Origin of the sequence: Binatus soli (SeqCode), from assembly GCF_050015535.1 — a bacterium.
Classification (GTDB): Bacteria; Desulfobacterota; Binatia; order Binatales; family Binataceae; genus Binatus; species Binatus soli.
The window spans coordinates 1-227,369 of the sequence record NZ_JBEKBF010000003.1 but is presented as its reverse complement, the minus strand read 5'-3'; the positions used below and the strand labels follow the sequence as shown (position 1 = coordinate 227,369).

The 227,369-nt window shown below is 61.9% G+C and carries 221 protein-coding genes, 2 tRNA genes, 2 pseudogenes and 2 riboswitches (1 of these 227 running past the window's edge); of the genes and pseudogenes, 151 read left to right on the top strand and 74 right to left on the bottom strand.

Annotated elements, in window-relative coordinates:
• From ABR989_RS03755 to ABR989_RS03740, 4 genes are all read right to left on the bottom strand, one after another.
• On the bottom strand, positions 1 to 949 hold the start of the coding sequence (locus ABR989_RS03755; RefSeq protein WP_428125816.1) for a PAS domain-containing hybrid sensor histidine kinase/response regulator. It extends 1,301 nt beyond the left edge of the window; only the first 949 of its 2,250 coding nucleotides appear in the window; the start codon lies at positions 947 to 949; its stop codon lies off the left edge, out of view.
• Between the two features lie 293 nt (positions 950 to 1,242).
• Positions 1,243 to 2,076: an NAD(P)-dependent oxidoreductase gene (locus ABR989_RS03750; RefSeq protein ID WP_428125814.1), complete on the bottom strand. Its 834-nt coding sequence runs from the start codon at positions 2,074 to 2,076 to the stop codon at positions 1,243 to 1,245.
• Positions 2,077 to 2,115: 39 nt separating this feature from the next.
• On the bottom strand, positions 2,116 to 3,255 hold the full coding sequence (locus ABR989_RS03745) for an acyl-CoA dehydrogenase family protein (RefSeq protein WP_428125813.1): 1,140 nt from the start codon (positions 3,253 to 3,255) through the stop codon (positions 2,116 to 2,118).
• A 60-nt stretch (positions 3,256 to 3,315) separates the two neighbouring features.
• Positions 3,316 to 4,497, bottom strand: a complete 1,182-nt coding sequence (locus ABR989_RS03740; RefSeq protein ID WP_428125811.1) for an acyl-CoA dehydrogenase family protein — start codon at positions 4,495 to 4,497, stop codon at positions 3,316 to 3,318.
• A 365-nt stretch (positions 4,498 to 4,862) separates the two neighbouring features.
• Between ABR989_RS03740 and ABR989_RS03735 the strand changes: the two genes are divergently transcribed.
• From ABR989_RS03735 to ABR989_RS03725, 3 genes are all read left to right on the top strand, one after another.
• Positions 4,863 to 6,161: an MFS transporter gene (locus ABR989_RS03735; protein WP_428125810.1), complete on the top strand. Its 1,299-nt coding sequence runs from the start codon at positions 4,863 to 4,865 to the stop codon at positions 6,159 to 6,161.
• 102 nt (positions 6,162 to 6,263) lie between these two features.
• Positions 6,264 to 6,857: a YceI family protein gene (locus ABR989_RS03730; protein ID WP_428125809.1), complete on the top strand. Its 594-nt coding sequence runs from the start codon at positions 6,264 to 6,266 to the stop codon at positions 6,855 to 6,857.
• Between the two features lie 56 nt (positions 6,858 to 6,913).
• Positions 6,914 to 8,029, top strand: coding sequence for a glycosyltransferase (locus tag ABR989_RS03725; protein ID WP_428125808.1), 1,116 nt, complete (start codon positions 6,914 to 6,916; stop codon positions 8,027 to 8,029).
• A gap of 124 nt (positions 8,030 to 8,153) precedes the next feature.
• Here ABR989_RS03725 and ABR989_RS03720 read toward each other — a convergent pair whose 3' ends face one another.
• The 6 genes from ABR989_RS03720 to ABR989_RS03695 all read right to left on the bottom strand — a co-directional run bounded on the left by ABR989_RS03720 (position 8,154) and on the right by ABR989_RS03695 (position 13,902).
• Positions 8,154 to 8,630, bottom strand: a complete 477-nt coding sequence (locus tag ABR989_RS03720) for a hypothetical protein (RefSeq protein ID WP_428125806.1) — start codon at positions 8,628 to 8,630, stop codon at positions 8,154 to 8,156.
• 12 nt (positions 8,631 to 8,642) lie between these two features.
• Positions 8,643 to 9,653 (bottom strand): hypothetical protein, encoded by a 1,011-nt coding sequence (locus tag ABR989_RS03715; RefSeq protein ID WP_428125805.1) that lies wholly within the window; start codon positions 9,651 to 9,653, stop codon positions 8,643 to 8,645.
• A gap of 45 nt (positions 9,654 to 9,698) precedes the next feature.
• Positions 9,699 to 12,083 (bottom strand): cation:proton antiporter, encoded by a 2,385-nt coding sequence (locus ABR989_RS03710; RefSeq protein ID WP_428125804.1) that lies wholly within the window; start codon positions 12,081 to 12,083, stop codon positions 9,699 to 9,701.
• Between the two features lie 73 nt (positions 12,084 to 12,156).
• Positions 12,157 to 12,717, bottom strand: a complete 561-nt coding sequence (locus tag ABR989_RS03705; protein ID WP_428125803.1) for a CBS domain-containing protein — start codon at positions 12,715 to 12,717, stop codon at positions 12,157 to 12,159.
• A gap of 38 nt (positions 12,718 to 12,755) precedes the next feature.
• Complete coding sequence (locus ABR989_RS03700) at positions 12,756 to 13,223, bottom strand: CYTH domain-containing protein (protein WP_428125801.1); 468 nt, start codon at positions 13,221 to 13,223, stop codon at positions 12,756 to 12,758.
• Between the two features lie 148 nt (positions 13,224 to 13,371).
• On the bottom strand, positions 13,372 to 13,902 hold the full coding sequence (locus ABR989_RS03695; protein WP_428125800.1) for a hypothetical protein: 531 nt from the start codon (positions 13,900 to 13,902) through the stop codon (positions 13,372 to 13,374).
• Between the two features lie 501 nt (positions 13,903 to 14,403).
• On the opposite strand from ABR989_RS03695, the gene ABR989_RS03690 reads away from it, so the two are divergent.
• From ABR989_RS03690 to ABR989_RS03655, 8 genes are all read left to right on the top strand, one after another.
• Entirely contained in the window at positions 14,404 to 15,009 is a 606-nt protein-coding gene (locus ABR989_RS03690; RefSeq protein ID WP_428125799.1) for a TraR/DksA family transcriptional regulator, read from the top strand.
• A gap of 20 nt (positions 15,010 to 15,029) precedes the next feature.
• Entirely contained in the window at positions 15,030 to 15,584 is a 555-nt protein-coding gene (locus ABR989_RS03685; protein ID WP_428125797.1) for a hemerythrin domain-containing protein, read from the top strand.
• Between the two features lie 117 nt (positions 15,585 to 15,701).
• Positions 15,702 to 16,226, top strand: coding sequence for a thiol peroxidase (gene tpx / locus ABR989_RS03680; RefSeq protein WP_428125796.1), 525 nt, complete (start codon positions 15,702 to 15,704; stop codon positions 16,224 to 16,226).
• 79 nt (positions 16,227 to 16,305) lie between these two features.
• Positions 16,306 to 17,085 carry a 5,6-dimethylbenzimidazole synthase gene (bluB, locus tag ABR989_RS03675; protein ID WP_428125794.1) on the top strand — a complete coding sequence of 260 codons (780 nt, stop codon included), beginning with the start codon at positions 16,306 to 16,308 and terminating at the stop codon, positions 17,083 to 17,085.
• Positions 17,086 to 17,143: 58 nt separating this feature from the next.
• Complete coding sequence (cobT, locus tag ABR989_RS03670; RefSeq protein WP_428125792.1) at positions 17,144 to 18,208, top strand: nicotinate-nucleotide--dimethylbenzimidazole phosphoribosyltransferase; 1,065 nt, start codon at positions 17,144 to 17,146, stop codon at positions 18,206 to 18,208.
• On the top strand, positions 18,205 to 18,981 hold the full coding sequence (gene cobS, locus ABR989_RS03665) for an adenosylcobinamide-GDP ribazoletransferase (RefSeq protein WP_428125791.1): 777 nt from the start codon (positions 18,205 to 18,207) through the stop codon (positions 18,979 to 18,981). Before cobT ends, cobS begins: the two co-directional genes overlap by 4 nt.
• A 189-nt stretch (positions 18,982 to 19,170) precedes the next feature.
• The gene (locus tag ABR989_RS03660; protein WP_428125789.1) at positions 19,171 to 19,650 is read left to right on the top strand and encodes a DUF2147 domain-containing protein; all 480 of its coding nucleotides are present in this window, start codon (positions 19,171 to 19,173) and stop codon (positions 19,648 to 19,650) included.
• 116 nt (positions 19,651 to 19,766) lie between these two features.
• On the top strand, positions 19,767 to 20,216 hold the full coding sequence (locus tag ABR989_RS03655) for a hypothetical protein (RefSeq protein ID WP_428125788.1): 450 nt from the start codon (positions 19,767 to 19,769) through the stop codon (positions 20,214 to 20,216).
• 35 nt (positions 20,217 to 20,251) lie between these two features.
• Here ABR989_RS03655 and cobU read toward each other — a convergent pair whose 3' ends face one another.
• Entirely contained in the window at positions 20,252 to 20,770 is a 519-nt protein-coding gene (gene cobU, locus ABR989_RS03650) for a bifunctional adenosylcobinamide kinase/adenosylcobinamide-phosphate guanylyltransferase (RefSeq protein WP_428125787.1), read from the bottom strand.
• A gap of 91 nt (positions 20,771 to 20,861) precedes the next feature.
• Positions 20,862 to 21,022: riboswitch (cobalamin riboswitch) on the top strand.
• Positions 21,023 to 21,161: 139 nt separating this feature from the next.
• On the opposite strand from cobU, the gene ABR989_RS03645 reads away from it, so the two are divergent.
• Positions 21,162 to 23,264, top strand: coding sequence for a TonB-dependent receptor domain-containing protein (locus ABR989_RS03645; protein ID WP_428125786.1), 2,103 nt, complete (start codon positions 21,162 to 21,164; stop codon positions 23,262 to 23,264).
• Positions 23,265 to 23,275: 11 nt separating this feature from the next.
• Here the strand turns inward: ABR989_RS03645 and glnE are convergent, their stop codons facing one another.
• Positions 23,276 to 26,269 carry a bifunctional [glutamate--ammonia ligase]-adenylyl-L-tyrosine phosphorylase/[glutamate--ammonia-ligase] adenylyltransferase gene (gene glnE, locus ABR989_RS03640; RefSeq protein WP_428125785.1) on the bottom strand — a complete coding sequence of 998 codons (2,994 nt, stop codon included), beginning with the start codon at positions 26,267 to 26,269 and terminating at the stop codon, positions 23,276 to 23,278.
• Positions 26,270 to 26,393: 124 nt separating this feature from the next.
• Between glnE and ABR989_RS03635 the strand changes: the two genes are divergently transcribed.
• Positions 26,394 to 27,068: a glutathione S-transferase family protein gene (locus tag ABR989_RS03635; protein WP_428125784.1), complete on the top strand. Its 675-nt coding sequence runs from the start codon at positions 26,394 to 26,396 to the stop codon at positions 27,066 to 27,068.
• A 12-nt stretch (positions 27,069 to 27,080) separates the two neighbouring features.
• On the opposite strand, the gene ABR989_RS03630 is transcribed toward ABR989_RS03635, so the two are convergent.
• Together ABR989_RS03630 and ABR989_RS03625 are read right to left on the bottom strand one after the other, a co-directional pair.
• A complete protein-coding gene (locus tag ABR989_RS03630) occupies positions 27,081 to 28,163 on the bottom strand; it encodes a lytic transglycosylase domain-containing protein (protein WP_428125782.1) in 1,083 nt (360 codons plus the stop codon).
• 104 nt (positions 28,164 to 28,267) lie between these two features.
• Positions 28,268 to 28,777, bottom strand: coding sequence for a hypothetical protein (locus ABR989_RS03625; RefSeq protein ID WP_428125781.1), 510 nt, complete (start codon positions 28,775 to 28,777; stop codon positions 28,268 to 28,270).
• 160 nt (positions 28,778 to 28,937) lie between these two features.
• Here ABR989_RS03625 and aroA point away from each other — a divergent pair, with 160 nt between their 5' ends.
• The 3 genes from aroA (at position 28,938) to ABR989_RS03610 (ending at position 31,649) form a co-directional block, all read left to right on the top strand.
• Positions 28,938 to 30,215: a 3-phosphoshikimate 1-carboxyvinyltransferase gene (aroA, locus tag ABR989_RS03620; protein ID WP_428125780.1), complete on the top strand. Its 1,278-nt coding sequence runs from the start codon at positions 28,938 to 28,940 to the stop codon at positions 30,213 to 30,215.
• Between the two features lie 51 nt (positions 30,216 to 30,266).
• On the top strand, positions 30,267 to 31,139 hold the full coding sequence (locus ABR989_RS03615; RefSeq protein ID WP_428125779.1) for a hypothetical protein: 873 nt from the start codon (positions 30,267 to 30,269) through the stop codon (positions 31,137 to 31,139).
• Positions 31,140 to 31,277: 138 nt separating this feature from the next.
• Positions 31,278 to 31,649 carry a hypothetical protein gene (locus ABR989_RS03610; protein WP_428125777.1) on the top strand — a complete coding sequence of 124 codons (372 nt, stop codon included), beginning with the start codon at positions 31,278 to 31,280 and terminating at the stop codon, positions 31,647 to 31,649.
• A gap of 499 nt (positions 31,650 to 32,148) precedes the next feature.
• Here ABR989_RS03610 and atpC read toward each other — a convergent pair whose 3' ends face one another.
• The 8 genes from atpC to ABR989_RS03570 all read right to left on the bottom strand — a co-directional run bounded on the left by atpC (position 32,149) and on the right by ABR989_RS03570 (position 38,763).
• On the bottom strand, positions 32,149 to 32,571 hold the full coding sequence (gene atpC / locus ABR989_RS03605; RefSeq protein ID WP_428125776.1) for an ATP synthase F1 subunit epsilon: 423 nt from the start codon (positions 32,569 to 32,571) through the stop codon (positions 32,149 to 32,151).
• A gap of 16 nt (positions 32,572 to 32,587) precedes the next feature.
• Positions 32,588 to 34,015: a F0F1 ATP synthase subunit beta gene (gene atpD / locus ABR989_RS03600; protein WP_428125775.1), complete on the bottom strand. Its 1,428-nt coding sequence runs from the start codon at positions 34,013 to 34,015 to the stop codon at positions 32,588 to 32,590.
• A 45-nt stretch (positions 34,016 to 34,060) separates the two neighbouring features.
• Complete coding sequence (gene atpG / locus ABR989_RS03595; protein WP_428125774.1) at positions 34,061 to 34,963, bottom strand: ATP synthase F1 subunit gamma; 903 nt, start codon at positions 34,961 to 34,963, stop codon at positions 34,061 to 34,063.
• A gap of 18 nt (positions 34,964 to 34,981) precedes the next feature.
• Positions 34,982 to 36,523, bottom strand: coding sequence for a F0F1 ATP synthase subunit alpha (atpA, locus tag ABR989_RS03590; protein ID WP_428125772.1), 1,542 nt, complete (start codon positions 36,521 to 36,523; stop codon positions 34,982 to 34,984).
• A 20-nt stretch (positions 36,524 to 36,543) separates the two neighbouring features.
• Positions 36,544 to 37,077, bottom strand: coding sequence for an ATP synthase F1 subunit delta (gene atpH / locus ABR989_RS03585; protein ID WP_428125771.1), 534 nt, complete (start codon positions 37,075 to 37,077; stop codon positions 36,544 to 36,546).
• Complete coding sequence (locus ABR989_RS03580) at positions 37,074 to 37,649, bottom strand: F0F1 ATP synthase subunit B (protein WP_428125769.1); 576 nt, start codon at positions 37,647 to 37,649, stop codon at positions 37,074 to 37,076. The genes atpH and ABR989_RS03580 overlap by 4 nt, the downstream gene beginning before the upstream one ends.
• A 21-nt stretch (positions 37,650 to 37,670) precedes the next feature.
• The gene (locus tag ABR989_RS03575; RefSeq protein ID WP_428125768.1) at positions 37,671 to 38,132 is read right to left on the bottom strand and encodes a F0F1 ATP synthase subunit B; all 462 of its coding nucleotides are present in this window, start codon (positions 38,130 to 38,132) and stop codon (positions 37,671 to 37,673) included.
• A 94-nt stretch (positions 38,133 to 38,226) separates the two neighbouring features.
• Entirely contained in the window at positions 38,227 to 38,763 is a 537-nt protein-coding gene (locus tag ABR989_RS03570; RefSeq protein WP_428125767.1) for a bactofilin family protein, read from the bottom strand.
• A gap of 214 nt (positions 38,764 to 38,977) precedes the next feature.
• On the opposite strand from ABR989_RS03570, the gene ABR989_RS03565 reads away from it, so the two are divergent.
• Positions 38,978 to 39,418: a PPOX class F420-dependent oxidoreductase gene (locus ABR989_RS03565; RefSeq protein ID WP_428125766.1), complete on the top strand. Its 441-nt coding sequence runs from the start codon at positions 38,978 to 38,980 to the stop codon at positions 39,416 to 39,418.
• A gap of 68 nt (positions 39,419 to 39,486) precedes the next feature.
• Here the strand turns inward: ABR989_RS03565 and ABR989_RS03560 are convergent, their stop codons facing one another.
• On the bottom strand, positions 39,487 to 39,732 hold the full coding sequence (locus tag ABR989_RS03560) for a hypothetical protein (protein WP_428125764.1): 246 nt from the start codon (positions 39,730 to 39,732) through the stop codon (positions 39,487 to 39,489).
• Here ABR989_RS03560 and miaB point away from each other — a divergent pair.
• Positions 39,685 to 41,235, top strand: coding sequence for a tRNA (N6-isopentenyl adenosine(37)-C2)-methylthiotransferase MiaB (miaB, locus tag ABR989_RS03555; RefSeq protein WP_428125762.1), 1,551 nt, complete (start codon positions 39,685 to 39,687; stop codon positions 41,233 to 41,235). The genes ABR989_RS03560 and miaB overlap by 48 nt on opposite strands.
• Positions 41,236 to 41,424: 189 nt before the next feature.
• On the opposite strand, the gene ABR989_RS03550 is transcribed toward miaB, so the two are convergent.
• From ABR989_RS03550 to ABR989_RS03540, 3 genes are all read right to left on the bottom strand, one after another.
• Positions 41,425 to 44,109, bottom strand: a complete 2,685-nt coding sequence (locus ABR989_RS03550) for an SBBP repeat-containing protein (RefSeq protein WP_428125761.1) — start codon at positions 44,107 to 44,109, stop codon at positions 41,425 to 41,427.
• A 178-nt stretch (positions 44,110 to 44,287) separates the two neighbouring features.
• Positions 44,288 to 44,364, bottom strand: a tRNA-Pro gene (locus ABR989_RS03545).
• Between the two features lie 181 nt (positions 44,365 to 44,545).
• Complete coding sequence (locus tag ABR989_RS03540) at positions 44,546 to 45,289, bottom strand: SDR family NAD(P)-dependent oxidoreductase (RefSeq protein WP_428125759.1); 744 nt, start codon at positions 45,287 to 45,289, stop codon at positions 44,546 to 44,548.
• A 100-nt stretch (positions 45,290 to 45,389) separates the two neighbouring features.
• Between ABR989_RS03540 and ABR989_RS03535 the strand changes: the two genes are divergently transcribed.
• The 7 genes from ABR989_RS03535 (at position 45,390) to ABR989_RS03505 (ending at position 51,431) form a co-directional block, all read left to right on the top strand.
• Positions 45,390 to 46,019 (top strand): hypothetical protein, encoded by a 630-nt coding sequence (locus ABR989_RS03535; protein ID WP_428125758.1) that lies wholly within the window; start codon positions 45,390 to 45,392, stop codon positions 46,017 to 46,019.
• A 99-nt stretch (positions 46,020 to 46,118) separates the two neighbouring features.
• Entirely contained in the window at positions 46,119 to 46,889 is a 771-nt protein-coding gene (locus ABR989_RS03530) for a type III pantothenate kinase (protein WP_428125757.1), read from the top strand.
• Between the two features lie 17 nt (positions 46,890 to 46,906).
• Positions 46,907 to 47,785 carry an MBL fold metallo-hydrolase gene (locus ABR989_RS03525; RefSeq protein WP_428125756.1) on the top strand — a complete coding sequence of 293 codons (879 nt, stop codon included), beginning with the start codon at positions 46,907 to 46,909 and terminating at the stop codon, positions 47,783 to 47,785.
• Positions 47,775 to 48,686, top strand: coding sequence for a PDZ domain-containing protein (locus tag ABR989_RS03520; RefSeq protein WP_428125755.1), 912 nt, complete (start codon positions 47,775 to 47,777; stop codon positions 48,684 to 48,686). Before ABR989_RS03525 ends, ABR989_RS03520 begins: the two co-directional genes overlap by 11 nt.
• A 274-nt stretch (positions 48,687 to 48,960) precedes the next feature.
• Positions 48,961 to 49,800 (top strand): 3-methyl-2-oxobutanoate hydroxymethyltransferase, encoded by an 840-nt coding sequence (panB, locus tag ABR989_RS03515; protein WP_428125753.1) that lies wholly within the window; start codon positions 48,961 to 48,963, stop codon positions 49,798 to 49,800.
• Positions 49,797 to 50,642, top strand: coding sequence for a pantoate--beta-alanine ligase (gene panC, locus ABR989_RS03510; protein WP_428125752.1), 846 nt, complete (start codon positions 49,797 to 49,799; stop codon positions 50,640 to 50,642). Before panB ends, panC begins: the two co-directional genes overlap by 4 nt.
• Before the next feature lie 117 nt (positions 50,643 to 50,759).
• Complete coding sequence (locus ABR989_RS03505; protein ID WP_428125751.1) at positions 50,760 to 51,431, top strand: hypothetical protein; 672 nt, start codon at positions 50,760 to 50,762, stop codon at positions 51,429 to 51,431.
• Between the two features lie 38 nt (positions 51,432 to 51,469).
• Here the strand turns inward: ABR989_RS03505 and ABR989_RS03500 are convergent, their stop codons facing one another.
• The 5 genes from ABR989_RS03500 to ABR989_RS03480 form a co-directional block, all read right to left on the bottom strand.
• Complete coding sequence (locus ABR989_RS03500) at positions 51,470 to 51,778, bottom strand: helix-turn-helix domain-containing protein (RefSeq protein ID WP_428125750.1); 309 nt, start codon at positions 51,776 to 51,778, stop codon at positions 51,470 to 51,472.
• A gap of 13 nt (positions 51,779 to 51,791) precedes the next feature.
• Positions 51,792 to 52,160 (bottom strand): type II toxin-antitoxin system RelE/ParE family toxin, encoded by a 369-nt coding sequence (locus ABR989_RS03495; protein ID WP_428125832.1) that lies wholly within the window; start codon positions 52,158 to 52,160, stop codon positions 51,792 to 51,794.
• Positions 52,161 to 52,249: 89 nt separating this feature from the next.
• A complete protein-coding gene (locus ABR989_RS03490) occupies positions 52,250 to 52,564 on the bottom strand; it encodes a hypothetical protein (protein ID WP_428125749.1) in 315 nt (104 codons plus the stop codon).
• A 12-nt stretch (positions 52,565 to 52,576) separates the two neighbouring features.
• Positions 52,577 to 53,908 (bottom strand): B12-binding domain-containing radical SAM protein, encoded by a 1,332-nt coding sequence (locus ABR989_RS03485; protein ID WP_428125748.1) that lies wholly within the window; start codon positions 53,906 to 53,908, stop codon positions 52,577 to 52,579.
• 43 nt (positions 53,909 to 53,951) lie between these two features.
• Complete coding sequence (locus ABR989_RS03480; protein WP_428125747.1) at positions 53,952 to 55,073, bottom strand: CDP-alcohol phosphatidyltransferase family protein; 1,122 nt, start codon at positions 55,071 to 55,073, stop codon at positions 53,952 to 53,954.
• 333 nt (positions 55,074 to 55,406) lie between these two features.
• Between ABR989_RS03480 and ABR989_RS03475 the strand changes: the two genes are divergently transcribed.
• The 8 genes from ABR989_RS03475 (at position 55,407) to ABR989_RS03440 (ending at position 62,784) form a co-directional block, all read left to right on the top strand.
• Complete coding sequence (locus ABR989_RS03475) at positions 55,407 to 56,150, top strand: HAD family hydrolase (RefSeq protein WP_428125746.1); 744 nt, start codon at positions 55,407 to 55,409, stop codon at positions 56,148 to 56,150.
• A complete protein-coding gene (locus ABR989_RS03470) occupies positions 56,144 to 56,875 on the top strand; it encodes an NTP transferase domain-containing protein (protein ID WP_428125745.1) in 732 nt (243 codons plus the stop codon). The genes ABR989_RS03475 and ABR989_RS03470 overlap by 7 nt, the downstream gene beginning before the upstream one ends.
• The gene (locus tag ABR989_RS03465; protein ID WP_428125744.1) at positions 56,872 to 57,693 is read left to right on the top strand and encodes an ATP-grasp domain-containing protein; all 822 of its coding nucleotides are present in this window, start codon (positions 56,872 to 56,874) and stop codon (positions 57,691 to 57,693) included. Before ABR989_RS03470 ends, ABR989_RS03465 begins: the two co-directional genes overlap by 4 nt.
• 44 nt (positions 57,694 to 57,737) lie before the next feature.
• Positions 57,738 to 59,102, top strand: a complete 1,365-nt coding sequence (locus ABR989_RS03460; RefSeq protein WP_428125743.1) for an aspartate aminotransferase family protein — start codon at positions 57,738 to 57,740, stop codon at positions 59,100 to 59,102.
• Positions 59,103 to 59,117: 15 nt separating this feature from the next.
• The gene (locus ABR989_RS03455; RefSeq protein ID WP_428125742.1) at positions 59,118 to 59,594 is read left to right on the top strand and encodes an HAD-IIIA family hydrolase; all 477 of its coding nucleotides are present in this window, start codon (positions 59,118 to 59,120) and stop codon (positions 59,592 to 59,594) included.
• A 317-nt stretch (positions 59,595 to 59,911) separates the two neighbouring features.
• Positions 59,912 to 60,199: a co-chaperone GroES gene (groES, locus tag ABR989_RS03450; protein WP_428107295.1), complete on the top strand. Its 288-nt coding sequence runs from the start codon at positions 59,912 to 59,914 to the stop codon at positions 60,197 to 60,199.
• Between the two features lie 78 nt (positions 60,200 to 60,277).
• A complete protein-coding gene (gene groL / locus ABR989_RS03445) occupies positions 60,278 to 61,915 on the top strand; it encodes a chaperonin GroEL (RefSeq protein ID WP_428125741.1) in 1,638 nt (545 codons plus the stop codon).
• Between the two features lie 398 nt (positions 61,916 to 62,313).
• Positions 62,314 to 62,784, top strand: coding sequence for a response regulator (locus ABR989_RS03440; RefSeq protein ID WP_428125740.1), 471 nt, complete (start codon positions 62,314 to 62,316; stop codon positions 62,782 to 62,784).
• Here the strand turns inward: ABR989_RS03440 and ABR989_RS03435 are convergent.
• The gene (locus tag ABR989_RS03435) at positions 62,717 to 63,490 is read right to left on the bottom strand and encodes a metallophosphoesterase family protein (RefSeq protein WP_428125739.1); all 774 of its coding nucleotides are present in this window, start codon (positions 63,488 to 63,490) and stop codon (positions 62,717 to 62,719) included. The genes ABR989_RS03440 and ABR989_RS03435 overlap by 68 nt on opposite strands.
• A gap of 356 nt (positions 63,491 to 63,846) precedes the next feature.
• Between ABR989_RS03435 and aroF the strand changes: the two genes are divergently transcribed.
• Together aroF and ABR989_RS03425 are read left to right on the top strand one after the other, a co-directional pair.
• Complete coding sequence (aroF, locus tag ABR989_RS03430) at positions 63,847 to 64,866, top strand: 3-deoxy-7-phosphoheptulonate synthase (protein WP_428125738.1); 1,020 nt, start codon at positions 63,847 to 63,849, stop codon at positions 64,864 to 64,866.
• A 1-nt stretch (position 64,867) separates the two neighbouring features.
• A complete protein-coding gene (locus ABR989_RS03425) occupies positions 64,868 to 65,497 on the top strand; it encodes a nitroreductase family protein (RefSeq protein ID WP_428125736.1) in 630 nt (209 codons plus the stop codon).
• A gap of 31 nt (positions 65,498 to 65,528) precedes the next feature.
• On the opposite strand, the gene ABR989_RS03420 is transcribed toward ABR989_RS03425, so the two are convergent.
• Both ABR989_RS03420 and ABR989_RS03415 read right to left on the bottom strand, forming a co-directional pair.
• A complete protein-coding gene (locus ABR989_RS03420; protein ID WP_428125734.1) occupies positions 65,529 to 66,029 on the bottom strand; it encodes a GNAT family N-acetyltransferase in 501 nt (166 codons plus the stop codon).
• Positions 66,026 to 66,478 carry a toxin-antitoxin system YwqK family antitoxin gene (locus ABR989_RS03415; protein WP_428125732.1) on the bottom strand — a complete coding sequence of 151 codons (453 nt, stop codon included), beginning with the start codon at positions 66,476 to 66,478 and terminating at the stop codon, positions 66,026 to 66,028. Before ABR989_RS03415 ends, ABR989_RS03420 begins: the two co-directional genes overlap by 4 nt.
• Before the next feature lie 639 nt (positions 66,479 to 67,117).
• On the opposite strand from ABR989_RS03415, the gene ABR989_RS03410 reads away from it, so the two are divergent.
• Together ABR989_RS03410 and ABR989_RS03405 are read left to right on the top strand one after the other, a co-directional pair.
• Positions 67,118 to 68,029 (top strand): restriction endonuclease, encoded by a 912-nt coding sequence (locus tag ABR989_RS03410; protein WP_428125731.1) that lies wholly within the window; start codon positions 67,118 to 67,120, stop codon positions 68,027 to 68,029.
• Between the two features lie 292 nt (positions 68,030 to 68,321).
• The gene (locus tag ABR989_RS03405; protein WP_428125729.1) at positions 68,322 to 68,699 is read left to right on the top strand and encodes an endonuclease domain-containing protein; all 378 of its coding nucleotides are present in this window, start codon (positions 68,322 to 68,324) and stop codon (positions 68,697 to 68,699) included.
• Positions 68,700 to 69,111: 412 nt separating this feature from the next.
• On the opposite strand, the gene ABR989_RS03400 is transcribed toward ABR989_RS03405, so the two are convergent.
• The gene (locus tag ABR989_RS03400) at positions 69,112 to 70,803 is read right to left on the bottom strand and encodes a thiamine pyrophosphate-binding protein (RefSeq protein ID WP_428125728.1); all 1,692 of its coding nucleotides are present in this window, start codon (positions 70,801 to 70,803) and stop codon (positions 69,112 to 69,114) included.
• A gap of 279 nt (positions 70,804 to 71,082) precedes the next feature.
• On the opposite strand from ABR989_RS03400, the gene ABR989_RS03395 reads away from it, so the two are divergent.
• The 9 genes from ABR989_RS03395 (at position 71,083) to ABR989_RS03355 (ending at position 80,024) form a co-directional block, all read left to right on the top strand.
• The gene (locus ABR989_RS03395; RefSeq protein WP_428125727.1) at positions 71,083 to 72,369 is read left to right on the top strand and encodes a BamA/TamA family outer membrane protein; all 1,287 of its coding nucleotides are present in this window, start codon (positions 71,083 to 71,085) and stop codon (positions 72,367 to 72,369) included.
• A gap of 199 nt (positions 72,370 to 72,568) precedes the next feature.
• Positions 72,569 to 74,008 (top strand): CoA transferase, encoded by a 1,440-nt coding sequence (locus tag ABR989_RS03390; RefSeq protein WP_428125726.1) that lies wholly within the window; start codon positions 72,569 to 72,571, stop codon positions 74,006 to 74,008.
• Positions 74,009 to 74,192: 184 nt separating this feature from the next.
• A complete protein-coding gene (gene queA, locus ABR989_RS03385; RefSeq protein ID WP_428125725.1) occupies positions 74,193 to 75,221 on the top strand; it encodes a tRNA preQ1(34) S-adenosylmethionine ribosyltransferase-isomerase QueA in 1,029 nt (342 codons plus the stop codon).
• Positions 75,221 to 76,357, top strand: coding sequence for a tRNA guanosine(34) transglycosylase Tgt (gene tgt / locus ABR989_RS03380; RefSeq protein ID WP_428125724.1), 1,137 nt, complete (start codon positions 75,221 to 75,223; stop codon positions 76,355 to 76,357). Before queA ends, tgt begins: the two co-directional genes overlap by 1 nt.
• 49 nt (positions 76,358 to 76,406) lie before the next feature.
• The gene (gene yajC / locus ABR989_RS03375; protein WP_428125723.1) at positions 76,407 to 76,769 is read left to right on the top strand and encodes a preprotein translocase subunit YajC; all 363 of its coding nucleotides are present in this window, start codon (positions 76,407 to 76,409) and stop codon (positions 76,767 to 76,769) included.
• A 66-nt stretch (positions 76,770 to 76,835) separates the two neighbouring features.
• Positions 76,836 to 78,500 carry a protein translocase subunit SecD gene (gene secD / locus ABR989_RS03370; RefSeq protein ID WP_428125722.1) on the top strand — a complete coding sequence of 555 codons (1,665 nt, stop codon included), beginning with the start codon at positions 76,836 to 76,838 and terminating at the stop codon, positions 78,498 to 78,500.
• 174 nt (positions 78,501 to 78,674) lie between these two features.
• Positions 78,675 to 78,869: a helix-turn-helix domain-containing protein gene (locus ABR989_RS03365; protein ID WP_428125721.1), complete on the top strand. Its 195-nt coding sequence runs from the start codon at positions 78,675 to 78,677 to the stop codon at positions 78,867 to 78,869.
• A gap of 114 nt (positions 78,870 to 78,983) precedes the next feature.
• Positions 78,984 to 79,601 (top strand): class I SAM-dependent methyltransferase, encoded by a 618-nt coding sequence (locus ABR989_RS03360; RefSeq protein WP_428125720.1) that lies wholly within the window; start codon positions 78,984 to 78,986, stop codon positions 79,599 to 79,601.
• A gap of 45 nt (positions 79,602 to 79,646) precedes the next feature.
• Positions 79,647 to 80,024, top strand: coding sequence for a hypothetical protein (locus ABR989_RS03355; RefSeq protein ID WP_428125719.1), 378 nt, complete (start codon positions 79,647 to 79,649; stop codon positions 80,022 to 80,024).
• 101 nt (positions 80,025 to 80,125) lie between these two features.
• On the opposite strand, the gene ABR989_RS03350 is transcribed toward ABR989_RS03355, so the two are convergent.
• Positions 80,126 to 82,255 carry an N-6 DNA methylase gene (locus tag ABR989_RS03350; protein ID WP_428125718.1) on the bottom strand — a complete coding sequence of 710 codons (2,130 nt, stop codon included), beginning with the start codon at positions 82,253 to 82,255 and terminating at the stop codon, positions 80,126 to 80,128.
• Between the two features lie 558 nt (positions 82,256 to 82,813).
• Between ABR989_RS03350 and ABR989_RS03345 the strand changes: the two genes are divergently transcribed.
• The 10 genes from ABR989_RS03345 to ABR989_RS03300 all read left to right on the top strand — a co-directional run bounded on the left by ABR989_RS03345 (position 82,814) and on the right by ABR989_RS03300 (position 91,686).
• Positions 82,814 to 83,092, top strand: coding sequence for a hypothetical protein (locus ABR989_RS03345; protein ID WP_428125717.1), 279 nt, complete (start codon positions 82,814 to 82,816; stop codon positions 83,090 to 83,092).
• Positions 83,093 to 83,380: 288 nt separating this feature from the next.
• Positions 83,381 to 83,632 carry a hypothetical protein gene (locus tag ABR989_RS03340; RefSeq protein ID WP_428125716.1) on the top strand — a complete coding sequence of 84 codons (252 nt, stop codon included), beginning with the start codon at positions 83,381 to 83,383 and terminating at the stop codon, positions 83,630 to 83,632.
• A complete protein-coding gene (locus ABR989_RS03335; protein ID WP_428125714.1) occupies positions 83,629 to 85,293 on the top strand; it encodes an FG-GAP-like repeat-containing protein in 1,665 nt (554 codons plus the stop codon). Before ABR989_RS03340 ends, ABR989_RS03335 begins: the two co-directional genes overlap by 4 nt.
• A gap of 298 nt (positions 85,294 to 85,591) precedes the next feature.
• A complete protein-coding gene (locus tag ABR989_RS03330; RefSeq protein ID WP_428125713.1) occupies positions 85,592 to 86,365 on the top strand; it encodes a cytochrome b N-terminal domain-containing protein in 774 nt (257 codons plus the stop codon).
• Positions 86,366 to 86,386: 21 nt separating this feature from the next.
• Positions 86,387 to 86,536 carry a hypothetical protein gene (locus ABR989_RS03325; RefSeq protein WP_428125712.1) on the top strand — a complete coding sequence of 50 codons (150 nt, stop codon included), beginning with the start codon at positions 86,387 to 86,389 and terminating at the stop codon, positions 86,534 to 86,536.
• Positions 86,537 to 86,545: 9 nt separating this feature from the next.
• Positions 86,546 to 87,451, top strand: a complete 906-nt coding sequence (locus tag ABR989_RS03320; protein WP_428125711.1) for a cytochrome C — start codon at positions 86,546 to 86,548, stop codon at positions 87,449 to 87,451.
• 1 nt (position 87,452) lies between these two features.
• Positions 87,453 to 87,647 (top strand): hypothetical protein, encoded by a 195-nt coding sequence (locus tag ABR989_RS03315; protein ID WP_428125710.1) that lies wholly within the window; start codon positions 87,453 to 87,455, stop codon positions 87,645 to 87,647.
• Between the two features lie 74 nt (positions 87,648 to 87,721).
• Positions 87,722 to 90,502 carry a c-type cytochrome gene (locus ABR989_RS03310; protein WP_428125709.1) on the top strand — a complete coding sequence of 927 codons (2,781 nt, stop codon included), beginning with the start codon at positions 87,722 to 87,724 and terminating at the stop codon, positions 90,500 to 90,502.
• Between the two features lie 106 nt (positions 90,503 to 90,608).
• Positions 90,609 to 91,313: a carboxypeptidase regulatory-like domain-containing protein gene (locus tag ABR989_RS03305; RefSeq protein WP_428125707.1), complete on the top strand. Its 705-nt coding sequence runs from the start codon at positions 90,609 to 90,611 to the stop codon at positions 91,311 to 91,313.
• A gap of 16 nt (positions 91,314 to 91,329) precedes the next feature.
• Positions 91,330 to 91,686, top strand: a complete 357-nt coding sequence (locus tag ABR989_RS03300; RefSeq protein ID WP_428125706.1) for a VOC family protein — start codon at positions 91,330 to 91,332, stop codon at positions 91,684 to 91,686.
• 24 nt (positions 91,687 to 91,710) lie between these two features.
• Here ABR989_RS03300 and ABR989_RS03295 read toward each other — a convergent pair whose 3' ends face one another.
• On the bottom strand, positions 91,711 to 92,469 hold the full coding sequence (locus ABR989_RS03295) for a lysophospholipid acyltransferase family protein (RefSeq protein WP_428125705.1): 759 nt from the start codon (positions 92,467 to 92,469) through the stop codon (positions 91,711 to 91,713).
• A gap of 155 nt (positions 92,470 to 92,624) precedes the next feature.
• Here ABR989_RS03295 and ABR989_RS03290 point away from each other — a divergent pair, with 155 nt between their 5' ends.
• A complete protein-coding gene (locus ABR989_RS03290; protein WP_428125703.1) occupies positions 92,625 to 92,810 on the top strand; it encodes a hypothetical protein in 186 nt (61 codons plus the stop codon).
• A gap of 11 nt (positions 92,811 to 92,821) precedes the next feature.
• Positions 92,822 to 93,274 carry a hypothetical protein gene (locus ABR989_RS03285; RefSeq protein WP_428125702.1) on the top strand — a complete coding sequence of 151 codons (453 nt, stop codon included), beginning with the start codon at positions 92,822 to 92,824 and terminating at the stop codon, positions 93,272 to 93,274.
• On the opposite strand, the gene ABR989_RS03280 is transcribed toward ABR989_RS03285, so the two are convergent.
• Positions 93,231 to 94,076, bottom strand: coding sequence for an FTR1 family iron permease (locus tag ABR989_RS03280; RefSeq protein WP_428125701.1), 846 nt, complete (start codon positions 94,074 to 94,076; stop codon positions 93,231 to 93,233). The genes ABR989_RS03285 and ABR989_RS03280 overlap by 44 nt on opposite strands.
• 269 nt (positions 94,077 to 94,345) lie before the next feature.
• Here ABR989_RS03280 and ABR989_RS03275 point away from each other — a divergent pair, with 269 nt between their 5' ends.
• The 4 genes from ABR989_RS03275 to ABR989_RS03260 all read left to right on the top strand — a co-directional run bounded on the left by ABR989_RS03275 (position 94,346) and on the right by ABR989_RS03260 (position 96,476).
• Entirely contained in the window at positions 94,346 to 94,708 is a 363-nt protein-coding gene (locus ABR989_RS03275) for a hypothetical protein (protein ID WP_428125700.1), read from the top strand.
• A 39-nt stretch (positions 94,709 to 94,747) separates the two neighbouring features.
• Positions 94,748 to 95,629, top strand: a complete 882-nt coding sequence (locus ABR989_RS03270; RefSeq protein ID WP_428125699.1) for a 3-hydroxybutyryl-CoA dehydrogenase — start codon at positions 94,748 to 94,750, stop codon at positions 95,627 to 95,629.
• Positions 95,630 to 95,658: 29 nt separating this feature from the next.
• Positions 95,659 to 95,892 (top strand): Lrp/AsnC family transcriptional regulator, encoded by a 234-nt coding sequence (locus ABR989_RS03265; protein WP_331963785.1) that lies wholly within the window; start codon positions 95,659 to 95,661, stop codon positions 95,890 to 95,892.
• A gap of 86 nt (positions 95,893 to 95,978) precedes the next feature.
• Entirely contained in the window at positions 95,979 to 96,476 is a 498-nt protein-coding gene (locus ABR989_RS03260; RefSeq protein ID WP_428125698.1) for a GreA/GreB family elongation factor, read from the top strand.
• A 42-nt stretch (positions 96,477 to 96,518) separates the two neighbouring features.
• Here ABR989_RS03260 and ABR989_RS03255 read toward each other — a convergent pair whose 3' ends face one another.
• The 3 genes from ABR989_RS03255 to ABR989_RS03245 are packed head-to-tail and all read right to left on the bottom strand — an operon-like array spanning position 96,519 to position 99,499.
• Positions 96,519 to 96,779 (bottom strand): hypothetical protein, encoded by a 261-nt coding sequence (locus ABR989_RS03255; RefSeq protein WP_428125697.1) that lies wholly within the window; start codon positions 96,777 to 96,779, stop codon positions 96,519 to 96,521.
• 34 nt (positions 96,780 to 96,813) lie between these two features.
• Positions 96,814 to 97,722 carry a hypothetical protein gene (locus tag ABR989_RS03250; protein ID WP_428125696.1) on the bottom strand — a complete coding sequence of 303 codons (909 nt, stop codon included), beginning with the start codon at positions 97,720 to 97,722 and terminating at the stop codon, positions 96,814 to 96,816.
• Positions 97,715 to 99,499 (bottom strand): AMP-dependent synthetase/ligase, encoded by a 1,785-nt coding sequence (locus tag ABR989_RS03245; protein ID WP_428125695.1) that lies wholly within the window; start codon positions 99,497 to 99,499, stop codon positions 97,715 to 97,717. Before ABR989_RS03245 ends, ABR989_RS03250 begins: the two co-directional genes overlap by 8 nt.
• Positions 99,500 to 99,840: 341 nt before the next feature.
• Between ABR989_RS03245 and coxB the strand changes: the two genes are divergently transcribed.
• Genes coxB through ABR989_RS03205 form a run of 8 tightly spaced genes read left to right on the top strand, consistent with a single transcriptional unit; the run spans position 99,841 to position 105,922 of the window.
• The gene (gene coxB, locus ABR989_RS03240) at positions 99,841 to 100,563 is read left to right on the top strand and encodes a cytochrome c oxidase subunit II (RefSeq protein WP_428125694.1); all 723 of its coding nucleotides are present in this window, start codon (positions 99,841 to 99,843) and stop codon (positions 100,561 to 100,563) included.
• A complete protein-coding gene (locus ABR989_RS03235; protein ID WP_428125693.1) occupies positions 100,560 to 102,314 on the top strand; it encodes a cytochrome c oxidase subunit I in 1,755 nt (584 codons plus the stop codon). Before coxB ends, ABR989_RS03235 begins: the two co-directional genes overlap by 4 nt.
• 19 nt (positions 102,315 to 102,333) lie before the next feature.
• Positions 102,334 to 103,323 (top strand): COX15/CtaA family protein, encoded by a 990-nt coding sequence (locus tag ABR989_RS03230; RefSeq protein WP_428125692.1) that lies wholly within the window; start codon positions 102,334 to 102,336, stop codon positions 103,321 to 103,323.
• A gap of 8 nt (positions 103,324 to 103,331) precedes the next feature.
• Positions 103,332 to 104,225 (top strand): heme o synthase, encoded by an 894-nt coding sequence (gene cyoE, locus ABR989_RS03225; RefSeq protein ID WP_428125691.1) that lies wholly within the window; start codon positions 103,332 to 103,334, stop codon positions 104,223 to 104,225.
• The gene (locus tag ABR989_RS03220) at positions 104,222 to 104,356 is read left to right on the top strand and encodes a hypothetical protein (RefSeq protein WP_428125690.1); all 135 of its coding nucleotides are present in this window, start codon (positions 104,222 to 104,224) and stop codon (positions 104,354 to 104,356) included. The genes cyoE and ABR989_RS03220 overlap by 4 nt, the downstream gene beginning before the upstream one ends.
• 58 nt (positions 104,357 to 104,414) lie before the next feature.
• Positions 104,415 to 104,981: a cytochrome c oxidase subunit 3 gene (locus tag ABR989_RS03215; RefSeq protein WP_428125688.1), complete on the top strand. Its 567-nt coding sequence runs from the start codon at positions 104,415 to 104,417 to the stop codon at positions 104,979 to 104,981.
• Between the two features lie 46 nt (positions 104,982 to 105,027).
• Positions 105,028 to 105,426 carry a cytochrome C oxidase subunit IV family protein gene (locus tag ABR989_RS03210; protein WP_428125687.1) on the top strand — a complete coding sequence of 133 codons (399 nt, stop codon included), beginning with the start codon at positions 105,028 to 105,030 and terminating at the stop codon, positions 105,424 to 105,426.
• Positions 105,427 to 105,451: 25 nt separating this feature from the next.
• A complete protein-coding gene (locus ABR989_RS03205) occupies positions 105,452 to 105,922 on the top strand; it encodes a DUF420 domain-containing protein (RefSeq protein WP_428125686.1) in 471 nt (156 codons plus the stop codon).
• A gap of 147 nt (positions 105,923 to 106,069) precedes the next feature.
• Here the strand turns inward: ABR989_RS03205 and ABR989_RS03200 are convergent, their stop codons facing one another.
• From ABR989_RS03200 to ABR989_RS03185, 4 genes are all read right to left on the bottom strand, one after another.
• Positions 106,070 to 106,678 (bottom strand): glutathione S-transferase family protein, encoded by a 609-nt coding sequence (locus ABR989_RS03200; protein WP_428125685.1) that lies wholly within the window; start codon positions 106,676 to 106,678, stop codon positions 106,070 to 106,072.
• A gap of 71 nt (positions 106,679 to 106,749) precedes the next feature.
• On the bottom strand, positions 106,750 to 107,181 hold the full coding sequence (locus ABR989_RS03195) for a hypothetical protein (protein ID WP_428125684.1): 432 nt from the start codon (positions 107,179 to 107,181) through the stop codon (positions 106,750 to 106,752).
• 6 nt (positions 107,182 to 107,187) lie between these two features.
• Positions 107,188 to 107,970: an alpha/beta fold hydrolase gene (locus tag ABR989_RS03190; protein ID WP_428125683.1), complete on the bottom strand. Its 783-nt coding sequence runs from the start codon at positions 107,968 to 107,970 to the stop codon at positions 107,188 to 107,190.
• The gene (locus tag ABR989_RS03185) at positions 107,967 to 109,268 is read right to left on the bottom strand and encodes an LLM class flavin-dependent oxidoreductase (protein WP_428125682.1); all 1,302 of its coding nucleotides are present in this window, start codon (positions 109,266 to 109,268) and stop codon (positions 107,967 to 107,969) included. Before ABR989_RS03185 ends, ABR989_RS03190 begins: the two co-directional genes overlap by 4 nt.
• A 297-nt stretch (positions 109,269 to 109,565) precedes the next feature.
• On the opposite strand from ABR989_RS03185, the gene ABR989_RS03180 reads away from it, so the two are divergent.
• From ABR989_RS03180 to ABR989_RS03165, 4 genes are all read left to right on the top strand, one after another.
• Complete coding sequence (locus ABR989_RS03180) at positions 109,566 to 110,258, top strand: hypothetical protein (protein ID WP_428125681.1); 693 nt, start codon at positions 109,566 to 109,568, stop codon at positions 110,256 to 110,258.
• A gap of 56 nt (positions 110,259 to 110,314) precedes the next feature.
• A riboswitch (cobalamin riboswitch) is annotated at positions 110,315 to 110,555 on the top strand.
• Positions 110,556 to 110,690: 135 nt separating this feature from the next.
• A complete protein-coding gene (locus tag ABR989_RS03175) occupies positions 110,691 to 111,665 on the top strand; it encodes an energy transducer TonB (protein WP_428125680.1) in 975 nt (324 codons plus the stop codon).
• A 108-nt stretch (positions 111,666 to 111,773) separates the two neighbouring features.
• Positions 111,774 to 112,295, top strand: a complete 522-nt coding sequence (locus tag ABR989_RS03170; RefSeq protein WP_428125679.1) for a hypothetical protein — start codon at positions 111,774 to 111,776, stop codon at positions 112,293 to 112,295.
• 159 nt (positions 112,296 to 112,454) lie between these two features.
• Positions 112,455 to 112,895: a GatB/YqeY domain-containing protein gene (locus ABR989_RS03165; RefSeq protein ID WP_428125677.1), complete on the top strand. Its 441-nt coding sequence runs from the start codon at positions 112,455 to 112,457 to the stop codon at positions 112,893 to 112,895.
• An 84-nt stretch (positions 112,896 to 112,979) separates the two neighbouring features.
• On the opposite strand, the gene ABR989_RS03160 is transcribed toward ABR989_RS03165, so the two are convergent.
• Complete coding sequence (locus ABR989_RS03160; RefSeq protein WP_428125676.1) at positions 112,980 to 114,974, bottom strand: ABC-F family ATP-binding cassette domain-containing protein; 1,995 nt, start codon at positions 114,972 to 114,974, stop codon at positions 112,980 to 112,982.
• Between the two features lie 112 nt (positions 114,975 to 115,086).
• Between ABR989_RS03160 and ABR989_RS03155 the strand changes: the two genes are divergently transcribed.
• A complete protein-coding gene (locus ABR989_RS03155) occupies positions 115,087 to 118,959 on the top strand; it encodes a PIN domain-containing protein (RefSeq protein WP_428125675.1) in 3,873 nt (1,290 codons plus the stop codon).
• Between the two features lie 127 nt (positions 118,960 to 119,086).
• Complete coding sequence (locus ABR989_RS03150) at positions 119,087 to 119,428, top strand: hypothetical protein (protein WP_428125674.1); 342 nt, start codon at positions 119,087 to 119,089, stop codon at positions 119,426 to 119,428.
• 9 nt (positions 119,429 to 119,437) lie between these two features.
• Here ABR989_RS03150 and ABR989_RS03145 read toward each other — a convergent pair whose 3' ends face one another.
• Positions 119,438 to 120,307, bottom strand: coding sequence for an alpha/beta fold hydrolase (locus ABR989_RS03145; RefSeq protein WP_428125673.1), 870 nt, complete (start codon positions 120,305 to 120,307; stop codon positions 119,438 to 119,440).
• Between the two features lie 114 nt (positions 120,308 to 120,421).
• Here ABR989_RS03145 and ABR989_RS03140 point away from each other — a divergent pair, with 114 nt between their 5' ends.
• Positions 120,422 to 120,823, top strand: coding sequence for a PKD domain-containing protein (locus ABR989_RS03140; protein WP_428125671.1), 402 nt, complete (start codon positions 120,422 to 120,424; stop codon positions 120,821 to 120,823).
• A gap of 22 nt (positions 120,824 to 120,845) precedes the next feature.
• Here ABR989_RS03140 and ABR989_RS03135 read toward each other — a convergent pair whose 3' ends face one another.
• Positions 120,846 to 121,532, bottom strand: a complete 687-nt coding sequence (locus ABR989_RS03135; protein ID WP_428125670.1) for a carbonic anhydrase — start codon at positions 121,530 to 121,532, stop codon at positions 120,846 to 120,848.
• Between the two features lie 2,073 nt (positions 121,533 to 123,605).
• Positions 123,606 to 124,751: a hypothetical protein gene (locus ABR989_RS03130; protein WP_428125668.1), complete on the bottom strand. Its 1,146-nt coding sequence runs from the start codon at positions 124,749 to 124,751 to the stop codon at positions 123,606 to 123,608.
• Between the two features lie 403 nt (positions 124,752 to 125,154).
• Between ABR989_RS03130 and ABR989_RS03125 the strand changes: the two genes are divergently transcribed.
• The 8 genes from ABR989_RS03125 (at position 125,155) to ABR989_RS03090 (ending at position 134,335) form a co-directional block, all read left to right on the top strand.
• Positions 125,155 to 125,694, top strand: a complete 540-nt coding sequence (locus ABR989_RS03125; protein ID WP_428125667.1) for a tetratricopeptide repeat protein — start codon at positions 125,155 to 125,157, stop codon at positions 125,692 to 125,694.
• Positions 125,695 to 125,815: 121 nt separating this feature from the next.
• Positions 125,816 to 126,826, top strand: a complete 1,011-nt coding sequence (gene pfkA, locus ABR989_RS03120) for a 6-phosphofructokinase (protein WP_428125665.1) — start codon at positions 125,816 to 125,818, stop codon at positions 126,824 to 126,826.
• A 99-nt stretch (positions 126,827 to 126,925) separates the two neighbouring features.
• The gene (locus ABR989_RS03115) at positions 126,926 to 127,702 is read left to right on the top strand and encodes a glucose 1-dehydrogenase (protein WP_428125664.1); all 777 of its coding nucleotides are present in this window, start codon (positions 126,926 to 126,928) and stop codon (positions 127,700 to 127,702) included.
• Positions 127,703 to 127,766: 64 nt separating this feature from the next.
• On the top strand, positions 127,767 to 128,225 hold the full coding sequence (locus ABR989_RS03110) for an FAS1-like dehydratase domain-containing protein (protein ID WP_428125663.1): 459 nt from the start codon (positions 127,767 to 127,769) through the stop codon (positions 128,223 to 128,225).
• Positions 128,226 to 128,269: 44 nt separating this feature from the next.
• The gene (locus ABR989_RS03105) at positions 128,270 to 128,689 is read left to right on the top strand and encodes a MaoC/PaaZ C-terminal domain-containing protein (protein ID WP_428125661.1); all 420 of its coding nucleotides are present in this window, start codon (positions 128,270 to 128,272) and stop codon (positions 128,687 to 128,689) included.
• Positions 128,690 to 128,937: 248 nt separating this feature from the next.
• Positions 128,938 to 130,392: a DUF3536 domain-containing protein gene (locus ABR989_RS03100; protein WP_428125660.1), complete on the top strand. Its 1,455-nt coding sequence runs from the start codon at positions 128,938 to 128,940 to the stop codon at positions 130,390 to 130,392.
• A gap of 31 nt (positions 130,393 to 130,423) precedes the next feature.
• Positions 130,424 to 132,385 carry an acetate--CoA ligase gene (gene acs, locus ABR989_RS03095; protein WP_428125659.1) on the top strand — a complete coding sequence of 654 codons (1,962 nt, stop codon included), beginning with the start codon at positions 130,424 to 130,426 and terminating at the stop codon, positions 132,383 to 132,385.
• A gap of 63 nt (positions 132,386 to 132,448) precedes the next feature.
• Entirely contained in the window at positions 132,449 to 134,335 is a 1,887-nt protein-coding gene (locus ABR989_RS03090; protein WP_428125658.1) for a choice-of-anchor D domain-containing protein, read from the top strand.
• 255 nt (positions 134,336 to 134,590) lie between these two features.
• On the opposite strand, the gene ABR989_RS03085 is transcribed toward ABR989_RS03090, so the two are convergent.
• Complete coding sequence (locus tag ABR989_RS03085) at positions 134,591 to 135,880, bottom strand: MgtC/SapB family protein (protein ID WP_428125657.1); 1,290 nt, start codon at positions 135,878 to 135,880, stop codon at positions 134,591 to 134,593.
• Positions 135,881 to 136,099: 219 nt separating this feature from the next.
• On the opposite strand from ABR989_RS03085, the gene rimP reads away from it, so the two are divergent.
• The 21 genes and pseudogenes from rimP (at position 136,100) to ABR989_RS02980 (ending at position 159,052) form a co-directional block, all read left to right on the top strand.
• Positions 136,100 to 136,585 carry a ribosome maturation factor RimP gene (gene rimP, locus ABR989_RS03080; RefSeq protein ID WP_428125656.1) on the top strand — a complete coding sequence of 162 codons (486 nt, stop codon included), beginning with the start codon at positions 136,100 to 136,102 and terminating at the stop codon, positions 136,583 to 136,585.
• 95 nt (positions 136,586 to 136,680) lie between these two features.
• On the top strand, positions 136,681 to 138,081 hold the full coding sequence (gene nusA, locus ABR989_RS03075; RefSeq protein WP_428125655.1) for a transcription termination factor NusA: 1,401 nt from the start codon (positions 136,681 to 136,683) through the stop codon (positions 138,079 to 138,081).
• Positions 138,065 to 138,373, top strand: coding sequence for a YlxR family protein (locus ABR989_RS03070; protein WP_428125654.1), 309 nt, complete (start codon positions 138,065 to 138,067; stop codon positions 138,371 to 138,373). The genes nusA and ABR989_RS03070 overlap by 17 nt, the downstream gene beginning before the upstream one ends.
• 10 nt (positions 138,374 to 138,383) lie before the next feature.
• A pseudogene (infB, locus tag ABR989_RS03065) lies at positions 138,384 to 141,257 on the top strand (translation initiation factor IF-2); the annotation flags it as partial.
• A 111-nt stretch (positions 141,258 to 141,368) separates the two neighbouring features.
• Positions 141,369 to 141,656, top strand: coding sequence for a DUF503 domain-containing protein (locus tag ABR989_RS03060; RefSeq protein WP_428125653.1), 288 nt, complete (start codon positions 141,369 to 141,371; stop codon positions 141,654 to 141,656).
• A gap of 67 nt (positions 141,657 to 141,723) precedes the next feature.
• Positions 141,724 to 142,074, top strand: coding sequence for a 30S ribosome-binding factor RbfA (gene rbfA / locus ABR989_RS03055; protein ID WP_428125652.1), 351 nt, complete (start codon positions 141,724 to 141,726; stop codon positions 142,072 to 142,074).
• 115 nt (positions 142,075 to 142,189) lie between these two features.
• The gene (truB, locus tag ABR989_RS03050; RefSeq protein ID WP_428125651.1) at positions 142,190 to 143,092 is read left to right on the top strand and encodes a tRNA pseudouridine(55) synthase TruB; all 903 of its coding nucleotides are present in this window, start codon (positions 142,190 to 142,192) and stop codon (positions 143,090 to 143,092) included.
• A gap of 94 nt (positions 143,093 to 143,186) precedes the next feature.
• Entirely contained in the window at positions 143,187 to 143,456 is a 270-nt protein-coding gene (gene rpsO, locus ABR989_RS03045; protein WP_324094762.1) for a 30S ribosomal protein S15, read from the top strand.
• Positions 143,457 to 143,604: 148 nt separating this feature from the next.
• A complete protein-coding gene (gene pnp, locus ABR989_RS03040; protein WP_428125650.1) occupies positions 143,605 to 145,698 on the top strand; it encodes a polyribonucleotide nucleotidyltransferase in 2,094 nt (697 codons plus the stop codon).
• A gap of 7 nt (positions 145,699 to 145,705) precedes the next feature.
• Positions 145,706 to 146,968, top strand: coding sequence for a M16 family metallopeptidase (locus ABR989_RS03035; protein WP_428125649.1), 1,263 nt, complete (start codon positions 145,706 to 145,708; stop codon positions 146,966 to 146,968).
• Positions 146,969 to 147,116: 148 nt separating this feature from the next.
• Positions 147,117 to 148,133, top strand: coding sequence for a GmrSD restriction endonuclease domain-containing protein (locus tag ABR989_RS03030; RefSeq protein ID WP_428125648.1), 1,017 nt, complete (start codon positions 147,117 to 147,119; stop codon positions 148,131 to 148,133).
• Positions 148,134 to 148,246: 113 nt separating this feature from the next.
• Entirely contained in the window at positions 148,247 to 148,657 is a 411-nt protein-coding gene (locus ABR989_RS03025; protein WP_428125647.1) for an HNH endonuclease, read from the top strand.
• A gap of 108 nt (positions 148,658 to 148,765) precedes the next feature.
• Complete coding sequence (dut, locus tag ABR989_RS03020; RefSeq protein ID WP_428125646.1) at positions 148,766 to 149,209, top strand: dUTP diphosphatase; 444 nt, start codon at positions 148,766 to 148,768, stop codon at positions 149,207 to 149,209.
• A 72-nt stretch (positions 149,210 to 149,281) separates the two neighbouring features.
• A complete protein-coding gene (gene purB, locus ABR989_RS03015) occupies positions 149,282 to 150,805 on the top strand; it encodes an adenylosuccinate lyase (protein ID WP_428125645.1) in 1,524 nt (507 codons plus the stop codon).
• Positions 150,806 to 150,984: 179 nt separating this feature from the next.
• The gene (purC, locus tag ABR989_RS03010) at positions 150,985 to 151,674 is read left to right on the top strand and encodes a phosphoribosylaminoimidazolesuccinocarboxamide synthase (protein ID WP_428125830.1); all 690 of its coding nucleotides are present in this window, start codon (positions 150,985 to 150,987) and stop codon (positions 151,672 to 151,674) included.
• A gap of 102 nt (positions 151,675 to 151,776) precedes the next feature.
• Positions 151,777 to 152,022 (top strand): phosphoribosylformylglycinamidine synthase subunit PurS, encoded by a 246-nt coding sequence (purS, locus tag ABR989_RS03005; protein WP_423946188.1) that lies wholly within the window; start codon positions 151,777 to 151,779, stop codon positions 152,020 to 152,022.
• A complete protein-coding gene (purQ, locus tag ABR989_RS03000; protein ID WP_428125644.1) occupies positions 152,019 to 152,708 on the top strand; it encodes a phosphoribosylformylglycinamidine synthase subunit PurQ in 690 nt (229 codons plus the stop codon). Before purS ends, purQ begins: the two co-directional genes overlap by 4 nt.
• Positions 152,705 to 154,945 carry a phosphoribosylformylglycinamidine synthase subunit PurL gene (gene purL, locus ABR989_RS02995; RefSeq protein ID WP_428125643.1) on the top strand — a complete coding sequence of 747 codons (2,241 nt, stop codon included), beginning with the start codon at positions 152,705 to 152,707 and terminating at the stop codon, positions 154,943 to 154,945. Before purQ ends, purL begins: the two co-directional genes overlap by 4 nt.
• Positions 154,938 to 156,407, top strand: coding sequence for an amidophosphoribosyltransferase (gene purF / locus ABR989_RS02990; protein WP_428125642.1), 1,470 nt, complete (start codon positions 154,938 to 154,940; stop codon positions 156,405 to 156,407). Before purL ends, purF begins: the two co-directional genes overlap by 8 nt.
• 83 nt (positions 156,408 to 156,490) lie before the next feature.
• Positions 156,491 to 157,612 carry a hypothetical protein gene (locus tag ABR989_RS02985; RefSeq protein ID WP_428125640.1) on the top strand — a complete coding sequence of 374 codons (1,122 nt, stop codon included), beginning with the start codon at positions 156,491 to 156,493 and terminating at the stop codon, positions 157,610 to 157,612.
• Positions 157,613 to 157,753: 141 nt separating this feature from the next.
• The gene (locus tag ABR989_RS02980; protein WP_428125639.1) at positions 157,754 to 159,052 is read left to right on the top strand and encodes a DUF1329 domain-containing protein; all 1,299 of its coding nucleotides are present in this window, start codon (positions 157,754 to 157,756) and stop codon (positions 159,050 to 159,052) included.
• An 18-nt stretch (positions 159,053 to 159,070) separates the two neighbouring features.
• Here the strand turns inward: ABR989_RS02980 and ABR989_RS02975 are convergent, their stop codons facing one another.
• Positions 159,071 to 160,162 carry a cyclase family protein gene (locus tag ABR989_RS02975; protein WP_428125638.1) on the bottom strand — a complete coding sequence of 364 codons (1,092 nt, stop codon included), beginning with the start codon at positions 160,160 to 160,162 and terminating at the stop codon, positions 159,071 to 159,073.
• A gap of 238 nt (positions 160,163 to 160,400) precedes the next feature.
• Between ABR989_RS02975 and rpsF the strand changes: the two genes are divergently transcribed.
• From rpsF to ABR989_RS02935, 8 genes are all read left to right on the top strand, one after another.
• Positions 160,401 to 160,892, top strand: a complete 492-nt coding sequence (gene rpsF / locus ABR989_RS02970; RefSeq protein WP_428125637.1) for a 30S ribosomal protein S6 — start codon at positions 160,401 to 160,403, stop codon at positions 160,890 to 160,892.
• The gene (locus ABR989_RS02965; protein ID WP_428125636.1) at positions 160,873 to 161,184 is read left to right on the top strand and encodes a single-stranded DNA-binding protein; all 312 of its coding nucleotides are present in this window, start codon (positions 160,873 to 160,875) and stop codon (positions 161,182 to 161,184) included. Before rpsF ends, ABR989_RS02965 begins: the two co-directional genes overlap by 20 nt.
• A 116-nt stretch (positions 161,185 to 161,300) precedes the next feature.
• Complete coding sequence (gene rpsR, locus ABR989_RS02960; protein WP_428125635.1) at positions 161,301 to 161,657, top strand: 30S ribosomal protein S18; 357 nt, start codon at positions 161,301 to 161,303, stop codon at positions 161,655 to 161,657.
• Positions 161,658 to 161,671: 14 nt separating this feature from the next.
• Positions 161,672 to 162,628 (top strand): DUF2232 domain-containing protein, encoded by a 957-nt coding sequence (locus ABR989_RS02955; RefSeq protein WP_428125633.1) that lies wholly within the window; start codon positions 161,672 to 161,674, stop codon positions 162,626 to 162,628.
• Between the two features lie 37 nt (positions 162,629 to 162,665).
• Positions 162,666 to 163,115, top strand: a complete 450-nt coding sequence (gene rplI, locus ABR989_RS02950; RefSeq protein ID WP_428125829.1) for a 50S ribosomal protein L9 — start codon at positions 162,666 to 162,668, stop codon at positions 163,113 to 163,115.
• A 13-nt stretch (positions 163,116 to 163,128) separates the two neighbouring features.
• Positions 163,129 to 163,770, top strand: a complete 642-nt coding sequence (locus tag ABR989_RS02945) for a glutathione S-transferase family protein (RefSeq protein ID WP_428125632.1) — start codon at positions 163,129 to 163,131, stop codon at positions 163,768 to 163,770.
• 872 nt (positions 163,771 to 164,642) lie between these two features.
• Positions 164,643 to 165,878, top strand: a complete 1,236-nt coding sequence (glgC, locus tag ABR989_RS02940; RefSeq protein WP_428125631.1) for a glucose-1-phosphate adenylyltransferase — start codon at positions 164,643 to 164,645, stop codon at positions 165,876 to 165,878.
• 75 nt (positions 165,879 to 165,953) lie between these two features.
• Entirely contained in the window at positions 165,954 to 166,979 is a 1,026-nt protein-coding gene (locus tag ABR989_RS02935; protein WP_428125630.1) for a lysophospholipid acyltransferase family protein, read from the top strand.
• Positions 166,980 to 166,982: 3 nt separating this feature from the next.
• On the opposite strand, the gene ABR989_RS02930 is transcribed toward ABR989_RS02935, so the two are convergent.
• Both ABR989_RS02930 and ABR989_RS02925 read right to left on the bottom strand, forming a co-directional pair.
• Complete coding sequence (locus tag ABR989_RS02930) at positions 166,983 to 167,858, bottom strand: CPBP family intramembrane glutamic endopeptidase (protein WP_428125629.1); 876 nt, start codon at positions 167,856 to 167,858, stop codon at positions 166,983 to 166,985.
• Positions 167,859 to 167,884: 26 nt separating this feature from the next.
• A complete protein-coding gene (locus ABR989_RS02925; RefSeq protein ID WP_428125627.1) occupies positions 167,885 to 168,637 on the bottom strand; it encodes an SDR family oxidoreductase in 753 nt (250 codons plus the stop codon).
• A 103-nt stretch (positions 168,638 to 168,740) separates the two neighbouring features.
• Here ABR989_RS02925 and ABR989_RS02920 point away from each other — a divergent pair, with 103 nt between their 5' ends.
• Together ABR989_RS02920 and ABR989_RS02915 are read left to right on the top strand one after the other, a co-directional pair.
• Positions 168,741 to 170,096: a phosphomannomutase/phosphoglucomutase gene (locus ABR989_RS02920; protein ID WP_428125626.1), complete on the top strand. Its 1,356-nt coding sequence runs from the start codon at positions 168,741 to 168,743 to the stop codon at positions 170,094 to 170,096.
• A gap of 4 nt (positions 170,097 to 170,100) precedes the next feature.
• The gene (locus ABR989_RS02915) at positions 170,101 to 171,168 is read left to right on the top strand and encodes a mannose-1-phosphate guanylyltransferase (RefSeq protein ID WP_428125625.1); all 1,068 of its coding nucleotides are present in this window, start codon (positions 170,101 to 170,103) and stop codon (positions 171,166 to 171,168) included.
• On the opposite strand, the gene ABR989_RS02910 is transcribed toward ABR989_RS02915, so the two are convergent.
• Complete coding sequence (locus tag ABR989_RS02910; RefSeq protein WP_428125623.1) at positions 171,169 to 171,636, bottom strand: hypothetical protein; 468 nt, start codon at positions 171,634 to 171,636, stop codon at positions 171,169 to 171,171.
• Positions 171,637 to 171,749: 113 nt separating this feature from the next.
• Positions 171,750 to 172,289, bottom strand: a complete 540-nt coding sequence (locus tag ABR989_RS02905) for a hypothetical protein (protein WP_428125622.1) — start codon at positions 172,287 to 172,289, stop codon at positions 171,750 to 171,752.
• Between the two features lie 83 nt (positions 172,290 to 172,372).
• On the opposite strand from ABR989_RS02905, the gene ABR989_RS02900 reads away from it, so the two are divergent.
• The 3 genes from ABR989_RS02900 to ABR989_RS02890 all read left to right on the top strand — a co-directional run bounded on the left by ABR989_RS02900 (position 172,373) and on the right by ABR989_RS02890 (position 175,817).
• Positions 172,373 to 172,855 (top strand): adenosine-specific kinase, encoded by a 483-nt coding sequence (locus ABR989_RS02900; RefSeq protein ID WP_428125620.1) that lies wholly within the window; start codon positions 172,373 to 172,375, stop codon positions 172,853 to 172,855.
• Between the two features lie 85 nt (positions 172,856 to 172,940).
• On the top strand, positions 172,941 to 174,467 hold the full coding sequence (locus ABR989_RS02895; RefSeq protein ID WP_428125618.1) for a DGQHR domain-containing protein: 1,527 nt from the start codon (positions 172,941 to 172,943) through the stop codon (positions 174,465 to 174,467).
• 3 nt (positions 174,468 to 174,470) lie between these two features.
• Positions 174,471 to 175,817 carry a hypothetical protein gene (locus tag ABR989_RS02890; protein WP_428125617.1) on the top strand — a complete coding sequence of 449 codons (1,347 nt, stop codon included), beginning with the start codon at positions 174,471 to 174,473 and terminating at the stop codon, positions 175,815 to 175,817.
• Positions 175,818 to 175,836: 19 nt separating this feature from the next.
• On the opposite strand, the gene ABR989_RS02885 is transcribed toward ABR989_RS02890, so the two are convergent.
• Positions 175,837 to 176,022 carry an XRE family transcriptional regulator gene (locus ABR989_RS02885; protein WP_428125616.1) on the bottom strand — a complete coding sequence of 62 codons (186 nt, stop codon included), beginning with the start codon at positions 176,020 to 176,022 and terminating at the stop codon, positions 175,837 to 175,839.
• Positions 176,023 to 176,128: 106 nt separating this feature from the next.
• On the opposite strand from ABR989_RS02885, the gene ABR989_RS02880 reads away from it, so the two are divergent.
• Both ABR989_RS02880 and ABR989_RS02875 read left to right on the top strand, forming a co-directional pair.
• Complete coding sequence (locus ABR989_RS02880) at positions 176,129 to 178,588, top strand: PBP1A family penicillin-binding protein (RefSeq protein WP_428125615.1); 2,460 nt, start codon at positions 176,129 to 176,131, stop codon at positions 178,586 to 178,588.
• A gap of 167 nt (positions 178,589 to 178,755) precedes the next feature.
• A complete protein-coding gene (locus tag ABR989_RS02875; RefSeq protein ID WP_428125614.1) occupies positions 178,756 to 180,180 on the top strand; it encodes a Kelch repeat-containing protein in 1,425 nt (474 codons plus the stop codon).
• Between the two features lie 23 nt (positions 180,181 to 180,203).
• Here the strand turns inward: ABR989_RS02875 and ABR989_RS02870 are convergent, their stop codons facing one another.
• Both ABR989_RS02870 and ABR989_RS02865 read right to left on the bottom strand, forming a co-directional pair.
• Positions 180,204 to 181,208 (bottom strand): molybdopterin-dependent oxidoreductase, encoded by a 1,005-nt coding sequence (locus ABR989_RS02870; protein WP_428125613.1) that lies wholly within the window; start codon positions 181,206 to 181,208, stop codon positions 180,204 to 180,206.
• Entirely contained in the window at positions 181,205 to 182,068 is an 864-nt protein-coding gene (locus tag ABR989_RS02865; protein ID WP_428125612.1) for a tRNA (adenine-N1)-methyltransferase, read from the bottom strand. The genes ABR989_RS02870 and ABR989_RS02865 overlap by 4 nt, the downstream gene beginning before the upstream one ends.
• Before the next feature lie 201 nt (positions 182,069 to 182,269).
• On the opposite strand from ABR989_RS02865, the gene ABR989_RS02860 reads away from it, so the two are divergent.
• The 13 genes from ABR989_RS02860 (at position 182,270) to ABR989_RS02800 (ending at position 190,912) form a co-directional block, all read left to right on the top strand.
• Positions 182,270 to 182,440, top strand: a complete 171-nt coding sequence (locus tag ABR989_RS02860; RefSeq protein ID WP_428125611.1) for a hypothetical protein — start codon at positions 182,270 to 182,272, stop codon at positions 182,438 to 182,440.
• Between the two features lie 20 nt (positions 182,441 to 182,460).
• Positions 182,461 to 182,883 (top strand): hypothetical protein, encoded by a 423-nt coding sequence (locus ABR989_RS02855; RefSeq protein WP_428125610.1) that lies wholly within the window; start codon positions 182,461 to 182,463, stop codon positions 182,881 to 182,883.
• A gap of 41 nt (positions 182,884 to 182,924) precedes the next feature.
• A complete protein-coding gene (gene secF / locus ABR989_RS02850) occupies positions 182,925 to 183,860 on the top strand; it encodes a protein translocase subunit SecF (RefSeq protein ID WP_428125609.1) in 936 nt (311 codons plus the stop codon).
• Between the two features lie 49 nt (positions 183,861 to 183,909).
• The gene (locus ABR989_RS02845) at positions 183,910 to 184,230 is read left to right on the top strand and encodes a hypothetical protein (RefSeq protein ID WP_428125608.1); all 321 of its coding nucleotides are present in this window, start codon (positions 183,910 to 183,912) and stop codon (positions 184,228 to 184,230) included.
• A gap of 19 nt (positions 184,231 to 184,249) precedes the next feature.
• On the top strand, positions 184,250 to 184,735 hold the full coding sequence (locus ABR989_RS02840; protein WP_428125607.1) for a GNAT family N-acetyltransferase: 486 nt from the start codon (positions 184,250 to 184,252) through the stop codon (positions 184,733 to 184,735).
• 230 nt (positions 184,736 to 184,965) lie between these two features.
• Positions 184,966 to 186,183, top strand: coding sequence for an IscS subfamily cysteine desulfurase (locus tag ABR989_RS02835; protein ID WP_428125606.1), 1,218 nt, complete (start codon positions 184,966 to 184,968; stop codon positions 186,181 to 186,183).
• Positions 186,184 to 186,220: 37 nt separating this feature from the next.
• Complete coding sequence (gene iscU / locus ABR989_RS02830) at positions 186,221 to 186,646, top strand: Fe-S cluster assembly scaffold IscU (protein ID WP_428125605.1); 426 nt, start codon at positions 186,221 to 186,223, stop codon at positions 186,644 to 186,646.
• Positions 186,647 to 186,652: 6 nt separating this feature from the next.
• A complete protein-coding gene (locus ABR989_RS02825) occupies positions 186,653 to 186,973 on the top strand; it encodes a HesB/IscA family protein (protein ID WP_428125603.1) in 321 nt (106 codons plus the stop codon).
• Positions 186,974 to 187,003: 30 nt separating this feature from the next.
• A complete protein-coding gene (gene hscB / locus ABR989_RS02820; protein ID WP_428125602.1) occupies positions 187,004 to 187,645 on the top strand; it encodes a Fe-S protein assembly co-chaperone HscB in 642 nt (213 codons plus the stop codon).
• Positions 187,646 to 187,667: 22 nt separating this feature from the next.
• Positions 187,668 to 189,545, top strand: a complete 1,878-nt coding sequence (gene hscA, locus ABR989_RS02815) for a Fe-S protein assembly chaperone HscA (protein ID WP_428125601.1) — start codon at positions 187,668 to 187,670, stop codon at positions 189,543 to 189,545.
• Between the two features lie 43 nt (positions 189,546 to 189,588).
• Positions 189,589 to 189,813: a Fe-S cluster assembly protein IscX gene (gene iscX, locus ABR989_RS02810; RefSeq protein ID WP_428125600.1), complete on the top strand. Its 225-nt coding sequence runs from the start codon at positions 189,589 to 189,591 to the stop codon at positions 189,811 to 189,813.
• Between the two features lie 42 nt (positions 189,814 to 189,855).
• Positions 189,856 to 190,479, top strand: coding sequence for a hypothetical protein (locus ABR989_RS02805; protein ID WP_428125599.1), 624 nt, complete (start codon positions 189,856 to 189,858; stop codon positions 190,477 to 190,479).
• Positions 190,480 to 190,633: 154 nt separating this feature from the next.
• Positions 190,634 to 190,912, top strand: coding sequence for a hypothetical protein (locus tag ABR989_RS02800; protein ID WP_428125598.1), 279 nt, complete (start codon positions 190,634 to 190,636; stop codon positions 190,910 to 190,912).
• A 99-nt stretch (positions 190,913 to 191,011) separates the two neighbouring features.
• On the opposite strand, the gene ABR989_RS02795 is transcribed toward ABR989_RS02800, so the two are convergent.
• The 3 genes from ABR989_RS02795 to ccrA form a co-directional block, all read right to left on the bottom strand.
• Entirely contained in the window at positions 191,012 to 192,829 is a 1,818-nt protein-coding gene (locus ABR989_RS02795) for an ArnT family glycosyltransferase (protein ID WP_428125597.1), read from the bottom strand.
• 70 nt (positions 192,830 to 192,899) lie between these two features.
• Positions 192,900 to 195,767, bottom strand: a complete 2,868-nt coding sequence (locus ABR989_RS02790; RefSeq protein WP_428125596.1) for an FAD-binding and (Fe-S)-binding domain-containing protein — start codon at positions 195,765 to 195,767, stop codon at positions 192,900 to 192,902.
• A gap of 61 nt (positions 195,768 to 195,828) precedes the next feature.
• Complete coding sequence (ccrA, locus tag ABR989_RS02785) at positions 195,829 to 197,082, bottom strand: crotonyl-CoA carboxylase/reductase (protein ID WP_428125594.1); 1,254 nt, start codon at positions 197,080 to 197,082, stop codon at positions 195,829 to 195,831.
• Positions 197,083 to 198,116: 1,034 nt separating this feature from the next.
• Between ccrA and ABR989_RS02780 the strand changes: the two genes are divergently transcribed.
• The 14 genes from ABR989_RS02780 (at position 198,117) to budA (ending at position 213,018) form a co-directional block, all read left to right on the top strand.
• Entirely contained in the window at positions 198,117 to 198,587 is a 471-nt protein-coding gene (locus tag ABR989_RS02780) for a MaoC family dehydratase (RefSeq protein WP_428125593.1), read from the top strand.
• A 9-nt stretch (positions 198,588 to 198,596) separates the two neighbouring features.
• Entirely contained in the window at positions 198,597 to 199,763 is a 1,167-nt protein-coding gene (locus tag ABR989_RS02775) for an acyl-CoA dehydrogenase family protein (RefSeq protein ID WP_428125592.1), read from the top strand.
• 20 nt (positions 199,764 to 199,783) lie between these two features.
• Positions 199,784 to 200,266 carry a MaoC family dehydratase gene (locus ABR989_RS02770; RefSeq protein ID WP_428125591.1) on the top strand — a complete coding sequence of 161 codons (483 nt, stop codon included), beginning with the start codon at positions 199,784 to 199,786 and terminating at the stop codon, positions 200,264 to 200,266.
• Positions 200,267 to 200,303: 37 nt separating this feature from the next.
• A complete protein-coding gene (locus ABR989_RS02765; protein ID WP_428125590.1) occupies positions 200,304 to 201,341 on the top strand; it encodes an HpcH/HpaI aldolase/citrate lyase family protein in 1,038 nt (345 codons plus the stop codon).
• An 89-nt stretch (positions 201,342 to 201,430) separates the two neighbouring features.
• Positions 201,431 to 201,508: transfer RNA gene (locus ABR989_RS02760), tRNA-Asp, on the top strand.
• Positions 201,509 to 201,547: 39 nt separating this feature from the next.
• Positions 201,548 to 201,994, top strand: a complete 447-nt coding sequence (gene rplM / locus ABR989_RS02755) for a 50S ribosomal protein L13 (RefSeq protein ID WP_428125589.1) — start codon at positions 201,548 to 201,550, stop codon at positions 201,992 to 201,994.
• A 38-nt stretch (positions 201,995 to 202,032) separates the two neighbouring features.
• Positions 202,033 to 202,431, top strand: a complete 399-nt coding sequence (gene rpsI / locus ABR989_RS02750; protein ID WP_423949603.1) for a 30S ribosomal protein S9 — start codon at positions 202,033 to 202,035, stop codon at positions 202,429 to 202,431.
• Between the two features lie 180 nt (positions 202,432 to 202,611).
• A complete protein-coding gene (locus ABR989_RS02745; protein WP_428125587.1) occupies positions 202,612 to 203,406 on the top strand; it encodes a FecR family protein in 795 nt (264 codons plus the stop codon).
• Positions 203,407 to 203,424: 18 nt separating this feature from the next.
• The gene (locus ABR989_RS02740; protein WP_428125585.1) at positions 203,425 to 204,198 is read left to right on the top strand and encodes a hypothetical protein; all 774 of its coding nucleotides are present in this window, start codon (positions 203,425 to 203,427) and stop codon (positions 204,196 to 204,198) included.
• Positions 204,199 to 204,306: 108 nt separating this feature from the next.
• Positions 204,307 to 206,532, top strand: a complete 2,226-nt coding sequence (locus ABR989_RS02735; RefSeq protein WP_428125583.1) for a CHASE2 domain-containing protein — start codon at positions 204,307 to 204,309, stop codon at positions 206,530 to 206,532.
• Positions 206,533 to 206,607: 75 nt separating this feature from the next.
• Positions 206,608 to 207,663, top strand: a complete 1,056-nt coding sequence (argC, locus tag ABR989_RS02730) for an N-acetyl-gamma-glutamyl-phosphate reductase (RefSeq protein ID WP_428125582.1) — start codon at positions 206,608 to 206,610, stop codon at positions 207,661 to 207,663.
• 176 nt (positions 207,664 to 207,839) lie between these two features.
• Positions 207,840 to 211,025 (top strand): efflux RND transporter permease subunit, encoded by a 3,186-nt coding sequence (locus tag ABR989_RS02725; protein WP_428125580.1) that lies wholly within the window; start codon positions 207,840 to 207,842, stop codon positions 211,023 to 211,025.
• 3 nt (positions 211,026 to 211,028) lie between these two features.
• Positions 211,029 to 212,174 (top strand): efflux RND transporter periplasmic adaptor subunit, encoded by a 1,146-nt coding sequence (locus ABR989_RS02720; RefSeq protein ID WP_428125579.1) that lies wholly within the window; start codon positions 211,029 to 211,031, stop codon positions 212,172 to 212,174.
• Between the two features lie 10 nt (positions 212,175 to 212,184).
• Entirely contained in the window at positions 212,185 to 213,018 is an 834-nt protein-coding gene (budA, locus tag ABR989_RS02715) for an acetolactate decarboxylase (protein ID WP_428125578.1), read from the top strand.
• 4 nt (positions 213,019 to 213,022) lie between these two features.
• On the opposite strand, the gene ABR989_RS02710 is transcribed toward budA, so the two are convergent.
• Positions 213,023 to 213,607 (bottom strand): LOG family protein, encoded by a 585-nt coding sequence (locus tag ABR989_RS02710; RefSeq protein ID WP_428125577.1) that lies wholly within the window; start codon positions 213,605 to 213,607, stop codon positions 213,023 to 213,025.
• Positions 213,608 to 213,792: 185 nt separating this feature from the next.
• On the opposite strand from ABR989_RS02710, the gene ABR989_RS02705 reads away from it, so the two are divergent.
• Together ABR989_RS02705 and ABR989_RS02700 are read left to right on the top strand one after the other, a co-directional pair.
• Positions 213,793 to 215,118 (top strand): MFS transporter, encoded by a 1,326-nt coding sequence (locus ABR989_RS02705; protein WP_428125576.1) that lies wholly within the window; start codon positions 213,793 to 213,795, stop codon positions 215,116 to 215,118.
• Positions 215,119 to 215,217: 99 nt separating this feature from the next.
• Positions 215,218 to 216,492, top strand: coding sequence for an acyl-CoA dehydrogenase family protein (locus tag ABR989_RS02700; RefSeq protein ID WP_428125575.1), 1,275 nt, complete (start codon positions 215,218 to 215,220; stop codon positions 216,490 to 216,492).
• Between the two features lie 22 nt (positions 216,493 to 216,514).
• Here the strand turns inward: ABR989_RS02700 and ABR989_RS02695 are convergent, their stop codons facing one another.
• The 5 genes from ABR989_RS02695 to ABR989_RS02675 are packed head-to-tail and all read right to left on the bottom strand — an operon-like array spanning position 216,515 to position 221,276.
• Positions 216,515 to 216,862 (bottom strand): hypothetical protein, encoded by a 348-nt coding sequence (locus ABR989_RS02695; RefSeq protein WP_428125574.1) that lies wholly within the window; start codon positions 216,860 to 216,862, stop codon positions 216,515 to 216,517.
• Positions 216,862 to 217,209: a hypothetical protein gene (locus tag ABR989_RS02690; RefSeq protein WP_428125572.1), complete on the bottom strand. Its 348-nt coding sequence runs from the start codon at positions 217,207 to 217,209 to the stop codon at positions 216,862 to 216,864. The genes ABR989_RS02695 and ABR989_RS02690 overlap by 1 nt, the downstream gene beginning before the upstream one ends.
• A 17-nt stretch (positions 217,210 to 217,226) precedes the next feature.
• On the bottom strand, positions 217,227 to 218,858 hold the full coding sequence (locus ABR989_RS02685; protein ID WP_428125571.1) for a phytoene desaturase family protein: 1,632 nt from the start codon (positions 218,856 to 218,858) through the stop codon (positions 217,227 to 217,229).
• Between the two features lie 13 nt (positions 218,859 to 218,871).
• The gene (locus ABR989_RS02680) at positions 218,872 to 220,509 is read right to left on the bottom strand and encodes a phytoene desaturase family protein (protein ID WP_428125570.1); all 1,638 of its coding nucleotides are present in this window, start codon (positions 220,507 to 220,509) and stop codon (positions 218,872 to 218,874) included.
• Positions 220,506 to 221,276 carry a MerR family transcriptional regulator gene (locus tag ABR989_RS02675; protein WP_428125569.1) on the bottom strand — a complete coding sequence of 257 codons (771 nt, stop codon included), beginning with the start codon at positions 221,274 to 221,276 and terminating at the stop codon, positions 220,506 to 220,508. The genes ABR989_RS02680 and ABR989_RS02675 overlap by 4 nt, the downstream gene beginning before the upstream one ends.
• Positions 221,277 to 221,345: 69 nt before the next feature.
• Between ABR989_RS02675 and ABR989_RS02670 the strand changes: the two genes are divergently transcribed.
• The gene (locus ABR989_RS02670; RefSeq protein WP_428125568.1) at positions 221,346 to 221,696 is read left to right on the top strand and encodes a cupin domain-containing protein; all 351 of its coding nucleotides are present in this window, start codon (positions 221,346 to 221,348) and stop codon (positions 221,694 to 221,696) included.
• Positions 221,697 to 222,063: 367 nt separating this feature from the next.
• On the opposite strand, the gene ABR989_RS02665 is transcribed toward ABR989_RS02670, so the two are convergent.
• From ABR989_RS02665 to ABR989_RS02635, 7 genes and pseudogenes are all read right to left on the bottom strand, one after another.
• Entirely contained in the window at positions 222,064 to 222,891 is an 828-nt protein-coding gene (locus ABR989_RS02665) for a nucleotidyl transferase AbiEii/AbiGii toxin family protein (RefSeq protein WP_428125566.1), read from the bottom strand.
• A 50-nt stretch (positions 222,892 to 222,941) separates the two neighbouring features.
• Entirely contained in the window at positions 222,942 to 223,568 is a 627-nt protein-coding gene (locus tag ABR989_RS02660) for a type IV toxin-antitoxin system AbiEi family antitoxin domain-containing protein (RefSeq protein ID WP_428125565.1), read from the bottom strand.
• A gap of 437 nt (positions 223,569 to 224,005) precedes the next feature.
• A complete protein-coding gene (gene cas4, locus ABR989_RS02655; RefSeq protein WP_428125563.1) occupies positions 224,006 to 224,611 on the bottom strand; it encodes a CRISPR-associated protein Cas4 in 606 nt (201 codons plus the stop codon).
• Positions 224,604 to 224,882 (bottom strand): CRISPR-associated endonuclease Cas2, encoded by a 279-nt coding sequence (cas2, locus tag ABR989_RS02650; RefSeq protein ID WP_428125562.1) that lies wholly within the window; start codon positions 224,880 to 224,882, stop codon positions 224,604 to 224,606. Before cas2 ends, cas4 begins: the two co-directional genes overlap by 8 nt.
• Before the next feature lie 21 nt (positions 224,883 to 224,903).
• Positions 224,904 to 226,082 (bottom strand): CRISPR-associated endonuclease Cas1, encoded by a 1,179-nt coding sequence (cas1, locus tag ABR989_RS02645; protein WP_428125561.1) that lies wholly within the window; start codon positions 226,080 to 226,082, stop codon positions 224,904 to 224,906.
• Positions 226,083 to 226,116: 34 nt separating this feature from the next.
• Complete coding sequence (locus ABR989_RS02640; protein WP_428125560.1) at positions 226,117 to 226,704, bottom strand: hypothetical protein; 588 nt, start codon at positions 226,702 to 226,704, stop codon at positions 226,117 to 226,119.
• Between the two features lie 221 nt (positions 226,705 to 226,925).
• Positions 226,926 to 227,369, bottom strand: a pseudogene (locus tag ABR989_RS02635) (hypothetical protein); the annotation flags it as partial.

Genomic DNA, 227,369 nt, shown 5'->3' with positions numbered 1-227,369 from the left:
GATCGCCAACCAGGTTATGCGGCACGTCGGCCGCCACGTAGCTGGCGAGTTCGAGATGCTTCTCGTGCGCCCGCACGCCCATCGTCTCGCCGACCGTGTCGATCAGCTCGCGGATGTCGAAGTCGACTTCCTCGAAGCTGAGCTGGCCGCTTTCGACTTTGGCGAGATCGAGGATGTCGTTGATCAGATGGAGCAGGGTGGCGCCGTTGCTGCGTATGATGTCCAGGTAGTGGCTCTGCTCGGCGCTCAAGTCGCTTTCCGACAGCATGTCGGCCATACCCAGCACCGCGTTCATCGGCGTGCGGATCTCGTGCGACATGCTCGAAAGGAACTCAGACTTGGCCCGCGAGGCCTCGAGCGCGGCTTCACGCGCGGCGATTAGCTGACGCTGCGTCTCCTTAAGCGCGTCGATATCGCGAGTGATCGTAATGCAGCACAAATGTCCGCGGAACTTGAGATTGAGCGCGGAGATCAGGACGGTGTAAGTGCTGCCGTCCTTGCGGCAGAAGGTCGCCTCCATGTTCCTGACCAGGCCGACTCGTTTGAGCTCGGCGACCAGGCGCAGGTGCTCCTCAGCGTTCGCGAATGACCGGAATTCGCGTGAGCGTTTGTCAATAACCTCTTCGCGGCTGTAGCCGCTATTTCGGGTGTACTCTTCGTTGACATCGATGTATCTGCCGGTTTCGAGATTGAGAATCATCATGGAATCGAGGTTTTGCTCGAACACTTTGCGCCATGCCATCTCGCTCTCGCTCAACTTGGCCGCAGTCAGCTCGCCCTCGGCTATGATGCGGTCGCGGTGCGCAACTTCCTGTTCGAGGCGAACCTGCACTTCATGGCGAGCGGCGACCTGCTCGGCCAGTTCGGCGCGGAGAGCTTCGAGTTCGCGCTCGGCGGCCTGGCGCCGGCTGATCTCATCCTCGGCGATATCGGTCTCGGGGCGTCCCATTCTGAATCCAATACTCCTCAGTTCGCGGCTCGATGCCCTCGCAGGTAGAAAAGGAGCAACTGTCGTGCCTCAGAATCGAGGAACGTCGCGAAGATCAGAAAAACTCGAGCGACTGGGAACAGAGACGACCTACGCGAACACCGAAATAGGGTAAGTAACGGAAAGTCGCCGCGCGCCGGAGCTTCATCACCGCGAGTACGACGCGCGCAAACTGTCAGGCGTCCGGGCTGCCGTCGATTAGCTATTCGCCCGTCCCCGTCAGATGCACGGTCTGCGGAGCGCCCAGCGCGTTGTCATTGATCAATGCTCGTCGCGATTCGTTGATAGAGCCGGGCGGCGCCGTCGTAGATCATCGCGCCGTCATCGGGACCGCCGACGAACTCCGCGATCTGTTGCATCTCCGCGACCCAGCGGTACGCCTTCGGGCGCATCGCAGGAACGGCGCGATCCAGCCATGCGAGGAAGTTTGGCTGACTGCGCGCGAGTTCGGCCCGCAGTGCGTCAGCAAGGCCTTCGCGTGCCGCGGCGCCTTGCATCGTCGCGCAGAGCGCGGTGAAGCCCTTGGTCAGTCCGGCGTAACAGAGCTTCAAGCCGGAGGCGGCGCCAACGGGACCGTCGAGGGTCGCAATATCAAGACCGAAGCCGGCCAGGCGTGTCAGCAGGTGAGCATCCGGGCCCGACGCGTAAAAGCGCGGACCCCTGGTGGGATCTTGAGTGCCGGCGGGCGGCGGTCCTCCAATAATGCCGGCGTCGATGAAGCTTGTGGCGCCGAGCAGGTGGCGGATGCGTCGGCAAGTCGCGGGAGAAATCGCGTTGCATTCGACATAGACCGGCTTTACCTGCGCGCGGCCAAGCGGACCGCGAAGGCGTTCGGCGACCTCGACTGCCACGCCCGGAGGAACGATCGAAAGGACGAAGCTCGCGTCGCGCACCAGCAAATCGTCGTCGTTGACTACTTCGATGCCAACGCTGCGAACTCGCGCGGCGCTACCCGCGCTGCGGCCGGCGAGAGACGTCGATACGCGCGCACCGGCTTCGCGAAGCCTGCCGCCCACCGCGGCGCCCATCTCGCCCGCGCCGACGATCGCAACCGTTACAGAGTCTCGATCTCGATGCGAATCGCTCATCGGACCACCCCCCTGCAAAAACGAGTGTAGGATTTCGCGTCAGTAGCGGTTGAGTCGAGCCAGCCGATCGGCGTGGAAGTTCGCATCGCCGAACAGTTCCTGGCCCACGCGGACCCGCTTCATGAACAAGCCGATGTCGAATTCGTCAGTCATTCCGATACCGCCATGCATCTGGACGGCTTCATTCACGGCGAGCGTGGCGCTAAGCCCGGCCCGGGCCTTTGCCACCGACACGATCGCACCGGCGCGGTCGAAGGAATCGTCGAGCGTCTGCAGAGCCTTCAGCACCGCCGAGCGGGTGACTTCAAGTTCGCAGTAGAGGTGAGCGGCACGATGTTGCAACGCTTGAAATTCGCCGATCGGCCGGCCAAATTGTTTGCGTTCCCGCAGATAGGCGACCGTCCGGCTGAACGCTTCCTCGCCGGCGCCGACCATCTCCGCCGCCACGGCAGCGCGGCCGACGTTCAGCACCCCCTCGAGGACGTTCCAACCCGCGTCGACCTTGCCCAGCACATCGTCGGCGCTGACATTTACGTCCTCGAACGTGAGCCGCGCAGCATTGTGCGTATCTACAGTCGGGGTGCGCTCGGCGCGAATTCCCGTGGCGCTCGCGTCAACCAGGAACAGGGTGAGTCCATTGGTATCGCCCGGTTTGCCCGCGCTGCGAGCGATCACGATCAGAAGATTCGCGACGTGACCGTCGATCACAAAAGTCTTGGCGCCGTCCAGCTTGAAGCTGTTGCCCGCGCGAGCGGCGGTCATCGCCGTTTTTTCCGGATGATGCTTTGCGGTTTCATCGACGGCCGGCGTGGCGATCAAATCGCCGGCAACGATTTGCGACAGGTAATTTTTTTTCTGCTTGTCCGTGCCGGCTCGAGCGATCGCGGTTGCGGCCAGAACCGCGGTCGAAAGAAACGGGGAGGGCGTAAGCGTGCGACCCAATTCCTCCATCACCACACCGGCCTCGACGTGTCCAAGCCCCAGGCCGCCGTACTCTTGAGGAACGAGAATTCCGGCCCACCCCATCTCGACGAAGTCCTTCCAAAGCGCGCGCGAGAATCCGTCGGCGTCGCGTTTGTCGCGTAGCGCGCGCAGATGGGCGATGGGCGCATTTTTGCCGAGGAAGCCGCGCGCATTGTCGCGCAGCATCGTTTGTTCGTCGTTGAGAACTAGCGCCATGTGATTAGACCCAGTCGCGATCGATGCTGTAGCGGCCGAATCCGCTGATTCGCCGCCTCTCTAAGCACCGGGCAAGCTCAGTATTCGTTTGGCGATGATGTTGAGCTGAATCTCGCTGGTCCCGCCCTCGATCGAATTGCCCTTGGAACGCAGCCACGCGCGCGCGGTGCGGCCTTCACGCGACCGCTCGCCTTCCCATTCAAGCGCGTCCGAGCCGCCCGCCGACATCAGCAATTCCATCCGCCGCTTGTTGAGTTCGGTGCCGTAGTATTTCAGCAACGACGATACCGCGGGATGTGCCTGGCCCACCTTGGCCATGTCGCCCACCCGCTCCATCGTGAGGCGGAAGGCGAGCGCGTCGATCTCGTACGCCGCGATCTGTCCGCGCAGCGCGGTGTCCGCGAGCATACCGTTGTCGGTTCCAACCGTTTCGCTCGCAATCTGTCCGAGCGAGCGGCTATCCCCGGTGCTGCCCATGCCGCCGATCATGTCGCGCTCATGAGTCAGCAGGTACTTCGCGACATCCCATCCCTTGTTGAGTTTGCCGACGAGGTTCGCCTTTGGCACGAGCACGTCGTCGAAAAACGTCTCGCAAAACGGCGACGCGCCGGAGATCAGGGTGATCGGCTTGGTCGATACCCCGGCGCTTTCCATGTCGAACAGCACAAAGCTGATGCCTTCGTGCTTGGGCGCGCTCGGGTCCGTGCGCACCAGGCAGAAAATCCAATCCGCCTTGTTCGCGTACGTGGTCCAGATCTTCGAGCCGTTGACGAGGAACTGATCGCCCTTGTCCTCCGCGCGGGCTTGCAGCGACGCCAGGTCGGAACCCGCACCGGGCTCGGAATAGCCCTGGCACCATCGAATCTCGCCTCGCGTAATCTTGGGCAGATGCTCGCGCTTCTGTTCTTCGGAACCATATTTGAGCAGCGCCGGCCCGAGCATCGAGATGCCGAAGCTGGTCAGCGGCGGGCGGCAGCCGAGCGCGCGCATTTCCTGGCGCAGAATTTTGGCCTCGTCGCGCGTGAGGCCGCCGCCGCCGTACTCGCGCGCCCACTCCGGTACCGTCCAACCCTTTTCCGCCATGCGCTCGAGCCACAAGCGCTGCGCGTCGGATTGGAAAACCGGATGCCTGCCGCCCCAGCAAGCGTCTTCCTCGCCCTGCACCGGGCGTCGCATCTCGGCAGGACAATTCGCCTCCAGCCAGGCGCGCGTCTCTTTGCGAAAAGTTTCAAGATTATCCATATCTAAGTCTGGTCCTAATACCTTTGCCCGCGCGATTCAAGGATTCCTAATCGGCTCGCGGGTCGATTTCGAGGCCGCGCCCGCACGGTAGGCCAGTATTAAGAAGAGGAAACACCGCGCGCCCGCGGCAGTGGCCGCCCGTGCCAACGGCGCGCGGTTTCTTAATACTGGCCAGCCGTGCCAACGGCCAGGGGTCACCCCTGCACTTTCGGACCCGCACGTTTGCGAACCAGGATCGTGGTGGCTAGTCTGCGATCTCGATCGAAGGACAGCCATGGCCGGATTAGTGCCTCGCAAAGACCGCGACGGTCTGACGACGCTCATGCGCGAGCGCGTCGCGCCCTTTACAATCAAATCGGCGCGCCGTGCTTGACCCTGACATCGCGCCTGCGGCGGAGGCTGGCCAGCCCGTCGCGCTCCAAGCGCCGGGCGAAGGCGCCATCGGGAGCCGCGGGGCGTTTCGCGCGCTGCGCCATCGCAACTATCGTCTCTATTTCTGTGGCCAGCTCACCTCTCTGGCCGGCACCTGGATGCAAAGCGCCGCCCAGGCGTGGCTGGTGCTGAAGCTGACGAACTCGTCGATGATGCTCGGCGTCGTATCGTTCGCTCAGTTCACTCCAATCCTGCTGGTGGGTTTGTTCGCCGGTGTAATTGTCGATCGCCTCGATCGCCGCCGCCTGATAATCACGACCCAAATCCTGCTCATGCTGAGCGCCTTCACGCTCGCGGCGCTGACGTGGACCGGCGCCGTTCGCGTCGAGTACGTGATCCTGCTGGCCGCATTCAACGGCACCGTCAGCTCGTTCGACATGCCCGGCCGGCAGTCGTTCGTGGTCGAGATGGTGGGTTACGACGATCTGGCCAACGCGATCGCGCTCAATTCGATGATGTTCAACAGTGCGCGCATGCTCGGCCCCGCCGCCGCCGGATTGCTCATCGCATGGCTGGGCATCGGGACCTGTTTTTTCTTAAACGGCGTGAGCTTCCTCGCCGTCATCTGGAGCCTGTTCCTGATGGAGATTCCCGCCCGCGCGATCGCAGGCGCCGGCACGCGCATGTTCCATCAACTGCGCGAAGGTCTCGCCTACGTTTGGAGCAACCGCCCGATCTTCCACCAGATGGCGTTGGCGGCGGTGACCAACGGCTTCGGCTACACGTATCTGGTGCTGGTTCCATTGTTCGCCCGCAACGTGCTCCACGGCGACGCTCGCACCTACGGATTCCTGGTCGCGGTGCAGGGACTGGGCTCGGTGGTCGGCGCGGCCACGCTGGCCTCGCGCGTCACGACGCGGGGAATCAGGAACAATCTCATCGCGGGGCTTTTTCTCTCCGCGGTTGGAATCGTGGTCTTCGGGCTGTCGCGCTCGATTGCGCTCTCGATGGCCGCGCAGTTTGTAATCGGCGCCGGACTGACCAACTTCAGAGCGAGCAACAACACCCTCGTGCAGCTGTTCGTAAGCGACGATTTGCGGGGCCGCGTGATGAGCACCTTTCAGTTGGCGAGCGTCGGGATGGCGCCGCTCGGCGCGCTCGAGGTCGGCTACATGGGCACGCGCCTGGGCCCGCTGCAGGCAGTCGTCATATGCGGCGTGGTCACGATGATTTCCGGGTTTGTGCTGCTCACCCGCCTCAAATCAATTGGAAAGGATGCGGCGCCGTCGTAATCTCCTCCTTGCCGGACACCCGCTTCGCGTGTTCAATACCGCATCTGTATCGATACGCGTCGGATAGCTGCCTGCTAACCGTTCAACTCAAGGAGCCCCTATATGAAGTCCTGGATCTCGAAAACAGCAATTGCGATGGCAATAGTCGTCGCGCTTCCCGTCCTCGTTCACGCTGATACCTGGCAAATCGATTCGTCGCACACCAGCGTCGAGTTCACCGTGCGGCACATGATGATCTCGAACGTGAAGGGGCAATTCCAAAAAACCACGGGAACGATCACGGCCAACGGCAACGACCCGGCCTCGGCAAAGATTGACGTGACCATCGACGCGTCGTCGGTCGACACGCGGGTCGAACGGCGCGACGCGCATCTGAAGAGTCCCGATTTTCTCGACGTCGCCAAGTACCCGACGATCACGTTCAAATCCACCAAGGTCGAAGCCGACGGTCCGAACAAGTGGAAAATGACAGGCGACCTGACGGTGCATGGCGTGACCAAGCCGGTTGTGCTCGACGTCGAAGGGTCCGGGCCGCCGATTCAAGTGATGGGCAACACCCGCGCGGGCGCATCGGCGACGACCAAAATCAACCGCAGTGATTTCGGCCTCACCTGGAACAAGGCGCTCGAGACGGGCGGCGTGCTGGTCGGCGACGAGGTTGCGATTTCAATCGACGTCGAGGCAGTCAAGAAGTAGTTCAGTCGTGGCGATATTGGCGCTTAATGTTAATCGTTCTGGCTAATCGTTCAGTGGTGAGTTATCCGCTCGGCGGTGGCGTCTGTTCCTGGATGCTGCAATATCCGCTTGGGTTGCGCGCCCTCGGTCATAATGTTTTCTGGATCGAGTTGATGAAGTCATGCGGCGATCCCGCGCGGGATGGGGAGATCGCCAATGACTTCTTCGCCCGCATCGCACCTTACGGTCTCGCGCCGCAATCCGCGGTTCTGGTGTTCGAGGATCTTGACGTGCAGGACATCAATCGTGCGCAGGTTTATGGCCGGCCGCTTCAAACCATCCTCGATATAGCGCAGGGTGCGGACTTGTTATGGAACATGGCCTGCTCAATCCGGCAGCCGCTGCTCGCGAAGTTCGTGCATCGTGTGCTGATCGATGTCGACCCCGGGCATCTGCAGATTACGGCGACGCAGTTTGAGATGGGAGTTAAAGATCATCATGTTCATTTGAGCGTCGGCGCCAACCTGTCCCATCCCGATTGCGGGGCGCCGACGCTGGGTCTGAGGTGGCATCCGTTTTTGCCGTTCGTGTACCTTCCGATGTGGGAAGTGGCGCCCGACCCGGGGCCCGAGGCGCCATTCTCTTCGATCACGCAATGGACGTGGGAAGAACTTTCATACCATGGGCGCGTGCTAAGCGTGTCCAAACGCGAGGCCTACCTGCGCTATGTAGATCTTCCGGCGCACACCGGACGCGCGTTCGAGCTCGCTGCATTCATCGGCGATAAAGACCCGGCGCACGATCGCGAGGCTCTTCGCAACGGCGGGTGGCGCGTCGTCGATCCACATAAGGTCGCCAACACGCCGGAGGCTTATCGCGCCTATCTGCGCGCCTCGCGCGCCGAGATTTTGTGTCCCAAGCCGATCTTCCGCGAATTGAACACCGGATGGTTTAGCGATCGCAGCGTCTGCTACATGGCGCTGGGCCGCCCGGTAGTCGCCGAAGATACCGGGTTCGGCGATGCGGTGCCGACCGGGCGCGGCGTTCTGAAGTTCCGCGATAGCGACGAAGCCCAGGCCGCCGTCGCCGAGATCGATCGAGACTACAGTCTTCACAGCCGCTGGGCGCGCGCGCTCGCCTGCGATCTCTTCAACTCCGACCGCCAGCTCAACGCGATGCTCGCCGCCTGCTAAAGCTGGGTCGCGAAATCCAGTCGCCTACGGCTTGGCGCTTCGATGGTGCTCTATGGTGCGTGCGGCAGCCTGGCCGGACTTTGCGCCGGCCGCGTGCTCACTGATTTCTTCGACCGCGTGACAGTCATTTCGATCGAACCTCCACGCCCCGGAAAATGCCGTCGAGTCGCGGGTAGAACGCGCGATAACGCGCCAGCGCGGTGGGCCGCATGTAGCTGGGCAGTATGACGATCCGGATTTGCGCGGCGTCCGGAGGAAGCTCGCCATTTTGGGGAAGGCGGACCAGGTCGGCGCGCCGCGCCGGCGGCGCGTAATAGAGCGCTGAGGCCCAGCTCACCACGCCGATGCGTTCGCGGCCAGGCGCCGCCTCGGTTGCCAGCGCGACCGCCTCGCGAAACTGCAGATCGCGCGGCTTCCTGTCATACTGATACACATGCACGAGCATCGTCAGCGCCAACAGCGCCGCCGCGGCGCCGCGCGCCCGCGCACCGCCGAGCGCCACGATCCCGAGCGCGGCCAAAATGTAGAATGCGATGAACGACGAAAGCGCGTAGCGGGTCACGTCCATCGGCCTGAACAGGTAGGAGATCGCGAGCTGCATCAGCAGCGGCAGCTACATCCAGATGAGCGCGAACGCGATCTGGTCGCGGCGGCTTCGCCAGAGTGATAGCACCGCCCACAGCGCGAGCGCCGCGAGCACCACGAACACCCACACGCCGCTGGCGCTCTCGAACGTCTCAATCGGGTCGAGTAGGCGCGGCGGCGCAATCCACGACCACTTTCCGCCCTTGACTCCAGAGCTGAGCTGTAGCGCGACGACTGGTGCGAATGACGCGAGCAGCGCGAGGCCCGCGAGGACGCCGAACGCGGCGCGCCACGCGCGCCCATCGAGCCCGCGCCCGCGGCGCCACTCCGCAACGAGCCGCCATGCGAACCACGCCCCCTCCGCAGCGAATGCGAAGGCAGCGGTGAAATTCGCCGCGACCGCCAGCGGCGTGAGGACTGCGAGCGCGGCGAAGTTCGGCCATCCCCCGCTGCGCATGCCGCGCAGGAAAAACCCGACCTGGGCGAGCACCAACGCGAGCGTCAGCGGATACATCCGCGCCTCGCGCGAATAGTTGATCATCACCAGGCTGATCGCCGTGATGAACGCGCTGAGTGCGGCAGTTACCTCGGCTGCGGGCGCATCCGCCTCGCGCCCATCGCCGCCGGCCGCCGGCAGCATCAGCAACTCGTAGGCAACGAAGAAGACCAGCGCAATCGCGCTGGTTCCGAACAGCGCCGACAGCGAGCGCAGCGCCGCCTCGCCCTGCCCGAACATCAGTATCCACAAGTGCAGGATGAGCTCGTGCAGCGCGAGCGTGGCGGGGTTAATCACGTGATTCGTGCGAATCACGCCGGCGAGCGTCGGCGCGCTGGCGATCACCCACGAAGCCACCTCGTCGCCGGTGATTTCCGCCACGCCGAGATGGATGAACCGGATGAAGCCGCCGAGCCCGATGGCGAGGGCAAGGATCACCGCCGCCTCGGCTCGCGCGGCGCGCCCGCGAGGCCGGAACTTCGGCGCCGCGTGCGCCTCGGAGGTCGCCGCGCGCCCGTGCGAGGGTGTCTCAGCTGGCTGCATTCGGTAGGAAGGTCGGCCCTCGATGTTAGGTTTCGGGTTAAAGCCCTACGGCTTGGCGCTTCGATGATGCTCTGCGGCGTGCGCGCCGAACTGGACGGGAACGCTGTCTGATCCCTGCACCACCACGACGCATCGTTTGGGGTCGGTGAGATCCTCTGGCGAGAGTCCGACCTTGTCCGCCAGGTTGGTCGCGATGACGACGAGGCCGCCCGGCGTCTGACGCGCGAGCTGAGCCGCCGTCGGCGCACTCAGCACGTCGGTATGCAGCGGGCGTCCAAGCGCGTGGCCGGCGTCGCGAATCAGATCGAGCAGTTCAGTATCCTCCGCGGTCCCATCTTCGGGCACCAGCACCGCGTGCAAGCCGGACCTCTTGCGGATCGCCACTCGCAGGGCCAGGTCGAGCGCCGCGCGCCCATGCGTTCCCCGATCCACTACCGCAAACACCCGGTCCAGCGGCTGCTCGCCTCCGTGAATCACGACCGCCACGTGAACCGGCAACGCGAGGGCCTTGTCCAGAATTTCGCGGACCACGCCGCCCATGAAGTCGGAACCGAAGACCGCGCGATGCGATCCCAACAGCAGCCATCCGATTTGCGGCTCTTTGGCGAACGCCAGGATGTCCGCCGCGGGATTGGTGGTCCAGACCGCCTGCGGCGTAATGATGCTGCCGCGCTCCAGTGCCAGGTCCAACGCCGCCGCCAGCGCGGGAGAGCGGGGCGGCACGCGCTGGTCGGCCTCGCGCAGTCCCGATCGCACACCGCCCGGCGGAGTCTTCACCAGTGCGAGCACGCGCGGCGGCGGGGCGTCATGCGGCGTCGCCGCCAGCGCGAGTTCGACCAGAACGGCCACGCCTTCAGGGTTCGAGACCGGCACCAGGATGGCGCGGTGCTCCGTTCTCGCCAATATCGGCTGCGCGGGCGGCTGCGCTGGCCGCGGCGCCGGCCGCGGGGCGGGATGCGGCGCGCGAATCGGAGCTTGCGGCGCGACCATCGGCTCGGGCGAGAACGTGGCGAGCTCCGGAAACCGCTGAACCTCCGGAATTCGATGGCGCGTGATCAGATGCAGAATTGGCGTGGTCGCAAAGGTCGTGACCAGGGCCATGATAACCAGCATCGCGAACAGTGTCGGCGAGATGACGTTCATCTCCAGCCCGATATTCAGCACGATCAGTTCCATCAGTCCGCGCGTGTTCATCAGCACACCGAGTGCCGACGAGTCGCGCCAGTTAAGTCCTGTGATTCGCGCCGCAACTACGCTGCCGCCAAACTTGCCCGCCGACGCTACGACGACGATCAGCGCGCACATCATCCATTGCTCGTATCCGCTGAGCAGCCCGATCTGCGTGCGCAGTCCCGTGTATGCGAAAAATGCGGGCAGCAACAGCACGATCACGATGTCTTCGAGGCGGTCGGTAAGCTCCCGCGCCATCCCGCTGTCGTGCGGAATCACGGCCCCCAGCGCGAACGCGCCGAACACGGCGTGGATACCGATCAATTCGGTGGCTGACGCCGAGATCAACAGCGCGATGAAGATCGACGCCATCACGCCCTGCGTCAGCCGCCCGCGATTTCCATACACCAGCGACAGGCGGACCATCGCGGGCCGCACCACGGCGATCATCAGCGCAATAAACCCGAGCGCCATCGCGATTGTCGCCACCGCGCCCGCCGCCTGTGCTCGCGCCACGCTGACCACGAAGGCGAGCATGCACCACGCCGTCACGTCGTCCACGGCGGCGCAGGTCAGCGCGATCGCACCCATGCGGGTTTTGTGAATCCCGCGATCGGTCAATATTCTCGCCAGCACCGGAAACGCCGTCACCGACATCGAAACGCCCAGAAACAGCGAGAAGCACGTGAACGGCACGTCGCTGGTCGACAGCTTTGGATAAAGAAAAAGTGCAATCGTCGCGCCGAGCAGGAATGGCGCCACGATGCTCGCGTGGGAGATCGCAACTGTTGTATGGCCGCGTTTGCGAAGCAGCGCGGGGTCGAGCTCGAGCCCGACTAGGAACATGTAAAGGATGACGCCGACCTGCGCGATTATATTGAGAGCCGGCCCCACCGTAGCCGGGAAAAGATATCCTTCCGCGCCCGGCGCGAGGCGCCCAAGCAGCGAAGGACCGAGCACGATCCCCGCGAGAATTTCGCCGACCACCTGTGGCTGACCAAAGTTGCGGAAGATCGAACCCATCGCGCGCGCGGTCGCGATTACCACCACCAGCGCGAGCAGCACGTGCAGCAGCTCGCCTTCATTCGCACGCGACGCGGCCGAGCCGAAGATCGCTGTCCCGCTCGCGGCGGGCGCATCCAGCATCTCGCCGTATGAGCGAATCCACAAATACAGCAGCACCAGGCCGCCGATCATCAGTCCGTATGCGGCGGCTGCGCGCGTGCCTGCGGTGGTAATTCGCGGCTGCCCTTCAGCCATCGCTGCAGTCTACCAGAGCGCCGGCTTCATGCGCAGCGCCCGGTAACGTGGCAATGACTCGGGTGACGAACGCCTAGCGGAGATCGGCGGATGGCTTCCTTCTCCGCGCGGGCGCCTTTTTCGGCGCCTTTGTCGATTCGCGCGCCGGCGCCGCATCTCCATTCGGTGAAGCTGAGGCGGCGGCTGCCGGCTTCCGCCGCCGGCGAATCGCAGAGATGGTCGCCGCGATTTCGGCTGCCTCCGACGGCGCCGCGCTATCTCCGCCGCTATAGTTCACCAGATCGCTCAATGACAGGATTCCGACCAACCGGCCGCGGGAATCGGCCACGGGGATACGGTGAATCTCATGCGTACGCATCAGGCCAAGCGCAGCCTCGAGATCGTCGCCGCGCGCACATGAAATCACCCGAGGGGACATCGCGCGCTCCACAGGAATCGCCTCGAGCGGCAAGCCTTGCGTATATGCGGCCATGCAGATGTCGCGATCGGTGACTATTCCCGCGAGCCTGCCGTGCCCATCGACGACTGGCGCGCATCCGCAATCGTGATCCCACATTATCCGAGCCGCCGCATTCAACGAGTCGTGAATCGTGCACGCTCGTGCGTCGCGGGTCATCAAGTCAGCTACTTTCACTCAGTTCCACTCCTTTACAACGGTTCTCGCTTGGCGATTCACTTCCAGCTGGAAAATGGTTTGATCGACAGGTTTGAATTGAAATAGCGCGGATCGCCGCTCACTTCGCGGTCGATCCAGTCGGGAAGTTCAACCTGCTCCCTGGCATCCTTGAGTTCGACTTCGGCGACCGTCAGCCCACGATTTGCGCCGGCGAATTCATCGACCTCCCAGGTATGGCCCTTGAACACGATTCGGTAGCGCGTCTTTTCGATTGGCGGATGCGCACACAAGTTGCCCAGAATCTCGTTCGCATCGCCCAACGGAATCTCGTACTCGTATTCGTCGCGCGTAATTCCCGACGTGGCTCCCTTGATCGTCACATAACCGCGGTCCGCGTACATGCGTACGCGCACTGAGCATTGCGTCGAGACGCAGAGGTATCCCTGGCGAATGGCGAGGCCGGCCCCAAGATCGCTCCATTTGCGCGGATGAGTCAGGAATTTCCGCTCGATTTCCTTCGCCATGCCTTTTCACTTTTCACCGCGGCCCGCGTCTCGCTCATCGTCATCGCAGCCGCATATCATCGCAGCCGCGCATCACAATAGCACTATCGCCGGGCGCGCCGAAAAATCAGGCAGCGACCAATTTTCAGTCTTTCAACTTTTCAACTTTTCAACTGCCGACGCGCTCTCTCATTCCTGCCCCTCGGGCAGACGAGCCGGGACCGCCGCCGGCCGATCGTTTGCGTGACGAGCGCCCGGCTCGTACGACTTGCCTTCGGCCCACCGAGCGCATCTGCTTGGTCGGCAGATCGGCGGCGCTCAACGATCCGAGCTGTGCGCGCAATGACGTGGGCTCGATTCCCAGCACGTCGCATACGTATTCAAAGGAAAACGGACTGTGGATTCCGGCTTCCGCATGGAACCATCGCTGAACCTCGTCGAATTGCTCGCGGTCGCATCGCCGCGACGAGTTCCCCGTCTTCACGTAGCATCGGACCGCGTCTTCGAGCACCGCGACCACCAGCCGCGTCTCGCCGTCGAGCATCGATCTGCGCCGGGTCAGATCATAAAACTGAACCGGCACCAGAAAATCCGGCTCGAAGCGTGCGCTCAGCCACGGATCGGGCCCGGCGCACTCGTCGAGAACCCGGTTCTGATTCGAAGATCCGTGCTGAACCTGTTCTGAGGCAGATGCGTACATACTGATTGGACCTCCTCTGAGCCGAATCGGAATTGCCTACTGGGGGAGCATGGCCTGTGCCAGCCCGTCAAAGCATGCTAAGATGAAAATCAGTAAGGAATTTAGGGATTTTGCGATGTCGAAGAAGCTGAGATGCTGCTCAATTATTAGGCATCAGTGCAATTGCCACCATGCAATGAGACCTCGCCGGGATGCGGGTTCAATCGTATCCGAGGCTCTCGCACGCCCCGCCCGATCCGTTTAGAATGCCGCCCTCCGGGAGTGGCAACAGCCGATGAGGCAACCAATCTGGAGCAATTTCCGTATAAGGAACTACTGGACTCGAATGCGGCTCAGCAAGACTATTGAGGTCGCTCGTTTTTTCCTACAGTGGCGCGAGGCCCGATCAATGCTCATATTAGAATACGCGATGTGCGCGAACGGTCCTTATTTATGAAAACTCGACCTAAATCTCGATCTAAAACTCGACCGACGAACGCCCGCAAGAGGCAGAAGGCCAGGATGGAAGCCGCAGTTAACACCGGCAGACGCCGGATCGATGCGCTGAAGAGCCTGCTCGCCAAAGAGCGCGCCGAAACGCTCGCCCGGGTGAAGGAATTGATGCGTGCACAGGCCCGCAATGGCGGGCAGCCGCCAGCCGACGAGATGGACGTGGCGAGATCGCTGTCCGAAGTCGATACGCATGCGGCGCTGTTCGACCGCGCGCGGGAACGCCTGGGCGCGATCGACGCGGCAATAGCCAGGCTTGGAGCAGGAGTCTATGGAACCTGCGCGCGATGCGGCGATGAAATCCCGTTGGCGCGGCTCCAGGTCATCCCGTTCGCGCAATATTGCGTCGATTGTCAGAACGAAGCCAACATTGAAGCTCGCAGCGGTCAAGGTGGAATGGCCAAGCCGTTCGCCGTCCGATGGTCCGGCGCCGAAGAACTCAGCAGCGCGGATGAATCGGAAGAACATGTCGAACCGGCCCGCGCCGCCGACGACGACGTGCAAATTGACAGCGCGTTTGGCCCCGACGAGGACGAACTCGAAGCGACGGGAGTCGAGAAGCGTCGCCGCGGCCGTCCGCCAAAGGCAAAAAAGGCGATCCAGAAGAAGATGCGTTAGAGCCGCCGGCAATCCATCACATGACAGCGACTGAGCAATTGCGCCACGAGCACGAAGCGATAACGCTGGTCCTCTCGATTCTCGAGAAATTATGCCAGCGGCTTGCCAACGGCGAGAAGGTCAATCCGGAGCATTTCGGCCAGGTGCTGGAGTTCATCCAAGTCTTCGCCGACCAATGCCACCATGGCAAGGAGGAGCAATTTCTCTTCCCCGCCCTCGAAGCGGCCGGCATCCCCAAGGCCGGCGGGCCGCTCGGCGTGATGTTGAGCGAGCATGAGCACGGCCGTGCCCTCATCCGGCAACTGGCCGCCGCGTGGCAAAAACACTGCTCGGGCGATCGCGCGGCCGCGGCCGTGGTGATCGCGAGCGCGCGAGACTACAGCGCGTTTTTGAATGCGCACATCTTCAAGGAAAACAATGTCCTGTTTCCGATGGCTGACGCGCGCTTGTCGGCCGACAGCCAGCGGCGGCTGCTGGAGGAATTCGAGCGGCTGGAAATCGAGCGCATCGGAGCAGGCAGGCACGAGCAGTTCCACAAGACGTTGGATTTTCTCAAGCAAACTTATCTTGGATAGAAAGCGCGTCCGGACTCGTCCCCCGCACAAACCCCTGCTTTACCGACGCGTCCGCCGCGGCTAAAATCTCTTAGCTCACGATTCTATTTTCGATTCCTCATCAAGGAGAATTCGCTCATGGCGGAAGAACGCAAAGGCGCCGTTACGATGCGGGGAAACCCGATGACCCTGGTCGGCCCCGAAATCAAGGTCGGACAAAAGGCACCCAACTTCAACGTCGTCGGCAAGGGGATGCAGCCTGCGACGCTCGACCAGTTCAAGGGCAAGGTCAAAATCATCACGACCATCCCCTCGCTCGACACTCCCGTCTGCGATGCCGAGACGCGCCGCTTCAACGTGGAAGCGGGCAAGCTGCCCGGCGACGTCCAGATTCTCACGGTCTCGATGGATCTGCCGTTTGCGCAGGCCCGATGGTGCGGCGCGGCCGGCGTGGACAAGATCACCACGCTCAGCGACTGGCGCAGCGCGAATTTCGGCACCAGCTATGGCGTGCTGATCAAGGAACTGCATCTGCTTGCGCGATGTGTCTTCGTCGTCGATAAGAACGACAAAGTCACCTATGTCGAATACGTCAAGGAAGTCGCCGAGCAGCCCAACTTCGAAGCCGCGCTGGAAGCGGCCAGGAAGGCCGCCGCTGCCTGACATTGAAGAGTGAAAAAGTGATTCACCCTGCGGGCGGACGTGTCTCAGACGCGTCCGCCCGTGATGGATCTTCTTCCTCATGCCGACCGATGCGCCCAATCGCCACGCCTTCACCGACGTGCTCAGGCGCGGCCTCTACGAGGCGATCTTTCGCCGCCGCGACATCCGGGAGTTCATTTCCGATCCAATTCCCGACGATGTCCTGGCGCGTGTGCTGACCGCGGCTCATCATGCGCCCAGCGTCGGCTTCACGCAGCCGTGGGACTTCATCGTCGTGCGCAGCCTTGAGCGGCGCCGTCGCGTGAAGGAGGTCTTCGAAGCCGAGCGCCAAAAAAATGCGGCTCAGTTCAACGGCGAGCGCCGCGAAAAATATCTCTCGCTCAAGCTCGAAGGCATCCTCGAAGCTCCCCTTAATCTGATCGTCACCTGCAAGCCCGATCGCTTCGGTCCCGCCGTGCTCGGCAAGACCAGCATTCGCGATGTCGAGATTTACTCGGCGTGTCTGGCGGTCGAAAATCTGTGGCTCACGGCGCGCGCCGAGGGCCTGGGGATGGGATGGGTCAGCATCATGCGCAACGACGCCCTCGCCGAAATTTTCGGCATCCCCGATGACGTCATTCCCATCGCCTACCTATGCGTCGGCTACGTCCGCGATTTTCCCGGCCGCCCCGTGCTCGCCAGCGCACAATGGGCCGAGCGATTACCGCCGCGCTCGCTGATCCACTTCGATTCGTGGAACGACGCGAGCGACCGAAACTCGCCCGCCGCCGATTCCCTGCTCAAGAAGATCGACGACCATTCCATCTGGCTCTCGATCTTTCCCGAAGATTCACCCGACCGACCGCCCTCGCGCGACTGAAATCGCAGCCACAGCACCGCTTGCGGGCTGACGCCGAGCATGATGCGATTACGCGGCTATGTCTTTGCTCGACCAAACTATCGCCTCGATTCTTCCACTCGACAACGAAGCGGCGTGGGCCGCCGACGAACGCCTGAACTCCCTGACCAAGCCTCCCCGCAGCCTCGGCCATCTCGAAGAACTCGTGCGCCGCTACGCCGCCATCCGCCGCGACGAATCGGCAAGATCCGGACGCGGCGCGATCGCCGTCTTCGTCGCCGATCACGGCGTCGCGGCCGAGGGCGTCAGCGCATTTCCACAGGCCGTCACGGCCGAGATGCTCCGCAACATCGCCGCCGGCGGCGCCGCGATCAGCGTGCTCGCGCGCCGCTTCGGTTATCCGCTCAAAGTCGTCGATGTCGGCGTCAAGACCGATACCAGCACCAAGCCGCTGAAGGGCGTGACTTATCGGCGCATCGGCGCCGGCACCGGCAACTTCCTGGACGGCCCGGCAATGACGCCGCAGGATGCGACGCGCGCGCTCGAAGTGGGAATCGACATCGCAAGCGAGCTCGCCGGCGGCGGCGCGACGCTGATCGGCATCGGCGACATGGGAATCGCGAACAGTACGTCCGCCGCCGCGCTCCTCTCTGCGCTAACCGCGATCGCGCCGGACGCGATGGTGGGGCGCGGGACCGGCCTCGATGATGCCGGCGTGCGCCGCAAAACCGAAGTGGTCGTGCGCGCGCTCGAGATTCATCGCGCGGCGCTGGCTTCGGGCCAATCGATGCTGGCGGCGCTCGGCGGTTTCGAGATCGCCGCGATGGCCGGCGTGTGCATCGGCGGCGCCGCATTCAATGTCCCGGTCGTGGTTGACGGTTTCATCGCGACGGCGGCCGCCGCGGTCGCGGAGAAGATTCATCCGGGATTGTTCGATCATCTTTTTTTCAGCCATCGCTCGGCCGAGGGCGGCCATGCGCTCGCGCTCGAACACTTCAAGCTCCGTCCAATTCTCGATCTCGACCTCAGATTGGGCGAAGGCACCGGCGCCGCGCTCGCGATGAACGTGATCGAATCCGCGCTCGACTTGTTCCACAACATGGCGACGTTCGCGGGCGCGGGCGTCTCCGGTAAAGTGCGATGAGCGACGAACCGAGCGCACCGCCGAGCGGGTTTTTCGCCGAATTCCCTCTCGCAGTAAGCTTCCTCACGATCTTTCCGGTGATCGATCGGCGCCGCGCATCCGACGATACCGTTGCGGCATCGTTCGCATGGTTCCCGATTGTCGGTTACTGCATCGGCGCGATGCTGGCCGGCGAGGATTGGCTGCTCGCCCACGTCTTTGCGCAGGTGATTCGCTCGGTCCTCATCATCGTCTCGCTCACCGTCGTCACCGGCGCGGTTCATCTCGACGGACTGGCGGACACGGCCGACGCGCTTGGCGCGGGACGCGATCGCGAGCGCGCACTCGACATTCTCCGCGACAGCCGGGTCGGAACGTTCGGCGCAAGCGCAATTTTTTTCGACTTGACGCTGAAAATCCTCGCGCTCTCGACCCTGGCGGGTCACCGCCGATACGCCGCTCTGCTGATGGCGCCGATGCTCGCGCGTTGGGCGATGGTCCTGGTCGCTTCGGGAATGCCTTATCTGCGGTCCTCCGGTGCAGGATCGACGCTGCTCAGCCGCAAGAGCCTCGGTATGCGCTATGCCTTCGTCGCCGTTTTCACGCTCGTCGCTATACTGGTCCGCGGGCGTGGCGAGTTGCGCGCGATCGCTCTTGCCGGCGCGGTCGCAATCGTAATCGTGTTCTCTTGCCGCTGGTTCTATCGGCGATGGATGGGAGGAGTGACGGGCGACTTGATCGGCGCGTGCGGCGAACTCGTCGAGATTGCGGTCCTCGTCACGATGGCCTCGTGACTCTTACCTGATTAACTGAGACGGAGTCGCCTGCCCCACGTAGGCAGCGGGGAAGGTAGCATCGAAGCACGGATCGAAAAAGCAGGATCTTGACTGCATAGACAGTGGAGATGTCCGCAGTATAAATGTTTATCGGCCCGAACGATGGCGCCATCTGTAACTCACTGATCACGAGGGAGCGTTTGTGCAATGCGAACACGAATGTTGACGATGCGGCTGGCGCTGGCAGGCTTGGGAATACCCATCCTATACCTTGCTCTAGTGGCATCTCCCGCCGCCACCGCGGACCCCGCGATAACCCCGATCGGGGTCTGGGCAACTGTGGGTGGAGGATCGCACGTGAAGATAGAGGACTGCGGCGGCAAGCTCTGCGGCGCTATCATCTGGCTCAAGGAGCCGTTCAACAAGAAAGGCAAGGACAAGGTCGATTCGGAGAATCCCGATCCGAGTCTGCGCACGCGGAAAATCGCCGGCCTCGCCTTGCTCAGCGGTTTTGTGCAGGACCAGGGCAGTCCATACGCCTGGACAGGCGGCAAGATCTACAATCCCGATGACGGCAAGACCTATTCGTGCAATCTGACGCTCCAGGATCCCGGGACGCTGCGCGTGCGCGGTTACGTCGGGCTGTCGTTCCTCGGCAAGACGCAAATCTGGAGCAGGGTTAAGTAAGCAAACCCTTGGCTTAGGCGCGCGCCGGAGACGGTCGGCGAACGGATAGCACGATCCCCTCAGTCCGCATGAGTCCACGCTAATTTGCTCCTCATCGAGCGACAACGGCTAACGACGTGAAAAAAGTGATCATGGTCGTGGGGATCGTTGTCGGCGTCTGCGTGGCTTATGTCCTTGCACACCTGGCCCTGATCGAAGTCGGCCGAGAGGTCGTTGTCGTCAGCGAGCCGACTCCAACCGGAGTGGTGCGCAAGGCGCGACTCTGGATCGTCGACGAGGGAAAGTATTCCTGGATTCACCCCGGCAGCGCCAACGCTCAGTGGTGGGTTCAGCACATGGACGCGAACCCGTTTGTCGAGATCTATCGAGGCGGCGAAAGCCGCTGGTACCGCGCGCAACCTGATCCCGAGGCGCACGCGAGGGTCCATCAGCTACTCCGGGAGAAATACGGCGTCGCCGACATGTGGGTGCGTTTCCTCGAAGGCAGCGACACTCAGAGCGGTATTCTCAATGGCGAAAAGTGCACAACGGTCCCCATCCGACTCGAACCCGTCGCGGCAAAGTAAAGCTCGACGCAGGCGCCTGTTTGACGAATCCGCGCTTACTTCAACTTTAGCGGATATCCCGCGACCATCAGGAGCGCGTGCTCCGCGACGGCCGCGACTTTCTGATTGGTCCATCCCAGCAGATCGCGAAAACGGCGCGACTCCGCGTGATCCGTCGGCACGATTCCCGATCCAACTTCATCGGTCACGACGATGCTCGCGAACGACGCATCCTTGAGCGTTGCCGCGAGCTTGTCCGCCTCCGCGAGAATGGCTCCGTCCGCCTCGTGACGCTGCATCAGGTTGGATATCCATAGCGTCAGGCAATCGAGCACCACCAGGTCGGCGCGATCGCCGAGCCGCTCGAGCGCGGCGACCACCTGGACCGGCTCTTCGACGGTCTGAAAGTCCGGCGGTCGCGTGGTCCGATGAAATTCGATTCGCGCCGTCATTTCTTCATCGAGCGCCTGCCCGGTCGCGACGAAGAATCTGCGTTGATATGGGAGCGCAAGCTTCAACGCCTGCGTACTCTTGCCGCTTCGAGCGCCGCCGGTGATTAGCGTTACCGTGCCCATGGGAATCATCAAGCGTACACGATCGCGTCGCGCGTGACGAAAATTTCCCGCCGAGCTCGAGCCCGGGTTGACTGCGCGCCGTGCCGCGCGTAAGTTCTGCGTCGCACCCGGTGCTCGGGAAGCCGGTTCAAATCCGGCGCTGCCCCGCAACTGTGTGGGGGGACGACGGCCTATCATGCCACCGCTTAGGCGGGAAGGCGGGCCCGAGGACGAACCCCAAGCCAGGAGACCGGCCGGGTCACTAACTGTCTGCCTTCCGCGGGGAGGGTGGCCTCAGGCACGATTCTCCTGAAGCCCGATTCCTCGATTCGCGAGGGGTCGGGTTTTTTCTTTTTCGATGCCCGATCACTCCTCCGCGCGCGCCGGCAGCCTTTGAACTCGGAGGGAGTTCATGCGGTTATCTAGTTGGATCCTGTCAACAATAGTAGTTGCGACATTGCTGTTGGCGCCGATCGCGCGGGCCCAGGAGCCTGCTTCGGCGCCATCGCCGGCGCCAACTCAGACCAAATCCACGCCGGCAAATCAGGCCAAATCCTCGACGCCGGCAAAGAAGAAAGCCGGTCAGCCGATGACACCGCCCAAAAAACAGGAGGCGCAGAAGCTGAATCCGGTGGTCGTCACCGCAACCAGAATCGAGCAGCCGATCGCCGACATCGGTACGACGATCACGGTCGTCGAAGACCCGCAAATCCAGGAGCAGAAAATCGACCGGGTCAGCGACGTGCTCCGCCAGGTGCCCGGCGTGCAGGTCACCCAAAGCGGCTCGCCCGGCGCGGTCACCGACATATCGATTCGCGGCGCGACGTCGGCGCAGACGCTGATCCTCGTTGACGGGGTCGAAGTCAACTCGGGCGCGACCGGCGGCTTCGACATGGCCAACCTGACGACCGGCAATCTCGATCGCGTCGAGGTTTTGCGCGGCGCCGGCGGCTCGCTGTACGGCTCGCAGGCGATCGGCGGGGTAGTCAATGTCCTCTCGCAGGAGGGCGAGGGCCCGCCGACAGCGAGCCTGGTCTCAGCGGGCGGCAATCGCGCGACCAGCCGGCAGGTCGTGACCGTGAGCGGCGCCGAGGGAAATCTCGGCTACTCGGGCGCGGTGTCGTACTTCTCGACTGAAGGGTTTCGTCCGGTCAACGACAACTCTGACAACCTCTCGGGCTCGATGCGCCTGGATTACCATCTCGGCGACGACACCGTGATCCGCGGCTTTGCGCGCTACATCGCGTCCAACGTGAGCCTGCCCAATTTTCTGGTGGCTTCCGGCGTGCCGCTCGATTCGACGGCGCATCAGCGCGACGAGTTCATGCTGTTCAAGGGCGAAGTCGAGCATCACTTCGGCGATAACCTGCTCGCGCGCGTGAGCGCCTTCTTCGTGCGTCAGGACCTGCGCCTGAACGCGCCGCCATTTCCGGGAGGCATCGTTTTCGGAGCACCCTATTTCGAGACGGATTCGATTCCGGAGGAGACCCACGGCGGCAACGCCGAGGCGATCTACACCTGGGCTCGCGGCTGGCGCACGCTTGCGGGCTTCGATTTTCTCGATCGCGGGCTGCAATCGGGCAGCTTCTGCAGCTTTTGCGATCCCCTGCCTCCATTCGCGGCCGGGGCGAGCAAATTCAACGCGCGCCGCCAGGAATACGCGGGCTACGTCGAGCAGGAGGGCAGTCTGTTCAACGACCACTTTCTCGTCACCGGCGGATTTCGCGTCGATGGCAACAGCCAGTTCGGCGAGGAGGTCAGCCCCGCCTGGTCGGTCGCGATTCCGATTACAAAAATCTCGACCACCTTGCGCGGCAGCTACAGCGAAGGCTTCCGCGCCCCCGCATTCAACGAGCTGTACTACCCGGACTACGGCAATCCCAGGCTGAAGCCCGAGATTTCCAGCGAGTACGACGGCGGATTCACGACCAACTTCGGCGAGCGCGCCTCTCTCACCACGACCTGGTTCTCGCGCCGCGTGCACGACCTGATTGTCACCGTGCCATGCAAGTACGGCCCGTCGTGTCTTTTCGACTCGGAAGCGGGCAACGCGGCGCGCGTGGATGTGCAGGGCGTCGAGGTCGTCCCGAGCCTCACCATCGTCAAGGGACTGACGCTCAACGGCAACGTGACGGTGCTCGACGAGACGCACGCCGATGCTGCGGGCTCGACGGCACAGCCGCTGCGCGTGGCGAAGCATACAGCGTCGGCGCTGCTGCAATACGTACGGAGCGCGAATTTTCTCCCTCACGATCGAATCACGGCCGGCGTGAACTACATCTTCGTCGGCGATCGCGACGACATCACGATTGAGTCCACCGTCGCGAATCACGCCGCGTATAATCTCGTCAATGCGGTCGTGTCGTACTCGATGGGAATCCCGCTCAAGCATGTGCACAACGAGGAGGTTTTCGCGCGCGTGTCGAACCTGATGGACCGCCGCTATTCGGAGGCGTTTGGATTTCCCGCGCCGACGATAAATGTGCTGGCGGGGGTGAAGCTGGATTTCGAATAGCGCCGCGCGCGTCAGGAGTCGATGGTCTGCTCGGCCGCAAAATATCGCTCGAAGATTGCGCGGATCCGATCGCGGCGCTGCGCCAGCTCGGCGAGCATGCGCGATGCGCCGTTCGCCCCTTCGAATCCCATTCGGCGCGCCAGCGGGCGCAGCGCAGCCACCGAGGTCGGGACGGCCCAGGCCGGCCGGTCGCTCTCGATTCGGAGCCGATTTTCCAGACGCGACAGGAATCGGTAGCCGTCTTCGACAACCGCCGCGTCGGCGGGCGCCAGCAGATGGAGGCCGTCGAGCGCCTCGAGCAAGCCCATCGTGTCGCGCACGCGCAACTCCGGACTGCGATGGCCGTGAGACAGCGCCATCATTTGCACAAGGAACTCGACGTCCACCAAACCGCCGCGGCCCTGCTTGATGTTGAGCCGCGTCTTGTCCTCGGCGCCGATCTCTTTCTCCATCCGCCGGCGCATCGCCGCTATTTCGCCGACCTCGGCCGCCGTCAGTCCGCGGCCGTACACGAATTCCTGGCGCGCCGCTTCGACCTCGCGGCCCAGTTCCCGGTCGCCGGTTATCACGCGCGCCCGCACCAGCGCCTGGCGCTCCCAGACCGCCGAACTTTGTCGATGATAGTCGCGAAACCCGGCCAGCGAAGTGACCAGCGGCCCCGCGTTGCCCGACGGGCGCAGGCGCAGGTCGAGCTTGTAGGCGTAGCCCTCGCGCGTGCGCGATTCGAGGATTGCGATCAACTTCTGCGTAATTCGCGACGCGATTTCCCGGCTGCCCGCGGCGACTTCCGCGCGGTCGTCGTAAACGAAGATCAGATCGAGGTCGGAGTTGTATGACATTTCACTGGCGCCGAGCCGGCCCATCGCAATCGCGCACAGCCGCATCGTTGCGGGAATCGGGAAGCGAGCCTCGGTCTGAATTCGCGCGAGCGACATCGCTTCGTCCAGGACGGTTTCGGCCAAACTCGTGAGCTCGCGTTGGACGTCGAACAGTTCGAGATCCCCGGCCAGGTCGGCGATCGCGATGCGCAAGAATTCCTGATGCCGAAATGCGCGGAGCGCGTCGAGCTTGCTCTCGAAATCCGGACTCGCCGCGATCAATCCCGCCAACTCATCGCGCAGTTCAGCCGGACTGCGCCGCGTCGCCGCGAGATCGGAGCGCACGAGAGTATCGAGCATGTCGGGATGGCGGATGAAGATGGTGGAGAGGTAGGCGCTCGAGGCGAACAGCCGCAGCAGGATGCGCCGGGTCGCGGGATGCTGTTCGAGCAACGCCAGGAACGAGGTGCGCGCGCCGATCGCCCCGATCAGCTCGGCCAGATTCATCAGCGCCAGGTCCGGATCGGGCAGCCTGCTTATCTCGTCGATCAGCATCGGGCCGAGCCGCTCGAGCAACTCGCGACGCCGCGGGCTGGTCGGGGCATGCGAGGGTCCGCGTGCGAGCAGCTCGAGATGGCCTGCGCTTTCGTCCGCGCGCGCAAAGCCAAGCTCGCGCAGGTAGCGGGTCGAGGAATTCGGATCGAGCGCCGAGTTCCACGCCAATTCCGCCGCGTCGGAGACCGAGCGCGTTGACTCTTCCTCGCCGCCGGCCAGCGTCTCGCGGAATTGCGTCGCAACCAGAGCCCGATGAGATTTCAGTTGCTCGCTGAATTTCTCGAGCGCTCCCGGCCCCTTGCCAAAACCCATTCGCGCCGCAAGCGCGCGCATCCCGCCGTCGTCGGCAGGCAGCACGTGGGTCTGCAGGCCCGCGACGATTTGCAGCTTGTGCTCGACGTCGCGCAGGAACAGGTACGCGTCGGAAAGTTCGCGCGCGCGTTTCGACGGCAGATAGCCCAGTGAATTGAGCTTCTCGAGCGCGCCGACGGTCTGCTCGGTTCGAAGCCGGGGATCGCGTCCACCGTAAATCAGCGTGAGCGACTGCACGATGAATTCGAGCTCGCGGATTCCGCCGCGGCCGAGCTTGATGTTGCGCTCGATCATCGCGGGCGTTTTCAGTTCCGCCTCGATCTGCCGCTTCATCGCACGCAACTGGCGCAACGTGTCGAAGTCCAGGTAGCTGCGAAACACAAAGTGATTCAGCTCCGCGCACAGTTGATGCCCGATTTCGAGCGCGCCGGCGACCGGCCGCGCGCGCAGCAGCGCCGCTCGTTCCCAAGTCTGTCCGACGCTCTGGTAATAGTTGATCGCACCTTCAATCGGCGTCACCAGCGGCGCGAAACGGCCGCCCGGCCGAAGGCGCAGATCGATTCGAAAGCATCCCGCCGATAAAATTTCGGTAAACCATTCACCCAGGCGCGCCGCCGCTTCGGAACTATCCGGCAAACCCGAGGAGGCATGAAGATAGACCAAATCGACGTCCGAGCTGAGGTTCAGTTCGCGCGCGCCCAGCTTGCCCATCGCCAGGATGCAGAATCGCCCAATCTCGCCCGCGCGTCCGCCCAGAAAGCCGGTCGCAAGTTCGAGCGCCGTGCGAATGCATTCGTCGGCCAGCTCCGACATCGCCAGCGCCGTTTCGCCGACGCTTAGCCGGTCGAGCAGATCGGCAATCGCCACCTGGACCATCATTCGGCGCATGAATCGCCCGAGCACGGCGGCTGCGCGATGACGATCGGGCGCGTCGATGCGGGCGCGCTCCGTGCGCATCGCGGCGACCAGCCCGCCTATAGTCTGGGCGCGCGCGTCGAGAAAGATTTTCGCCCACCCGGGTCCGGCCAAGGACAGTTCGGTCGCGATCAGCTCCGATGAGCCGAGGCAAAAGACCAGGTCGCCGCCCGCGGCGCGATCGCGCAGCACGCTTTTCAGCGCGGCGGCGGAATCCTCGGCGAGCTTGAGTAGAAATGCCAGCGCCAACTGGTCGTCCGGCGCACGCTCCTCGACGGCGGCCAGCGCCTGCTGCGCCAGGCGATCGTTGCCCAGCCGGTCCCTCAGCCTATTGGCGAGGACTGCGAGCTGCGGGGATTGCGCGGCCTTGCGTTGCATCACGTAAACGATAACAGAAGCGGGCATGCGCGCGCCGCAAAATTTGCGATGGCCCCGGGCAAGCGCATACACTTCTTCGACCGCCGTGGCGAACCACGTGAGTCCGGGTTAAAATCCTTCGCAGCCGAATGACCGCCGAAGGAGTCGCCCCGTGATCGTTCTCTACACCACCGAACGCGATTATCCGTGGGGCACGCTGCGCTCCACGCATGCCGCCAAGACCAAGGTCGTCCTCGAAGAAAAACACATCCCGTATCGGATCGAAAATCTTCCGCCGGGAAATCTCTGGAAAAAGCCGCCCGAGATGCTCGCGAAGCATCCGCTTGGCAAGGTGCCTTACATAGAGGACGGCGAGCTGGTGATTTTCGACTCGACGGTCATCGACGAGTACCTCGAGGAGCGTTACGGGCCGCCGCGCCTGATGCCGTCGGATCCGAAGCTCCGGATGCGCGTGCGCGAGATCGAGAATTTCGCCGACGAGGCGATGCTGATCGGCAGCCTCCCACCCATCTGGATGCCCTATTGGAGCGAGCCGGCCAAGCGCAATGCGGCAGGGATGGAGCAAGGGCGCGAGATGCTGCGAACGCGCGATTTGCCGTTTATCGAGCGCGTGCTCGGCCAAGCCGGCGCGGGCGGTTACGCGTGCGGAGAATTTTCGCTCGCCGACGCGCCGCTGATGGCGCTGGCGATGGTGCTCGACGTCGACGCGATGAAGCTCGACGCGTTTCCGAGAGTCGATGCGTATCTGAAGCGGCTGCGCGAGCGCCCAAGCTACCGCGCGATCAGCCCGCACACGAAGGTGGCCGACGCGAGTTCGCGCGCCTGACCCGCGCGGCGATCAGGTGTTCTGCGCGACAGTCTTTTTTGAATGATGGGTCTTCGACGAAGCCTGGTGAAGATGTGACGCGTGCGACTTCTTCGAGCGCTTCGGCGCGAAGTCGGTCTTGATTGGCGCAGGCCGAATCGCCGGCTCGTCCTCGATGCCCGGGAAATACTTGGCCTCGTAGCGATGCACCTGCAAGGCGGCAAGGAATTCCGCATAGTAGTTTTTTACGGCGAAGCCGAAATGCGGTCCCTGGTAGTGCTGGACCATTTGGCAATAGTCGCCGCCGTAAATCCCCGCTGCGCGCGCCACTCCGCCCGTGCCGTAGTTGTACGCCGTAATCGCCAGCGGCCAATCGCCGAGCGTCTCGTAGTTTGATCGCAACAGCTTGGCCGCCGCGAGCGTCTCGCGCTCCGGGTTGAGGCGATCGTCGTGATAGCGCGTGATTTTCATGTAATGCTTGCCGGTGTCACGCGTGAACTGCCAGATTCCAACCGCGCCCGCACTCGATCGCGAAGCGCCGTGGAAGCCCGACTCGACGTGCGCCAGCGTCACCAGCTCGGGCGGGAGCCCCGCGGTCCGGAAGATCCGCTCCATCGTCGGTATGTAGTATCGGCTCCGCAGCAGCCCGTCGTGGAATTGTTCGCGCAGTCCTTCCTGCACGCGCAAGTTCTGCGCCGCAACGGCATAGGCGCTCGGCGGCTCGCCCTTGAACATCGCGGCGACCTGGCGCTCTTCATAGTCCGAAGGTTCGCGCCCGGTCGCGAGGCGACTGAGAATTTCGCCATATTTTATTTTGAGATAGTCGTTCGCCCAGTCGATATCGCCGCGGGTCGGCTGACCGTCGCCGGGAAGATGAAACACCCGGTAGATACGCCGCACATTGTCGCGATCGACGACCGCGAAGTCGCGCGCCGAGTACGCGGTAAAAACATTGACCCAGAAATCGACGTTGGGCTCGATCGAAGCCGGACGCGGAAATGGGAGTTTGGTCTCCGACGACGCGTTGGGCGGGGCCGCAAAGCCAAATGCGATCGCGAGCGCAAACGCTGCGATTACTTTGACTATTCGGTTTGCCGGCAGCTTCGCTTCGAACAACGCCTTCTTCCTCGCGCTCTATGAATTAGCTCTCGTTGCTCCCATAGTCAACAAATTAGATGCCCGGGCGCCAACTATTGCGCCGCGTTCGATCGGCGGCGGTGTCAGTAATTGTTATTCGCGTTGTAGCTGGTATCCAGCCCCGTACCATTGTTGCTGAACGAGCTGGCCGGAAAGCGATCCGCCGCCGCCGACAGCTCGCTATGCTCGGTGAATCGATCCTGTTCGGGGAATTTACCGGATGAATCGCCGAATCTGTCCGACGCGTCGGCGTCAAGACGGGACACAGGCCAGCACCTTGCCCCGGTCGAGCCACTCGCTGCCGAGCCCGCCCGCGATTCGAAATCCGCGCCCGCGCTGGAAGCCGACGCGGCCCCAGCCCTGTCGCTCCAACTGCCGCCCAATCCGCTGGCTCCCCAAGTGCTCGAGCCTGCGCCGATGTCGCTCGAACCGATTGAGGAAGGCGAAATGCTGGTGCCCATCGAGCCGCCCGCAGTCCCGACTCCCGCCGTCGTGGGCGCATACTCGCCCATCGTCTGCGCGTCGGCGTGCGGCGCGAATAGTGCGAGCATCGCAATCAGCACGGCTGGCACAATCAGCTTGATGAGTCTCATGGCGTTCGACCTCCCCTGAGCCTACTGCCAGTAACGTTCGATACTCTAGTCGTAGCATCACGTACGTGGCAATAACCGGGTAACGCGGGCCTGCGTGGGCGCCCGTGCTTGTGACCAGTCAACGCGCGCGGTTAATCTGACATAGATACTCAAGAAAACCGTGGACGAAATCGAAATCACTCCCCTGACCGGCCCGCTCGACGCCCGCGTTGTGCTGCCGGGCTCCAAGAGCATCACGAATCGCGCGATGGTTCTGGCCGCGCTGGCGCAGGGACGCTCGGTCATCGACTCAGTTCTGTTGAGCGACGACACGCGCTACATGAGCGACGCGCTGAGGGTGATGGGCTTTACGGTCGAGATTGACGAGTCGGCGCGCAGAATTACAGTCAGCGGGCGCGGCGGGACGATCCCGGCGCACGGCGGCGAGATCTTCGTCGGTGGCGCCGGCACCGTGATGCGATTTATCGTCGCGATGGTCACGCTCGGCGAGGGACGCTTTCGGATCGACGGAAATCAGCGGATGCGTCAGCGTCCGATCGGTCCGCAGCTCGACGCGATGCAGCGGCTGGGCGCGAGCGTTTACAGCGAGCGCAACAACCATTGTCCGCCGGTGATAGTCGATGCGTCGCGGGCACGCTTCGAAGGCGGCGAAACTTCGATCGACGCGCGCGTGTCGTCGCAATTCGTCTCGGCGATGCTGATGCCGGCGCCGATTTGGAAGGCCGGCCTCAAGCTCCGGGTGATCGGCGATGCTGCGCGGCCTTTTATCGACATGACGCTGCGACTGATGGAGGCATGGGGAGCGCACAGCTCTGTCGAAGGCGAAATGATCGTTGTGCCCGGCGGTCAGTGGTATCGCGCGCAGCGTTTCGTCGTCGAGCCGGACGCGTCGAGCGCGAGCTATTTTGCGGCGGCCGCGGCTCTCGTCGGCGGGAAGGTGCGAATCGAGGGCCTCACGTCGAACTCGGTCCAGGGCGACATCGGTTTTCTTGGCGTGCTTCAGCAAATGGGCGCCCGCGTCACGTGGCATCCCGACCACGTCGAGATCGCGGGAACCGGGCGGCTTGTCGGCGTCGACGTCGCGATGAATTCGATGCCGGACATGGCGCCGACGCTCGCCGCGATTGCCCCGTTTGCCTCCTCGCCGACCAAGATCCGCAATGTCGCGTTCATCCGGCATCACGAAAGCGATCGCATCCGCGCGCTCGCGACCGAACTGAGGCGGCTGGGTGCGGCGGTCATCGAGAGCGATGACGGACTCGAGATTGCGCCGTCCGCGATGCGTCCGGCGGTCATCGAGACCTACGACGATCATCGAATCGCGATGAGTTTTTCGGTGACGGGGCTGAAGCTCGGCGGCCTGAAGATCAAAGATCCCGGATGCGTCGCGAAGACGTTCCCGGATTTTTTCGATCGCCTCGCTGCACTGAAAAACTGAGGACCGGATCGTTGGCGCGCTTGCGCCAAAGCCCGGTGAAATAGTGAAAAAGTGAAAACGAATCCGGATCGGTTCGTCCTCGGCTTCGTCAAATTTCTGGGTACGCCGTTGTGCATCGCCGCGATCCTCGCCGCGATGGTCGCGTTCACTCGTGCGCGCGACGGGAATTGGGAGCAAGCGGCGTTGGCCGCGTCGGTCGCGCTGGCGTGCGGGGGAGCCGGCTTCGGAGCGATATGGTGGGTCCGATTCCACGCGCGGGCTGCCGATCCTTCCGAGCGATTGCGCGCGTTGAATCCCGCCGCGCCGTGGATGTGGCGCGAGGACTGGGCCCGCCACGAGGTCCGCACTTCGGCGCGGCGCGACGCGAATCGACTGACGATCATAGCGATCGCGTGGTGCGTCGCGACGTTTCCCATCTTCTTTATTGTGCCCCACCGCGCGATCCGAAGCGCCGACTACTTCGCGATACCGTCTTTGATATTCCCGCTGATCGGCGTCGTCATGATGGCGTGGGCGATGCGAATCCGGATGCGAATCCGCCAATACGGCGAGTCGTGGTTCGTGATGGCTTCCGTGCCGGGCCAAATCGGCGGTTCGCTTGCCGGATCGATTCATGTCGACAAGCCGCTGACGGCCGGACAACAGGTCGCGCTCGAACTCGCCTGCATCAACCGCACGACGCGCGGAACCTGGCACAGTCTCACGACCTGGGACTGGATTTTGTGGCACGCTGAGCAAACTTCGATGAGCGATTCGACGGGATCGATTCCGGTCGCATTCCTGATCGCGTCGGATTGCCGCCCGACCGACGATTCGAATCCAAAAAGCCGAATCGTATGGCGTCTCGGCGCGAAGGCGCCCGGCGCCGCCGGTGGATACCGCGCTGAATTCGAAGTGCCGGTGTTCCGAATCGGTTCCTCTTAAGCCTAAGTCTGCGAAGGGCCGCGGTTAAAGCGCGAATGTTTCACGTGAAACACTGCTCGCCTTAAACTTGGCACAGTAGTATAAGAGCGCTTTGGCGTTGTAGCGAACTCAACTTATCAACCTAGGGAGAACATGCGCATGGCATCTCGTAAACAGATAGGGGAATTTTCGTTCAAGTTCACCACGATCACCTGCATTCCCGGGCCAGCAGGTAGCGTACTTAACCAAGTGACTTGGGAAGGGACGGCGACGGGATTTGGGGCGGTCTTCAGCACGCTAACCTTCGTCGGCGGCAACAAGAGCGGGAGTTACAGTGAGTGTGGGACGGCATTCCTGGACAATGGCGACGGTCTCAGCGGCATCGGTCAGGGGACCTATGAGGGTAACGGGAAAAACAAGTGGCACACGGCGGGCTTTTTGCAGATCTCCGATGGCCGCAGGATCGCTAGCGAGGGTGAGATAGACCTGGCCTCGCGGTCGTATAAGGGGAAGCTATTCGAGATGAGCTGAGCCATCGCGGTCAAGCTCTCCAAGGCGCGCCTGACTGAGTTAATCCCACAGGAGTCAAGTGAACTACGGCGCGGTCGGCCGGCTGTCGGCCGACCGCGCTTCATCGCAGACGTGCGCGGGCTCGCGCACGGCCGATGCCGGATTCTGCCACTGCGGACTGTCATGTTTAGGGAAGGGCAATTTATACCACCTGTTGTGGTCCAAGGACGACTATACCACCAATGATAGTTTCGTTCCGTCAAAATTAATTTTTCGCAAGCGGAGGTTGCTCGATGAACAGCAATCGTCGCGGCGATGAAGCTGCGTCCGGTGATTTCGGACAAATGTGCGTGAGGAGTTGACCTGAGTGTTGTCCATAGCCGATCGCATAGCACGCGGGGGACGGTGCGGGCAGGCTGAATAGTTCATCCCAGAACCTGTAAGGGAGAGGACGAAGGTGGTATCCGGGATTCTTCGCCGCAGCGGCTCAGAATGACACCAACCGGAGTCAGGCGCCGAGCTAGCGCGGGGCGGGTTTCAGGGCGGCGGCTTCAACTCGGGCACGGGCGAGCATCAGGGCTTCCTGGGCGGGGGCGTAGTCGGGATCGTAGAAGCTCAAATTTGAAAACTTCTCGTCGGCATCCCGCACTTGCGCGGCCGCGGCGCTGGCGTCGATGCTCTCGGGCGATTCGGCGCTGCTCGCCAGCACGGTCATCACGCCGTCTTTCACTTCGGCGAAGCCGCCCGACACAACCCAGTGCATCGCCTCGCCGTCGGGCAGGCGCGCCTCCAGCACTCCGGGCACAAGCGACGTGATGAAGTTGATGTGATCGGGTAGAACTCCGAATTCGCCGAGCGGGCCAATCGCCGAGACTTCCTCGGCTTGTCCTTCGGCGACCATGCCGGTGGGTGTGACGAGTGTGAATGAGAACGTCGCAGCCATCGCGGACTCCGGTTGCCTAGCGCGCTTCGCCGCGGGCGAGGCGTTCGGCCTTCTCGCGCGCGTCTTCGATGGTGCCGACCAGGTAGAAGGCCTGCTCGGGCAGGTCGTCGCATTTGCCGTCGAGGATTTCGGCGAAGCCGCGCACGGTATCCTTGCGCGTGACGTACTTGCCGGGCTGATTGGTGAACGGCTCCGCGACGAACATCGCCTGTGACAGGAAGCGCTCGACGCGGCGCGCGCGCGCGACCACGGTCTTGTCATCGGCCGACAATTCTTCCATCCCGAGGATCGCGATGATGTCCTGCAAGTCCTTGTAGCGCTGCAGAATGGCCTGCACGCGGCGCGCGACGTCGTAGTGTTCGTCGCCCACCACTTGCGGGTCGAGAATTCGCGAGGTCGAACCGAGCGGATCGACGGCGGGAAAAATCGCCTTCTCGAAAATCTTGCGATCGAGCGCGGTGACGGCGTCCAGATGGGTGAAGGTGGTGGCCGGCGCGGGGTCGGTGTAGTCGTCGGCGGGAACGTAGATGGCCTGCACGGAGGTGATCGCGCCCTTCTTGGTGGTGGTGATGCGCTCCTGGAGCTCGCCCATGTCGGTGCCCAGCGTGGGCTGGTAGCCGACGGCGCTGGGCATGCGGCCGAGCAACGCGGAGACTTCGGAGTTGGCCTGCACGAAGCGGAAAATATTATCGATGAAGAAGATGACGTCCTTGCCTTCTTCGTCGCGGAAATATTCGGCGACCGTGACTCCGGTCAGCGCGACGCGGGCGCGCGCGCCGGGCGATTCGTTCATCTGGCCGTACACCAGGGCGGTTTTTGCGATGACGCCCGACTCCGTCAGCTCGCGATAGAGGTCGTTGCCCTCGCGCGAGCGCTCGCCGACGCCGGCAAACACCGACACGCCGCCGTGCTGCTTGGCGACGTTGTTGATGAGTTCGAGGATGGTGACGGTCTTGCCGACGCCGGCTCCGCCGAACAGACCGATCTTCCCGCCGCGTGCGAACGGGCAAATCAGGTCGATGACCTTGATGCCGGTCTCGAGGATTTCGGCCTCGACGGCCTGGTCGGCGAAGGCGGGAGCGTCGCGATGAATCGGCATCAGCGACTTGCCCTGAATTGGCCCGCGCTCATCGATCGCATTTCCCGTGACGTTCATGATGCGCCCGAGCGTGCCCGGCCCGACCGGCACCGAGATTGGCGCGCCGGTGTTGGCGGCTTCCATCCCGCGCACCAGCCCGTCGGTCGAGTCCATCGCGATGCATCGCACGGTGTTTTCGCCGAGATGCTGCTGCACTTCGAGCACGAGGTTGCCGGCCACGTCGCTGATCGACGGGTTGCTGACGCGCAGCGCCGAGAAAATCGGCGGCAAGGCGCCGGGGCCGAACTCGACGTCAACGACGTTGCCGAGCACCTGGTTGATTCGTCCTGGAGCGGTCTGACTCATAAACGGTGATATCCCCGTGTGATTTCGATTTCTGCCTTGCGCACTTTAACGCAACGCCTCTGCGCCGCCGACTATGTCCATCAGCTCGCGCGTGATCTGGGCCTGGCGGGCGCGATTCATCTCGAGCGTGAGCGACGAGATCATCTCGATGGCATTGTTGGTCGCACTGTCCATCGCGGTCATTCGCGCACCCTGCTCGCTGGCCTCGGCCTCGAGCAGCGCGTGATAGACGGCGGCTTCGAGATATCCGCGCAGCACGACCGGCGCCAGTTCGGCGCGCGACGGCTCGACGAGATAGTCGATTTTCGGCGCGCCGGTTTTGGGCATCGCGCCATCAACGCTCGCGCCATCCTGGATACCGGCGTCGCCAGGCGGCTTGACCGGCAGCAGGCGCTCGTAAACCGCCTTCTGCGTGACGGCGGATTGGAAATGAGTATAGACGATGCCGGCCTCGTCGATCGCGCCGGAGCTGTAATCGGCGAGCATCCTGGCGGCGATATCGCGCGCGAGAGCGATCGTGGCCAGGCGCGGCAAATTATCGACTCGCGACAGCGCGACCGGCACCCCGGAGCGCTTGAAATGATCGACGGCTTTCTTGCCGACTGCGAACAGTTCGATCTCGAATCCCGCGCCGCGGATTTCGCGCCGCGCCGCTTCGGCCGCACGGAACAGGTACGAGTTGTAGCCGCCGGCCAGCCCACGATCGGACGCGACCACCACCAGCATCGATCTCTTTTGCGCACCCTCGACCGGGCCGACCGAGATTCCTTCCGAGGTGAGCAGGGAATCCGCGACTCGCGCCAGCGCTTCGCTGTACGGCAGTGAGTTGGCGAGTGCTTCCTGCGCGCGCCTCAAGCGCGCGGCCGAAACCAGTTTCAGCGCGCGCGTGATCTGCTGCGTCGATTTGGCCGACGCGATCCGGCGCCGGATTGCCTTGAGTGATGCCATCGTCGAACGCTATCGCGACTACGCCGGCTGCGGCGCGGCCGACTTGTTTTCGGCCAGGAACGATTGTTCGTAGGCGTCGAGTCCGGCCTTAAGTTTTTTCGTCAGCTCGTCGGAAATCTGTTTTTGGTCCCGGATTTCGGCGAGCAAGCCGGCGTGGCGCGAGTCGAAGTTCGTGTACAGTCCCGCCTCGAACGGCCGAATCTGCTCGACCGAGAGTTTGTCGAAGTAGCCCTCTCGCGCGGCGAAAATGATCAGCACCTCTTTCTCCATCGGCAGCGGACTGTACTGATTCTGCTTGAGCATCTCGGTCAGCCGCGCGCCGCGGGCGAGCAGGCGCTGCGACGACGCGTCGAGGTCGGATCCGAACTGCGCGAACGCCGCCATCTCCCGGTACTGCGCGAGGTCGAGCTTGAGCGTGCCTGCAACCTGCTTGATCGCCTTGACCGCGGCCGAGAATCCAACGCGCGACACCGACAGCCCGACGTTGACGGCGGGACGCACGTTGGAGTTGAAGAGATCTTTATCGAGAATTATCTGGCCGTCGGTGATCGAGATGACGTTAGTCGGAATGTACGCCGACACGTCGCCTTCCTGGGTCTCGATTACGGGCAGCGCGGTCAGCGACCCGCCGCCCATCTCGTCGCTCATCTTGGCGGCGCGCTCGAGCAGGCGCGAATGCAGATAGAAGACGTCGCCGGGGTAAGCCTCGCGGCCGGGCGGGCGGCGCAGCAGCAGCGACAACTGGCGATAGGCCTGCGCGTGCTTGCTCAAATCGTCGTACACCAGCAGCGCATGCTTGCCGGTGTCGCGAAAATACTCGCCCATCGTGCAGCCGCTGTAGGGCGCGATGAACTGGAGCGGGGCGGCCTCCGACGCGGTCGCAGCGATGACCGTGGTGAACTCCATCGCGCCGGAGCTTGTGAGGCGCTGGACAACTTGCGCGACGGTCGAGCGCTTCTGCCCAATCGCCACGTAAAAGCAATGCATGTTCTGGCCGCGCTGGTTGATGATGGTATCGATGGCGATTGCGGTTTTGCCGGTCTGACGATCGCCGATTATCAGTTCGCGCTGTCCGCGTCCGATCACCAGCATCGTGTCGATAGCCTTGATGCCGGTCTGCAGCGGCTCCTTGACGGGCTGGCGGCGGATGATACCGGGCGCCTTGATTTCGATTCGCCGCGTCGCGGACGACTTGATCGGCCCCTTGTCGTCGATCGGCTGTCCGAGCGCGTTGACGATGCGGCCGAGCAGGCCCTCGCCGACGGGCACTTCGGCGATTCTGCCGGTGCGCTTGACCTCGTCGCCTTCCTGGATGTCCTGGGGATCGCCGAACAGCACGGCGCCGACGTTGTCCTCCTCGAGGTTCAGCACCATCCCGAACATCTGATGCGGAAATTCGAGCAGCTCGCCGAGCGCGGCGTTCTGCAGTCCGTAGATTCGGGCGATACCGTCGCCGCAGGAGAGCACGCGGCCGGTTTCGCGCACCGAGATGCTGCCCTCAAAACCCTTGATCTCGTTTTTGAGGATTTCGCTGATTTCCGATGGTCTGATTTCCGCCATATGATGTCGTTTGTTCCCGGCTAGCCTGCAAGCCGGCGCTTTGCCTCCGCGAGGCGAGTTGCAAGGCTGCCGTCGTAGATTTTTCCGCCCAATTCCGCGGTCACGCCGCCGAGCAGCGCGGGGTCGATTTTCACGGTTGGAATAATTTTCAGCGCCGCGATCTTTTCGAGTCCGCCCACCACCCGCGCAACCTCCGCGTCCGACGGTTGAATCGCAAAGATCAGGGTCGCGCGCTCACGGCCCATCGCCCGATCGAGCAAGTCGCGATACGACTCGGCTATCGCGCCGAGCTCACGAATCCGCCCGTGGCGCGCGACCACCACCGCAAACGAGCGCAGCGGGAAGCTGAGATTGAGGCGCTCGGCAATTTTCGCCATCGCCTCCTGCCGCGATTGCTCGGCCAGCTCGGGCGATGCGAGGCGCTCGAGGAGCTCGGGCGAATCGACCATCGCGGCCAGCCGCTCGAGCTCGACGCCCCACTTTTCCTCGCTGCCCTTGTCCGCCAGATCGAGCAGGGCGCGCGCGTAGCGCCTGGCGACTCGCGAACCTTTCATTGCCGGTCACCCGGGGCAAGCTCGTCCATGAAGCCGTCGATGAGCCGGCCCTGGTCGGTGGTTTGAAAATTGCGCCCGATCAGATCGCGCGCCAGCGTCGCGGCGGATTCGGCAAGCTGCGCGCGCACGCGGCGGCGCGCCGCTTCTGAGAGCGCGGAACTGCTCATCGCGGTGTCGCGGTGGATTCGATCGGCCGTCGATTTCGCCAGCTCGGCGACCTTGCCGACCTGGAAAGCAGTTTCCCGTTCCAGTTCGTCCGCGACCTTCTTTAGTTCCGCCGCGAGCGCAGCCATCCGCGCCGCCGCCTTGTTGGCCAACTCCTCAGCTTCGGCGAATGCGCCTGCCGCGCGGGACAGGCCGGTGCGAATCGTGACGGCGCGATCGGCAAAGAACTTCCGCGCCGGAGGACCGGCGAAATAGACCAGCACCCCCACAAACAGGATGAAGTTGATCGCGAAGAAGGCCAGCGACAGCCATGAGCCGTGCTCCGCGCCCGCATCCTCGGCGGCAAAGGCGGCGGCCGGAAAAAAAGCGGCAGCGAAAATCGCCGCCGATGTGATCCACTTCTTCATCGGGTGTTGAATCAGTCGCGCTTAGTTGCTTTTGCCCGTCGCCGCGCCACCGCCGAGCGGGCGGCCCAGCACGCGTTCGGCAAGCTCGGACGCAAGGCTATGTCCCATCTGCTCGAGTTCTCGCTCGGCCGCCTTGAGCTCTGTTTCTATTTTGACCCGCGCCTGCTCGAGCATCTCCCGCGCCTCAGCCTTGGCCGCTTCCATCATTTGCACGGCTTCGGATTCGGCCTTGCGGCGCTCGGTCTCGCGCCGCGCGATTGCGCCCTGCCGGACTGCGGCGAGCCGCGCATCGCATTCCTCATGGGCTGCGCGAGCCTGCTTGATCAATCGCTCGGTGTTATCGTTCAAATCCTTGAATTTGCGCTCACGTTCGGAGAGCAGATTCAAGAAAGGGCGAAAAAATAATCGGCTGAATATAAACCAGAAAACCAGGAACGAAACAATCAGGGCAAAAAACGTCCCCCAATTCGGCGGGATATGCATGTTACGGCGTCTCCCCTGGGGGGATTTTCGGGATTCTCTCCATCATCGGAACCTGGGGAACGCGGACTATCCTGGCTGAACCGGCCGGGGCAATTCAGGCCTGCTTCAGCCCTCCGGCGGCCTGCACCACGCGCTCCTCCTTGGGGAATACTGTAACTTTGCGATCTTCGCGGATACCCTCGGGCTGCATCGAGCAATGCCCCTCGAACTGCGCGCCCTCCTGAACCGAAAGCACGGGCGCCGTAATGTTTCCGCTCACCTTCGCCGAAGGACGGATTTCGATTCGCTGGGTCGCGACGACATCGCCGCTGACCTTGCCCGCAATCGAGACCGAGGCGGCGCGTATCTGGGCGGTCACCACCGCGGACTCGCCAATCAAGAGGCTGTCCTTTGCGTTGATCTCGCCGTCGACCTCGCCGTCGATTCGCGCGGGGCCCTCGAACGAGATTTTGCCGATGATTTTCGATCCACGATCGAGATAGGCGCGTCCCTCGGACGAAGCAGGCCCGTTGGCTCGTGGAGGCACTGTGGAAGTCGATGATGCGGGCACAGGCGACGTCGACGAGGCATACGGCGCCGTGGTGGGTTGAATTTTTGGGTTCTTTTCCGGCTCTTTTGTGAACAGCGCCATCGCAAAATACTCCCTGGGCGCAATCGGGCGATTCCCCGCGCCGCATTCCAAGGTTTGAGCTTAAGCTTGCCTATTAACCCATGCAAATGTGGGTGTCAAATTTATCCGGCATCTTGTGGCTGATTGGCGTCCGGCCCATCTGGTCGCGACGGTTGCCTCGGGTGAGCGATCGTCTAATCTGGACCAGAGACCCGTCATTCAAGGAGTATCGCCGATGGCATCGAAAACGATCCCCGAGAATTATCTTGACCTCCTCACCTCCAAGAAGGCGCTTGCCATTATCGCCACCCTGATGCCCGACGGGTCGCCGCAAGTGACCCCCGTATGGTTCGACTACACCGACGGGAAAATCCGCATCAACACCGCGCGCGGAACGGTAAAAGCGCACAATATGAAGGTCGGCGCGAAGGTCGCCCTGGCCATCATCGATCCGGAAAATCCTTTCCGCTACCTGGGAATACGCGGACCGGTCGTCGGCGAAACCGAGAAGGGCGCCGACGCCCATATCGACAGCCTCACCAACAAGTACCTGGGGCTCGACAAGTATCCGTTCCGCCAGCCCGGCGTGGTCCGCGTCACCTACGTGATCGAGCCCGCATCCGTGCACACGATGGGCTACCACGCACCGGCCGTGGCGACGGCTGGCCAGCATTAAGAAACTGCGCGCCCGCGGCAGAGGCCGCGCCCGCCAGCGGCGGGCGGCCTTGACATTGGGTGCAGGGGTCACCCCTGCAATCGGGTTCCCGCCGGCGGCGGCGTCTCGATCGTCTCGCCGCACGTGGAACCGCAATCAGGGCATACGTACAGGTACTTGTCGCCCTGCGGCAGGACGAGCAGCAGGCGCTTGCGCACCTTCACTGCCCGCTTGCATTGCGGACACGCCAGCAGGGAAGCTTCCATCCGCTCGAACGATGGCCTGCGATGCTCTCGCATGTGCAGAAACTTAAACAGCGCGACGATTCCCGGCAACCCTCCCCTGGCCGTGGCGACGGCAGCGCAGTATTAAGCCGTTGGCAGTGGCCGCGCGCGACAACGGAGCGCGGCGTTAACGGTGGGTGCAGGGGTCACCCCTGCCGTTGTATCGACTCGCGGGCGTGGCCTAAGATTTCCTCCCGTCTTATGAATGATCGCGCTGCAAGTCATCCCCGTCCGCGGGTTTATCTGGAAACCTACGGATGTCAGATGAATGTCGCCGATTCGCAAACGGTCAGCGCCGTCTTGCGTCGCGCCGGTTACGTCAGCGCCGACGGGGCCGAAGATGCCGACGTGATCCTGCTCAACACCTGCGCTATTCGCGAGCATGCCGAAGAGCGCGTACTCGGGCGGCTCGGCGACCTGGCGCGAATCAAGCACGCGCGGCCTGAAGTCAAAATCGGGCTGCTCGGATGCATGGCGCAGCACAACCGCGTCGCGATCATGGAAAAGGCCGCGTTCCTCGACGTGGTCGCCGGGCCGGACAGTTATCGCCGCCTGCCCGAGATGCTCGGCCGCGCCGGCTATGACGCTTCGATCGACGTCCGCCTCGATCGCGCCGAGACTTACGCCGATATCACTCCCGACTACGGCGGCGGCGTTCGCGCTTACGTGACCGCGATGCGTGGATGCGACAAGTTCTGCGCGTTCTGCGTGGTGCCGTACGTGCGCGGCCGCGAGCGCTCGATTCCTCCGTCCGATCTGATGCGCGAGATTGGCGAACTCGCCGGGCGCGGTGTGAAAGAGGTCGTCCTGCTCGGACAAACCGTCAACGCTTACCGCTTCGGAGACACCGGCTTCGGCGCGCTGCTCAAGATGATCGCGTCGATCGGCGGGATCGAGCGGATTCGCTTCACGTCGCCGCATCCCAGCGACATGAGCGAGTCGGTCATCGAGGCGATGGCGACAGAGCCGAAGGTCCAGCCCCATCTGCATCTGCCGATCCAGTCGGGATCGGACAGGATTCTGGCCGCGATGGAACGCGGCTACACGGTTGCGGATTACCTAGACCTGGTTGCGCGCGTGCGCGCGGCAATTCCCGCGATCGCGCTTTCGACCGACATTATCGCCGGCTTTCACGGCGAGGAGGAGTCGGACTTCGAGGCGACGATCGCTGTCATGCGCGCGGTCGGCTACGACTCCGCCTTCATGTTCAACTATTCGGTGCGTGAGCATACCCGCGCCTTCCGGCTCGGCGATTCTGTCAGCGAGGAAGAGAAGGGCCGCAGGCTCACGGTATTGATCGCGCTCCAGGAGGAGATGTCGCTGGCGCGCAATCGCGCGATGGTCGGCCGGGAGTTCCCCGTGCTGGTCGAAGGACCGGCGCGGCGCGGCGGCGGCATGATGGCGGGCAAGACGCCGCAGTTCAAGACGGCAATCTTTGCCGTCGACACCGTCGCGGGCGACACCGTCAACGTGCGCGTCGATTCCGCCACCGGCCATTCGCTGATGTGCTCGATTAGCGCCCGATCGCTCCCGCCTATGAGCCCGTGCCGCTGAGGCTCACGTAGTGCGGGCTGGCCAGATCGCCAGCACCTGCGCTGACCCCGAGGGTCGCGCTCTCCGCTCCAACGATGCTCGGCGTGAACGTCATGGTGTAGGTGCAGCTCGAGGACGCCGCCAGCGAGGCTCCGCAGGTCCCGCCTGACAGGAAAGCCAATCGCTACAGCGGAGCGCTTGTCTGCCGTTCTATTTTTTCTTCTTGGCCTTTCCGGTTCCCGACAGCGAAACGGACTGCGGCGAGCCGATCACGTTGTCAACAATCTTCAGGCTTCCAGTCTGCCGCGTCGTGTTCGCCGGCGTGAAGGTCACCGATACCTTGCAGCTCTTGCCGGGTGCGAGCGTTTCTTCGCATCCCGACTTGACCGCGAACACCGGCGGCGATGCGCTCTCGCTCTCGATGCTCACCGCCAAACCTTTTTTCTTCTTACCCGCGTTCGTGATCGTGACCGTCTTGGGCGCGCTGGTGGTTCCGACTACCACCGTTTTTCCGAATACCAGCGAACTGGGACTGATAGTCAGCTTCGCCGAGATCGGAGTCGGTGTCGCAGTCGGGGTTTGAGTGGCAGTGGGAGTTGCCGTCGCGGTGGCGGTTGCTGTCGCTGTTGCGGTCGGCGTCGCGCTGGCGGTTGCCGTCGCGGTTTGAGTCGCCGTGGGAGATACGGTCGCTGTTGCCGTTGCGGTCGCAGTTGCTGTCGCCGATGCCGTCGCGGTGGCGCTGGCAGTGGCGGTCGCGGTCTGAGATGCGGTTGGCGTGGCGGTTAGCGTCGCGGTTGCTGTCGCCGTTGGAGTTGCGGTCGCCGTGGCGGTCGCCGTCGGTGTTGCAGTTGCGGTCGGCGTGGGGACAGCCGGCGGCTGGATGCCGATGAACAGAGGCTCGCCCAGTTCTGTCTGTGGACCGCTTATGGTGGCGGTGGGGGCCACGCTGTACGTCGCCGGCGAGCCGGTGATCCATCCGGAGCCTCCCGGCGGCGGATAGGTAAACACGCTCCCGGCGTCTTCATCCGCCACATAGATGTTGCCGCTGGAATCCAGCGCGATGCCTTGTGGGAACGTCAGGTCGGTGCCGGTGCCGCTGATAATGGCGGTGGGGGATTCGTTCCCGGAGCTGCTTCCCAGCGCCGGATAGGCAAACACGCTCTTGGCGCCGTAGTCCGCCACGTAGATGTTGCCGATGGAATCCAGCGCGATGCCTTGTGGGAACGTCAGGTCGGTCTTGGGCCCGCTGATGGCGTTGATTGCCCCGGTAATGAAGCAAGGTTTCGCAGAAGTGCAGCTCGGGCTTACCGCCGAATAGACAAGCACACTGACGGCCTCCAGGTCCGCCACGTAGATTTGGCCGCTGGAATCGAGCGCGATGCCGAATGGATAGCACAGGCCGGTGCCGCCTCCGCTGATGGTGGCGCTGGGGGAGGCGTCGCCGGTGCTCCCGGCCGGGTAGACATACACGCCCTCGGTGCCATCGCAATCACCGTCACCGGCGTCCGCCACATAGATGTTGCCGCTGGAATCCGCCGCGATGCCTTCTGGTTGGTTCAGGCCGGTGCTGCTCCCGCTGATGATGTTAAGGGGGGCGCCACTGCCGTTGCTCCCCGCCGGATAGACAAACACGCTGGGGGCGCCGCTTTCTTCACCATAACAGGCAGGGCAGTCCGCCACATAGATTTTGCCGCTGGAATCCAGCGCGATGCCTTGTGGGTAGCTCAGGCCGGTGGTCATGGTCGTGCTGATGGTGGCGGAGCTGGGATGGACATTGCCGCTGTTCCCCGCCGAATAGACAAACAGGCTCTCGGCGATTGCATCCGCCACATAGATGTTGCCGCTGGGATCCACCGCGATGCCTGCCGGGGAGATCAGGCCGGTATTGCTCCCGCTGATAAAGGTGCTGGGGGCGACGTTGGGATAACCGGCCTGGCTGGGGAGGTTGGGCCGGGAAGGATAGATAAACACGCTCTGGCCGCCGTAGTCCGCCACATAGATGTTGCCGAAGGAATCCAGCGCGATGCCGGTCGGGAGGTATAGGCGGGTGCTGCCACCGCTGATGGTGGCGGTGGGGGCCTCGTTGGGCAGCCCGGTGCTGCTTCCCAGCGGCAGAAAGACCAACACGCTCGAGCTGCCCCAATCCGCCACATATATGTAGCCGCTGGGATCCACCGCGATGCCGTATGGGGAGGTCAGGCTGGTGTTGCTCCCGCTGATGGTGGCGGAGGGCGTCACGTTGGGATAACCGGGCTGGCTGGGGAGGCTGGGCAGGGGAGGATAGACCGTCACGCCGGCGGCGCCCCAGTCCGCCACATAGATGTTGCCGAAGGTGGAATCCACCGCGATGCCTTGTGGGTGGTTCAGGCCGGTGTTGCTCCCGATGATGGTGGCGGAGGGCGTCACGTTGGGATAATTGGGCTGGCTGGGGAGGTTGGCCCGGGAAGGATAGACCGTCACGCTGTTGCTGCCGTAGTTCGCCACATAGATGTTGCCGAGGGAATCCCACGCGATGCCCGATGGACTGCTCAGGCCGGTGTTGCTCCCGCCGATGGTGGCGCTGGGGGAGGCGTCGCCTTTGCTCCCCTTGGCATAAATGGTGATGGTGTTGTTGCAGGCGTTGGTGGCGTAAATGTTCCCATTCGGATCAATGGCCACAAATTCCGGCTCGGCGAGGCCGGTAGGGACGGGGGCCAGCGGGGAGACATCGCCGTTGCTCGTGGCGGCATATGCCGTCACGGCGTGGCTGCACTTGTCCGTAACGAAGAGCGGCGCCGGGGTGGAGTCCGCGCTATAGGCGCGGCCTGAAGAACGATGAAGGCCGACAATCGCAAACGCGGCCACGCCGAGCATTGCGATCACGCCGATCCGCGCTTTCCCTGCATACTTGTTCATTTGCTTCTCATCCATGTTTGAAGAGGAAACCATGCAGCACAACTTAAACTGCTAACACTTCCGATGTTTACAAGTAAGCGAATTTTATACCAATATTGATAGCGTTTGCGCAAACCAAACCGTGGCGTGTCAGTGCAGGCGCGTGCCCGGACTCACCTATCGCAAAGGGGCCTTTAGTTGGTCGGGGTGGCCGGATTTGAACCGGCGACCACACGCACCCCAAGCGTGTGCGCTACCAGGCTGCGCCACACCCCGACGCGAGGAACGTCGCGCGAGCGGCAGGCCGCGTCACGCGAACGTCAGGCCGACACATTATATTTTCGCTCCCGGCAAGACCACACCCGCGTGCGCATCAAAAGCAGCGGCGCGCAACTCGACTGCCCGCGCGATTTTTCGTTTTTCGTCTTTCGTTTTTCGTTTTTCGTTGCTCGCCGGATCAGGTTTTTTTCTTCGGCGCGACGCGCGGACGCCATTGCACGAACGACCGCAAATCGACCTGAAACGTCCACGCGCTTTTCGACTGATCGATCAGGTGCACGATCTCGTCGCATATCGCCGCGGGCGGAACGAACTGCGACGGATCCACGTCGGGCATCGACTCCCGCACTCGCGCACTGTCCACGGCGCCGTCCACGTCGAGTGCGGCAGCATGCACGCCGAGATGCATGAACTCGTAGGCGACTGACTCCGCAATCGCGCGCTGCGCCAGCTTCGACGCGTTGTAGGCGGAGTATTGCGCCGGTCCGCTGCGCGACTCCGATCCCAGCACGAAAATCACGGTGCCGGCCTTGCGCTCGGCCATCTTGCCGATGACGGCTTGCGTGCAGAAGAACGGTCCGTATGCGTTCACCTTGAGCTGGAAGTCGAAATCCTGTTCGGTAATTTCGGTGAAGCGCTTGCGAAGATACGCGCCCGCGTTGTTAATCAACACGGAGATCGGTCCGAGCTCGCGTTCGACCGTCTCGACCGCGGCGACGACCTGATCGCGGCGCGAGACGTCGGTCGGCGTCACGACTGCTTTGCCGCCTTGGGCGCGAATTAATTCGGCGGTTTCGTCAAGCTGCGACTTGGTGCGGGCGATCAGCCCGACCGCGTAGCCTTCTTTTGCCATTCGAAGCGCGATGTCGCGGCCGATGCCGCGGCCTGCGCCGGTTACCAATGCGACTTTTGCTTCCGACATAGCGCCGGATCTTAGCCGCTGGCGGCTAGTGTGCAAACCTCCGCGCAAGCGCACCGCAGATTCCTTGGCGCTCGACGAATCGAGTGGTAGTGTAAAATTTATGAGCATGCGGCCGGCGCGATTGATCGTTGCAATATTCGCAGCGCTCGCGATGACCGTCCTTGTGAGCGCGCGCGCCGCGTTTTCGCAGGATGCCGAGGATTCCGCCGCGGGGGCAGATGCCGGTTGGGAAGGGACCGGGCCTGCCGTCGATGAGGGTGCGGGAATGGCGGAAAAGGTCCTGGAGATTCCGCAGCTGACGTGCGCCAACGACGGCGTATCAGTCCCCTGCGCCGACGGCAGCGATGAGGACGCCGACGCCGATGGCCAGGCCGTCAACGCATCGTCGCCGGGTGCGCCGCCTACCCTCGATGACGACACCGCCGACGCTCGCGGGCCCAATCAGGATTGGGGCACGCTCGACGATTACCAGAATGAAGAAGCTTACGGGGTCCCATGCGCGGTGTATCCCTACCCGATGACTGTCGCGGTAGGAACGATGAACAGACCGTCGTCGCTTCCCGCGTCGGCCTACGCGCCGATGAGCAGCCCGCTGACTCAGGCTGCGCGCCCGCCGCTGAATCCCGGCCCGTGGATGATTTCTCCTTCGATGTCCCCGTTCAGCCACCCGGCGGGCAATCCGATGATGGGGATGACGATGTCGCATCCGTCGTTCGGATTGCATCATTAACGGCGCCTCGTCAGCCGTTTCGTTTACGCCGAGTTCACGCGCTATTATCTTGGCCCGCTCGCGTCACTATCGACGGCGGTGCGCGGACGGAGATTTGTCATGCTGATAACGGTTGACGTTGGCAACACCGATACCGTGATTGGAATTTACGAAGGCGAGCGCTTGCGCAATCACTGGCGCATCTCGACCGTTCCCGATCGCACCACCGATGAGCATGGCGCGCTGCTCAACACTCTCTGGGCGGCGGCGGGCCTGGAGGGCAGCCTCAAGCCTGAAGGGGTTGCGATCGCGTGCGTGGTCCCCCCCCTCAACAAGGTGATGGAGCAAGTCGCTGAGCGATATTTCCATTGCGCTCCGCTGATGGTGGGGCCTGGGATCAAAACCGGCATGCCAATCCTCTACGAGAATCCCAAGGAAGTGGGCGCCGACCGAATCGTCAACGCGGTTGCCGCCTACGAGCGCTACGAATGCGCATCTATCGTCGTCGATTTTGGCACCGCGACCACTTTCGACTACGTGACCGGCAAGGGCGAGTACGCCGGTGGTGCGATCGCTCCCGGCTTGGGCGTCTCGATGAACGCGTTGATCGAGCACGCCGCCAAGCTCTATCGCGTCGAGCTGGTTCGCCCGCGCGAGGTTGTCGGCCGCACCACGGTCGGCTCGATTCAGTCCGGGGTGATCTTCGGCTACACCGCCCTGGTGGACGGGCTGGTCGGGCGCATCCAGAAGGAGCGCGGCGAAAAGGCGCGCGTCATCGCGACCGGCGGTCTCGCCGAGCTTATTGCGCCCGAGAGCGAAACGATTGAAGAAGTTGACGAGTTTCTGACATTAAAGGGACTCAGGCTGATCTTTGAGCGCAACCGGCGCTAGCTTTTGAGGGAGGTTCGATGAGCACGCCCGGGCGAGTTGTGACCGATTCGATGATCGGTCTCAAGATGCCGGATTACTCGCGGATATCACCGCGCGTTGCGACCGTGCTCGGCCACAATCCGAGTCCATTTACGGGACCCGGCACGAACACCTACATAGTGGGCGCCTCGAAGCGGCCGCTACTGCTCGACACGGGCCAGGGCGTCGCGATATACGCCGACCTGCTCGAAGCGGCGCTCAAGGAACTCTCCGGCAGTATCGAACTCGAACGAATCGTCCTGACTCATGCACACGTCGATCATCTGGGAGGCGTGCGCCAGGTGATCGAAAGATTCGGCGAGATGGAAGTATTGAAGATGCCGTGGGAGGGCCACGATGCTCCGGCGGGCGCGATTTCCGTGATCGGCCACGACGCCGTAGTTCACACCGAAGGCGCCACCCTGCGCGCGGTATTTACTCCCGGGCATTCGCCCGATCACTTGTGCTATTACTTGGAAGAAGAGCGCGCATTGTTCACGGGGGACGTCGTGCTGGGCGCAGGTACTACAGTCATTCCCGACGATACTGGCGACCTCGGCGAGTACATGGATTCGCTCAGGCGCCTGCTCGCGCTGGATATCGAGACGATTTATCCCGGGCACGGCCCGGTCATCCGCAATCCCAAAGAGAAGATCGGCCAATACATCGCTCATCGCGAATTGCGCGAACGCCAGGTGCTCGAGGCGCTCGCGCACAGTGCGGGACCGCTCGAGGCGATGGCGATCGTGAAGAAGATCTACGTTGACGTTCCTGAGTATCTGCATCTTGCCGCGGCAAGCTCGGTCCGCTCTCATCTGCGAAAGCTCGAGCGAGAGGGCCGCGTGGTGGAGCATGAAAAGCGCTGGAGTGCTAACTAGCAAAGCGCGGGAGTATCGCGCTTTTGGCGCATCGATCGCCGCGATGCTGCTCGTTCTGTTCGCAAGCGCGCCCGCGGCTGCGCAGTCGGGCGCCGAAACCGCCGCCTCCGAGACGTGGAAGACGGCAGCCGCATCAGCCGCCGCGTCTGCCCCAACTGCGGGGTCCGGCGCTGGCGCCCCGATCGCGGAAGCCGCTGCGCCATCGCCTGCGCGCACTGCCATCGCGCCATCCGCCGATTCCGCGACCGCCACTGGCCCATCGAACATGGTTGCGACGCCGCCCGATCTCGACGGCGCGCAGCCCGGCACCGCGGAGATTCCGCCCGCCAATCCTGCCGACGCGTCGCAGCAGCAGCCGCCGAGCCATGCGGATTCGCAGCCATCCAATGAGAACAGCGAAGTCGCGCGTTATCAGGAGGAGCAGAGCGGGTTGCCGCCCGAGCAGCTCAGGAGCTTGCAGCAGTTCGACAGCGAGGGCGAGCTTTCGACTCCATTCGGAATGCAATTGCGTGAAGCGCGGCGCACGCTCAAATCCGGCGAAGAGGCTGAGGGCCTGCTGGTTATTGCCGTCGAAAAAGGCAGCCCGGCCGCGGCGGTTGGCTTGCACCCCTACAGTCACACCGTCCATGACGCGCTTGCCGCGGCTGCGATGGTGGGAGCGGTTTTCTCTGGTGGATTGGCGGTGGTGGTCATTCCCGCGTTGGACTACATGCAAATCGGCGAGAGCTACGACATGATCATCGGCGTCGACGGCTCGCGTGTGACCAACTTTCTCGACTTCCAGGACCGCATGCGCGACCTTCAGCCGGGCGAGGTGATCTACTTAAGCGTAGTGCGCAACGGCAAACGCCTCCAGGTGACGATGCCGGTGCCGGCCGACGTTTTGCAAGCCACCAACTGATCGAGCCTCCCGAGCTTTACGCGCCCGGCGACTTTCTCTATATTTCTTTATCTCGCCCGTCGAGGAAGACTTTTCCCGGCGAGACGGTGTTGAGTTGAGTGCCTCCCGTGCGGAGGCGATGACATTTGGCGTCTGCTCGCGCCTGGATCCGATGTTTGGACCGGGACTCCGAGTGATTCGAGCGCTCGTTCATTCGAGGTTGCTCTGATGCGGGGTTGCCGGGTACGCGGCAGCCCCGATTTTCTTGGAGCGACAGGATCGTTTGGGAGAGAATATGACGCAAGACAAAGTTCGCGTGCCCGATCTCGCGCGCATGAAGGCCGCGCGGCAGCCGATCACGATGCTGACCGCGTACGACTTTCCATTCGCCAGAATCTTCGACAACTGCGGCGTCGATCTGCTCCTGGTCGGCGATAGTCTCGCCATGGCGGTGCGCGGCGAGGCCAACACCCTCGCCGTCACCATCGACGAGGTCATCTACCACACTCGTGCAGTTGCGCGCGCGCGACGCCGGGCGCTGGTCGTCGCCGACATGCCGTTCCTATCGTATCAGGTAAGTCCCGAAGACGCGTTGCGCAACGCCGGCCGTCTCGTCAAGGAAGGCGGCGCTGAGGCGGTGAAGCTCGAAGGCGGCGTCGCGATAGCCGAAGCGGTGGCGAGAATCACGGCTGTCGATATTCCGGTGATGGGCCACGTCGGACTGACGCCCCAGTCGGTTCATCGGATGGGCGGGCATCGCGTGCAAGGCCGCAAATCCGGCCGCGCGCCCGGATGCCGCGAACGCCTGCTCGAAGACGCCGCCGCACTCGAAGCCGCGGGCGCATTCGCGATCGTCGTCGAGGGCGTGCCACCGTCGTTGGCGCGCGAGATAACCGCCCGCGTCGCTATCCCGACCATCGGCATCGGCGCCGGGCCCGATTGCGACGGCCAGGTGCTCGTGATGCACGATATGCTTGGCCTCGGCGAGTCGTGCGCGCCGCGCTTCGCCAAGCCGTTCGCGCATCTGTGGAACGAGTCCGCGGCCGCTGCAAGCACCTACGTGCGCGAAGTGAAGGAACGCGCGTTTCCGGCGCCGGAACATTGTTACGCCGAATCGAGGGGCGCCTCGCGATGATGGTCATTACCTCGCCCGGCGAGATGACCCGTTATTCCAGTGACGCGCTTCAACGTGGTGAACGAATCGGGCTGGTCCCCACGATGGGCTGTCTGCACGAGGGGCATCTGGTGCTGATGCGCGAGGGCCGGCGCCGATCCGCGGTTCTGGTCGCGTCGATCTTCGTCAATCCCACCCAGTTCGGACCCGGCGAGGACTTCGCGCGCTATCCGCGCAACTTCGAGCGCGACTGCGCGATGCTCCAGACCGTGCCGGTGGACGTGGTGTTCGCGCCGGAGCCGAGTGCGATGTACTCGCCCGACGCGCAGACCTTTGTCGACGTCGGCGAGATTACCAGCGGCCTGTGCGGGCCTCATCGCCCCGGCCATTTCCGCGGCGTGACTACCGTGGTCGCCAAGCTGTTCAACATCGTCAAACCGCATCTGGCGGTTTTCGGCGAGAAGGATTTCCAGCAGCTGCGCGCGATCCAGCGGATGGTCCGTGACCTTAACTTCGACGTCGAAATTATTCCGGTGCCTATCGTGCGCGAAAAGGACGGCCTCGCGATGAGTTCGCGCAACGCCTACCTCTCAAGCGCCGAGCGCGAAGACGCGCTGGCGCTGAGCCTCGCGATCCGCGCAGCCCGCGAGAAGCATCGCGCGGGCCCATGCTGCGCCGAGGAAATCGTGTTCGCGGCGACTCGTGTGCTCAACCGGATGAAAGGAATTGCGATCGAATACGTCGAAGCTGTTGATGCCGAGACGCTTGCGCGTCATCCGTCGCTCGATCGTCCGATTCTAGTCGCGATAGCGGCCCGCGTCGGCAAGACGCGGCTAATCGACAACGCCGTGCTGCAGCCGTAACCGCGCCCGCCAGTCATCTCTCGCAAACGATTTGTGGACTCTCGCCGTGAACCCGCCGCGAGGTGTAGCCTCTTCGATAACGAACTGATCGCAAAGACCCCTCGCCGAGGATGCGCCATGCTGCTTGAGGACGAAATTCGCAAATTTGTAAAACGTAATCCGTTCACCGTGCCGCACATATCTCTCACAGACCTTGAGAGGAGCTGCCACGAGTACGAAAACGGCGGCTGGGATTCCGCTTATAGAATCGCTACCACCCTGGTGCACGAAGGATGGAGTAATCCTCCTCACTTACAAAAGGTCGTAGATGGGTTGAACGTGCTATTGCGAGTTTGGAATCAGCAGTTTTATGGCCCGAGCGGTTTCAACGAGCGAGGCGTTGAAGAATGGTTGGGAAACAACTGGCAGAAAATCGATAGATTTCACAGAGAAGATATTTCCTCATTGGACGCAAGCACTCACGAAGCAATAGCGGGAACATTCATCGAATTGCTAGCTCGACTGAAAAAAACTTTAGACGGGAAGCAGAGTCCTGTCTCAGTTGGGAAGGCGCTCCATCTCTTAGCTCCGCGGTTCTTTCCGGCATGGGACAGTGACATCGCGTGCAATTGGAAGTGTCGGTACTCGACCTGGCCAAGCGTGGCATACATCGTTTTCTGCCACCGGATAAAAGAATTTGCCGCGCCGTTGAAAGAAGCCCTCGCAGCGGACGATTCGCCGCGTCGCGCTTGGCTCTCGGAGAAGACACTCCTAAAGCGAATTGACGAGTATAACTACGTCAACCGGTAAGGGCGGAGTTAGGTCATCGAGAGTCAGGAGGCCGCCGGCTACGCCACTGCCACCGCACGATCGCGTCGGGATTTCGGCCGAACTTTGATCTCGACCCTTTGGTCAAGTGCGGCTAGAAACCGCATGATTCGCTCAAGCGAAAATCCGTCGAGATGCCCTCGGAGCAGTGCAGATATTTTAGGCTGAGTTACGCCGAGAATCTGCGCAGCTTCGACCTGGCTGAGTTCTCTCTTCTCGATAATCGCGGAGATTTTGAAAACCAGGTCGGCTTTTGCCTGAAGCACGTCTGCATCCGCCAGTCCGAGATCGCGGAACACATTGCCGCTGCCTCTGGTCACCATTTCCATCGATCCGCTCCTTTCACTTCTTTCCGGACTTGTAGTCCTGCTCCGCGACTTTGAGCCTCTGCTTGATTAGATCGAGGTCGCTCTTCGGAGTCTCGATTCCCTTTTTCGACTTCTTTTGGAATGCGTGTAGGACATAAACCACATCGGCAAATCGCACCGTATAAACCGTTCGAAGCGTGTCCCCGTCGAAGTCATCAACGATCTCGACCACGCTCGCACCGCCGAATCCTTTCATTGGCTTCGCGTCTTTGTGCTTTCCACCTAGTTGCGCCGCGGTCAGCGCGGTTCCGACTACGAGCGTAACTTTCTTCGGAAATCTCTGGAGATCTGATTGCGAACCGCCCACGAACCTTACTGGTTTTCGTTTCGGCGGCTCGCCCATGCGAAAGTATCCCATAAATGGGATAGAGCGTCAAGCTCGGCTTCGTCTCAGTGGAATGAGCAGAAGCTATCGAGTGCGAACGATCCCGCTCACGTCATCAGCAGAATCAGCAGGCCGCCGGTTACGATGAATCCACCGCCCAGCAGGATTCTGTCGTCGGGAATCTGCCTGAAAAGAATGAACGAGATAACCTGCGACACTACGAAGAAGACCGCGATGTAGATTCCCATCAGTCGATTGAAATCGACACCGCTCAGATTGACCAGCACTCCGTAGGCGAAAAGAACGAGTCCACCCGCCGCCATCCAGTAGGCCGGTCCGCGAAGTCCTATCCGGATGAGCGCGTCGCCGCCCACTTCGAGCGCCGCGGCAAGCACCAGGATCGCGAGAGTCTTTAAGATCAAATCCGGGCTGGCCTAATAATAATCAACCGGGTCGATCTGCCGCTTGGCGCCCCAGTAGAAAAGCATATTCTCAGTCAGTCCCTGCCAGGTGAATTTCCCCGGCGGCATCAGGAGGCGCTTGAACATCGACTTGAGCGAGTAGAACTCCTTGGTGCATCGCCACACGCCTTCTTCGACTTCCTGCGGCGACATGTTCTTGGGCACGAACATGCAGCGGAAGTTGTTGGTGTAGAGGTCGGCGTCGGGGATGATCACGCGGCCCTCGTCCTCGAGCTGCGTGCGCATCGGCGTGCCCCTGCGCGGCGTCACGGTGTTGAAGAACGCCTCGGGCGCCTTGACCTCGTGCAGGAACTTGAGCGTGTCGTCGAAAATTTCCGGACGGTCCTCTTCCAGCCCGAACATGAAGTTGAGCGAATAGTAAATCCCGTATTTTTCCAGCTTCTTGAGCAGCTTCTTGTAATGGCCCGCGTGATTCTGAATCTTGTTCATCGACAGCAGGCTGTCCTGGCTGATCGATTCGACCCCGATGTTGACGTGGAAGACCCCCGCCTTGGCCGCCAGTTCCAGCAACTCGTCGTCGTGATTCGAGTTGATCGTCCACAGGCACGAGAAGCGGATGTTGAGCGGCTCGAGCGCCTTGAACAGCTCGCGCGCGAACTTGTGCTTGCCCGTGATCTGATCGTCGATGAACTGAAAGCGCTTGAAGCCGGTAATCTTGACGACCTGCTTTATCTCCTCGACGATGTCCTCGATCGGCCGCGTCCGATACGCGCCGTCGTAGAAGACCGGAATCTCGCAGAACGAGCACCGATAAGGGCATCCGCGGCTTGCCTGCACCGGCACCGCCTTGAACAGGTAGCGGTTAAGCTTGAGCAGCTCGTGGCGCGGCCGTGGCAGGTTCTTCAGATCGTGCAGCTTGTCGGACTTGTAAATGTGCTTGAGTTTGCCGTCGCGCCAATCCTGCAGCAGTTCGGGCCACACCAGGTCGGCCTCGCCCTTCACCACCGCGTCGCAATGCTGGAGAGCCTCTTCGGCCTGCAGCGTCGCATGGAATCCGCCGAACACGACCGGGATGCCGCGCTTGCGGAACTCGTCGCCGAGTTGGTACGCGCGCAGCGACGCGCCGATCGTCGTCGTCATGCCGACCAGGTCCCATCCACCGTCGAAATTGATGTCCTCGAGACGTTCGTCACATAGCGTTACGTCGTAATCGTCGGGCGTCAGTCCCGCCATCAGCGGAATCATCAGGCCCATGATTAGCCGCCAGCGGGTCTTATGCGGAGTGCCGTCGAGATGGACGGTGGTGGGTTGCACCAACAGAATTCGGGGCTTCTTGCCGTTCATACTTCCTCTGCCTGCAGGGCTTGCTTCGCCTTGCTACAGGCTTTCAGTCTCCATTGACGATTGACGATCGACGATTGACGATTGACGATGCGGTCCGGCCGGTAATCCAGATCAGGACCAGGGCAAACACGTAACTGCCGAATGCCGTGCCCCATGCGAAGTACTCCAGCCGATTAGCTATTGCCAGGACCACGACCAGGTAGGCGAAATCGCGCCCGCTCCATCGATCGACTTTGTCCAGCCACGCCGCCGCCTGCGCGCCCTTTATCTTGAAGGCGCGCCAGGTCGCGTAAACGCACATCATGAATCCGCCGAGCAGGATCGGAATCAGGTACAGGTAAGCGCGGCTGTGGTCCACCCGGTAGCATCCCACGAGCAAGCCTACGAAAACGGCGACGTGCACAATATTGTCGGTGGCTATATCGAGCGCGCCGCCAAACTCGCTCTCGACCATTTTAAGCCGCGCCAGTTCGCCATCGACGCCATCGATCGTGATCGAGATCAAAAAGAAAATTGCCGCGAACAGCCGCATCCAGTAATTCGGAACCGAGAACATCCAGGCGCACGTCAGGCCGAACGCCGTGTTGGCGACCGTGACCATGTTGGGCGTGACGCGGGTCTGCGCGAGCCAGTAGCTGATTCGCCACGAAATCCGGCGGTCAACCCATCGCGCCATCGGCGCGTCTTTGTGGGCCGATTCCTCGCGAATCGATTTCGCCAGCCGCAGTTCCGCTTCTTCGCGATCGTCGGGTCGCCCGTTCAGCGCGAACGGCAGCAGACTCGCCGCCGGCGCCGCGAGCCGGGTCGAAGTTCCCCCGCTCTTGAGAATCTCGCCGATCGGACCGGTCGCGATTTCGCCGCCCTGGTCGAGATCCGTGCTGACTGTCCGATGCACCAATCGCGGATTGGAGGCGTGGGCGTCCAGGAGCCGGGCCAACTGCGACTTCGCAAATACCAGGTTTCCAGAAAAGGATACGCACGGCGATGACGGGTCGATGCCCAATCCCTGCGCATTCCGACGATTCAGAATCTCACTGAACGATTCGACCATCGAGACCGTGTCGCGATCTTTGAACCGGCCCATCGCGCGAGCGACGTCCGGATACAGCTCGCGTGGCGCCGCCACGACAAACCGTTTGATCCCGGCGCGTTCGCAATTAATCATCAGCCGCTCTAACAGCGGGCGGCCGAAGACCGCGTTATTCGCGCGATCGGGTGCAGCGATTAGAGCAGTATCAATCACCAACGTCTTATTTGAACCCGGTTTTCCCCCGTCTTCTGCAATTGGCGTCACGGTAACATAGCCGTAATGCGAGCGGAAGTAGGCCTGCTACTAACTTCCATTCCGAATTATGAATTCGGTCGCTGTATCAAGCTTATTTCATCGCTGCTCTCGAGCACATCGTCGATCGAAACGGCGCTGCTTTCCGATTCGCCGCAACTTTTAATCGGCATCGAACTAGAGGCAGCCTGCCGCGGCTGATAAACTGACGGATTCATGGCCACGATTACCGCTCTGCTATTCGATTTTGGCGGCACGCTCGACGGGCCTGCGCATTGGCTCGATCGGTTTCTCTCAAGCTACCGCGCCGCGGGAATCGAAATTTCGCGCGCCGAACTCGACCCGGCCTTCGAGCATGCAACGCGAATCGGATACGGCGCGACCAGGATCGTGGCGCGCTTCGGGATGACGGACCTGGTGCGATTCCTGGTTGGCCACCAATTCGAATACCTCCGGAAAAGCGGCCCGCACACGCTTCGAGCGATACTCGGCAACTCCGGCGCCGCAGGACGCCATCGATTCGTCGAGCGCGTCACGAACTCTTTCGTCCGCGAGACGTCTGCCGGACTGGCGCATAGCCGCGACGTCATCGGCACGCTCAAGGGTCGCTTCAAAATGGGCGTCGTATCTAACTTCTATGGAAATCTCGACGGCATCCTGGTGGAGGCGAAACTGGATCGATTCTTCGACGCGGTTGCCGATTCATCGCGCGTTGGAATTTTCAAGCCCGAGGCGGGCATCTTCGAAGCCGCGCTGGAAAAAATGCATTGCGCGCCCGAATCGACCGCGATGATTGGCGATTCTCTCGCCAAGGATTGCGCACCCGCACACAGACTCGGAATGCGGACCGTCTGGCTGCGCACCACTGAATCGCAATGGGGCGATGGTGCTTCCCAGCCGGACACCGCCGCCGACATCACGATCCGATCGATCGACGAAGTTGCGCAAATTCAATGGTGAAGGGATTGCAAGGTGCGATTATTGCCGCCGGCCGCGGCGAGCGGCTGCGCAACTCGACGCGCGACGATATTCCCAAGCCGCTCGTCAAGCTGGGCGGCGAGGCGATGCTCTTGCGGCAGGCGCGTGCGCTTACCGAGGCGGGAGCATCCTCGGTTGTTGCGGTGATCAACTCCGAGACGGCGCGGGTTGCGAGCGAAGACGCAACGGCCCTGGAGATTCCGCCGTCGGTCCGGCTCGTCGTTCGCGACACTGCCAACTCGATGGAAACGATGCTGTCGCTGGCCGACGTGCTGGAACCGGGATGGTTTATCGCGGCGACCGTGGACGCCGTAATTCCGCAGGCGGAATTGGCGCGTTTTGTTAATGAATCGCGCCGGAAAATCGAGGATTGCAGCGAAAAAAAATTGGCAGGCGTGCTGGCCGTCACGCGATGGCGCGGCGAGGACAAGCCGCTTTTCGCCGATGTAACAGAAAATGGCTTGATCCTGCGGCTCGGCAACCGGCAGACTTCTATGGTGACGGCGGGACTCTATTTCCTGTCGACACGAGTTTTTGACTACGCCGCTGACGCGCGCCGCGTGGGACTCGACGCGCTCCGCCGCTTTCTCGCGCTGATCATCGAGCGCGGAATGCAACTGGATGCGATTGAAATCGAAGGATCGATCGACGTCGATGAAGCGTCGGACCTCGACGCCGCGCGCATCGCTATACGGAAGATGCCATGAGTTATCGAGCTTTGGGAATTTATCGGGAACCCGAATTTTCACCGGGCAAGGTCGAGGCCGACGCCGCGATTCTTGACGCCACCTTGTCGGAGCTGAAGCGCGAAGGCGTCGAGATTCAGGCGATGGATGCGGTCAGCTTCGCGATGGCCGCAGCCACCCGCGTCGATATCGTACTGCCGATGTGCCAGGGTGCGCGCGCGCTCAAGCGTCTGGCCGAAGTCGAGCAGGCGGGAGCGGTCGCGATCAACTCCGCGCTCTCGATTCGCAACTGCTACCGCGATCTGCTCGCGCCGGGGCTGGAGCGGGCCGGAGTGCCGACTCCCCCGGGCGCGCTGGTGGAGGCAGACGAGCCGCTTGATGCGCGCAAGCTGGCCGGGCTGGATTTGTCGGCGGGCGTGTTCGTCAAGCGCGGCGACTTGCATGCGCTCGCCCCTGAAGATGTGCAGCGGGCGGCCGATCGCGCCGAGGTCGAATCGATTCTCGCCGATTTCGTACGGCGCGGAATCCGCTTCGCCTACCTGCAGCAGGAAGTCGTCGGCCGGGTCGTCAAATTTTACGGCGTCAGTGGAGTTTCCTATTTCACCATTCAACCCGAAGGTGAGGAAGTTGCCGAAGCCGCTGTGCGCGCGCTGTCGGAAGCGGCTTTGGCGGCAGCCGCCGCGCTTGGGCTCGAGGCATGGGGTGGCGACGCGGTCTTGAGTGGCGATCGTTTTGCGATTATCGACTTTAACGACTGGCCCAGTTATAGCCGGGTGCGCCGACCTGCCGCTCGCGCGATCGCACGCCGCGCGATGAGTCTGCTTGGCCGCCCGCGCTAGACGCGGCAAGAAATTCAAACAAGGAATCGGACCGCCGCCATTCGATGAGAACAACCACCAACGGAAAACTTCCCGCAATCAAGACATCGGTTCCAGGCCCCAAGTCGAAGGAGATCTTCGATACCGAACAAAAGTATATCGCGCCGGGCCGCCAGCGAATTTCGCTGCTCGCCGGTCTCGCGTTCGATCACGGCGAAGGCGCGACGCTTACCGACGCCGACGGCAACACCTACGTGGATTTTTTCGCAGGCGTCGCGGTCGCGAGCCTCGGCCATGCGCATCCCGCACTGGCGCAAGCGCTGGCGCGCCAGGCGTCGCGGCTGATAGTCGGCACGTTCGCGACCAAAGAGCGCGCGGCGGCGTTCAAGCTGCTGGCCGAAGTCGCGCCCGCGGGACTCAACCGCGCGCATCTATATAGCGGCGGCGCGGAGGCGGTCGAAGCCGCGCTTCGGCTGGCGCGTTCTGCCACCGGCAAGCACGAAGTTGTGAGTTTCTGGGGCGGCTTCCATGGCAAGACCGGCGGCGTGATCGGACTTATCGGCGACGAATCGAAGCAAGGCTACGGACCGCTGCAGGGCGGGCAATACACGGCGCCGTACGCGGACTGCTACCGATGCCCGTTCAAGTTGAAGCATCCCGAGTGCGGACTCTATTGCGTCGATTTCGCGCGCCAGCAAATCAAGATGAGTTCCGGCGGCGCGCTCGCTGCGATCGTCGCGGAGCCGATGCAGGGCACCGCCGGCAACGTGATTCCGCCCGACGACTGGATGCCGGCGGTCAAATCGGTGGCCAAGGATTTCGGCGCGCTGCTAATCGCCGACGAAATGATCACCGGCTTCGGACGGACCGGAAAATGGTGGGGCGTCGAGCACAGCGGCGTTCGCCCGGATATCGTCACCGTCGGCAAGGGAATGGGCTCCGGATACCCGGTTTCGGGCGTGCTGCTGAGCGACGAACTGGGCAAGGCGGAGCCGTTCTCGAAGCCAAGCGCGTCGTCGTCGAGCTACGGCGGAAATCCGCTCGCGGCGGTGGCGGTGGCGGAAACGATTGGCGCGATTCAGAAACAGCATCTGGTCGAGAACTCGCGCAAGGTCGGCGCGATGATGCTGTCGCGGCTGGTGCAACTCAAGGAAAAGTACCAGTTCATCGGCGATGTCCGCGGCAAGGGACTGCTGATCGGCGTCGAGCTGGTCCGCGATCTCGAGACCAAGGAACTGCTCGGCAAAAAAGTCACCGAGCTGATATTCGCCGAATGCCTCAAGCGCGGACTGGTGATCATGGCCTACTTTCCCAAGATTCGAATCAATCCCGCGCTGGTTATTACCGAGGCGCAGGCCGAGGCCGGCGTCGCGATCCTCGACGAAGTATTCGCGTACGTTCGCGACCACGTCGATTGGCGCCACGCATAAGAGCGATTTGTTCAGATGGCCAATCCGAATGGCAACGCAGCGCTGTTCTTCGATCTCGGCGGCACGCTGGTCAAGCTCAACGACGCGCGCGAGATTCCGCTCGACGCAAACGGCGACGTAGTAGTCGAACTGCTTCCCGGCGTGGCTGAAAAGCTTCGCCCGATTCACGACCATCTGATGTTTGTCGTGACCAACCAGGCGGGAATCAGGCGCGGCCGGCTCACGGCGGAAAAAATGGAGGCCGCGCTCGCGAAGCTCGACCGTCAGCTCGGCGACATCCTGACCGCGTGGCAAATCTGTCCGCATACCGACGACGACAAGTGCCAGTGCCGCAAGCCCAAGGGCGGAATGATCACGGAGCTCGCCGACCTGTACGGCGTGGATTTGGCATCGTCGACGATGGTCGGCGATCAGGAGGTCGATAGGCTGGCGGGCGAAGCGGCGGGCGTAGCCAGGTTCGTCGCGGCCAAAGATTTCTTCGGGCAGGGCTGAGCCCTGCACCCACCGTTAAGGCCGCGCTCCGTTGTCGCGCGCGGCCCCTGCCAAGGGCTTAATCCTGCGCTGCCGTCGCCACGGCCAGGGGTGACCCCTGCACTCAATGTTAAGAAGACCGGCGCCGCAAGCATCCACGGCCCGTCCACAGGATTATGCACAGGGCTTGCATTTCTTGCGTATCAGACTAAACTGCGGTTAGCACTCGGACATTGCGAGTGCCAATTGACAGAACCCGGACAGTAATTAACTTTCCCACAGCTGGAATCGTCCAGCCAAGCAACACTTTTAGCAAGCAAGGAGGCTGCTGGTCCCCAATGAAAATCAAGCCACTGGGCGATCGAATTCTCGTCAAGCGTATCAAGGAAGAGGAGCGGACCAAGGGTGGAATAATCATCCCGGACACCGCCAAGGAAAAGCCCCAGGAGGGCAAGGTTGTCGCCGTCGGCAAGGGCAAATATGGCGACGACGGCAAGCTTATCCCCATCGAGGTCAAGGCGGGGGACAAGATCCTGTTCGGCAAATACTCGGGCAGCGAGTTCAAGCATGAGGGCGAAGACCTGCTGATCCTGCGCGAGGACGACATCCTGGGAATCATCGAGTAGGCATTTCGGCCTGCTTGCAAGCGAATCCCAATCTGATCCGATGAAACCTTCAAAAAATATAGGAGAGGCAAAAGAACCATGCCTGCAAAGATAGTTCGTTTCGGACAAGAATCGCGCGAGAAGATCCTCAGAGGGGTCAATGTTCTCGCCGATGCCGTCACCGTGACGCTCGGTCCCAAGGGCCGAAACGTCGTGTTGGAGAAGAGCTTCGGCGCTCCGACCGTGACCAAGGACGGCGTAACAGTCGCCAAGGAAATCGAGCTCGAAGACAGGTTCGAGAACATGGGCGCGCAGATGGTCAAAGAGGTCGCATCGAAGACCTCCGACGTGGCGGGCGACGGCACCACCACCGCCACCGTGCTGGCCCGGCAGATCTTCACCGAGGGCATCAAGATGGTGGCCGCGGGGCATGATCCGATGTCGCTCAAGCGGGGAATCAATCGCGCAGTCGAGGCTATCACCGCCGAGCTCAAGAACCTGTCCAAGCCGACCAAGGATCGCAAGGAAATCGCGCAAGTCGGGACGATTTCGGCCAACAACGATTCGACCATCGGCGACATCATTGCCGAGGCGATGGAGAAGGTCGGCAAGGAAGGCGTCATCACGGTTGAAGAGGCGCGCGGACTGGAGACCCAGCTCGAAGTGGTCGAGGGTATGCAGTTCGACCGCGGCTACCTGTCGCCGTACTTCGTGACCGATCCGGAGCGGATGGAAGCGAAGCTCGACGACGTGTTCATCTTAATACACGAGAAGAAGATTTCGTCGATGAAGGATTTGCTTCCGATCCTCGAGACGATCGCCAAGAGCGGCAAGCCGTTCCTGATTATCGCCGAGGACATCGAAGGCGAGGCGCTGGCGACGCTGGTGGTGAACAAGATTCGCGGCACGCTGTCGTGCGTCGCGGTCAAGGCGCCCGGCTTCGGCGATCGGCGCAAGGCGATGCTCGAAGACATCGCGATCCTGACCGGCGGGCGCGCTATTTCCGAAGAACTCGGGCTCAAGCTCGAGAACATCACGCTGAACGACCTCGGCCGCGCCAAGCGCTTGGTCGTGGACAAGGACAACTGCACGATCATCGACGGCGCAGGCAAGAAGGCCGACATCGAGGGTCGTATCAAGCAGATTCGCGCGCAGATCGAAGAGACCACCTCGGACTACGATCGCGAGAAGCTCCAGGAACGGCTGGCCAAGCTGGTCGGCGGAGTGGCCGTGATTCGGGTGGGCGCCGCGACCGAAGTCGAGATGAAGGAAAAGAAGGCACGCGTCGAGGACGCGCTGCATGCAACCCGCGCCGCAGTGGAAGAAGGCGTGGTCCCGGGCGGCGGCGTCGCGCTGATTCGCGCCTCGGGCGTGCTCGACAACATGCGCGCCAGCGAGGCGGAAAAAGTCGGCATCGCGATCGTCAAGAAGGCGATCGAAGGCCCGGCGTGGTGGATCGCATCCAACGCGGGATGGGAAGGCTCGGTGGTGGTCGACAAGATCAAGAACAACAAGGGGCCGTTTGGATTCAACGCGGCCAGCGAGGAGTTCGAGGATCTGATGAAGGCCGGAATCATCGACCCGACCAAGGTCGTTCGCAGCGCGCTGCAGAACGCGGCGTCGGTGGCGAGCCTGCTGCTGACGACAGAGTGCATGGTGGCGGAGAAGCCCGAAGAAAAAGGCGGGGGCGGAGGCGGCGGAATGCCGGGCGGAATGCCTCCGGGCGGCATGATGTAATCGAGAACTGAATTGCGCGCGCCAAGTCACTACTTGGCGACATGGTTAACATCAGCGGCGGGGCCATCGAGGCTCCGCCGCTGTTTTTTTTACTCTCCAAAACGCGTTGCAAGCCGACGCGTGAATGTTCTATATCGCTCCTGAGTGATGTCACTGCGATGCAACAAATCGCTCGCGTGCAACGACGATCGAAGATTCCAATCGCACTATGGGCGGACTGGATGGCGCCCAAATACTCAATGAACTGGCCCCGAATCGGCCGCGGTCCGTGGGTTAGCAAATCGGGCAGTAGCGTTGTTCGAAGCTCACATCTCTTGGCCCCGCCCTTGCTAAATAATCTACGGGTCGAACGCCTTGGTGATTGGGCCGGTGCAGCGCTCGTCCAGGAGGAGCCGTTGATGGCAGTGCGAGTGCTCATTGCGCACAGTTCGGGAATCACGCGCGACATCATACGCAATCATCTCGAGTGCGGCGGATGTCAGGTGGTAGCGGAAACCGGAACAGTCGCGCAGACAATCGACATTTTTCGCACGACGCGCCCAGATGTGATCATGCTCGACATCGGGCTGCGCAGTGCGAAGGGGATTGACGCGTTATCGCTGTTCAGGACGATTCGCCACGAGTCGCCTGCGACGTCGATCGTGATCATCAGCGCGTCGCAGTCACCCGATGATCAGCGAATCTACCTGCGCGAGGGCGCGCTCGAATGCATCGTGGAGCCGTTCAACAGTTGCGGCTTGGAGCGGATGTGGCGCCGGCTGTTGGATGTTTATCCCCAGCTCAAGTGCACGACGAGGCTGCCTACGGGCCCTGATTCCAGCCCACCATCAAGCGTTCAATTGAGACGGGCTGGCCGGGCACGCAATTGACCCACAGCACCCATCCGGAATTCTCGTTCGAATAGAGCGGCGCCGGCGTTCCGCAATAAAAGGCGCGCGTCGAGCCCTGTGACACGTCGCCTAAGACGTGCACGTGGCCGAGCGCCACGTAGTCGTAGCGCGAGCGTTCGATTTCCGCCGGCGTGATCGGCGACGATCGTTCAATCTCGCCTTCCTCCATAAAAAATCCGTGCGCCAGCGCGATGTTCCAGAGTCCTTCCTGCCGCTCGGGTACGCCGCTCAGCGGCCGGTAGTCCGGCGTATGCTCGACCACCGCGCGGCCCCATACGCGAGCCGCAAGCTCGGGAAAGTCGATTGTCCTGCCCTCGGGCTCGAGAATCAGGTGCAGATTTTTCGGCAGCGTGCCGGGCGCGAGGCCGGTGTAAATCGATCGCTCGTCGTGCGCGTCATGATTGCCGGGAATCATCACGACCGGCATCCGCGCCCGTCCGATCGTTCCCAGCGCGAAGGCGAGGCCTTCTTCGTTGACGCGCGCCGAATCGAACAGGTCGCCGACTATCAGCAGCATGTCGGCGTTGCGGTCGTTGGCGATGTCGATGACCCGGGCAAATGCGTTGCGCACTCGGTCGCGCAACTGCACGCCGCGCTCGCCTGACCCAAACGTATCGGTTTCCAGATGAATGTCGGAAGTATGAACGATCCTGAGTGGATTATGCGGATGCGGCTTGCCTGGCAAAATTGCGTCCTTCGATGCACCCGTCGGGTCGCGGGCGCTCGGTTCCGGTCGATGACAACATGCTGTAGAGTCAGATTTACTAGAGTTCGAGCGCCCATTCCATCGCTCGTTGAGGAAGTAGGGACGAGTGTCACGAAGGAATAAACCGCCGAATAAGCGTTCACGAAGGGCCGGGCGGGCAAGTGGTACAAAGGGTAGCCCTCCCACGCCCTTCTATGTTCCGGACTCTTTGGCTGTGGGTCTCAGGGGATCGCCATCGACGGCGGCCAGTGATGCACTGTTTCGTGGCTTGCCTCTGATATTCGACCAACGGCGGGAGAAATGAAACCAGGACAATATCGCAAGGAGTTCCTCACTTGATCGTCGTAATGAAAGCGCACGCCACCGAAGCCGAAATTCAGGCTGTTGCCAAAATGGTCGAGGATCTCGACTACAACGCGCACATTATCCGCGGCGTCGAACGCACGGTTGTCGCATGCGTGGGCGATGAGCGTGGCCAGAAGCATCAGCTGACCCATCTGGAATCCGTCGCCGGAGTGGAGCGCGTGATGCCGGTGGTGCGGTCGTTCAAGCTGGCGTCGCGCGAGGTGCGGCCCGAAGGCTCGCGAATCAAAGTGGGCAACGCCGAGATCGGCGGCAGGCGAATCACGGTGATCGCGGGACCGTGCGCGGTCGAGAGCGAGGCGCAAATCGAGGCGGCGGCCGACGCGGTCAAAGCAGCGGGCGCTCATGCTTTGCGCGGGGGAGCGTTCAAGCCGCGGACGTCGCCGTACTCGTTTCAGGGGATGGAAGACGAGGGGCTGGTGTTGCTCGAACACGCCGGGCGGCGCGTGGGGTTGCCGGTGGTGACCGAAATTATGGATCCGCACGACATCGATCTGGTCGCCGAACATTCCGACATGCTGCAAGTCGGCGCGCGCAATGCGCAGAATTTTTCGCTGCTGCGCCGGCTCGGAAGAATCAACAAGCCGGTGCTGCTCAAGCGCGGCATGTCGATGAAGCTCGAAGAGTTCATGATGGCGGCGGAATATATTCTGTCGGAGGGCAATCCCAACGTCGTGCTGTGCGAGCGCGGGATTCGCACCTTCGAGACCGCGACGCGCAACACGCTCGATCTAAACGCCGTGCCGCTGCTCAAGGCATGGACGCATCTGCCGGTGGTGGTCGATCCGAGCCACGGGACGGGAATCTACTCGCTGGTGGCGCCGATGGCTCTGGCTGCCATCGCGGCCGGCGCCGACGGGTTGCTGATCGAGGTGCATCCGAAGCCCGAGAGCGCGCTGTCCGACGGCCCGCAACAGTTGAAGCCGTCGCGGTTTGCCGACTTGATGAAGGCGCTCAAGCCGCTGGCCGAGGCGGTGGGAAGGACCTTGTAAGATGGACCGGAAAATTGGGTTGTTTGATGCGATGCGGACTATGCGCGCGATGCGCCGGCTGAAGCCGGACCCGGTTCCTGATGAACTGATCCGCGAAATTATCGAGGCGGGCACCTGGGCGCCGAGCGGCGGAGATACGCAGCATTGGCGTTTTATCGTGGTCAAGGATCCCGAGATCAAGAAGCAGCTCCAGATCAGATACAAGCGCGCCTACGAGGATTTGAAAGAGCGCTTTCACGCGGCGCCGCCGCCTCCCGGCAAGAGCGAGTTGCAAAAGCAGCGCATGCTCGCGGCGCGGGACCATCTGACGGAGCATTTTCATGAAGCGCCGGTGCTCATCGTGTGTTGTCTCGTCGCCGATTCGGGAAGCGGAGTTGCGGCGGGAGCGTCGATCTATCCGGCCGTGCAGAACATGCTGCTGGCGGCGCGGGCATTGGGTTTGGGCGCGACGCTGACCACGCGTCATCTGCTGTACGAGCCAGAGGTCGATGAGATCCTGAGATTGCCGGACGAAGCTCACACTTTCGCAATCATTCCGGTTGGCTATCCGCTGGGAAACTTCGGACCGCTCTCGCGCGCGCCGGTCGAACAAGTAACGTTCCTCGATCGCTGGGGCGAGAAATATTTGTAGATCGCGGCCGGCACTGTCTCGGTTCGCGTATTCACAGCGTTTTGTGCCAGAACTCCACGGCAATGCGCTCCGTGCCATCGACGGCCTGATCGAAACCGACTTTGCGATAGAGTCCGCGTGCGACGCGATTGTCTTGGCGCACTTCGAGCGTGATCCGGCAACAATTCAGCTCGCGCGCTTTCGCTTCGATTCGCTCGAGCAGCATCCGCCCGATTCCCATTCCGCGCACGGCTGAATCGACGAAGATATCGTGGATGTTGATCAGGGGCCGCGCGTTGAAGGTCGAAAATCCCAGGAAACAGATCGAAAAGCCGATCGGCAAGCCGTCGCGCCAGGCCAGCAATACGTAGCACGCCGGGTGCGCGCGCAGGCCCGGCACCACTTCGCGCCTGCTTTGCTCTGACAGAGGCTGGCCACCCTCCATCGGATCGCGCATGAAAGCGTCGAGCATCGTGACGAGCGCGTGTTGATGCTCCGCGCGCGACAGGTCCGCATCGACGATCGTCACATTTGTCGCCGGATCGGCCGTCATGAGATTTTCTTGTCGTCCTTGTAGGTTTCCTCCCAATTCTTGAAGCCGTTGGGGTCCCATCGCTTCCACACACCCTCGCGCTTGCCGTCCTTGTATATTCCGGTCGCGGCGATTTTGCCGTTGGTGTACCAGCCGACGTGCTCGCCGTCCTGCACGCCGTCCTTGTAGTGATCGATCGACGCCTTCTGTCCGTTGTCGAACCACTGGGTCCATTCGCCGCTCTGCTTTCCGTCGTGATATTCGCCCTGGATCATCTTCGAACCATCGTCCCGATAGATTACGAACGGTCCCTCTTTGACCTCGTGGCCGTTGACGGTCTTCGCGCACCAGGTCTCAGAGCCGTTGGGCGGCGCCTCGCCCATCTGCCTGGTTCCAGGCGGGCAGGGCGGCGCGGTTTTGCAGGCGGCGAGCGCCGTGGCGAGGATTAGAAGTGCGATTTTGGCTTTCATTTTGAGGATTAGGATAAGTGAGGAAAGGACAATTCATACCATACATTGTGGCCTAGCGACGGGTAGACTACCAAGGGTAGTTTCGTTCCGTCAAAATTAATATTTCGTTCGATGGGGGTCCGCCTGACGATTGCAGATGAGCGGGTGCGCGCGGAATGTGTGCGATGAGCGAAGTGCACAGGTGATCATTTAGCACGTCAGGAGAGAAATGATCAGGCTGAAAAGTTCAGCCGTTGCGACGGCAGCGCAGTGTTCCCGGCGATAGGACTCGCCGAAGCGTCGAAGCCCTGTCCGCCATTTGTCGGTCGTGCGGGAGTCTGCTAACTCAACGTCGATGAATCCCCGCCACGCCGCCGCGCTCGCTGATCAGTTCGGGATTGCCCCCGTGGAAATATTGTGCTGGTTGCTACCCATATTGGGTCTGCCGATCCTGATGATTGGACCAGAAAGGCAATCGATCAAAACGTTGGGTGTAGTATTGACGCTTGGCGGGTTCCTGATCGTAATTCTTTTCTTGATGCATCGTTTCGCCTTTCTTGGCTACCCTCACAACTAGCGCTAGTGGTCGCGCGGAAGAGTTTGTGGGGTGATAGCTTGACGGTCAGTTCGCTACAGGCATAGATTCGCTTGGGCATGGGTATGAGCGAATTTCAGCTGCCGCGTTATACGGATCTAATCATCCCTACCGTAACGGCTCTCAAGGAGCTTGGAGGTTCAGCCACAATTCATGAGCTGAATGCGGCAGTTATCCGAAAACTCGGACTAAGCGAGCGAGAACTGAGTGCTGATGACGTCCGGACGCAACTTGAGTTGAAGCTTACTTGGACCAGAACCATACTCAAAAATTCGGATATCGTAAGCAACTCGAACCGTGGGGTCTGGGCGCTTCGCGATCCAGAGATAGATCCCGGCAGCGTTGATCGCGAGCGGATCTGGCTTCACCACCGCGAGCTGTATCCATCCGTAACATCCCGCCGCCAAAAGGCACCAGCTGCTCAGAACGAACAGGCCGACGGAATGGCATGCGAGAAATCGGCGCCCGCGTCAGTACCCGCACCAGACGAGGACGTTACCGAGACACGACAAGATTCGGACTACGAACTTGCGGTCCTCCAGAGATTGCTAGCCTTGGCTCCCGCCGGGTTCGAAAGATTTTGTCAGCGCTTGCTTCGCGAGGCCGGGTTCGAGCAGGTGGACGTGACCGGGAGGTCTCACGATGGCGGAATAGATGGAAGGGGCATCTTGCGGATTAATCCTCTCGTAAGCATTAAGGTTCTTTTTCAATGTAAGCGTTACTCTGGTTCTGTTGGTGCCCGCGAGGTTCGCGACTTTCGCGGCTCAGTGCATGGAAGGGCCGACAAAGGGATCATTATCACGACCGGTTCGTTCACCGATGAGGCGAGGAAGGAGGCGGTCCGAGACGGAGCCCTCGCCATCGACTTGGTTGACCGCGAAAGGCTCGTTGAAATGCTGGAACACTTCGAACTCGGGCTCACTCGCATCGAGACATTTCAGGTTGACGCGGCACTGTTCAGGGAGTTCGAACGGTAGTGGTAAAATGGCTCGCACTATGACTGTCGCCGTATCTGACGCCGCCTGAATCGCGCGAGGAGAACCGCGTGCGCAAAGTTTGCCGCGCGACAGGCATTTGCGCCGCACATTTGTCCCTGACCCTCCTTTTGTCTGATTCCTCCTTTCCGCCCCGGAAAGGGGGTCAGGGGGATAGGACGGCGGCGCGCTCCGATGATTTTTTCTTCTGCTTCCCCTTCCCCATTTTTCCTGGGGAAGGGGACAGGGGTTAGGGCGCTTTCGTTGGCCGCATCTCAATGCTAATGACCAGCGGATGCCACCGTTGACTCTGCGTGAACAGAGAAATCCGGAGCTGATGCGCCGCGCGACCGAGTTGCGACAACACATGACTCCCGAAGAGCGCGTCATTTGGCAGGAGCTTCGCGGTAATCGGCTAGGAACGCATTTCAGGAGACAGCAGGTGCTCGCGCCGTACATCGTGGATTTCTATTGTCATTCTGCGCGGCTCGTGGTGGAGATCGATGGAAGCCCACATCACGAGCAACAAGGATACGACAGAATGCGCGACGACTATTTCAGGCGGCTCGGGATCCGGGTGCTGAGGCTGCCGAACGCATCGGTGCGGGATGATTTGGCGTCTGCGATTGCCGCGATTCGCACGGCGCTGCGTAGGCAGAACCCCAACCCCTAGCCCCTTCCCCAGAAAAAATGGGGAAGGGGAACAGAAAGGTTATGGAATCGCGCTGTCCTATCCCCCTAGCCCCCTTTCCGGTCGGAAAGGGGGAACAGGAATTTCGGTGTGGGATGATTTGGCGTCTGCGATTGCCGCGATTCGCACGGCGCTGCGTAGGCAGAACCCCAACCCCTAGCCCCTTCCCCAGAAAAAATGGGGAAGGGGAACAGAAAGGTTATGGAATCGCGCTGTCCTATCCCCCTAGCCCCCTTTCCGAGTCGGAAAGGGGGAACAAAGGGCGGAGAGCGGTTTGACGCTGGCGATTTTGCCTGTTGTGTCCTATCCCCCTAGCCCCCTTTCCGAGTCGGAAAGGGGGAACCGGAATTAAGCTGAGCCTTTCCGGTCGGAAAGGGGGAACAGGAATTGCCGGCTAGTTCGATCCGGTCGAGCCCAGCAGGTTGCCGCCCAGCGTCGCGTTGCCGACCCTCACATCGCCGATCACGTTGATCATCGCCGGTTTGCCCGACTTGAACGCGCGCTCGAGCGCCGGAATGATCTGCTCGACGGTCTCGACGTGCTCGCCATGACATCCCATCTCGGTGAAGATTTTGTCGTAGCGAATGTTCGGCAGCATGTTGAACGGATCGGTGTGGCCAGCCAGCCCCGGCATCTGATCGAAATTCGGGCCCCATGAGCTATTGTTCCACAGCACCGTGATGACAGGCAGCTTGTAGCGCGCGGCGGTCTCCATGTCCCAGCCGCCGATTCCCAGTCCGCCGTCTCCGCTGATGACGACTACCTGCTGTCCCGGCCGCGCGAGCTGCGCGCCGATTCCCATCCCGACACCGTGACCGACGGGCGCAAGCGGGCCCGCGTCGACCACCTGGCCCATGAAGCGGCAGGTGAACGCGCGGCTCATCCATCCCGAGAGCGTGAAGCTGTCGATCACGGTGGTCGCGTTTTTGTCGAGCACGGCGATCAGGTCTTCGCACAGCCGCGCCGGATGGATCGGCTGATTCTTGGAGACCTTGGCGTTTTGTTCTTTGATCTGATTGTCGAAGCGCTGGCGCGTTTCCCAGACCTGCTTGACCCACGGCGAAGCCTTGTTCTTCGAGAAGTCGAGCTTGAGTTCTTTGATCCGATTGATCATCTGACGCAGCACGAGCTTGGGATCGCCGACCATAGGCAGGTCCGCGTTAACCTGCCATCCGATTCGCGTCGGCGTGGGATCGACCTGGATGTACTTGGCCTTGTCGGTCCAGGTCGGCGGCTGCCCGAAATGCTCGCCGCTCCAGAAGCGGAAGCCGATTGCGAGCACCACGTCGGCGCCGCCGGTGAACGGCTTCTTGAACGGACCGCGAATCGCCAGGGGATGCTCTTCGGAGACCGCGCCCTGACCGGCGCGGCGCGCGTAGATCGGGATGCTGGTCAACTCGACGAACTCGCGCATCTCGGCCCCCGCCTGCGACCAGAACAGTCCGTCGCCGCCGGCAATCAGCGGGCGCTCGGCCGCCACCAGCATCTCGAGCGCGCGATCGATTTTGGCGGGATCGCCCGCGCTGCGGACGTCATCGACGGTAAACCCGCGCGCGCCCTTGCGCTGCCGCGACTCATCGTCGTGGTGATAGAGAATGTTCTGTGGAACCTCGAACAATGCGACGCCCTGCGGCGGCGAAATCGCTTCGCGGAACGCAGAGCGCAGATCGAACTGAATCGTGGACCAGTCGGTCACGCGCTTGGTGAATTTGGAGAAACTGTCAACCACCTCGGAACCGTAGGCTTCCTGGAACGAACCGAGATGGTCTTCGTCGTTGGGATGCTGTCCCGAGATGCAAACCACGGCGCTGTTGGTCAATCCCGCCACGCACAGCCCCGTCACCGCGTTGGTGAGGCCGCATCCCGCGGTGACCATGCATACGCCCACCTCTCCGGATGAGCGCGCGTAGGCGTCGGCCGCGTAGGCGGCGGCCTGCTCGTGGCGCATGTGGATGAGCTTGATGTCGTGGTCGCGCAACTGGGCGAGGATCGGAAACAGATGCCCGCCGTTGATCGCAAAACAATACTTCACACGGTTCTCGCGCATCACGCGCGCGATTAATTCTCCGCCGTCAGCTTTCGCCATTACCGAGCTCCTTTTTGTGGAAATTTTCCCGCTTGCCCCGAATCCTTGCACATTTACGGCGTCGACGAAAAGCGCGCGTGTATTTGTGGCGGTCCAATCGCAGGATTGCGCCAACGGACGGCGCATCGGGAGTCTTGATCGAGGCCGCCAAGCCTGTCAGGTTTGAACATCGTTCGGCGGAGTCGGCTTGCGCGGGTCCGAGTACTTGGACTGCGGGTGGTGGAGTGGCGGAAGAGTAGCCGGATGCCAATAGGCGAAGTTTAATCCCAGGATCCCACGATGCGGCGCGTTCTCGCCTCACTCATCTTGTTAATCACGGCGTTTGTTGTTGCGGCCGCGACGGCGCATGCCTTCTCGCTGATGGACCCCGGCACGTGGAGCTGGCCGCAGTACGACTGGAACTCACTCAAACTCCAGGACCCAAACTCGTGGCCGCTCATTCCGGTGCCTGAAGTTGCCACCGATCCCAACGGCGGAGTCACTTACGGCGTTCTGCCGGTATGGCTGTTCACCGACGACAAGAACGAGATCAGCAGCATCCTGGCCCCCGATATCAACGCCAACAGCACGCTTGGACCCGGTGGAAACTTTCGCTACCTGGGCTATCCCTCGGCGGACACCAATTGGTACGCGGTCGCGGGCGCGCAAGAGATCATCGCGCGCAAGGTCGATCTCGATTACCAGACCGGGCGCGAGCATAAGAAGAATTGGTTCTCGTTTGAAGGGCGCTTCTATTTCGAGCGCGATCCGACCGAGCGTTTCTTCGGAACGGGCAACAACTCCCATTGGGGCAACCAGACCAACTACACCACCGAGCAGCTTTATGGCGAGGCGATATTCGGCCTGAACCTCACCGATAAGCTGCAGGTCTCCTTGATGGAGCGCCCGCGCTACGTGCGAATCCTGGCCGGCGGCTTCACTTCGCTGCCGGACATTCACGCCCTGTTCCCGAATCAGAAGGGCATCAACGGGGGCAGCGAAGTTCTGTCCCAGGCGATGATCCAATACGACTCGCGAGACTCGGTGGATATCCCGCGCTCAGGCACGCTCGGGCGGCTCTATTACGGTAATGCGGATCGCAGATTCGGCAGCTCGGTTTCGTACAACCGCTTCGGCGGAGAATTGCGTCAGTACTATTCCGTCGGACAGCGCATCACCTTTGCCGGTCACATTTTTAACGAGTACGAGCCGGCGGGTGGCGAGATGCCGTTCTGGGCGCAGGCGCGCCTTGGCGGCCAGGAAAGCTTGCTCACCGATCAGGAAACGCTGCGCGGTTACGGCGCCGGCCGCTTCATCGATAACAATCTGTTCGTCATGAATGTCGAGATACGCACTCGCGTGTGGGAGAAAAACGTTTTCGGCACCCACGGGATACTCGAGCTGGCGCCGTTCGCCGAAGCGGGACGCGTCAGCCATGCATTGAACGACGACCCATTCTCGGATCTGCACCCGGTCGGCGGAATCGGATTCCGCGGAATCGCGGAGCCGTTCGTGGTCGGGTTCGTTGACGTCGGATGGGGCGGCGAAGGCGCCGCCGTCTTTTCCGGCATCAACTATCCATTCTAGGTTGAACTCGTTATTCTGGCTGAACGAGACGATCTCAGCGGCCAGGGCGAAATTCGACATCGCGACAGTGGATTGGCCTCGACCTGCCGGCCACCGGATGCGGCGCTTCGCACTACGACGGCCAGGTTCGGCGGGGGAAGCGCCGGTTCATCGCGAAATGCCACGTGGATTAACTTTTCAAAGCCGAAGGATTTAAATGATGGCAACCGTTGACTCAAAAACCTCGCAACAGGCGCTCGACATCATTCTCGCAGCGATAGGTCTGCGCGAATCAGATCATAAGGGCAGCGTAACCATCCAGGGGAAGGACCCTATTCTGGCGTCACGCCATCGTTTCGGTGAGCTGATGGCTGCATCGCAGGCGGCGTTTGGCATGGCGCTGAGCGAGTTATGGCAACTCCGTGGCGGAAAACCTCAAAGCGTCACGACCAACGTGCGCAATGCCGTGCATCAACACCACGGTATTGCCTTCATGCGTCAGAACGGTCGGCAACTTCCCTTCACCGAATATGGTTCCGGTCTCGGCGTGGATTCTCCTCTGAGCGGCGAGTTCTATCCGACCCGAGATGGTCGTTTCGTCAAAATCGAGCTTTTCTATCCGCGCCTGCGCGATGCGATGTTCAACGTCCTCAAGTGCGCACCCACGCAACGCGCTGCCGAGGCCGCAATTATGCAGTGGGATGCCGACGCACTCGAGCTTGCCATCCGCGAGGAATCGGGGGCGATCGGTGTGGTACGCACTGCTGCGCAGTGGCTGTCTCACCCAGTGGGGCGTCGCCTGGCCGGCAAGCCGGTAATCGAGATTGAAAAAATCGGTGATAGCGATCCCATTCCTCTTCCCAAGGGGTGCGATAAGCCATTGGGAGGCATTCGTGTGCTCGACTGCACCCATGTCATCGGCGGTCCGATCACCGCACGCACTTTGGCTGAGTTCGGCGCCGACGTATTGCACCTGTCCAAGCCGAACTACCCGGACCACGTGAACTGGCGTTTGGAGACCGACATCGGAAAACGCTCCGCCTATTGCGATTTTGACAATGAAGCCGATATGCGACGCTTCTTTGACCTTCTGCAAACGACCGACGTCTTCACTTGCTCGTATCTGAACCTTGACCAGCGTGGCATCTCACCGCGGCGCCTTGCCACCAGCAGGCCGGGAATCATTTCCCATGAATTGCGCTGCTTCGATTTCGAAGGTGAGTGGGCAAACTTCCGGGGTTTCGACATGATCGCAGTAGCCGTGTCGGGTTACGTTGACGCCGAGGGAGCGATTGACGCGCCTATAATGCCGCTGCAGGTGATTTTCGCCGACTACCTCGCGGCCTACGCCGGCGCTGCGGGCGTCGCCGCCGCGTTGCATCGTAGAGCGATCGAAGGCGGCAGCTACCAGGTGAGGGTATCTCTCACCCGGATGTGCATGTGGGCGCAGGAGATCGGACTTCTCGACGGCAACGCGCTCAACGGCACGCTCGCATTCGCCGACGTTGTGAAAGAGACCAACGTGCCGGTCACCAAAATCGGCAGCCCGTTTGGTGAGATCACTTACCTCCCGAGCCTCATCGATATGCCTGACATCAAACCGGGATTCGTGAGAGGCCCTCAGCCCCTGGGGTCCTCACTACTGGAATGGCAGGATTAGGATGTTCTTCAAACGATCCTGAGCTGCGCCATGGTCGCAGCCAAGCAGCGTCGGGGCTGAATAAAGCGCGCATCGCGGGGTTTCCGATTCAATCGCGCGCCGATCGCTTTCCCCGTCAATCGAGGATTGTTACACAGTAGCGCGACTCGCTTCGCGCGCAAATCACGATTCGGCTTCGCTTCAGATGCGGCTTTCCGAACTAGACTACGACTTGCCCGAAGAACTGATCGCGCAGGAGCCGCTTGCGCGCCGCGACGAAGCGCGCCTGCTGGTGCTCGATCGCAAATCCAAATCGCTCGAGCATTCCCGCTTCTACAAACTCGTCCGCCATCTGCGCGAAGGCGACCTGCTCGTACTCAACGACACCCGCGTGCTGCCGGCCCGCCTGTTCGCGCAGAAGGAATCGGGCGGCCGCGTCGAGTTGCTGATGGTGCGGCCGGTCGCCCCGCTTGAGGGTCCCGCCGGCGCATGGATCGCGCTGATACGCACGCATCGCGTGCTCAAAGACAACGCGCGCCTCATCCTGAGCGACGGTCATGCGCTGAGAATTGCCGGCTATGCGCGGCCGGGCCGCCCAATCGTCGTAGGCGAGGGCGGAGTTTCGATCGAGCAGATACTGGAGCGCGCCGGCACGCTCGCGCTGCCACACTATATTCATCGCAGCGTCGGTCCCGCCGATATCGACGACTACCAGACCGTATATGCCGCGCGGCCCGGCGCGATCGCGGCGCCCACCGCGGGGCTGCATTTCACCGCCGAGGTCTTCAAGGCGCTGGCCGATGCGGGCATCCGCACCGCTACCGTGACGCTGCATATCGGTCCCGGCACTTTCGCTCCGGTGCGCGCCGTCGAGATCGAGAGTCACACGATGGAATCCGAGTGGTACACGATTGCGCCCGCGACCCAGGCTGCCATCGAACATACGCGGCGAATCGGCGGGCGTATAATCGCGGTCGGCACCAGTTCGACGCGTGCGCTCGAGTCGTGGGCGATCACCGGCGACGTCGAGGGTTTCACCGGGCTCTTTATTCATCCGGGCTTTCGCTTCAAGCTGGCTGACGCGATGCTGACGAACTTCCATATGCCCCGAACCACGGTGCTCGCGCTTGCGATGGCGTTTGCCGGGCGCGATCAGATTCTTGCCGCGTACCGCGAAGCGATTCGCCATCGCTACCGCTTTCTCAGCTACGGCGACGCGATGCTGATTCTGTGATGAGCGGGCCAATCGAATTCAGCGTTACTGCCGTGGACAGCGACGCGCGCGTCGGTCGGATCGTAACCCCCCACGGCGTGGTCGCGACGCCGGCCTTCCTGCCGGTCGGCACGCGCGCGGCGGTCAAAGCGATGGCGCCCGACGAGTTGCGGTCGATGGGCTACACGATGGTGCTCGCCAACGCGTACCATCTCGCGATTCGCCCGGGCGCCGGGTTGATCGGCGAGATGGGCGGTGTAGCGCGCTTCATGGGATTTCCCGGCGCGGTGCTGACCGATTCGGGCGGGTTCCAGGCGATGAGCTTGGCGAAAATCAATTCGATCAATGAAGAAGGAATCCGTTTTCGATCTCATCTCGACGGCGCGCCTTTGATGCTCACCCCCGAAAGCGCGATCTCGATTCAGGAACAGCTCGGCGCTGATATCATGATGGCGCTAGACGAATGCACGCCTTACCCTGCCGAGCATCGGCGCGCGCTCATGTCGCTCGATCTCACGGCGCGATGGGCCGAGCGCAGCCTCGCGGCGCGGATCAGCACGACGCAGGCGCTGTTCGGAATTATCCAGGGCGGTATTTTCCAAGACCTGCGCAAGACGAGCGCGTCGCAGATAACCTCGATTGCGTTCGACGGATACGCGGCGGGCGGACTTTCGGTCGGCGAACCGAAGGCCGCGATGCTGGGAATGGCGGCGCTGTCGGCGTCGATGATGCCGGCTAACAAGCCGCGCTACCTGATGGGTGTGGGAACGCCGCCGGATTTGCTCGCCGCGATCGCGATGGGTTTCGACATGTTCGACTGCGTGCTGCCGACGCGAAACGCGCGCAACGGGACCGCCTTCACCAGCCAGGGGCGCATCTCGATTAAGCAAGCTGCTCACGCGCGCGACTCGATGCCCCTCGATCCGGCCTGCGAGTGCCGCCCCTGCCGGACCCATTCACGCGCCTACCTGCGTCATCTATATTTGTCGGGCGAGATACTCGCGGCGCGCGCGCTGACGGAGCATAATCTTCACTTCTATGCGAGCTTGATGCGCCGGTGCCAGGCTGCTATCGCATCCGGGAATTTCAAAGCGTATGCGATGGCGGCATCGGCCGGTTGGGACAACGACAACGCCGCCGAACCGGTCGAAGAATGATTTTTCTCTGTGGGAGACGTAGCTTGATCGATTTTGAGGACGTGATCTGATGTTGTTTGAAGGCACCGCATGGGCGCAGGCCGCCAACGCCACAGGTCAAGCCGCCAGTCCCTCGTTTTTCGAGCAGTTGATGACGGGCCCGGGGCCAATCATGGCGTTGGTCGTCGCCGTCATGTACTTCCTGGTCTTCCGGCCGCAGAACAAGAAGGCGCAGGAGCAGGCGAAAATGCTGGCTGCGCTCAAGCGCAACGACGAGGTCGTGACGACGGGCGGAATTATCGGGCGGATTCATGAGGTCGGCGACAAAGTGATCACGCTCGAAGTTGCGCCCAACGTCAGGTTGAAGGTCGAGCGATCGCAAATCGCGTCGATGTCGAGCCACAAGGCGTCGGCGAAGAAAGACGACAAGTAGGAATCCAACGAGTCAATTGCAGACAGCCGGCGCGGCCGGCACTCTCATGGCGGGGGCTTCATCATAGTGGAACAGACTCAAAGTTTCGGACCGATCCTGATTCTGCTCGTGCTGATCGTGTCGTTCCTTTACATGCATTTCACCAACGGCAGCGGGCTTACGCGCATATACCTGGCGGGCGGTATCGTGTTGGCAGCGATACTCATTCTGCTGCCGAGCCTCAACGTCGATCTGCCCGATTGGTTCAAGGCCGGGTTCGGCGCGACCAAGATCCAGCTCGGCCTCGACCTGCAGGGCGGGACGCATCTGCTGATGGCCGTGAAGCTGGACGAGGCGGTGAAAACCCAGCTGCGGCGGCGCGCCGATGACCTCAAGCATGAGCTCAAGGCGAACAAGATAGACTTCGAAAATATCTCGGTCGACGATTCCGGCAACCTGAGCGCCAAGCTGAAGTCGAGCGCCGATCGCACGCCGTTCCTCGACCTCGTGCAGAAGTCGTTCTCGGATCTGACCGTATCGAGTAGCAGCGATTCGTCCGGCCCCGGTCCGTCCTATTCGCTCGCCTATAAGACGCGCGAGTTGCAGACGATTCGGTCCAACGCGATGGACCAGGCGCTGGAAACGATTCGCAATCGAATCGACCAGCTCGGCGTGCGTGAAACCACCGTCGCCAAAGAGGGCGACAACGAAATTTTAGTGCAACTGCCCGGAATCCAGGACCCCGAGCGCGCCAAAGAACTGATCGGCAAGACGGCGGTGCTCGAATTCAAACTGGTTGACGACTCGAAAAGTGTGCAGGACGCGATCAAGGACGGCCCCCCGCCCGGCGACGACGTCCTTTATGGCACCTCGGAGCGCGGCGGCAGGGAGCCGTACCTGGTCGAGTCCCCCGTGCTGATGACGGGCGACGTCGTTACGGACGCGCGCGTGCGTCCCGGCGGGCGGCTGGAAGGTCCCTACGTGGCGGTTGAACTCGACGCGCGCGGCGCCGGCATCTTCGATGCGATGACATCTGAAAACGTCGGGCGGCGTCTGGCGATCGTGCTTGATAACACTGTTTACTCGGCGCCGGTTATCAAGGAACGAATTCCCGGCGGTCACGTGCAGATCACCGGACGCTTCTCGATGGACGAGGCGCACGATCTCGCGATCGTATTGCGCTCGGGCGCGCTGCCGGCGCCGGTCGAAATCGAAGAAGAACGCACGGTGGGCCCGTCGCTCGGCCGCGATTCGATTCGCCAGGGCGAGATGTCGTTCGTGATCGGCGCGGGCGCAGTGCTGATCTTCATGGCCGTGTACTACAGCGGCGCGGGTCTGCTCGCGGATTTCGGGCTGTCGCTGAATATCCTGCTGCTGATCTGCGTGATGGCGGCGCTGGGCGCCACGTTGACCTTGCCGGGCATCGCCGGAATCGTGCTGACGCTGGGAATGTCGGTTGATGCGAACGTGCTGGTGAATGAACGAATGCGCGAAGAGTTGCGCGCCGGCAAATCGCCGCGCGAGGCGGTGAAGCTCGGCTATGATCGCGCATGGTCGGCGATTCGCGACTCCAATATCTCGACCTTCGCCGCGGGGCTGATTCTCTTCCAATTCGGCACCGGACCGGTCAAAGGCTTCGCCGTCACCCTATGCGTAGGAGTGCTGACCGGACTGTTTTCCTGTATTGTCGTTACGCGCGCGTGGTACGACTATCGGATTTCGATGCGGAAGCTCACCCAGATTAGCGTTTAATGATTGTTAATGATGCTATAAGATGCAAATTGAGTTTTCACGATCGATCGAATTAGGAGCTGTGGGCAAATTTTCACCTACCGGGTGCCTTTTACCTTGACTTGGGCGATGGACGCGTACTACAAAGTCGCGTCCTCACAAAATCCCTGAGGGAAGGCGTCTTGTTGGACTCGTATGGCCGATAAGGACGACATACTGCTGAATTCCCGCGAAGTCGCGTTCCTGCTCGACCTGAGTCCGGACACGGTGAACGAATTTGCCCGGCGCAATATTATTCCGGCCTTCAAGAAAGGCCGCCAATGGCGATTTCGCAAGCGCGATATAACTGCTGTCAAACGTCAGTTGCGAGGAATCAACGCGGCGGCCTGACGCTACGCGCGCGCGTCACGCTCACTTCGCGTCGCACGCGGCCAAAATCGCCGTCCTGATGTCCTGACCTCGCACTGATCGCCTGGGCTGCGTCGAACCCGAGGGAGTGTTTCGATGTCTGAACCGCATGAGAGCCGTGTCTATTCCGACCTGGCGCGTTTCTACGATTTTTTCTTCGGACGAGTCTTTGCCGATCGCGAGCATGAAATTATCGAAAGCCTGAATCTCAGGCCCGGTAACCGCGTGCTCGAGGTTGGCGTCGGCACCGGAATCGCGCTGGACGCATATCCGCCGTACGCGCACATTGTCGCGATCGATCCGTCGGCCGACATGCTCAAGCGCGCAAAAAAGCGCGTGGCGGAAAACGGCTGGGGACATATCGAGCTCCGCCAGGGCGACGCGCTTAACCTCGACTATCCCGACAACAGCTTCGACTACGTTACCTCGTTTCACGTTCTGACCGTGGTTCCCGATCCGTGCCGGATGATGTCGGAGATCGTGCGGGTGTGTAAGCCGGGCGGGCGGATCGCGATCACGACCCATTTCCAGAGCTCGAACCCGGTGGTCGCGGCCCTCAACACCATCGTCAATCCGATCACGCGGCAACTGGGATGGACCACCAGATTGCGCAAGCAGGACGTGCTCAAGGGCCACCCGATCACGCTGGAGCGCGACGACAAGATCAGCCGGTGGTCGGTGCACTCGGTGATCATCGCGCGCAAAAACGCGTGAGCCGCCGCCGCGGGTAGCCGTCGCGAGCGGGAATACAAGCGCAGCGTGGCTGATTCGAACAATCCCGATCCTGATTCCCCGACCAACGACGAACGTGTCGAGACGCTCGCCAAAGAGCTTGCCGACCGTCTGCGCGCGATGCCCAATCGCCAGGAACTTACCGACTACGCAGTCAGCATCCTCAAGGAAAGCAGCGAGGATGCGGGCCAGTCCGAGCAGGCGGCGGCGATGGTCGAGCGGGCGGCGAAGAACGATCCGTTCAACCCGATCGCGTTTGCAATTCCACTGCTGGTTATAGGCGCGGTCCTGTGCGCGACGGGAATCCTTGCCGGCATAGGGCTGTGCGTAATCGGGATCGCATTGCTGATGGTGCTGTGGGGATTGATCGCTGCGTTCTTCGGCCGCTTCCACCGGCAGGGCTGAGCCCTGCACCCAGTATTAAGGCCGCCCGTCGTTGGCGGGCGCGGCCACTGCCGCGGGCGCGCGGAGGCCTGTTAGAAGGGTGAAGGGGGAAGAGCTGCGGGCTAACCAGCGAGCAACTTCTCGACTAGCTTGTCGATCTTCTGCGCGATGCCATCCTTGCGCAGCGCGGCGCGGATCCGTTGCCGCGCCCGCGTAAAGTGAATTGCTTTGGGGAGTTCGACATTTTTCGCGACAATTGTAGCGGTTTCGGCAGCTTTAGCTAAGGCATTGTGAAGGGCATTTCCTGAGTCGAATTCTGGAATGCTATTAATGAGAAGCTTGTCGAAGTCTCGAGCGCCCCACTGGCCGCGACTCTGATCTGGCGCGATCTTCGAACGAAGTGTCTCGCTATTGATCACCGCGACTAGGAAGTTGGCCTCCTCCTCGGAGTCGCACTCTGCCCAGTACAGCTTGTGTTCGACGATGGACGAAGAATTTTGGAGGCGAGCGGCGGCTGGCAAGGTGCCGGACGCGGAATAAATCACGCGGAGCTTTGCAGGCGGCATTTGAGTAGATAGACCGCCGAAGTAGTCGAGCCGCTCCTGAAGCGATATCTTAGTTCGCCCGTGCGCCGCCCATAGATCCTCCGCATCCTTCATCCATCCCGCTAGATTGCTGAAGCCGCGCTCGCGCGCCCGATCGGCGCTTAGCAGTCCATCGCTTTTGCTCCATGGGATTATTGCCAGTGCTGGGTCAAGAAGCCTGAACGGAGCGAGCGATTCGCCGAGATACAACTGACGAAGAAATTCCTTCTCGACGGGTTGGCTCAGGGGAGGGAGGCTCTTCCAAGGTTCCTTTTCCTGCGAGTTCTTGCGGCTCTCCACGATCGGTGCGTCGGGGCTTGAGCCAAATCTCCCCGACGCAGATTTAATTACGACAAACAGACTCCGTGGGACGACAGTCGCGCCCTGCCGAAACTTGGAGGCGTAGCCGGAATTAGAGGACTCCGAGGCGGTTGGCCACGGTACGGCTTTCGAGGTGAGTGCTCGACTTGCCTGCGCCTCGGTGGGATCGCGGCTCGGAAGCTCACCCGAGAAGCTGGACGCAGTCGCTGGCAGTTTCTTGGATTCGCCATTCTCGGCAAACAGCACGCAAGATGGAACGTTGAACAGGTTTTTGACCGACTCGTCGAAGAGCCATGCTTCGGTGAATTTGCGGGCAGGTACCGTCACCGGCCCCTTTTCCGAGTTTACAGTCTTGGCGATGAATCCGCGGTACTGCTGGCGGGTCAAGGTGGCGTATGGCATCACGAACGCGATCTTCCCATCGGTGCGGAGGTACAATTCCATGCATCGGACGAAGAAGTAGGCCGACAGGTCCTGATGCGTTGCAACCTTTCCGCCCGCCCACATGTCCCGTTTCTGGCATTCTGTTTTGAAGCGCCTTTGCATCTCGTCCGACATATAGCGGTACGAGAGCCAAGGGGGATTGCCGACCAAAACGTTTACTTTTTCACCGGGCGCAGCGAGCCAAACTGGGCGGCTCAGATTGCGAGCGACATAACCCCAGATGTGATTACGATTATCGCGTCGCAATTGCGCGAGGCGCGTGTATGTTGATACCAGCGTGACCGGAGTATCGCCGCCGGTGAATTCCTCCGCGCCTTGCCGGTTCATCCATGCTTCGAATGCGTCAGGAGGCGAATTGGTCTCGCTGAGATGCAGCATCTCATTGATTACAGAATCGAAGAGGGCCGGGTTCTGCGCGACCCGCACGGGAAACAAAAGAGGTGCGCTTTCCGGAACATCGATTCGCACCTCCTGGCCACTCAGGATCGCGCTCGTGTTCCACTGCATCGAATCGCCGAGATAAACCGGGATGCTGACTCTTGGCCGGTCTCGCAGCCGATCTTCGCCGATGGCCAGTAGATACGTAATGCGTGCATTGATGACTGCAACCGGATGAACATCGATACCCATGACGTGTCCGGTGCATCGTTGAATAGCATCTCGATTGCTAAGACCGGCGGCGTCTGCGGCGGCCAACAACCTGCGGACCGCATGAAATAGAAACGTTCCTGAGCCGCAAGATGGATCAAGGACACGCTGCGCGAGTGGATTTTCGATAACGCGTCCGCAGATGCGGCTCGCGAGCCAATCAGGTGTGTAATATTCGCCGAGGTCGTGCCGCTGCTGCGGATCGATCAGCGATTCGTAGAGACCTTTCAATACGTCGTGTTCGATATCGCCCAACCGGAAGCGCGCGACTTGTGCCGCTATGCGGCGAATCAGATCGTCCGAATCGGAAGTCGCGAGCACCCAATCGAAGAAATCTGACTCTACTACGCCGTCGATGCCCGCATTTTGAAACGGCTTGCCAGCCAATAAGTCCGCCGGCTCGGGTATTTCGACGCCAAGGACGAGTGTCGCCATCGTCTTGGCAACGATCGTGAGATAGGTGTGCTGAAAAAATAGGGTGTCGTCATCGATGAGCGTTCCGTACACCAGTTGCAGCCGGTCCGCCCAGAGCTTGCGCTTGAGTGCAACCTCGGGATGTTCCCCGACGGAATTCCACAATTCGCGCAGCCGTGCTTCGGCGACCTCAAAGACCAGACTTTCCTTGCCCAATTCCTTTCGTACACCCTCGGGGTCGGGCCGCTCCGATGGCCGAGTTGCGACGAACGGGCTGAGCCAGAGCGCGAGTCCGCGAACATCTGTCCGTGAAACCTTGTACGGCGTCCGAGCGACCAGTTTGTCGCGCTGCAGTTCGTACGGAATGAACTCTGCGCCGTCGGTTGCGACACCTACGTAGTGGTACCCTGTCCGCCGCTCAAGTTCGCGAAGGTAGTCTCCCAGCTGGCGTTCGGCTTCGGGCTTCTCGCGCCGCAAATCCTTCTTGAATTCGAAAACGGTGCGGCACAGCAGCGCGTCAAGGCGTCCATGAACCTCAGGCAGTGGCTGTTCGAGTTTTACGTCGGATCTGGAGGCACCCAAGTGCCCAATGAGAATGGTCTGAACGTCGCGGCGGACTGGCTCATGGCCTGGTCGCGTCGCGAGATTAGCTACAATCTCGCGAAGTTCGGCGTCTGAAAGTGACAACTATTGGGACCTCGTCACGGACCGACCATTCATATCAGAGTTCGATGCCCTTCTTAACAACCGCCGGGGCGAATCTTGTCAATCGATCCGCAAAACCCATCATTTGAATTTTACTCGATGTTGGTGCAAGAGTAGGTCCCATCGCAACGTGTGCGGCTAGTCGAGCCCCGGGTCGCTTCTGAACGCCGCGAGGGGGAGATGAGAGTTTGCGTTTCGAACCGGCCGCAGCCGCGCGTCGCTCACAACTGAACGCAACGAATTAATCGGGGGACATTTCGCGTGAAACACAAGAGCCTGACAGCGACGATAGTGCTGCTAGGGGTGGCGATTGCGCTTTCGGTGTGGGGCGATCCCACCACGCTGACTATCTCGAGCGCCGGCGTTACGGTGACCGGTAGCTCGTCAACCACCCTTGATTTTCCGATCTCGCGCAGCGGCGATACCGGCTACGACGCCTTTGTTCAGTACCAGACCCAGAACGGCACAGCGATCGCCGGGATCAACTACACGGCGGCGAGCGGTCGCTGGTGATTCCGGCCGGCGCGACCAGCGCGACGATTCCGGTGACAGTCGCCGGCAGCACCATCAATCAATCCAACAAAACTTTCCAGATGCAATTGCTGGGTGGCGGGGGTGCAGCGAGGAGCTTCACGCCCAGCTTCGCTACCCAGCAGACCTTTGCCGTGGGCAGCGGCCCGGTCTCGGTGACGACGGCCGACGTCAACGGCGACGGCTTGCCCGACCTGATTGTCGCGAACAACGGCCACAACACGGTCTCGGTGCTGCTCAACACCACCGCCCCAGGCGCCACCACGCCCAGCTTCGCCGCTCAGCAGACCTTTGCCGTGGGCACCGACCCGATCTCGGTGACGGTGGCCGACTTGAACGGCGACGGCAAGCCCGACCTGATCGTCGCGAATTACGGCAGCGACACGGTCTCGGTGCTGATCAACACCACCGCCCCAGGCGCCACCACGCCTAGCTTCGCTACCCAGCAGACCTTTGCTACCGGCAGCGGCCCGGTCTCGGTGACGGCGGCCGACTTGAATGGCGACGGCAAGCCCGACCTGATCGTCGCGAATGCGGGCGACGGCACGGTCTCGGTGCTGCTTAACACCACCGCCCCGGGCGCCACCACCCCCAGCTTCGCCAGCCAGCAGACTTTCCCCGTGGGCAGCGCCCCGTACTCGGTGACCGCGGCCGACGTCAACGGCGACGGCTTGCCCGACCTGATCGTCGCGAACAACGGCCACAACACGGTCTCGGTGCTGCTCAACACCACCGCCCCGGGCTCCCCCACGGCCAGCTTTACCGCCCAGCAGACCTTTACCGTGGGCAGCGAACCGGTCTCGGTGACGGTGGCCGACGTCAACGGCGACGGCAAGCCCGACCTGATCGTCGCGAATAACGCCAGCAACACGTTTTCGGTGCTGCTCAACACCACGCCGGCGCCGGCGACGACGCTCGACGGCAATAGCTTCGCCACCCAGCAGACCTTCGCCACAGGCAGCGGCCCGCACTCGGTGACGACGGCGAACGTCAACGGCGACGGCATGCCCGACCTGATCGTCGCGAATTACGACAGCAACACGGTCTCGGTGCTGCTCAACAACCTGTACGCGACCACCATGTCCGGCAGCCCGGCAACTGGAACAATCCACTATAACGTATTGACGGCAACGCCAACGCCGACCGCCACTGCGACGCCAATCAAGACGGCGACCGCGACGGCGACCGCGACGGCGACCGCGACGGCGACCGCGACGGCGACCAAGACGGCCACGCCCACAGCCACCGCGACAGCAACCGCGACTGCAACTGCGACGCCGACCGCCACGCCTACGCCAGTTTTGGTCAAACTGAAGATCAGTCCGGCGTCGCTGAACTTCGGCACGGTGAAGGTCGGGGATCATAAGGGACCCAAGAATGTCACCGTGAGCAACCCCAAGGGCAGCAAAGAGAAGCCCGGCATTACGGTGTTGATGGAGGGGTCCAGCGGAGCGGTCAGTCCGTTCAGCGCGACGAAAGGCTGCGATGCACCGCTGGCGCCAGGCGCGAATTGCACGATCGGAGTTACGTTTGCGCCCACCGCCCCGGGAGCGTATGACGCCACCCTGTTGATCATCGACAATGCGGAACACGAGCCGCAGTCGGTGAAACTCAAGGGCAAGGGCAAGGGCAAGGGCAAATAGGCAGGGGCCCCGGTCCCTGTCGAGCCCGCTGCAATAGAACAGCGCCTTGTCCGGCCGTCGTGGCCGGGCAGGGCGTTTCGTTCTATACGGCTACAGGAGTCAGGGATGCAAAATCGGAAATCCCGACTCAATGAGACTTCGTTGCGGAGACCGGGCAAAATTAGGTAGCCTTACGCCGCATTCCGAGCAAGCCTCGCGAGCATAAAGTCGTAAAAATTGGATTTTTTACCGTATTTGCTGAGACTGCCGAGGGCGCCCTTGGCGAACTGCTCCAGGGAGTTTTAGTGGGTGGTAGCGGATGGCTAAGTTCGACTGGAACGAAACGAAACGCCAGATAACCGATTCGCAGGTCTGGCAGTCGATATTCAGGCACGGCTACGAAGACACGCCGCGCAACCGGATCCTGATGGTGTCCGGCAACGTGTGGCTGCATCTGCATCCGTCGAAAGTGCAAAAGCATACGGTGCGGCTGCGCTTCACGTGGTGCATGGGCGGCATCACGTTTCTGCTTTTCCTGGTGACCGTGGTCACCGGCGTGTACCTGATGTTCTACTATCGGCCGACGGCGGAATACGCTTACGCCGACATGAAGTACCTGGAATTCGACATGCCGTTCGGGATGTTGATGCGCAACATGCATCGATGGGCCGCGCACGGCATGGTGATCGCGGTGTGGCTGCACATGTTCCGCGTGTTCATGACGGGCTCGTACAAACCGCCGCGCGAGTTCAACTGGGTGGTCGGCGTGATCCTGCTGGTGCTGACGCTGCTGCTGTCGTTCACCGGATACCTGTTGCCGTGGGATCAACTTTCCATTTGGGCGGTGACGGTCGGCTCGAACATGGCGCGCGCCACGCCGCTGCTTGGGCATGGCGGTCCATTCCATGAAGTACTCGGGGTGAATCCGGTTTACGACGCGCGCGCATTTATTTTCGGCGGCGCGGAAATCGGACCGCACACGCTGCTGCGTTTCTACATTTTGCACTGCATCTTTTTTCCCTTGATCGCGAGCATCTTCATGACGGTGCATTTCTGGCGAATCCGCCGCGACGGCATGTCGGGGCCGCTCTAGGACGGGACGAGCAGGCGGTCGATGGGAGGCGTGTTTTCATGGCTGTTGCACCAGGGAATCGTGCGCGTGCTGTCGGTGCCGGCCGGGATGTCGATCATGCTGTATATAGTGTACGTGCTGGCGGCGCCGGCTGCGTGGAGCGACGACGAGGATGGAGCGCCGCCTCATTAGGGATTAATCATGGCAAGCCGGGAAGGTAACCAAGGCGCCGTCGTGACGCGTGCGGCGGGAGCGGGCGCAGCCGGAGGTGGCGCGAGGACGCCGGCGGCGGGCGGGTCGAAGCGAATCGAAGCCCCGATCAAGAAGGCGGGCGGCGGGGTCGAAGAGAAGCTGCACACCTGGCCGTTCCTTGTGCGGATCGAATTCCTGATGGCGATTCTGGTGATCATCGTTTTGACGGTGTGGTCGCTGTTGCTCAACGCGCCGCTCGAGCAGCCGTCAAATCCGACTCGCACGCCCAATCCGTCGAAGGCGCCGTGGTACTTCCTGGGCTTGCAGGAGATGCTGGTGTTCTTCGACCCGTGGTATGCGGGCGTGGTGCTGCCCTGTTTCATCATCGTGGGCCTGATGCTGATTCCGTATCTCGACATCAATCCGAAAGGTAACGGCTACTACACGTTTCGCGAGCGATCGTTCGAGATTTTGACTTTTTTCGTCGGGTTCCACATTTTATGGGTCTCATTCATCATCATCGGCACATTTTTCCGCGGCCCCGGATGGAATTGGTTCTGGCCCGGCCAGGTCTGGGATCCGCATCTGGTCGAGGCGCTGACCAACGTCGATTTGCCGTACATGTTCGGCTTGCGCGACTACGTGGCGTCGGCGATCTTCGGATTGGCGGTGATAGGCGGCTACTTCGCGATTGGGTATGCGGCGTTATATTTCTGGATACGATCACGGCCGGCGGGCGATCCATGGTCGGCGTTTCCCGGCGGCGGTCCCGAGATACTGAAGAAATGGGGGCCGGTGCGCTTCGGCATCACGGGATTTCTGCTGCTCGCGATGGCCGGCGTGTTCATCAAGATGGTGCTGCGGCACGCGCTCAACATCAAGTACATCCTGGTTACGCCCTGGATTAACATCTGACGTGGCCGCGACCCCCGTGTTCATCCTGGCCAAAGTACTGCAGGCGCTCGGACTCGCCGACGTCGGCTTCGCGCTCTACGTCGGGATCACCCAGCCGCACGGGATGGGAACCGAATACAAGTTCACCGGGATCGGCATTCTGGTTTTTCTCGCCGGCTACATCGTTGACGTCCTGTGGGCTCGCGGGCGTAAATGAGTATTGAGTATTTGAGTGAGTATTTGGACGGCGGCCTCGCGCCGGCATTGGGAGTTGAGAACAGGTAAGAGCAGATGGCTGGCAGAGCGGGGCTCGATCCCATTGAAGAAGGAAAATCATACAGCGCGCTGTTCGTGCTGATGGTGGCGGTGCTGCTGGTGACCGCGGTCTGGTCGATTTGGGACGACAACATCTCGCGCCGTCCGTGGAAGGAATACCAGCTCCAGTGGGACCGGCTGGCGTACGACAAGTACATGAAGGACGCGGCGGACGAGCAGCAGCGCCTCGACGCCGATCCCGGATACCAGAAAGTCTCGAAGGAGCTGGCCGAGGCGCGCAACGAACTCGGCTCCGGCGCCACCGCGGCCAGGCTGGCCGCGCTGCGCGCGCAGTTGAGCGATCTGAAAAACACTGCCAACGACAAGGATCAACTGGTCCGCTTCACCAAGTCGTATTTGACCGAGCGTTGGTACGACTACAACCACGCCGTCCAGGAAAGGGAAAACCTGGCTCCGTACAAAAAGGAAATCGATCGGCTGAACGCCGAACTCGCGCGGGAAAATATCGCCTCCGACAAAGCCAGGGACAATCTGCAGGCGGTCAAGGATCAGATCGAGGCGCTCAAGTCGAAGGTCGAGAGCCGGACAGATCAGATGAGGAAGCTCACCGCCAAGCGCGACGATTTGTTGGACAAGGCCGATACGTGGATGATCCCGGTCAAGTTCCGCAACACCGTCCTGTTCCGTTATCCGAAGGTTCCGAGGATTGAGCAGACCGCGATCGACGACTTCGACCGCAATGCCTTCGACGAGGCGATCGCGCGGGTCGATCGATGCCAGAGCTGTCATATGGGCGCCGACAAGAAGGGCTTCGAGAATGCGCCCGAGCCGTTTCGCACGCATAGCAACTTCGATCAGATCATATTGAAGCATCCGCCCGACAAACTCGGATGCACGCCATGTCACGACGGACAGGGGCCGGCGGTCAGCTCGGTGCGGCTGGCGCATGGCGACGATCCGGATTGGGATTCGCCGATGCTCAGGGGCGCCAAGATGCAGTCCCGATGCATCAAGTGCCATATCGACGTGGGCTCGCTGCACGACGCGGGAGGCAAGCCGATCGCGGCGAACTGGGTCGAGGGGGAACGGATGTTCCAGCAGATGGGATGCGCGGGATGCCATCTGGTGGCGGGCTACGAGGACCTGCCGAAGATCGGCCCGTACCTGAAACTCGCGGCGGCAAAGCTCGACCCGTCGTGGACCGTGCGATGGATCGCCAGGCCGGATGACTTCCGGCGGTTCACGCGCATGCCGGACTTCATGTTCTCGCGCGCCGAGGCGATCGCGCTGGCCGCGTTCATCCTGGACAGTTCGTCGAAAAATTCGAAGGAGTGGCTCGCGGCGCATCCCGAGCTTGCGACGCTGGAGGCCGACGTCAAGAATCCGGCGTTCGTCGAGGAAGGCAAGGGGCTGTTCGAATCGGTCGGCTGCAAAGGATGCCACGCGATCGAACCGCATGAATATGGAACTCCGGTCGGCGTCGCCGCGGGCTTCGGGCCGGCCCGGGGATTCACGGCCAAGGACTTCGCGCCCAACCTGGGCAGGATCGCGGAGAAGACTTCGGCGGCGTGGATATATGCGTGGTTGAAGAATCCACATGATTTCTCGCCGCATACGGCGATGCCGTCGTTGCGCCTGAGCGATCGCGAAGCGGAAGCGCTGACCGCCTTCCTGATGACGCATGGCAAGAAGAGAGAAAACGCCGGCGTCGAAACCGCGCTCAAGAATCCCGGGCAGATCAAGAAGGGCGAAGCGCTGGTGCGCAAGTACGGATGCTTCGGATGCCACGAGATCGAGGGGATGGGCAAGGAGTCGCGAACCGGCGCCGAGCTGACGACCTTCGGCTCCAAGCATCTCGACGAACTATTTTTCGGCAACCAGATGCGGATTCCCGAGACGTGGGATCAGTGGGCGTTCCATAAACTGCAATCCCCGCGCACCTACGCGACCAGGGATGTCGAGCAGTTGATGCCGAATTTCCATTTCGACAGCGCCGACATCAGGAACCTGGTCGTGTTCCTGGCCGGCCTGACGCAGGGCACGGTGCAGGAGCGGTACCGGATGCCCGGATCGGAGCATCAGGCGCAAATCGTCGCGGGCCGGCGAATGGTCAATTACTACAACTGCGTCGGCTGCCATATCATCGAGAATCGGGGCGGCTACATCAGCCGCTTCTACCCGGGAGATGAAATCAACTTTGCGCCGCCAATACTCAATGGCGAGGGTTTCAAGGTTCAACCCGAGTGGCTATTCGCGTTCCTCCAGGAACCCACCGAGATTCGTCCGTGGCTGAAGATCAGGATGCCGACTTTTCATTTCACCAACGGTGAAGACGACACGATCGTGAACTACTTCACGGCGCTCTCGGACCTGAACGTGCCGTATATGTTCATCGACACCAACCTGATTGCGCCGGCTGAGCTGGCCGCCGGCGCGAAGCTGATGACGAAGGACTACTTCAACTGCTTCAGCTGCCATCAGGAGGGCGACAAGAAGCCTGAGGGACCGCCGTCGGGATGGGCGCCCGACATGGCGCTGACGCATCAGCGGCTCAATCCCGACTGGGTAGTGAAGTGGATCGCAAATCCGTCGGCGCTACAGCCGGGAACCAAGATGCCGTCGTACTATCCGGGCGGCCCGGAGGACATACTGGGCGGCAACCAGGACAAACAGATCCGCGCGCTGACGGACTATCTTTTCTGGCTTGGAACTCATCCGGGAGAGACACCGCCGGCCCGGATGGCGACGGCGCCGGTGAAAAATGAAAAAGTGAAAAGTGAAGTGAGTAAGAAGTAGGTTGTTATCGCCTAATCGATTGAGTGGGCAACTGATTATTCGCTAAGGTGAGAGAGTTTGATTTAACTGGGTAAAACATATCAGCGATTTCGCCGGAGAAATGGTAATGACAAAGTTTGCAATTGTACTGGCGGCGTGTGCGGCTGTCGCGCTCGGCATGAGCGTGGGCGCCGGCCTCGCGAGCGCTGCCGGCGGCACGATTAGCGGAACCGTCAAGTATGACGGTACGGCGCCCGCGCCCAGGCAGCTCGCGGTGACCAAGGACAAGGAAGTATGCGCGCTGCATCCGCACTTCGAACAGGACTTGGTCGTCGGCAGCGGCGGTGGAATCGCGAACGCGGTTGTGACCGTGAAAGGCGCCAAGGGCGACCTGAAGCCCGGTGAAGTAAAGTTCGATCAGAAGGGATGCGACTACGTGCCGCACGTGCTCGCGTTCCCGGCCGGCAGCACCGTGGACATCCTGAACTCGGACGGGATTCTGCACAACATCCATTCCTATTCGACCAGGAATCCAGCGTTCAACATGGCTCAGCCCAAGTTCAAGAAAGTAATCCAGCGAAAGGTCGAACAGCCGGAAGTGATCAAGATCACCTGCGATGCGCACGGCTGGATGCACGCCTGGTGGGTCGCGACCGACACTCCGTACTTCGCGGTGACGGACGACAAGGGCAACTACTCGATCGCAGGCGTGCCGCCGGGCAACTACGAAGTCGAAGTGTGGCAGGAAAAGCTCGGCACGCAGGATCAGAAAGTCGATGTGAAAGACGGCGCGACGGCGACGGGCAATTTCTCGTTGAAGCCGAAGGGCTGAGCGCTAATCCGCACCGATGATTAAACGCCTGGTTACGCTCGAAGTCGCGACCTCGGACCTCGCGGACGCAGCGTCGATCTACGAAAAGAACTTCGGCTTTGCCGTAGCCAGGCCGGCAGATGGGAAGTCGGCGTCGGTGAAGGTCGGCGGCGCGGAGATTCGTCTCGTCGCGGCGGCCGCGATCGATTCGTCGAGCGAAGGGATGATCGGCCTGTGGCTCGAGGCGGAGGACGTCGATCGGGTGATAGCGGACTTTCGCGCCGCCGGTCTTGACGCCGGCGCGATTCGGAAGGACTCGGGACGCCGTATCCTGACGATCGATCCCAAGCTGGCCAGCCAGGTCCCGCTGTTCATCTTCGATCGCAAAGCCTAGCCGGAGCGCGAGCAGGCACAGCGCTCAGACCTCGGTGGTGAAAGTGGCGCGCACCGCTTCCTCGAGCCTGCGCGTCAGCTCGGTGCGGTCGGCGCTGCGCATTCCTTCGGTCGCGATCGGCTTTCCAATCGTCATGCGCATCGCGCAGCCCGGGGTCACGATCTTTGCGCGGCGCGGGAAAATAAGGCCGGATCCGCTGATCGACATCGGCACCGCCGGCAACTTCGACAGGATCGCGAGCCACGCGGCGCCATCTTCGAACTCGTGGACCCGGTTGTCGTTGAAGCGATGGCCCTCGGCGAAGATGTAGACGTCGAGGCCACTTCGGATGATCTGAATCGCCTTGCGAATTGCCTTGCCTCCGGACTCGCGGTCGATGATCACGTGACCGCCGCGTTGCATCGCGTAGCCGATCACCGGGATTTTGAGCAGTTCTTTTTTCGCGATGGAGCGGGGCTCGCCCGGCATGAACGCGGTGACGGCGAAGATGTCGAAGAAGCTCTGGTGGTTTGCAACCAGGATGAACGACTTCAGACCGGCGAGATTTTCGAGACCTTCGATTTGCACCTTGATGCCGCAGAGTCTGATTATTCCGCGAGCCCATGCGCGACTGATCAGTGTGACCGCGTGCTGCTTGCCCATCGTGGCGGCAATCGCGGCGGCGATCGCGCAAGGCGCCGTCCACAGCACTGACAGCACCGTCGCGACTATCCCCCATGCGAGGTTGAAGATGCCGCGATGCGCACCGGCGGTGTATGACGAAGCTTCGGCGTGATTGGCCATGCCCGACTACTTTGCCCGCTGGCCTCGCCGTGCTGCAAGCGCGCCGCAGATGCGTCGATTGGCAGTACACATCCGGGAAAGCGCGAAAGTTGACACTGCCATGACGGCGTTGTTACATCGATCATAGCAAGACAAAGCCGACCGTCGAGGATTCAATGGGCCGAATCACCGGGTTTCAGCAGTTTCTCCAAATCCTGACCGTGCCGGACAACATCCCGATCATCGCGATGCTGATCATGGTGATGTTCTTCACGTATGTCGCGCTCAAGCAGGGCCGTCGCAACGATCAGCTGATCGCGCACGGCCATCGCGAACGCATCATCGACGAGATGAGGAAGTAGCCGCGGCGCCGATGCTGCTCGCGATTGCCGCCGTTCTATTTGCCACGGTTCAAACGACTCTGGCCGCGGATTTATCCGCGCCGTCCGACGCCGGCGCCGAAGCGGCGTGCGCCGAAATCAAAAATGCGCTTCATGCGCTGGCCAGTGCGGAGCACGACGAATCGTTGGCGCTCGATCTTGCTTCCAGCGGCGGCAATTCGACCGCGATCGTCGAGGCGCGGCTGTCCGTCCTGCTCGATCGCGCGCAGGATTTGCGCGTCGTGCTCGAGCACGTCCGTCAAAGTGCGGTCGCGCGCGACCCGATGGTCGATCAATGCACGCGGATGGGGTTTGGCGCGCTGGTGATGTCCGAGAAACTGAGTTCCGACGTGGAGACTGTCCTGTTCGGCGGCGACGATTCTGTCGCGCAAGCGCCCGAGCTCAAGTCTGCTCCCCCTGCATCGCCGCCTGCTCGGCAACCCTGACCTGTCGTGCGGCAGCGTTGCGTGGAACCAACACGGCGGCCGCCGCAAGCATCAGCAGAACCGCCTGCGCGCCGAGCGATTGAATCGTCGGGAACAGACCGAGCATGGGAATCGTTGGCGCGTAATTCACGAATGTAGCCGGTACGATCGACGCTTCCTGCAAGCTCGCGACGCCCTGGCCGACAAAGACGATCGCCAGCGCGTAGAGCATAATCGAAGTCGCGTGGAAGAAGATCTTCATCGGGATTCGATCGGCAGCGCGCCTGATGACCACGAAGGACGCGGCCAGTGCGACCGCGGCAACGGCGATGCCGGCCGTCACCGCGTGACGCTCGACAGCTTCGGTCGCGCCGTTGGTGAGCGCCTGAAAGAACACGATCGTCTCCGCGCCCTCGCGCATCACGGCGAGAAACGCGGTGAGCCCGAGCGCGATACCGGGAATCGTGCTGCGCTCGGCGCTTTCGAGTTTGTGCGAGATGAACTTCATCCAGCGATCGGACTGGCCCTTCGAGGTCATCCATGAGCTGACGTAGAAAAGGGTCGCGGCGGCGAAGAGTTGGAAGACGCCTTCGAGCGTGTCGCTGGCGTCGTCGGTGATTATATGGTTGACCGCCCACGCCAGAACGATGCTGGCGATGATCGCGACTGCTGCGCCCGTATAGACGTCGCGCGAGCGGCCGATTCGTCCCGCGCCGCGCGTGGCGGCCGCGAGCGCGACGACGACCAGCATCGCTTCCATGCCTTCGCGGAAGAGCAGGCCAAGCGAATAGAAGAAGTAAGCGACGGCGGTTTGATTAATCATATGTGTTAATTCTGAGAATGATTCTCAATTCCGATTGTAGCCCTGACGGTGTGCGATGTCAATGGTGACAACTTATCCGTCCGCAGCCGGGTCGCCCGGTCATACTTGCGACCATCTGCAGCCGGTAGTAACGTCAGAATTGAAGCGGGCCCGCCGATTTTTCGTGCGCACGGCCGCTTCAAGTTTTTTCAGGGCTCTTTCGGGGATGCGGGCCCTGCGATGCATTCGGGCGTCGATGCGATGCCCACTTTGAGGCGGTCAATCTCCTGATGCGATGCGTCTATTGCAGCAAGCGCGCCGGTTTGATCCGCCGCGTCTGCACGCTGTGTGCGAAAGTAGTCGCGATCGTGGACCGCGCCGGCGGCGAAGTCGGACTGGCGGGGCTGGTCGATATTTTCGTGGAAGAGGGTCTCACGCGGGAGCAGGTCGATGCGGTGCTCGACACGCAAGTCGGCGTCGAGCCTACAATCCGCGACCGGCTCACCGCGAGCATGACGAACCACTTGATGCGCAACCTCGGGATGCCGGGGCGCCAGTCGCCCGAAGATGTAAGGAAGGTGCGCACCGCGATGCGAAACGGCGGCGGCGCCGGCACGTGGGCCGGTGGCGAGGAGCCCCCGGAGCATCATTGAGACCTCTGGTTCACGGCTGAATAGTTTTTGGAGAGACGAATGAATTTGCGGCAGATCGGCGTCGTCGGGGCAGGGCAGATGGGTGCGGGAATCGCGCAGGTCGCGGCGCAGGCGGAAATCGCGGTCGTGATGCACGATATAACGCCGGAGCTGTGCAAGCGCGGCATCGATTCGATCGCGCGCAACCTGGAGCGGATGATCGAGCGCGGGCGCTTCAAGCCCGAGGAGCGCGATCGCGTGATGCGCCGCGTCGAGACGACCACCAAGCTCGAGGATCTGGCCGGGGTTGGCTTCGTGATCGAGGCGGTGATCGAAAACGAAGACGCGAAGATCGCGCTGCTGCAGAAGCTCGACAAGATCTGTCCGCCCGAGACGATTTTCGCGTCGAACACGTCGTCGATTTCGATCACCAGGATGGGGGCGCGCACTTCGCGCGCCGACCGCGTGATCGGGATGCACTTTATGAACCCGGTCCCGGCGATGAAGCTGGTCGAAATCATTCGCGGACTGGCCACCTCGGAACCGACTTTTCAGCAGACGCGGGCGCTCGCCGAGCAACTCGGCAAGACCACGATGACCGCGCAGGATTTTCCGGGATTCATCGTCAATCGCGTGCTGCTGCCGATGATCAACGAAGCGATTTACACGATGTACGAAGGCGTCGGCGGCGTAACCGATATCGACATCGCGATGAAGCTCGGCACCAATCAACCGATGGGCCCGCTCGAGCTGGCGGATCTGATCGGGCTGGACACCTGCCTTGCGATCATGGAGGTGATGCATCGGGTGCTCGGCGACGACAAGTACCGTGCATGCCCGCTGCTGAAGAAGTACGTCGATGCCGGATACCTGGGCCGCAAATCAGGCCGCGGTTTTTATGTATATGATGAGAAGGGTACTTTGATTCCGCCACCGCGCTGAGCGCGCGTGAGCGCCGGGAGGAAACGAGCATGTCCGTAAAGGCATTCATCCTGATCGACACGTCGCCGGGAAAGGCGCGCGAGGTCGCGGCCAAGATTCGAGGCGTCAGCGGCGTTTCCGTGGCGCATGCGGTCACCGGGCCGCACGACATCATCGCGATCGCGGAGGCCGCGGACGTGACCTCGCTCGGCGAGCTGGTGGTGCAGAAGATTCAGAGCGTGACCGGAGTCAATCGGAGCCTGACTTCAATCGTCGCGGATTGAAGCAGGCAAAAGAGATCGCGACGGCGCTCACCGGCGCGGCGATCGTATAGACCAGGAAAAAGATCGCATTCAGGAAGAATGTATCGATGGCTGAATTACCGGTAATCAAGCGGCTCAGAAAAGACCTCGAGACGCTCAAGCGCGAACTCAACGTGGACCTGCCCAAGGAACTCGAGCGCGCGCGCGCTCACGGCGACTTGTCTGAAAACGCGGAATGGGCGATGGCGAAGCAGCGTCAGGAGTTCCTGCGCGCGCGGGTGGGCAACCTGGAGGCGCGAATCGTGGAGCTCACGATGATCGACCTCGAGACAATTCCGCACGACACTGTTGGCCTGGGCAGCCGCGTTCGGCTCGAGGATCTCGATGAGGGCGGTATCGCGGAGTTCGAGATCGTGGTGCCGGAGGAAGTTGACGGCGCGCAGAACCGCATCTCGCTGTCGTCGCCGCTGGGCCGCGCGCTAATCGGCAAGGCGGCGCAGGACGATATCGAAGTCGTCACGCCCAAGGGCAAGCGCGCCTACATGGTGAAGCAGCTTACGACCATCCATGCGCTGCTCGCCGCGGAGAACGGCCAGACAAAGTAACCGGGCGGGTAGTTCTCGAAAAAGCGCGGGTTCGCTGACTACTCAGGCGTTCCCGCGTTCGACCGGAAGATCCGATCGAGACTCTTCAGATTGAGTCGCCGATTTTGGGCGACTGCTTGAGGGCGTTACGCTGGGCAGAAAAAACGAAACGGCATTGCTTGCCCATTTGCTAAGCGCCGACGTTTTTCCTTCCATCTTTTCGAAGGAATCGACGACTTCCTGATCGGGAACGTCCCGTCCGGCCCCGACACCTTGAATCAGCATTGAAAGTCGGATCGCCTCAGCCTGTTTCTTATCCGCCATCATATATTTCCTTTATTAGTTTAACCCTTAATGGCTAAAGTTCAAGTATCATCCTGAGCAAAGCAAGGTGGGGGCTCACTTCGAACTCTAGTCTCTGAATCGCGGTTTGCTGGCGTGGAAAGTGATACTTCTCGGTACTGTCGATGCTCAGCGCGGCGGCGACGTTTCCGCTCGAATCGAGAACTGGTAATCGTAGAATGTCCTTGTAGGGAACATTGCGCCCGCTGTCCGGAGCAATAGCTGCGATGTTTCCTGCCACCGCCGCGGTTGGATCTCCGCGCCACAATGCGGCGCAGAACGATCGCTGATCCATCGTGTATTCAATTGGGCACCGGCGGGTATTTCCGAATCGCGCAATCACGCGCAGCTTAGTCGGATCACTGGGCGAACGGATTATTAGATTCGCTTCGAGTTTCTCCATTTCGGCGTAACCGCCGACCTCTTCAGCCACCGTCAGCAGCGCTGCCTCCAGAACAGCTTGCAACAGTCGGTCGTCCGCGGCGAGCGTCCCAGTGGTCCGCAGATTGTTGCGCAGATCATCATGGATCCGATTGATCGCTCTGTTTTCGACCTTGCTGCGTTTGAGCTGATGAGGTTGGCGGGCGGACTCCGAGCGGGCGTTCTCGATGGTCTTGAAAAGGAACTGGTACCCGTAAGCTATGGTGATGATGATTGCGACGTTGATGTGCCACGACAAACCTAGCACGATGCCACGGCTAGGAAGTTTGCTCGCTTCGAGCAGTTTATCGCTTTCCAGAAACATCGGGACGAACACAATGATGATCGCGGTCGTTATATTGAGTAGGCCCCATATAGCTCCACTAATGGTGAGAATATTTCGCCGCCGCAGCGCACGCATCAGTCGCGCAAAGAATGCGCCAAACCAGAGTCTGAACTTCAGCACATTTGCCCCTGAGATCTCGAATTGCGGATTATCAATCACCGAACATCGCGTCGATCTGTTCCTTGAAGTGCGCCTGAACGACTTTGCGGCGCACCTTGAGCGACGGCGTGAGCTCGCCGCTTTCCTGTGTGAACGGCTGCGGGATGATCGTGAACCCGACGATCGCTTCCACGTCCGACATTTGCTTGTTGATTCCGCGAATTCGCCCTTGCAGGAGCGTCTTCAACGCCGGTGACTTCGCCAGCGCGTCTGCGTTCTTCGGATCGAGATTGTTGTCGGCGAGAAACTCCGCCAGATTTTCGTAGTCCGGCACTATCAGCGCGGCGAGATGCTTGCGGCGGTCGCCGACCACGCAGGCTTGTGAGATGAATTTGTCGGCGACGAGCTTGCTCTCGACGTAGGCGGGTGAGACGTTCTTGCCGCCCGACAGCACGATGATCTCTTTTTTGCGGTCGGTGATCGAGATGTAACCCTCGGCGTCGATCTTCGCGATGTCGCCGGTATGGAGCCATCCTTGTTCGTCGATCGCTTCCTTGGTTTCGGCCTCGAGCTTGTAGTAACCCTTCATGATGCTCGGCCCGCGCACAAGCAACTCGCCGTCGGCGGCGGTTGCGGTCTGGACCTGCGCCAAAGGCCGTCCCACCGTGCCGATTCGGGTCTTGCCGTGCAGATTGCACGCAACGACGGGCGCCGCCTCGGTCAGGCCGTATCCTTCGACGATTGGAATTTCGGCGGCGGACAGGAACCGGTTGATCTCGGTCGGCAGCGGTGCGCCGCCGGAAATCAGGTAGCGCATTCGACTTCCGAAGATCGCGCGCACTCGCGCGAAGACCAGCCGCCTGAACAGCGCCGTCGAGAGTGCAAGCAGCGGCGGTACCGGTTTACCGCGATGCCGATACTCAGCCGCTTGCTCGCCCGACGCGAGCGCCATTTTGAACAGTCGCTGGCGCATCGGAGCCGAGGCCTCCACCGTGCGCATCACGCGGCCGTGTATCACTTCGAGCAGGCGCGGCACCGTCAGCACCACGGTCGGCTCGACCTCGGTCAGGTTCGCTGCGATCTGCCCGAGACTCTCGGCAAACGCGATCGTCCCTCCCGCCAGCGCCACGGTGTAGTAACCCGCCGTCCGTTCGAACGAGTGCGCGATCGGCAGATGCGACAGCGTCATGTCGGTGTGGTTGAGCGTGAGTGCGGCGAGCGAGTCCTCGCAGTTGGCAAGGATGTTGCCGTGCGAGAGCATCACGCCTTTCGGCGTGCCCGTGGTGCCCGACGTATAGATGATCGTCGCGAGGTCGTCGCTGCTGCCCTCGACGATGGCCGCCGGCGCATCGCCGCTCACCGATGCCGACGTCACGATGGCGGGCGTTCCGTTGGCGGCGGGCGCGGATTCCGCGCCGCGATGCATGGCGATAATTGTCGTGAGGCCGGGAATCAAACTGCCGAGGCCGAGAATTTTTTTGATCATCTCGGGCCCCTTGGCCACGATGATTTTCGCTCCCGAGTCGTTGATGACGTGCGCGGTCTCCTCGGCTCCGCTGGTCGTGTAGAGCGGTACGACGATCGCGCCGAGCCCCAGCACGGCCTGATCGGCGACGATCCATTCGGGGCAATTGTCGGAGAGGATCGCGACCCGATCGCCGGGGCGCACGCCCAGGCTCGGCAGACCGGCGCGAAGCTTTCCGGCAGCCTCGGAGATTTCGGTCCACGAGTGGTCCGTCCAGACTTTGCCGGGCTTGTCCTTTAAGAATGCGCGCGCGCCGTTCTTCTGCGCCTGCGCCTCGAAGGCTTGGGAAAGGGTCGCCACGCGATCAGGCATAAGAAATAAAGACCTCCTCTTCGTCGCCTAGTCGTTGTAGCCCAAACCTTTGTTGCCGCCAATCTCGCGCCAATGCCTGATTACCGAAACCGCGGCCCTTGCGATCCTGCGACCGCGAAGCGCTTGAAATTATTACCGAAATGTGGGCGTCATGGCGGCTATTGAGCGGGCGTTGCGGTGGTGGACAAAGATTTTTCATTTCACTAATCGTTGCGCTGACGGGCATAGTCGCACCCAATTCATGAATCGGAAAGCGTTGCAACGCTGCATCAGCCGCCTTGATCGGCGCCGCGAGCGCTCGTCCGGAGTTTACACATTGGTAGCGCAGAGGTGACGCTTCGATGCTCGAGTATTTGTATTTTCCGCACGACATCTCGACCTTCGGTCCCCAGGTCGATTGGCTCTTTGAGCTGATCTTCTGGATCGTGATCGTCGTTTGGATCGCGGTGATGATCGCGATGCTGGTCTTCATGATTCGCTATCGCGCCCGGCCCGGCCGCAAGGCGCAGTATATTGAAGGCAATTCCCGTCTCGAGATCGTCTGGACCATGGCGACCGCCGCGATCCTGGTCGCTCTGGCGTTTATGAGCCGCTCGACGTGGGCTGATATCAAGGAGCATGGGCCTCCGGGGGAGGTGTTCTTCTTGGTGAACGCGAAGCAGTTCAACTGGGAATTCACTTATCCGGGGCCCGGCGGCAAATTCGGCGCCAAGCACGACCTCACGATCGAGAACGAGATGCACGTGCCGGTCAACAAAGTCGTGCGGATCGATCTGACCTCGAGAGACGTCATCCACAGTTTTTTTGTACCGAACTTGCGTCTCAAGCAGGACGTGGTGCCCGGCCACGTCATCCACGTCTGGTTCGAGGCGACCGAAACCGGGCAATACGAAATTGCGTGCGCGGAGCTGTGCGGCTTCGGGCATTCGGGGATGAAGGCCAGCCTGACGGTCCAGTCGCAAGAGGATTTCGACAAATGGCTCAAAGACCAGTATGCACACCCGCCCGCGCCGCCCGCGCCGGCCGCGCCGGCCGCGCCGCCCCAAGGAGCTAGCCCAAGATGAGCAGCACGGCAGCGGTTGCGGCGCACGGCGCGCGCGCGGAGCATCATGCGCCCGGCTTTTGGCGCACGTATGTCTTCTCCGAAGATCACAAGATGATCGCGAAGCAGTTCCTGTTCATGGCGCTGTTCATGATGTCGATCGGCGGCCTCATGGCGATGCTGATGCGGTGGGAACTGGCGTTTCCCGAAACCCAGGTCCCGGGATTTCACTGGGTGCCCGAACCCTTCATGTACGACGGCGCGATTCCGCCCAACACCTACAACGCGATGTTCACGATGCACGCCACGATCATGATCTTCTTCGTGGTGATACCAATCCTGGTCGGATGTTTCGGCAACTTCCTCATCCCGCTGATGATCGGCGCGCGCGAGATGGCGTTCCCAAAGCTGAACATGCTGTCGTTCTGGGTCGGCGCGGTCGCCGGCGTAATCATGCTTTCCTCGTTCTTCGTAACCGGCGGTCCTGCGGCCGCGGGATGGACCTCGTACGCGCCGCTGAGCGCAGTCGCAATCTACACCGGCGTCGATTGGGGCCAGAACTTATGGTGCATCAGCATCATCGTGCTCGGCGCGTCGTCGCTGATGGGCTCGATCAACTACATCGCCACGATCGTCAACATGCGCACCAGGGGGATGTACTTCTTCCGCCTGCCGCTGGCGATCTGGTCGCTGTTCATCACCGCGATTCTGATGCTGCTCGCGCTTCCGATGCTGACCACGGCGCTCGCGCTCCTGCTGTTCGATCGCATGGGCGGCACGCATTTCTTTCTGCCCTCGGGCGGCGGCGAGCCGCTGCTGTGGCAGCATCTGTTCTGGTTCTTCGGCCAGCCTGAGATTTACGTCATGATCCTGCCCGCGATGGGGATCGTCTCCGACATCATCGCGACGTTTTCGCGCAAGCCGATATTCGGATACCGCACGATGGCGTATGCGATGGTCGCGATCGCGTTCCTGTCGTGGATCGAGTGGGGCCAGCACATGTTCGTGTCGGGGATGAATCCGGCGCTCGGCGCCGCTTTCATGATCACGACGATGATCGTCGCAGTGCCGGCGGCGATTGAGACTTTCGTCTGGCTCGGCACGCTCTACAAGGGCAACGTCCATTACACGGCCGCGATGATGAACGCGCTGGCGTTCGTCGCGATGTTCGTGATCGGCGGAATGTCGGGAATCTGGATGGCGTCCGCGCCGGTGGACATGTACCTCCACGATTCTTACTTCGTCGTCGCGCATATTCACTACGTACTATTCGGCGGCAGCCTGTTCGGGATCTTCGCGGGAATTACCTATTGGTATCCCAAGATGTTCGGCCGCATGATGAACGAGACGCTGGGCAAGATTCACTTCTGGATCACCTTCGTGTCGTTCAATTGCACCTTCTTCCCGATGTACATCCTCGGGATGGCGGGCCACATGCGCCGGATTTACAATCCGCAGCAGTACGATTTTTTGACGCCGATCATTCCAATAAACGAATTTATTTCGATAAGCTCTTTTGTGCTCGGCGCCGCGCAGTTCCTGTTCCTGGCGAACATCGTCTGGAGCTGTTTCAGGGGCGCCAAAGCCATCGACAATCCGTGGCATGCGAATACTCTGGAGTGGACGACGCCTTCGCCGCCGCCGCAGGGCAACTGGCGCGGGACGGTGCCGATCGTTTACCGTGGACCGTACGAGTATAGCTCGCCTGAGGTTGCGGAGGATTTTCTGCCGCAATCGCAGTCGATCGAACACTCGCCGGCCGCGCCGGATTAGGCGGTCGCGCTAACAGCCAATGAATCAGTCATCAGCTGGGGTTGAGAAGACGCGTGGACTGCATCGCTTTGCGGTGTTGACCGCGGGCGCCACTTTTTGCCTCATTTTCGTCGGCGGACTTGTCACCTCGACCGGTTCCGCGCTTGCCGTTCCGGACTGGCCGCTGGCGTTCGGCAAACTCATCCCGGCGTGGGAGGGCGGCATCCGTTTCGAATTTGGCCATCGCCTGGCTGCCGGAACAGTCGTCGTTCTTACGCTGGTGCTGATGGCGTGGGCATGGCGCACAGAGCCGCGGCGATGGGTCCGCAAACTTGTCGTGCTGGCGTTCGGACTGATCGTCGTGCAGGCCGTCCTCGGCGGAATCACGGTGCTGTTCGAGTTGCCGCTGGCGATCGCGGTTGCGCACGCCGCTACGGCTCAGGCCCTGTTGTGTTTGATGGTCTCGATCGCTATTTTCACCAATCCGCGCTGGAGCGCGACCCCGCACGTCGATGATCCGCCGTCACCAATCCCACTGCCTAAACTTGCCGCCGCGATGACCGCCGTCATTTACCTGCAAATTCTGATCGGCGCGGTGATGCGTCACATGAGCGCCGGGCTGGTAATCCCCGATTTCCCGCTTTCGTTCGGCCATTTGGCGCCGCCGTACTGGGACGAGTACATCGCAATTAATTTTGCGCATCGATGCGGTGCGGTGGTTGTTGCCGCGATGGTTTTGTGGACGGTCGCGCGCGTGCTGCGGACGCATCGTCAGGTTGCCGCGCTTCGCCGCCCCGCGCTCGGCTTGTTCCTGCTGCTGGTTATCCAGATTTGTCTCGGTGCGATCACGATCTGGAGCGACCGCGCGGTGCTCCCGACGACCAGCCACGTCGCGGTCGGCGCCGCGGTTCTGGCGACCGGCCTGACGCTGACGCTTCGTGCATATCGCATCCTCGGAGCGCCGCCGCGCGCCCATGCGATCGAGTCGCATGCGGGTTCGAGCGTAGTCGAACGGCAGGTGACCGCGTGAATGCCAAAGTGGCGACCGCTGAATCTGCGCTTACGCTGCCGCGCGGACGCGTCAGCGATTATTTCGAGCTGACCAAGCCGCGCGTGGTTCTGATGGTGCTGGTCACGACGCTGGCCGGTTTCTATCTGGGTGGGCACACGGGATTCGATGTTGCGCTCGCGCTGAATCTGCTGGCGGGTACGGCGTTGGCGGCCGGCGGGACGCTCGCGCTCAATCAGTACGTCGAGCGCGACACCGACGCGATGATGGATCGCACGCGCCATCGTCCGCTGCCCGACATGAGGATGCGCCCGGCCGAGGCGCTGGTGTTCGGCGTGAGCGCGACGGCCGCCGGCTTCGTTTACCTGATGCTCGCGACGAACCTGCTCTGCGCTGGGGTGGTCGCCGCAATCACGATCATTTATCTCGGCGTGTACACTCCGCTGAAGCGATATACCTGGATGTGCAACATCATCGGCGCGGTTCCCGGTGCTCTCCCTCCAGTGGCGGGATGGGTCGCGGCGCGCGGCGGCCTCGGGTTGGAGCCGATGGTGCTGTTCGCGATCATGTTCCTGTGGCAACTGCCGCATACGTTTGCCGTCGCGCGACTCTTCCGCGCCGACTACGCACGCGCCGGCATCCGGCTGCTTCCGCAAGATACTGCGCGCGGCGGAAATCCCTCGAATCCGCTCGTAATTGCGGCAAGCCTCGGACTCGTCGCGGTGGGAATCGTCCCGACGATGCTTGGCTTCGCTGGAATCCCTTACATGGTAATTGCAACCGCGCTTGGCCTCGGCATGTTGATGTTTGGATTTGCGATGGTCCGTTCGCCCGGTAATTCGCGGGCCGCGCGCCGGTTGTTGCTCGCGTCGCTGATTTATTTACCCATCGTGTTGCTGGTGCTCGTGCTGGATCGCGCGTGAGTACCGGCATGACCGGCCTGGTGAAACGTGAGGAGCGCAAAGAGGAAATCTGGCGGACGCTCAAGATACTGCTCGGCGTGATAGTCCTGCTGGTAACGGTCTCGGTCGTGACGATTCTGGTCAAACATTGATATGGCGCCCGGCGTGACAGTAGTGACCCACGATCACTCTGCGGCACACGCCGATCGGTTGGAACCGTCACTTACGCCGGGAAATCTCGGCAAGCTCGGGATGTGGACGTTCCTGGCCGGCGACGCAATGATTTTCGGCGCCGCAATCGCAGCCTACGGTGCGCTTCGCATCAACAATCCGAACTGGCCGGTGCCTGCCGACTACCTCGGCATCACCACCCCGGCGGTGATGACGTTCATCTTGATCTGCTCGAGCTTCACGATGGTCGAGGCGCTGGACGGCGTTCAACACGGCAAGCAGTCGAAGTTCCAAATGTTCATGGCGCTGACCGTCCTCGGCGGGCTCCTGTTCCTTGGGATGCAGGCGTTTGAGTGGCATCGTTTGATCGCCGAAAAAGGGATGTCGGTCCAGCGCGACCTGTTTGACGCGACCTTCTTCATCCTGACCGGCTTTCACGGCTGTCACGTTTTCGGCGGCGTGATGTACAACGGCGTGCTGCTGATTCGCGCAATGATGGGCAAGATACCGCAGGCGAAAGCCGGTCTGGTCGAGGTCGCGGGCCTGTACTGGCAATTCGTTGGCCTGGTCTGGATTCTGATCTTCACGTTCATCTACCTGATTTAGGACGCCGGTTTTCCAACGACAACGGTCCGGAGATGAAATTCAAGCCATGACGACGCAAGCGGCGATTTCAGGGTACGAGGCCGATCATAGCGGGCCGAACTACATTGCGGTTTTTATCTACCTGGCGATTTTGACCGCGATCGAGCTCGGCGTGTATGCGATGGGTCTGCCGCAAGCCGTCAAAGTCGGCCTGCTGATCGGGCTGGCGTTCGCAAACGCCGTGCTGGTGGCGATGTACTTCATGCATCTGGCGATGGAAAAAAAGGCGCTGGCGCTCATCGCGATAGTTCCGGTAGTGCTGGTCACTTTTCTGTGCTTCATGCTGCTGCCCGATGTGACGACGCGGATGTGGACGAAGACCTACCACAAGATCGGGGAGAAGAATCCGGCCGAGATGGAAGAAAATCCGGTCGCGCCGCCGCCCCAGCAAGTCCCGCAGCATTGAAACAGTGAAAAACTTGGCAACCTGATTGGCTTCCTACTATTCACTGGCGCCGCTCAACGCGTTCCTCAATGGATGCGCCACGGTTCTGCTGCTGGCGGGATTCGTCTTCATCAAGAACGGGTGGGTGCGAGCGCATCGCGTATGCATGCTCGCCGCGATGGGTTTTTCCGCGGCTTTCCTGACCTCATATCTCATCTATCACTACAATGTTGGAAACGTGCGCTTCAGCGGCGAAGGATGGGTTCGGTCGCTGTACTTCGCGATTCTGATTCCGCACGTAATCCTGGCGGGTGCCATCGTGCCGCTTGTATTCGCGACGATTTGGTTCGCGCTCCGCGGCAATTTCAAGCGCCATCGGCGAATCGCGCGATGGACCTGGCCGCTGTGGATGTACGTGTCGCTGACCGGAGTGATTGTTTACCTGATGCTGTACCGGATCTACACGCCGATATATCCGCCGACGGCGGCCGCTGTCGCCCAGTCCGCCTCGCGCTGAAAAAAAACGGGGCGGTCCGTTCCATGCGAACCGCGCCCACGCCGCGGGCCGCGTTGGGTTTTACTGGTCATGTCACTATGCTAGTCCGCGTCGCTGAAACGCGAACCGCCCCAATCTTCTGTCATGCTTCGATTGGACGAATCTGCCCTATGCCTTGGCGCTGGGACGGCTCGATACCGCCTGATGCCATCGCCCGAGGTTCTTCTGATTCTCCTGGACCTTGATTCCGGTCAGCCGGCCGAAATCGATTCCGATCATCGCCGTGATATCCGCAATCGTGTAGCGCGGTCCCGCGATGAATTCGCGATCGGCGAGCACCGTGTCGAGCCATTCCAGGCGTTTGACTGCCGCGCTTCGACAGACCTCGCCGTATTCCTTGACTTGCGGGATGCGTCCCTTGAAGAAATCGCTGGTGTTGCGGAACGCGCTCGCCGTCATCCACAATACCTCGAACTCCATCCGCCGGTTCCACATCTCGACCACGGCCTTGTCCTTTGCGTCCACGCCCATCAGGCGCGGCTCCGGCTTGGTCTCCTCGAAGTAGCGGCAAATCGCGACCGACTCCGCGATGTGAGTGCCGTCGTCAAGTTCGAGCACCGGCAGCCCGCCCATCGGATTAATTTTCAGGAACTCGGGCTTGCGATTTTCGCCGGCAGCAATATTGACCTGCTCGTAAGGAACGTTGATGCCTTTTTCCGCGAGAAAGACGCGCACGCGGCGTGGATTCGGAGCTCCGGTAAAATCGTAAATTTTCATAGTTGCAATTTAAAACTGTGCGCTGTCGCAGTCAACTCCAAAAAAATTAATTGCGTTCATTCGCGCGACGCTCAGCCGAGCCGCTCGCGATGATAGGCGAGATAGATCGCGGTGCCGATCGAACCGGTCAGCGCGATTGCCAGATAGATCACGATGAACGGAATCGGGCGCGGCCCCTCTGGTTGCTGGTACCAGAACAGCACCAGGTTGTAGGGCACGTAAAACGCATAGACGATCGAAAGCGGGATCACCCACGCTCGCAAGTTCCAGATGCCGTGGGCGTAGATGAGCAATACGACGCCGAACAGCGGACCGAGCACGAGGTTGTGCGCGACGCCATGGAACTTGTGACCGAAGACCACCAAGCCGCCTACCGCCGGGTTGTTGGCGAACTGGAGCGCCTTGGTGAAATCGGAGAGTGCGAGGACGACAAACAGCACTGTCATCGCAGTGAGGAACCATCCACGCGGCGCGCGCGCGGAATCCGACATTTCATTTGCCATGCGCGGTCAACCCTTCAGGAATTTTCGGATGGCGCCCACGAGCGCCTCCTGCTGCTCGTACATCACCATGTGGCCTGCATTCTTGATTATCTCGAGCTTGCTGTTTTTGATGCGGCTGGTGAATTCCTTCGCATAGGCCGGCGGGATCAGCTTGTCGTCGTCGCCCCACAAGAGCAGGGTTGGCGCCGCAATGCGATAGGCGCGCTTCTTGAGGCCTCGGTCGGGGATCGGCCACAGAAATTTGCTGGCCGTCGCAAGCCGCTTCACGCGCTCGACGTACATCGTTTCCAGCGCTTTGAAGTCCGACGGTATCGCGGTCATCATTTGCGCCGCCGGCGAATTGGGATCGTGGAACAGCAGCCCCGCAATCTCGGTAAGCTGTGCGGCGAAGAAGTCGGGTATCGGCACTTCGTCGATCCAGAAACCGGCCGGCGCTATCAGCACAAGCTTGCGGGCCCGATGCACGTCGAACGCCGCGACCTCAGCCGCAATCATCCCGCCCATCGAATGGCCGACGAGGTTGGCGGTCGGGATGCCGAGTTCGTCCATCAACTCATGATAGAACAGCACCGCGTCTGCTACGTCGTCGATATGCTCGCTGCCCGTGGATTCGCCGTAGCCGGGGAATTGCGGCGCATAGACTTTGAAGTGCGCCCCGAGATCTTCAAGAAACGGCTCGACGGGCATCAGTCCACCCGCGCCGTGCAGGTACAGAAGCGGCTCGCCGCTCCCATAAACCTGCATCTCGAGCGAGAACTTTCCGTTTAGAAGTTTCTGAGTCGTGTTCATTTCGCGCCACGCACCTCCGCCGCACCCGGCGCTGCCGCGCGCGCCTTGCCGTTGACTTCGGTCTTCTGGAAATGCACGGCGGCCGGCATCGCGATATCATCTTGCGGCATCCGCTTGGGCGACCATTTGTCCTCGAAGTCGGTCCACAGATCGCGCATGTACGGCATGACCTCGGTGGCGAACAGGGTGGTGCTCTTGCGCACCAGTTCCGGAGGCATCGAGCCGATTTGCATCAGGATCATCAGATGCCCGCAGTTGAGCGACTTCATCGCCTCGCGCAGACGCTCGCGCACCGTCTTGGGCGAGCCCGCAATCACGTAGCCCTGCTCGATGAAGTCCTTCCACTTGAGACCTTCACGCCGGATTGCTGCCTGCTCGCCGACCTGGCCGAGCATTCCGGCCTTGATCGTCTTCACCGTGCGATAGCCGGGAGCGTCGGCGAAGCCGTTATAGACGTGCAGGCAGCGGTTGTAGAAGTAATCCATATGCGCGGCGTAGTCCTTCTCCGCCTGCTCGTCGGTCTCCGCAACCGCGACGACCTGCGCGAACCCGAGGCTGTATGGATTCAACTCCTTGTTCTTCTTCGCCATCACTTCCCAGTAGCCGTCGGCGATCTTCTTGCCCGCGATGTACCCGAAGAACGAAAGGAAGCTGTACTGATAGTCGTGGTCGGCGCAGAAGTCGTAGGTCTCGACCGAGCCTCCCCCCGGAATCCAGACGGGAGGATGCGGCTGCTGGAGCGGTCTTGGCCACAGGTTGACGTAGCGCAGCTTGGTATACTTGCCGTTGAACGAGAAGACATCCTTCGCGGTCCACGCCTTGATTATCAGGTCGTGGGCCTCGTAGTACTTCTCGCGAATCGTGGCCGGGATCTCGCCGTAACAGAAGTTGGTATCCATCGAGGTGCCGACCGGGAATCCCGCGACCAGCCGCCCGCCCGAGATCACGTCGAGCATCGCGAATTCCTCGGCGACCCGAATCGGCGGATTGTAGAGCGCGATCGAGTTGCCGAGCACGACTAGGCTGGCGTTGCGCGTGCGCCGGCTGAGCGCGGCCGCCATGATATTGGGCGACGGCATCAGGCCGTACGCGTTCTGATGATGCTCGTTGACGCCCAGCCCGTCGAAGCCCATCGCGTCGGCGTATTCGAGCTGATCGAGGTAGTCATTGTAGAGCCGATGCCCGACTTTCGGATCGTACAAGTCGCGCGGGATATCGACCCAAACGCTGTGATACTTTTCCTTGAAGTCTTCAGGCAGGAACCGATACGGCATCAGATGGAACCAGGTAAATTTCATAAGCCTTTCTCCTTGGTAGCCGCTGGTCGGATCGCTCCCGTCGCGATTACACGGGGGGATGGACTGACGGCGACTTTCTCCCAATCTGAATCTTTCGCGATTGCCTGAAAACTGTCAAACGGCGCGGCCGACCCATTGGCACGGGAGGCCAGTATTAAGAAAGGGAAACACAGCGCGCCCGCGGCAGTGGCCGCGCGCGACAACGGAGCGCGGCCTTAATACTGGGTGCAGGGCTCAGCCCTGCGGGATGAACTGTTCAGCCTTACTGCGTCGCGCCCGGCATGCTACGCGATCGGTATGGACAACAGTCGGGATACCCCACACTCGCCCGACTCGCCCGAAAGCGGACTGCCCGCGCTTTCGCCGCGCAAGCTTGCGGCGCGCCGTGCCAACGCGAAGAAATGTACCGGGCCGCGCACACCCGAGGGCAAGGCGGTTGCGCGCCTCAACGCCCTCAAGCACGGTTTCTTCGCGTGCGACGTCGTCAACCCCGAGCTCGACGGCCCCGTTCGCGCCGAGGAATTCAATTCGCTCCTCGACGCTTTGCTCGAAGAGTTCCAGCCGCAGTCCGTCCGCGAGCGCATCCTGATCGACGAGGTTGCCGCATCCTGCTGGCGGATCCGCCGATTGCTGCGCTACGAATGCCGCGAATCGTGGGTCGATGAGGATGCTGACCGCCGCCAGAACTCTACTGAGACGCCCAGCGATGCTCTCCTCGCCTCGATGGGTTATGACAACTTCGGCGTCCGTCGGCGCACTGCTCGCAAGCTGCGGCGCAGCGGACTCGACGCCTTTGTCCTGCCGAGCTATTCGGACGTGGATAAAATCGTCCGCTACGAACGACTCGTAAAGCGCAACCTGTACCGCGCGCTCTATTTACTCGAGCACTCGCGCGCCGCACGCAATCGTTCGGAACCATCGGACGCAAATCCATCATCACGGCGGTTGCTCAGCCCCGAGCGAGATTTGCTTGACGAAAATAAATTTTGACGGAACGAAACTACCGATGGGGGCACAGCCTCCGCTGGACCACAACCGGCAGTATGAATTGCAACGGTTGACTTGCCGCTCAAGGCGCGTAGTGTTCATTGAGATTTGCCCGGGGAAGCCGGTGAGAGACCGGCGCTGCCCCGCAACTGTAAGTTGAGCGTCGCTGAAAAAAGAATCGCGCCCACGCCGCGGGCCGCGTTGGGTTTTGTTGGTCATGTCACTAAGTTAGTTCGCGTCGCTGAAAAAAAATCGCGGCGCTCGTCGAGTCAGGCGACCGGGTGAATCGATGGAGCCGAGAGAACCTTCGCGGGAGAGGGAGGCTTCAGGAGTCTTTTCAGTGACTACTGCCGGCGGCGTACTGCCGCGTAGTCGTTTGTCGCTCCTGGCCACTTCCATCTTCCATCCGCGAAGCCTCGGCCGGGCAACGAAACGATGTTCGACGGACAGCATAAAGAGGAAGTTTCTGTGCCGCGGATTTGCTTCGCGCCACGGCGAAGAAAACCCAACGCGGCCGGCGTGGGCGCGATTCCTGAATTTTTCCACGATCCGCCCGGGCCGCGCCCGAGTCGTCATGTGGCATCGTTTGCAGCTTCGATAGCGGCTCACGCGGCGATTGTCGGATTGATCGTGTGTTTTGCGTCGCCGATGGCCAGCGGCCCTGGCGATTTCGTTCTCGCCTATCTCGTCGAGGGGACAGACGGCGCGTCGGGACGCGGCGGCGCGAGCGCTGGAGCGTCCGGGGCCTCGTCGATTCGTGAGGACGGCGGGCCGCTCGCGATTGCTAAATCTGTTTCTGTTGATCAGCGAAAGCGAAAGCTGGCGGATGCGACGATACACGCTGCTCGGAAGCCGCGTCGCCGAATCGAAGAACCGGATTCCGAAGTCGCCAGTCTGACGCGGGCCCGCTTGGTCGCGCCCGCGCGACCGGTCGATCCAGAGCATGACGACCGTCCGCGCAATCGTGATGGTTCATCGGGTGACGCGGCTGGTCTCCATTCGGCGGCCGTTTCTGGCGCCGCCGCTGTCGGCGCCACCGCGGGATCAAGCGATGGGGCGGTGGCAGGCGTCGGCAACTCCGACGGCGGCGGCAACGGCGACGGTGGCGATCCGAATTCGATCGCCCACGCCGACTACGCGAGAAATCCTTCCCCCGCTTACCCTGCCATCGCGCGGCGACGCGCGCAGCAGGGCACCGTGACGGTCAGCGTGCTGGTCGGCGCTGACGGTTCCGTAGAGCGCGCCGAAGTTGCGGATTCGTCGGGGTTCGACACGCTCGACGACGCTGCGCTGGAAACAGTTCGGTCGCGATGGCGCTTTGTGCCGGCCCGCTACGGCGGACTTGCCGTCGAAAGCTGGGTCCTGGTGCCGATACGCTTTGCTTTGGTCGAGGCAAACGCTACCCACTGAGATTCCCGCCGTCGACTTGCGGGTCTGCAATCGCCATGCGCTCGTCGTCGCACTCGTGCTTATCCGGAGAAGCCGTGATATAAGCCCAATCCGAGGAGGGTAGGAAAGATGGCTGCGAAACCGTGTACTACTCTGGTGGTGGCGGGGCTGATTGTCGCGGCGATTCTTGCGCCCAACAGCGCACGCGCGATCGAGGTCAAGAAGGATCTTTACAAGAACAGCGGCGCTGCCGGTTCGAGTGCTGCTGGTCCGAGTGCTGCCGGCACCGGCAAGGGGAATCCCATTCCCAAGGCGCAGCAACAGGCGCTGAGCGACACCATCGCAAGCGAATCCGATACCTATCTGAGTGACGAGAGCGAGAAGAAGGCGTCGGGCAAGCTCTACGTCGATCTCGAGCACGCAAAGTTCACGTATCTGCCCACGATGAAGGAAGGAAAGTGGACCGTGCTCGCGAAGCTGCAGGCGTCCGAGTACACGCCGTCCAAGACCGGCGAGGGCAAAGGCAGGCCGACCGGCAAGCAAAAGGTATTGGTATTCAACTACCGTCTCGACGGCAGCAAATGGACCGAAGTCGAAGCTCCGAAATGGCAAGATGTCGAGACCAAGGGCGCGGCGGCCGCGCACAAGTAGCTATTGGGGCGAAGTAGCTAATCCGAGATGCTATTGCTATTTGCGCGAATAGGAATCGTGCCCACGCTGTCACTGATTGCGCGAACAGGAATCGCGCTCACGCTGGCCGCGTTGGGTTTTCTTGGCCCTGACGCGAAGTAGGTCCGCGTCACTGAAAAAATGAAGAGCAAGATTCAGGACGATCTCAAGGCCGCGATGAAGAGCGGCGACAAGCTGCGCATGATGGCGCTGCGCGGCGTGTTGTCCGAGATTTCGCGTCTCGAAAAAGACGTTCGCCGCGACCCCAACGACGCCGAGATCCTGCAAATAATCAAGCGCGAGCGGGCCAAGCGCGAAGAATCGCTGGAATTTGCGCGCAAAGCGGCCCGCCAGGACCTGATCGAACAGAACGAGACCGAGGCCAAAGTCCTCGAGTCATACTTGCCCGCCGCGGCCTCGCCCGATGAAGTGCGCGCGGAAATTGCGGCTGCAATTGCGGCGGGCGCAGCGCAGATAGGCCCGATCATGAAGGCGCTGCGCGACAAGTTCGGCGCCGGCCTTGACGGCAAAACCGCCAGCGAACTCGCCAAGGAAGCGCTCGCGAAGAAGTCTTCTCAGTGACGCGGCCCGTCGCTTTGCCAGTGCAGGCATCGCGGGTGACGCTCAAACCCTTTTCCCGGTGGCGCCTGCCCGGGCGCGGCGCAGTCACGCGGACGCAGCTTCGTCGAACTTGACCAGGTCCGCGTACAGCTTTTCGATCTCGCGGCCCAATCGTTCGTAGCGTGCGATCAGATCGTCGGCGTCTTTTCGCGCGAGATAAAAGTTGGGATCGTCCATCTCGGTGGAGAGCGCCGCGCGTTCGGTTTCCCTCTGTTCGATCCCGGATTCGATCTGACTCCGCTGGCGCGCGATTCGTTCCCGCCGGCGAACCGCGTCGCGATCGTCTTTGGCCGGATGCCCGCCGTTCGCCGGCTGTGCAACTTTGCGCGGTTCCGATTTTTTCGGACGCGACGCATTCCCGTTGTTGCCGCGCGTATCGCGCAATTGCACCGGCCCGGACCGCATCGGCTGCGACGATGGCGGTGGCGCGGCGTCGGTCTGCGCCTTCTTCTCGAGGTATTGATCGTAGTTGCCGAGGTAGCGAAGCGCATGGCCCTGGCCGACTTCGAGCACCTCGGTCACGAGCTCATTGAGAATGAAACGATCGTGGCTGACTATTATAACGGTGCCCGGAAATCGCCTGAGCGCGTCGAGCAGCGTGTCCTTCGCGACGATGTCGAGGTTGTTGGTCGGCTCGTCGAGCAACAGGCAATTGTTCGGCCGCGCCAACACCTTCGCCAGAGCCAGGCGTGCGCGCTCGCCGCCCGACAGCACTTCGACGCGCTTGTACACGTCGTCGCCCGAGAACAGCAGCGCGCCGAGAATCGAACGAATCTCAGCCATCGTCCGGCCGTGCGCGCTGTCGCTCAGTTCTTCGAGCACGGTCTTTTCATATGAGAGCGACTCGGCGAGATTCTGCGCGAAGTAGCCGGTCCGCACGCTGGCGCCGACGATTCGCTCGCCGCCGGTCATCGCTTCGACGCCCGCCAGCAGCTTCATCATGGTGGATTTTCCCGATCCGTTCGGACCGACCAGCGCGATTCGCGCGCCGCGCTCGATTGTCAGATCGACGCCGTCGTAAACCGTCAGCGCGCCGTAGCGTTTGACCGCGCCCTTGAGTTCGAAAACCCGCCGCGTACTCCGTTCGCATTTCGGAAACGAAATCGCCGGCGGCTTCTGCGATCCTTCCGGCGGCTCGAGGCGTTCGAGCTTGTCGAGTTGCTTGATGCGGCTTTGTACCAGACGCGCTTTGCTCGCCTGGTAGCGGAACCGGCTGATGAAACTCTCCATGTGCTCGATTTCGAGGCGCTGTTTCTCGAACGCCGCCATCTCGAGCGCGAAGCGTTCCTCGCGCGCGACGAGATACCGCGAGTAGCCGCCGACGTATTCGGTGAGCCGCCCGCGCGATACTTCGACGGTGCGCGTGGTGACGCGGTCCAGAAAATAGCGATCGTGCGAGACCAGGATGATCCCGCCCTGGTACGCGCACAGATAATCCTCGAGCCAGTTGCGCGCCTCGATATCCAGGTGATTGGTCGGCTCGTCGAGCATCATGAACTCGGGCGCGTCGAGCAGGAGTTTCGCCAGCGCAATTCGCATCCGGATTCCGCCCGAAAATTCGGCGACGTCGCGGCCGAGGTCTTCATCGGTGAAGCCCAGCCCGAACAGCACCGACGTGGCGCGGCTTTCGGCGCTGTAAAACTCGTGCCGTTCGAGCTCGGTCAGCACCTCGCCCAATTCCTCCAGCGCGGCGTCGTGCGCCGGCCCGGAATGTTCGTGGGCGAGAATCTGCTCGACTTCCTTGCGCCGCAGGTCGAGCGCCTGCATCCTGTCGAGCGCCGCCAGCGTCTCGCGCAGCACGGACCTGCCGCCCATCTCCGGAGCGTCCTGCGCCAGGTATCCGACGCGGGTGCGTTGGGGACGGGTGATTCGGCCCGAATCCAGCGGGATCACTTCCGCGATCATCTTGAGCAGCGTCGATTTGCCAGCGCCGTTAAGCCCGACCAGGCCCACCCGCCCGTCGTCGGCCATCGACCAGCTCACCCCGTCGAGGATCTTGCGGCCCCCGTAGGACTTGGAAAGGTTGTCGAGACTAAGCATGGTAAAAAACGCATCTTATCAGCAGCGTTGGCGTGCCGAAAGCGACTTTCGCCCGCCACGACGTTTGCGGGGCTTCCTACGCAGACGACATTGTGTTAGGGAATGTTACACTATGGCAAATTTCACCCCAGAATATCCGCTGCCCAGGAGCGCAGACGAGTTCGAAAGACTCTGTCTCAAGCTCCTGCGGCGTCATTGGCAACTTCCTCAGCTCGAGCGCTTCCGCGACCCGAAACGCGCCGAGAAAGGGATCAACCTTATCGAGATCAGTGGACGCCCGCGACTCGCCGCCGTCAAGTGCGACCTCAGCGCTTCGCGAAACGACCTGACGCTCGCCGAGATCAAGGACGCTGTGGACCGGGCCGCGAGCCTGAAGCTCCCAATCGGGCGCTTCGTGATCGCTACCACGGCCGCCAAGCCCGAAGGCTTGCAGCGTTCGTTGTTTGATCTCAACCGCGCGAGCCGCAAAGACGGCATCTTGGCGATCGAGGTCCTGACCTGGGACGACATCGAGGAACTGCTCGACGAATATCCCCAGATCCTCACCGATTTTGGGACCGCCGCCAAGCGCCAAGCCCTGACCCGGGCCGATGCGGTGGTTCATCTCCAGGCCCGATGCGAGCCCGCAGTGGCGGGACCTTCCGATGCGCTGGGAGAAGAGATCTCCGCCGCCGCAGCGCTTCTCGAGAGCCGCCAATATCAGCTGGCCCGGCTCGCCCTGCTCAGACTGCGCGAGCAGAAGTGGAGCCAGCTGTCGAACACTCACAAGTTCCGCGTGCTCTCGTATCTTGGCGCCGCGTGGCTGAAGGAAGGCGAGCCGCGCAAATCGGCGATGCTTTTCATCGCGGCGAAATCGTTGCAGCCCGACGAGGAGAACGCCTGCACCAACGAGGCGCTCGCCCACGAACTGCTCGGTGAGCGCGAGCGCGCGTTCGCGCTGGCCGACAAGCTGCGCATGCAGTTTCCCTCCAGCGGCCGCGCGGTTGCGCTGTGGCTGAACAACGCGCCCAAGTCGCTCGATGCCAGGGCGCTGGAAGAAAACGTCGCGCCCGAACTCGCATCCGACCCGGAAGTCGCGATCGTGATGGCGCGCCGCGCGCTCCTGGACGCGCACTTCGATCGCGCCGAGCGTTATGCGCGCCTCGCCAGCACCGCGTTGCCGAATAATTCGATCCCGTGGCTGGTCCTGGGACAGGCGATTCTACTCAATGAACTGGAAGCCGGCGGGGCCGGCGCGACCGAGGCGCCAACGCAAAACGACGGGAGCCGCGTCCGCGAAGCCGAGAGCTGCTTCACTCAGGCGCTCGCGCTGGCGCAGACCGAACACCTGGCGTCCAACGAAGTGCAGGCGCTGATGGGACGCGCGCAGGCACGAATCGCGCTGCGCGACACCGACGGCGCCGGCAAGGATATCGAACAGGCGCATGGCTTGCAGCGCGAGGATGCCAACGGCCTGTGCGAGTACGGGATTGTCCTGCGATCGCGCGGCAGCCTGACCGAGGCTGTCGAGGTGCTGCGCCGCGCCGCCTCCGTGGGCGGTCGCGACGACATCGACTACCATCTCGCGGTCACGCTCCGCGAGCGCGACGAACCCGGCGATTTGCAGGAGGCTACCGAGCTGCTGATGCGCTCGATCCCGCGGCCGGAGGCGATTCCTGCGGGTGATCTTCCTTTCGCGGTCGCATCCGCGGTCGAAGCGCTTGCCATGCTCGAGCGTTATCACGACGCCGACGCGCTGTTGGCGTCGATTTCCGAGGCGCGCCTGCCCAAGGTCACGATGCAGACGTTGCGCGCCAATCTCCGTTTGGCCCAGGGCAAGTTCGATCAGGCCTCCAGGTTTGCCGACGAGGCTTTGTCCGAGCTTGCGCCCGACACCGCCGCCGACAATCGGCGCAAGCTTGCCGCGTTGCTCCATGATTTAGGGCGCTATCGCGACGCGCTTCCGCTGTGGCAGACGCTCGCGCCCGCAGGCAGCGCCGGCGTTGACACGCGTCGGCTGCTGGATTGCGCAAGCCGGCTCGGCCGCGAAGACATCGTGAACGAGATCTCGCGCCAGTTGCATCCCGAACAAGCTGTCGACGCCGGCACAACCGCCAATCAACTCGATAAACTCGAACGCAACGATCCCGAAGCTGCGTTGGCCGGACTCGAGGAACTGCTGCGCGAACATCCCGACGACCGGGTGCTCCGACTGCGGCGCTCGATCGTCGCGGCTCGTCTGGGCAAGGCCGATCTGGTCGTTGCCGATCCCAATGCGATGCCCTCGGCGCGGGAAATCCCGCCTGCGCTCGGCCGCGCGGCCGTGCAATTCATGCGCGACGGTGGCCGCGCCAACGAGGCTCTTGCCTACGCTTACGAATTGCTGCGCCACCAGGGTGGCAGCGTCGATTCGCATCGCGCATACCTGGCCGCGCTCGGATCGGTTGGCGCGATGCCGCACGTGCCCGACTTCGATATCGCCGGGCCCGGCGCCGCGCTCAGTTTTGTCGAGGAGAATTCCAACACCGAGCGCTGGATCCTGCTCGAGGACACCAACGACGCTGACGAGGCGCTCGATGAGTACGGCCCGCAACATCCGATGACGCGCGCCGTCAAGGGCAAGAAGGCCGGCGAGAGGTTCCAGCTGCCCGAAGGCCGCTTCAGCCGCCGCCAAGCGACCATCAAGCAGATGATCAGCAAGTACGCCTACCGATACATGGATTGTCTCGTCAACTGGCAGGCGCGCTTTCCGGGCCAGGCCGAAATCGAAATGAGCTACGTGCGCGCCGACGCGATTCCGTGGAGCGAAATGAATGACAACTTCGACTCCATGTTCGAAGCCGGCAAGGGCAACGGTATCGCCAATGGCAACGGGATTGGGAAGGGAAATGCCGCCGCCAACGGCAAGCGCGAGGACGTCATCAAACAGGCCGAACTCACCTACGCCACCAAGCCCGTCCCGATCCATGCGGTCGCGGAACGAATCAACCTGAACGATCTGCAGACCGTGTTCATCCTGGCGCAGCGCCCCGAGGCGCCGCTGAAGTGCTGCATCGGCTCGCCCGAGGAACTCGAGGCCGCTCTGGGTGCCTTCGAGCGCGCCAATGCCGTGGTGCTCGATCTAACCGCGATCGCGACGCTGTGCATGCTCGGACGGCTCAGCCTGCTGCCGAGCTGGCCGCGCCAGTTCGTCATTTCGCAGTCCACCCTCGCCGAACTCCGGCGCCTCGCGTTCGAGGATACCCTCCTGCGCCTGCCGCCCGGATTTTCCGCGTCACTCACCAGCAACGGCAACGACGGCAAGCGCGCCGACGTTCAGTTGAAGGGGCTCGCCGATGCGTTGCAGTCGGTGTGCCGCGTGCGCGACGGTGCGGTGCTTGCTTCGATCGATCATGACCGCCGTGAGCGGCTGATCAATTTCTTCGGCCGCCATGGCGCCGAGAGCATCGTGATCGCCTCGATGCCCGGGCACGTACTGTGGACCGACGACCTGATCCTTGCCGATCTCGCCAAGACTGAGTTCGGGGTGCGCCGCGTCTGGACGGAGGCGGCGTTGAAGGCGCGTGCGCAGGCGGGCAATCTCGACCCCGCCGAGCTGGCTACGGCTAGCACCAAGCTGGCGGGATGGGGCTACTCGTTCACCGCCCCCGGTATCGAGACGCTGATGCGCGCGGGTTCGGTCGCGGTATGGAATCCCGATCAGTTCCCGCTCAAGCAGGCGCTCGATCAGTTTGCCGACGATTCGATGAGCATGTCGGATGCGGTGCGGCTGGCGGCCGAGTTGATCGTCAGGTTGTACAACGACCAATACCTGCGCGGGCAGCGCCGGACCGTGACCTCGCGGCTGCTCGACCGGCTTGCGCTGCGCCCCGGCGGCCGCGATGCCGTCGAGACGCTGCCGCGTTCGTTGCCGATTCGCTTCGGGCTTGACCTGATTCGAGCGCGCGAACTGAACGACGTCGTGCGGGGATGGACGGCGCAAAGCGAGATGCAGCCGAGCGCTTGATAGCTGTTCACTGGTCACCGCGGGCCGTTGTGGCCGGACGCCGATAGATCGTGATGCGTCGTGTCAGCCTTCGCGATCGAGTAGAATCCTGCCCGGGCTAATCAGCGGGGCACAGGAGGAGCGCACGATGGCGGCAATCGCCGAGGGGGACCGGATCGTCCTCATCGATCGCAGGCTGTTCAAGGACGACAACACCCGGATTTTCGTGGGCATCGTCGAGCAAACCGAGGGCGCCCTGGTTCGCGCCCGCGGCTTCACATTTCACGTCAGCGCCTACGAGGTCGGCGGACAGGAACGCCGCGGTGAAGAGCGCGTGCGCGTGTTCTCGATGGGTTCCGGGGACATCGTGTACCAGCTTCCCAGGGAGCAGGACATCTCGCGCCTGATGCTCAAGCGCTCGCCCAAGTCGATGACGCTCAGCGACGGGGAATACGCGATGGACCTGAGCGACTTTCTGCTCCGCGTGTGACGCCGCCGACTATAGCTTCTCCACGAATTCGATAATCGCTGCCGCGGTATCGCCAGGATTGTCCAGCGGCACGTGATGAAACGCGCGTGGAATTTCCTTCAGCACCGATCCGCGAATCTTCCGATGCATCCGCGCAACGTTCGACGGGCTCACCAGACCGCTCTGATCGCCTCGCAGCAGCAGCGTCGGCATCGCGATCTTCTTGAGCTTCGGCCTGGTCATCCTGACCCCATGCTTGCGCCAAGCCCGCGTTTCCGGATCGAAGCGAAACGCCCATGCGCCACTGGGCAGCTGCTCGGCGCCGAGCAACGCGAGCCGCTCGATTTCCAGCCGCGTCAGATTCGTCTTGGGCGGTTGCAGGCGAAACTTCCTGATGATGTCGCCGGCCGAGCGGAGCTCGGGGCGAACGCCGCCGTGCGATCGTCGGCGCCATCGCCACATCAGGCGGCGAAACAGCGGCGGCCCTCCGTGCGGCGCATCGACGATGACCAGTGCGTCGAGCAACTCCGGATACGTGACTGCGACCCACTGCGCGACCGCCCCGCCCATCGAATGTCCAACCAGCACCACGCGCGTGCCGAGGCTGTCGATTAGGCCGCGGACGTCTTTCAGATACGCCGGTGGTCCGTAGTCCCCCGAACTCGCCCACTGGCTGCGCCCGTGACCGCGAAAATCAAGCGCGAGCACGCGCCCGTATGGCGTCAGCATCGGAGCGACGCCGTCCCACCAATGCGCATGCGCAGCGCCGCCGTGCAGCAAAACGAAAGTGCGTTTGTCGGGATCGCCGCCCCAATCCAGATAATGAAGCTTGAGTCCTTCAACCTCGACGTATCGGTGGGTCGGCTCCGTTAGCACGGTAGCCGCTTGCTCTTGTGCCATAGCCGTGAATTCTATTCGACGCCAAATCGCGAGCATAGATTTTCATGCGCCCGATTGCGCCGTGTTCGTTGTTCGCTTGCTGAAAGCGCGCCATCCTCTCAGAATCACGATGCAGTGAGACTGATTCGTAACCATTTGATCGCGGCATTCGCCGTTTCCCTGCTGGTTCTCGCCGGATTCAGTACTTCCGCGTCGGCGCAGAGCGAGGGCCCGACTGCGACGCCCACGCCCATGATGCTGCCTGCGATTCCGCAGATTCAGCTTTTACCGGTGCCCGGATATGGGCCGGCGCCGCTGACCGTCGGCTTCATGGTGTCGAGCATCGACCCGGAAACCGTGCTCCAAACCTTCACCTGGAATTTCGGCGATGGACAGGTCTCGATGCTGCCGCCGACCGCGCTGTTCCACACCTACACCACGCCCGGCAGCTACGTGGTCACTGTTACTGCGACCACGGCAGACGGCCATCAGGCGTCATCGCTCGCAGGCGTAGTCGTGACGCAGCCCGCGCATTAACCGCACCGCGACGCCGCGCACGCTAGTCCTTCAGCATCTCGATCGTGCCCGTATCGAGATCGTAAATGCCGCCGACAATCTTCAGCTCGCCCGATTTGACCATCGCCGATAGCTCTTGCGAAGCGGCAAGATTTTTCACCACCAGCTTGACGTTCTCGCGCACCGCATTTTCGACCGGATCGCCCGGCATGCCCTGGGTTGCGCGCACTGCCGGGTACAAGTCCAGGAGCATCGGGCCGACGTCTTTGTTGACTTCCTCATAACCCTCGACTGCGGCGATCACCGCGCCGCATCGGCGATGCCCCAGTATCATCAGCAGACGCACGCCGAGATGCTTGACCGAGTAGTCGAGGCTTTCGATTACCACCTGGTCCGCGACGTTGCCCGCCACCCGCACGGTGAATATATCGCCCAGTCCGCGGTCGAAAATAATCTCGGGCGATGTCCGCGAATCCGAGCATGCCAGCACCGCGGCAAACGGATGCTGTCCCTTGGCCACTTCGGCGCGCCGCGCCGGCGTCTGATTGGGATGCTCCAGCTTGCCGGCAACGTAACGCTGATTGCCCTCGAGCAGGAGCTGGAGGGCTTGCTCAGCACTGATCGTAGGCTCGTGAGCCGCGCCTATCGCCGTGCGCGTCGCAGTGATCGACATTGCGGCGATCGCCAGCAGCATCAATATTCTTGCCAGGACTTTTCTGTCTCGAATCATCGTCGCTTCTCCCTATCTGTTTTACGGCTCGGACACCTCGCACTTCGCCATTGACACGGTGCCACTATTCGCCAGTTGTGGTCCGGGGCGTCTAGCGGCGTCGGCTCGCATCGGATCGTATCGGAAAATACGGAGGTTCCCCAAATCGGGGATCCCTCGCCTCGTATCGGATTTGCTCGCCTCCGACACAAAAAGACACTTTTTCGGAGGATCCGCCCGCCTGCTATCCCAGGTTGGATATTAGCTCGTTTGACGATTTGTGCATTGACAATTCATGCACCGACAGGCTAAACCCTCCTTGGCAATCGGCGGCTCGTAGTGAAGGCACCGTCCTAACCGTAGCCAAACGGGAGGGACTGTTTGATGAGCCGTATCGTGATTGCCATTTGCTCCGTCTTTCTCGCCGCTCCGGATTCTTCTGCCTATGTCAAGATAATTCGGTCGGCTACCACCTCACAAAAGTTGAACCGCGCGCGTTTGTTCGTCCACACGGCGATGGCGCGATTAGCCTCGACTTCTGAGCAAGGTTACAGCCGCAGCTCGATTCCGGCAGCTGTTAGCGCCCTCCAACGTTGGTCCGGTCTTGCAATTTTCGGCGCGGTTATGGCGCTAGGTTTCTGCTTCGCCATCGCCGCCCCTGCACAAGCCCAGCTACCGCTGGCGCTGACTCCATCGGCGACTCCGACGCCCACGAAGCTGCTGGCATGTGAAAACAATAAGACTCACGCAATCACGTTCCCCGATGTGGGGAAGTCTTGCACATCGAAGGAAACCGCAATCGTGCTCGATGTCCCCGGACCGCAGGGACCGGCTGGATCGCCCGGAGCAACGGGATCACCCGGACCGACCGGCCCAGCAGGACCGACAGGCGCAACCGGAGCTACTGGCCCAACTGGACCGACAGGCCTGACGGGTGCGACTGGTGCGGCAGGACCGGCAGGACCCGCCGGATCGCCCGGACCCGCTGGATCGCCCGGACCGGCTGGATCGCCCGGACCGGCTGGATCGCCCGGACCGGCCGGATCGCCCGGACCCGCCGGATCGCCCGGAGCCACTGGATCTCCCGGAGCGACCGGACCAAAGGGTGCAACCGGCCCAGCGGGACCGACCGGTCCGCCGGGAGCGACCGGATCGATCTCATCGTCGTACCTCGTTTCGGCGGGTCCCACAGAGGTATGCGGTGGCGGTGGTGGCGGCGGTAGCTTTAGCGGCACGGGCGGTGGTGGCGGCACGAAGGGACAGGGTGGCGAAGGGACTAAGAAGGGTGGCGGTGGTGGCGGCACGGTCGCGCCAGCGGGGGCGCTGGAGATCAAAAAGGGTAGCGGTGGTGGCGGCGGTAGCGGCACGGGGGGGGGATGCGAACCCAACGCAGTCACTGTTGAAGAGGATTGCGATCCAGGAGACTCGATACTGAGCGGCGGATATTCAATTTCAAACCCATCACAGGGAATCATCCAGATGGGTACTTATCCCAACGCGGCTCTGAACGGTTGGGACGTCCATGTAAGACTTTCTTGCGACGTCTGCGTGGAGGTTTCGGTCTATGCGGTCTGCACACCCGGTGACGCGAGCTCCAATAGTAAAGTGCGCGCCGCCGTCATCAAACAATCTGCCGCTGTAACAGTTCCTCACCAGAAAAGTGGTTTACTGTCATCACCGAAGAAGAAGTAGCGACACGGAAAGGAAAGCCTGAGCGAAGAAGACTCTTTTTGGCATAGTAGTTGCGCGAATAGATCTCCATCGGGACCCGAGTCCCCTTCAACGCGCGACATCTCGCCCTGACCGACGCGCCCTCGTGCTTCCTGATCTTCGTGCGCACCGTCTGCGACAGCTGGAAACCCACGCCCAGCGTGGACTTGCGCGCTCTAGCCACTATTCGCCAGTTGTGGTCGGGGGCTTCTAACGGCATCGGCTCGCATCGGTTCGGATAGGAAAATGCGGGGGTTTTCCAAAACGGGCAGCCCTCGCCTCGTATCGGATTTGCTCGCCTCCGACACAAAAAGACACTTTTTCTGGACGCTTTTTTCGCGGTGCGCGCGTTGCCGCCGCCACTTACGCATTCATGTCGTGGCATTAGTGCTTGGACTGCGGTCGTTCGCTCAATTTGGGTAGGTAATTTGAATCCAGTACTATGCGGGGGCCCGGACCGTGATTTCCTCCGTAAGTAGCCGTCAATTTGGCAACCTCCGCCACCTTCGAATCCGCGTCGTTGCCCAGCGTCTTCAGATCCTGCTCGGCTTCCTGGCTTCCGAGGTACGAAAAAATGGCAGCGGCGAGTATGCGCTTAGCTGGATCTTCGCTTTCTGAATCCTTGATCGCAGCGCTCATCGTTGAGTCTGAATTGATGCCAAGAAATGCCTCAGTCTTTGCCGCTTCAATTCTCGTACAGGCATAGTCCCGCTGAGCCAGATTAAGAGCCGCCCAACCAGGTATTGGAGCAGCTTTAGGTGTTGGAGCAGGAGCGGTAATTTTTGACAGAGACAGTTGTGGAGCGGGCGCTAAGGCTTCCCCACCAGCGCTGGTAGACGTCTCAGCTTGCGCCGCAATCCTGGCACTACCAACCATTGGCACAGGATTAGCCGTCCGAGCGGATGCCGCCCGCAATTCCGAAGAATCTGCAGCTAGTCGCGCCTCCACAGACTTGAGGTAGTTCCGGTAATAGTCTTTGTACTGATCACTTACCTCCGAATAACCGTTGCCCATCCAGGTGAAAATCAGCGGCCATTTCGCTTCGCACCCGACTCCGTAACCGGGGGCCCGTACCCAGTTAATGTAGCCTGTCAGATCGTCCCAGAGGACCAACTCGTGTCTGCCGTCATGATTGATATCGAGCACACTGTTCGCAAGATCGTGTCCAACTGCACCTTTCGCCCTGTAAAGTTCGAACCCTGTCGGCGTCCTGTCGAGAATGTCGAGTTCAAGGCATCCGAACCTCCCCGTCGAAACCGACACAATCAAGGAAAGATTCCCGGAGTTGCGCAGATCCGCAAAACGAAACTCACACACGTCAACCGGCGGATTCTCTTCGCTCTCGCCAATAGCACGCCCAGTGAAATCCTCTACAGCGTCCAGCGAAGGCGGATTCAAGGCGAGGCTGTGAGCGGCGTTCACGGACCAATCGGCTGACACAAGGGCGGGTTGCGCCGCCCACAGAGATGGCGACGGCGCGAACACGCAGCACAGAGCGAGGAACGCCGTTGCTAACGCGATCTTGCACATAGTTACTTCGCCCGATTAGTCGCAAGCGCTCACGATATGTACGCAGGCTGGTACGCCCCGGTTGCGCCGTCAAGTGGGCCGATTCGATATCGGCGATGGTCCCTGCGATCCTGCCGAGGTTCAATATATCAGTGAATGTTTCCCCGAACCTGCTTCAACGCGCGACATCTCGCCGTAACCCATGCATTGCGCGTCGAATCTTTGCCCGGCACCATATAGCCGAACTGGTTACCTCGAAATCGTCGCGCATCTGTGCGGATAATTCGGCGCTTGTGTCTGCGAAGTGTCGCGCTCAAACTGGCCTGAAAATGACCCGGTTGAAGCGCAAGCTGCCGCCGTGCGGTCTCGGACGCCTCGCACTTCGGCATTGACACGGTGCCACTATTCGCCAGTATTGGTGGCGATGCGACACAAATCCAGCACCAACGTAATCTTCATACCCGTGGCAAACCTGGCAACGCGAATCCTGTTTGCGCTCGCGCTCGGCGTCTTCGCTCTCGTCGGTGCTGGATGCATGGGCGATCAGATCGACGCCACCAAGCGGTTGGTTCAACAGCAACAGGAGCAGATCGAGCAGCAGCAACAAGAGCTCGAAGCCCTCAAGGTGAATCAGAATCCAGGCTACACACCCGGCGTTGCGGCGTCCTCTCCGGGCGGCTGCGACAAAGGCGTGGAGAAAGTTGCCCGCCAGCGCGGCGGCGACCGATTTGCCGCCGGCGACTTCTCCAAGGCGCTCGGATACTACCAGGATGCGCTCTCGGCCTGCCCCACTGACGCCCGGGCCGAGGTCAACGTGGCGCGCACCTACGAGGCGCTCGGCAATAAAGTCGCCGCCATCAATCACTACAGAAAGGCGGCCGACAGCCCCGGCCCCACCGTCAGCGACGCCTCGGAAGAGGCCAGGGCTGCGCTCGAACGCATGCAAGCCTCGCGGCTGCCCTGATAGGCGCGGCAGGCGCCGGCGCCGTTTCGCGTGCGGCCAAGCCGTTGCGTCTGAGGTTGGTTCTCCTCGTCCCGCTCGGTAGATTCGATAGTGGACGACGCGCGCGTCGCTCCCCATTTCCATGAACGGCAATAACGAATCTTCCGGCTTGTCCGGCTCGCGCCCCCGCCGAATCGCAATTCTTACCGCGGGCGGCGACGCTCCCGGGATGAACGCTGCCATTCGCGCCGTGGTCCGATGCTCGGCGGTCGCCGGAATAGAGGTGATTGGTTTCAGGCGCGGCTATGAGGGCCTCATCCGCGACCTGGCCGAGCCGCTTAGCACTCGTTCCGTGGCCAACATGATCCAGCGCGGCGGGACCTTCCTGGAGACCTCGCGCTCGGTCGAGTTCCGCACCCCCGCTGCCCGAGAGCTGGCAGCCCGTAACTTGAAACGTCACCAAATCGAGGCGCTCGTCGTCGTCGGCGGCGAGGGTTCGATGATCGGCGCGACAATCTTCGGCGGCGAGGCCGGCATTCCGGTCTTCGTCATCCCGGCCTCGATCGACAACGACATCCCGGGCACCGACTACTCAATCGGGTTTGATACCGCGGTCAACACTGCGCTCGATGCCATCGACCGCATCCGGGACACCGCATTCGCCTACGAACGCGTCTTTTGTGTCGAGGTGATGGGCCGGGACTCGGGTTTTATCGCAATCGCGGTCGCTCTTGGCGGCGGCGCCGAGGCGGTCATCGTCCCCGAGATCCCGTTCACCCTCGACGAGATCTGCGATCGTGTCGAAGACAGCCATCGCCGCGGCAAACGCGCGACGATCGTCGTCGTCTCGGAGGGGCCGCGCACCGGAGGCGTCATTCCGATCGCCGAGGCCCTTACCGCCAGACTGCACATGCAGGCGCGCGTGGTTGTGATCGGCCACGTCCAGCGCGGCGGAGCGCCCACGGCCAGGGACCGGTTGCTGGCGAGCCGGATGGGAGCCGGCGCCGTCAGGGCCATCCTCGACGGCGCCGCGCCTTCACTAATTGGCGAAGAGCGGGGCGCGATTGTTTGCGTTCCGCTGAGCGAGGTGGTTAATCGGCGCCGCCCGCTGGACCCATCACTGATCGAGCTTGTCCATCAGCTCTCCACCTGACGCCCCGCCCGCCCGCCCCGCCATCGGTCGTCCGCCTCTCGCCATCGCGTCGCAACAGTGCGATAAATCTCAGCGAACCCCCGGGAGGAAGTTTCCATTTTGAAGAATCCATTCAGTGTCGAAGGCAAGGTTACGATCGTGACCGGTGGCGGAACCGGAATTGGCGAGTCGATCGCCAAGGAGTTCGCGCTGCGCGGTGCGCCGGTGCTGATCGCGAGCCGCAAGGTCGAAAACCTCGAGCGCGTGCGCGACGAAATTCGCAAGGCCGGCGGTAAATGCGAGATGACTCAGGTCGACGTCCGCGACGCCGAGCAATGCGACAAGATGGTGGCGGAGGCGGTCAAGCAGTTCGGCCGCCTCGACGTGCTGATTAACAATCACGGCGCCAGTATCGCGGCGCCGTCGTTGAATCTCTCGCCCAACGGATGGCGCGCGGTGGTCGGAATCAATCTCGACGGCGTGTTCTTCTGCTCCAAGGCGGCCGCCCGCCAATTCATCGAGCAGAAAAGCCCCGGCTCGATCGTCAACATCTCATCCACCGCCGGCGTGCATGGGTCGCCCTTTATGCTTCCGTACGGCGCGGCAAAAGCGGGCGTCATCAACCTGACCGTTTCTCAGGCAGGCGAATGGGGCGCCATGGGCATTCGCGTCAACTGCATTGCGCCCGGCCCGATCGATACCGAAGGCGCGGCGCCGCGGGTATGGCCAAATCCAAAGGTCAAGGAGATGGTCGCGCGATCACGCGCGCTTCAGCGCTTCGGCCGTGTCGAGGAAATTGCCTATCCATGCATCTTCCTTGCGTCGGACGCGGCGAGCTACGTTACCGGCGCGCTGCTGATTATCGACGGCGGCGAAGGCATGCGAATTTCCGAGTAAGTGGACAAACTGATCGAGCATCAGTAAATGATTCGCTCGACCCTGTTGAGAGAGGATGAGTCATATGGCCGACAAGAGCGCCGTCGGGAAAACCGGCAAACCATTCAAGATGCACGTCGATTGGAGCAAGGTGCGCGAGTTCGCCCGCGCGATCAAGGATCCCAATCCACTCTACTTCGACCCGGAACTGGCGAAGAAGGAAATGGGCGGAATCCCCGTTCCTGTCACGTTTTTGCAGACTAGCGCGTTTTGGACCGACGAGACCTCCAGCCCCGGTTTCGGCGGCTTCGACTTGCGCCGTATCCTGCACGGCGAGCAGGAGTTCGAGTTCTTCAAGCCGATCTTTGTGGGTGACACGCTGACCGGCGTGACCAAGGTCGCCGACGTGCTCGAGAAGGAAGGCAGCCGCGGCGGCAAGATGACGCTGGTGATCGCGGAAACCGAGTACACCAACCAGAAGGGCGAGAAAGTCGCGATTGCGCGTTCAACGCTGATCGAGACCGGACAAGCGGTCAAAGCGTAATCGGGCCGCGCGCGCGAAACGATTCAATCGGAGAACCAGGAAAAATGGCAAAACTTAAATTCGATTCGATCAAAATCGGCGACGAAATTCCCAAGTTCGAAGCGGCCGGCGTGACGCGTACCGATTTCGTCCGCTATGCGGGTGCGTCGGGCGACTTCGTCCCACTGCATTACGATCAGACCTTCGTCGAGGCAGCCGCAATCCCGACCGTCTTCGCGCAAGGGATGTTCACCGCAGGCCTGCTCTCGAAGGCCGTAACCGATTACGTCGGGATCGGCAACGTGCGCCGCTTCCAGGTGCGCTTCGCCACGCGCGTATGGCCGGGAGACGTCGTCACCTGCACGGGCAAAGTCACCAACAAGCTCGAGAAGGACGGCGAGAAGCAGATCGAGGGCGACTTGATCGTGCTCAATCAAAAGGGCGAGCCCGCGATTCGCGGCAGCTTCCGCGCCGCCTGCGCATAGGCAGGGCAGGGGAACTTAATCGTACGCGAAATCGTACGCGAAACCCGCCGTGGGTTTCGCACTTCTGGGTGCGGGGGCTGAGGCCTGCCTGTGGATGGAATTGTTCAAGGATTGTGGATAGGTAGCGCCTGAATTCGCTCATCCGCTTGATTAGCCGTGCAGAATCCGGCAAAGAAGGCGGATAAGTTTTACTCTGGTTGGGCGCGTGGGCTTTTGCAGCGCGGCTTGGAGGCGCAACATAGTCTTCGATGAGTGAAGCGCGGTACGTCATAATCCACGGCCATTTTTATCAGCCTCCGCGCGAGAGTCCGTGGACGGGTTTGATTAGTCCTGAGCATGGCGCGGCGCCGTTTCAGAACTGGAACGAGCGAGTTCTGAGCGAATGCTACACGGCCAACGCTCATGCCCACACGATGCAAGGGGCGGTCGTTCACGTTCGCAACAATTACGAGTCGCTGAGCTTCGATGTCGGGCCCACGCTGGCAGGATGGCTGCAGGCGCACGGCAAGGCCGCGTATCGCGCGATGATCCGCGGCGACGCGTTGTATGCCAATGCGCACGGCGGCTATGGCAACGCGATCGCGCAGTCGTACAGTCATTCGATTTTGCCCCTGTTGCCGCCGCGCGATCGCGAACTGCAGATCGCATGGGGTATCGACGATTTTGTCTTCCGATTCGGCCGCAAGCCCGCCGGGATGTGGATCCCCGAGTGCGCCGCCGATGACGACACGCTTGCGTCGATCGCGGCGGTCGGAATCGGGTTCGTCATTCTCGCGTCGGATCAGGGAAAGTTCAGCGGCCTCGGCGCCGAGTCGCGTAATGCCGGGCCGTTCCAATGGCGCCGGGGCGATTTGAGCCTGGCAGTGTTCCGCTTCGACCGTGATTTGTCCACAACTGTCTCGTTCGGCAACGGATTGGCCGACGGCGCCCGGCTGGCGGACTGGATTGCCGACACCGCGCTCAAGCTGGAACCCGGCGCCGCGCTGATGTTGGCGACCGACGGCGAAACATTTGGGCATCATAATAAACACGGCGCCGCCGAGTTGGCGCGCGCCCTGATGGCGCTCGAAAGCCGCGACGACGTGATTCTTACCAATTGCGCGGACTACCTGGCGACGCATCCCGCGGCAGGATCATTCGAGATTGCATCCGCCAGTTCATGGAGCTGTCCGCATGGCGTCGAACGATGGCGCTCGAACTGCGGATGCCGCCAGGATCCGAACACTTCGCAGGAATGGCGCGGGCCGCTTCGCGCCGCGATGGATTTCGTGAAAAACCATGCCGAGACGACTTACGACCGCTTCGCCCCGGCGATTGCGAAAGAGCCCGGCGCGATCCTGCGCGGCGCAATCCGTTTGCTGATCGATCCGAATCCCGCCGTCCACGAAGAGTTCTTCAAGCGCTTCGGGGTTGCCGACGAAGGTAATCGCGAAACGCTGCTGCGGATGTTCGAGATGGTCCGCGCGGGGCAGGCGGCGCTCACCAGTTGCGCGTGGTTCTTCGATGATTTCGCAGGCCTGGAGGGGCGCGTCGTACTCAGATGGGCGGCGCGTGCGGTCGAACTCGCGGCTGAGCACTCGGCGAGCGTCGAAAACGAGCTGCTCGAGCGGCTGCGCGGGATCAATTCGAACCGGCGCGAGAATGGCGACGCCGCGACCCTGTACTTGAGCTTGAAAACGCGCGAAGCTCGCGGTCGCGTGTGACATCCAAGCTTAATCGACAGGTGCTCGTGCGATGCCTTCGACCGAAGCGACTCATATCGATTCGACGCTGACCGAATCGCGCAAGTTTCCTCCCCCCGCCGACTTCAGCGCGCGCGCGTGGGTCAAGAGCCTCGACGAGTACAATGCGATCTGCAAGCGCGCCGACGCCGATCCGGAGGCATTCTGGGCCGAATGCGCGCGCGGGCTTTATTGGTTCAAGCCGTTCGGCAAAACGCTCGAGTGGAATTTCCCGCATGCGAAGTGGTTTGTCGGCGGCACGATCAACGCCGCCTACAATTGCCTCGATCGCCATCTCGACGGCCCGCGCCGCAACAAAGCCGCGCTGATCTGGGAGGGCGAGCCGGGCGACTCGCGCGTGCTGACCTACCAGATGCTCGCCGACGAAGTGGGCAGGTGCGCCAATGCGTTGAAGAGTCTCGGCGTCAAGGACGGCGACCGCGTCGCGATCTACATGCCGCTGGTGCCGGAGGCGGCGATCGCGATGCTGGCGTGCGCGCGAATCGGTGCGATTCATTCGGTGGTCTTCGGCGGCTTCTCGTCCGAAGCGCTGGCCGATCGGATCAACGACGCGGAAGCGAAGGTCTGTATCACCGCCGACGGCGGATGGCGACGCGGGCAAATCGTCGAGCTCAAGAACAATGTCGATGAGGCGCTGAAAAAGTGCCCGTCGATACGGAAAGTCCTCGTGCTCAAGCGGGTCGGCAACAAAGTCGAGATGCGCAAAGGGCGCGACCTGTGGTGGGACGAGCTGGTTCCCGCGCAAAGCCCCCGATGCGAGGCCGCCGCGCTCGACGCCGAGCATCCGCTCTACACGCTTTACACCAGCGGCACGACCGGCAAACCCAAGGGCGTCGTGCATACGACCGGCGGCTACCTGACGCATGTCCTGATGACGATGAAGTGGGTGTTCGACTTGAAGGAGGACGACATCTACTGGTGCACCGCGGATATCGGATGGGTAACAGGCCACAGTTACACCGTGTACGGGCCGCTGGCGGCGGGCGCGACGGTCCTGATGTATGAAGGCGCGCCGAACTTTCCCGAGAACGATCGCTTCTGGCAGATAATCGCGAAGTACCACGTCAGCATCTTCTACACCGCGCCCACTGCGATACGGACTTTCATAAAATGGGGCGACGCGTGGGTGAAAAAGCATGACCTGTCGAGTCTGAGATTGCTCGGTTCGGTCGGAGAGCCGATCAATCCCGAAGCCTGGATGTGGTACCGCAAAGTTATCGGCGGCGAGCGATGCCCAATCGTGGATACGTGGTGGCAGACCGAGACCGGCGGCATCATGATAAGCCCGATGCCCGGTGCGATCGCCACCAAGCCCGGCTCCGCAACGCTTGCGTTGCCCGGAATCGCCGCCGACGTCGTCACGCGCGAGGGCAAGAGCGTCGGCGCCAACCAGGGCGGCCTGCTGATCGTGCGCAAGCCGTGGCCCGGGATGCTGCGAACGATCTACCGCGACCCCGAGCGCTACAAGAACAATTACTTTGTCCAGATCGACGGCGCCTATTTCACCGGCGACGGAGCCCGGCGCGATCAGGACGGCTACTTATGGATCATGGGCCGCGTGGACGACGTGATTAACGTGTCGGGCCATCGGCTGGGCACGATGGAGATCGAAAGCGCGCTGGTCTCGCATGCGGCGGTCGCGGAGGCCGCGTGCGTGGGGCGCCCCGACGAGATGAAGGGACAGGCCGTGGTCGCATTCGTCACGCTGGAGGGCGGGCGCAAGGGCGATGGCAGGTTGCGCGACGAATTGCGCGCGCACGTCGTCAAGGAAATCGGCGCGCTGGCGCGGCCCGACGACGTGCGCTTCACCGAGGCGCTGCCGAAAACGCGCAGCGGCAAGATCATGCGGCGCCTGCTGCGGCAAATCGCGTCGGGCGATGAGACGCTTGGCGATACGACGACGCTCGAGGATCTGTCGGTGCTGGCCAAGCTGCGCGATGATGAGCAGGGGTGACCCCTGCACCCAGTGTTAAGGCCGCGCTCCGTTGTCGCGCGCGTCATTCGGGGAGGTAAACCGATGGGTCCGTCATGGGGAAAAACACGTCTCGGCGTGGTCGCGATCTTTTGTGCGGCCGCGTTGGCGATGGTCGGCTTTCATCGTTTTTCAGGCCGCGCCTATAGCGCGGACCCCATCCCGACGTTCTTAGTTACGGACTATTGCACCGGCGCCGTGACGGCTTATGCCGCCAGGAGCAATGGCGATGTGTCCCCGCTGGCCCCGGCACCCACCGGCCTCGCCGAGCCGGAATTCGTGGCCATTGATGCGAGTGGGAAGATTTACGCCGCCAACATCTGCAACAACACCATCACCATTTATGCCAAGGGGACCAAAGGCGACGCCGCCCCCACCGCCATCATCGGCGGGAGCAACACCGGCCTGATCTCCCCATCCGGCATCGCGCTGGATTCCAGCCGCAACATCTATGTGCCCGATAAAGGCGCCGGGATGGTGTTTGTCTATTCGGCGGGGAGCGACGGCAACGAGGCCCCCACCGCCACCATCAGCGGGAGCAACAAAGACCTAGAAAGCATCGCGCTGGATTCCAGCGGCAACATCTATGTGACGGACATCAATAGCGTGTTTGTCTATTCGGCGGTGGGAAGCAGCACCGGGACGCTCAACGAGACCCCGATCGCCGCCATCAGCACGACCATGACCACCGGCCTGACCGCCCCACGAGGCATCGCGCTGGATTCCAGCGGCAAAATCTATGTTGGGGACTGCCCTGCCTGTTTCGGCGTTTACGGCGAAGCCGGCGTCGCCCCCAGCGTGTTTGTCTATCCGGCCGGGAGCAACGCCAATGTCGCCCCCATCGCCGCCATTAGCGGGAGCAGCACCGGCCTGATCCAACCAGCCGGCGTCGCGGTGGATTCCAGCGGCAAAATCTATGTGGCCGACAATGGCGACCCCGAAGCGTTCCCCGCGACCGCCGCCAAAGTGATTGTATATCCGAAGCTAGGAAGAAGGATTGGGCCAATCAATAAGGCCCCCATCGCCACCATCACCGGGAGCAAGACCGGCCTGAGCTTCGGGATCAGGATCGCGTTGGATTCCAGCGGCAACATCTATGTGGCGGAGTTTTACAGCGGCACCGTGTTAGTCTATTCGGCGGGGAGCACCGGCAATGTCGCCCCCACCGCCATCCTCACCGGGCCCAACACCGGCTTGAGGGCACCATACGGCATCGCGTTCGATTCCAGCGGCAACATCTATGTGGCGGACTTGTACGCCGCCAGCGTGTTGGTCTATCCGCCGCTGGGAAGCAGCACCAGGCCGGTCAACATCGCCCCTATCGCCACCATCAGTGGACCTGACACCGGCCTGTATGGCCCAGATGGCATCGCGCTGGATTCCATCGGCAACATCTATGTGGCGGATGAAGGCAACCCCTACAACGGGATCCCACCTAGCGTGTTTGCCTATCCGGCGCTGGGAGGCTCCGGATGGATCGCCGGCCCGCCGGCGACGTACAGCGTGGCCCCCACCGCCACCATCAGCGGTCCAGTGACAGAACTGTTTGATCCACAGTTTATCGCCATCCAGCCGCCTGCGACACCGATCTCGGAGAAGCTGACTATCAGTCCCAGTTCGATCGCATTCGGAGATAAGGTGAAAGTCGGAACTACCAGCAAGGCCAAGACGGTCACGATCGAGAACGCGGGTAAGAAGAAAACAGGTCTGGCGGTGACCATCGAGAGCGAGAGCGCGTCGCCGCCGGTGTTCGCGGTCAAGTCGGAATGCAAAGAAACGCTCGAGCCCGGCAAGAGTTGCAAGGTATCGGTGACCTTCACGCCGGCGGACACGACGCGGCAGACTGGAAGCCTGAAGATTGTTGACAACGTGATCGGCGAGCCGCAGAGCGTGGGGCTGTCGGGAACCGGCAAGGCCGCCAAGAAGAAATAAGCAGGGCAGGGGTGAGCAGGGCTGAGCCCTGCACCGCAGGGGTGACCCCTGCACCCAATGTTAAGGCCGCCCGCCGTTGGCGGGCGCAGCCCCTGCCAACGTCTTAATACTGCGCTGCCGTCGCCACGGTCAGGGGTCCCTCCGCTTCGGTCGGGATGACGGAAGGAGCCGGGATGATGGAATGAAGTGGTGATCGATGCGGGGCTAACCTCTTCCCATGTGGGGCAGCGGAGCAATCGGGGCGGGTCGGAATAGTCAGTTCACTTGCAGATGACTTACTAGTTCGGTGACGCTGGCGGGATTGATAATGACTATTGCTGCCGCGCCGACTGCGAACATGATCACGAACCCCGCCATCAGGCGCAGATAGAAGGCCGGCTGATGGCTGGTCTCGGCCACGGCGGACTTGAAGATCGCGTTGACACCGGCCGCCAGCGTGAGCCCGATCACAGCGTCGCGCGGCGCGCTGGTGCCTGCCTGAACGAAAGACGCCAGCGTCAGCGAGATCGCATCGACGTCCACCACTCCGCTGATCGCCGAAACCAGCATCTGGCCGCCGTATCCCGCGTAATGTTTGGCGACGCGGGTAATCAGCAGCACGACGGTGAATCCCACGCCGAACTCGAGCGCGGGGCGGATCGAAAACGGGTTGCGGAAAGTGGAATCCGCGAGCGTGTTACCTTTTTTCAATGGCGCAGGGGCCAGTATCGCGGCGGCGGCGAAACCCGCGAGCATCATCGCAGCGAAAGCAGGGATTGCCGCGATCGCGAGCGCCGGGCTGACCACTGCAACGAGTAGCAGCATCCGCGGGAATAGTATCGAATTGGCTATCAGCGAGTAGCGGGCCGCCGACACGGCAGACTTCGGCGCGGTGGCGACTGCGCGCGAGATCCCGGCGGTATAGGCGGTCGTCGAGGCGATAGCGCCAACTATCGCAGTGAGTAATTCGCCGCGCTCGTTCCCGGTAAACTTGGTCAGGAAATAGCCGACATATGAGACGCCGGATACGAGGATTATGAATAGCCAGATTTTGCGCGGCTCGAAAAATCCGAATGGTCCGTAGCTGCCGGCCGGCAGCAGTGGATAGATGATGAAAATCAGGCCGAGAAAACTCAGCGTGTCGATGTATTCGCGGTCGGAGATCGCGTCGCGCACAAAGTGGCGAAGCTGATCGCGCTCCGCCAGAATCAGCGCGAGCACGATTCCGAGCCCGGCGCCGAACTGACGGTCCGACGTAAGGCACAGGTCAGCCAGGGCGAAGGTCGCGACGGCGGCGAGCTCGGTGGTGATTCCGCTGCGCTCCGGATGCTGCGCGCGCATCACGAGCAGAGTGCCGATCATGCCGGCGAACAATGCGATCGTGATCGCCGCGTTGCCGACGTGGCCCGCGACCGCACCGAGCAGCGCGATTATCAGGAAATCGCGCATCCCCGGACGCGCCGGACCGCCGGGTCCGGGTTCTCGCGTACGGCCGACCAGGAATCCGATCGCCAGCGCGAGCAGGAATCCCAGGGCGGGTGAGTTGAGGTCGATCAGCTCGTGCATCGAGAGGGGGATGTTAGCGGAATGTTACGAAAAATGCTTGCCGCAGCGGCAAAGGGTGCGGCGGCTGGGCCGTGCCTTGCTGACAGGTTGGCTGTAGTGGTATCCTGCCGACGTGAAGTGGGCGCGTGCCCACTTTTTTGTTGGTGCAGCAAAAAAGGTTTTCGGTTTCGTCACATAAAGCCGACTCCGACGGCCGCAGCGAGCGAGAGGTGAGAGCAGATGGCGGCCCTGAGGCTTCATCCGACCGCGGAAAAGGTGGTCGAGCTGCTCGAGCCGCACATCGAACGCCAGGGTTATGAACTGGTGTCGGTGGATTTTCGCAAGGGCACGCGAAATTCGCTGCTGCGGCTGCTGGTCGACAAGCCGGGTGGCGGAATTGCGCTCAGCGATCTGGAGAAGTTGAGCCCGACGCTGGGCGATTTGCTCGACGTGTACGACCCGGTCGAGGGCCGCTACACGCTGGAGGTCGCGTCGCCGGGAATCAACCGGCCGCTGCGCAAGCTGGAGCATTTCGAGGCGGTCAAGGGTGAACGGGTGAAGGTACGAACGCATCGTGCGCGCGATGGGCAGAAGTCGTTCGTGGGCAGGCTGGTGTCGGTCGGTCAAAGTGGAATCGAGCTTGACGATGAGACGAGCCGCAAGCGCCACGCGATTGGTTTCGACGAGATGTCGGGAGCGAATTACGAATACGATTTTGACAAATAGACGCAATTGACAAATAGACGCACGGGCTCCCGTTCAGGCGGAGCAACAAAAATAACTGGCGCGCCACCACTCTGTCCGCGCCCCGGGGAGGCGGTATGCAGGTCGATCTGAACCGGGTAATCGAGCAGGTCTCCAAGGAAAAAGGCATCGACAAAACGATCGTGATCAACGCGGTCGAGGAGATGATGCATTCGGCGGCGCGGCGCACGTTCGGGCCGGACCGCAATATCGAGTCGCGGTTCAACCCCGAACTCGGCGAAATCGAGCTGTTCGAGATCAAGACGGTGGTCGAAAAAGTGGCCAACGCCGCCGCCGAAACCGACGTGGCGGAGGCGCGCGCGAAGTACGATCCCGAGGCGGAAGTCGGCGACGAAATTTTGATCAAGCTCGACACCGCCACGATGGGCCGCATAGCGGCGCAGGCGGCCAAGCAAAATCTCATCCAGCATATTCGCGACGCCGAGCGCAAACAGATTTTCAACGAGTTCAAGGATCGCAAGCAGGAAGTCGTTTCGGGAATCGTGCAGCGCTTCGAGCGCAAGAACATGATCGTCAATCTCGGCCGCACCGAGGCGATCCTGCCCGAGAAGGAGCAGATCCCCCACGAGCGCTATCGCCAGGGCGATCGCATCCGCGCGCTGATTTTAGACGTCGATCTGTCGGAGAAGGGACTTTCGATCGTGCTCTCGCGCACCTCGAACGACTTCCTGATGAAGCTGTTCGAGCAGGAGGTGCCGGAAATTTACGAGGGCATCGTCGAAATTCGCCAGAGCGCGCGCGAGCCCGGCGGACGCGCCAAGGTGGCGGTCTATTCCAAGGATTCGAACGTCGATCCGGTCGGCGCGTGCGTCGGGATGAAGGGCACCCGCGTGCAATCGGTGGTGCAGGAGCTGCGCGGCGAAAAAATCGACATCGTGCCATGGACTGACGACCAGGCCGAGCTGGTGTGCCGCGCGCTGGCGCCGGCCAAGGTCTCCAAGGTGATCATCGACGAGGACGAGCACGCGATGGAGGTGATCGTGCCCGACGATCAACTGTCGCTGGCGATTGGCAAGCGCGGGCAGAACGTGCGCCTGGCGCATCGCCTCACCGGATGGAAGCTCGACGTGCGCAGCGAGGCGGAGGCCGAAGAAGAGGCTCGCTCGGCGCGCGCGTCGCTCAACGCAATCCCGGGCATCGGCGATATCAACGCGGAACTGCTCTACCAGTGGGGATTTCGCTCGTCCGAGCAACTGGCGGAGGCGGACGAGACGGCGTTCGACGTCGAGGGAATCAGCGCCGAGCGCGCCATCCAGATAATCAACGCGGCGCGCGAGCACGTCGCGAACAAGAAGATCGCGGCCGAAGCAAAGGCGGCGGCAGCCGCCGAGGCGGCAGAGATTGCTGCGGCGGAAGCTGCGTTGGCAGCCACGGAAGCGGAAGGCGCCGAGGCGGCCTCCGAAACGATCGCGGTGGAATCTGCGCCGGCCGCCACTGAAGATGCAGGAGAAAAGTAATTTTTCACTTTTTCACGGGGCCCGGCGTACGTGTGTTGGATGCCTCGCGCAGGATGTGAAGGCGGCGATGGTGCGGATTGCGGTCGTCAATGGGCATGTCGAAGTGGACTTCGAGGCGCGACGCGCCGGGCGCGGCGGCTATTTGCATCCGACGCTTGAATGCGCCGAGCGGTTCATCAGTTCAAAAGTTAAGGAATTTCGCGCGCTCCGGCGGAAAATAGAACGTCCCGAGCGGCTCCAGATAGCGGCGGCAATTAAACTCCGACTGGATAGAAACTCAAAGGTCGAATAGTATAAGTAAGATGGCGCGAAAGCGGATCAAAACTCTTGCAACTGAATGGGGATTTCCGGTCGAGGATTTGCTCGCCGGATGCGCCCGCCTGAAGCTTGGGCATACGCAGTCCGAGTCCAGTCTTCTCTCGCTCGAAGAGGCGGACCGGCTCAAGGGCGATCTTGACGAGCAGGCGCATCGCGCGTCGATCCTGCGCCGCGAAACCGTGCTCGAAACGAGCAGCGGAAAAATTCTCGAAAAGCGCCTCAATGCCACCGTGATGCGCCGGCGTCATGCCGAGCCCGGCCAAGCCACCGGTGCAGCAGAGGCGCCTTTCCATTTCGAAGTCGAAGAGACCCGCGGCGACTCGTTCGTGTCGCCGTTTCTCGGCGATTCACACGGCGCAGAGGCAGAGACGCCGGTTATGTTTGACTCGGAGCATTATGCGGAGGCTCCATTCGCCGAGCCGCATCGCGCGCCCGAGACGGTCGCCATCAGGCCGGAGCCTGAAATCGAGGAGATTGGCGAGGCCGACTACGAGGCTCATCCGCCCGAGGCTGCCGTTCATATTGAAAAAATGGAGCCTGAGCCCGAGCCTCAGATTGCTCCCGTACCTGAGCATCCGAAGCACCCGACCGTCATTGCCGAGGCCGCGGCCGCGCCCGAAGCGCCGCCGCGGGCGCCCTCGTCGCGCTTCGGTTATCGCACCGATCGTGTGCGCCCGGCGGAATCGGCGGAGCGTGGCTCGATCAATCTGACTCGCGGCTCTCAGACCGGCCCGACGCTCGACGACGGACAGAAGGGACCCAGGGTCCTTGGCAAGATCGATCTCAGGCTCAAGGCGCCTCCGGCACGTCCCGCGTCGCCCGGTTCGCGTACGGCAGCGGGCGCGCCGAGTGCGCGGCCGGGACTGACAGGACGCTTCGCTCCGCAACAACAGCAGCCGCAATCGGCGGAAGCGATGCCGCAACTTCCGCCCGATCAAGTGGCCAAGCCCGGTGGCGGACGCGGAATAAAGAAAAAGAAAGTCGTCAAGAAGGGCAGCACCGATCTCGCCGCCGAGCGCGAGATGCGCGGGCTGCGGGTGCCCAAAAAGCGCCGCGCGCTGCCCGGCAAGGAACAGCGAAAAACCGAGATCACCACGCCCAAGGCCTCCAAACGCGTGGTTCGAATCACCGAGGGTGTAACGGTCGGCGATCTTGGCCGCTCGATGGGTGTCAAGGCCGGTGACCTGATCAAGAAGTTGATGGAACTCGGCCAGATGGCGACGCTGAACCAGGTGCTCGACGTGGACACCGCCACGTTGCTGGCCGGCGAGTTCGGCTACAGCGTCGAGAACGTTTCCTTCGACGCGGAATCCGCCATCGAAGAGGCGCCCGAGGAAGCCGTGGTGGGCGAAAGCGTCACGCGCCCGCCGGTCGTCACGGTGATGGGCCACGTCGATCACGGCAAGACCTCGCTGCTCGACGCGATTCGCCACACCAACGTGACGGCGCGCGAGTTCGGCGGAATCACGCAGCACATCGGCGCCTACACGGTCGAGGCCAATGGACGGAAGATCGCGTTCGTCGATACTCCCGGCCATGAGGCGTTCACTGCGATGCGCGCGCGCGGCGCCAAAGTCACCGACATCGTCGTGCTGGTGGTCGCCGCCAACGAGGGCGTGATGCCGCAGACGCAGGAGGCCATCAATCACGCTCGCGCCGCCAACGTTCCCATAGTCGTCGCGATCAACAAAATCGATCTGCCCGACGCCAATATCGACAACGTCAAGCAGCGCCTGACCCAGGTCGGGCTGGTGCCCGAAGACTACGGCGGCGACACCATCATCGTGCCGGTCTCGGCACGCACCGGTGAGGGAATCGACAAGCTGCTCGAGATGATCCTGCTGCAGGCCGACGTGATGGAGCTGAAGGCCAATCCGGCGCGCGCCGCGCGTGGCACGATCATCGAGTCGCAGCTCGACCGCGGCCGCGGCCCGGTCGCCACCGTGCTCATCCAGGAAGGCACGCTGCATCAGGGCGATCCATTCGTCAGCGGCGTCTCGTACGGCCGCGTGCGCGCGATGCAGGATTATCTCGGCCAGCGTCTTACCGAGGCAGGTCCGTCCACTCCGGTCGAGATTTTCGGCCTCTCCAGCGTTCCCGAGCCCGGCACTGTGTTCACTGTGGTGGTCGAGGAATCGAAGGCGCGCCAGGTCGCCGAGTATCGCCGCTCCAAGCAGCGCGAAGGCGAACTCGCCAAGACCAGCCGCATCTCGCTCGAAGACTTGAGCCAGCGTCTGGCGGCGGGCGAGGTCAAGGAACTCAAAGTCATTCTCAAGGGCGACGTGCAGGGTTCGGTCGAGGCGCTTGGCGACGCGCTCTCGCGGCTTTCCACCGAGGAAGTCAAGCTCGAGGTGATCCACAGCTCGGCGGGCGCGATTTCGGAGACCGACGTTACGCTCGCGTCGGCTTCCAAAGCCATCATCATCGGCTTCAATATCCGTCCCGAGCCGAAGGCTGCCAGCCTCGCGGAGAAAGAAGGCGTCGAGATTCGCCTCTACACTGTCATCTACGAAGCGATCAACGACATGCGCGAGGCGATGGAAGGCCTGCTCGCGCCGACCTACCGCGAAAAAGCGCTCGGCCGCGCCGAAGTCCGCAAGATTTTCAACGTGCCCGGCGCCACCGTCGCGGGATGCATGGTCCTCGACGGCAAGATTGTGCGCAGCGCGCGTGCGCGGCTGGTCCGCGACGGCCGCCCGGTATGGGAAGGCAAGCTCGCCACGCTCAAGCGCTTCAAGGACGACGTGCGCGAAGTCGCGCAGGGCTACGAATGCGGTATCGCGCTCGAAAATTTCAACGACGTGAAGCCCGACGACATCATCGAAGCTTTCGAGATGGAAGCGATTCTGCGCAAGCTCGCCGCGCCCAAGCCCGAGACCGTGCGCGGTCAGGCGGCCGTCGAAAAACAGCTTCAGCCTTAGCGTGCGCGGCCGCTGCGGGCGGCGCGTTGGGGAAGGGGGCGTATCATCATGGTCATCGGCATCATGCGGCTGACCCTGTTTTTGCCGGAGAATCATTCGCTCAAGGGCAAGCGACAGGTGCTGCGCGCGATCAAGGATCGCGTCCGCAACAAGTTCAACGTCTCGATCGCCGAGTCCGACAACCACGACATGTGGCAGCGCGCCGAGTTGGGCATCGCGCAGCTCGGCAGCGATCGCGCGTTCGTGGACCGGGCGCTGCGCGAGGTTGTGAACTTTATCGATTCGATGGGGTTGGTCCCGCTCGGCGAAGAGCAGCTCGAAATCATCAACTACTGAGACCGAGAAAACTACTGACAACGACGCCGCGTCAGGCGCGCGGCTCTCGTGACACCGGGGAAGAACATTGGCTGAAGGTCGGAGACCGGAGCGCGTCGCCGAGGCGATCTTGAGAGAGCTGTCCGGGCTGCTGGTCCGCGATCTGCGCGATCCGCGCCTGCGCGGCATCACGCTGACCGGCGTCAGGATGGACGACGACTTGCGCCACGGCCGCGTCTATTTCTCGCATCTGGAGGGTTCCGTGCGCGCGCCCGCCGCGATCGCCGGCTTCAGGAGCGCCAGCGGCTTCATCCGCCGCGAGATAGGCAAATCGCTGGGGCTTAGATACACGCCCGAGCTGGATTTCGAATTCGACCCCGCACTCGAGCGCGCCGCCCGCATCGACGCGCTGCTCAAGCAATCCGCGCCCAAAGACTGAGCACGATTGTCACTTTTCTCTCCAGTTCCCTTTCGCTCTCAATCGAGGGAGGACAAAGAGCTCGCGCGACGATTTGTTCAGCGCCTGGCGAGCGGATAAGGTCAGGGATCTCCCCATGAACGCAATTGTGCTGGTAGATAAACCCGCCGGAATCTCGTCGGCGGAGGTGGTGCGCCGCGTCAAATCGCGCGTCAAGCCGGCCCGCGTGGGACATCTCGGCACGCTCGATCCTTTCGCGACCGGACTGCTGCCGATCATGATCGGCGAGGCGACCAAGCTCGCGCCGTTCATCGACGGCGGCGACAAGGAGTACGCGGGCCTGATCCGGCTGGGCGTCGAGACCGACACGCTCGATCGCGATGGCGCCGTCGTTCGCCGCGCCGACGTGCCCGCCATCTCCGCTGAAAAAATTGCGCAGGTCACCGCGCAGTTCACCGGCGCGATCGAGCAGGTTCCTCCCGTGTTCTCCGCGATCAAACGCGCCGGCGTGCCGCTCTACCGGCTCGCGCGCCGCGGCGACGACGTTGCGCCGCCCGAAAAACGCAGTGTCGAGATCAAGCGTCTCGATCTCAAATGCGAGGCGCCCGACGCGATTCGATTCGTCGCGACATGCTCGCCGGGCACTTATGCGCGCGCGCTGGCGCGCGATATCGGTGTGGCGCTCGGGACAGTCGCGCATCTCGAGGAACTCCGCCGGACGCGCAACGGCGCTTTTTCGATTGCCGACGCGATGGCGCTTGCCGACATCCTCGCAGCCCTCGATTCCGGGGCGCTGCCGCCCCGCCTGATTTCTCTTCGCGACGCGCTCGTCGGCATCCCTGAGCTTGTCGTCGATGGCGCCGCCGAGAAACGGCTGCGCAACGGCGACTCGCGCGCGCTCGACTCCCAGGTTCCACCCGGCGGACCGCTGTTCAAGGTGATATCGCAGAGCGGGGAGCTGACTGCAGTTGCGCGGGCGACCTCCCGGGTAACGGCGATAGTCGAGCGAATTTTCAATCCGGAAGCCACCGAGGCCTGAACTCACTCGAAATGAGCCCGCCTTTACTCCGCTGACCCGCTCTGTTAATTTGGTCGGCTACAGATAAAGGAAAAAGGGAAAGTAAGAACTCCGAATGCCTCTTCCATCGGCCCGTAAACGGGAAGTCATCCAAGCCAACGCTCGAACCACCAATGACAGTGGCTCGCCTGAAGTTCAGGTCGCGCTACTCTCGGCCCGGATCGACCAGTTGACCGAGCATCTCGCGGCGCACAAGAAGGACCATCACACGCGCCGTGGACTGTTGCGACTGGTCGGCAAGCGTCGCCGGCTCCTTGATTACCTGCATTCGCGCGACTTTTCGCGCTACAAAGGGCTGATCGAAAAGCTGGGCATCCGGAGATAGGCCGGACATATTCTGCCGCGCCGCCCGCAACTTTCGGGCGCGCGGGCCTTGGCCTGCCACCCGGCAGTGTCCCAAGGCGCGTCCCCTGTGGCGCCTCGCGGGCAACCGCAATCGTCGCACGGCCTCAGTCCTCCCTCAGGTGTCATTCATGTACGAAAAACTCGAAATTGATTTTGCGGGCCGCAAGCTCTCGCTCGAAACCGGCCGCCTGGCCCGGCAGGCGCACGGCAGTGTGCTCGCGACCTACGGCGAAACCGTCGTGCTCGCGACTGCGGTCTCGCAGTATCAAGCGCGGCCCAACATGGACTTTCTGCCGCTCACGGTGGATTACGTCGAGAAGACGTTCGCAGCCGGCAAAATTCCCGGCGGCTTCTTCAAAAGGGAAGGGCGCGCCTCCGAAAAGGAGACTCTGACCTCGCGCTTGATCGACCGATCGATGCGTCCGCTGTTTCCCAAGGGCTACGATTGCGAAACCCAAATCATCGTGACCGTGCTGTCCGCCGATCGTGACAACGATCCCGACATGCTCTCGCTGATCGCGGCCTCGGCTGCGCTGCTGGTCTCCGACATTCCCCACAAAGGCCCGGTTGCGTCGGTTCGGATGGGCCGGGTGGACGGCAAAATTGTGGTCAATCCCACCCACACGGAACTTGAGGGAAGCGACGTCTCGCTGGTCGTCGCGGCCAACCCCGAGTCGATCATGATGCTCGAGGGCGGCGCGCGGGTCGTTGACGAAGAGGCGATCCTGGAAGCGCTGTTCGCGGCGCATGAGGCGATGCAGCCGATTTTTGCGATGCAGGAAGAACTGCGGCGCCGCGCGGGCAAACCCAAGCGCGAATTCGCCGCCAAGGAACGCGATGCGGCGCTGCTGGCGGCGGTCGAAAGAAGCATCGGCGACAGAATCGAGAAAGCTCTCGCCACCAAGGGCAAGAAAGAGCGCGCCGCGGCGCTGTACGCGGTCAGCGACTTTGTCGTGGCGGCGCTCGGCGAGAAGTTTACCGAGCGCGCCAAGGAAATCATCGACGCCTGCGACCACCTCGTGCGCACGCGGGTTCGGATGGCGATCCTCGACGACGACAAGCGAATCGACGATCGCAAGTCCACCGACATCCGCGATGTAAGCGCCGACGTGCAGGTCCTCCCACGCACCCATGGCTCCGCCGTGTTCACGCGCGGCGAGACCCAGGCGCTCGCGACCGTCACGCTCGGCACGTCATCCGATGAGCAGAAGATCGACGCGCTGCTCGGCGAGCGTTTCAAGAAGTTCATGCTGCATTACAACTTCCCGCCATTCTCGACCGGCGAGGTGAAGTTTCTGCGCGCTCCGTCACGGCGCGAAATCGGCCACGGCGCGCTCGCCGAACGCGCGCTCGCGCCAATACTTCCCGGTGAAGACGACTTTCCGTACACGATTCGCGTCGTGTCGGACGTGCTCGAGTCCAACGGCAGCTCCTCGATGGCGACGGTATGCGGCGGCAGCCTGGCGTTGATGGACGCGGGCGTGCCCACCAAATCCGCGGTCGCGGGAATCGCGATGGGCCTGGTCAAGGAAGGCGACAAGGTCCGCGTGCTCACCGACATCCTGGGCGACGAGGACCATCTCGGCGACATGGACTTCAAGGTCGCCGGCACCAAGGCCGGCATCACCGCGATCCAGATGGACAACAAGGCCGGCGGCGTCTCCAAGGACATTATGCGCCAGGCGCTCCATCAGGCGCGCGACGCTCGCTTGTTCATCCTCGGCGTGATGGAGAAGGCGATGCCCACGCCGCGCAAGGACGTCTCCAGCTACGCGCCGCGAATCGTCACGCTGCACATCAAGCCTGACAAGATTCGCGAAGTGATCGGCCCGGGCGGCAAGGTCATCCGCGGACTGGTCGAGCAGACCGGCTGCAAGATCGATATCGAGGACGACGGCACGGTGCTGATCGCGTCGGCAGACGGGGTCGCGATGGAAAAAGCGATCAGCATGATCCAGGCGATCACCGCCGAGCCCGAAGTCGGCAAAATCTATCACGGCACGGTCCGCAAGATCGTCGAGTTCGGCGCCTTCGTCGAGATAATGCCGGGGACCGACGGCCTGCTCCACATCTCGCAAATTTCCAACGAGCGCATCCGCCGCGTTGAGGACGTGCTGCACGAGGGCGACGAGATCAACGTGAAGGTGCTCGACGTCGATCGCAGCGGCAAGATCCGGCTGTCGATGCGCGAGGCCGAGCAGGAACCAGGCAAGGATAAGTAACCGGCGAATGATTCAAAAGAGCGTTATCGGGAACGGCGTGCGGATTCTGACCGAGGCGATGCCGCAAGTGGTGTCGTCGTCGATTGGGATTTGGGTTGAGAACGGCTCGCGCTACGAGGAGCCGGCCGAAAACGGCACCTCGCATTTCATCGAGCATCTGCTCTTCAAGGGCACCAAGAAGCGCACCGCCGCGCAAATCGCCGAGGCCTTCGACGCCGTCGGCGGCGTGCTCAACGCCTTCACCGGCAAGGAGTACACCTGTTACTACGCCAAGGTGCTCGGCAAGGACCTCGAGATGGCGACCGAGGTGCTCGCGGACATTTTTCTCGAGTCGGTTTTCGATCCCGCCGAAATAGAGCGCGAGCGCCAGGTTGTCTTGCAGGAAATCTCGCAGGCCGAGGACACTCCCGACGATTTCATCCACGACCTGTTCGCCGAAAATTTCTGGAAGGGTCACCCGCTCGCGTTGCCGATTTTCGGCTCGGCCGAGACGGTAAAGAAAATAGACCGCGAGCAGCTGACTTCGTTCATGGCGGCGCGCTACCGCTCCAGCCGCGTCTTTATCGCCGCTGCCGGCCAGGTCGAGCACGAGCGTCTCAGCGCGAAATGCGCGGGGCTGTTCGGCGGCGTCGCCGGTGACGGCAAGGTCGAGAAATTCTCGCCGCCGGTTGACCGGCCGCTGGTGCTGAACCGGGAAAAGAAGCTCGAGCAGGCGCATATCTGCATCGGCGGCCCCGGCATCAGCCAATCGCATCGGCTCCGATACGCAGCCTACGTGCTCAACACCGCGCTTGGCGGCGGGATGTCGTCGCGGCTGTTCCAGGAAGTGCGCGAGAAGCGCGGCCGCGTTTACAGCATCTACTCGTTCATTTCGTCCTTCATCGATTCGGGCTACTTCGGCGTTTATGCAGGCACCAATCCGGAGTGGGTCGATGAAGTGCTCGAAGTCACCGTCGCCGAGCTTCGCAAAGTCGAGCGCGACGGCCTCGAGCCGGCCGAGCTTGCGCGCGCCAAGAGCCAGCTTCAGGGCAACATGCTGCTCGGGATGGAATCCACCGACAGCCGCATGAATCGGCTCGCGCGCAATGAGATTTACTTCCGCCGCGATGTGTCGCTCGATGAGCTGTCAGTGGGGATCGAGGCCGTCACCAACGACAATATCGTCGAACTGGCGTCGTCATGGTTCCAGCCGGACAAGCTCGCGATGGTTCTGCTTGGCGATTTGAAGGGCCGCAAAATCGGCCGCGACGTCTTCGCCCCCCTCGCGTAGCTCTACGTGAGAGGAGGCGCAGTTCCGCTAACACGAAGTTCCGGCTGAACCGAAATCGGAGGACGCTATGGCAAACGTACTGACAGGCACGTTTCAACCCCGAGTCAAGGGAGCGACGACATCCCGGTCACCTAACGTCGGATCCTTGATGGACCAGCTTGCGGACGGCACGATTTTCATTCCCGACTACCAGCGTGACTCGTCGGAATGGGACTTGGCCAAAAAATCCCTCTTTGTAGACTCGCTAATCAACAATATGACCGTACCCCCGCTGATCCTTTACCCTGAAACAAATCCCAACACTGGGTTGGAGAAGTCGGAGGTTGTCGATGGCCAGCAGCGCCTTGCGACCATCCGGGATTTCGTCAACGGATCCTTTGACCTCGCTACCGAAGACGAAGTTGAATATGCGAGCAATGTCGGCCCTGTAATCCAAGGCCGACGATTCGCTGAGCTACCTGAGCCCATTCAGAGATCGATAAGGTACTATGTACTCAACCTACTCGTTCTACCTACGAATCTTGACCTGGGTCTCCGGCTTGAGATCTTTCGCCGCATCAACGAAGCCGGCACGCCACTCAGCCCCCACGACCTCCGTCTCGCGATCTTCGGTCAATGCGATCGCGTTTACTTCATTCGCCTCGCTGGGGTCTTCGATACAGGTCGCGAAGGGGCAACCCGCATGATTAAGGCCGCTAAGGAGAAGTACGGCCTCGATCACCCCTGGAAAGATCCAAGTGCCTGGAAAGATTGGTGGATCGATAGCGCTCAAGCGGCCGGACAAGCACCGTCGCAGATGTTTCTCTACTACGCGATCGCCCGAGACGTACAGAAGGTCGATGAGCTGCTCGCGAGTGACGCGCTCCAGAACCGTCTCGGGCTACGGTACGATAGAACCACAATTTCGGTCTTGGATTTATACGCCGCCCAAATGCAACACGAAACTCTCCACCCGGAGGACGCGCCCAAGCTCCTGCCGAGTTTGCAAACGCTTAAGGACTGGTTCGGATCCTTCGAGTTGTGGTTCAACACGATCAAGCAACAAAAGGTCGCTCGCATCGGGACAAACTCCTCGACCAAGATTGCGCTGTTTATCGCTGCCGCCACGCAAGTCTGGGGGACACCGGAGAAGATCACGGAAGAAAAACAGTGGGAGCTCATCTAGATTTTCCTTACCCAGGGTCCGACCGCGATCGAGCGAGACATCGGCCAGGCGTATCCTATTGCCAAGGGAAAGTGGCCTGGCCAGAAGAAACAAATTCTCGCCACGGGTGAGATATGCCAACTGATCGCTCGAAAGTAGGTGACGCTCCCCAGTTCATAAAGTGCGACCCCGTATCACGCGACTTTCCGCCTGGCTGGAAAGATGTTTGGTTTCGACGAATGGCAAGTCGCGACGAGGATGGCGTTGTTAGTTATGAATGCCCCCTTTGCAGTCGCAGGTTCGATCACAGGGACATCAATTACCTCCAAGGGGATCACATGTGGCCTTACTCGCTCTTCGGAGATACGTCCTGGGCAAATTACCAGTTGATCTGTGGTTCCTGTAACGCAGCAAAGAGCAATGTATTGGAAACCGAAATCCGCCTGGCGCTTGGAAGCGGAGAGTTCAGGCGAATCGTGTCTCAATTTCTTCGCGGGCGACCCGAGGCAGGAAAACTATCCCACTTTATACCTCTCCCGAGTTAGGATGTAGCGTTCCGCCCGACTTCTTACCCGCCTCGGGCGCGGGTGAGAATGCAGCCGCGCGACGCCGCTTGCTATCGTGCGGCCAATTCGCCATACGAGATTGGAACGATGCGACCGACTGTGAAAATTGCGCGGCTGCGCAAAAGTGCGCTGCCGATTCCCGCCTACCATAGCGAGCATGCCGCCGGGATCGATCTGATGGCCGACATCGGCGGCCCAATCGAGATGGCGCCGCGCGAGCGGCGCGCCGTTCCAACCGGCATCGCCGTCGAGATTCCGGTCGGCTACGAGGGGCAGGTGCGGCCGCGCAGCGGCCGCGCACTGGAAGAGGGACTCGCGCTCATCAACTCGCCGGGAACCATCGACGCGGACTATCGCGGGGAAGTTAAAGTATTACTTGTGAATTTGGGCGAGCAACCGATCCTGATTAAACCCGGCGATCGAATCGCCCAACTCATCATCTCGCCGGTCATTCGCGCTGACATCGTCGAGGTCGATGAACTGGCGCCGAGCGTGCGCGGCCCCGGCGGCTTCGGACACACCGGCCGCTGAACGCAGGCGACGCCCCCCTCGATTGCGCGGGCAATCCCACGTAATTTAGTTTCATCAGCACGCAGTGAAAGAGTGAAAGACAAACCTGCCGAGACCGACGCGGGATTGACCGCGGTGACGCCGATCGACGGCCGCTACCGCGCGCGCACCCGGGCGTTGGAGGCATACTTCAGCGAGTTCGCCCTGATTCGCTACCGCGTTCGCGTCGAGGTCGAATGGTATCTGTCGCTGGCCGGGCATCCCGCGATCAGCGCGCTGAAACCGATCCCCGCCGCGACTGCGAAAAAGCTCCGAGCCGTTTACGAGGACTTTGCGCTCGACGATGCGCGCCGCGTCAAGCAACTTGAGGCGACCACCAATCACGACGTCAAGGCGGTCGAGTATTTTGTCAAGGAGCGAGTCGCCGCGATCGACCGGGCGCTGCCGATCGAGATGGTGCATTTCGCGTGCACGTCCGAGGACATCAACAACCTCGCCTACGCGCTCATCCTGAAGGAGTTCGTGGCGACCGACCTGACACCGCGCCTGGAGTCGGCGAACGCGCCGATCATCAAGCTGGCGCATCGCTACAAGTCGCACCCGATGCTTGCGCGGACGCACGGCCAGGAAGCGTCGCCGACGACTGTCGGCAAGGAGATGGCGATATTTGCGACCCGCGTGGCGCGCCAGCTCTCGCAGCTTCGCCGCCAGGAATTTCTCGGCAAGCTCAACGGCGCGGTCGGCAACTTCAACGCCCATCACTTCGCCCATCCCGAGGTTGACTGGATCGCGCACTCGCGCAATTTCGTCGAGCGGCTCGGTCTGACCTGGAATCCGCTGACCACGCAGATCGAGAGCCACGATTTTATCGCCGAGCTGTTCGGGATCATGATGCGCATCGACACGATCCTGCTCGGCTTCTGCCGCGATATGTGGAGCTACATCTCGATCGGTTACTTCGCGCAAAAGGCCGTCGCGGGCGAGACCGGCTCCTCGGTGATGCCGCACAAGGTCAATCCAATCGACTTCGAAAACTGCGAGGGCAACCTTGGAATCGCGAGCGCGCTGTTCGATCACCTGGCGGCCAAGCTGCCGGTCTCGCGATGGCAGCGCGATCTGACGGACAGCACCGCGATGCGGTCGATGGGTACGGCTTTCGGGCATCTGGTCGTCGCGCTGGAGTCGCTGGAGCGCGGTCTGGCGCGCGTCGAGGTCAACGAGCGGCGCATTGCCGAGGACCTCGAGGCCGAGCAGGCGTGGGAGGTCGTCGCCGAGGCGATTCAGACTCTCATGCGGCGCCACGGGCTGCCGAAACCATACGAGACGCTCAAGGAACTGACGCGCGGCCGGCGGATCGATCGGCGCGTCATCGAGGAATTCATCGCGACGCTCCCGCTGGACGACAGTGCGCAGCGTGCGCTCAGCGAGTTGAATCCGCGCAGCTACATCGGCCTGGCGGCGAAACTGGTCGAGCGATTCGCGCCGCCCGCAAAAGGATCGGACGCCGCTTCGGCGAAGAAGGGCTATGAGCCGCCGCTGGCGCCGGCACCCGGCAAGCGAAGGATCAGTCTCAAGGACTTGGATTCGCCGAAAAAAGCGCGCGCGCGCAAGCCGTGAGATCCGCTATCCACACGCGCGCGCTTCGATGTGCATAAACGCGGAGCTTTGTGGACAATCGGCCCCGAGCTTCGTTGTCCTGAGGCGACCGGTCGGTAAGATGATTAGGTAGAGATAATCCGGGCTGCCCGAATGGAGAACGCATCGTGGAAACAACGAAAACTCCGCAAAAACTCGAAATGTTTTACGAGGGCAAGGCGAAGAAACTTTACTCCACGCCCGACCCCGACCTCGTCATCGTCTACTTCAAGGACGACGCGACCGCGTTCGACGGCGCCAAGCGCGCCACCATCGCGGACAAGGGCGTCGTGAACAACCGGATGTCGGAGCTGTTCTTCAGGCTGCTCGAAAAGAACGGCGTGAGAACGCACTTCGTCCGCCGTTTGAACGATCGTGAGATGCTGTGCAAGCGCTTGCACATCATCCCGGTCGAAACCGTCGTGCGTAATCTCGTCGCGGGCTCGATGGCAAAGCGGCTCGGCCGCGAAGAAGGCGAACCGCTCCCGCATCCGATCGTCGAGTACTACTACAAATCAGACGCGCTCCACGATCCGATGATCCTCGGCGAGCATGCGATCGCGTTTGGATGGGCCACCGTGGCAGAGCTCAAGCAAATCGATGCGATGGCGCTGAAGGTCGATGGCATACTGAGCAAATTTTTGGACGAGCGCAGCGTAATACTGGTCGATTTCAAGCTCGAATTCGGACGCTATCACGGCGAGATTCTGCTCGGCGACGAAATCTGCCCCGACACCTGCCGTTTCTGGGACAAAGCCACGCGGCAGAAACTCGACAAGGATCGCTTCCGCCACGACCTGGGCGGCGTGGAGGAGGCCTATCACGAGATGCTGCGCCGAGTGGAGAACTGACGGCCGCGGCAGGCGTCATTGTTGGGGTTTAGATGGAAATGTTTCACGTGAAACATCTTTAGTTCAGGGCAATGAAATGCGAATCGCCGGCGAGGATTTGAGTTGCAAGTAAGAGTGTTCGTGACGCCCCGCAAGGGAATCCTCGACCCGCAGGGCCGCGCGGTTGAAAGTTCGCTGCAAAGTCTCGGCTTCAAAAACGTCTCGGGCGTCAAAGTCGGCAAATATATCCTGCTCGAAGTCGAGGCGCGCACCGCGTCGGAGGCGCGCGACGAAGCAAAAAAGATGTGCGAGGCGCTGCTCGCCAACCCCGTGATCGAGGACTACCGCTTCGAGGTGGACGGCGAATGAAGTGGGGCGTCGTGCGATTTCCCGGCTCGCTGGACGACGGCGACTCGCTGTATGCGATTGCGGAGGTGATGGGCCAGGACGCGCGAATGCTGTGGCACAAGGACGAATCGCTCGGCGGCGTCGAGTGCGTGCTGCTGCCGGGCGGGTTCAGCTACGGCGACTATCTGCGCACCGGCGCCATCGCGCGTTTCTCGCCGATCATGAAGAGCGTGGCGAAGTTCGCCGCCGACGGCGGGCTGGTGATCGGCATCTGCAACGGCTTTCAGATTCTGTGCGAGGCGCATCTGCTGCCCGGCGCTCTCACGCGCAACCGTTCGCTCTCCTTCATATGCCAGCGCGTGTGGCTGCGCGTCGAGAACGCGAGCACGCCGTTTACGCGCGCGGCGAAGCAGGGCGATTTGCTCCGGCTTCCGATCAAGCATGGCGAAGGACTCTACGTCGCGCCCGAAGATGAAATCCGCCAGATGGAAGAGCGCGGGCAGGTGATTTTGCGCTACGTCGATGCCGATGGGCGCGAGAGCGACGCCGCCAATCCCAACGGCTCGATGCGCGCGATCGCGGGGGTCGCCAATCAGCGCTTCAACGTCTTCGGCCTGATGCCGCATCCGGAGCATGCGGTGGAACCGATGCTCGGCGGGGTGGACGGGCTCAAGATATTTCAGTCGATAGCAGGAAGCGCGAGATGAGCGAGCGTCCCGTTTCCATCCCCGGCGAGCCGAAAGTCGATCTCGAGCAGGCCCGCGCGCACGGACTCGCGCCCGATGAGTATCGCAAGATCGAACAGACCATCGGCCGCACCCCGACTTACACCGAGCTCGGCGTTTTCTCCGTGATGTGGTCGGAGCACTGCTCGTACAAATCGTCGCGCCGTCATCTGAGAAAGCTGCCGTCGAAGAGCGAACTCGTGGTGCAGGGGCCGGGCGAGAACGCCGGCGCAATCGACGTCGGCGACGGATGGGCGGCGGTCTTCAAAATCGAAAGCCACAACCATCCTTCGTTCGTCGAGCCGTACCAGGGCGCGGCGACGGGAGTCGGCGGAATCCTGCGCGATATTTTCACGATGGGCGCGCGGCCGGTGGCGAGCATGAACTCGCTCAAGTTCGGTTCCTTCGAGCATCCCCGCACCCGCTACCTGCTCGGCGGCGTGGTCGGCGGAATCGGAGGCTATGGCAACTGCGTGGGCGTGCCGACAGTCGCGGGCGAAGTGATGTTCGACGCGGCGTACAACGCCAACATCCTGGTCAATGCGTTCTGCCTCGGGCTGGTGCGCAAGGGCGAGATGATGAGCGCGAAGGCGCGCGGCCCGGGCAATCCAGTGCTTTACGTTGGCTCTGCAACCGGACGCGACGGAATTCACGGAGCGTCGATGGCGTCGGCCGAGTTCGACAAGGAAAGCGAAGCCAAGCGCCCGGCGGTGCAAGTCGGAGATCCGTTCACCGAGAAACTATTGATCGAAGCGTGCCTGGAAGCCGGCAAGACCGGCGCCATCGTCGCGATCCAGGACATGGGCGCGGCGGGACTCACGTCGTCGTCGAGCGAGATGGCGTCGCATGGCGGACTCGGGATCGAACTCGACCTCGACAAGGTTCCGCTGCGCGAAGCGGGACTGACGCCTTACGAAATTCTGCTCTCCGAATCTCAGGAGCGAATGCTGATCGTCGCGGAGCGCGGGCGCGAGGCGGAATTGCAGGCGGTCTTCGAGAAATGGGACCTGCACGCGGTTGTGATCGGTCACGTGACGGAAGACCAGCGATGGCGCACGCGATGGCGCGGGCAGGTCGTGGCGGATATTCCGATCGGCGCACTGGCGGACGACGCGCCGATTTATGATCGTCCCGCGGCCGCGCCGAAGATTCAGCCGCAGACCAAGCCGGCGATCGCGGCAAAGCATCCAGAGACGGCGAAAGCGATTCGCGCGTTGCTCGACAGTCCCAACATCGCGTCGAAGAAGTGGGTCTATCGGCAATACGACTCGATCGTGCAAAGCAATACGGTACTGGGGCCGGGCAGCGACGGCGCCGTGTTGCGAATCAAGAATTCGCGGCGCGCGATCGCGCTCAAAGTCGATTCGAATCCTCGCGCGTGCGCCCTCGATCCGTATCTGGGCGCGGTGGGGACAGTCTGCGAAGCGGCGCGCAATGTCGCATGCGCGGGGGCGCGCCCGGTCGGAATCACGAATTGCCTGAACTACGGCAATCCGGAGAGGCCCGAGGTGATGTGGCAGTTCATCCGCGGCGTCGAGGGGCTGCGCGACGCATCGATCGCGTTCGGCGCGCCGGTGGTCAGCGGCAACGTGAGCTTTTACAACGAGACCGAAGGCCACCCGATTCCTCCGACGCCGACGATCGCGGTGCTGGGCGTGATGATCGACGTCGCAAAGCACGTTACCCAGTTCTTCAAGAATCCCGGCGACGTGATCGCGCTTGTGCGCACGGCCGCACCGTCGATTGCGGCGAGCGAGTACGCGGCAATCTTCGGAATCGACGGCGGGCGCCTTGGCGCGATCGACCTGGCGCGCGAAGCAGCGCTGGTCGAGGGGCTGGTTGAAGGCGCCGAACAAGGGCTGATAAAATCAGCACACGATATCGCCGAGGGCGGCCTTGCGGTGGCATTGGCCGAAGCCTGTTTCAATCCGCGGGCGATTCTGGGAGCCGAAGTCGAGCTTGGGCGCGCTGGAAACGCCGACGCGGTTGTTTTTTTTGGTGAGGGTGCATCGACGGTGGTGCTGTCGATCGCCAAGCGCGACGCAGCCCGTGTCGAGAGTTTGTTTGCGGGGCGAGGATTGGAGTTTGCGGTCATCGGACGCGTAACCGCCGAACCCCGGCTCAAGATTGGCGCGGCGGCCGGTCTCGATGAGGACGTTGCCGAACTGCAGCGAATTTACGAAGACGCGATTCCAAGGAGGCTCAGAGGCGGTGACTGAAACGCACTCGGTCATAGCAGTCGAAGAATCGAACCTCGACGTCTTCCACGAGGAATGCGGAGTATTCGGCGTGTATCGACACCCCGAGGCTGCCAACCTCGCGTACCTGGGTCTCTACGCGCAGCAGCATCGCGGACAGGAGTCGGCGGGAATCGTGTCGTCCAACGGCAAGTCGCTGATCTCGCATCGCGGGATGGGACTGGTCGCCGACGTCTTCAACAACACGATCATAGCGAAACTCGAAGGCACCAGCGCTATAGGGCATAACCGCTACTCGACGACCGGCTCGACGACCATCAACAACTGTCAGCCGCTGGTGGTCCAGTATGCGCGCGGCGGGCTCGCGCTGGCGCACAACGGCAACCTCGTCAACTTCAATGAACTGCGCGGACGCCTCGAATCGACGGGTTCGATCTTCCAGTCGTCGTCCGACAGCGAGGTGATGATTCATCTGATCGCCGCTTCGCACGCGCCCACGCTGCCGGAGCGGGTCGCGGAGGCTCTGGCGCAAGTGCGCGGCGCGTACTCGATGGTCGTGCTGACGGAAGACTCGATGATCGCGGTGCGCGATCCGCAGGGCTTCCGTCCGCTGGTGCTGGGCAGCCTCAACGGCGCGACGATCGTGGCCTCGGAAACCTGTGCGCTGGACCTGGTGCGCGCCGAATACATTCGCGAGATCGATCCCGGCGAGATGCTCATCGTGGACGACAACGGGCTGCGCTCGCTCAGTCCGTTCGCGCATTCGCCGGCCAAGCGATGTATTTTCGAGTACGTGTATTTCTCACGGCCCGACAGCCAGGTTTACGGCCGCAACGTGTACCAGGTCCGCAAGCAGCAGGGGCGCGCGCTGGCGCGCGAAGCTCCGGCAGCCGCCGACATCGTTGTGCCGGTGCCCGATTCGGGCACCGCCGCCGCGCTTGGTTACGCGGAAGAATCGGGAATACCGTTCGAGATGGGCCTGGTGCGCAGCCACTACGTCGGACGCACGTTCATCGAGCCGCGCGCGTCGATTCGCCATTTCGGCGTGAAGATCAAATTCAACCCGGTGGCCGAATTGCTGCGCGGCAAGCGAATCGTGCTGATCGAAGACTCGCTGGTGCGCGGCACCACGCTCAGGAAAGTGATCCCGATGCTGCGCCAGGCGGGCGCGCGCGAAGTTCACATGCGCATCGCGGCGCCGCCCACCACCCACTCGTGCTTTTACGGCATCGACACGCCCACCCGCGAGGAGCTGCTGGCGTCTGCGCATTCGATCGAGGAGATCCGCCGCTACATCACCGCCGACTCGCTCGCCTACCTGAGTTGGGACGGCCTCTACTCGTTCAACGGCGGCAGCCGCGAGGGATTTTGCGACGCGTGCTTTACCGGCAATTATCCGGTCGAGATTCCGCGCGACACCGCCCCCGCGCAGTTGCATCTGTTTCTCGCAAATGAAGACGGGCTGAAGGCCGAGCGCCGCTGACGCGCGCGCGCGATCTTCCGCGCAGATGATCTTTGGCCGCCCTGCGGCTATAAGACTCTTGAGCGCGCGATCCGGTTTGAATCATGGCGGCGAATCCCAAAGTAACCGGCGATACCATCAGCGTCGAACGGCCAACCAGCCGCGAACAGTTGGATGAGTTCGCGCGCCTTCCATTTCAGGTTTACGACGCGCGCGACGCCTGGTGGCCGCCCGACATGCAGAACGAGATCGATCTGCTGTCACGCCGCAGCCCGCTCTCGGCATGCCTCGAAGTTACGCCCTTTTGCGCGCGTCGTGCGGGCCGGGTCGTCGCGCGCGTCAGCGCGGTTATCAATCGCCGCTACATCGAACATTGGAACGAGCAACTCGGCCAGTTGATTCACTTCGAGGCGCTCGAAGGCGAGGACATCGCCATCGCCGCGATGCTCGATCAGGCCGTGCAATCGCTCCGCGAACGCGGCATGCGCGCCGTTCGCAGCGGCTTCGCGGCGTTTCTCGATTATCCCTACGCGATCGACAACTACGACTTGTTGCCGTCGTTTCTGCTGCGCGGAAATCCTCCCGCATACCATCGCTACTTCAAGGAAGCCGGCTTCGTCACCGAAAAAGGGCAGGTCGATTACACCGCGCCGCTCGTGCCCGAAATCCTGGCGCGCTATCGCCGGATGGCCGACGCGGCTGCAATGGCCGGCGCCGGCATTGCGATCCAAAGTTGGCGCGAGTTCGGGTTTCTGGCCGCGATTGACGCGTGGACTGACGTGACCAACTCGGCGTTCGATCGCCATTGGGGATGGAATCCCGTGACGCGAGCGGAAGCGCGTCCGATGCTCACGTCGCTGTGGGGAACTCCCGTCGCCGATCTCTCGATGCTCGCGTCGATCGACGGCCAGTGCGTCGGCGCCGTCTTCTCGGTGCCCGATTTCAGCACCGCGCTTGCCCGGGTCCGCAGAGGCGCCCGGCTCGAACCCGAGCGCGGAGGCGGTACACGAGGCGCGCTGATAAATATCGGAGTCGTCGCGCGCGCCCGCGGACGCGGCGTGGCGCTTGCGATGGCGGCGCGATCGTTCCTGGCGATGGCGCAGCGCAAGATGCGCTTTGCCGGCTACACTCTGGTCCTCGACGACAACTGGGCCTCGCGCCGCACGGCGCTCAGCCTGGGCGCCCACGTCACCGGCAACTTCCTCACCTACCGCCGCGATTTGTAAGGTTCGCGGCCCGCGGGGCTTCGGCTGCGACGCCGGAATGTTCCTTGACAAACTTCCGGCAGCGGGCGTTTACTCGTTAGTCAACCCCGGAACAGAACGCTGCCGCCGGGTCGCGGTCGAGTTAAAGTGATACTTTAGAATATGAAAAAGCCGAGCCAATTCCGCGTCCCGGCCCTGCTGGCGGTTATCGCAGTTTTTTTCGCGCTGACTCTCTCAATCACGCCGGCTCATGCCGGTGTCAAACCTGGTGACGTCATCACGCCAAAGAATGCGGAGCAGGTCCGGACGCTGGTAAGTCCGGGCGCCTACGTCGCAGTCGCCAAGGGCATGCAGATGAACATCGTGGCGCCGAGCCGGATCGATTGGCCGCCGCCTTATCAGGATGCGACCGAAAAGTACTCGGGCCAGGTGCGTCTGGGCCCGGACCATCGCGACCTGCTCGGCTACGTCGCCGGGCAGCCGTTCCCCATCCTCGATCCGAACGATCCCGACGTCGCGACCAAGATCATGTGGAACCAGTACCTCAAGCCGATCGCGACCGACGACTTCGATTTGCGCTATTTCGAATGCCAGGTGGCGAGGCAAAATCCCGGCGCGCAACAGCAGCTGATGCTGCTGACCGAGACCGGGCATCTGGCAGGCTATTCCGATATCGGACGCACCGAGGTCGAGCCGTTGCCGGTTGACCCGGATTTCAAGATTAGCGGCGTCTGGTCGCGCGTCGGGGCGTATCCGACCCTCACGCCTGCCGAAGATCGCGGCAGCGGCGCAATCCGCTATCGCTACTGGGATGCGAACCATGGCGACGACGCGTGGGCATTCCTGGCGGGAACGCGGCGCGTGCGCCGTGTGAACGAAGTGATGATGAGTTCCTCGCCGGGACTCTCGACCTGGGACGCCGATCACGTCGGCGGATTTGGAGCCAAGCCGCAGGAGTACAACTTCAAATTCCTGGGCGATCGCAGCATGCTCGCCTGCGCGCACGCAATGAACTCGCCCGCGCATCCCTGCTCCACCGACGGCGGCGCTACGTCATGCACCGACGATTGGGAGATGCGTCATCTCTACGTGGTCGAAGTCACACCGCGTCCGGAAAGAATCGCGGGCGTCCTGCAGTCGAAGACGATCGTGTACGTTGACGGCGAGGGATGGTTCAGTCCGTACGTGGACAGCTACGATCGGAAGGGCGAGTTGTGGAAAACGCAAATTTATCTTAACAGCTATCGCGATCGCCCGGTGCCCGACGCCAAGGTTGCCGTCTATCCGTTCAAGCGTGAATTCGGCACTGCGGCCTCCAGCATCGACTTGCAATCCGGCGTCGCGACGACTTGCTACCTGCCCGGACCGGACACGCCTGAGCGCGAATGCTGGTACATCAACATGGGCGCGGTGGACAGGGAGTTCTTCACGACCGAAGCGCTAACCAAAGCCGGGCATTAGCAGGGGCCAGCCCCCTGCCTACTTGATCGCCAGCGCATTAGGCGGCGAGCCGATACCGCCGGGCACGTTGAGCGGCGCCGACGTGAGGAAAAAATCGTAGCGCCCGTCAGCCGCGCAATCTTCCGCCAGCCCCTCCAGATTCCACATCTCGCCGATCGGCATCCCGAAGAACGCCAGCATGTGGAAATGAAGAAACTCCGTTTCCTCGCCCGCGGGTTTCGGCAACGCCTCGAGCGCCGGCGAATCCGATGCGACCGCCGCCAGATGATTGTCCCACAGCCATCTCGCCGTGCGTTCACTGGCCTCGATTCCCGGCACTACCGTCTCCCTCGCGAGCTCCGCCTTAATCTGCTGGCTCGCCGACAGGTAGAACTTCGTCCATCCGATCCGAATCAGCAGGATATCGCCGGCACGCAGCGCGACGCCTTCTTCTTCGAGCGTGGCCTGCACGTCGTCGAGCGGAATCGACTTGTTCTTGGTGAAATCGATCGACTTGCCGATGCGATCGTAATAGCGCGCCACGTCGGCCAGCACTCCACGCCCGGCGATCCCGCGCCGCGCCAGGTTGTCGATTCCCAGCCGCATCCCGCCTCGCCCGGTCATTTGATTGTCGGGAATTCCGTTGTATGCCCCGTAGATCGGATGCTTCACGTGAGCGAGCGCGTCCCATTGCGACGACGATTGCGGATAGAAGTTGTCCAGGTAGTCGTCGAGCACGAAGTCCGCGTTGGGGAAAATCTTGACCGTGTGGGTATGTCTGCCGCGGGTGAACAGCGGCGGGTCGGGGATGTTGATCGGCAGATTCATCGCGAAGACTTTGCCCGAGCGAATCGACGCGGCGGCCGCAATCACGCGCTCCGGCGTCAGCAGGTTGATTGTTCCGACTTCGTCGTCGTCGCCGAACACTCCCCATGCCGCCCCCGCCGGCGCGCCTGCCCGTACCGGCAGGTCGTCGTAGCCGGGGATCTTCGGCGAATGCGCCACAGCTTCCACCACCGCGCGCGCGCGTTTGGCGCCTTTGGATGCGGCCTTCTTTCCTTGGGCCGCTTTGGGAGCGACTTTGCGGGACTTTGGCGCCGCTTTCTTCATTTTCTTTTTGGACGTGGCCATTGGACGGATCCTCCTGAATTGCTCGAGCGCGACCGCATCTTCTCTTAACAGACCGCCCGCCAATGGCAAGCGTGGACTTCCTGCCCATCCTGGCCGCGCTCCACGCAATCGCGGCCACGGTTCGTGACGGTCAAATAACTGCCCGGCGGCCTTGAGAGCGAATACGCGCGATGGTACTGTACGAGATTGCTCCTTGCTCCAACTTGGGGCTGAAACCCGTAAGGAGGATGTGCAGCGCGTGAGGCGCTACGAAACCATTTTTATTCTCCGCCCTGATTCGGGCGACCCCCAAATCAAGGAAACCATCAAACGCTACGAGGGTATCATCGCCGCCGGCGCCGGCGAGATGATCGAAACCGAGGAGTGGGGATCGCGCGAACTCGCCTACAAGATCAAGGGCGAGCGACGCGGTTTCTACGTCCGTCTGGACTATGTCTCGCCCGGCCCCGTGATGAACGAGGTCGAGCGCAACCTGCGGCTCTCCGATACCGTGCTGCGCTACCTGTCAGTGCTGGTGGACGACGACGCCGATGTGGCCAAGGCGCGCGAGGAACTCGAGGCGCGCAACCGCCGTATCGCCGAGGCCAAGGCTGCCCAGGAAGCGCGCGCAGCCGCCATGATGGCCTCGCGCGAGGAGAGGGCTGAGGAAGCACCCGACGCTCCCGAAGAAATAATGGAAGCGGCGGCCGAGGAAATCGCCGGGCCCGAAGGTGACACGGAACCGGATTGAGCTCGAAGGCCGGCTGCTCAATCAGCCCGAAGTCCGCATCACCCCGGCAGGCATGCCCGTTCTCCGCTTCACCGTCGATTGCGGCGCGCCCGGCGAGGAACTGAGACTCGGGATCGTGATGACCGGTGAATCCGCGCTGGCGGCAAAAAAGCTCCTGGCGCCAGGTCGCGAGGTTAAGGTGATCGGCAAGTTGGTCGGACCGAGGAGAGCGTTGAAAGGTGGCTCAAAGACGCCCCGACCCGACGATGTCTTCGAAGTCGTCGCTGCGTCGATCGAGCGGCATGATTCGTGAGACGGAAGATGAAATGGAAGATGAAATGGAAGAATCGTACGATCGAAAATTCGCCGCCGTCGGGGCTTATGAAGACAACCAAACTTTCGTCAAGGAAATGTTACCAGGGAATCTAAATGGCTGACGAGGAAAGATCTGAAAGAGGCGGCGACCGGCCGCGGATCGAGGGCGGCGAAGGACGCGGACGCTACGGCGCACCACGCCCCGAGGGCGAACGCGGCGAGGGCCGCGGGGGCGGGATGCGTCGGGGGCGCCCCGGTGGACGGCGTAAGGTATGCCGCTTTTGCGCCGACAAGACGCTCAAGGTCGATTACAAAGACGTGCGCACGCTCGGCAGTTTCATCTCCGAGGGCGGCAAGATAGTCCCCAGCCGGACCTCGGGCAATTGCGCCAAGCATCAGCGCCAACTTGCGGTGGCGATCAAGCGTGCTCGCGTGCTCGCGCTGCTGCCATTCTCGACGCTCGGAGTCTAGATCGGCTTAATCCAGTGACGCGCAAAGCTGTTATAGGGATGGTTCGCGCAGCCGCGCTGGCGGGGGCGTTCTTCCTCGCTGGAGGCGCGATACCGATGATCGGCGGGATTCTGATGATGCTCGCGCCTGCACCAATCATCGTCTATGCGGTCGGGCATCCCAGTCCCAACTTCCGCGCGACTATCGCGATCCTGCTCGCGACCGCATTCGTAGCGATCCTGGCGGGACCGTTCGCCGGTCTCGGCTACCTGGTGTCGTTCGGTCTCGGCACCGGGATCGTATGCTACATGCTCGAGCGGCGCTCCTCCTTCGAGATGATCACCGCGGTTGGCGCAGGCGCGATGGTTGCCGCTTCCGTCGTGGCAGCGCTCGCGGTCATGGGCGGCCCCGACGCGCTCATCAAGACCGTTCACGACGAACTTGCACAAGGGATGGCGCGCGGGCAGGAGTTCTACAAGCTTCTCGGGACTCAATCGACGATGCCGGCCGATACGCAAGCCAGCATCATTTCGTTCACGATGCGTCTGTCGCCGGCGTTCGCGCTGCTTGTCGCTGCAAGCTCGTTGCTGCTCAACCTGCGCGTGTTTTGGCGATGGGCCGGGCCGCAACGGCTGACGTACAGCTTGTTCGGCGATCTTTCGCGATGGTCGGCGAAGGAATGGCTGGTGTGGCTGTTGCTCGCGAGCGGGTTCGGGATGTTCATTCCGGTCCCGGCGGTAAGCGACATCGCGCTCAACGGCTTCATCTGTATCGCGGCGCTGTATTTTTGCCAGGGACTGGCGATCGTCGGGTTTTATTTTCAGTCGCTCGCGGTTCCGTCGATCGTACGCGGCATAATTTACTTTGTCGTGTTCGCGCAGCCGTTTGTGGCTGCACTCGTGTGCATCGCAGGCGTCTTCGATATGTGGATCGACTTCCGGCGGCTCAAGCCCCCCAGCCCGGAAGCGAACAACCTGGGCGATTTCTTCTAAGAGCGGGGATGGAAACGAGGCGGTTAAGACAATGAACGTGCAAGTCATACTCAACGAGGATCTTCCCAACCTGGGAAGGACCGGCGACGTGGTCAAGGTCCGCGCCGGCTACGCGCGCAACTATCTGTTGCCGCGCAAGCTCGCGGTCGAGGCGGATCAGAAAAATCTCCGCGCCTTCGAGCATCAAAAGCGCACCGCCGCGCGCCGCCGCGAGGCCAAGCGCAACGATGCGCTCTCGATCAAGGCCAGGATCGAAGCGCTCGCGCTTACGCTCAACGCGCGCGCCGGCGAGGAGGGCAAGCTCTTCGGCTCGATTACCAGCATCGATCTCGAGCGCGCGCTCCGCGAGAATGGTCTCGATATCGAGCGGCGCAAAATTCACCTGCCCGAGCCAATCAAGCAGCTCGGAGAATTCACGGTGCCGGTCAAGCTCGATTCCGAGGTTGAAGCCAGCTTGAAGATTACCGTCGCGGCGCAAGCCGAATGAGGACTTGCCCGATATGATCAAACTCTACGACTTCCTTTCCTGCCCCTACGGCCAGAAAGTCCGCATCGTCCTGGCCGAGAAGGCCCTGACCTACGACCTCGTGGCGGTGGATTTGACTCAGCATGAAAATCGCAAGCCCGACTTTCTGCGGCTTAATCCGTTCGGACGCGTGCCGGTGCTCGTCGATGACGATACGACGGTTTACGATTCGACTATCATCAACGAGTATCTCGAGGACGAGTATCCCGAGCCCCCGGTGCTGCCGCCGATCGGTTCCAGCGCGATGCGTTCGCGGGCGCGGTTGTTCGAAGATTTCGCCGACAGTTCGTTCACGCCGACGATCGGCCAGCTAATCGCCGAAGTCTCCAAGCCCGAGGGCGAACGCGATCAGAATCGCGTTCAGCGGCTCCATCAGTCGGTCGAGCGCGTGCTCGACTACCTCAACCATGAACTGCAAGGCAACAGTTTTCTCGCCGGCGAGTTCTCGGTCGCCGACATCGGATTTGCGCCGCGGATGCTGGTGCTGAACGAAATCGGAATCGACGTGCTCGGCAACAACCGCGGCAACATCGATGCGTGGATCAAGCGCATGATGGAGCGGCCGAGTATCCGCAATCTGCAGGGCGTTGCCGCGGTGCCGGTGGCGGGCGGCTGATCGATTTACGCGATGGATGGGCGCGCAAGCGCGGGCCGCAAGGTCGGCGCGGCGTAGCTCGGGCTACCATCCCCGACACATGCGGCTGAAAGCGCGCGCGCCATCCGGATTTTCCGGACGGTGCGCGACGCAATAATGAGGAAACGGATCTAGTGACGGACTAGGTAAATTATATGATCCGCATCGCAGTTAATAGCGGGAGTCCGCTCCCATTTCGTCCTCTTCGCTATGCGTCGGCCCAACCCCGGTGGGGCGGAACAGTAGCTTGGCAGCGAAGAGCTTTTCGCCCATGCGTCCCAGCGACTTGAGTGAGCCGCCATGCCGCTTGCAGTGCGGACATGCCATCGAACCGCTGAGAAGGCTGGCGTTTTGAGGCGTTATTCTGAGGTCGAATCTAAAACCGCAGCCGGGATTCTGACAAATCGTGCGGTAAACGATTCCCTGGCTACCGGTTGTTCTCGATTCATTTCGGCTAACTGCTGTTTGCATTTTCTGTATCCTCCTCTCATCGCGCTCCATCGCGAGAGGCTCGCACATCCGACTACCATAATCGGTGTAGCAGTTTAGACGTAATACCCTCACGGAAGTTTCAAGCAAATGGCGTGCCTTTCGGCACAATTAGCGGCAAGATGTAAAATCGAGTAAAATCAAGCCAAATTTACCGCGCCGAAACTTCTTTTGTGTGACTCACTCGTGCCACTATCCAAAGATTCCTGCGGTATTTGCTACAACTCAGAGATTTCACGGATGAAAAAAGCTGCACCTCAGCGCCGGACGGATGGGTTTCCGATGTTGCCCCGAGCAACCTGTATTTGGCGCGCTTATTTTGCCCAGGCGAGCCGCGCAACGACGATTCGAGTTCTTTTGCTCAAATGAGAACGCTGGCGTTAGTGATGGCAGGAGGGCAGGGCACGCGGCTCCATCCGCTGACCCGGGATCGCGCCAAACCTGCGGTCCCGTTCGGCGGCAAATACCGCATTATCGACTTCGTCCTCTCCAACCTCGTCAATTCAGGCATCTACGCGATCTATGTGCTGGTGCAATGGCGCTCCCAATCGCTGATCGAGCATCTCAAGGACGGATGGCAGTTCGGCGGGATGCTGCCCGATCACTTTGTCATCCCGGTTCCGGCCCAGATGCGGATGGGCGAGACGTGGTACCAGGGGACGGCAGATGCGATTTTTCAAAACCTCAATCTTCTCGACGACACCAAGCCGGACCTGGTCGCGGTCTTTGGCGCGGACCACATCTACCGGATGGACATCCAGCAGATGATCGAGTTTCACATGGATCGCAAGGCGGCTGTCACGGTCGCGACTCTGCCGGTGGCCGTGGACGAGGCGAATCAGTTCGGGATCGTCCAGGTCGATTCGGGCCTGCGCGTTTCAAGCTTCGTGGAAAAGCCCGACAATCCGGCCCAGATGCCCGGTGCGCCGGGACGCTCGCTGGCCTCGATGGGCAACTACCTGTTCAATCCCGAAGTGCTGCGCGAGGCGCTGATCGAGGATTCGATCACGGAAAACAGCAATCACGATTTCGGCCGCGACCTTATCCCGGCGTTGATCAATCGGGTGCCGGTTTACGCGTACAATTTCATGACCAATCGCATCCGCGGCGACTCCGAGCTCAATCTCAGCTACTGGCGGGACGTGGGAACCCTCGACGCGTACTTCGAGGCCAACATGGACTTGCGCGACGCGCGCCCGCATCTGAACATGTACAATCCGTACTGGCCGCTGCGTACCGCATACTTCGATCAGCCGCCGGCAAAATTCGTCTTCGACGAGAACGGGCGGCGCGGGCTGGCGCTTCATTCGGTGATCTCGGAGGGATGTATCGTGTCGGGCGGCGCGGTTCGCAATTCCGTGCTCGGGCGCTCGGTATTCGTCCATTCGTACAGCCTGGTCGAGGACTCGGTCATCATGGACTACGTGGAAATCGGGCGGCACGCGAAAATTCGCCGCGCCATCATCGACAAGAATGTCTATGTTCCCGAGGGCGAAGAGATAGGATACGACCTCGAGCGCGATCGGCAGCGATTCTTCGTCACTGATTCGGGCCTGGTCGTGATTCCCAAAGGCCCCAAGCGCGAACGATCGGTGTTGTAGAGAGCGCCGCCCACGATGGTATCCGCGCCTTCATCAGCAAGTCCCGAGCTCGATCGCCGCGAATCGCTAGATTCGGTGGGCGATGTGTTAAAGCGCGGCGCTCCTCCGGCCGACTCGGCTGACGGCGCGACGAAGCCGGACTTTCCGCTCGCTCGTGGCATCCCGAAGAGCACGCGCATCCGGCTGGGCCTCAAGGATCGGCTGATCTTCTGGCTGATGGTCGCTGCGCTACACGCGCTCAGCTTCCTCCCCGACTTCATTCTCTACAAATTGGGAGAGGCAGGCGGTCTGATGTTCCATCGCTTCGACCGCCGTCACGTGCGAATCGGAATCCGCAATCTCGAGATCGCGTTCCCCGAACTCAGCGACCCGGAGCGACGGCGCATCCTGCGCGCATCGTATGTCAACCTTGGCCGGACCGGCGCCGAGTACGTTCGGCTGGGCGGATTCTTCTACCGGCGCCTGGCGCGCCGCGTCACTTACAATCGGCTCGACATCTGGAACAATCTGACGCCGAGGTACCCCGGCAAGGGCGCGCTCATCCTGACTGCGCACTTCGGAGGTTTCGAGCTGCTGCCCGCGGGACACGCGCTGCACGGGTTCCAGATCAGCCTGGTTCATCACACGCAGCGCTTCCTGGCCGGCGACGCCCTGGTGACATTCATCCGCGAGCGGGTGGGAGTGCAGATCATTCGCAAGCATACCGCGGCGCGCGAGATGCTGCGCGGGCTCAAGCGCGGCGACATAATCGGCATCCCGCTCGATCAGAACGCCAAGCGCTCCGAGGCCATCTGGGTGCCGTTTTTCAACGAGCTGGCCGCCACCCCGAGTGGCTTCGATCGCCTCGCAATGATGGCGGGTGTGCCCGTGGTGCCCGTGTTTATCGTGCGTCAGCCCGACGGCCGCAGTCACGTGATTGAAATCTTCGAGGAGATCCCGCAGCACCGGACCGGCGACCGGAAGGCCGACGCCCTGGTGAACACCGCGCGCTATCAAAAGGCGATCGAAGAGATGGTCAGAAAGTATCCCGAGCAATGGTTGTGGACGCATCGCCGCTACCGCACCCGCCCGGTGAGCGGCACCCCGTCACTGTACGCCTAGTAGTCAGGCGGCGGTTCTAGGGGCGCCTGCGATCGGACGGAGCATCGCCAGAATAACAATTGCGATTGTCCAGGCGGCGGCGCCGCCGATTAGCGGAATCGCTCCGCCGCCTGCGATCCACCACGGAAGAGCGCCGCGGCCGAGGATTATTTTCGGCCACATCTTTGCTCCCAGCACGAAGCCGCTGTGCAGTCCGATCGAGAAATACACACTGCCCGTGAGGATATACGCTTCGCCGAGAACGATCCCGAGAAGGAATAGCCCGATCAGCGTGGGAATCGCAGTCGCGGGATCGGTGAATTGGTCGATGCTATGCGCGAGCGTGATCAATCCTGCCGCGGGTTCGTAGCCGGTGACATAGAAGCGCGCCGGAGAGCGCACGAGATGCGCGACGGCGTAGATGGCGGCGCTTAAAATCAGCGCGCCCCGGTTGCCGACGTCGCCTTTCATGCCGCCGAGAATAAACGCCCGGAAGAATCCTTCCTCGATAATCGCGATCGCGATCGCCGAGAGAAAATATTTCGGAATCAGCGCTGCGGTCGCTCCGCGATCGCCGCTGCCGTTGCCGCTGACCGCCAGCGCGAGCGCGAATAGAATCGCAATCGCGCAGATCGCCACTACGAGACCGCGAATCGCGCGGACGATGCTCGGCGCCGCGGGATGCCTGAAGCCGCGGCTCAGCAGCGATGCGAGATTCAAGTCGCGCGCGGCCCAAATCATCGCGATCAGCAGCGTCGCCATCACGGTACGATCGAAAATTCGAGGAAACGGAAAGCGCCATCCCGCAGCCGATAATCCGACCGCCGCGAGCGGTGCGAAAACGATCGCGCCGGCGATTCCCGCGACCAGCACCAGCGCGAATCTCGCCGTGAATGACATCGCCGCGCGCGCGTGAACGCCGGAATTCAGCGGGGACGCTCCGGATCGAGTTGCGGTTCGAGCATCACTTCCACCGGGCATGCGCCCGCGGGAGAGTTCACGATCTGCATCACGGCCTGGGCGACATCGGCGGTCGAAAGCATCGCCGCGCGATCGAGCCGCTTGTTATTCGGAATCAGCGCGGTATCGACAAGTCCCGCAACGATCACCGCGAGCTTGAGTCCGCTTTGGCGCAGCTCGCTGAATGCCGCGCGCGTGAACGCGATGAGCGCGGCCTTGGTCGCGGCATAGACGGCCTCGCCGGCGGGAGCCTTGATGGCGGCCGAGGATGCGACGTTGACGATCGTACCGGCGCCTCGCGCGGCCATCGCCGCCGCGGCCATCCGCGTAAGCGCGATCGGCGCGCGCAGATTAACGGCGATCATCCGGTCCAAATCGACCGGACGCATCTTGAGCAACGGCGTTCGCGGCGGAGCCCAGCCGGCGTTGTTGACCAGCACGTCGATACGCCCGTAGCAATCGAGCGCGGCTGCCATCAACTGGTCGGGCGCTTCCTCGCCGGCCAGATCAACCAGAACAATCAACGCGCGCCCCGGCGGCAGCCCGGTCTGCGAGCGGGTTTCTTCGAGTTCATCGCGCGAGCGAGCGGCGAGGCATAGCGAGTAGCCCGCGCGCGCGAGTTCGAGCGCAACCGCGCGTCCGATGCCGCGGCCGGCGCCGGTAACAATCGCGACGCGCGCTTCGGCGCCGCCACGGGGCGATGTCCCGGCGGCGGTCATTGGGATACAGCTTGCACTGACGCAGTCGCTCGCACAGACTGACGATAATATCCGGGCGGATGGGGAAGCGACACCGCATCCGGGCTGGGAAAAGCAGGCGCAGATGAATAGCCAGGTTTTCCGCGAGTACGACATCCGCGGCATCGTCGCAAACGATTTCGACGACGACTTCGTGGTCGATCTTGGGCGCGGCTACGCCACCTTGTTGCATCGCGCGGGGAAAAAAACGATCACGCTCGGCCGCGATTGCCGCCTGTCGTCGGAGCGGTTGCGCGATCGGCTGGTCGAGGGTCTGCTTTCCGGTTGCATCAACGTGGTTGACGTCGGCGTGGTGCCGACGCCGCTGCTTTATTTTTCGGTGCTGAGCTGGAAGATGGACGGCGGCGCGATGATTACCGGCAGTCACAACGCCGCCGAGTACAACGGCTTCAAGCTGGGCGTGGGTTCGACGACGATTTATGGCGCGGAGATTCAGCGGCTGCGCGAAATAATCGAGCGGCACGATTTTGTGACGACCGGCGCCAAAGGCTTGCTCTCCGAGCGCCCGGTGATTCCCGACTACAACGATTTCATCCTGTCGCAGTTCAAACTAACGCCGGGACTCAAGGTGGTCGTGGACGCGGGCAACGGATGCGGCGGCGCGGTCGCGGCTCCGCTGATGAAGCGGCTCGGACTCGAGACTTTTGAACTCTACACCGAGATGGACGGGCGCTTCCCCAACCATCATCCCGACCCTACCGTCGAGGAGAACATGCGCGATCTGATCGCGGCGGTGAAAAAGCATCGCGCTGCGATCGGCATCGCCTATGACGGCGACGCCGACCGCCTCGGTGCGGTGGACGAGAACGGAAAGATCGTATGGGGCGACGAGCTGATGGTCGCATTCTCGCGGGCGGTTCTGCGCGAGCGTCCCGGCGCGACGATTATCGGCGACGTGAAATGCTCCACGCGGATGTACGACGATATCGCGCGCCACGGCGGCAGGCCGATCATGTGGAAGACCGGCCATTCGCTCATCAAGAGCAAGTTGAAAGAGGAGCACGCGGCGCTGGCGGGCGAGATGAGCGGGCACATGTTTTTCGCCGACCGCTACTTCGGCTTCGATGACGCGATCTACGCCTCGTTCCGCATTCTTGAAATCATCAGCCGCGAGGGACGCGGCCTCGGCGCGATTCTCGCCGATCTTCCCGCCAGCCATGTCACGCCGGAGATTCGCATTGAATGCCCCGACGATCGCAAGTTCGACGTGGTGCGGCGGGCGGCCGATTTTTTCCGCAAGCACTATGAAGTCATCGACATCGACGGCGTGCGCGTGAATTTTGCCGACGGATGGGGCCTGGTGCGCGCGTCGAATACCCAGCCCGCCCTGGTGACGCGCTTCGAAGCTACCAGCGAAAAGCGATTGGCCGAAATTCGCGCCCTGTTCGACGGCAAACTCCGCGAAGTCGGCGCCATCTGACCCGATGGCTCGAACTTCCACGCCGCAGCGCGCCTCAGTGCTGATTATCGCGGGCGGCCGCGGCACCCGCTTTTGGCCTGCAAGCCGCGAGGCAAGGCCCAAGCCGCTTTTTTCGATCGACGGCAAGACCAGCCTGCTTGCGGATACGATCGCGCGTCATGTGCCGCTCATCCCGCGCGAGCGAATTTTCGTGCTGGCTGCGGCGGCGCATCAGGCGCCGTTTCGGCGTGCGATCCGCGGGCTGATCCCCCCGCATAACTTGATCGTTGAACCCGACGCGCGCGGCACCGCAGTGGCAATCGCCTACGGCGCCGCGATTATCAAGCGCCGGCTGGGCGACGGAATAATCGCCGCGGTCGCGGCCGATCATTACATCAAGACCGCCGCCCAATATCGCCGCACGCTCGCCGATGCGATCGGTCTCGCCGCGGCGAACGAATCGATCGTCGCTATAGGGATTACTCCGACCCGGCCCGAAACCGGCTACGGCTATCAGAAGATCGGTCCAAAGGTCGGCGCCGGATTCAAGATCGAAAAGTTCGTCGAGAAACCCGCGCTCGCAATTGCGCGCCGGATGGTGCGCAGTGGGCGTTACTTGTGGAATGCCTCGATGTTCGTGGCGTCGACGCGGACGCTGGCGCGGGAATTCGCCGAGCATTGCCCGGCGCTCGGCAAGGCGGCAGAGCGGCTTGCGCTGACGCCGCGAACAAAACTCTCGCGCGCCTACGGGAGGCTCCGGTTCGATTCGTTCGATCGCGTGATAATGGAGAAAAGCACCAACGTGCTCGCCGTGCGCGCGCGATTTTCATGGCATGACGTGGGATCGTGGGACGGGCTGTGGGATGCGGTCGCCGCGCCGGGCGGCAACGTGCTGCGCGGCAACGCGATCGCACTCGATTCCGAGCGCGTGCTGGCGTACCCGGATTCGCGCCTGATGGTGCTGTTTGGCGTGCGTGATCTGATCGTCGTCGATACCGGAGATGCGATCCTGGTTGCGCACCGCGAGATGTCGCAACATGTCCGCCGCGTCACCGAGGAGCTCGAGCGCCGCGGCCTGCAGCGGTACCTCTAGTCAGTCCAGCGCGAGGGCGTCGCACTTGAGCGCGAGCTTGCGCAGTTCGCGTTCGCGATCGTCATCCTCAATAGCCACTTGAAGCAGCTTTCCCGCGACGGCTTCATCGACTGACTCCCACTCCATTGCATTGATGCGCAGCCCGGCCGCAAGCGCGCCGATTACCTCGAGGTCGCCGCTGAGGCGCGCCCAGTTGCTCGAGCCGTCATGCAGCGCGGCTTCCGGCAGCTTCGCCCATACGTTGTGATCGGCGAGAATCGAATGAATCACCTTGACGTGCAATTCTTCCTTTTCGGCAAGCGCCTCGACTCCGCTCCTGATATTCGAGAAGGTAAGCGCGGCGTGCCGCTTCAGGCGATCGACCAGCCCCTGATTGCGGCCGGCGAGCACGGCCAGTTCTTCGAGCAACTCCGCCCGCGCCGAAACCGGCGAAAACATTCTCTGAAAGAATCCCATAGCAGTAGCCATCTCTCCCACCCGATGCGCGTTGTTGTCATGTAGATGCGCTCCGCGCGCCGGCGCATCGCGACAATACCTATCGGCGTAGAAGCGGCCCCTGTCAAGGGAAGCGGCGGACTCGGTTAAGAATCGAACAGGGCGCGCACCAGAGACGATTCGCGCTTGAAGAATCCCTGCGTGTGGTATGAATCCTCGAGGCGCAGCAGTGCGTAGTCCAGATAGTGCCCGACTTCATGCATCAGCGTTCGCACGAACGTCTTCGGCTTGACCACGTCGTGGCGATGCGCCGTGCGCATCCAGAGCACGATGTACGGCGGCCGTCGCATCCGCGGATCGTACGGATAGAACAGCCCGTGCAGCTCGCCGCGCTGATTGCGAGGGCGCACGCCGCGAACCTCGACGCTGACGGGCGCAGTCGCCAGCCCCCGGCATATCTCCGATGCCAACGCGCGCGCGGATGTGGTGCATGCCGCCGGGTTGCCGGTCTCGAGCACGCGCATCAGCGCGTCGAGCGAGTTGCGGGCGGCGTCGCTGGGGACATAGTCGTAGCGCTCGACGGTGTCGCTCTTCAGGTAAGTGCGCTGCGCGCGCGAGGAGAGCCGGTAAAAAAACGCCGGCAGCCGCGTCTCGGAATTCGTGCGAAGTGTCAGGCCGGTAGCCACCACCCCTCCATTGCCGGATACTCACTTCCGGCGCCGCATCCTCGGGATTATCATCACCGGATTAGCCACAAGGGGCAAGCACTATGCAACTGACTAGCGTCGAAATCTCAAAACCCGCCGACTCCAACGTGATCGTCGGCCAGACGCACTTCATCAAAACCGTCGAGGACGTTTACGAGGCTCTCGTGCAGGCGGTCCCGGGAATCAAGTTCGGGCTGGCGTTCTGCGAGGCGTCGGGCCCATGCCTGATTCGGCGCACCGGCACCGACCCCGCACTGGAACAGTCGGCGGTCGAAGCGGCTCGGGCAATCGGGGCAGGGCACGTGTTCGTGGTGATTCTTGGCAACGCATTCCCGGTCAACGTGCTCAATCAGATCAAGTCCGTGAGCGAAGTATGTACGGTCTTTTGCGCGACGGCGAACCCGCTGCGCGTGATCGTTGCGGAAGAAGGAGGCGGACGCGGCGTCGTTGGGGTAATCGACGGTAGTTCGCCCAAGGGTGTCGAGAGCGCCGGCGATCAGGCCGATCGCCACGCGATGCTCCGCCGCTTCGGCTACAAGCAATGAACCTCAGCCGCGCGCGCGAGCTTGTTAGCGAATTGCACTCGAACAATTTCGAGGCGTACACTTCGAGATTACATGGGGAGCACAAATGACCAAAGGCACGCCACATCGCCGGATTCCAGTTCTCAAAGTACATCAATGGTTGGCTGGTTGGAACAAGATTGAATTTGCGCCGAAGGAGCATCGCAGCAAGCCTTCACCCGACTTTTATTTGTTCTCGCTTTCTGCTCAGGAGCTGCGCAGCCTTTCTGGAATCTCTCGACGGCAGGCGTCAAACGTAACTCCGCGGGGAATTGATTTGGGAATTCAACGGCAACACGATCCAGAACGGTCCAAGGAGATCGCACGCTTCGTAGAGTTCGGCTACCCTTGGTCGACTTTAAGCGAAGCAAAACGCAAAACCGAAGAGTACAATGACTTGCGAAAGCCCGGATGGCTGCCAACTGCGATTGTTATCAATATTTTGCGGAAAGCCGATGAACGGCACAAGGTAAAAGTCTCACCGGATGACATAATAACGCTGGAAGACGACCGCGATGGCTGCAATGTGATATTGCCATACGCGACATGGACAAAGTCTTGGCACCCGTCGGCCATGCCTCCGCTTGAGGTAATCGACGGTCAACACAGGCTCTGGGCTTTCGAGAGCGACTCTGAAGCGGAGGAATTCGAAGTACCAGTCGTAGCTTTCCATGGTTTGGATATTAGCTGGCAGGCCTATCTGTTTTGGACAATCAACATCAAACCAAAGCGGATCAATGCCAGCCTCGCATTTGATTTGTATCCACTACTCCGTACCGAAAATTGGCTCGATAGAGCTGAGGGGCACCCGATTTATAGAGAGACGCGCTCGCAGGAATTGACCGAGGCGCTATGGTCCAATTCCGAAAGCCCTTGGTACGATCGGATCAACATGCTTGGTGAGCGACAAAATAACTGGGTGTCGCAATCCGCGTGGATCAAAACATTGATGGCAACATTCGTGAGGCCATGGGAAGGCCGTAGGAATAAAATGGGTGGTTTATTTGGCTCAAGGCTCGCGGAGGGCGGAGAGGTTTTAGGTTGGAGCCGTGCGCAGCAAGCTGCATTTCTGCTTTTCGCCTGGCAGGCACTTTACGCGGCAATTCATAATACGAAGAAGCCATGGGCAACTAATCTCCGCACTTTCCCAGAACGGCAATCTGGACTTGTTCCCGCAGGGGACGACGCTGCTTTCTATGGGGAGTATTCCATAATCGCGTCCGATCAGGGCGTGCGTGGCTATATGCACGTTCTAAATGATCTCTGCTTTATGCTGGCTGCCAAGCTCAAGCTAGATACGTGGCAACTCGAAAAAGCGGCCCCCGCGACCGACTCTAACGCTGTCTCCGCTGCTTACAAATCTATAAACAAGCAACCGGTTGCGGGCTTTGTGCAAGAGCTAGCGCAGAGCCTGGCGACGTTCGATTGGCGAACTAGCGCAACACCAGATCTGCCAGAACCCGACCGAAGAGCTAAGCTCGTCTTTAGAGGCAGCAGCGGATACAAGGAGCTTCGTATCCAACTGCTCGAGCATCTCAAGGGCCATGCCGGCGACATAGGAAACACTTCCAAGCGGCTTCTCGGGCTTGTGTAAGACATGCCACTCAATCCGCAAGACCGTGCTGCCATACAATCGCTATCGCGTGCAAATGTTCAACAAACATTCGGCGGATTGAAGCGCTTTACCAAGAAATCGGTTTGGGTAGGGAAAAATAACCGTTACACTACAGACGTGATAAAACAAATTGCTTTGGAGACACGCACCGGGGCTCTCAACAATCCGCGACAGCTCTCGCAATACATTTCAGCTAGCTGCCTTCTCCACTGTAGCGATGGCTGGAGCTATCTCGGCAAGTCAATCTCAGCGCTTTTGCGGGGCGATCCACATAGGTCTCGTCACCTAGCTTACTATGCTGAACTTCGAGCAGCGATGTCGCTTCTAGCGTCAGTCGGCATCGGTGTTTTCAATAATCGGCACTTTGTCATCGATGCGCCTGACTCAGTCGTCCGTTTAAGAGGGAAATATCCGACGCACGAATTTGTATGGGACTGTCTAGAGGCTTGGGGCGCCGATAATATGTCGGGCGATCTTTTCGCGAGGGTCGTTCGCCCGAATGGTCGAACTCTAGATGAGTGGTTGCAGCCCATCGGCGGTGGAAGCAAAGCAGCACCTCAAGCGAGGCAATGGTTCCTTCAATGGGGCATGGATTTGAAAATGCCTGTGGAAGACAAATCCGCCCGAAATGAGTCAAGCTATCGACCCGACGGCATGCCGGACTCTTGGTGCCTCGACACGTCGGATACGCTAAGGTTTACGCGCGAGATGTGGTCGGCGTTGGAGCCATCGGCAGCGTCGCGATTCGACACCATTGACCGCCATATTCTGCGAATAGCCGTGGAGTCGATATTCAAAGGGCAGACTCAGACCGCACCGTCGAAGGATCCAACCAGGTTCCGTAAGTTCGTGTCGCAGGTGGTCGAAGGTCAGGGTTTTTCAACTGAGACCGCCGCAAAGTGGGTTAGTTTCCTACATCGGCAGGAAGTTCCTGACAATCTGAGCATTCTTGATTTGTCGCAACAGTCTTCGGAAATCCGTGCTACCAGCCACACCGCGATAGTAGCGAGGGCCGCACTACTGTTGCGTATCGCATCAGGTTCGACGGTTGAGCTGCTCTCGTCGATTGGCTTCACCGCCGACTCTGTCTCATTCTGGTGGAAGGAAATCGGTTCAGCGCGAGGGCTCTGGGATGGCGAGAAGGGCGCCGATGGCCTGATTGATCTTTGGGCGGATATCAAACCGCTATTGCAAGATATTGATGATTTTCAACGAAGAACACAGACTGTGGATCAAACATTTTTCCGTGTTGGCAGCGATCTGGGCCACACTCTTGCGGGGCTTGGTAGTTTTGAGCGAGTGGCGATTTGGAGCTTGACCCCGAGTTAAGAAGGGTGTCGGCGGTTGTCTAGTGCGTGGTCACGAGGTGCCCCGTTTTCGCTTTCGCGTCGAACGGCCGTATGCGGATTTCGACGGTGCGGCCTAGCGCCATCAGCCAAGCAGTGAGCCGGTCGATGGTCACGCTCTCCATGCGCCCACGCAGCACCTTTGACAGTGTAGGCTGACCCGTCCCGCAGCGGCGCGCGGCCTCCAAATCTTTTCAAGTCGCCGTGGCGGATGCCGGCATTGCGTGCCGCGAAGGGGCGCGATGGATCAGGGGGCCGGGGGCGGCTAACCTTGTAGCCGAGGCGGCATCACTGATGGGTGGCGGACGGCGGGCGCAATCGAAAGCGAATCCCGGCAAAAGGAAACGCCATGAATGGCGAATTCGCGGATGGCGCGTGCGCAATCTCGCCGCCGGCGCATTCCTCTTCGTCTTCTTCGCGTTGGGATTCTATCTCGCACAACTGTACGGCGAGATCTCCGCGCTGATCGAGCAGCGGCGCGCCGCGCTCACCTCCGCGATCTTCTCCGCGCCGTTCCCGATCCGCCCCGGCGACGACCTCGAACGGGTTGGACTGCTCGACCGGCTGGCGCAGTTGAGCTACTCGCAGGTGGCGGCGGCTAATGCTCCGGGCGAGTACACCCGCGCGCCGGATGCGATCGCGATTTACCTGCGATCGTTTCACGCCCGTGCGAAGGAGTATCCCGCCGAAATGGTGCGCGTCGGCCTGGACGGCGGGCGTATCGCGGGCGTTGCCGACTCGTTCGGCGTGGCCAAGTCCGACGCGATGCTTGAGCCTGAGGTGATCGGCCGGCTGCTGCCCGGTGCGCCCGCCGAACGGGTCGAGGTCCAGTTGGACCAGCTGAAGACATATTTGGTCAAAGGGCTGCTCGCCAACGAAGATCGCTTTTTCTACTACCATCCGGGAATCGATCCGATCCGTATCGTCGAGGCCGCAATTTCCGACCTCCGCGCGCATCGCCTCGTCCAGGGCGCCAGCACGCTCACGCAGCAACTGGCGCGGACCTTCATGGAACGCCACGAGCGCAGCTTCAGCCGCAAGCTGCGCGAACTTGCCGTCGCCGCGGTGCTCGAAATCCGGCTGCGCAAGAGTGAGATCCTCGAGCGCTACATCAACGACGTGCCGATGGGCGAGTATGAGGGCACGCCGATCGACGGGATGCCTCAGGCGGCGCGATATTTCTTCGCCAAGGACCTGGCCGAGGTAACGCCCGCGGAGGCCGCAACGCTGATCGGAATGATCCAGGCGCCGACGCTGTACGATCCGCGCCGTCATCCCGACGCATGCCGCAAGCGGCGCGACATGGTGCTCGGAGTGATGAAGCGGGCCGGCGCGATCGACGACGCCACCTACGCGGCCGCCGTTGCCGCGCCGATTCAAATCACCAAGCCGCCGGGACTGCGCCGCGCGCCGTACTTCACCGACTATGTGACCGCGTTCGTAGCCAGGATTCCCGGCTTCGACGGCCATCTTGAGGGACTCAAGGTTTACACGACGCTCGACACCGAACTTCAAAGCGACGCCGTCGACGCGGTCACGGAAAATATCGCTCAGCTCGAAAAGAACCATCGCCGCCTGCGCCGCACGAAGATCGACGGCAGGATGCAGACTTCGCTGGTCGCGCTGGACGCCGACAGTGGCGCCATCCGCGCGATGATTGGCGGGCGCGACTACTCTGAGAGCCAGTTTAATCGCGCCGCCAACGCCGAGCGCCAGCCCGGGTCGGCATTCAAGCCGATTGTCTATCTGGCCGCGCTCGATCCCGATCGCGCTCCGTTCTCGCCGCCGCTCACGCTGGCGTCCACGCTGCCCGACGAGCCGATGACGTTCAACGGATGGACGCCCGCGAACTACGAGCGCAATTATCAACCGCAAGTGACGGTAGCGCAGGCGTTGTTCGAATCGCTCAACGTGCCGACTGCGTACGTCGGCAGCCGGCTTGGCGCCGCGACTATAGTTCGCACGGCGCATGAAATGGGCATCCACGAGAATCTTCCCGCAGTGCTGCCGATTTCGATTGGCGCCGACGAGACCACGTTGCTCGAGCTCACCTCCGCCTACCAGGTTTTTGCGACCGAGGGTCTGCAGTCGCCGCCGTACGCCGTCGAGGCGGTCGTCGATGCCAAGGGCCATCTGATCTACCATCACGCGTCCGAAGGGAATCGCGTGATTCGTCCCGCCGTCGCGTATTTGATCACCGGCGCACTCAAAGCCGTACTGCGTTATGGAACCGGCGCGAGCGCGGGCCGGATGGGGCTGGATTTTCCGGCGGCGGGCAAGACCGGCACGACACAGGACTACAAGGACGCGTACTTCATCGGCTACACGCCGGCGATAGTTTGCGGCGTTTGGGTCGGCTTCGACGAACCCGAGAGCCTGGGATTGACGGGAGCGCAGGCGGCGCTGCCCGCGTGGGTTCAGTTCATGCAGGATGCGGCGCCGGCGGATCCGGAAGATTTTACCGAGCCGTCGGGAATTACGATGGCCACGATCGATCCCGAATCCGGCGGTCTTGCGACGTCGGCGTGCCCCCGCCAAGTCTCGCTGCCATTCCTGATCGGCACCGAGCCGACGCAGATGTGTCGGCTGCACGGCGGAATGTTTGCGAGCGCGCATCCGTATCCGCCAGGGTCGGCTACGATGCCACCAGCGCCGGCGTTCGCGCCGCCCGCGCCGGGCGCGTCGCCGAGTCCTTCTTCATCCGACGTATTCAGCGCGGTCGGAAGGTTTTTTCGCGGGATTTTCGCCCACTGATTGACACGGGTTGACACGAGCGCCCGATCAATGAATCCTTATTTGCCTGAAACTTTTTCGCCCGCGATTCGTCTAATCGGGTGCTTGGGGCGCCTCTAATCCCATCTGATGCCCGTGAATGCGGCGGCTTTAGCGGGTGAATGCCGAGTTCTCAGAGCCGAGGACGTTTGCAAAAGCATCTGCATACCAGCCCCCGATGGGCACGAAGTGCGCTCGCAGGACTGGCCCTCGTTGGACTGATCGGCCTGCTCGCGGCGAGCGGATGCATTAACGGCGAGAGTATCGAATCGCCCTCCCACGACGGATTCGTGGCGGACGATTCTGCCGCCGGCAGCGCTTACTCGCGCGGCCATCAGGCCGCAATTCACAACCTCAAGGCCGCGATTCCCGCGGCGGGTGACGTGTTGATCGCGGGCGGCGCGGACGCGTCGAATCGAAGTCTCGCGGCCGCGGAGTTCTACGATCCGTCGGCGGGGCGGTTCGTCGTGACCGGCAGCGCGGGGTCGAGCCGCGCGGGCGCATCGGCGGCGGCGCTGTCGGCGACCCAGGTGATGCTCGACGGCGGCTTCAGCGGGAGCGCCGCGATAAAGAATTTTTCGCTCACTCTGGAAGGCGACGTGCTGAGCGGCGCAGAGATTTTCGACGAGGCGACCGGCGCGTTCTCACCGGCGGGCAAGATGGCCGCGCCGCGGCTGGGCTCTACCGCGACTGCGCTCAACAATTCCAATGGCGAAATCCTGGTCGTCGGAGGCCAGGACAATTTAGGCAACGTGCTCGATACCGCGGAGCTGTACGATCCCGCCGCGCGCAAGTTCATCGCGGTCACCAACACGATGAGCGATCGGCGCATGTTTCACACTGCAACGCTGCTGCTCAGCGGCAAAGTGCTGGTGGCGGGGGGAGCGACCAATCTATCCGGCGACACGACCAGCTCCGCCGACATTTACGATCCCGCATCGAACTCGTTTACCCCGGCGATCTTCCCGATGGACCATCAGCGCGCGGCGCATACCGCGACGCTGTTTACCAGCGGCCCGCTGGCCGGCAAGGTCCTGATAACGGGGGGAGTCGGCGGCTCGAGCTTTTTTTTCAAGGACAGCAGCGCGGAGATCTACGATCCCGCCTCGCAGGAATTCATTCTGCTCTCGACTTTCATGAACGAGCCGCGCTCGCTCCACACTGCCACGCTGCTCGAGGACGGGAGCGTGCTGCTCGCGGGCGGATTCAGCGGCTCGGTGGCAGTCTCGGGCGGCGTGCTATCGGGCGCGTCGGGATTGACCAGCAATTCGGCTGAGACGTTCGATCCGAACACCGGGGATTTCACTTGCGTCGGCGGATTCAACACCGAAACGACCCGATGCAATCAATCGATGAGCGTTGCGCGCGCGGGACATACCGCAACGTTGCTCGCGACCGGGCCGACCCCGCATCGCGTGCTGATCGCCGGTGGAATAGGGGCCGCCGATCCAGCTGCCCACGGCGCGGTGCTCCGCAGCGCGGATCTGTTCAATCCCGCGGGGGGCGGCAGCTTCAGCGCGACGGGCGCGATGTCCAATCCGCGGGCGCTCCACACCGCAACGTTGCTCCGCTAGCAGCGGATTCTTTTCAGACATTTTCAGACACTCGTCACTTCGAGCGCGAGCCGCGCCTGCCCGCTCATGCCACTGCCGGTCTGCGGATCGGTCGGGGGCTGAGCGACGCCGCCGCCGTCGCTCGCGCGCACGCGAATCATGAAATCGCCCGGGGCCTGGGGCGCGAAGCGATACTTCCATATCGTCCACACGTACGGCGAGCTGTTCGCGACGAGTTGCGCGTTGTGCCACGTGACGCCGTCGTCCGACGACACCTCGACGCGCTTGATTCCCGACGGGCCCGCCAGCGCCCATCCATAAATATCCACCGGCGCCGTCACTTTGGCCTTTCGATCGAAGATCGACAGCAGGCCGCCTTCGACGCGCGGCGAGAAGAAGCCCGAGTTGACCTTGCGCCAGCAGGTATCGCTCCATCCGCGAACCTCCCAGTAGCCGGGGATTTCGTGGTCGGCGAATTCGAGCTCGATGATCCACTTGGGCTGTTTCATCCCGTACTTTCCCGGAATGAAAATTCTGAGCGGATAGCCGTGCTCGGCGGGGAGCGGTTCGCCGTTCATGAGGTACGGCAGAAAATTTTCCTCGCGCATCAGTTCGTCGACGGGCAGCACCGTGTGAAAACCGTCAGCCCCGCGCATCGCGACGAACCTGGCTCCCCGCTTGACGCGCGCGCGCTCCAGGAGCGGCCGTAATTGCACGCCGGTCCAGTTGGCGTTGCTGATAGCGGTGCCGTCGGGCGGGTTCGAGATGCATTCGAGCGTCAGCATCTCATCGATTTTCGGCAGCTTGCGAATATCCGCGTAGGAAAATTGCAGCGGATTTTCCACCAGGCCCTTGATGCTGAAGCGCCACGAATTGACGTCCACGGCCGGCGTACTTCCGTACGACGTCACGTAAAAATCCGAGTTCGGCGTCGGCCCGCCGAATTTCGGTGGCGCCGCGGCTGCGCGCGCGATTCGCCTGCCCAGCGGGATACCTGCCAGCGCGATCGCGGCGCCCGACGCGATCAGGATTTTTCTGCGCGTGATCATTCGAGCGGCTCGTCGGCATCGAAGCCGTCGGATTCGCTTTCGCTGGAATCGGCGGCAACCAACGGTTCGTGTGGGTTCGACGCGTCGGCGACCAGCTTGCGCGACACGATGATAAACGCGGAATGCGCGATCATCCGGAAGTGCGGCCGCACGCTCATCCCCTTTACCTGCCAATGACGAAGCAGCGTCTCGAAGCTTTCGATCTCGCCAAAATCGCTGCGAGCCTGAATCGCCTCGACCGTGTCCTTGAGCTGCACGGCGGTCGGGACGTAGCAGACCAGCACGGCGCCGGGCCGAAGGGCGGACGCCGCGACCGCGAGCGCGCGCCCCGGCTCCGCCAGATCGAGGAACATCCGATCGACGCCGGTTTCATCGAAGCCCGCGTAAAGATCGCGCACCTTGATTGTCCAGTTGGGCGCGTCGCCGAAAAATGCGGCCACGTTCTTGCGCGCGGTGTCGGCGAAATCCTCGCGCAGCTCGTAGGAGATCACCCGCCCCGCCGGCCCCACCGCTCTGAGCAGCGCAATCGTCAGCGCGCCCGCGCCCGTGCCGCCTTCTATCACCGTCGCGCCCGGAAACACGTCGCCCCAGACCAGCAGCGGCCCGGTGTCCTTGGGATAAATCACCTGCGACGCGCGCGGCAGATGCGGGATCAGGTCGGCGTAAGTCGGCCGCAACACCAGGAACGCCTCGCCGGTGGAGAACTTGACCCGCGATCCTTCCTCGACGCCGAACAAATCGTCGGCGCGCAGCTCGCCGCGGATGAGCAGCTTCTTGCCCGCCCGCAGCATCTTCAGGTAGCGGCGCCCCTTGCGATCGATGAAAATTACGGCGTCGTTTTCTTTGAGGCGCGAGTCCAAGGTGATTCAACGCTTGCACGCATCGCGCGCGCCTGCAACGGTCGCGTCGGGCTATTGACTACACGGCCTCGCGACCTTACCTTTGAGGATGCACCCGGCCAGATGGTATCATTCCAGTGGCCGGGTCGTTTTGCGTAAACGTTGATCTAATTTCCAAATCCAAATCGGGGCCGTTAGTCCAACTCGAGAGCATTTCACGTCATGGCAGAGAAAAAAGCGAAAACCGCTGAGAAGAACGCCGGCCTCCAGCAAAGACACATCTGTCCCGGTTGCGGAGCCGATAGCAAGGTGACCAAGTTCGCCGGCTTCGGCCGCAAGGGCTTCTACCTGGTCTGCGAGAAGAACTGCGGCTTCGTCGGACGCACGCGCTAAGCGGGCAGGGGGGATTCACGATGGGCAGAGCGCGCAAGAGCAAGACCTCCAAGCGCGACAAGTACGCCTCGTTCGGCGATCTGGCGGACGAGGCGGAGGAAGATGCCGACCTTCCCAAGGACGAAGCCGGCCGGCGAAAGATCAAGCGCCAGTACGGAGAACTGCTCGGCATCCGAATCGAGAAGCTGCGCGGAAGAATCCTCAACCGCGAACGAATCAACAAGACGATCGAGGGTATCTACTTCATCTGCGGCGCATGCCTGAGAGTCTGTCACTCGCTCGACGACGGTCTCAGCGAGGATCCCGCCAATCAGAACAATCTCTGCGGCGCATGTGCGAAGGCCCAGGCCGCCGCCGATAGCGCCGCCGCGGCGGTCAAGGAAAGCGGCGGACCGTCGCGCCAGCCAACCCGATCGAGGCGCAAGCGCGCGGCCGCGAGCTGAGCGTACTTGTGCGCGCGACAGCGAAAAGCTAAACAGGGCCGATGTCATTACAGCTGATCTCTCCCGACATCAATCTCGATTTCGTCGGGAAGCGCTATTTCTTCATCGCACTATCGACCGCGATCAATATCCTGGCGATCGTGCTGCTGTTCACCAAGGGCCTCAACTACGGCGTCGATTTTGCCGGCGGCAGCGTCGCGCAAATCGAGTTCACCGCCCGCACCAACGGCGACGCGATTCGCAAGGCGCTCGCGCCGCTCGATCTTGGCGAAGTCACCGTCCAGGACTTCGGCAAGGCCGGCCAGTCTTTTCTCGCGCGCTTCCAGGCGGTCAAGAACATCGGCAGCATCGGGCCCAGGCTCGAGACCGCGCTAGACAAAGCCTACGGCCCGGGCGCCGCGAAAGTGGTGCGAGTGGAAAGCGTCGGCGCCAAAGTCGGCAGCGATTTGCGCCGCAAGGGCTTCTTCGCGGTTATCATCGCGACCATCTTCATGGGCGTGTACATCGCGATCCAGTTCCGCCACGTGAGCTGGAGTTTCGGCGCCGGCGCTGTGATTGCGCTCATCCACGACGTGATGGTCGTGATGTGCGCGCTGGTGATCGCGCAGTACCAGTTCGATTTGACGACGCTCGCCGCGGTGCTGACCGTTATCGGTTACTCGGTCCACGACACCATCATCGTCTCGGACCGCATCCGCGAGGATTCGGCCAAGCGCCGGCGCGAGCCGATCGCATCGATCATGAATCGCGCGATCAACGAGACTCTCTCGCGCACCATCCTGACTTCGGGCACCGCAATCACCGTGTTGATCTCGCTGCTCGCGTTCGGCGGGCCGATCCTGCGCCCGTCGGCGTTTACGCTGCTGATCGGCTTCATCACGGGCACTTATTCCTCGATCTATATCGCGGGCCCCGTGGTGCTGTTCTGGGAGGGCGGTTCCGGCCGCACTCGAACGGCCTCCTCGCGCGCGGCCTGAAAGCGCCGGCCAGCCTCACGATTCGCCGATACGGTGGACTGCGTTCACCTTGCCAACAACGTTGAAAACCGGCCGCGGCATCTACACGATCGCGAGCGCCGCGCCGCTTGGGCGCGCCACCGGCTCAGTCGTGTTGACGCTCAGCCTCGAGCGTGCGGACGGAATCGAGAGGGTTGCGCTAAGATGCCGCATCGCGACGGGGTTGATCGGCAATTCGGATTCGGACTCTCCTGAAAAATTGATCGAGCGGATTGCGCCGTGGCTCGAGCGCGAATTCGAGCAAACGCGCGAGGCCGCCCTGAAGTCGATCCGCACCGAGCGCCACTTGCTGGAGATTTCGTTCGACCCAACAAATCCTGGCCCCTTCTGACTCACGGAGGAACTCTGCGATGGCTGTTCAGATTCGCCGCGCCACCGAATCCGATATCCCGGAGCTTTCGCGGCTGGTGGCAGCGCTGGCGGCATGGGAGGAAGCGCTCGATCCGCGCGCACGTTTCGATTGGGACGGAATTCGCGATGCGCCCAACTGGCTGAAACTGGTGCTCAATCGCGAGCATCACGCAATTTGGGTCGCAAGCTCCGACGCGCGCATTGTCGGTCATCTCTGGATTCGCCTCAAACGCAATAGCGATGGCGCCATTCCTCAATCGATCGGCTATATCAGCCAGGCTTTTATGGAGGAGAACTTTCGAGGAAGGGGCCTAATGAAGCCGATGCTAAAAGAAGCCTACGAATGGTTCCGCGATGCGGGTATCACGGTCGTCACGTTGAGCGTGCTTCATCGCAACTGGATCGGCGCGACGGCATGGCGTCGCCTGGGCTTCAGCGATTGGCGCGAAGAGCTGCGGATGGACCTGAAACCGCGCCCGAAATAGCTCGATCGCTGCGTCTTTGACCGTCCGGTAAGGGTCATATTGTCCTTGACAAACGGACCCAATCGCCTTACTAGACTAACTGGGTCCAGTATTTGATCAGGCAACTGATTCGGGTGGATTCCGGTTGACTATGGCGGCGAAAGGCCTATATTATACCTAACAGGTCCACTATTAAGGATTGGAGCGTTTATCGTTTTTCACAGGAACGCCGTAAGAGACCGAGAGAGAAGATGCTGAAGAAGCCCGTTTACATGGACAATCACGCGACCACGCGCGTCGATTCCCGCGTGCTCGATGCGATGCTTCCGTATTTCACTGAGAAGTACGGCAACGCCGCCAGCCGCAACCACAGCTTCGGCTGGGAGGCGGAAGAGGCCGTCGATCGCTCGCGCAACCAGATCGCGGCGCTGATTGGCGCCAAGTCCAAGGAAATCATTTTTACCAGCGGCGCCACCGAATCCGACAACCTGGCGATCAAGGGCGTCGTCGAGTTTTACAAGGACAAGGGCAGCCACGTCATCAGCTGCGTCACCGAGCACAAGGCCGTGCTCGACAGTTGCCGCGCGCTGGAGCGGGCGGGCAAGGCCACGGTCACGTATCTGCCGGTTGACAAGTACGGGATGGTCGATCCCGACGCGGTGCGCCGCGCGATCACCGACAAGACCGTGCTGATCACGATCATGTGGGCCAACAACGAGATCGGCACGATTCATCCGATCGCGGAGATCGGCAGGATCGCCAAGGAAAAGGGCATCATCTTTCATAGCGATGCGGTTCAGGCGATTGGCAAGGTGCCGGTCGATTTCGAAAAGGCGGGCGTCGATCTCGCGTCGATAACCGCGCACAAGATTTATGGGCCCAAGGGAATCGGCGCGATCTATGTTCGCTCCAAGGGACCGCGCGTGCGGCTGACTCCGATGATGGACGGTGGCGGCCATGAGCGCGGGATGCGCTCGGGGACGCTCAACGTGCCGGGAATCGTCGGCCTGGGCGCGGCGTGCGAAATCGCGGGAATGGAAATGTCCGAGGAAGCGCGGCGCCTGATTCAGTTGCGCAGTCAGCTGCAGGCGGGGCTGTTCGAGCGCCTCGACGAAATTTATCTCAACGGTCATCCCACCGAGCGTCTCCCCGGCAATCTGAACGTGAGCTTCGCCTACGTCGAAGGCGAGTCGCTGCTGATGGGTATCAACGATATCGCGGTCAGCTCGGGCTCCGCGTGCACGTCGGCGACGCTCGAGCCGTCGTACGTGATCCGCGCGCTCGGCATCGACGACGAACTGGCCCACAGTTCGATTCGTTTCGGGCTGGGCCGCTTCAACACGCTGGAAGAAGTCGACTACGTGACGGACCGGGTCAGCAAGGAAGTGAAGCGGCTGCGCGAAATGTCGCCGCTGTACGAGATGGCGAAGGAAGGAATCGATCTCAAGTCGGTCAATTGGAAGTCATAACACAACGTCATATCGACGCGCCGCTTCAGGAAAAATCATGGCTTATTCGGAAAAGGTTATCGAGCACTACAGCAATCCGCGCAACGTCGGCAGCTTCCCCAAGGACGAGCCCAACGTCGGCACCGGCGTCGTCGGCGCGCCGGAATGTGGCGACGTGATGAAGCTGCAGTTGAAGATCAGCGACAACGGCGTGATCGAGGATGCGCGCTTCAAGACCTTCGGATGCGGCAGCGCGATCGCAAGTTCGAGCTACGTCACCGAACTCGTCAAGGGCAAGCATATCGACGAGGCGATGACGATTAAGAACACCGTCATCGTCAAGGAACTCAACCTGCCGCCCGTCAAGATTCACTGCTCCGTGCTCGCCGAGGACGCGATCAAGGCCGCGATCGCCGACTGGCGCAAGCGCAAGGGCGACAACGGCGCCTCAGGCGAGCAGCCGCACCAGTCGAAGGAGGCGTAGTCTTACGTGGTGATTTCACTTTCCGAGGGCGCCGCCCAGAAGATCAAGCAACTCGTCGCCGACAAGGGCGAAGGCGCCGGACTGCGCGTAAAGGTCGTTGGCGGTGGATGCTCGGGCTTGCAATACCGGATGGAAATCGACGCCGCCAAAGAGCGCGACAAGGTTTTCGAGCGCGACGGCGCGCGTCTGATCGTGGACAAGAAAAGTTTTCTCTACCTCAACGGCTCCGAGCTCGACTACGGCGAAGAACTGATGTCGTCGGGCTTCAAGGTCGTCAATCCAAACGCCAAGCGCAGTTGCGGATGCGGAGAATCGTTCGTCGTATGAACGAGCGGATGTGGGGACTGCTGTCTCAAGATGATCGAATGCCCTTCATGTGGACGGCGGCAGGAGCCGCTGCTGACTTGCGCTGATTGCGGGTCGCCGCTGGCGGCGCCGCTCGGCTGTTTTGCCGCGCTGGGGCTGCCCCGGAAGCTGGCGATCGATCTTGGCGCGCTCGAGCGCCGCTATCACGAGTTGAGCCGCAAGATTCATCCCGATCGGTTCGCATCCAGCGCCGCCCCGGTGCGCGACGCGAGTCTCCGCGCGACCGCGACTCTCACCCGCAGCTACCGCACGCTCCGCGATCCGGTCGCCCGCGGCCTTTACTGGCTCGAACTAAACGGTGAAAAGCTCGCCGAGAACAACAAACGCGTTCCGCCCGATCTCGCCGAGCTGGTTTTCGAGGTGCAGGAGCAACTCGCCGAGATGCACGATGCCCCCGCTGACTCGGACGCGGCGCGCGAACTCGCAGCCCAGGTCGTCGCGCGGCGCGGGCAGCTTCAAACCGCGATGGATGCCAACGTGGCCGAACTCGAGCGAAATTTCGTGAAATGCGATCAGCGCCCGGATGAAAAGATGCTTACATTGCAGCTAAAGCCGATTCTTTCGAGCATCGCCTACCTGCGTACTCTGATTCGCGACGTCGATCGCGCGGTCGAGAACTCAAAGGCCGCCTGACAAAGCAGCCTGATAAAGCAAGATGTCCCGAATTTTTGGAATAGACCTCGGCACCACCAACAGCCTGATCGCCGCCATGGAAGACGGCGCGCCGCGCGTAATCGCGGTGGGCGGGAGCAACAGGGCTCTGCTGCCGAGCGTCGTCGCGATTGCGCCCGACGGCGCCATCACCGTTGGCGAACGCGCCATCGAGATGGAACCGCATCTGACTGTCGAACGCGACGGCCGCGTGAGCGCGGTCGGTTTTGCCAGCGGCGAGTACGGCGCCGTCATTCGATCCGTCAAGCGCTACATGGGATTGGGCGGCGACGAGATCGCGCCCGAAGATCGCGCGCGCTATACGTTCGCTGATCTAAGCGGCCCGGTGGTGCGCTTTCAAATTGGCACGCGCGTCTTCACGCCCTCGCAAATCTCCGCCGAGATTCTGCGCGCCCTCAAGGACGGCGCCGAACGCGCCCTCCGCGCGGCCGGCAAAGAAGAAAAAGTCGAGCGCGTTGTCATCACCGTTCCCGCCTACTTCAACGACGGCCAGCGCCAAGCCACCAAGGATGCCGGCCGTCTCGCCGGTCTCGAAGTCGTGCGCCTGGTGAACGAGCCGACCGCCGCGTCACTCGCCTACGGCTTGAACAAGAGGGCGGCCGGCAACGTCGCCGTGTTCGATTTCGGCGGCGGCACCTTCGACATCTCGATTCTCAGCATCAAGGAGGGAATCTTCGAGGTCCTTGCGACCAACGGCGATACCCATCTCGGTGGCGACGACATCGACCGCGTGATCGTCGATTGGCTGCTCGCTGAACTCCCCGACGCCCGCAAGCTCGATCGCCACGTCTGGAACAGCGCTCGCATGGCCGCCGAGAACGCCAAAAAACGCCTCACCGACGTTGCCGAGACGCCCGTCGTCGTCGAACTCCCCGGCCACTCGATTCGCAAGCACTTGACCCGTGACGCCCTCGATCAGATGGCCGAGCCTTTCCTCGCGCGCACTCTCAAGCGATGCGAACTGGCCATTGCCGACGCCAAGCTCACGCCCGCCGGCATCGACGCTGTCGTTCTGGTCGGTGGCTCGACGCGGATGCCGCTGGTCCGCCGGCGCGTTGCCGCGATGTTCCACAAGGAACCCCTGTGTTTGATCGATCCCGACCAGATCGTCGCTCTGGGCGCCGCCGTTCAGGCTTCTGTGCTAATGGGCATGCAGGGCGACATGCTCCTGCTCGACGTGGTTCCCCTCTCGCTAGGCATCGAAACGATGGGCGGCGTGATGGAACGTCTTATACATCGTAATACCACTATTCCGACCAGCGTAGGTGAAGGTTTCACTACGGCTGTGGATAATCAAACACATGTTGATATCCATGTTTTGCAAGGAGAGCGCGAGCTTGCTAAAGATTGCCGTAGTTTAGCGCGCTTCAAGCTGGGGCCGATTCAGCCCCAGCCGGCGGGTGTTCCGCGCATCGAGGTCACTTTCCTCATCGATGCAAACGGGATACTAAATGTCAATGCGCGCGATGAGCGCACGGGCCGCGAGCATTCGGTCGACGTCAAGCCAAGCTATGGACTGACGGACGATGAAATCGAGCGAATGCTCGAAGAGGCCATTGATCTCGGGGAGCAGGATCTCGAGGAGCGCCTGCTGATTTCGTACCGCAACGACGCCGAGCAAATCCTGGGCGCACTTCGAAAGCAGCTCGGCGAATTCGGCGCCCTGGTCGATGGCAGCGAGCGCGCGCGCATGGACGAGGTGGTGGAGCGGCTGGAGGCGGCCCGAACCGGAACCGATCGCGAGCTAATCGCAAAACTCGTCGAGGAGCTGAACGAGGTTACCACTCCGTTCGCGAAACGGATCATGGACGCCGCTATCAAGCTGGCGCTCGAGAAGAAATCAGTGGAGGAACTTTCCTAGCAAGGTAATTTGCAACGCAAGCCGGGCGAGGGACGTATTGACGATGGGGTTCAAGTGGGATCAGGCCGAGGAAATTGCCGAAGTGCTTGCGGAGAATCATCCGGGACTGGACCCGCTCGACGCGCGCTTCACTGACCTGCGTCAATGGGTCGTCGATCTCGACGAATTCGACGACAGTCGCGAGGGCTCTACCGAAGCGAAATTGGAAGCCATCCAGATGGCATGGCACGAAATATTCAAGGAACAGAACGAAGACGACTCTGAATAGGCGTAGGCGTGGCTGCGTCATAACTACGAGGAGGGTGGGGCGGTGGATGCAAGCACAATATTGAAGGCGGACAACGGAGCGAAGATGCAGGAAAAGGAAACACTGGACGAAAGATTGCCGGGGCTGTTCGAGCCCGACACCCTTTTGCCCGTTCAATACTTCGAAGCGATGCGCAAGAAGCATCTGCTCGAGGGCGAAAAGCGGCTCATCCTGAGCGTGCTCGAGGACGCGATCGAATGCTTCATGAAATGCATCGATGCGTCCACCAGCAAGGGCCAGCGATTGTTCCGCGACGCCGACGAATGGATCTCGCACGAAGACAAGCGCTGGGTCTTTTCGTTCGACAACGTCTGCGACATGCTCGACATCAATCCCGAGTACATGCGGATGGGTCTGCGCAAATGGAAGGAAAAGCGCCTTGACGCGATCGTGCGCCAGCGCGCCGCGCTCGCCCTCGAGGCCGAGCGCGCTGCCGCCGAGCCTGCGACGCAGCCTGCGGCTGCTGCGGTCGCGCCGCCTGCAGTCCACGCGCCCGCGCCCGCAGCCGCGGTCGCAATTCAGAAGCGGGCCAAAGTCGCCGCCAAACCGGCGCGCGTCAAGCGCCGCCCCGAGCGCGTGCGGATCGCCAAGCGCTCGGCGCGCAAACTGCGCAAAGCGCGCGCATAAGACAGGAAACAAGTGACGACGGTCGCAACCGCGACCGTCGTCACTTTGCAATTACAAAGCGGCGCGCGTGTCTTCGACACGCGCGCCGCTTTTGTCTTGCCAATCGCGGCCATACCTCGTAGCGTTTTACCGCAACCGTCATTCCTGCTCCGCGATGCCCCTGCGAACGAAAATCGAATGCCCCGGCTGCGAGGCCGACGTGGTCGTCAAGCGCGGCGGCGTATGCCCCAACTGCGGGACGGGCATCAGCGACCATGTCGCCCGGGTCCGCGCGCGCGAGAAGCGCATCGAGCAGGTCGTGGCCGTCGTTGGCACCGTCCTCGTCGTCGGCCTGGTCGTCGTCACCAGCGGCGCGACGCTGGTCGAGGGAATAGCCGTCTACGCGATCGTCGGCGCCGTTGTGTACTACCTCGCGCGGCGCACCTTCGTCTGATTTTTCGTTTTTTACTGGCTTGCGTCTGAACGTTTGTCTATTTTCGATGCTGCCCAAGCCTCAACATGGAATGGCGGCGATGTCATCGGACCACGCATATCACTTCCGCTCAATCATCAGCACGCGCGCGCCATGGCGATCGACTGCCGCGGATTGCGCGATGGGATTGAGGCACGCCTTCTGCTCCGGTGCGAGACGTTTCAAATGATCCTGCCACAGGATGAAGTACCCGTTCGCCCCTTCCTTGGTGCATTGAAAATTGTTCAGCGATCCGATCGTGTGGTCCGAGTAGAATTCGAGATCGCAGTCGAGCTGCCCGATGTAGTCGACTGGACTTCCCGCGGGCGCTGCCGCATCGACGACCTTCGCGAACGCCTTCAGTGTCTGTTCCGACGCGAGTGCGGGATTGAGGAATCCATACCAGAAGAGCGTACCTGCGATCGCGATAAGCGCGACGCCGAGTGACTGTGCGGTCGCGCGGCCGCGCACGACCGACGTAAGCGCTACGGCGCCGCCCAGAATCCATAACGTCGCCACAAGAATCACGCCGAATGATCCACGCAACGTCGCCGCGGCAAGCACCTCGAGAAAACGCTGGTCGGTGGGATGCAGGTGCTCGCCGACAGACGCGACGGCGCCTGACAGAATCAGTGCACCCATCGCGACGGTGATCGCAATTGCGCCCGCGCCGATCGCGATCGACGCCCAATCAAATAGTCGCCGCGCAAGATCCGATTCGCGCGATCGGCCGGCGACGTCGGCCAGGAACCATCCCATCACCGCGGCAAGCGCGGGAAACAGCGGCAGGATGTACACTGGGCACTTGCTTGCAGAAATCGTGAAGAAGCCAAGCACCGCGATGAACCAGCACAGCGCGAACCTCACTGGCGGCGCCGTGCGCGCGGACTCCCGCCATATGACGATCGCAAGCGCGGGATAGAAGAGGCTCCATGGGAGAAAGCCCGCGATCAGTCGCGGGATGAAATAGTAGAAGGGTTTGTGGCATTCCGCGGCCACCCCAACTGCGGCGCCGAGGAAGCGTCCGAAAAACCCATGCGCGATTTGCAATGCGAAGAATTGATGGCCTCCCACGTCTAGTGCGGCGAGATACCATGCCGCGCCGATTGCGACTGCGCCGCCGAATGTAGCGATCAAGTCGGGACGGAAGAGTTCGCGCGCGCGGCGCTCAATCGTGAAGAAAATCGCCAGTGTCAGGCCGGGCAAGATCACACCGATCGGGCCCTTGGTGAGAATCGCCGCACTCATGGCAAGGGCGGCGGCCCCGGCCAATAGCGCCCTCCTCCGGCTGCCGACACGCTCAGGCGTGTAGTCAGCCGAGCCATTCCAGTGTGGGTCGGCGGCGCTCGGCGAACGCGGGGACGGTGAGAAAGCACGCTCGAGGCAAACCATCGCCGTGGTCAGGAACATCATCAAGAGCGCATCCATTCGCGGCTGGCGCGCGGCATCGGCGACATATGCCGCGGTTAGCAGGGCCGGCATCGACCACAATGCCGCCCTGCGCCCAATCGATGACGCCATCCACGCATAGAGGACGGCGACGGTGAGCGCGACCGCGAGAATTGACGGCGCGCGCAGCGCGACCTCGCGCCATCCCAACACGTCCACGGCTAGCGCCGCTGTCCACCAGTACATCGGCGGAACGTGGACCAGTGTCCCCGGGCTGAAATGTGGCAGAATGACGCTGCCCGCGAGAACGTCGCGAACCGCGCCGCATTCGCATACGCCGAGTTCTTTGGTGAAGGGAGCGGTGGGCGCGAGCGCAAGAATGAACGCGAGCGAGGCTGCGAATGCGGCCGCGGCTTGGATCGCGAGGCGCCTGCCGCTTTCCCGGCGGGGCGCCGCCCTTTTGCAGGCGCCCGTCCCCGCACACTTCGAGATGGTGATTCCCAGCCGCATCTTTCTGGACTCCTCGGTCCGACGAGGCTATCGGAGCCGCCGGCATTTCGCCTATCGGCGCTTTCCCCTCTTATCCGCCAGTCGGTAGGTTCAGCACCTCCGCCAGATGCATCGGGCGCCGCGACGGACAGAAATGGCGAATCTGCGAGCGGCACGAAAACCCGTCGGCGACGATGATCGCCTCTGGCGGCGCCTTTTCGATCGCCGGAATCAAAACTCTCGCGCCGATCGCTTTCGATACTTCGAAATGCTCGCGGTCGTAGCCGAACGCTCCCGCCATCCCGCAACATCCCGCGTCGAGCACCTCGAGTTCCGCGCCGGCCGCGCGTGACAGCAGCATGACCTCGTCGCCGATTCCCGCGATTGCCTTCTGATGACAGTGCCCCTGCACGATTGTCGGCTTGCGCAGCTCGGGCGGCGCGAAATTCTGCCCCTCGCGGACAAGCAACTCGTCGAGCAGCAATGAATTCGACGCGAGCGCGATGGCCCGGGCGTCGTCGGGGAACAACGACGGCAACTCGTCGCGAAAAGTCAGGATACAACTCGGCTCCAGTCCAACGATCGGAATACCCACCGCGACGAATGGATCGAGCGCTTCCATCACGTCATTCAGGCGCGCCTTCGCCTGCTCCAGCATCCCCTGATCATAGAGCGGGCGGCCGCAGCATAGCTGATGGCGCGGAATGATCACGCGAAATCCGGCCCGCTCCAGGACTTCAACCGCGGCGATTGCGACGTGCGGCTCGAAAAAGTTGTTGAAGGTGTCGGGAAACAGCACGACTTCGCGTCCGCCTGCTCTGGGAGCCGCCCTGCGCTCGAACCATGAGCGGAAGGTCCGCCGCGCAAAACGCGGCAATTCACGCTGCGGATGAATCGCGAGCGCTTTTTTCATGACGCCGCCCACAATCGGCGCGTGCGCCAGGGCGTTGACCAGCGACGGCGCGTACGACGCGAGCCGCGCGGCTTCGCTTAGTCTGCCGAAGAACGCCGACGAAAGCGGACGGCGATGACTTCGATAGTAGTTGAAGAAAAATTCCGCGCGGTACGCCGCCATATCCACCGACGACGGACACTCGCTTTTGCATCCTTTGCACGACAGACACAATTCCAGCGCGTCCCGCACCGCCGGATCGGCGAAACCCTCGGGCAGCAGGTCGGTGGTCAAAGCCTCGAACAGGATCCGCGCGCGTCCGCGGGTCGAATGGATTTCCTCGCGCGTCGCCATGTACGACGGGCACATCGTGCCCGCCTCGGTCTTTCGGCATTTTCCGATCCCGACGCATCTGAGCGCCGCACCCGCCAGTCCGCCTTCGGCTCTGAAGTTGAAGTGCGTGGCGATTTCGCGCGGCCGATAGTTCGCGCCCAGCTTCAGGTGCGAGTCGAGCGGATGCGGATCGACAATCACGCCCGGGTTCATCATCGAATCGGGATCGAAGATTCGCTTGAAATCGCGGAACGCGTCGATCAGCTCGGGCCGGAACATCATCGGCAGCAACTCGGAGCGCGCCAGCCCGTCGCCGTGCTCGCCCGAGAGCGAACCGCCCAGACTCGCGACGAGACCGCCGAGATCGATCATCGCCGCACGGAACGTCGCGATTCCCGGTGCGCTGGCCAAATCGAAATTGACGCGCGCGTGAACGCATCCTTCGCCAAAATGTCCGTAGTAGGTCGCCACTCTGAGGTTGTGGCTGGTGAGGATGCGATCGAAGCCGCGCAGAAACGCGCCGAGCCTGGCCGGAGGCACCGCTGAGTCTTCGGCGCCCGGCCAACTGCGCGGGCGGCCCGGGATGAACGCGCTCGAGCCGAGCCCCGACTCGCGAATCTGCCAGACCGCGGCCTGCTCCCGCGCGTCGGCAAGGTAAGTGGCGCCGGTGCATTCGCGCAGCCCGCGCGCCTGCGCGATCACGCGTTCCCCGCGCTCGCGCGCTTCGCCCTGCGATTCGCCGCCCAGCTCGACGAGCAGAAAAGCGCGCCCGGCGGGGAGAAATCGCACGCCCGGCATCGCCTTGATGCGCGCGAACTCGGGAAGATTCTCATCGAAGCCTTCCAGCGCTTCGGGGCGATGCTCGAGCAGCCACGGCGTTTGATCCGCCGCGACGAATACGTCGTCGAATCCGAGCACGACCAGCCCAACTTCGTGCGGGCGCGGCACCGCTCGTATTGTCGCGCGGATGACTGCGGCGAGCGTGCCCTCCGAGCCAACGATTGCGCGGGCTAGGTTGAAGCCCCGCTCCGGCATCAGCTCGTCCAGGTTGTACCCCGAGACGCGGCGCGGAAGCTTGGGGAAATGAGCGCGCACGGAATCGGCGGATCGGTCGCGAAGTTCGCGGATGCGCGAGTAAAGCTCGCCTTCGCGGCCGCCGCGCGCGATTGCCGCGCCAATTTCCGCGTCGGCAATCGAACCGGTCAACGAAAGTTGCGTTCCGTCGTAGAGGATGACTTCCAGCGCCTCGACGTTATCGACGGTCTTGCCGTATGCCGCCGAATGCGCACCGCACGAGTTATTGCCAATCATCCCGCCGACGGTGCATCGATCTTTCGTCGATGGATCGGGCGCGAAGAACAGGCCGTGCGCTGCGAGCGCGGCGTTGAGATGGCTCTGGATCACGCCGGGTTCGACCTGCGCGACGCGCGCGCCGGGCTCGATCGCGATCACTCGATTCATGTACTTCGAGAAATCGAGCACGAGCGCGGCGTTGCACGCCTGGCCGGCGAGGCTGGTGCCGCCGCCGCGCGCAAGAATCGGCATCGAGTTTTCGCGTGCGATCGAAAGCGCCGCAGTCACGTCGCCTTCGTGTCGCGGAATCACCACGCCCACCGGCGCCTGGCGATAGTTCGATGCGTCGGTCGCGTATGCCGCGCGAGTGCCGGCGTCGAAGCGGACTTCGCCTTCGACCTGGCGCGCGAGTTCGAGCTTTACCGAATCGAGCGTAGCCATCGTGGTGGCCCGATTGTAGTCGAGGATCGGATGCGCGGAATAGCGCGCCGGCGATTTCGCGTTACAGCCGGAGATCCTTCAGGCTAAGCCTCGGTGCGCCGACCAGCGCCACCATCTTGCCCTCCGGCGCGCGATTTTCATGCATCGCCTGGTGGCATTCCGGAATCTCGTCGAATTGGTAGGTCTTGGCGACGCATGGATCGATCTTGCCGTCGAGCACGAGCTGATTGAAGGCGTAGGCCTGCTCGTCGTTGGCGAAATGCGAGCCCTGCAGCCGCTTCTGCCGCATCCACAAGTAGCGCAGGTCCACCACCGCGTTGTAGCCGGTGGTGCCGGCGCAGATCACGACCATTCCGCCCGTGTCGCACACGAACACGGAAGTTGAAATGGTGTCTTCGCCGGGATGCTCGAATACGATGCGCGGATTTTTCCGCTCGCCCACGACGTCCCAGATCGCTTTGCCGAACGCGCGGCATTCCGCGGCCCACTTGTTGTACACCGCGGTATCCTTCCAATGCGGCATCATGCCCCAATGCAGATGCTTTTTCCGATTGACGCAACCCTTGGCGCCGAGCTTGACGCAGTAATCGATTTTGCGATCGTCGCCGACGACGCCGACCGGAATTCCGCCTTCGGCCTTGACGATCTGAATCGCCATGCATCCGAGGCCGCCCGACGCGCCCCAAATCAGGACCACGTCGCCGCGCCGCACGACGTGCGGCGGCCATCCCATCAGCATCCGGTACGCGGTTGCGCCCACCAGCGTCGGGCCCGCTGCTTCTTCCCAGGTGAGATGCTTCGCCTTGGGCATGCACTGATGCGCCTGCACGCGCGCGAACTGTGCGAAGCTTCCCCAGTTGGTTTCGTAACCCCAAATCTTGAACGACGGGTCGTACATCGGATCCTCGCCGCGGCGGATTGACGGCGAGTTGCGGTCCCAAACGCCGCAATGTATCACCACCCGGTCGCCGACCTTGACGTTGCTCACGTCGTGGCCGACTGCATAGACGATTCCCGACGCGTCGCTGCCGCCGATATGAAAATCCGAATGATCGTACTTGGCTTTCTGGCGCGCGCCGATCACGTCCACCGGCGAGCCGAGCGCCGCCCACACGTTGTTGAAATTCACGCCCGCCGCCATCACGAAAACCAGCACTTCGTCGGCGCGGATTTCCGGCACCGCGATCTTCTCGATCTTGAACGCGTGCTTGGGGTCGCCGAATCGGTCCGCGCGGATTACCTGCGCGTACATCTGCTTCGGCACGTGCCCGATTGGGGGCACCTGGCCGATCTCGTAAATTTCTTTATGGCTCATTTCAATTTTTAGTTTGTTACCAGCGGGGCGATACTCCACGACGAGCGGCAGTCTCGGTTAGCTCCAGTCCTGGTTCGAGGTTTCGGTCAAAACGCGCGCCGGAATTAGCTACCTGTTTGCCGCAGATTTGACAATACTTATCTTTTAGAGGTTGGGGAACCGCCTTCCTGTCATTCTTAGCGAAGCGAAGAATGACAAAAGAGGGTTTCCGAAATACTAGAATACCGTGGGAATTCTAAATTTGTTGGTTACTTCGCGAACCTGCTCGTACCGCACAACTTCGACGTAGGATGGCAGCTCGTTCCGATACCGGTTTTCGCTGCAAAAAGCTAAGCTCTCGTACGGTTCCCGCTTCCGAGCATCGAAATGGCAATAGATATGGGGTAAGGGATAGTATTCGTCTCCCTGCCAGTCGACATTCTCGATATTTTCGTAGGGTATTCGTCCGACTAGAAGGAGGTTTATATCCCCGTTCTCGCCCGACTTGTAGTTAATGTATCGCCATTCATCAGGATGATCAGTTCGCTTCAATTCTTCCCATCTCAGTCCAACAAGAATTCCTTTGTGGTAAGTCCCCACTAAGTCGCTCCGGAACCAAGGTGATATACCGTTCGCTTTGTCATTCACGTCTGGGTAATGGTCAATCCGTCTAACGTCTCGGATAATAGCGTCGCGACGAAATCGATTCGCGTGCCTCCTCCAGATCTCTCTTTCGAACGTCGACTTCCATTGTTGTCTTCGCGCTAAGATTTCTTCAGGAGTCGCGGTTCTGCGACGTCCTCGAAGTGCGCGCCAGAGGTCCTTTGATACAGTGTAGACTAGGCTGAACGAAGATGCCGACTCCAACATCAATGATTCGCCTCCAATGGGAACGGCGCCAAATCGACATGCCGATTATACCAATAGCGCGGGAACGAAACGAACACTCCTGCGATCGGTTGACCCATAGCCGTTAATTCCATAAAAAACTGATTCGGCCTCGGGACTTTTCGCGATTCAACGATCACGGGGAAAAGGCAGTTTTAGTAACTCACATGGCGGTGCGCAAAATCGAGCATGGTCACTACTTCGAGGACTTCGAGGTCGGCCATCTTTTCAAGCATCATTGGGGACGCACCATAACCGAGGGCGACAATAGCTTCTTCTCCAGCGTCACGATGAACTTCAACCCGAGCTACTTCAATCGCGAGTACGCGCAGAGCCTCGGCTACAAGAACGTCGTCGTCAATCACATGCTGGTGATGAACGTGGTGTTCGGGCTTTCGGTCGAGGATCTGAGCGAACGCGCGATCGCCCATCTCGGCTACGAGAAAATGAAGTGGCACGAGACGGTTTATCCCGGCGACACGATTACCTCCGAGTCGATCGTGCTCTCCAAGCGCGACACTTCGCGGCCCGATCGCGGCGTCGTCAAGTTCCGCACCACCGGCTACAACCAACGCGGCGAAAAGGTGCTCGAGTACGAGCGGCCGGTCCTGATACGCAAGCGCAACCCTCCCGCGTAGGAGCACACGATGCCTCTGGTCACGCCTGAGCATGAATTTATCCGGCGCTCGGTCCGCGAGTTCGTCGAGGCCGAGATCAAGCCCATCGCCAACGACCTCGATCGCGAGAACAAGGAAATCCCCGAACACATCCTCAAGCAGATGGCCGAGCTTGGCTACTTCGGCGTGATCTTTCCCGCCGAAGAAGGCGGCATGGGGCTTGATTACATCTCGATGGCGATCGTCACCGAGGAGTTGTCGCGCGGATGGCTCAGCGTCGGCTCGGTGATGACGCGCAACATCATCACCGGCACTCTGATCAGCGCCAACGGCACGCCCGAGCAGAAGAAGAAATTCCTCCCGCCGATCGCACGCGGCGAGATTCTGACCGCGGCGGCATTCACCGAGCCCGATTCGGGCAGCGACACGGCGTCGTTCAAAACGCGCGCGGTCAAACAGGGCGACGGCTATCTGATCACGGGCGCGAAGATGTGGTGCACGTTCGCCAATCGCGCGCATATGCTGACCGTGATGACGCGGACCGACCCCGACATCTCCAAGCGGCACAAGGGACTGTCGCTGATCCTGTTCGAGAAGCAGCCGGGCGACGACTTCATGCCGCCGACTTTGACCGGCTCGCCGATTCCCACCATCGGCTACCACGGGATGCGCAGTTACGCGCTGCAGTTCGACGACGCCTACGCACCCGCGGCGAATCTGATTGGCGGCCGGGAAGGGCAGGGATTCTACCAATTGATGGCGAGTTACGAGGCGGCGCGAATCCAGACCGCCGCGCGCGGCGTCGGCGTCGCGCAGGCGGCGTTCGAATGCGCGGTCAAGTATGCCAAAGACCGCAAGCAGTTCGGCCAGCCGATCGGCGACTTCCAGGTGATCAGGCACAAGCTGGCGCACATGGCCGTCGAGATCGAGGCCGCGCGGCAGCTTTGCTACTTCGCCGCCGCCGAAAAAGACACCGGCAAGCGATGCGACTACGAGGCCGGACTGGCCAAGGCGTTCGCCGCCGAGATGGCCGAGCGGGTCACGCGCGAAGCGATGCAGGTGCATGGCGGCTACGGATACTCGATGGAGTTCGAGGCGCAGCGCTTCTGGCGCGACGCGCGCGTGCTGTCGATCTTCGAGGGCACCAGCGAGATTCAGTACGAGGTCATCGGCCGGCGTATCATGGAGCAGAACTGACCAGGGGGGCGCATCGCGCTATGAGCATCACCAACGACGGCAGCTACTTCGAGGATTTTACGGTCGGCGACACGCTGATCCATCAGCGCGGCCGCACGATCACGGAGGCCGACAATCACATCTTCACTTCGCTGGTGATGAACACGGCCGAGCTGCACTTCAACCAGGACTTGATCGACAAGAATCCGGGCGCCTACGTCGGCGGCAAGCTGCTGGTGTACGGCGGCGTCGTGCTGGCGTTCACGGTCGGGCTCGCGTCGGAGGATACCAGCGAGAACGCGATCGCCGAAGTCGAGATGGACAACGGCAAGCATACCAACCCGGTCTTTCATGGCGACACGATTTACGCCGAATCGACCGTGCTCGAGAAGCGCGATGCGGACCGGCCCGACGCGGGACTGGTGAAGTTCAAACTGGTTGGCAAGAAACCCGACGGCACCGTGGTCGTCGAAATCGAGCGGACGGTTTTGGTCAAACGCAAGCTGCACTACCTTCAGCCCTGAGCGGCCGAAGTGAAATTCTCCAGGAGAGAATCAATCGATGTACGTATTGGATAAAGGCGCACGTTTCGTAATTCCGCGCACCGAGCTGACCTATCCGGGCCACAACATGAAGCTGCATGTCACTGCCGCCGACGCGGTGAAAGCGCCGGTCGATCACGTGATGGCGGACTTCGAAGACGCGTGCCCGTATGAGTTCAAGGGCGACAAGAGCCGCAAAGTGATGGTCGAGGCGCTCAACACGCTCGACTTCGGCAAGAAGGTCGTCACAGTGCGGCCCAACAATATCCATTCGAAGTTCTTCAAGGGCGACATGGAGGCCGTCGTGCTTGGCGCGCCCAATCGCTTCCACGGCATCATGCTGCCGAAGACGCGCGGGCCGGAGGAAATTCGCGAGGTGTCGAAGCTGCTCGACGATCTCGAAAAGCGCGGCGGATGGAACTACCGGCTTCAGATCGAGTCGCTCATCGAGACGCCGCACGCGCTGATCAAGGCGTACGAAATCGCGACCGCGTCGGATCGGATGTGCGGGCTGGTGTTCGGCATTGCCGACTACGCCGCAAATCTCGGCATCCGCGAGATCGTCGAGAATCAGAATCAGAATTTTCACTACTCCAAGCAGGCGGTGGTGGTCGCGGCCAAGGCCGCCGGGCTGCACGCGATCGACAACGTCTATCTGCGGCTGTGGCGCAACACGGATTCACCCGAGCGCGTCAAGGAACTGCAGGCGGCCCTGCGCGAGAAGAACGTCGGCGCCGCGAACCTCGGGATGGACGGCACCTGGGTGATACATCCGCAGCAGGCGGAGATCGCCAACGCGTGCTATACTCCGAGCGCCGATCAGGTCGAGGAGGCGCGCCGCGTGATCAAGCTCTACCACGAGAAGGGCGGCGGCTCGATGGCCGACCCCAAATCGGGCGAGATGATCGACGAGGCGACGATCAAAATCGGCCTGATGGATCTCGCCAAGGGGGCGCAGGCCGGGATGGTGTCGGACACGGAGCTTCGGGATTGGTCGGCGAAGAGCCGCGAGATCACCGGCTACGACATCCTAGAGCTCATGCGCCGCGTCGCGTAGCGCCGGGAAATTTCAGCGCGAAGTCCGCGCAACTGCGCAATGCGTTGTTGCTACGCGGGCTGGAAAATGTAACAAAGGATGGTTGCGGCGGGGTCGTAGTTCAGCCCGGTTAGAACGCCGGCCTGTCACGTCGGAAGTCGTGGGTTCAAATCCCATCGGCCCCGCCAAAATTAACGTTTTTTTACTTTTCACCTAGGTGCACGAACTTGAAGCTAACCGAACAAACCCGCAGCATCTCGCGCGAGAACGGGCTGCGCGACCGCAAGTGGGTAGTGATCGATGCAAGCGAGCGAGCGCTCGGACGAGTGGCGTCGCGCGCGGCGAGCCTGCTGACCGGCAAGACGCGGCCCGATTACACTCCCAACCAGGATACCGGCGATTTCGTCGTTATCATCAACGCCGCCAAGGTTCGCCTGACGGGATCGAAATTGCAGAGCAAGCTGTATCATCGCCATACGGAATGGCCGGGCGGAATCCGCACGACGTCGGCAGGCAAGATGCTCGAAGCCAGGCCCGAGCGGCTGCTCGAAATTGCGGTGAAGGGGATGCTGCCGAAGAATCGACTCGGCCATCAGATTTTCAACAAGCTCAAGGTTTATCGCGGCGCCGAGCATCCGCACGCAGCGCAGAAGCCCAAAAGCGTAAGCGTATAATCCGGACCGTCAGCGTTTAACAAGGCACAGATCGTCACATGGCAGAAAAGAAAAACATCATCTGGACTACGGGGCGGCGCAAGACTGCGGTGGCGCGCGTCAGAATGCTGCCCGGCAGCGGCACGATCACGATTAACGAGCGCACGCTCGAGGACTACTTCCCGCGGCCAACGTCGCGAATGCGGATTCTGGAGCCGTTCGAGGCGACGGAGACCGTGGGCCAGTACGATGTGCTGGTGAGCGTGGAGGGTGGCGGAATCGCGGCGCAGGCCGACGCGGTCCGTCACGGGATATCGCGCGCGCTGGTCAGCGCGACCGAGACGCTGCGGCCGACGCTGCGCAAGGGCGGGATGCTGACGCGCGATCCGCGCGAGGTCGAGCGCAAGAAGTACGGGCGTCACAAGGCGCGCAAGCGGCCGCAATACTCCAAGCGTTAGGGACCATCGAATCGAATCCGCGCGCGGGCGCCAACAATTCAATTTGAGATGACCGGGGCGTGAGCGATGCTCGCGCCCTTTTCATTTGTGCTGCTGTTACAAGTACTTACAGGCGGCGGTTGACAAATCATTGCGTGGACAAATACAAGAAGAGCGCCAGCAGTAAAGGAGCGTCATTAGATGCGTCGAAACCGAAGTCAGTATAGCGCCGTGTTTGGTGCGGAGCTTTTGCTCATAGGCGCGCTGGTGCTTGCGGTATCTGGGCCGGCGCTGGCGCAGACGGCAGCGGGATCTTTCTCTTCGGTGAGCGGTGAAGTCCAGATTCAGCGCGCCGGCGCGACAATCGGAGCAGCGCCAGGAGTCGGGGTGGATGTAGGCGATCGAATCGTGACCGGCGCCAGCGGGCACGCGGTTATCGTGCTCAACGATCAGAGCCGGCTCGAGCTGGACGCCGTCAGCAGCATCACGCTCGATCAGTTCACGATTACCGGCGGAGCCACTTCGACGCGCGTGAGTTTGTTTTCGGGAGTCCTGCGATCGCTGGTAAACGCTGCATCGGGCGGCGCACCGGCAAATTACCAGGTGCATACTCCCAACGCGGTCGCGGCAGTGCGAGGCACGAAGTTCGATACCGCGTACACCGGGAATGTAATCAGGTCCGGTTACCAGGGATGCGAACGATATACTGACGTCTCCGTCTATCAAGGGACCGTCAACCTGTCGCCTATTGCGACTCCCAACGCGGGCGAGGATATCAGTTCGGGCTACGAGGCGACGCTGCCGTGCGACAAACCTCCGACGACTCCCGGACCGTTGGCGATGACCGGTGCAAACTCGCTCGGCAGCGCGCACGCGGGAGGCGGCGGCGGTGGCGGCGGTGGCGTGTTCACGGGAACGGTGGCGGGATCGAGCGGTGCACCGCCGCCGGCATGTCCGGTGCCGCCGGTATGTCCGGCCTGTGTACGAGCTCGATAGAGGGGGAGGTGAGAGGTGGTGAAGAATCGAATTCCCCGCGTTAGCATGACGGCCGCACTCGCGTTCGCAGTGGCGTTGAGCGCGCTCGCGGTCGCGCCGTCAGCACATGCGCAATGGTTTGAGGACACGTATCCGGGATTCTTCTCCCTCCAAGCGCCGGGACTTCTCCAGGCGACCGCCTTCGCCGGCGGCTTCGTCAGCGACAAATATGGCGTCCTTCAGGAGGGCACGCAGGTCGAGCAAAGCGTCACGCCGTACATCGGGGTCTTCGGCCGCGCGACCGGCTACCAAATGTGGATCGGCGGCGGCTTCGAGAGCCCCCTTGCGCCGGGCAGCGGCAGTTTTCCGCGCCTCAACTTCGGCCGCTTCCAGGGCGGCCTCGATTTCACACTGTTCCCGGGGACGCATCTTTACGTCTCGGGCGGCCACGATGTGGCGGATAGCGACGCCAGCGTGGTCGAGGGCGATTTCTCGAGCTGGATATTTCTGCACAGTCAGCATCCGCTCAACGGATCTTTCAGCTCGGTGCATGATTTCCAGAATGGCGTGACCAGCACCGAAATGGATCTGCAGGCAATCCTGCTCTCGACCGAACACTACATGATCATAGCCGGTGTCGGCGGCGCGATGTACAACGGCGGCTTCCTGGCCTACGCGCAGGGCCAGGGTGGACCGGATCTCGGCTTTTACTACCGGCCGTGGCAGCTTGGCGTGAGCGCGCAGGCGGGCTATGGCAACGCTCATCAGTACGGCGAGATCAGCGTGTACAAGCAGCTCAGCTGGTTCGAGTAGGCGCGACCTTTCACGCGCATGCGCAAACCGCGCGTGATGGATGCTCGCGGCGTCGGCAAGCGCGGTTAGCGGGGCCCGCGCCGTCGAGCTAAGCTCGAATCGGTAACGATGGCGAGCGCAAAACCGTCACACACGGCTCTCAGATTCTCGTGGCGCACCTTCCTGTTCGGGATCGTGCTGCTGGGTTTGATGTTCGCCGCCCACGACCGCTTCCACAGCGCATTCGAGCGGATGGACCTGATCGCGTACGACTTTCGAATCAATACCATCGCTCCCCATCCGTCCTCGGGCCTGGTCGCGATCGCCATGATCGACGACCGGAGTATCGCGCAGCTTGGGCAATGGCCGTGGCCGCGGCTCGTGCTCGCCCGGCTGGTCGATGCGCTCAAGGACTACAAGGTCAAGGTCATAGGATTCGATGCGATCTTCAGCGAAGCCGACAAGAGCGATGTAACGCGCGGGGAGATAGGCGAAAAGCTCGCGGGACTTGGCCTCAAGCAGGATGCGATCGGCGAGGTCCTGGGTCCCGGCAACGACGCGGCATTTGCCGCCGCGATGAAATCGCAGGGCCTGACCGTGCTTGGCTACGCATTCCAGAGCCATCAATCCCAGGGTCATTTGGGAAGCGTCAAAACGGTCGGGTACCTCGACAAGATTCGACCGCCTGAGCCGTTCGGTTATGCAATCGTACGACAGGCACCGGGCAAGCCTCCCGATTTGATTCAGGCGCAGGCGTATCAGCCTCCCTACGTGCTGCTCGACGATGCCGCCCACTCGCTCGGATACTTCGACGTTGACGCGGACGCCGACGGTGAAATCCGCAGCGAGATGACGGTAATCCGCTTCGACGGCCGCTACTGTGCGCCGCTGTTTATCGCCGTCGCCGACGCGTATGCGGGCGGCGCGCCGATGGTATTGGGACTCAATCCCAACGGCGTGTCGGGAGTGTCGGTCGGCGGTGAGCGGATACCGGTCGATGACAACGGCCTGATGCTGGTGAATTTCCGGCGCGGCGCCAATCCATTCCCGCACTACTCCATCTCGGACATCATCAATGGCAGGATTGCGCCGGAGCAACTGGCGGGAAAGATTGTCCTGGTCGGCGCGACCGCTCACGGACTTGGCGATCGCGGCGTGACGCCCATCAACCCTGACATGCCACGCGTCGAGATCCACGCCAACGCGATCGACAACATGATTCAGGGCGACTTCATTCGGCGCCCGATCGAGGCGCGGGGAATAGCGCTTGGCGCCGCGATCCTGATCGGTATTGTGATGTCGCTCGGCGTCGCGTGGATGTCCGCGCTGTCGTCGGCGGCGTTGGGCGTGATCCTGCTGGTCGGCTACTACGCTTACGCTCAGACGCGACTGCTTCACGACGGTCTTGTGATCGGGGTCGTTTTCCCCATCCTCACCGCGATTCTCATGTACATGTTTTTGGCCGGATATCGGTACATCACCGAAGGACGCGAAAAGCACCACTTGCGCGTCGCCTTCGAGCATTACCTGCATCCCGACGTGATCTCGGCGGTGCTGGACCAGCGCGACGGTCTCAAACTCGGCGGTGAGCGCCGCCACATGAGCATCCTGTTCGCCGATATCGTGAACTACACCGGGCTCTCCGAGCGCACAGACCCGGTGGCGCTCGTGGCGCTGTTGAACGATTACATGACCAAGATGACCGACCACATCATGGAGAGCGGCGGCGTCGTGGACAAAATTCGCGGCGATGGCATCATGGCGTTCTGGGGGGCGCCGCTGGAGGTGGCGAATCACGCGCGCGCAGCGATCGACAGCGGGCTTGCGATGCTCGCGGAGCTGGAAGCGATGCGCAAGCATGACCCTCGCTTCGCCGAAATTGACATCGGCGTGGGAATTGCGACCGGTGACGCGATCGTCGGCAACTTCGGCGGCGAACGGCGTTTCGACTACTCGGTTATCGGCGATACCGTCAACCTGGCATCGCGGCTGGAGGGGCTGACGCGCCAGTTCAAGGTGCATCTGCTGGTCAGTCTGCATACCTACACCGAAGCCGGCGCCGGTTTCGTCGGGCGCGAGCTCGGACTGGTGAAGGTCAAGGGAAAAGAGCGCCTGGTGGCGATCGTCGACGTAGCCGGGCGCGACAACGACAGCGTCGATCCGGCATTCTACCGCCGCTTCGACAGCGCACTGAAGATGATTCGGCATGGTGCGGCGCAGACCGCGGTCGACGAGCTTAAGCGCTTGGGCGAGGAGCGGCCCCACGACACTCCGGTGCGGATGTACCTGGACAGGCTCGGCGCCGATCCGGACCATCCGCCGGCCGAAATGGTTTTCGAGTTCGACACCAAGTAACTGGCTCGGCGTGCGCAATCATGCTAGGTGAGTTGCGTCGATAGGAATTCGCAAAGGAGCATTGAGATTCGCCAAGTGGCTACGCACGACAAGGTCAAGGTGGCGGTGGTCGGCGCCTCGGGATACTCGGGTATCGAGGCGGTCCGCATCCTCGCCAGCCACCCGTTCGTCGAGTTGAGCGTGCTCACCTCCGAGCATTACGCCGGGCGCGAGGTCGCCGATGTTTACCGTCACATGGCCGGCGTCGACCTGCCGCCGTTCGAGGAATTGCGCCCCGACCTGGTCCAGGGCCGCGCCGAGGTCGTGCTCTCGTGCCTGCCCGAGACGGCCGGCGCCGCGCATACCGCTGAACTAATCAAGGCCGGCCTCAAGGTAGTGGACCTGTCGGCGGATTTCCGGTTCAAGGATGCGGCGCAGTTCCGCGCCACTTACGGCGTCGATCATCCCGCGCCGCAACTCCTCAAGGAGGCGGTTTACGGGCTGAGCGAATTCCATCGCCATGAGCTTCGCGAGGCGCGCCTGGTTGCCACCCCCGGATGCTTTCCGACCGGCGCGCTGCTCGCGCTGCTGCCGCTCATAAGGCGCGACTTGATCGAGCCGTCCTCGATAATCATCGACGCGAAGTCGGGCACGACGGGCGCGCGCCGGGCTGCGTCGATCGAGCAGCTGTTTGCCGAAGTCAACGAGAATTTCCGCGCCTACAAGGTCGGCAACCACCGCCACGTCCCCGAGATGGAGCAGGAAATCTCCGCCGCGCTCGGCCGCGACATCGCGCTGCTGTTCGTGCCGCATCTGCTGCCGATCACGCGCGGTCTTCTCAGTTCGATCTTCATGCGCCCGCGCGCCGGCACGACCGAGGGCGACGTTCACGCCGCCTTCGAGGCCAGCTTTGCCAAGTCGCGGTTCGTGCGAATCCTCAAGCCGGGAGAACTGCCCGAACTGCGCAACGTGCGCGCCACCAATTTCTGCGAGTTGGCGTTCATCCTCGATCGACGCAGCGAAACCCTGCTCGTGATAACCGCGATCGACAACCTCGGCAAAGGCGCCTCGGGTCAGGCGGTGCAGAACATGAACCTGATGCTCGGTTACGACGAGGCTGCCGGCCTGCTCGCCGCCGCCCCAGTGCCATAAAGCCCGCGCGCCCGTCGCCCCGTTCGCGCCACTGACTATACGGAATCCTCCGTTCATTCCCTGCAAACTTGCCTTGCTCGACGCCGTCCAATATTTTGAAAATTGCACTCGCTGATTATGTGTTATCGTCGATGACCGCGAACCTAACCAGTTAACTACGGTCTTCGGCACACCTTATGTGGATCGTCCGCCTCGCGCTTCGCCGGCCGCTCTCAGTCGCGGTGATGGCGCTGCTGATGCTCGTCCTCGGCGTGCTCAGCTTCGGCCTCATGAACGTGGACATCTTCCCGTCGATCGATCTGCCGGTCGTCATGGTGGTCTGGAATTACCCGGGTCTGTCAGCTTTCGACGTCGAGCGCCGCATGGTCTTCATCTCCGAGCGCGCTTACTCGACCACCGTCAACGGCATCGAGCACATCGAATCCGAATCGATCAACGGCATCGGGCTCCTCAAAGTCTATTTCTATCCCGGCACCGACGTCGGCGGCGCGATCGCGCAGATGAACTCGGTGTCTCAGAGCATCCTGAGCAACCTGCCGCGCGGTATTCAGCCCCCGCAGATCATTTCGTACAACGCCAGCAACGTTCCGGTCGCGCAGCTCAACGTTTACAGCGACGTTCTTTCTACCAACAAACTCTTCGACTACGGACTCAACTTCATCCGGATCCAGCTCTTCACGATTCCCGGCTTTTCCTCGCCCGCTCCCCTCGGCGGCGTCAGCCGCTCGGTGATGGTCAACCTCGATCCCTCCGCGCTCTACGCCAACGGGCTTTCCGCCTTCGACGTCGGCAACGCACTCGCCTCGACCAACGTCGTCATCCCGTCGGGCACCGCCAAGATGGGGAATTACGAATATAACATCGACTTGAACATGTCGGTGCCCAAAGTCTCCGATTTCAACAACCTGCCGATCAAGTACGTCAATGGCGCGCCCGTTTTCCTCGGTGACGTTGCTCCCGTCACCGACTCGCATCAGCCCGAAACCAACGTCGTGCGCTTCAATGGACAGCAGGCCACCTATCTGCTCGTCGTCAAGCACGCCGATGCTTCCACGCTGACCGTCGTCGACGCGGTCAAGAAAAAGCTGCCCGACATCCGCGCCACTGCGCCCAAGGGTTTGAACGTGATGCTCACGTTCGACCAGTCGCAATTCGTTCGCGCCGCGCTGCGCGACGTCGTGCAGGAGGCCGTCACCGCCGCGCTGCTGGTCGCGATCATGGTGCTGCTGTTCCTCGGCTCGCCGCGCAGCATGATCATCGTCATCACCTCGATTCCGCTGTCGATTCTGACCGCCATCGTCGGTCTCAAGCTCACCGGACAGACGATCAACACGATGACGCTGGGCGGGATCGCGCTGGCGGTCGGGATGCTGGTGGACGACGCGACCGTCGAAGTCGAAAACATCCATCGCAACCATGCGATGCACAAGCCGCTGCTGGTCGCGATTCTCGACGGCGCCTCGCAGATCGCCGGGCCGACCTTTGTCGGCACGCTCGCCATCTGCATCGTCTTTTTTCCGGTCGTGCTGCTGACCGGAGTCGCGAAATTCCTGTTTACCCCGCTCGCGCTGGCGGTCGTTTTCGCGATGCTCACGTCGTATCTGCTCTCGCGCACCCTGGTCCCCACCATGGCGCGTCTTCTGCTCCCCGAAGAGCACGAGGAAAACCTGGGCGACGGCCGCTGGGCCCGCGTCGTCCGCGCTTTCGACGCCCGCTTCGAGCAGGTCAAGCATTCGTATCGCTTCGCACTCGCCAAGTTCATCGCGCGCCGAAATTTCTCGCTGACCTGCGTCGCCATCCTGATTCTGACTTCGTTGGCGATGCTGTTGGTGGTCGGCGAAGATTTCTTCCCCCGCATCGACGCCGGCATGATGAGCTTGCACTTGCGGATGCCGACCGGAACCCGCGTCGAACACACCGAGTTCATGGTGGACAATATCGAGCGCACGATTCGTACCGTCATCCCTGCCGATGAGCTGCAAGGCATCAGCGACAACATCGGTCTCCCGCTCTCGTACGACTTGGCGTTCTATCACACTGATTCGATTGGGCCGCAGGATGCCGACCTGCTGATCCAGTTGAAGCCCGACCATCAGCCCACCGCCATCTACCAGGATAAGATTCGCGGCCTGCTCAAGCGCCAATATCCAAACGTCACCGCCTACTTTCAGGCCGCCGACATCGTCAGCCAGGTGCTCAACTTCGGCCTGCCCGCGGCTATCGATGCGCAGATTAACGGCAACAACCTCGAGGCCGACTACGACATTGCACTGCGCCTGCAGGATCGGATGAGGCTGATCCCCGGCGTCAGCGATCTCAGAATAGCCGAGCCGCAGGACTATCCGACCTTCGGCGTGAACGTCGATCGCGACAAGGCGCTCGAACTCGGCATCACGCAGCAAGAGGTCGCCTCGAGCATGCTCTCCACGCTCTCCGGCGCCATGCTGTTGCAGCCCAACTTCTGGCTCGATCCGAAATCGGGCGTCAACTACAGCGTCGTGTCGCAGGCGCCGCAGCATCTGATCGACTCTGTCGCCACGCTGTCGAACATACCGCTGAGCACTCCCCCTTCGGCCACTGGGACGCAGGGCCAGCCCCAGTTGCTAGGCAACCTCGGCACGATCACCCACGGATGGGATCCCGCGGTCGTCGCGCATTACACGGTGCAGCGCGTGATCGACGTCGATGCGGCCGTCGAAGGCCGCGATCTCGGCAGCGTCACCTCCGCCGTGCAGCGCGAGATCAACAACCTCGGCAAGTTGCCCGCCGGCACTCACGTCGTCATCCGCGGCCAGAGCCAGGCGATGCACGACTCGTTCCTCACCCTTGGCGAGGGACTGATCCTGGCCATCGTCCTCGTGTACCTGCTCATGGTCGCAAACTTTCAATCGTGGCTCGAGCCTTTCATCATCATGATGGCGGTGCCGGGCGCGCTGGCCGGCGTGCTCTGGATGCTCGCGATAACGGGTACGACCATCAACGTCGAATCGCTGATGGGCGCGATCATGGCCGTCGGTGTCGGCGTCGCCAACGGCAACCTGCTGATCACTTTCGCCAACGAGCTGCGCGAGGAAGGCTATAGTCCGCTCGCCGCCGCCATCGAGGCCGGCCGCATCCGCTTCCGCCCGATCATCATGACCGCGCTCGCGATGATTCTCGGGATGCTCCCGATGGCGCTTTCACTCGGCTCGGGTTCCGAGCAGAATGCTCCGCTCGGGCGCGCCGTAATCGGTGGACTGTTCGCGGCGACGATGATGACCTTGTTCGTCGTGCCGGCCGTGTATTCGATCTTCAGCCGCAGCCTGATCGGCAAGCATCAGCGCGACGCTGAGGTCGAAGCAATCAACCTGCCAGGCGCATAGTATATGTCCGAGATGGAAGAAGATCCGCGCAACTTCAGCGTGCCCGCCCCCGGAAAGGCTTTCTTTGCCGGATGGGTCGCCGTCATTGTGATCGCACTGGTCGCGACCGCCGGTCTGGTGCTCGCCCGCGAGCTATGGATCGGCCGCCAAACGTCGGAACTCGAGCACGAAAACGAAGCCGGTCCGCACGTGCTGGTTGCCGACGTTTCGCTCGCTCCGCCAACGCGCGATCTGAAACTGCCGGCCACCATTCGCGGCTTCGACGAGACCGATATATACGCAAAAGTTCCCGGCTACCTGAAGGAAATCAAGGTCGATAAGGGCGACCGCGTCCGCAAGGGCCAACTCATCGCAGTCCTTACGTCGCCCGAACTCGATCAACAGGTCGCCAACGCGCGCGCCAACTACAACCTCGCCGTCGTCACCGACAAGCGTAACCAGGCCTTGCTGCGGGCAGCCGTCATCGCGCAGCAGGCGGCCGATGAATCCCACGCCGCGATGCTGCAAGCCAAAGCTACCCTCGAACAGGACATCGCCAACCAGGCCTACGAGACGATCACGGCGCCTTTCGACGGTATCGTTACCGCACGCTACATCGATCCCGGCCACCTCGTGCCCGCGAACACGACCCCCGGCACACCCGGCGAGGGAGCGATCATCGGTATCTCCCGGTTGGCCCCCCTGCGCGTGTTCACGTACGTGCCCCAGAACATCGCCCCGTTCATCAAGAACGGCGATCCAGCGACGATTACCGCCGCCGGCTACCCCGGCCAAAAGTTCACCGGCACCATCACGCGCCATCCCGACGCGCTGTCCCCCGACACGCGCACGATGCTGGTCGAGGTCGATCTCGCCAACGAAAATCAGGCGCTCTATCCCGGAATGTACGCGACAGCCGAGTTCACGGTTAAAATGGGCGCCGGATCCCCGATGGTCCCCGACGACGCACTCGTGTTCCGCGACGGCAAGGTCTATGTGCCCGTAGTCCGCAATAACCAGTTGCACCTCGCCGAGGTGACGCTAGGCTACGACAACGGGCAGATGGTCGAGGTCATCAGCGGTATCAACCAGACCGACAAGGTGGCAGTCAACGTAGGCCAAGCAGCCCGCGACGGCGAAAACGTCCAACCCGTAGCCAACACCAAGTAGCACTCTCGCCGTGACTCAACACCTCACGCTCCGCGTCCATTTGCCGCCAGCGCTCGCGCGCCAGCTCGGCGCTCGGCGAAAACAGACCGGACAAAGCCTGTCCGCGATCATCGTGCAGGCGCTCGAGCGACTACTCGGCGACGAAGATCAGACCGTATTTCAAACCTCGACCGTAAACGCCCTGATGGAAGGTGCATCGACCGGCGACATGACGATGGGCGAGCTGAAGACTCACGGTGATTTCGGTCTGGGCACGTTCGACGGGCTCGACGGCGAGATGATCGAGCTCGACGGCAAGGTCTTCCAGGTGCGCGCCGACGGCCACGCACATCCGGTCGAGGATTCGACGCGCACACCATTTGCAACTGTGAGTTTTTTCAAGGCCGACGAGAGCGCGCGGCTCAATCGCCCCTGCGATCAGGCTGAAATGCTCGCGACGGTCGCCGCGATGCTGCCCTCGCAGAACATCTTCCATGCGCTCAGGATCGAAGGGCGCTTCGACTACGTGAAGACTCGAGCAGTCGCCAAACAGGACAAATCAGTCGGCCTCGAACAGGCCGCGCGCGAAGAACCGGTCTTCGAGTTTCACGACGTCGAAGGAACCATCGTCGGATTCTTCACGCCGGACTATCTGCGCGGCGTCAATGTGCCCGGCTATCATTTGCATTTCATCACCGCCGATCGCTCGGCCGGCGGCCACATGCTCGATTGCCGGGTTGCGGACGTGACGATCAAGATTCATCACACGCCGGAATTCGAACTCGGCACGCCCGGCACCGAGGAATTCCTTAAAGCCGATCTCTCCCGCGACCACACCGCCGCCATCGCGAAAATCGAACGCTAGCGCTTCACAGCGCGGCGAAATTGCGATTTTCGTGCGGCCACGGCGGCGCACCGGCGATCGCGTCGAGCACATCCTCGGGTCGTTCGACGAGCGACCACATCGCACGATGACGCTTGTCCATGAAACGCCGCTCGATGCAGCTTTCCAAGAATGCCACGCACGGCGAATAGAAGCCAAGCGTGTTGACCAACACGATCGCCCCGCCGAACAATCCAAGCCGCTTCCATGTGATCGCTTCGAACAGCTCCTCGAGCGTGCCGCATCCGCCCGGCAGCGCGATTACCGCGTCGACTTCGTCGATCATCAGGCGCTTGCGCTCGTGCAGGTCATTTACGATCAGCAGCTCGGTCAAACCGCGATGACCCCATTCGAGGTTGTACATGAAACGCGGCAGGACGCCGATCACGCGGCCACCTTCGGCCAGCGCCGCGTCCGCAAGATGACCCATCGAGCCGACGCTGCCGCCGCCATAGACCAACGTCACCTTGTTGCGCGCCAGCGTGCGGCCCAGGCGCCCGGCGGCGTCGTGATAAGCGGGATCGCACTGACGGCTCGACGCGCAATAAACGCAAACTCGCTTGATAGCCATCGCGCGATCGTATCCGACCGATTCGCGCCCATCCAGATACCGCGCGACTGCCGCTCATGCGAGCGAGCCTGTTGCAGCTCGGGAAACCCGGCTTGCCGGGAGATTCATGATCTGAGACCTTTAGCGAACCGACGTGCGCCTTGCGCGCGCAAGCATCCGCGATGCAGGCCGCTCATCCAAACAGCTTGTCAGAACAACCGAAATTAGCCCCGTGGATCCCGCGGCCGCGCCGCTACCTGGCTGCTCTGTTCGCGATGCTGATGTCGGCTACGATTTTCGAAGGCTACGACATCACGATCTTCCACCTGGCGACGCCTGAAATCGCGCGGACCTTTCACATGGCCAACCCTGCCATCGGACTGATGGCGACGATCGTGCGGTTTGGCGGGATGCTATCGTTCTTCGTGGTAATCCTCGCCGATCGTTACGGCCGAAAACCGATCATCTCCACGACCGTACTTTGTTACACGATTTTCACTTTGTTCACGGCGCTCTCGACCGGTGTGAAGTCGTTCACGATTTTTCAAAGTACGGCGCAGATATTTCTCGCGGCCGAGTTCGGGATTGCCGTCACAATGATCAGCGAGGAGTTTCCCGACGCGACACGCGGGCGCGCGATCGCGGGGCTGCACATGGTTGCGTTTCTCGGGGTGACCGCCGCCGCGCTTAGCTACGCGATCATAGCGGAGTCGCGATGGGGATGGCGCGGCATGTACCTGCTGGGGATCGCGCCGCTGGTGATGATCGCGTTTTTGAGGCGCGGACTGCGCGAGACTGCGCGCTTCAATGCGCTCGAGCGGGCGCGGGCTGCGGCTGGCCTGCCACGTCCCGAATTCTGGACGTCGATTCGCAATTCCCTGGCGCCGCTTGCCGGTCCGTATCGCTCGCGCCTGCTGGTCATGGCCGGGCTGTGGAACTCGATCGGATTGATCGGCGGCCCGACGGTTACCTACTTCAGCCTTTACGCCCGCCGCGATCATCATTGGAAATCGCACCAGGTCGCTGCGGCGATAATTCTCGCCTACGCGATGGGCACGGTCGGCAGCCTGTTGAGCGGATTTCTGATGGACCGGCTGGGACGAAAATTTACGACCAGCTTCTTCTACCTGATGTCGGCGGCCGCAATGTACGTGCTGTTCACCAGCGACAGTTACGGCGCGATCCTTGCGGGCGAAGTCGTCACAATGTTTGCGTATCAAGCGGCGCGCACCGCGACCTCGGCGCTGTCGACCGAGTTGTTTCCGACCTCGATTCGAGCGACCGGATATAGTCTGTGCGTGCAAGTGATTGGGCAGATCTGCTGGATGCTGTCGCCGGTCATTATCGGGCTGCTCTCGGGGCGGCTCGGCGGCTTGGGCAACGCGGCGTCGCTGTTTGCAGCCGGCCCGCTGGCTGGCGTCGCGATCGTGCTGTGGTTCGTCCCCGAGACTCGCGGCAGGACATTGGAAGAACTCTCGCCAAGCGCCGGAGAGACCCCTCCAGCCAAATCGGCGCCGATCGCGCCGGCCTGATCGCATCCGTACACACCGATCGAGCGCCGATTGCGCTTCCGTTCGAAACCGCACTCTGTTACGCCTCGCTCATAATGTAATTGCCCCAGGAGAAACGCCGTGGATTTTAATATTCCCGCCGATGTCACAGCCTATCTGGCCGAGCTGGATGCGTTCATCGAGAAAGAGATCAAGCCGCTCGAACGCGAGAACGACAACATTCGTTTTTTCGATCATCGCCGCGAATGGGCACGCACCGACTTCGAACGCGACGGACTGCCGCGCCATGAGTGGGAAGCGCTGCTGGGCGAGATGCGCCGGCGCGCCGACAAGGCGGGACACTATCGCTACGCGCTGCCCAGAGAATACGGCGGCAGGGACGGCACCAACCTCGCGATGGCAATCATCCGCGAGCACCTGGCGGCCAAGGGACTCGGGCTGCACAACGATTTGCAGAACGAAAGCTCAATCGTCGGCAATCTGCCGACGGTGCTGATGTTTCGCGACTTCGGCAACGAGCAGCAGAAGAGGGAATTTATCCCCAAGCTGCTGGACGGTTCGATGCGGGTCGCGTTCGGACTCACCGAACCCAAGCACGGTTCCGACGCGACCTGGATGGAGACGCGCGGAGTTCGCGACGGCGATCACTGGCTAATCACCGGCGCCAAGATGTGGAATACGGGGCTGCATGTCGCCACCCACGATTTCGTGTTCGCGCGGACCAGCGGCAAAGACGGCAGCCCGCGCGGCATCACTTGCTTCATCGTTCCGACCAAAAGCGCAGGCTTCAAGATCGAAGAGTATTTGTGGACGTTCAACATGCCTACCGATCACCCGCGCGTCTCGCTGACCGACGTCGCGGTGCCGGCCGACTCGATTCTTGGCGATCCGGAAAACGGGCTGGCGGTGGCGCAGCATTTCGTCCACGAGAATCGCATTCGCCAGGCGGCGAGTTCATTGGGTGCGGCGCAATATTGCATCAACGAGAGCGTGAAATACGCCAAGGGTCGCAAGCCGTTCGGAAAACCACTGGCGAGCAACCAGGCGATTCAATGGCCGCTGGTCGAGCTGCACACCGAAGCCGAGATGATCCGCAACCTCATCCACAAGACCGCGTGGCAGATGGATCAAATGTCGAAGCCCGAGGTCGCGCTGAAACTTTCCGACAAGGTCGCCATGTGCAACTACCGGGCGAACCGGTTGGTGTGCGAAGCGGCGGATCGCGCGATGCAGGTGCATGGCGCGATCGGGTACTCGCGGCATAAGCCATTCGAGCACATTTTCCGGCATCACCGGCGCTATCGCATCACGGAGGGATCGGAGGAAATCCAGATGCGACGCGTGGCGCAATATCTGTTCGGATTTTTCAAAGACCGAAAGCAGGCCGAAGAATGAAGCGTTCGCGCGACCGGTCGATTCAGTCTCCGGCCGGCGATCGGCCCAGCCGGGCGCCGGCGGCGCGCCGCATCCAGACCGCGGGCAGGCGTGCGGCAAAGTCGATATAGAACAAGGACAGGTGCCAGCCGGCCCTGAACGCAAGGCCGAATCTTCGCCTGCGCAGCAAGTAGCGAATCATCGTCGGATGAAGCGTGAGCTCGACGAAATCGAGCCAGTCGGTCTCATCCATCGTGATCGTGTAAGCCCATCCGAGCGGCGGCCTCACCTTTCCCGAGAGCACCATCGCAGGACCTTCGATCGCAACGGTCTCCCTCCCGCAGTCCATCGCGAGGCATCGCTTACCGAGGCCTTTTGACCAAAATCTCATCAGGCTTCAACTCCCGCTCCCGCATCTTCCTCGCTCGCCGCGGCCAGCGGCTCGGGTAATCCCCGGCGCAAGGGATGAAAGATCAGTTTCAGCGCGGAGCGCGCCGCTTTTCCGAAGAGTCCCAATCCCAGGCGCTCGGCGAGGTAGCCGACGACGGCGGGATCGCGGGCCAGGATAACGAAGTTGAGGAGGTCTGCGTCCTCCAGCTCGGCGCGGTAGGTCCAGTTGACTTTTTTTTCCTTGATCATTCCTTCGAGAACGACGCAGTCAGGCGCCTCGGTGATCCGCGCTTCGGTGAAGCGGAATGGCAGAGTGATTTTTCCAAGCCCCTTGGAGGCGAGTCTCATCGTAGATCGCCTCGCCGCTACGAAGCGGCCCGCTCCGAAGCGGGCAGGTAGCCCGCTTTGCGCGCGAGAACCACAATCTCAGGCTCGCGCCACCAGATTGGAAGGCCGAGATCTTCGGCGACGACCCGGGCGGAGTTATAGCCCGGCCCCATTATTACCATCCCGCCCGGATGCACGCTCGAGCCTCCTACGTAAAGGCCCGGGATCGGCGTGCGATAGCTGGAGCATTCGGGGAAAGGCCGGTTGTAGCCCATCTGTAGCGAGGTATAGGCGCCGTGCTTGATCGAGCCGCGCTTCATGGTCGGGAGCTGGGCTTCGATATCTTTGGGCGACCAGGCGACCGACACGCGGATGTTGGCCTGCTTGAGGTTCGGCGCGTAGCTGCTCCAGAAGTCGAGCGCCCGCTTCGCGTACCCCTCCCTTTCCTTGTCCCACGGGGCGTCGTACGGGGCCCAGGATTCCCAGCGCAGCGTATGAGGGGTGCCGAAAGTCACGTGATGCGGTGCCATCAGCGGATCGTGCATCGAAGCGACCGTGCCGTGCCCCGCCATCCGGGAGAAGTCGCCTTGCTCGACTTCGCGGATATGCGCGAGCACATCGTCAACGCTCTCGTAGCCCATGACCGTGATGAGCGAGCGATCGACAACTTCCGGGTAGCCCTCGTAACGCGGCGGTGCGCCGAGCACACCCCAGTTGGCGACGAACAGGCTCCACTTCTCCCATTCGTAATTCTGCGCTCCTTCGCGAAGCTCGGGCGCGATCGTGTCGCCGCTGAGGAGCTGCAGAAAGGTCTGCTCGGGGTTGAGCGTGCTCACCACGGCGCGCGCTTTGAGCGTTGTTCCGTCCTCGAGCTCGACCCCCGTCACCCGTTTGTCGCTCAACACCAGCCGGCGCGCGCCCTTGCCGACGACCACGATGCCGCCCGCCTCCTCGATTTGCCGCCGCAGGACCGAGGAGAGCTGATGCGATCCGCCGCGCACCAGCGCGCTGTGAGTCAGCCGCGACAGATAAATCGGCGCCATGAAACCCATGCCGCCCTCGTCCGGCTCGAGCCCGAACATCGAGCTCAAGTAAAGCAGCCCCGCGTTCACGCGAGGATCGTGGAAGCCGAAGGATTCAAGATATTCAAGCGGCGTCATCTCCGAGATTTCGGCCATCCGCTCTCCGAGCGCACCGGCCTCCCGAAACAGCATCATCTGCTCGATCGGCTCGACCGGCGGGACGAAGGTTGCCGGGATGAGGATCGCCTCGCACAACTGGTCGACCTCCTTGCGGAACTTGGCGTAACGTTCGGCGTCAACCGCGCTCAGCGCGGCGACGCTTTGCACAGAGCGTGCGGGATCCATGAAAAGCGTAAACGACTTGCCTCCCGAAAACAGAAACGACACCTGCGCCTCGGGGTACGCGAAACGCACGCCCTCCGCACCGAGCTCGAGATCGCCATAGGGCGGCATCAGTTCGCCGAGCATCATGTAGGTGGCGTGGTAATTCATCTTGAAGCCGGCGAGTTCCTGGGTCACCAGCCCGCCGCCGGTCTCGAGGTTGCGCTCGACCACGGCGACCCTTGCGCCCGCCCGCGCCAGGTAGGCCGCGCAGGTAAGCCCGTTCGGACCCGCGCCCAGCACTACTGCGTCGAACTCCTGAACCATGAGTCCCTCCTCCTCACCTGCCGAGATGCGAGGCGATCTGATCGAACGGATGGTGCCGCCACCATTCCTGCTTGCGGACGCCCAAGTCCTCGGCCACGCAGCTCGCGGTGATGTAGCCGGTGGCGAGATGGGTCAGAGAGCCCGGCCAGACCCCGTTGCTGAAGTAGAGGCCCGCAATGCGGCTCCGGTTCGGCATCCGCCCCATGTACCATTGCGCCCCGCTCACGTCCCCGCCGAGTTCATGCCCGTAGATCGCCGAAGGGTTTCGCCGCCAGTTGTCGAGCGGAGTCGAGTAGGTGCTCGCCAGGACAAGCTCCCTGAACCCCGGCGCCAGCGCCTCGATTTGGCCGAGGTGGTTTTCGTGCAACCGGTCGGTGATCTCGCGATTGTCCCAGGCTTGGATGCCGCCGTAGCGGCGCAAATTGACCGGGTACTCGATCTCGAACACCATCGCGCACTTGCCGTCGGGCGAGCGGCGGCTGGGGTCAACCGCCGCGAGGTTGTACATCTCAGCAACGTCGGCCGCGACTGCAAACAGCTCTTCATTCCTGGTGTACTGCAGCGAGCGCGCGGCGTGATCCCAGGAGTCCCAGGCCCGCACCGGGTAAGGGCATTTCATGATGTCCGGGTTCCACGAGGCAGAGCCCCAATGGGCAGGCTCCTTGAGCAGGAAGTAGGAAGTGAAGGCGCAATGGCCGGTCATATCCCAGTAGTTCATCTTGCGCTGCAACTCGGCATCGCCGCGTGCGACTTCGTCGTTGCCCAGCATTTTGAGCGCGATCGGGGGACTGGTGTGCATAACCACGGCCTTGCGCGCTTTTATCTCGCGCGGCCCGAAGGCCGAATCCTCCTCCAGCACGACACCGTCGGGGCGGCCCGCCGCCCAGGTCACCTTCGCCACCGGCGCGTTGAGCATCAGGGTGCCACCGTGATGGCGATAGCATCGGACCAGGGCGTGAACCAGGTTATGCATCCCGCCCTTCGGCACCCCGATGGCGAGTCCCCAGCCGAGCAGGGTCATCACGGCGCCTTCGCCCTTCTCCGCCGGGTCTCCGAATACACCGATGTTTGCCATCCCCAAAAGGCTCGTGCGCACGTACTCGTTCTCGTAGAGCAGCTCGAGCAGCTCCATCCCGTTCATCGTTCTCAAGTCGCGCGGGCTGAAGCCGACGATGCTCCCGAGTGAAAACAGGAAATCCTCGCCCTCCGGTGAGGGAGCGGTGAAAACGGCGCGCTCGACAATCTCCGGCACTCGCGGCGCGATTTGCCCTGCGATCCGGAGGTAGGTCTTGGCGTCCTTCTGCGAGTATCTGGCGATCGCCTTGGCGGTCTTTTCACGGTTGAAGGTGTAGTAGATGAGGTTTTTGTCGGGCCATACGGTGGCGCCGCCCACCTCGGGGAAGATCATCTCGAATCCGAACGAGCTGAGATCGAGGTCGCCCCACACCGGGCTCATCGGCAGGAAGCACACACCAGCGTGGGTATCCACCGGCACTCCGGCGCCGAAAATGTCCTCGGTGAGCGCGAACGGACCGCATTCGTTGCGCTTCTCGATCACGGCTACTTCCAGCCCGGCCTTGGCAAGGTACGCTCCGCAGGCGAGCCCGTTGACTCCGGCCCCGACGATCACCACGTCGTAACTGTCCTTCATGCTTTTGGCCTCCGTCGTGATGGCCGGCGCCCGTTCGCGGCGGACACCGGGCGCGCGCTTGCCCGGGAAAGCTCGCCGAGCCGCTCCCGAACCATCCGGTAGTGCAGCGCGGTCAGAAGTTTGGACGAAGCGTCGATCGATGCGGTCGCCAGGCGAACTTCCTCGTCGGGCGGCACGCGTCCCAACACTTTCTCGTTGAACGTGGCGAACTCGAGGTCGATGAGCTTGGCGAGGATCGTAGGGTAGAAGCCCAACTGGTCGACCGAAAAGCCCATACGCCCATCCAGACCCGCCTGCCGCATGGCATGAACCGCGCCGACTATCGCTGCTTCGTCTACGGTAAACGGCTTGCCGCCTGCCGAAAGAAGGCCCTGTCTGACCAGCGCCTCCACCACCGCGGCTGAAAGCGGATAGCGGCGCAGAACCTCTTCGCGCGGCTCACGTCTATCGGCAACGTCCATCCCATGCAGGAGTCTCAGGTCTGCTTCGCGAAGGTGCTCCGAGCCGCCGTCGTCGAGCAGTTTCTTGATCACGCCCAGGGGGATGAATCGGTCGGTCTGAAGCGTCTTGATCTGCGCGATCCGCTCGACGCAGGCTGGGTCGTAGTAGGCCATCCGCCGGTGCGGCCTTTCGGGCTCGGGCAGCAGGCCCAAGGCGACGTAATGATGGACCGTGGGAGCAGTCACCCCGGTGCGTCCGACGAGCTGGCGGATGGTGAGGCCGCGGCGCGGCGGCCCTTCTTGGAGCGATTTCGCTGGGCTTCTCATTGGTGTGTGAGGTATCACCTAATACATGACACGAGTAGTGTCAAATGACGGCAGGAGGAAAACGATACGATGACGAACCCTCAAGACGAAAAGACAGCCCAGAAGTTCACGGCGGGCAATGCGCTCGAGTTGGTGGCCTACCAGGCCGGGGCGGTCGTGAGCCGGGAGATCGTCAAGAAGAAGACCGGCACGGTGACGCTATTTGCCTTCGACAAGGCCCAGGGCCTCAGCGAGCACACGGCGCCATTCGACGCCCTCGTCCAGGTGCTGGACGGTGTGGCCGAGATAACCGTTGGCGGCGTGCCCCACCGCCTCGGCAAGGATGAAATGATCCTGATGCCGGCCAACGTGCCCCACGCCCTGAAGGCGGTCGAGCAATTCAAGATGATGTTGGTGATGATCCGCGAGGCAACGGGCTGACGGCACGTGTGGTGGGCGGTGCAGGTTTCGAACCTGCGACCCCCGGCTTGTAAGCTGTGTTCCGGCCAGAAAACGCCGATGCGATTGAGGATCATTCGGTAACGGTTGATAACAGCAAAACCCATGGCGCAGAAGGGGTTTCTCGATCATAGGAGGATGCGACTCAGCACTATCGAGTAGGATGAGCTGACATCGGGATAGGGCACAATTTCGGGCACAAAGGGCACAAAATTGGGCACAGTGATTTGGGACTGCTGAGTAGCTACAGAGCGAAAGGATTTGCCGTCGTTAGGAAGGAACTGACGGCGTGGCGATGGTTTCGGCACCGTTGCGCTCGGGAATGTCGCCGACAATTTCGATAAATGAGTCACTCCCATGAAGCCTTCTCCGGATTCCATCGGCCAGTCGCGCGGTCTGCCAATGCGGGATCGAGCATCGCCGCAGCTTCAGCATAGCCTGCGCGTAAGTCCGGGTCGACGCCGACCTCCTTTGCCAGCTTTCGGTACGGTACCGCCCAATCCGTTGGCGGGGGAGGGAGGCGATCCGGAAGACCTTGTTGACGTCTTCCCTCGAAGACTCCCACGAGTGCACTGCGAAGGCGCGCCGCGTCCAGCACCATGAATTGCTTCACGAGGACAAGATCGACCAGATCTTTTGCGCGACTGCTCCGCTGACCTTGGCCGTAAGTTCTGGTGTACGCATGGACCTTCTCCGCAACGTGTTGTTCGAGCCGCAGGACCGGCACTTCGATCTGTTCGATGCCGGCGAATACCAGAAGATCCGTTCCGCGAATCGGTTCAGGCTTCCATTTCAGGGGGTCTGAAAATCCGATATCGACCATAACTTCCTCGAACCGCCTACCGCCGAGTTCCGCGCGGACGCGGTATCTCACCGCCGCACCCTCAAATTCTTCGCCCGGCGCGCCGATCTTCTCTATATCGAAAGCAAAGAAATCGTCGAGGTCAACAGCTTGGGCGGCTATTAGATCTGAGGTGGCCACCGCCTCGTTGTCGCCGCGAACGAGATCCATATCTTTCGTGGTCCGCGTGCGTTCTCCCAGCCGGAAGTCGAGGGCCAGCGCCCCCTTGAGAACCCAGCGATCTGGCGCAGCGATGGCGAGGCGCACAAGTAGGCGGTCGAAGACGACTGCCTTTCGCAAGCGGACCAGCGAAGTGCCCCTGTCACGCGATCGCATGAGTAGGCGCTGCTCAAGCGCTTGACGAAACGCGGCTCCGCTTCGGTACTTCACTTGCGGCTGCGCTCCTGGATAGCCTGACGGACAAGACGCTCGACGCGGCCTCCGCGCGCCTTCGCAGTAGCGAGCAGTTTTGATTCGGTTGCCATGCCCCGGTCGAGTGCTTGGCTGACTGCTGCCATTATCTGCTCTGGGGCGGTTCCCGCCTGGGCCGCATCTATGATGGAGCGCGCTGGTGCGGTCACTCGGATTCCGTCGCGGACCACGACGTCGGACTTTCCAAGGCGCCGCGTCGTCGTGTGTATCGCGACCCCCGGAGATGCGGAGCGATAACGCCTCACTCGGGGGACGGTGAGATGAACGACCTCGGGCACCACGTCGGAAAGCCCGAGGATGTCGAGTGCGCTGTCATGTGACACTACGGCCACTTCTCTTCCCGTCACAAGCCACGCGGCGACTACGTCCTCGCGTGGTGAACTCGGATATTCGCGAAGTCGGTAGAGCCCTTGGTGGACTCGGAGGAAGCGACCGGACTTGGCGTGATGGGCGAGCAGCGCCTTGCTGAAGCCGAGCGCTCGCGCCTGAGCGGCAGTGAAGTACCCGCCCTGCTCGGAGGCGAGTTCAAAGAGTCGGGCGTGGCTTGGCTTGCTGCCGTTGTCCCCATCGTTGTCATGCATAGGTCAAATTATACTTGACCTTTTCATGACATCAAGTCTCAAAATTGGACCACCTGTGGCCCAGTTCCTTACGCCGTCAATGCCGGGTTCCCACAGAGCGCGCTGGCTTTTCCTTTTCCAAAAGTGATCTCGCCGTTTCGGCGAGCACCGTTTCAGTCCCCTCCTCATCGGGGAGATCGGTGCGACTGGTGGCCGATAGCCTCTTTACTTGCGGACGATTAAGTTTCAGTCCCCTCCTCATCGGGGAGATCGGTGCGACCAAGCACCGATTTCAAGCGCCGCGCTGGCGCTGATCGGTTTCAGTCCCCTCCTCATCGGGGAGATCGGTGCGACGGCCCAATTTGCCCTGTAAAATCGTGGACTTGTGCCGCACCGAAGGTTCCATTTTTTCGCAACAGCCTGAATTGCTTCAAATTGCCTCTCATTTGCGAAATTCCTTACCATATGTCGTCGCAGTAGTTGCGAAACTCGCAACCGACGCAACGCGCGCGCGCCGGCGTAGGTTCCGGCATCCTTTCGCTCCGCACGAAGCCTCTAATCTCGTCGATGGCCGAAATCACCTCCTTCCGTAAGTCATCGCCGATCTCGATTCGTATCAATTCCTTGGACGGCACGAGGTATACGAAAGCGGCTGGCACCGGTCGCCTCAGGTTATCCTCGGTCATAAGCGCGTAAGCCGTCAGTTGGATACGATGGTTGCGTCGGACGCCACCCTCGGTGTCCTTGAAGTCCACCGGATAGCACGCGTCATCCGTCACGATCAGCAGGTCAAGCTTTCCCGAGAGCCCCAGACGCTCGGATTTGACCCACACGCCGAAGCGGCGCTCCCCGCGTTCGAGGCCGTAGCGGCGAAAGCCGCGCCGCTTCTCCATTGCCTCGACTGCTGCTTCGACGTTCTTGCCGCGCTCCATTTTGTAGGTGCGGGTGAATTCCACTGGCATGACGTGCTGGTAGTAGACGATCCGCTTGCAATACGCCCACTGCTTGAGATCGGTCGCAGTGAGTGGCAGCCAGGGCTCGATATGGGCGGCGGTATCAAGCATTTTCGGGATGCACGATTTGGACAATCTCGCGTTTGGCGGACGCGTCCTTTTCGCACAATTGCAGCATGATCACCTTGCCTTCGCTATTGCCGAGTGTATCACCGAGCCGGGCGAACATCTCGTTGCGCCGAGTGGCATCGAGCGGACCACTGAACACGCTGTACTGAACGTGGTCGAGTCCGTAATCCTTGCACACGTCCGCGATCTTGAGCCGGATGCGATCGCTGGTAATGTCGTAGATGATCACGGTGAAGAGTTCCTGTCCTCTCATAAGAGCGCCGTCCTGAGAAGGTCACCACTTGAAGGAAAAGGCCTTGTAGCGCCCTTCGCCACGCAGTGCCGACGCGAGATTGCGTGCCTGTATCTGCACGACGGACTTGAGCTTGTGACGCTGGCCGCGGAAGTTGACCTCGCTTTCCAACCGCTCAAGCACGATCTGCGCAATGGTCCGCCGGCTTGAATCGGTGAGCATTCCCCCTTGGGTCTCGATCGCACTTCCCTTGCCGAGCGCCGCGATAATCGCGCGATCGACCACCGGCTGGCGGAACTCCTCGACCATATCGAGGACCAAGGAGGGTTTGCCTGGGCGGTCGACGTGAAGAAAGCCGGCAAACGGTTCCAGGCCAGCGTTCATGATTGCGCCCCAGACCTGCGTATAAAGCATTCCGTAGCCATAATTGAGCGCGGAGTTGACGGGGTCCGTGGCGCCGCGATGCTCTCTTAGGTCGAACTCGACTTCCTTGGGTAGCAGGAGCCGGAAGCCGCTCCAGTAATTCCTGCCCGAAGAGCCCTCGATCGCGAGCAATGCCTCGCGAGCCTCGTCGATATTTGAGGCGGAGACTTTCGCGGTGCTGTTGCGCCCCTTAATTAACCGCATTGCTATTTCCGACAGTTTGGCGAACGCCTCGGGATCGGCGATCTTGAGATACTTGCCGAAGTAGCGAAGCAGGGCGGCCTGATTGCCGAGCTTGCCACGGACGACCGCCTTGGCGAATTCCACGCCGCGCTCATCGCCATACGCGGCGAGCTGCTCGCGGCGCGTCAGCACTGTGGCAGTCAGCATCGGCGAGGAAAGCATCGCGAACGGTTTGCCGCCGCGGGTGAGAAAGGAGAGGCGGATTCCGCGCTCGCAGCAGGCTTCGATCAAGTCAGTGGAGATCGAGACTCCGTTGGACGCAATCACGATATGGCCGACGCGGAAAAGTGGAAGCTCGATTTGATCGCCGGACGATTTAGGTGGTCGAGGCGCGGCACCGTTGGCGCCGAGATGCCGGAGCGGTTCAGGCGGATGCTTTTCGCCGTTGGAAGTGACGACGGTGAGAGTGGGACGGTGATTATCGACTCCAAGGGGGAGGAAGAGCTGTGGACCGCCCTCGATTAGTTCGAGCCTGGGTTTGGGTCCGCGCACGACGAGGCGATCGCCTTTTTTGGCAAGCATCACGCCGTAGTCCGAAACGATTACGCTGTCCATGTCTCCCCCTCGCGCGAAGCGCGGCTAGGCGGCTCTACTCAGTGCCATAGAGAGTAAAGCCAGGCCCGGTATTCACGACTCCAACCGGCACAATGGTTTCGATAAATCGCCGATGCCGGTTACGGCGGGGAGCCTTCCGCGTATAGGAACTTAGCATCTCGAGGTCGGCATCCGGACCGAAGTCATCAAGCGGAACGATATGGGCGCGGGCCGGCGGAGTCCACGTCCCAGTCCGAATGATGGGTTGGGTAAACTCGGATGCGACGTGCCGCGCGCGATAGGAACGGACGAAGCGCACGAACGATCCTCGTTTGCCGATGTAGCAGATCAGTGGCAGGAGTTGGATCATCTGCCTGGCAAGCAGATCGTCTCCTCTTGCTAAATCGAATGCCCATCTGAGAACGCCTTGCAGATGAGCGATTTCACGATAGGCAATAGTGGAGCCATATGGACTCATGGCATTGGGATCGCGGGATTCCTGTCGCACCTTGACGAAGGTATGCGTCACCACCGCTTTAGGCGTCGGAGCGATCCTCACCTCCACAGGAACCAGATTTCTGAGCAGCAACCCGCATTCAGTGTCGGCAAAACCAGCCCGAAACGCGGCGTCAACCAGCGCCATCTTGATCGCATATGGCGTTGGAATTACGAGAGTACGCCCGACGGAGCTTGTAGCGAGGCTGATCTTGAGGGAAAACAGGGCGGTTGGTTCGAATTCCGCAATCAGCCATCGTCCCGGACCGGGAACTCCGGCTATCCCGGTTTCCTGATCCAATTCAGCGAGGCGAACTGAGCGCGATTCATCATCGGGCGTGTCGGTTTTTGCTTGCGTAGGCATGACTTTCACTCTGGAAGTTCAACTTCGCTGGCGAGATTGGCGAGAACTTTCACGCCATCGGCGAGGCTTTGGAATTGCGCCACATGCACGCTGCCGGTCTTGATTCCATTCAGGACCTCGGCCGCGCTTTGCATCTGCTCGCGATAATCGTGACTGAGCGGGCTTACCGTTGGGGCGGGCAACGAGGTAGCCGATATAGCGACAACACCTTCGCATTTCACGATATGCGGGTTTTGCGTGTTGCGCTGAGCACCGGCGGGTTTCAACAGCGTAGCGGCGAGGGCATGGATCAGTGCCGTCGCACGCGCCTTTCGCGCCTGTGGACTGTTCCCCGTCAGCACAAGTTGGACAGTTTGCAGCGATTGAGGAAGAGAGGGTTTTTGGCTCATCTTAACCCCAAAAGGAGCGGAGATGAGATCGAAAGCAGATACGCATTCGGAGGAAGCGGA

What these genes read in the sequence shown, in the direction of transcription:
- ABR989_RS03750 (WP_428125814.1), bottom strand. Translation starts at nt 2,076, where the DNA reads ATGAGCGATTCGCATCGAGATCGAGACTCTGTAACGGTTGCGATCGTC.
- ABR989_RS03745 (WP_428125813.1), bottom strand. Translation starts at nt 3,255, where the DNA reads ATGGCGCTAGTTCTCAACGACGAACAAACGATGCTGCGCGACAATGCG.
- ABR989_RS03740 (WP_428125811.1), bottom strand. Translation starts at nt 4,497, where the DNA reads ATGGATAATCTTGAAACTTTTCGCAAAGAGACGCGCGCCTGGCTGGAG.
- ABR989_RS03730 (WP_428125809.1), top strand. Translation starts at nt 6,264, where the DNA reads ATGAAGTCCTGGATCTCGAAAACAGCAATTGCGATGGCAATAGTCGTC.
- ABR989_RS03720 (WP_428125806.1), bottom strand. Translation starts at nt 8,630, where the DNA reads ATGCAGCTCGCGATCTCCTACCTGTTCAGGCCGATGGACGTGACCCGC.
- ABR989_RS03715 (WP_428125805.1), bottom strand. Translation starts at nt 9,653, where the DNA reads ATGCAGCCAGCTGAGACACCCTCGCACGGGCGCGCGGCGACCTCCGAG.
- ABR989_RS03710 (WP_428125804.1), bottom strand. Translation starts at nt 12,083, where the DNA reads ATGGCTGAAGGGCAGCCGCGAATTACCACCGCAGGCACGCGCGCAGCC.
- ABR989_RS03700 (WP_428125801.1), bottom strand. Translation starts at nt 13,223, where the DNA reads ATGGCGAAGGAAATCGAGCGGAAATTCCTGACTCATCCGCGCAAATGG.
- ABR989_RS03695 (WP_428125800.1), bottom strand. Translation starts at nt 13,902, where the DNA reads ATGTACGCATCTGCCTCAGAACAGGTTCAGCACGGATCTTCGAATCAG.
- ABR989_RS03690 (WP_428125799.1), top strand. Translation starts at nt 14,404, where the DNA reads ATGGAAGCCGCAGTTAACACCGGCAGACGCCGGATCGATGCGCTGAAG.
- ABR989_RS03685 (WP_428125797.1), top strand. Translation starts at nt 15,030, where the DNA reads ATGACAGCGACTGAGCAATTGCGCCACGAGCACGAAGCGATAACGCTG.
- tpx (WP_428125796.1), top strand. Translation starts at nt 15,702, where the DNA reads ATGGCGGAAGAACGCAAAGGCGCCGTTACGATGCGGGGAAACCCGATG.
- bluB (WP_428125794.1), top strand. Translation starts at nt 16,306, where the DNA reads ATGCCGACCGATGCGCCCAATCGCCACGCCTTCACCGACGTGCTCAGG.
- cobT (WP_428125792.1), top strand. Translation starts at nt 17,144, where the DNA reads ATGTCTTTGCTCGACCAAACTATCGCCTCGATTCTTCCACTCGACAAC.
- cobS (WP_428125791.1), top strand. Translation starts at nt 18,205, where the DNA reads ATGAGCGACGAACCGAGCGCACCGCCGAGCGGGTTTTTCGCCGAATTC.
- ABR989_RS03660 (WP_428125789.1), top strand. Translation starts at nt 19,171, where the DNA reads ATGCGAACACGAATGTTGACGATGCGGCTGGCGCTGGCAGGCTTGGGA.
- cobU (WP_428125787.1), bottom strand. Translation starts at nt 20,770, where the DNA reads ATGGGCACGGTAACGCTAATCACCGGCGGCGCTCGAAGCGGCAAGAGT.
- ABR989_RS03645 (WP_428125786.1), top strand. Translation starts at nt 21,162, where the DNA reads ATGCGGTTATCTAGTTGGATCCTGTCAACAATAGTAGTTGCGACATTG.
- glnE (WP_428125785.1), bottom strand. Translation starts at nt 26,269, where the DNA reads ATGCCCGCTTCTGTTATCGTTTACGTGATGCAACGCAAGGCCGCGCAA.
- ABR989_RS03625 (WP_428125781.1), bottom strand. Translation starts at nt 28,777, where the DNA reads ATGAGACTCATCAAGCTGATTGTGCCAGCCGTGCTGATTGCGATGCTC.
- ABR989_RS03610 (WP_428125777.1), top strand. Translation starts at nt 31,278, where the DNA reads ATGGCATCTCGTAAACAGATAGGGGAATTTTCGTTCAAGTTCACCACG.
- atpC (WP_428125776.1), bottom strand. Translation starts at nt 32,571, where the DNA reads ATGGCTGCGACGTTCTCATTCACACTCGTCACACCCACCGGCATGGTC.
- atpD (WP_428125775.1), bottom strand. Translation starts at nt 34,015, where the DNA reads ATGAGTCAGACCGCTCCAGGACGAATCAACCAGGTGCTCGGCAACGTC.
- atpG (WP_428125774.1), bottom strand. Translation starts at nt 34,963, where the DNA reads ATGGCATCACTCAAGGCAATCCGGCGCCGGATCGCGTCGGCCAAATCG.
- atpA (WP_428125772.1), bottom strand. Translation starts at nt 36,523, where the DNA reads ATGGCGGAAATCAGACCATCGGAAATCAGCGAAATCCTCAAAAACGAG.
- atpH (WP_428125771.1), bottom strand. Translation starts at nt 37,077, where the DNA reads ATGAAAGGTTCGCGAGTCGCCAGGCGCTACGCGCGCGCCCTGCTCGAT.
- ABR989_RS03580 (WP_428125769.1), bottom strand. Translation starts at nt 37,649, where the DNA reads ATGAAGAAGTGGATCACATCGGCGGCGATTTTCGCTGCCGCTTTTTTT.
- ABR989_RS03575 (WP_428125768.1), bottom strand. Translation starts at nt 38,132, where the DNA reads ATGCATATCCCGCCGAATTGGGGGACGTTTTTTGCCCTGATTGTTTCG.
- ABR989_RS03570 (WP_428125767.1), bottom strand. Translation starts at nt 38,763, where the DNA reads ATGGCGCTGTTCACAAAAGAGCCGGAAAAGAACCCAAAAATTCAACCC.
- ABR989_RS03565 (WP_428125766.1), top strand. Translation starts at nt 38,978, where the DNA reads ATGGCATCGAAAACGATCCCCGAGAATTATCTTGACCTCCTCACCTCC.
- miaB (WP_428125762.1), top strand. Translation starts at nt 39,685, where the DNA reads ATGCTCTCGCATGTGCAGAAACTTAAACAGCGCGACGATTCCCGGCAA.
- ABR989_RS03550 (WP_428125761.1), bottom strand. Translation starts at nt 44,109, where the DNA reads ATGAACAAGTATGCAGGGAAAGCGCGGATCGGCGTGATCGCAATGCTC.
- ABR989_RS03540 (WP_428125759.1), bottom strand. Translation starts at nt 45,289, where the DNA reads ATGTCGGAAGCAAAAGTCGCATTGGTAACCGGCGCAGGCCGCGGCATC.
- ABR989_RS03535 (WP_428125758.1), top strand. Translation starts at nt 45,390, where the DNA reads ATGAGCATGCGGCCGGCGCGATTGATCGTTGCAATATTCGCAGCGCTC.
- ABR989_RS03530 (WP_428125757.1), top strand. Translation starts at nt 46,119, where the DNA reads ATGCTGATAACGGTTGACGTTGGCAACACCGATACCGTGATTGGAATT.
- ABR989_RS03525 (WP_428125756.1), top strand. Translation starts at nt 46,907, where the DNA reads ATGAGCACGCCCGGGCGAGTTGTGACCGATTCGATGATCGGTCTCAAG.
- panB (WP_428125753.1), top strand. Translation starts at nt 48,961, where the DNA reads ATGACGCAAGACAAAGTTCGCGTGCCCGATCTCGCGCGCATGAAGGCC.
- panC (WP_428125752.1), top strand. Translation starts at nt 49,797, where the DNA reads ATGATGGTCATTACCTCGCCCGGCGAGATGACCCGTTATTCCAGTGAC.
- ABR989_RS03505 (WP_428125751.1), top strand. Translation starts at nt 50,760, where the DNA reads ATGCTGCTTGAGGACGAAATTCGCAAATTTGTAAAACGTAATCCGTTC.
- ABR989_RS03500 (WP_428125750.1), bottom strand. Translation starts at nt 51,778, where the DNA reads ATGGAAATGGTGACCAGAGGCAGCGGCAATGTGTTCCGCGATCTCGGA.
- ABR989_RS03495 (WP_428125832.1), bottom strand. Translation starts at nt 52,160, where the DNA reads ATGGGCGAGCCGCCGAAACGAAAACCAGTAAGGTTCGTGGGCGGTTCG.
- ABR989_RS03485 (WP_428125748.1), bottom strand. Translation starts at nt 53,908, where the DNA reads ATGAACGGCAAGAAGCCCCGAATTCTGTTGGTGCAACCCACCACCGTC.
- ABR989_RS03480 (WP_428125747.1), bottom strand. Translation starts at nt 55,073, where the DNA reads ATGATTAATTGCGAACGCGCCGGGATCAAACGGTTTGTCGTGGCGGCG.
- ABR989_RS03475 (WP_428125746.1), top strand. Translation starts at nt 55,407, where the DNA reads ATGGCCACGATTACCGCTCTGCTATTCGATTTTGGCGGCACGCTCGAC.
- ABR989_RS03470 (WP_428125745.1), top strand. Translation starts at nt 56,144, where the DNA reads ATGGTGAAGGGATTGCAAGGTGCGATTATTGCCGCCGGCCGCGGCGAG.
- ABR989_RS03465 (WP_428125744.1), top strand. Translation starts at nt 56,872, where the DNA reads ATGAGTTATCGAGCTTTGGGAATTTATCGGGAACCCGAATTTTCACCG.
- ABR989_RS03460 (WP_428125743.1), top strand. Translation starts at nt 57,738, where the DNA reads ATGAGAACAACCACCAACGGAAAACTTCCCGCAATCAAGACATCGGTT.
- ABR989_RS03455 (WP_428125742.1), top strand. Translation starts at nt 59,118, where the DNA reads ATGGCCAATCCGAATGGCAACGCAGCGCTGTTCTTCGATCTCGGCGGC.
- groES (WP_428107295.1), top strand. Translation starts at nt 59,912, where the DNA reads ATGAAAATCAAGCCACTGGGCGATCGAATTCTCGTCAAGCGTATCAAG.
- groL (WP_428125741.1), top strand. Translation starts at nt 60,278, where the DNA reads ATGCCTGCAAAGATAGTTCGTTTCGGACAAGAATCGCGCGAGAAGATC.
- ABR989_RS03440 (WP_428125740.1), top strand. Translation starts at nt 62,314, where the DNA reads ATGGCAGTGCGAGTGCTCATTGCGCACAGTTCGGGAATCACGCGCGAC.
- ABR989_RS03425 (WP_428125736.1), top strand. Translation starts at nt 64,868, where the DNA reads ATGGACCGGAAAATTGGGTTGTTTGATGCGATGCGGACTATGCGCGCG.
- ABR989_RS03420 (WP_428125734.1), bottom strand. Translation starts at nt 66,029, where the DNA reads ATGACGGCCGATCCGGCGACAAATGTGACGATCGTCGATGCGGACCTG.
- ABR989_RS03415 (WP_428125732.1), bottom strand. Translation starts at nt 66,478, where the DNA reads ATGAAAGCCAAAATCGCACTTCTAATCCTCGCCACGGCGCTCGCCGCC.
- ABR989_RS03410 (WP_428125731.1), top strand. Translation starts at nt 67,118, where the DNA reads ATGAGCGAATTTCAGCTGCCGCGTTATACGGATCTAATCATCCCTACC.
- ABR989_RS03405 (WP_428125729.1), top strand. Translation starts at nt 68,322, where the DNA reads ATGCCACCGTTGACTCTGCGTGAACAGAGAAATCCGGAGCTGATGCGC.
- ABR989_RS03400 (WP_428125728.1), bottom strand. Translation starts at nt 70,803, where the DNA reads ATGGCGAAAGCTGACGGCGGAGAATTAATCGCGCGCGTGATGCGCGAG.
- ABR989_RS03395 (WP_428125727.1), top strand. Translation starts at nt 71,083, where the DNA reads ATGCGGCGCGTTCTCGCCTCACTCATCTTGTTAATCACGGCGTTTGTT.
- ABR989_RS03390 (WP_428125726.1), top strand. Translation starts at nt 72,569, where the DNA reads ATGGCAACCGTTGACTCAAAAACCTCGCAACAGGCGCTCGACATCATT.
- queA (WP_428125725.1), top strand. Translation starts at nt 74,193, where the DNA reads ATGCGGCTTTCCGAACTAGACTACGACTTGCCCGAAGAACTGATCGCG.
- tgt (WP_428125724.1), top strand. Translation starts at nt 75,221, where the DNA reads ATGAGCGGGCCAATCGAATTCAGCGTTACTGCCGTGGACAGCGACGCG.
- yajC (WP_428125723.1), top strand. Translation starts at nt 76,407, where the DNA reads ATGTTGTTTGAAGGCACCGCATGGGCGCAGGCCGCCAACGCCACAGGT.
- ABR989_RS03365 (WP_428125721.1), top strand. Translation starts at nt 78,675, where the DNA reads ATGGCCGATAAGGACGACATACTGCTGAATTCCCGCGAAGTCGCGTTC.
- ABR989_RS03360 (WP_428125720.1), top strand. Translation starts at nt 78,984, where the DNA reads ATGTCTGAACCGCATGAGAGCCGTGTCTATTCCGACCTGGCGCGTTTC.
- ABR989_RS03330 (WP_428125713.1), top strand. Translation starts at nt 85,592, where the DNA reads ATGGCTAAGTTCGACTGGAACGAAACGAAACGCCAGATAACCGATTCG.
- ABR989_RS03325 (WP_428125712.1), top strand. Translation starts at nt 86,387, where the DNA reads ATGGGAGGCGTGTTTTCATGGCTGTTGCACCAGGGAATCGTGCGCGTG.
- ABR989_RS03320 (WP_428125711.1), top strand. Translation starts at nt 86,546, where the DNA reads ATGGCAAGCCGGGAAGGTAACCAAGGCGCCGTCGTGACGCGTGCGGCG.
- ABR989_RS03310 (WP_428125709.1), top strand. Translation starts at nt 87,722, where the DNA reads ATGGCTGGCAGAGCGGGGCTCGATCCCATTGAAGAAGGAAAATCATAC.
- ABR989_RS03305 (WP_428125707.1), top strand. Translation starts at nt 90,609, where the DNA reads ATGACAAAGTTTGCAATTGTACTGGCGGCGTGTGCGGCTGTCGCGCTC.
- ABR989_RS03300 (WP_428125706.1), top strand. Translation starts at nt 91,330, where the DNA reads ATGATTAAACGCCTGGTTACGCTCGAAGTCGCGACCTCGGACCTCGCG.
- ABR989_RS03295 (WP_428125705.1), bottom strand. Translation starts at nt 92,469, where the DNA reads ATGGCCAATCACGCCGAAGCTTCGTCATACACCGCCGGTGCGCATCGC.
- ABR989_RS03290 (WP_428125703.1), top strand. Translation starts at nt 92,625, where the DNA reads ATGGGCCGAATCACCGGGTTTCAGCAGTTTCTCCAAATCCTGACCGTG.
- ABR989_RS03285 (WP_428125702.1), top strand. Translation starts at nt 92,822, where the DNA reads ATGCTGCTCGCGATTGCCGCCGTTCTATTTGCCACGGTTCAAACGACT.
- ABR989_RS03280 (WP_428125701.1), bottom strand. Translation starts at nt 94,076, where the DNA reads ATGATTAATCAAACCGCCGTCGCTTACTTCTTCTATTCGCTTGGCCTG.
- ABR989_RS03275 (WP_428125700.1), top strand. Translation starts at nt 94,346, where the DNA reads ATGCGATGCGTCTATTGCAGCAAGCGCGCCGGTTTGATCCGCCGCGTC.
- ABR989_RS03270 (WP_428125699.1), top strand. Translation starts at nt 94,748, where the DNA reads ATGAATTTGCGGCAGATCGGCGTCGTCGGGGCAGGGCAGATGGGTGCG.
- ABR989_RS03265 (WP_331963785.1), top strand. Translation starts at nt 95,659, where the DNA reads ATGTCCGTAAAGGCATTCATCCTGATCGACACGTCGCCGGGAAAGGCG.
- ABR989_RS03260 (WP_428125698.1), top strand. Translation starts at nt 95,979, where the DNA reads ATGGCTGAATTACCGGTAATCAAGCGGCTCAGAAAAGACCTCGAGACG.
- ABR989_RS03255 (WP_428125697.1), bottom strand. Translation starts at nt 96,779, where the DNA reads ATGGCGGATAAGAAACAGGCTGAGGCGATCCGACTTTCAATGCTGATT.
- ABR989_RS03245 (WP_428125695.1), bottom strand. Translation starts at nt 99,499, where the DNA reads ATGCCTGATCGCGTGGCGACCCTTTCCCAAGCCTTCGAGGCGCAGGCG.
- coxB (WP_428125694.1), top strand. Translation starts at nt 99,841, where the DNA reads ATGCTCGAGTATTTGTATTTTCCGCACGACATCTCGACCTTCGGTCCC.
- ABR989_RS03235 (WP_428125693.1), top strand. Translation starts at nt 100,560, where the DNA reads ATGAGCAGCACGGCAGCGGTTGCGGCGCACGGCGCGCGCGCGGAGCAT.
- ABR989_RS03230 (WP_428125692.1), top strand. Translation starts at nt 102,334, where the DNA reads ATGAATCAGTCATCAGCTGGGGTTGAGAAGACGCGTGGACTGCATCGC.
- ABR989_RS03210 (WP_428125687.1), top strand. Translation starts at nt 105,028, where the DNA reads ATGACGACGCAAGCGGCGATTTCAGGGTACGAGGCCGATCATAGCGGG.
- ABR989_RS03200 (WP_428125685.1), bottom strand. Translation starts at nt 106,678, where the DNA reads ATGAAAATTTACGATTTTACCGGAGCTCCGAATCCACGCCGCGTGCGC.
- ABR989_RS03195 (WP_428125684.1), bottom strand. Translation starts at nt 107,181, where the DNA reads ATGGCAAATGAAATGTCGGATTCCGCGCGCGCGCCGCGTGGATGGTTC.
- ABR989_RS03190 (WP_428125683.1), bottom strand. Translation starts at nt 107,970, where the DNA reads ATGAACACGACTCAGAAACTTCTAAACGGAAAGTTCTCGCTCGAGATG.
- ABR989_RS03185 (WP_428125682.1), bottom strand. Translation starts at nt 109,268, where the DNA reads ATGAAATTTACCTGGTTCCATCTGATGCCGTATCGGTTCCTGCCTGAA.
- ABR989_RS03180 (WP_428125681.1), top strand. Translation starts at nt 109,566, where the DNA reads ATGGACAACAGTCGGGATACCCCACACTCGCCCGACTCGCCCGAAAGC.
- ABR989_RS03175 (WP_428125680.1), top strand. Translation starts at nt 110,691, where the DNA reads ATGTTCGACGGACAGCATAAAGAGGAAGTTTCTGTGCCGCGGATTTGC.
- ABR989_RS03170 (WP_428125679.1), top strand. Translation starts at nt 111,774, where the DNA reads ATGGCTGCGAAACCGTGTACTACTCTGGTGGTGGCGGGGCTGATTGTC.
- ABR989_RS03165 (WP_428125677.1), top strand. Translation starts at nt 112,455, where the DNA reads ATGAAGAGCAAGATTCAGGACGATCTCAAGGCCGCGATGAAGAGCGGC.
- ABR989_RS03160 (WP_428125676.1), bottom strand. Translation starts at nt 114,974, where the DNA reads ATGCTTAGTCTCGACAACCTTTCCAAGTCCTACGGGGGCCGCAAGATC.
- ABR989_RS03155 (WP_428125675.1), top strand. Translation starts at nt 115,087, where the DNA reads ATGGCAAATTTCACCCCAGAATATCCGCTGCCCAGGAGCGCAGACGAG.
- ABR989_RS03150 (WP_428125674.1), top strand. Translation starts at nt 119,087, where the DNA reads ATGGCGGCAATCGCCGAGGGGGACCGGATCGTCCTCATCGATCGCAGG.
- ABR989_RS03145 (WP_428125673.1), bottom strand. Translation starts at nt 120,307, where the DNA reads ATGGCACAAGAGCAAGCGGCTACCGTGCTAACGGAGCCGACCCACCGA.
- ABR989_RS03135 (WP_428125670.1), bottom strand. Translation starts at nt 121,532, where the DNA reads ATGATTCGAGACAGAAAAGTCCTGGCAAGAATATTGATGCTGCTGGCG.
- ABR989_RS03130 (WP_428125668.1), bottom strand. Translation starts at nt 124,751, where the DNA reads ATGTGCAAGATCGCGTTAGCAACGGCGTTCCTCGCTCTGTGCTGCGTG.
- ABR989_RS03125 (WP_428125667.1), top strand. Translation starts at nt 125,155, where the DNA reads ATGCGACACAAATCCAGCACCAACGTAATCTTCATACCCGTGGCAAAC.
- pfkA (WP_428125665.1), top strand. Translation starts at nt 125,816, where the DNA reads ATGAACGGCAATAACGAATCTTCCGGCTTGTCCGGCTCGCGCCCCCGC.
- ABR989_RS03110 (WP_428125663.1), top strand. Translation starts at nt 127,767, where the DNA reads ATGGCCGACAAGAGCGCCGTCGGGAAAACCGGCAAACCATTCAAGATG.
- ABR989_RS03105 (WP_428125661.1), top strand. Translation starts at nt 128,270, where the DNA reads ATGGCAAAACTTAAATTCGATTCGATCAAAATCGGCGACGAAATTCCC.
- ABR989_RS03100 (WP_428125660.1), top strand. Translation starts at nt 128,938, where the DNA reads ATGAGTGAAGCGCGGTACGTCATAATCCACGGCCATTTTTATCAGCCT.
- acs (WP_428125659.1), top strand. Translation starts at nt 130,424, where the DNA reads ATGCCTTCGACCGAAGCGACTCATATCGATTCGACGCTGACCGAATCG.
- ABR989_RS03090 (WP_428125658.1), top strand. Translation starts at nt 132,449, where the DNA reads ATGGGTCCGTCATGGGGAAAAACACGTCTCGGCGTGGTCGCGATCTTT.
- ABR989_RS03085 (WP_428125657.1), bottom strand. Translation starts at nt 135,880, where the DNA reads ATGCACGAGCTGATCGACCTCAACTCACCCGCCCTGGGATTCCTGCTC.
- rimP (WP_428125656.1), top strand. Translation starts at nt 136,100, where the DNA reads ATGGCGGCCCTGAGGCTTCATCCGACCGCGGAAAAGGTGGTCGAGCTG.
- nusA (WP_428125655.1), top strand. Translation starts at nt 136,681, where the DNA reads ATGCAGGTCGATCTGAACCGGGTAATCGAGCAGGTCTCCAAGGAAAAA.
- ABR989_RS03070 (WP_428125654.1), top strand. Translation starts at nt 138,065, where the DNA reads ATGCAGGAGAAAAGTAATTTTTCACTTTTTCACGGGGCCCGGCGTACG.
- ABR989_RS03060 (WP_428125653.1), top strand. Translation starts at nt 141,369, where the DNA reads ATGGTCATCGGCATCATGCGGCTGACCCTGTTTTTGCCGGAGAATCAT.
- truB (WP_428125651.1), top strand. Translation starts at nt 142,190, where the DNA reads ATGAACGCAATTGTGCTGGTAGATAAACCCGCCGGAATCTCGTCGGCG.
- rpsO (WP_324094762.1), top strand. Translation starts at nt 143,187, where the DNA reads ATGCCTCTTCCATCGGCCCGTAAACGGGAAGTCATCCAAGCCAACGCT.
- pnp (WP_428125650.1), top strand. Translation starts at nt 143,605, where the DNA reads ATGTACGAAAAACTCGAAATTGATTTTGCGGGCCGCAAGCTCTCGCTC.
- ABR989_RS03035 (WP_428125649.1), top strand. Translation starts at nt 145,706, where the DNA reads ATGATTCAAAAGAGCGTTATCGGGAACGGCGTGCGGATTCTGACCGAG.
- ABR989_RS03030 (WP_428125648.1), top strand. Translation starts at nt 147,117, where the DNA reads ATGGACCAGCTTGCGGACGGCACGATTTTCATTCCCGACTACCAGCGT.
- ABR989_RS03025 (WP_428125647.1), top strand. Translation starts at nt 148,247, where the DNA reads ATGCCAACTGATCGCTCGAAAGTAGGTGACGCTCCCCAGTTCATAAAG.
- dut (WP_428125646.1), top strand. Translation starts at nt 148,766, where the DNA reads ATGCGACCGACTGTGAAAATTGCGCGGCTGCGCAAAAGTGCGCTGCCG.
- purC (WP_428125830.1), top strand. Translation starts at nt 150,985, where the DNA reads ATGTTTTACGAGGGCAAGGCGAAGAAACTTTACTCCACGCCCGACCCC.
- purQ (WP_428125644.1), top strand. Translation starts at nt 152,019, where the DNA reads ATGAAGTGGGGCGTCGTGCGATTTCCCGGCTCGCTGGACGACGGCGAC.
- purL (WP_428125643.1), top strand. Translation starts at nt 152,705, where the DNA reads ATGAGCGAGCGTCCCGTTTCCATCCCCGGCGAGCCGAAAGTCGATCTC.
- ABR989_RS02985 (WP_428125640.1), top strand. Translation starts at nt 156,491, where the DNA reads ATGGCGGCGAATCCCAAAGTAACCGGCGATACCATCAGCGTCGAACGG.
- ABR989_RS02980 (WP_428125639.1), top strand. Translation starts at nt 157,754, where the DNA reads ATGAAAAAGCCGAGCCAATTCCGCGTCCCGGCCCTGCTGGCGGTTATC.
- ABR989_RS02975 (WP_428125638.1), bottom strand. Translation starts at nt 160,162, where the DNA reads ATGGCCACGTCCAAAAAGAAAATGAAGAAAGCGGCGCCAAAGTCCCGC.
- rpsR (WP_428125635.1), top strand. Translation starts at nt 161,301, where the DNA reads ATGGCTGACGAGGAAAGATCTGAAAGAGGCGGCGACCGGCCGCGGATC.
- ABR989_RS02945 (WP_428125632.1), top strand. Translation starts at nt 163,129, where the DNA reads ATGATCAAACTCTACGACTTCCTTTCCTGCCCCTACGGCCAGAAAGTC.
- glgC (WP_428125631.1), top strand. Translation starts at nt 164,643, where the DNA reads ATGAGAACGCTGGCGTTAGTGATGGCAGGAGGGCAGGGCACGCGGCTC.
- ABR989_RS02930 (WP_428125629.1), bottom strand. Translation starts at nt 167,858, where the DNA reads ATGTCATTCACGGCGAGATTCGCGCTGGTGCTGGTCGCGGGAATCGCC.
- ABR989_RS02925 (WP_428125627.1), bottom strand. Translation starts at nt 168,637, where the DNA reads ATGACCGCCGCCGGGACATCGCCCCGTGGCGGCGCCGAAGCGCGCGTC.
- ABR989_RS02920 (WP_428125626.1), top strand. Translation starts at nt 168,741, where the DNA reads ATGAATAGCCAGGTTTTCCGCGAGTACGACATCCGCGGCATCGTCGCA.
- ABR989_RS02915 (WP_428125625.1), top strand. Translation starts at nt 170,101, where the DNA reads ATGGCTCGAACTTCCACGCCGCAGCGCGCCTCAGTGCTGATTATCGCG.
- ABR989_RS02910 (WP_428125623.1), bottom strand. Translation starts at nt 171,636, where the DNA reads ATGGCTACTGCTATGGGATTCTTTCAGAGAATGTTTTCGCCGGTTTCG.
- ABR989_RS02900 (WP_428125620.1), top strand. Translation starts at nt 172,373, where the DNA reads ATGCAACTGACTAGCGTCGAAATCTCAAAACCCGCCGACTCCAACGTG.
- ABR989_RS02895 (WP_428125618.1), top strand. Translation starts at nt 172,941, where the DNA reads ATGACCAAAGGCACGCCACATCGCCGGATTCCAGTTCTCAAAGTACAT.
- ABR989_RS02890 (WP_428125617.1), top strand. Translation starts at nt 174,471, where the DNA reads ATGCCACTCAATCCGCAAGACCGTGCTGCCATACAATCGCTATCGCGT.
- ABR989_RS02880 (WP_428125615.1), top strand. Translation starts at nt 176,129, where the DNA reads ATGGGTGGCGGACGGCGGGCGCAATCGAAAGCGAATCCCGGCAAAAGG.
- ABR989_RS02870 (WP_428125613.1), bottom strand. Translation starts at nt 181,208, where the DNA reads ATGATCACGCGCAGAAAAATCCTGATCGCGTCGGGCGCCGCGATCGCG.
- ABR989_RS02860 (WP_428125611.1), top strand. Translation starts at nt 182,270, where the DNA reads ATGGCAGAGAAAAAAGCGAAAACCGCTGAGAAGAACGCCGGCCTCCAG.
- ABR989_RS02855 (WP_428125610.1), top strand. Translation starts at nt 182,461, where the DNA reads ATGGGCAGAGCGCGCAAGAGCAAGACCTCCAAGCGCGACAAGTACGCC.
- secF (WP_428125609.1), top strand. Translation starts at nt 182,925, where the DNA reads ATGTCATTACAGCTGATCTCTCCCGACATCAATCTCGATTTCGTCGGG.
- ABR989_RS02840 (WP_428125607.1), top strand. Translation starts at nt 184,250, where the DNA reads ATGGCTGTTCAGATTCGCCGCGCCACCGAATCCGATATCCCGGAGCTT.
- ABR989_RS02835 (WP_428125606.1), top strand. Translation starts at nt 184,966, where the DNA reads ATGCTGAAGAAGCCCGTTTACATGGACAATCACGCGACCACGCGCGTC.
- iscU (WP_428125605.1), top strand. Translation starts at nt 186,221, where the DNA reads ATGGCTTATTCGGAAAAGGTTATCGAGCACTACAGCAATCCGCGCAAC.
- hscB (WP_428125602.1), top strand. Translation starts at nt 187,004, where the DNA reads ATGATCGAATGCCCTTCATGTGGACGGCGGCAGGAGCCGCTGCTGACT.
- hscA (WP_428125601.1), top strand. Translation starts at nt 187,668, where the DNA reads ATGTCCCGAATTTTTGGAATAGACCTCGGCACCACCAACAGCCTGATC.
- iscX (WP_428125600.1), top strand. Translation starts at nt 189,589, where the DNA reads ATGGGGTTCAAGTGGGATCAGGCCGAGGAAATTGCCGAAGTGCTTGCG.
- ABR989_RS02800 (WP_428125598.1), top strand. Translation starts at nt 190,634, where the DNA reads ATGCCCCTGCGAACGAAAATCGAATGCCCCGGCTGCGAGGCCGACGTG.
- ABR989_RS02795 (WP_428125597.1), bottom strand. Translation starts at nt 192,829, where the DNA reads ATGCGGCTGGGAATCACCATCTCGAAGTGTGCGGGGACGGGCGCCTGC.
- ABR989_RS02790 (WP_428125596.1), bottom strand. Translation starts at nt 195,767, where the DNA reads ATGGCTACGCTCGATTCGGTAAAGCTCGAACTCGCGCGCCAGGTCGAA.
- ccrA (WP_428125594.1), bottom strand. Translation starts at nt 197,082, where the DNA reads ATGAGCCATAAAGAAATTTACGAGATCGGCCAGGTGCCCCCAATCGGG.
- ABR989_RS02780 (WP_428125593.1), top strand. Translation starts at nt 198,117, where the DNA reads ATGGCGGTGCGCAAAATCGAGCATGGTCACTACTTCGAGGACTTCGAG.
- ABR989_RS02775 (WP_428125592.1), top strand. Translation starts at nt 198,597, where the DNA reads ATGCCTCTGGTCACGCCTGAGCATGAATTTATCCGGCGCTCGGTCCGC.
- ABR989_RS02770 (WP_428125591.1), top strand. Translation starts at nt 199,784, where the DNA reads ATGAGCATCACCAACGACGGCAGCTACTTCGAGGATTTTACGGTCGGC.
- ABR989_RS02765 (WP_428125590.1), top strand. Translation starts at nt 200,304, where the DNA reads ATGTACGTATTGGATAAAGGCGCACGTTTCGTAATTCCGCGCACCGAG.
- rpsI (WP_423949603.1), top strand. Translation starts at nt 202,033, where the DNA reads ATGGCAGAAAAGAAAAACATCATCTGGACTACGGGGCGGCGCAAGACT.
- ABR989_RS02745 (WP_428125587.1), top strand. Translation starts at nt 202,612, where the DNA reads ATGCGTCGAAACCGAAGTCAGTATAGCGCCGTGTTTGGTGCGGAGCTT.
- ABR989_RS02735 (WP_428125583.1), top strand. Translation starts at nt 204,307, where the DNA reads ATGGCGAGCGCAAAACCGTCACACACGGCTCTCAGATTCTCGTGGCGC.
- ABR989_RS02725 (WP_428125580.1), top strand. Translation starts at nt 207,840, where the DNA reads ATGTGGATCGTCCGCCTCGCGCTTCGCCGGCCGCTCTCAGTCGCGGTG.
- ABR989_RS02720 (WP_428125579.1), top strand. Translation starts at nt 211,029, where the DNA reads ATGTCCGAGATGGAAGAAGATCCGCGCAACTTCAGCGTGCCCGCCCCC.
- ABR989_RS02710 (WP_428125577.1), bottom strand. Translation starts at nt 213,607, where the DNA reads ATGGCTATCAAGCGAGTTTGCGTTTATTGCGCGTCGAGCCGTCAGTGC.
- ABR989_RS02695 (WP_428125574.1), bottom strand. Translation starts at nt 216,862, where the DNA reads ATGAGATTTTGGTCAAAAGGCCTCGGTAAGCGATGCCTCGCGATGGAC.
- ABR989_RS02690 (WP_428125572.1), bottom strand. Translation starts at nt 217,209, where the DNA reads ATGAGACTCGCCTCCAAGGGGCTTGGAAAAATCACTCTGCCATTCCGC.
- ABR989_RS02685 (WP_428125571.1), bottom strand. Translation starts at nt 218,858, where the DNA reads ATGGTTCAGGAGTTCGACGCAGTAGTGCTGGGCGCGGGTCCGAACGGG.
- ABR989_RS02680 (WP_428125570.1), bottom strand. Translation starts at nt 220,509, where the DNA reads ATGAAGGACAGTTACGACGTGGTGATCGTCGGGGCCGGAGTCAACGGG.
- ABR989_RS02675 (WP_428125569.1), bottom strand. Translation starts at nt 221,276, where the DNA reads ATGAGAAGCCCAGCGAAATCGCTCCAAGAAGGGCCGCCGCGCCGCGGC.
- ABR989_RS02670 (WP_428125568.1), top strand. Translation starts at nt 221,346, where the DNA reads ATGACGAACCCTCAAGACGAAAAGACAGCCCAGAAGTTCACGGCGGGC.
- ABR989_RS02665 (WP_428125566.1), bottom strand. Translation starts at nt 222,891, where the DNA reads ATGCGATCGCGTGACAGGGGCACTTCGCTGGTCCGCTTGCGAAAGGCA.
- ABR989_RS02660 (WP_428125565.1), bottom strand. Translation starts at nt 223,568, where the DNA reads ATGCATGACAACGATGGGGACAACGGCAGCAAGCCAAGCCACGCCCGA.
- cas4 (WP_428125563.1), bottom strand. Translation starts at nt 224,611, where the DNA reads ATGCTTGATACCGCCGCCCATATCGAGCCCTGGCTGCCACTCACTGCG.
- cas2 (WP_428125562.1), bottom strand. Translation starts at nt 224,882, where the DNA reads ATGAGAGGACAGGAACTCTTCACCGTGATCATCTACGACATTACCAGC.
- cas1 (WP_428125561.1), bottom strand. Translation starts at nt 226,082, where the DNA reads ATGGACAGCGTAATCGTTTCGGACTACGGCGTGATGCTTGCCAAAAAA.
- ABR989_RS02640 (WP_428125560.1), bottom strand. Translation starts at nt 226,704, where the DNA reads ATGGCGCTGGTTGACGCCGCGTTTCGGGCTGGTTTTGCCGACACTGAA.